Source organism: Bradyrhizobium sp. B097, from assembly GCF_038957035.1.
Classification (GTDB): domain Bacteria; phylum Pseudomonadota; class Alphaproteobacteria; order Rhizobiales; family Xanthobacteraceae; genus Bradyrhizobium.
Genome location: NZ_CP152412.1, coordinates 7,631,403 through 7,856,759 on the forward strand (window position 1 = coordinate 7,631,403; position 225,357 = coordinate 7,856,759).

Genomic DNA, 225,357 nt, shown 5'->3' on the forward strand with positions numbered 1-225,357 from the left:
TCGCAGCTGCTCGCACATGACGAAGCCGTCATCAACTATTTCATCACGCGGCAATGGAAGGCGGATCGCCAGTCCAAGGAGCCGCTGTCCGCAACCGTGCTCTACGCCATCGTCGAGACCGCGACGAGCGAGCCCCGCGTGGTCGATCTCGGCGATCCCGGCCGGATGGTCGACACCGGCGTGCGGACCGAGATCGCGCGGCTGCGTACGACGCAGGCCGCCGCGCCGGATCGCGACGCCAAGACGGCAGGCAACAAGACAGCAGACAACAAGGCGCCCGACGACAAGGCGCTCGACAGCAAAGGCCGCTTCCAGAACCTCCGCGCGCGGCTGTTCGCGCCGCTGGAGCCTGCCCTGAAGGACAAGACCACGCTCTATGTGGTGCCGGACGGCTTCCTGTTTGCCGTGCCGTTCTCGCTGCTGCCCGGCGCCGACGGCGGCCTGCTGGAGGACCGCACCACGGTCCGGATGCTGACCAGCCCCGACGCGCTGATCGCAATCCATGTGCGCGAGAGGCTCGACCGGACGGGCGCGATGCTGCTCGCCGGCGGCATCGAATACGGCCAGCCGGGGCCGATGCCGCTGCCCGGCACGAAGACCGAGATCGAGGCGATCGCCAAGCTCGCCCGCGCGCGCAGCGCGCCGGTCGAGATGCTGACTGGGCGCGGCGTCAGCGAAACTGTGCTGCGCGAGGCGATCGGCAAGGCCCGCATCGCGCATCTGGCGACGCACGGCTTCTATCACGACAGCACGGCGTCCGGCCTCGATACGCTCTGGCAGAGCGGCATCGTGCTGTCCGGTGCCGGCGACAGCCGATGGCCGCTGCGCGACGAGAAGGACGGCTATCTCTATGCCTTCGAAGTGATGGACTGGGACCTGTCCGGCCTCGACCTGCTGGTGCTCTCGGCCTGCGAGACCGGCCGCGGCGACGAGAGTTTTGTCAGCGGCCTGCGCGGCCTGCCGACCGCGCTCGGCATCGCCGGCGCCCGCCGTGCGCTGCTGACGCTGTGGCCGGTCGCCGACGAGGGCACCGCGAACTTCACCGTGCGCTTTTATGAGCACCTGGCGGAGGGCCTGACCTATTCGGATGCGCTGCGCCAGACCCGGCGCGATGCGCGCGACGGCAAGGTCGCGGGCGCCAGGGACGCGAGCGTGTGGGCGGCGTTCGTGCTGTTCGAGGGCTAAGGCACGCCCCGCCTTGCGCAAGGGCCGTACGCCGCCGAATCGTGCAGGGCAGATCGGCACGGGGGGCAGGTAATTTGCTTTGACAGCGGCGGCCTGATCGGGGACAAGCCGCCCATGCCGAAAAAACCCGGGACCAATCCCAAAGGCGAATTTGCCTTCTTCAACGTCTTCTATGAAGACGGCTCGCAGCGTTCCAACCGCCGCGTGCCATCGGAGCTGCTGGGCGGGCTGGACGGCGACGAGCCGGCGCGCGCCTTCCTGCGCGAGCAGGACCGCGAGATCGCCGAAAAGGGCGGCCGGCCGCCGCTCGAGATCAAGACCATCGAGCGCGTCGGCGCGAAGAAGAAGTAGCGGCGTCGCCTTCGCATTGATCAACAGCGAGCGCGCTGCTCACGCCTGCAACGAACAGCGGAGCAAGCGGTACCCCTCTCCCCGCCCCTCCCCCGCAAGGGGGGAGGGAGCCCTTCCGCCAGTGCTTCACTCACATTGTGACTGTCATACAACGCGCGTTGTGGCGCGATGTGCCGTTGTGACGCGATGGCAAGATTGGTGGTCAACGTCAGGTGACCACACTCGTCAGGCTCCCTCCCCCCTTGTGGGGGAGGGTGGGGAGAGGGGTGGCCCCGGGCGCTGGCGTTGAGAATTTGCGAGATCTCTACAAATCAAAACGGCGGGCCTTTGCCCGCCGTTTTTGTTCCGATGGATGCCCGGGTCAAGCCCGGGCATGACGACCGAATTAGTTATCCAGGAAGCTCCGCAGCTTCCGCGACCGTGACGGGTGCTTCAGCTTGCGCAGCGCCTTGGCTTCGATCTGGCGGATGCGCTCTCTCGTCACCGAGAACTGCTGGCCGACTTCTTCCAGCGTGTGGTCGGTGTTCATGCCGATGCCGAAGCGCATGCGCAGCACGCGCTCCTCGCGCGGGGTGAGCGAGGCCAGTACCCGCGTCGTGGTTTCGCGCAGGTTCGATTGGATCGCCGCATCGATCGGCAGGATCGCGTTCTTGTCCTCGATGAAATCGCCGAGATGCGAATCCTCCTCGTCACCGACCGGGGTTTCGAGCGACAGCGGCTCCTTGGCGATCTTGAGGACCTTGCGGACCTTCTCCAAGGGCATGCCGAGCTTCTCGGCGAGCTCTTCCGGGGTCGGCTCGCGGCCGATCTCGTTCAGCATCTGGCGCGAGGTGCGGACGATCTTGTTGATCGTCTCGATCATGTGCACGGGGATGCGGATGGTGCGGGCCTGGTCGGCGATCGAGCGGGTGATCGCCTGCCGGATCCACCAGGTCGCGTAGGTCGAGAACTTGTAGCCGCGGCGATATTCGAACTTATCGACCGCCTTCATCAGGCCGATATTGCCTTCCTGGATCAGGTCGAGGAATTGCAGGCCGCGGTTGGTGTACTTCTTGGCGATCGAGATCACGAGACGGAGGTTGGCTTCCACCATCTCCTTCTTGGCCTGACGGGCCTCGCGCTCGCCCTTCTGCACGCCGTGCACGATCTTGCGGAATTCGCCGATCTCGAGCCCGGTGAGCGCCGCCAGCGACTGGATCTCGTGGCGCAGGTCCTTGATGCGGTCCTTCTCGTGATGGACGAAGTTCTTCCAGCCCTTGGCCGACAGCTTGGAGACGCGGTTGAGCCAGCGCGGATCGAGCTCCGAGCCCTGGTAGTTGCGCAGGAAATCCTCGCGCGCGACGCCGTGGCTGTCGCCGAGGCGCAGCAGGCGGCCCTCGAACGAGACCAGCTTCTTGTTGATGTCGTAGAGCTGCTCGACCAGTGAATCGATGCGGGCCTGGTTGAGGCGTAGCGACTTCACCTCGACGATGATCTCGTCCTTCAGCTTCTTGTACTTGCGCTCCTGCGAGGGCGACAGCGACTCGCTCTGCAGCTGGTTGGCGATGTCCTGCTCCTGCAGGCGGCGCAGCTTCTTGTACTCGGATGCGATCTTGTCGAAGGTCTCGACCACCTTCGGCTTCAGCTCGGCCTCGATGGCGGCGAGCGACATCTGGTTCTCGAACTCGTCGTCGTCCATGTCGGACTCGGCGGCGGCTTCGGCCGGATCCTTCTCCTCAACGCCGGCTTCGCCACCGGCGGGCGCGGCGCGGAACGGGGTCGGCGCCGGCGGCGCTGCCGGCGGCGCGACATGGGCCGGCGCGCCGGCCTGCACGTCGCCGCCATTGCCTTCAGCAGCGGCGCCCTCGGCGCCGTTGTTGCCGATCAGGTTCGGATTGATGCCGCCCTTCGACTCAGGGCCCGCATAGGTGGCTTCGAGATCGATGATGTCGCGAAGGAAGATCTTTCCTTCGTTGAGCTCGTCGCGCCAGATGATGATGGCCTGGAAGGTCAGCGGGCTTTCGCAGAGGCCCGCGATCATCGCCTCGCGGCCGGCCTCGATGCGTTTTGCAATGGCGATTTCGCCCTCGCGGGAGAGCAATTCCACCGTGCCCATCTCGCGCAGATACATGCGCACGGGATCGTCGGTGCGCTCGCCGGGCTCCGACTTCTTGACCTCGGTGACGGCCTTCTGCGTGACCTCGACGAGCTCGTTGTCGGTCTCGTCGTCGCCGTCGTCCTTCTCGTCCTCGCCTTCGCTATCATCCGCCTCGGTGACGTTGATGCCCATGTCTGACAGCATCGACATGATGTCTTCGATCTGTTCGGGCGAGGTCGTGTCGGAGGGCAGCACTTCGTTGAGCTGATCGAAGGTCACGAAGCCGCGCTTCTTGGCCTGCTTGATCATCTTCTTCACCGCGGCATCCGACAGGTCGAGCAACGGCGACGGCGCGTCAGCGGCATCCTTCTCGGGAGCATCCGCTGCCTTGTCGTCTTTTTCCTTGTCCTTAACCTGCAGCGTCTTTGCCTTGGTGGCCATTCACTAAGCTCCCGAAACGCGGTCATGCAGAATGGCGCCACGCACGCGCATCCGCACGAAATCTAGATTTACTCTCTCGACGCACAAAGGGCGGCGCAAAATCTCGCCACCCCTCTGATCCGTCTCGACGGTTTCCATCTTGAAATAGCCGCGAGGCTATTAAGTTTCGCTTAACCCTGTTTTTGCAGCCAAACCATGGATTTGGCGAGTCTTTTTGCGGGTTCGGCCAGCGCCGTCCGCAGCATTTTTGTTATCAGACATTACGCTGGAACCGGCCCGATAATTCGCCGAACCCTTCAATCAGGGCTTCGGTCCCATCGGCTTCTGCCATCCGGGCCTGGATATCCTGCAACCATGCCAGATTGGCCTCGCTGGAGTCTTCAGCCAAGGCGGCTTCCGCATCTTTTCTTTCCCTAAGTAAGGCGTGGGTTTTCTGATGCAAGGCAACGAGTTGACGCCAAGTCGATAAAACATCCTCGCGCGCCGCGCCGATCTGCGCCCCCCACACCGCCTGGGTTGTGATCACCCGCTCAACCCTTTGAAGTATCTGCGATAATCCGCCCGCCTCGAGGTCGGCGCGCATCTTCTCGGCCTGCTCCTCGACATCAGGAGAGTGGTGATGGTCGTGGGCAAAGGCGGCGATTATCGCGGCCCGCAGCTTGTGGGCCTCGGGATGGGCGAGCTCGAGGGCCGCCACCTCCTCGAGATGGTCGTGCAGCAGCCAGGGGTGATTGATCAGGGATTGCAGGATCAGCGCCTCGCGGCTCGAGATCGCGCTGCGCTGGCCGCGCATGATCGGGCTGTTGGCCAGTTGCTGGCTCGCGGCCTGATAGGGGCCCCGTGAAAACCCGGGGATGCCGCCGCCCTTGGCGCCGAACCGGCTGCCCTGACCCGGGCCGCGGGGGGCAAACTGGCGGGGTGATTCGCCGCCACGTCCACCACCGAAATTGCCCCTGTTGCCGTAGCCGCCGCGGCCGTAACCGCCGCGCCCTCCCTCCGGGGCAAAGTTGCGTTGCAGCCGCTCCTGCAAATCCTGCCGGTAATAGCGCCGCACCACCTCGTCGCGGATGCCGCCCGTGAGCTCGCCGATCCGCGCCTCCAGTGCTGCGCGGCGTTCGGGGGTGTCGAAATTGCCGCCCTCGATCTCGCGCGACCAGATCATTTCAGCGAGCGGCCTCGCGGCGCCGATCACATCCTCGATCGCGCCGCGGCCGCCGGAGCGCGCGAGATCGTCAGGGTCCTGCCCTTCCGGCAGCAGGGCAATGCGCAGGCTCTTTCCCGGCTTGAGCTGGGGCAAGGCAATGTCGGCGGCGCGATAGGCGGCCTTCTGGCCGGCGCGGTCGCCGTCGAAGCAGAGGATCGGCTCGTCGACCATCTTCCAGAGCATCGCCAGCTGGTTCTCGGTCAACGCGGTGCCGAGCGGCGCGACAGCGCCGGGAAAGCCCGAGGTGACCATCGCGATGACGTCGACATAGCCCTCGACGACGATCAGCTGCGCGCCGTCATGCGCGGCCTGGCGCGCGGTGAACAGGTTGTAGAGATTGTCGCCCTTGTGAAACAGCGGGGTTTCCGGCGAGTTCAGATACTTCGCCGGAACGTCCTTCTCCAGCGCGCGGCCGCCGAACGCGATGACGCGGCCGCGGGCATCCGTGATCGGGAACATGACGCGGTCGCGGAAGCGATCGAACGGCACCGGCTTGTCCTCGCCGGACACCAGCAGCCCGGCCTCCACCATGTCCTCGGTCGAGATGCCCTGCGCGCCCAGATGCTCCTTCAGCGCAAAACGATCCGGCGGCGCATAGCCCATCCGGAACTGGAGCTGGGTCGCAGGTGAGATACTGCGGTCGGCGAGATAGCCGCGCGCCTTGGCGCCGTTACGTGAGGCCAGCGTGTCGGCGAAGAACTTTGTCGCCAGTTCCATCACTTCGTGCAGGGTGCGGCGATGCTGCTCGTGGCGCGCCGCATCGGGCGTCACGGCCGGCAGCGGGACACCCGCCATCGCGGCGAGACGTTCCACCGCCTCGGGGAAAGTCACGCCCTCGGTCTTCATCAGGAAGTCGAAGATGTTGCCGTTCAGCCCGGACGAGAAGTCGAACCAGGCCTGCTTCTGATCGTTGACGAAGAACGACGGCGTCTTCTCCTGCTGGAACGGCGACAGCCCCTTCCACTCCCGCCCGGCCTTCTTGAGCTTGACGCGCCGGCCCACGACTTCCGAGACCGGAAGCCGGGCGCGCAGCTCATCGAGGAATTCGGGCGTAAAACGCATCAGGGTGATTCTGGGCTCGGGCGACGAATCGCGGACAACCGGTTAGCCATATAGCGGCACGACCCGGCATGCCGAACAATGTGGGGCTTTTCCGGGCTATTCACAGGCCTGCCTGTCACCGCTCCGTCGAGCGGGCTACCCCCGAATCCACGGTGGAGAGCTTGCACGGCAAGCTTGCCCCCTCCCCGCTTCCGGGATTGGATAGCACCATGTTCACGACATTCAGGGGCGGACAGAGCGGCGGCTGGCAGGTCACGTCCATCACGCGGGTGAAGGGCGAGACGCTGCCGAAGGTCGCGGCGCTGTCGATCGTTGCGAGCGACTCGATCGCGCTGCCGCTGCTGCCGGCGCAGACCTCCTGGCGGCTCGCCGGCGTCGCCAGCTATCTGCGCTATACCGAGAAGGACGAGCGCGAGAAACTTGCCGCCGTGCAGGCCGGGCTCGGCCGCAGCGAGGCAACGCATGCGGCGCTGATCCCGATCAGGAAATCCGCGGCGTGGTGGGAGCTGACGCAGCCGGAGCGCCGCGAGATCTTCGAGGACAAGTCGCACCACATCGCCGGCACCTTGAAATTCCTCCCTGCGATCGCCCGCCAGCTGTTTCACGCCCGCGACCTCGGCATGCCCTTCGACTTCCTGACCTGGTTCGAATTCGCCCCCGAGCATGTCGCCCTGTTCGACGAGCTGGTCGGCATGCTGCGCGCGACCGAGGAGTGGAGCTATGTCGAGCGCGAGGTCGACATCCGCGTAGAGCGGGAAGTGTGACTTCCCCTTCGGTCATTGCCGGGCTTGACCCGGCAATCCATCAAAGAAGGACACTCGCGAAGTGAGATGGATGCCCGGGTCATAGGCGAGCGGAAGCGACGCCGTCCTTCGGACGGCTAAGCCCGGGCATGACGACGTATGCGGCTACACCGGGTGCTAATGCTCCAGAAACTTTCCTGACGCAATCCGCGGCAGCTCGGTGACGGGCCAGTTGTAGAGATAGGTCCACGCCTCGCTCACGCTGCCGTCGGCGCGCGTGACAGCAAGCATCTCGCGGACATATTCGGTCGGCGGCGGAAAGCCCTCGCCGCAGGCTTCGTACATGTCGAATTCGCGCAGCATGGCCTCGCGCTCGCGCAGGCGAAACAATTCGCCGTGCACGATGTCGGCGGGATCGTCGGACGCCACCAGGCCCGGATAATGCTTCACGAGGTAGAGCCGGCCGCGACACTGCGCCGGCCCGAGGAATTCGGCATTGCCTGCGAGCAGCTTGGCCATCGGATGGTCGAAGCCGCGCATCAGCGTGCCGTAGACGAAGAGAAGGTCGGAAATCATGGGTTCAGTTGTCATTTCGGCAGAACGGGGCAGTAAAACTCACAGGCTGCGCCTCACACTCGCTGTCGTCCCTGCGAAAGCAGGGACCCATAACCACAAATCCAAATCGTGGCGCGACGCCAGAACGACGGGTCCCGTCAATGACAGGAGCCGCGGCGTATGGGTCCCTGCTTTCGCAGGGACGACGACGGAAAGCGCTGCAAAGCTCCGAGCCCTAAATGACGGAACGGTCGAGAAGAATCAAGCCGCCACCACCTCATCGGTCACCACGACGAACTTCGTCAGCGTCATGCGGCCGAAGCTCGTGGTGAGCGCGACGTCGGCGGCGTCGCGGCCGGTCGCCATCAGGATGCGGCCGATCCGCGGCGTGTTGTGGCGGGCATCGAAGGTGTACCACTGGCCCGACAGATAGACCTCGAACCAGCCGGAGAAATCCATCGGCGCGGGATCCGGCGGGACGCCGATGTCGCCGAGATAGCCGGTGCAGTAGCGCGCCGGAATGCCCATGCAGCGGCAGAAGGTGAGCGCCAGATGCGCGAAGTCGCGGCAGACGCCGGCGCGGCCTTCGTAGACGTCATGCGCCGACTTCATGTGATGGGCGTGCTCGTAGCCGAACGTCACATGGTGGTGCACGAAATCGGTAATCGCCTGCACCCGCGCCCACCCCTGCGGCGTGTTGCCGAACAGCGACCAGGCGACATCGGTCAGCTTGTCGGTCTCGCAATAGCGGCTCGGCATCAGATAGAGCAGCATGTCGTCAGGCAATTGCTCGATCGGAACCTGCTGTGCCGCCGGATTGACGACATCGGGCAGCCCGGAATCCCGCAGCAGCGCGCTGCCGCGGAAGGTAACGCCACCGCCGGGGGCGACCAGACGGCCGCAGACATTGCCAAAGCCGTCGCGATAGAGGCCGATCGGGACATCCGGCTCGGCCGCAAGGCTCTCGGTGCCGACGATGTCGGCGTAGCGTGACGGATGGATCGACAGCATGATCACCATCGGGGTCGGCTGCGGAGCCGTGTAGGTGATCTCGAAGCCGACCTTGATCTGCATCGTCAGGCCGTCTCCCGCTCCGCCGCATTCTCGCCGACCGACACGACCTTGATGTCGATATCCATGTCCAGAAAGGCATCGGTCGGGCCGAGATAGACGCCGTGCAGCGGGATCGCCTGGCGTGGATCGCGCGCGACAGCGACGCGGATCAGGTCGCGCGTGCCGACGATGCCGTTGGTCGGATCGAACTCGATCCAGCCGGCGCTCGGCAGATAGACCTGCACCCAGGCATGGGTCGAACCGCCGCCGACGTAGCCATGCGCGCTGTCGGTCGGCATCGCGAGATAGCCGGAGACGAACCGCGCGGCGATGCCGAGCCGGCGCAGTGCCTCGATCATGAACAGCGCATAGTCGCGGCAGGTCCCGGACTGCGTCCGCAGCGTATCGAGCGGATGCTGGGTGCCATGCTCAAAGCGCTTGCGGTAGCTGAACGCCTCACGAATGCCATGCGTCATGTCGCTCAGGATCTTGAACGTCAGGGTCGGCGCCTCGACATCGAGGAAGCGCCGCGCCCAGGTCGACAGCTCGCCGTTCGGATCGCCATATTGCGGCGTGATGAACTGCTGCAGGTCGGGAAATTCCTCATCGTCGTAGAGGAACGGATAGAAGTAGGCGGCGTCATCAGGCGTCAGCGCGAACCTGTCGGCCGGATTGTGATCCACCGTCGCGGTCGAGACAAACGACAGCGTGTCGGCGCGCTCGTCGAAGGCGGCGATCGCGACGCTGTTGCCGAACACGTCGTGGATCCAGCGCAGCGACATCGGCTGTGGGTCGATCACAAGTGCGCTGTCGAGCACGCGCAGATCGTGGCCGTCGCGGGGGCGCAGCATGATGCGGTGTTCGCCGAACGCCACTGGACGCGCATAGCGATAAACGGTCTTGTGATGGATAGTCAGGAGCGGCATCTTCAAACAATCATCGTGATTTGGGCCGCTAAATCTATAGAGAATGCTGCTCGATTCCAAACCAGCATGCCCCTTGAATAGGCAAAGTTGAGGAAAAAGCCCGTGAATCACGCCGGTGGCCCGTTCTTTCTGCTGACAAACACCGATGTTTCACCGGTTCTTGAACATAATCCTGGCGGCCGCTCGCCGTTCCTTCTGACTTGCGATCATTATGGCAGGCTGATTCCCTCCCCGCTCGGCGATCTCGGTCTGCCTGAAAGCGAGCTCGTCCGGCACATCGCATGGGACATCGGCATCGCCGGCGTCGCAACCCGGCTCTCCGAGCTGCTCGGCGCGCACCTGATCGCGCAGCGCTACTCGCGGCTCGTGATCGACTGCAATCGTCCGCCGCATGTCGCAAGCGCGGTCCCGCTGATCAGCGAAGCCACCACCGTTCCCGGCAATGAAGGCCTGTCGCGCGAAGCCGCCGAGATGCGCCGCGCGCAGATCTTCGATCCTTATCACCAGCGCATCGACGAGATCATCGACGAACGTACGCGTCAGGGCATTCCGACGGTGCTGGTGTCGTTGCACAGCTTCACGCCGGTCTACGCCGGCATCGCGCGTCCCTGGCACATCGGCACGCTCTATCACCGCGACAAGGCGCTGCCGCCGCTGCTGCTGAAGCATCTGCGCAGCGAGGGCGATCTCGTGGTCGGCGACAACGAGCCCTATGCAGTCAGCGACGAGACCGACTACACGATCCCCGTACATGGCGAGAAGCGCGGCCTGATGAATTCCGGCATCGAGATCCGACAGGACCTGATCTCCGATCAGGCCGGCGAAACCGCATGGGCCGAGCGGCTGGCGCGCGTGCTCGGCGAGATCGAAACGACGTTGCGTGCGGAAGCGCTGATCTAACGCAGCTGCTGGAGCATGATCCGGAAAAGTGCGAAGCGGTTTTCCCTCGCCACAAACGCGTAAGCGTTTGCGCGGTGATCGTGCTTGAACAATGAGCTAAAGCGCAATGATGATTCAACCTGATTTCATCGCGCTTTAGGTAGTGTACCCACAGCAAATTTTGGCGGCGTGACGCGTGGATGGCATATCCGCTTTGCCCCGTTAGCGGCCAAGGTCACGCGGCGTTGCAATATGTCGCGAAGGGCAAGAGAACGGTCAAGAGCGGAAGGAGGAAGCCCGCTCGTGGAACAATGGCACACCCCGCTGGTCGACTGAGTTTGGCGGCTTCGCGATACCATTTGCTTACCGTGTGGGCGGGCTCTATGCTGTTGTCTCAATCCAACGCCGGTTGAGGTTTGGCAAGACAGCAATGGGAGGTCAGCCCATGGCGAGCGTTGTCAGTCTTTTTGTCTCCCCTGCTATTGGACGGCCGATGCAGACGTGCACATCAGTGCGGGCTTTTGCTGGTCGGGGATTGGAAGGGGATCGATACGAACGCGGTGAAGGCTCCTACTCGAAATTGGCGCGTGTGGCCGCGCGGCATGTTTCCCTGATCGCCCGCGAAGCCATCGAAGCCTCGAATGAAGAATTGGCCCGGCGCGGGCTTATCCCCTTCGAAATGAACGAAACACGGCGGAACATCGTCGTCGAAGGCATCGACGTCTATGGATTGCTGGGCAAGGAATTTCTCATCGGCGCAGTGCGCCTGCGCGGCTCCGAACCGACCATACCATGCCGCATCCCGTCCGCAGTCGCTGGCAAGACCGGATTTGCGGAAGCTTATCGCGATCGGGGCGGCGTGCGGGCCGAGGTCCTCTCGGATGGAATTATTTCGATCGGCGATCTCGTTCAAACGGATTGATTGCCCCCTGGCTGTCTGCGTAAATCGGCATGACGTGCTGCGTCACAGGAAACGAGCGGCAATCGATGGGACGGTCGCGGGCGGGTTGACCAGCAAAATTCATGCGCTCGTGGAGACAGATGGCCCGCCGGTTCGGCTGCGCTGACGCCGGATGAGGCTCACGACAATCGGCTGGCCAGAGCCGCTCGCTCGCGCCCGATCAATTCGGCCGGCGCCGCCAGATGAACAGCAGATAGAGCAGCACGGGCAGGCCGAGCGCCACCCAGGAGACGGTATCCCACCAGCCGTCTCCGACGAGCGCGCTGATCAATCCCACCGTGCTGACGATCGCGATGACGAGCGGGGCGGCGAAGATCTGGCTCAATGAACGATGTGCGACCATGCTGATGTCACGACGTGAGCGCGGGGTTGTCGATCGAGGCGGCGTTGGCGATGGCGCGCTCCTGGCTCACGCCCGCCTTGCGCCGGCGCAGCCACAGATAGACGCCGGTGACCAGGATGAAGATGGTGAGGATGTCGAGCAGCGCCCAGACGATCTTGAGCGGCATGCCGCCATAGTCGCCGAAATGCAGCGGCTGCGACACATACAGCGTCGACACATACCAGGGCATGTCGCGGCTGTCGGTCAGATCACCGGTTTCCGCGTCGATCAGCGCGGGCTTCAGCAGCCGCGAGGTCAGCGGCGTATCGCCGTGCAGGAACACCGCGTAGTGGCTCTTGCTGCTGAACAGGGTTCCCGGGAACGCGACGAAGCTCGGCGTCATTCCCGGTACCGCATGCCTCGCAACCTCGACGGCCCCGTTCAGCGAGGTCAGCTTCGACGGCACCGGCCGGTCCTTGTACTGCGCGGTCATTTCGGCGAGCTGACCGAATTGCCACATCTTGAGCACGAGGTCGGCCCAGGTGTTGATGACCCCGGTGAAGCCAACCACCAGCGTCCAGGCCACCAGCAGGATGCCGGCGAGATTGTGGACGTCGAGCCAGCGTACGACGCGGGTCCGCTGCGCGCGGTAGGCGCCGAAGCGCAGCTTTCGCATCGACGGCGCGTAGACGACGATGCCGGAAATGATCGCGACGCAGAATAGGATCCCCATCAATCCAAGGAACAGCTTGCCGGGCAGGCCCGCGAACATGTCGGTGTGCAGCTTCAGCATGATGTAGGTGAAGCGGCCGGTCACATCAGGGGAATCGAGATAGGCGCCGGTATGCGTATCCATCCGGATCAGGAGGTTGCTGGTGGGATCGGCGTCGATCGTCGGGCCAACGCTGACCCAGATCGCGCCGGGCTCGTCGCGATCCCAGATCAGGAAGTGAGGCACCTTGCCCGGCGCCCGCGCGAGCGCGTTGCCGAGCAGATGATCCAGATTGGCCGGCGGCGTGCCCGCCGGCGCCTCGACCGGCTTGACCTGGCTGTGCAGGAGATCATCGATCTCGTCGTGGAAGATCAGCGGCAGGCCGGTGATGCAGAGCAGCAGCATGAACAAGGTGCAGATCAGGCTGGTCCATTTGTGGACGGCGCCCCATCGCCGCAGGGATTTGGTCGTCGCAGTCAACTTCGCTACCTAATTCCAGTCTCCATTCTTGTCGTCACTAACACGACGACGGATGTGCGCAGCCGGGCGGCGATTAGAACCCGTCCAGTGTTGGACTTATCGTTTGATCGTGTTGCGATCTCGCAACGAGAGCGTCCGCGAACTGCGACGATGCGTCTCGGCCTTCAGCGCGATTTCCTGGGATCGTTCTAAATTGGATCGCCGCGTTCAACCGGCTGACGCGACGTGGACAGGATGCTTCGCGCGCCATTTGGGACCCGGCCCGCGCATGTAGTGCAGCTCGGGCCGGTAGGGATCGCGCATTCGCGCGATCAAATTCTGCCAGCCGGTCGTGATCGCGTTCAGGCCGCGGCGCAGAGGTAGCAATAACAGCAGCGACGGCATGGCGCGCTCTCAGTGCGGTTTGCCGAGAACGAATGCGAAGGGCAGGATGACGATCTCCTCGCCGTCCTCGTCGCTGACATGCACGGCCCAGTCGCGCCAGTCTTCCAGGCTGACCGTTGCGACCAGCGAGCGCATCATGCGGGTCGCCGCCTCGCAGGCCTCGGCGAGGCTGGTCACCGAGGTGCCGCGGCGATCCATCAGCACGCCGCGCGTATTCGAGCAGTGGAAATAGACCTGTGTCATGTCCTGGGCCATCTGCGTATCCTCGCAAGCTCCGGGCGATCGGGCTCGCCCTTGCATGACGAAGCTTTACGTGGGCAGCGCGAGCCGATCCGTGACGCGGCTCACATAAGCGCGCGGGGCGGCGCCAGGCCGCGGCGCCGCCTTCACCAGATCGCGATTTGACAGTTCTCCTATATTTGTCAAAATCGTCAAATGGGACCGAAAACCCGCATTCTCGACGCCACCATGCTGGTTTTCCGCCGGCACGGCTTTCGGCGCTCCTCGATCGAGCAAGTCGCCGAAGCCGCCGGCCTGACGCGGCAGGCGCTCTATCATCATTTCGAATCCAAGGAAGCGCTGTTCCGCGCCGTGATCGAGCGCGTGCATGAGTCCGCGATCGCGGCCGAGGAGGTTGCCGTTGCCGAGGCAGAGACGGCGGGCGGCAATCTCGGCGACATCCTTGCCGCGGGCATGACCGCGCGGATGTCGACCATGATCGCGTCGCTGGACGGCTCGCCGCATCTCGAGGAATTGTATTCCGAGCACCTCGTGCACGCGCGCGATCTCTACCAGACCTACGCCGCACGCTATGCGGAGCGCATGGTGGCCACCATCGCGCGGACCGTTCGCAAGCATCAGCTGGCGCTGCCGCAGGAGCTCTCGCCGGCCGAATTCGCGCGGCTGATCGAAATGTCAGTGTACGCATCGAAGTCGCAGTATCCGGCGATGCAGCCGGCGGACGCGTTCCTGAAGGACATGGCCATGATGGTGCGAACGCTCTGCGCGGGCGCGGTGCCGAAATCCTTGCCAAAATCCGGGAAGCCGCCCGTCAAGAAGGCGGTAATCGAGGACAAGCCGACACGCCGCAAGACAGGAGGACGTCCATGAACACGACGACCGTCAATGGCCACGTTGAATCGCTGCCCGATGATCCCGATGCGCTCTTGATCGACATCGTGCGCGACCAGCTCAAGCTCACCGGCACCAAGCTCGTCTGCGGCGCCGGCGTCTGCGGCGCCTGCACCGTGCTGGTCGACGGCGCGCCTGTCGCAAGCTGCCTGATGCCGGCGCATGCCGCGGCCGGCAAAGCGGTGACGACGGTGGAAGCCATCGGCGCCGCCGGGCTGCATCCGGTGCAGAAGGCGTTCATGGCGCACGACGCCCTGCAATGCGGCTTCTGCACGCCGGGCTTCATCGTGGAGGCGACCGCGTTCTGCGACCGCTGGCGCGCCACCAGGGGAACGGCGGTGCCGTCACGCGAGGAGATCGGCGCGGCGCTGTCGGGCCATCTCTGCCGCTGCGGCGCCTATGACGGGATCTTCCGTGCGGTGGCGGACGCCTGCGCCGGCCGCTTCGACGGCGACAATGTCACAGCGCCGCGCATCGAGGCGCGCGACAAGGTGACCGGCGCGGCAAAGTACACCGTCGACATCAACCATGACGGCCAGCTCGAAGGCCTGATCCTGCGCTCGCGCGAGGCGCATGCCCGCATCACCGCGCTTGATCTGGCGCCGGCGCGCGCGCTCACTGGCGTCGCCGCAGTGTCGCTGCTCGGCGACGACCGCATCGTGCGCTATGTCGGCGAGCCGATTGCGGCGGTCGCCGCAAAGGACCGCAAGACGGCGCTGGCCGCGCTGGCTGCGATCAAGCTGACCAGCGAACGGCTGCCGGCGGTGGTCGGGCTCGACGCCGGGCGCAAGGATGGCGCGCCTGTGGTTTTCGACCGAGCGAACCGCAAGCGGGCCGGCAATGTCTCGGAGGCGGCCGGCGGGCCGGCGCCATGGAAGCAGAACATCCGCGGGCCGACCGCTGTGTTCTCGACGCGCGCCAAGAAGGCCCGCAACTGGGTCGACGAGGCGCGTCAGGCCAACAATCGTCTGCTCGTCGAGGCAACCTTCCGCACCGCCACGCAACAGCATGCATGCCTCGAGCCGCATGCCGCGGTGGCGCGCTTCGACGGCGACCGGCTGACCTTGCACGCCTCGACCCAGCAGGTGTTCCACCTGAAGGAGCAGATCGCAAAACGCTACAAGCTCGATCACGACAAGGTCCGCGTGATCGCCGATCACGTCGGCGGCGGCTTCGGATCGAAGGCGAGCCTGGGCGTCGAGACCATCGCCGCCATCGAACTCGCGCGCGAGGCGAAAGCGCCTGTCAGGGTCGCCTACGATCGGCAGGAAGAGCTCTCCGTCGCCGGTTATCGTCCGGCCGCAGAACTGAAGGTCGCGCTGCTGCCCTCCGACAAGGGGAGCCTGAAGGCGCTCTCGGTCACCGCGCATGCCGATACGGGCGCTGCGACCAACTCGACCATCGCGGGCCTGGCGCGGCTGATCTATCCGGCCGAGGCGAAGGACCTTTCGGATTTCGACGTCATCAGCAATTTGCCGCCCGGCGCGGCCTTCCGCGGCCCCGGCGGTCCGCCGATGGCGTTCGCAGTGGAGCAGGCGATCGACGAGGCCGCGCTGCGGCTCAACGTCGACCCGATCGCCTTGCGCAAGCGCTGGGATCCCGATCCCAACCGCCAGCGCCTCTACGACTGGGCATCCGGGCTCGAGATCTGGCGCAATCGCAAACCCGCACAGAATGGACGCTACCGCCGCGGCATCGGGATGGCGACCGGCTACTGGCTCTATCTCTGGCAGCCCAACGTGAAGGTCGAGGTCGCGGTCACGGGCGGCCGGATCGTCGCCAGCACCGCGACGCAGGACATCGGCACTGGCACCCGCAGCGTGCTTGCCGACACGATCGCGCGCGAGTTCGATCTTGAGCCTGCCGACATAGAGGTGCGGATCGGCGATTCATCGCTGCCCGAAGGGCCGGGCTCCGGCGGCAGCCGCGTCACTGCCTCGGTGATGCCGCCGACGCTGCAGGCGGTGCGGAAACTGAAGGCCGCGATCCTCGAGCAGGCGACACGAAAGCCCGTGCCCGGCTCGAACGCGCCCTGGCGCGAGTTGATCGCGCGCTCGCCCGATATCGCCGTGGTCGAGTCGCGCGGCGAGGACGGCAAGAACACCGCGCCCGGCATCCGCTCGCCGCTGCGTGAGGTCGGGCTGATGGGCATGGTGTTCGGCTGGATGATGCGCCGCTTCTCGAACATCGCGGTCGGCGCCGGCGTGCCGAGCTCGGTGCAGGTGATCGAGGTGGAGGTCGACACCTGGCTCGGCCATGTCCGCGTGCTCAACGTCCACACCGGGATTGCGGTCGGCAAGATCGCAGCGCCGGCGCTGGCGCATAGCCAGGCCTGCGGCGCGGTGATCCAGGGCCTCGGCTACGCGCTCTACGAGGCGCGCGAGCTCGATCCGAGCAGCGGCGACGTGCTGACCGCGGGGATGGAAGATTATCGCATCCCCGGGATCGCCGATACACCCGAGATCGATGTCCATTTCGACGAAGCCGGCTTCGACCATGTGCTCGGCAACAGCGTCGGCATCGGCGAGGCCTCGACGGTGCCGACCTCGGCCGCGGTCGCCAACGCGATCCACGACGCGATCGGCGTCCGCCTCACCGAGATTCCGATCCGGCCCGACCGCATCGTCGCCGCGCTGAAAGGGAGGGATGCCGCATGAGCGTCGCAACCGCAGGCGTCATCGCCGCGCCCGAATTCCGCGCCGCCGGCACCGATCTGTCGGAGCGCCGCCGCAGCGGCCTGTCGTGCGGATCGGTGATCGATCTCACCGCCAGTCCCGATACGGTCGGGATCGCGTGGGGTACGGACGGCACGGCGCGGATCGGCGCGCTGACCGCGATCGCTGCGATCGCCTCCGACGCGCGGCTCGCGCAGGCCTATCCCGGCATCGCCGCGGCGGCGCAGGGCCTTGCCACACCGCAGATCCGGCACATGGCGACGCTCGGCGGCAACCTCGCACAGCGGTCGCGCTGCTGGTACTTCCGCAATCCGCAGATCGCCTGCCTGAAGAAGGGCGGCTCCGAGTGTCCGGCGCGATCCGGCAACCATCTCTATCACGTCGCGTTCGATCTCGGCCCCTGCGTGGCGCCGCATCCGTCGACCATGGCGATGGCGCTCTTGGCCTATGATGCGAAGGTGACCACGGACCGGCGCAGCGGATTGTCGATTTCAGACCTGCTCGGCGACGGCAGCAACGGCACTGTCGACAATCTGCTCGCGGCAGGCGAACGGATCGAACGGATCGAGCTCCCTGCCCCGCTGGCCGGCGAGCGCGCGCTCTACAAGCGCGCGATCAGCCGCTCATATGCGGAATGGCCGCTGGTCGAGATCTGCGTGCGGGCCGTGCTATCAGGCGGCGTGTTCCGCGAGGTCCACATCACCGCCGGCGGCATCGCCCCGGTCCCGCTGCGTCTTGCCGCATGCGCTGCCGCGCTGCAGGGAAAGCCGGCCAACGCGTCGACCATCGCGGAAGCCGCCGAGCTGGCAACATCGGGGGCCAAGCCGCTGACGATGACCGGATACAAGCTCGACCTGCTGACGGGCCTGGTGCGCGACGTGGTCGAGCGGATTGCTGTGTAGCGCGCAGGCTCACCGTGCCCGGGTCAGCGCCAGCCAGATGCCGCCGCCGATCATGAAGCCGCCGGAGACGCGCGACATCAGCCGGGTCCGCTCCTTGGAGAAGAACTTTCGGGCGCGGCCGGCCGCCAACGCGTAGGCGGCGTCGGTCAGCACGGCGGTCGCCATGAAGGTGACGCCGAGCACCGCCACCTGCGGAATGTGCGGCTTGTCCATATCCATGAACTGCGGAATGAAGGCGCCGAAGAACACCAGCACCTTCGGGTTCGAGAGCAGCACCAGAAAGCCCTGCAGGAAGAAGCCGCCGCGCGGCGGCGGCGGCCGATCGTCAGTGCCGACGCCCTCGACCGGCGAGCGGATCAGCTTGATGCCCAGCCACACCAGATAGGCCGCACCGGCGAAGCGCACCCAGTCGAACCAGTACCCCATCGTCGCCATCAGCGAGGTCAGCCCGACCGCGACGATGCCGATCACGATCGCGAGCCCGACCTGCGCGCCCAGCACATTGGTGAGCGCGGCGCGCGTGCCGTAACGCAACCCGTTGGCGATCACCATCGTGACGATCGGACCGGGCAGCAGCGCCAGCGCAATGCAGGCGGCGACGAAGGCGAAATAGGCTTGCAGGGACATTGGGGGCTCGTCTGTTCTTTCCTGACATTATGCATGTGGAGAGAGTGGATGGAAGCGGCAGGTGTCGCTCCCTCCCCCCGTCCTTCACGGGGTCGAGACGAGCGCAGCTCGCTCTTAGAGGGTTGGGGTGAGGGGCTCTCTCCACCAGGCGGTGTGAGCCGAGAGACCTGTGCCCCCTCACCCGGATCGTATCTTGCGATGCGATCCGACCTCTCCCCGCAAGCGGGGCGAGGTAAGGAAGACGCACGCTGCGCTCAACGGCCCTCCATGGCCGCGATCATCCATGCTCTGATCTCTCGCCCCTCCAGAAACTTCAACGTCGCTCGTTGGATCCGCGCCGCATCTCCCCCGCCCTGCGCCGCCACCGCCATCAGATCGCAACGATGCGAGGCCGCGATGCCGATCGCGGTGCGCTTGCCATCAAGATCGTAAGCCCTGATCCGTCCGCGCATATCGGCGACATCGACGACATCGCCGGTCTTCAGCGGCACAAAGCGCGGGCTGATCATGTCGACATCGGAAACGCGATCGACCTCGTCGTCATCGGCAACGCCGCTGTCGCAATTGCAGAAGCCGAGTTTTGGCCTGAGATAGACCTCGACCTCAGCGCCGCACTCCGCCACACCGCAATGGAAGGCGCGGCCGGCGGGCCAGCTGTCACGCGGGAACGGCCAGGCGATCTCGCGCCATTGCGCGGTCCGCGGGGGCGCCATCTCGTAGCCGGCCACGGCCGAGAGGCCGCCGAGCGCCAGGAACATCGCCGCGATGACCGGCCACGAGCGCGTCATCGCCGGCTCACGGCAGACCGGCGACGGCCCGCGCCGCGCCGGTCAGTTCGAGAATGTGCAGGCCGGTGTTGGCGCGGTCGACCGCGTAGATATAGCCGCGCTCGTCGGTCTCGACATTGTTGGTCTGGATCGCGACCTTGCAGCGGTCCTTGCTATCGATCGTGACGCAGCGCTTGTCGGTCGCCGCGGTGATGGCGGGAATGAAGTAGCCGACTTCCTTTGGATGATAGGGATCGCGGATATCGAGCGCGCGGACGCCGGCGTTGAAGAAGGCGATGAAGGCGAGCTTCTTGTAATAGACCGGCGCCATGCTCTCGTTCGACGAATGCGAGCCGAACCGGCCGCCGCGCTCGCAGAACGCGCCGGAGGCCTCGGGCACCGTATAGTTCGAGATCATCATCGGCCGCGCTTCCGTCGTGACGTCGGCGAACCACACCATCTGCCGCGCCTCGCCGCACTCGTTCTGGATCGCCTCATCGACGATCATCACGATGTCGCGGCTCTTGCCGTCGTTGTCATGGGCGAACTCCGCGATCGGCATGCCGGGCATCGGAAACACCGTGTGCGCGCCGTTCAGCGCCGACAGCGGCATCCGTGCGATCTCCGGGAATGTCAGATTGTCCGGTGTCGGCTCCTTCGGCCCGTGCAACAGCTTCTCGCGATCGACGATCTGCAGGAAGCCACCCTTGTTGGTGCCGTAGCCGAAATAGACGCGGTTGCCCTTCGGCCCGGTCGAGATCGGCCCGTGCAGTTCGGTCGGCACCGCGCCGGTCGCGCCCGGCTCCTGCCCGGGCAGACCGAAATCCCTGATCTTCTTTGGCTGCGCCGGATCGGAGAGATCGTAGATTTGCGTCATGCGCCGCGTGCGCCAGTCCGGTGCGCCCGACACCAGGAAGGCGATGCCGGTGTCGCATTCCCAGAAATTCTTGTGCGTGTCCTTCAGCCCGCCGATCCGGCTGACCAGCACGGGATTTGCGGGATCGGCGACGTTCCAGATCTCATGCGCTTCGCTGCCGAAGGTGCGCAGCATGTAGACCGCGTTGCGATCGCCCTTCGGCAGATCCTTGCCGTCGCAGATCCGCACCATCTGCGCGCCGCCGGATTCATATTTGCCTTCCTGTCCGGGAATGTGCCGCAGATATTTCGGATGCGCAGGATCGGTGACGTCGACGATCGAGGTGCCGTTCGGCTCGGCCTTGCCGGTCATCGGGTTGACGGGATCGGGAATGTCGTCGGTGCCGCCGTGATGGCCGATATAGGCGATCCATCTGTCGCCCTGGTGATGGATGGTCGGCTGATAGGCGCTGCGTGCCTGCAAGTCGCTGGTTCCAACCAGCCGCATGTTGGAGGCTTCGGGCGGGTCGCCGATCTTCTGCTGGGCGCTCGCAGCATTTGCGAGCAGGACAAGAAGAAACGTGCAGCAAACTGCCGTAACGCGACCACCCATGCGCATCACCCCGAGTTCCCTACCAATCTGCGTTGGCTGCGCGGGACGCTAGCACGGCGATACCAGCGCCCAAACACACGCTCTTGACATGCAACCATTTGGTTGCCTATTATCTGCCCCATGGATGAAGTCTTCAAAGCCCTCGCGGATGCCTCACGGCGGACGCTGCTTGACCGGCTTCACGATCAGAACGGGCAGACGCTCGGTGAGCTCTGCGACGGTCTCGACATGACGCGTCAGGCCGTCACCAAGCACCTTGGGATTCTCGAGGAGGCCAACCTCGTCACCACGGTCAGGCATGGCCGCGAGAAGCTGCACTACCTCAACCCGGTTCCGATCCATCAGATCGGCGAGCGGTGGATCAGGAAATTCGAGCGCGGGAAGCTCGCCGCGCTCAGCGAATTGAAAAGACAATTGGAGAAGCGTGATGAGTAAGCCGGACTACGTCTACGTCACCTATATCGAGACCACCGCCGAGAAGCTGTGGCACGCGCTGACATCGAGCGACTTCACCGAACGCTTCTGGTTCGGCTATCGGGTCAGCTCGGACTGGAAGGTCGGCTCGCCCTATTGTTTGATCAAGGACGGCAGCCGCAGCGTGCAGGGCGAGGTGCTGATCGCCGATCCGCCGAACAGGCTCGCCTATAGCTGGGACGTGGTGAAGGAAGGTCATGCGCGCGAGCAGGTCTCGCGCGTGACCTTCGACATCGAACCGCACGGCGGGGTCGTCAAGCTGACCGTGACACACGACAACCTCGGTCCGAAGACGCTGCGCGACATCTCCGGCGGCTGGCCGATGGTCATCGCGAGCCTGAAGAGTTTCCTGGAGACCGGGCGCGAACTGCCGGCCGAGCTGCTGACGAGCGGCGCCAGGGAGGCCTACCATGCCTAAGCCCGAATTCGTCTACGTCACCTATATCGAAACCACGCCGGACAGACTGTGGGAGGCGCTGACCAACAGCAGCTTCACCCGGCAGTACTGGTTCGACACCGAGCTGAAATCGGACTGGAAGGTCGGCTCGCCGCTCGCGCTGGTGACGGGCGGCGAGACCACCGACACCGGCGAAATCCTCGAGGCCGATCCGCCGCGGCGTCTCGCCTACACCTTCAAGCACGTGCGCGACGAGGAGATGCGCAAGGAGCCGGCGACCAAGGTGGTCTTCACGCTCGAGCCGCATGGCAAGATCGTGAAGCTGACCGTGACCCATGAGGGCTTCGGCGTGGGCAGCAAGCTGCTCGACGGCATTTCCAGGGGCTGGCCGGCGATCCTGTCCGGGCTCAAGAGCCTGCTCGAGACCGGCAAGACGGTCACGATCCCGCCTGCCGCACTCGGGATCGACGGCTTCGAATGACAATGAAAATCTATCGAAGGACACGTGCGGACATGAACATCGAGAAATTCAAGCCGGCGATCGTCTATGCGATCTACATCGCCGCCACGCCGGAGAAGGTATGGCAGGCACTGACGAATGCCGAATTGAGCCGGCAATATTTCTCCGGCAACGCGGTCGAGGTCGACCTTCGGGTCGGCGGCGCCTACATCGTGCGCACGCCCGACGGCGCGCTGCACATCTCCGGTGAGGTGATCGCGTGCGATCCGTTGAAGCGGCTGACCGTCACCTTCAACGTCAACTGGCCGCAGCTCGTCGAAAAGCTCGGGCCGACGCTCGTCACCTACGAGATCGAGCAAGCCGGCGACGGCGTGAAGCTGACCTTGCTGCAATCGCATGACCGCCCGATCAGCGACGACATCCTGTCCGGCGGCCGCACCGGCTGGCCGGCGATCCTCTCCAGTCTGAAGAGCCTGCTGGAGACCGGCAAGGCCATGGTGATCCCGATGCAGCCGCCGCAGCGCATGCTGGCCGCGTTGAAGGAACTGGGAATTCCGATGCCAGGGTAGGACGAGCGATGCGCGTCATACTCCACCGTCGTCCCGGCGAAGGCCGGGACCCATAACCACAAATGCTTGTGTTGCGCGACGTTGTGGTCCCAGCGAATTCTAACCGCTTAGAGCGGTGGTAATGGGTCCCGGCCTTCGCCGGGACGACGGTGGAGGCCGGGACGACGGTGGGGGGTTAGCCCAGCGCCCGCAACTCCCGCCGCAGCACCTTGCCGGTCGCCGTCATCGGCAGGCTGTCGGCGAACTGCACGAAGCGCGGATATTCGTGGGCGGCGAGTTGCACCTTGACGAACTCCTGGATCTCGCGCGCCAGCACGTCGCTCGGCGCATAGCCCGGCCGCAGCACGATCCAGGCCTTGATCGATTCGGTGCGGATCGGATCCGGGATGCCGACCACCGCCGACATCGCGACCGCCGGATGCTTCATCAGCGTGTGCTCGATCTCGGACGGGCCGACGCGATAGCCGGCGGTGGTGATGACGTCGTCCTCGCGGCTGAGGTACCAGAAATAGCCGTCCTCATCCTGGACGCCGAGATCGCCGGTCAGCAGGAATTCGCCGGCATATTTCTTCCGCGTCGCTTCCGGATTGCGCCAATACTCGATCATGGTGCAGGCGCACGGCTGGCGCACGCCGATGATGCCGCGCTGGCCGCGCGGCAGTTCCTCGCCTCTGTCGTTGACGATGCGAACGTCGAAGCCCGGCGTGGCACGGCCCATCGAGCCCGGACGGATCGGAAACAAATTGGAATTGCTGCCGATCACCAGATTGCATTCGGTCTGCCCGAACACTTCATGGGCATCGATGCCGAAGGTCTCGCGCACCCAGCCCAGAAGCTCACCGCCAAGCGACTCGCCGCCGGTGAAGATGCTACGCAGCTTGACGCCGGAATTTTTCACGTTGGCCTGCCGCATCAGCTTCAGGGCGGTCGGCGGCAGGAACACGTTGCGGATGCCGAGCTCGGCCATCATCTGCATCGCGGCCTGCGGCTCGAACTTGCGGGCGCGGTGACCGACCATCGGAATGCCGTGGTACCAGAACGCGAACAGGCCGTTGATCAGCCCGCCGATCCAGGCCCAGTCCGCCGGCGTCCACATCAGGTCGCCGGGTCGCGGCAGGAAGTTGTGGCACATCTCGACATTGGGCAGATGGCCGAGCACGACGCGGTGCGCATGCAGCGCGCCCTTCGGATTGCCGGTGGTGCCGGAGGTGTAGATGATCAATGCGGGATCGTCGGCCGAGGTGTCGACGGTGGCAAATTCCGGTGACGCCGACTTGATCGCGCTCCAGAACGACTTCGTACCGGCAGGCGTCGTCTCGCCGACGATATAGACGCTCTTCAGCTCGGGCAGGCGATCGCGGATCTTGGCGATCTTCTCCCAGCCGGCCTCATCGGTGATGACGGTCTTCGCCGCCGAGTTCGACAGGCGGAATTCGAGCGCGTCCTCGCCGAACAGCGCAAACAGCGGGATCGAGATCAGCGCCGCGCGGAACGCCGCAAGATGCGCGACCGGCAATTCCAGCGATTGCGACAGGAACACCGCGACGCGGTCACCACGCAGCAGGCCGTCGGCGGTCAGCACATTGGCGAAGCGGCGCGAGGCGTCCGCGACCTCATCGAACGAGGTGCGCGTGGTGCCGCCATCCTCATCGACATAGATGAGCGCAAGCCGCCCGGTGCCGTCGGCATGGCGATCGCAGCATGCCGTCGCCATGTTGAAGCGCGCGGGAACGTCCCAGCGGAAGTTGCTGTAGAGCTCGTCGTAGGTTTTGGCTTCCTGAAGCATGGCCGCAGACTAGACCATTGCTGTGAGACCATAAACCCTTCTTGCGGGGAATGCGGTCAGGCTGCCGCCCGCTGCATTGCGATCTCGGCCTCGAGGCTTTCGCGGTCGCGATAGATCGACGCGACCGCGAGCACGCGCCCGCCGCGCTTGTAGCGGAGCATGCAATCCCTGCCGGCAATACTGCCGTCCACCGCGATCTGGTCCCACTGCTCGGCGTGCCCGACATAGTTGATCGGCACGTCGTAATGCTGGCTCCAGAAGAACGGCACCGCATCGAACACCTCGCGCTGCCCAAGCATATTCCGCGCGGCGGTCTGCCCCTGGCGCTCGGCCACCGCCCAGTGCTCGACCCGGATGTTCTCGCCGCTGTGCGGATCGGGCCAGCGCGCGATATCGCCGGCCGCGTAGATGCCGGGAACGCTGGTCTCGAGACAGGCGTCCACTTTCACGCCGCGATCGATCGCGAGCCCGGCCCCTTCCGCCAGTACGAGCCGCGGCTTCACGCCGACACCGAGCACGACGAGATCGGCATCGAGCGCCGGCCCGCTCTTCAGCTGTGCGCGCTTGCCGTCGATCGCGGTCACCGTGTCGCCAAGGTGGAAGACCACGCCATGCTCCTCGTGCAGCGCACGGACGAAATCGCCCATGGCAGGCCCGAGCACGCGCTCCAGCGGCCGCTGTTCCAGCCCGACCACGTGAACCTCGATCTCCCGCGCGCGCAACGAGGCCGCAACCTCGAGCCCGATGAAGCTTGCGCCGATCACAACCGCGCGGCGGGCGCCGCTGGCCGAGGCGATGATCGCCCGGCAATCGTCGAGCGTGCGCAACACGTGAACGTGGGGCTGGTCCGCGCCCGGGATCGGCAGCCGTAGCGGCTCCGCACCGGTCGCCAGCAGCAGCCGGTCGTACGAAATCGTTTCGCCGCCGGCGAGCACGACGTTGCGGCGGCCGGCGTCGATCGACTGGACCTCGGTCCTGAGTCTGAGATCGATCGCCGCGTCGGTGTAGAAACTCTCCGGCTTCAGCGGCAGCCAGTCTTCCGGCGCGCTGCCGGCGAGGAAATCCTTCGACAGGTTCGGCCGGTCCACCGGCGGCGTGGCCTCGCCGCTCAGCATGACGATGCTGCCGCGATAGTCCTGCCGTCGCAGCATCTCGGTGGCGGCAAACCCCGCTGCGCCTCCGCCGACAATCACGATCCTGCCGGGCGCATCGCGCGGGCCCTTGACGCGGGGCTTCGGCTGCTCGCGCTTCTCGCGCACGACGATGCGATCGCCCTCTCGCTCGACCTTCCAGACCGCGAGCGCATTGAAGGCGGGCGCCGCGGTCGCTTCACCGGTGCGAACATCAAAGCAGGCGTGATGCCAGGGGCAATGGACGGTTTCGCCCTCGACCACACCTTCGGCGAGCGGGCCGTGGTAATGGCTGCAATGCGCATCGATGGCGAAAATATCCGCCCCCGAACGCACCAGCAGCACGTCATCCTCGCCGACATGGCCGAGCAACATCGCGCCCGAGAAGTCGGCGAGTGCGACGCCTTGTGTCAGATCCGGACCGGAAGGAGCTTGCTGATCGGCCATGGCCTATCTCCAGTTTTTCCAGCACGTCACCCCGAGGGCACCGCCCTCATCAGCTTCCCTGCATGTAGCGGACCGGGTTCTCCTGATCCGCCTTGAAGATCTCGGCGGCCTCGGCGAACAGCGCCGCAACGGCAGCCGCCTTCAGATCAACAAACGTCTCGAAGCTGAAATTGTTGCCGCCCGCCCGCAATTCGCCGAGCTTGCCGGCGTAGCAGGACACCAGCGGCTTGCCGCCGCGGGTCACCGCGACATAGATGCTGATGTAGTTCTTCTGCAGCGCCACCCCGATCACGGGCCAGACAGCCGTCTTGCCGGACCTGATCGCATAGCGAAACTGACCGTAGCCGATCATGTTCATGCGCATGCCGGCCTCACCGGCCGGCGTGCCCGCATGAAAGTGCCGCTTGAGCGAGGGCGCGGCCTTTCGCATCACCGCATGCAGTTGTTCGAGATCCGCGGTCCGGCCGGGATCGAAGGCGAGGTAGGCTTCCAGACTGTCCGCCGCGACACGAAACATCGGAAGCCTCCGCCGCTATCCTACCCTCACAGGGCGAGTCCTGCGTAGCCCGGATGAAGCGAAGCGCAATCCGGGGACCTCGCCGAACGGATAGACTTACCCGGATTTCGCTTCGCTGCATCCGGGCTACGAAATCAGGACGACAGCGCCGCCTTCACCAGGCCGCTGGCCTTGCCGAAATCCATCTGGCCGGCGTATTTCGCCTTCAGGGCGCCGATCACCTTGCCCATATCCTTGATCCCGGCAGCATTGGTCTCGGCGATAACAGCCGCTATCGCGGCCTTCACGTCGTCATCAGACATCTGCTTCGGCAGGTACGCGGAGATCACGGCAATCTCCGCGCGCTCCTGGGCGGCGAGCTCGGCACGGCCGCCCTTGTCGTAGAGCTCGACCGATTCCTGGCGCTGCTTGATCATCTTCTGCAGGACGCTCAGAAGGTCGGCATCGGACAGTGGCGGCTTGCCCTGCCCGCGCGCGTCGATGTCGGCGTTCTTGATGGTCGAATTGACCATGCGCAGCGTGGAGAGCTTGCGCTCGTCCTTCGCCTTCATCGCTTCCTTGACCGCCGTATTGATGTCGTCGCGCAGCATCCTGGTGTCCTTAAGCCGGTAATCTCTTCATGTAGGCAGTTTGCAGCCGCGGGACAACCTAGTTCCTAAGCCACTCGACCAGCGCATCGGCGCAGGCCTGCGGCTGCTCCAGTTGCGGCAGGTGACCGCAATTGGCGAGCACCACGAGCTTGGCCCCGGGAATCCCGTTGGCCATCTCGTCCGACAATAAATTCGGAACGGTGTTGTCGGTATCCGACGTCAGCACCAGGGTCGGGCACTTGATCCAGGCCATGCCCGGCCGCGAATCCGGCCGGCTGAGCACCGCATTTTGCTGGCGGATGAAGGCTTCGGCGCCGACATCCTCGCTCATGTCGTCGACGATCCGGCGCAGGCCCGCATCGCCCTGCCGTGACGGATGCACGAAGCCCGGAAACAGCTCGTCGACCACGCTCCGGTACTGACCGTTTTTGGCACGCTCCATCATGCCGCGGCGACGTGCGGTTGCTTCCGGCGTGTCGGCCCTCGCCTGGGTGCTCATCAGCGCCAGTTTCGCGACCCGCTCGGGGGCCTGCCGCATGATCTCGAAGGCGATGTAGCCGCCCATCGAGTGCCCGGCGAGCGCAAAGCGCGGCGGCGCCTCGGCCAGGATCCGGCGGGCGATCGCGCCCATATTGTCGTCCCTGACATGGTTGGCGACCGTGACCGGCCCGCACCGCCACAGCGCCGGGATAACCGGGGCAAAGATCCGCGGTGAGCAGATGAGGCCCGGGACGAGCAGGATCGGCATCGTATTGTCCATGCGGGAGCTCCGGACCGGGTCATTTTCGGCAAGCAAACGGCCGCTTCAAGGAACTTTAGATTAAAAGGCCGTTCCGGCCTGTCAAATCGGCCGGTATTGCCGTGTGAATCGGCACCCTTTCGCTTTGACGCCGCAGGGTGCGGCGACTATTTAAAGGGCTCATGACAACCCCCGAAAACGCTCCCGCCTGGCCGGACCACAAACCGACCGCGCTCCTTGTGCTCGCCGATGGTACCGTGCTGGAAGGCTTCGGTCTCGGCGCGGAAGGCCACGCCGTCGGCGAGGTCTGCTTCAACACCGCGATGACCGGCTATGAGGAGATCCTCACCGATCCGTCCTATGCCGGCCAGATCATCACCTTCACCTTCCCGCATATCGGCAATGTCGGCACCAACGAGGAAGACATCGAGACGGTGAACATGGCCGCGACACCCGGCGCGCGCGGCGTGATCCTGCGCTCGGCGATCACGGATCCCTCGAACTACCGCGCCACCAAACATCTCGATCAGTGGTTGAAGGCCCGCGGCATCATCGGTCTTTCCGGCATCGACACAAGGGCGCTGACCGCGCTGATCCGCTCCAAGGGCATGCCCAACGCCGTGATCGCGCACGCCAGGAGCGGCGAGTTCGACCTGCACGCCCTGAAGGAAGAGGCCCGCGAATGGCCCGGCCTCGAGGGCATGGACCTGGTGCCGATGGTCACCTCCGGCCAGCGCTTCACCTGGGATGAGACCCCCTGGGAGTGGGGCAAGGGCTTTGGCCAGCAGACCGCGCCGGAGTTCAACGTGGTCGCGATCGACTACGGCATCAAGCGCAACATCCTGCGCCTGCTCGCCGGCGTCGGCGCCAAGGTGACCGTGGTGCCGGCGACGACGGCAGCCGAGGACATCCTGGCGATGAAGCCGGACGGCGTGTTCCTGTCGAACGGCCCCGGCGATCCCGCCGCGACCGGCAAATATGCCGTGCCCGTCATCCAGAAGGTGATCGCTTCGGGGACGCCGACCTTCGGCATCTGCCTCGGCCACCAGATGCTCGGCCTCGCCGTCGGCGCCAAGACCATGAAGATGCATCAGGGCCATCACGGCGCCAATCATCCGGTCAAGGACGAGACCACCGGCAAGGTCGAGATCACCTCGATGAACCACGGCTTCGCGGTGGACCAGGCGACGCTGCCTGCTGGTGCGACCCAGACCCATATCTCGCTGTTCGACGGCTCCAATTGCGGCATCGCGCTCGAGGGCAAGCCGGTGTTCTCGGTGCAGTACCACCCCGAGGCCTCGCCCGGCCCGCGCGACTCGCACTATTTGTTCCAGCGGTTTGCCGATCTGATGCGGAAGAAGAAGCAGGCGGCTTAGGCTTGCACGTGTCATTGCCGGGCTTGACCCGGCAATCCATCCCTTGAAGAAAGATGGATGCCCGGATCAAGTCCGGGCATGACGGACTGTCGTGTGCCGCAAGCATCGACGTGCGACCATGCGCCTTCGCATCACATCACGGGACATGCCGACATGACCGACAGCGTCACCCCGAAGCCCGCATATGGCGTCTCCTCGATCGAGGTGATGGCGTCGATGCCGGGGCTCGACTTCGTGCGCGGCATCTTCGCCCGCACCTTGCCGGAGCCGCCGATCATGGAGAACGTCGAGCCGTTCGACTGCACCGCCGAGCCGGGTCATGTGGTGATCCACAGCATCCCCGGTCTGCGCCACTACAACCCGATCGGCTCGGTGCACGGCGGCTATGTCGCGATCCTGCTCGATTCCGCAATGGCGCTCGCGGTGCAGACCACCCTGCCGAAGGGTTCGGGCTACACCACGCTGGAGTTCAAGATCTCCTTTGTCCGCGGCATGAGCCAGGACACCGGCAAGATCCGCACCGAGGGCCGGGTGCTCAACGCCGGCCGTCGCGCCGCGACCGCCGAAGGCCGCATCACCGATGGGAACGGCAAGCTGATCGCGCACGCGACCACGACCTGCATGGTGTTCGAGCTTCCCAAAAACGCCTGAAGGCAATCGCGTCCTGGCGCATTGGAGGCATGACGAAGCGCGCTGGATTGGCGGCAGTGCTCTGTGATTGAGTTCCCCGGTCCGAGATCAGGCCACATGATCCGGCCTGGAAGGAAGGAAACACCCGATGACCTCAACCAATCCGGACATGACCATCCGCGACATCCGCGTCACGATGTTGCGACTGCCCTGGGCCGACGATCGCTGGCTGAAGGGCGCAGCGCTGGGCGCGACGCGCGACATCCTGATCTGCGACGTCGAGACATCCGGCGGCATCACCGGCATGGGCTATCTGTTCGTGTTTCGCCCGGCGATGCAGTCGATCGCGGCCTGTCTCGACGAGTGCATCATCCCGCGCGTGATCGGCAAGGATGCCACTGCGATCGAGGCGATCTGGCGCGATCTGTGGACCGCGACGATGACCTATGGCCGCGGCGGCATCGCAGCGATGGCGATGTCGGCGCTCGACATCGCGCTGTGGGATGCGGTGGGAAAACGCGCCGGCCTGCCGCTGCACCGGCTGTGGGGACACTATCGCTCGGAAATCCCGATCTATGGTTCCGGATGCTTCCGCGGCGCCGGCGGCGACGGAATGATCGAGAAGGCGCTGCATTTCGTCAAGCAGGGCTACAAGGCGATCAAGATGCAGGTCGCGCATGTTCACACGCCCGCGCAGGACCTCGACAATGTGCGCCGCATGCGCGAGGCGCTCGGGCCCGACATCGACATCATGATCGACGTCAACATGGGCTGGAGCGCCGATGTCGCCATCGAGATGGGACGCAAGTTCGAGAAGTACGATATCTACTGGCTCGAGGAGCCGGTGCCGGCCGACGATTTCGCCGGCTATCAGCGCATCGCGGCGGCGCTCGACATGCGCGTCGTCGGCGGCGAGACGCATTTCACGCGCTACGATCTGCGGCCGTTCTTTCTCAATCCCTGCCTGCCGATCCTGCAGCCCGACCCGATGCGCGGCGGCATGACCGACCTGCGCAAGATCGCGGCGCTTGCGGACACGTTCGGCATCACCATCGCGCCGCATCTGTTCCCCGAACTCAATGTGCACCTGTTGGCTTCGATCCCGAACGGCATCTGGTGCGAGAACATGGCCCTGATCGACGACCTCTGGGTCGATCCGCCGGAGATTGCCAATGGCATGATCACCGCGCCGGAACGGCCGGGGCATGGGCTCCAATTCAAGGACGAGGTGCTGAAGTTCAAGATCTAGCCGGAACGGTTTCCGGACCGACGGTTTGATATCACCGCCCCTCGCAACGCTGGAGAGCCGCCATGCCGGTGGTGAGTAAGGATGCCGAGCCCCTGACCATCGTCTTTCAGGACGACGGCCTGGTGCCGAACAATCCGATGCCGTTTCTGGTCTACAAGGGTGCGGTCGACGTCGGCAAAAATCCCGAGGCCGCGATCGAGCAGCTGTTCGGCGACAATGGGTGGGGCGCGATGTGGCGGAACGGCGTCTACGACTTCGCGCATTACCACGCCACCGTGCACGAGGCGCTGGGGGTCGCCCGCGGCAGCGCGCGCGTGCAGTTCGGCGGCGAGCGCGGGCGCGCGCTCGAGATTGTCGCCGGCGACATCGCGATCCTGCCGGCCGGCACCGGGCATCAATGCCTGTCGGCGAGCGGCGACTTCAGCGTGGTCGGCGCCTACCCGCCGGGCCCGCCGATGGACCTGCAACGGCCGACGCCGGAGAACCACGCCCGGGCGCTGAAGACGATCCCGCTGGTCGCGATCCCCGCGACCGATCCGGTGATGGGCAAGAACGGGCCGCTGGTGCGGCTGTGGCGGCGGTGATGCTTCTGGCGAGCGCAGCTCTCTTCCCTTCTCCCCTTGTAGGAGAAGGTGGCGCGGATGAAATCCGCAACGGATGAGGGGTCTGTCTCCGCGGAGAGAACCCCTCACCCGGCTTCATCTCGCTCCGCTCGATTGCGCCACCCTCTCCCACAAGGGGAGAGGGTGAAAGTCAGGCAGCGTTGCTGCCTTCCTGGCGGCTTGCCTCGAACAGGAACCAGGTGCGGCGCTCGGTTTCGTCGATGAAGGTTTCGAGCAGGCCGGCGGTGCCGGAATCCTCATGGTCGTCGGCGAGCTTGTGCGCCTTGCGCATCGCCGCCGCGATGTGCTTGTTGTCCTCCATCAGCTCGCGCAGCATTTCGCGCGGCGGGACAAAGTCCTCGTCATTGTCCTTGATGGTCTGATGCTTGGCGATGTCGCCGATCGACCTCAGCGTCGCGCCGCCGAGCTTGCGTACCCGCTCGGCGAGCTGATCGGTGGTCGCGAAGATCGCGTCCGACTGCTCGTCCAGCAACAAATGGTAATCATGGAAATGCCGGCCGCTGACGTGCCAGTGAAAATTCTTGGTCTTCAGGTAGAGCGCGAAAGCGTCCGCCAGAAGCGTGTTGAGCGAGGCCGAGATCGTATCCACCGCGGCTTGCGGGAGATCGTTCGGCGTGTCGAGATCGGGCGAGATCTTGTCAGTCTTGGCGTCACTCTTGGCTTTGCTCACGTTGGACCTTCCTGTTAGGAACCCCCGTATTTCGGCGCATTGAACATTGGCCGCCGGACCGCTAACGCATCATCAGCCCACCTGTTCCTGGAAGTCAGGAACCCGTTCTGCCGGATACCAAACGCGATGGATGAATGGATCGACTATTACGATTCCACGCATACGATCTATGCGAGCCGACTGCACCGCGACCTTCATTTCCAGGTCATCGCCAACGACATCATCGGCTACATCACCTCGCCCGACGCCGTGGTGCTGGACTATGCCTGCGGTGAGGCGCTGTCGGCGGCAAAGGTCGCCAATGCCTGCGCGCAGCTCTATCTGGCGGAGCCGGCGCCCGGCGTGCGCGGCCGCCTGGTCGCGCGCTTCGCATACGACACCAGGATCCGCGTCCGCTCGCTCGATGAGCTGAAGAACATGGCGGCGGATTCGATCGACCTCGTGGTGATGAATTCGGTGGCGCAATACATGACGCCGCAGGAGCTCGACTCCGCATTCGACGTGATCCACCGCCTGCTGAAACCCTCGGGCCGTTTCGTGCTCGGCGATATCCTGCGGCCTGAAGTCGGCATGGCCAGGGACGTCATCGCGCTGCTGCGCTTTGCGGCGACCCATGGCTTCCTGCGCGATGCCTTGATCGGGCTCGCCTCGACCGCGCTGTCCGATTACCGGCAGCTGCGCACCAGGATCGGGCTGCAGCGCTACCGCGAGGACGAGATGATCGCGAAGCTCGCCGCCGCAGGCTTTGACGCCACGCGCGCGCCGCGCAACATCGGGCACAATCCGTGGCGAATGACGTTCGTGGCGCACCACTGATCAGAGGTTGCACAAAATATTAGGGTTAACCAAAAGTAAACGTAGCGGCCGCTGAAATAATCAGCAATGATCCACTCGGCCCGGTGGCGGAAGCGTCGACGCGGCAGTGGTGCAACACTGTTTATCCTGGTTCAACTCCAGGCCGGGCCTCCACGCTTCGCCCTGACGGGCTACGCGTGGCGCAGCCACGCAGGACCGGCGGGGCAAAGCGTGTCCGGCGTAGCTTGAGCGTAGCGAAAGCGTAGACGGACTGGGCAGCGAGCGCAGCCGGGCCTCGGCAGCCTCCCCGCGTCCCAATCGCCCCCCTCGAATGAGCCATTTCCCCCAGAATCGCAGTTGATTGGGTGTTTTTGGGGGTTTCGCAGGTGCGGAAACTGGTCTAAAGACCACCCGCGCGCGAGGGATCGCGCTTCCGGCGCTACAAGATGTGGCGCATGGCTCGAGGGACGCGCGGGACGCGCGCCCTTTTTTTGTGCCCAAATTCCAGTCCGCGAGAGCTGATGCCCAAAAGAACCGACATCTCCACCATCCTGATCATCGGCGCCGGTCCCATCGTGATCGGCCAAGCCTGCGAATTCGACTATTCCGGCACGCAGGCGGTGAAGGCTCTGAAGGAAGAGGGTTACCGCGTCGTCCTCGTCAATTCCAATCCGGCCACCATCATGACCGATCCGGAACTGGCGGACGCGACCTATATCGAACCGATCACCCCCGAGATCGTCGGCAAGATCATCGAGAAAGAGCGCCACGTCATACCGGGTGGCTTCGCGCTGTTGCCGACCATGGGCGGCCAGACCGCGCTGAACTGCGCGCTCTCGTTGCGCCGGCAGGGCACGCTCGACAAGTTCGACGTCGAGATGATCGGCGCCACCGCTGATGCCATCGACAAGGCCGAGGACCGCCAGCTGTTCCGCGAGGCCATGACCAAGATCGGGCTGGAGACGCCCAAATCGCGGCTCGCCAACGCCTCGGCGCTGAAGAAGTCCTACCGCGACAAATATCTCGCCGAGCGGGAGAAGCTGTCCGGCGAGGCGCTGGAAGAACTCGAGCGGCAGTGGACGCTTGGCGAGAACGAACGCCGCAAACGCTATCAGGAGCACGCGTTCGGCGAGGCCTTGATGGCGCTGTCGGAGATCGGCTTGCCCGCGATCATCCGGCCCTCCTTCACCATGGGCGGCACCGGCGGCGGCATTGCCTACAACAAGGAAGAGTTCCTCGACATCATCGAGCGCGGGCTCGACGCCTCGCCGACCAACGAGGTGCTGATCGAGGAAAGCGTGCTCGGCTGGAAAGAGTACGAGATGGAGGTGGTGCGCGATAAAAAGGACAATTGCATCATCATCTGCTCGATCGAGAATCTCGATCCGATGGGCGTGCATACCGGCGATTCCATCACCATCGCGCCGGCCCTGACGTTGACCGACAAGGAATACCAGGTCATGCGCGACGCCTCGCTGGCGGTGCTGCGCGAAATCGGGGTCGAGACCGGCGGCTCCAACGTCCAGTTCGGCATCAACCCCGTCGACGGCCGCATGGTCGTGATCGAGATGAATCCGCGCGTGTCGCGCTCGTCGGCGCTGGCTTCGAAAGCCACCGGCTTCCCGATCGCGAAGGTCGCAGCCAAGCTCGCGGTCGGCTACACGCTCGACGAGATCGCCAACGACATCACCGGCGGCGCCACCCCCGCCTCGTTCGAGCCGACGATCGATTACGTCGTCACGAAAATTCCGCGCTTTGCGTTCGAGAAATTCCCCGGCGCATCCTCCACGCTGACCACCTCGATGAAGTCGGTCGGCGAAGTGATGGCGATCGGCCGCACCTTCCAGGAGAGCCTGCAGAAGGCCCTGCGCGGGCTCGAGACCGGCCTGACCGGCCTCGACGAAATCGAGATCGACGGGCTCGGCCGCGGCGACGACAAGAACGCGATCCGCGCCGCGCTCGGCACGCCGACGCCGAACCGCATCCTGCAGGTCGCGCAAGCGATGCGGCTCGGCTGGACCGACGAGGAGATATTCAACTCCTGCAAGATCGACCCCTGGTTCCTGGCGGAGATGCGCGCCATCGTCGAGATGGAGGACAAGGTCCGCAGCAACGGTCTGCCGGCGAACGCATTCTCGATGCGGATGCTGAAGGCGATGGGCTTCTCCGATGCACGGCTCGCCGTGCTCACCGAAACCACCGAGGCCGACGTCACCGCCAAGCGCCACGCGCTCGGGGTGCGCCCGGTGTTCAAGCGTATCGACACCTGCGCGGCCGAGTTCGCTTCGCCCACCGCCTACATGTATTCGACCTATGAGCGACCGTTCGCGGGCGAGCTTGCCGACGAGAGCGCGCCGTCGGACCGCAAGAAGGTGATCATCCTCGGCGGCGGCCCGAACCGCATCGGCCAGGGCATCGAGTTCGACTATTGCTGCTGCCATGCCTGCTTCGCGCTGGAGGACGCCGGCTACGAGACCATCATGGTCAACTGCAACCCGGAAACGGTGTCGACCGACTACGACACCGCGAACCGGCTCTATTTCGAGCCGCTCACCGCCGAAGACGTGCTGGAAATCATCGCGACCGAGCGCAAGAACGGCACGCTGCACGGCGTGATCGTGCAGTTCGGCGGCCAGACCCCACTGAAGCTTGCCCGCGCCCTCGAAGCCGCCGAAGTGCCGATCCTCGGCACCTCGCCGGATGCGATCGACCTCGCCGAGGACCGCGACCGCTTCAAGCGCGTGCTCGACAAGCTCCGCCTCAAGCAGCCGAAGAACGGCATCGCCTATTCGGTCGAGCAGGCCCGCCTGGTGGCCGCCGATCTCGATCTGCCGCTGGTGGTGCGTCCGTCCTACGTGCTCGGCGGCCGCGCGATGCAGATCATCCGCGAGGAGACCCAGCTCAACGATTACCTGCTCGGCACCCTGCCCGAGCTGGTGCCCGCCGACGTCAAGGCACGCTACCCGAACGACAAGACCGGGCAGATCAACACCGTGCTCGGCAAGAACCCGCTGCTGTTCGATCGCTATCTGTCCGATGCGACCGAAGTCGATGTCGACTGCCTCTGCGACGGCAAGGACACCTTCATCGTCGGCATCATGGAGCATATCGAGGAAGCCGGCATCCACTCCGGCGACTCCGCGTGCTCGCTGCCGCCGCATTCGCTCGACGCGAAGACCATCGAGGAGCTGGAGCGGCAGACCCGCGAGCTCGCGCTCGGCCTCGACGTGGTCGGCCTGATGAACGTGCAATACGCCATCAAGGACGGCGAGATCTACGTGCTCGAGGTCAACCCGCGCGCGTCCCGCACCGTGCCGTTCGTCGCCAAGGTGATCGGCATGCCGGTCGCCAAGATCGCGGCGCGGATCATGGCCGGCGAGAAGCTCGCCGACTTCAAGCTGAAGAAGAAGAAGCTCGACCATGTCGGCGTGAAGGAATCGGTGTTCCCGTTCGCGCGCTTCCCCGGCGTCGACACCGTGCTCGGACCGGAGATGCGTTCGACCGGCGAAGTGATGGGCATCGACCGCTCGTTCGAGGTGGCATTCGCGAAGAGCCAGCTCGGCGGCGGCACGCGCGTGCCGCGGCAGGGCACGGTGTTCGTCTCGGTGCGCGGCGACGACAAGATGCGCATTGCGGATGCGGTGCGGCTATTGCACTCGCTCGGCTTCAAGGTGATGGCGACCTCGGGCACGCAACGCTATCTCAGCGATCACGGCGTGCCGACGGAAAAGGTGAACAAGGTGCTCGAAGGGCGTCCGCACATCGTCGACGCCATCACCAATGGAGACGTCCAGCTGGTCTTCAATACCACCGAAGGTCCGCAGGCCCTGGCTGACAGCCGCTCGCTGCGGCGGGCTGCCCTCTTGCATAAAGTGCCATATTACACCACTCTTTCAGGCGCGGTGGCGGCCGCGCGGGGGATCCGGGCCTATCGGGACGGGGACCTTGAGGTCCGCACGCTTCAGAGTTACTTTTCCGAAAGCTGACCGCTGCCCGGGCTGAAAGCCCGAAGCGGTCAATTAGCCGAATGGCTGGAACTCACCGCGCGATTGGATGTTGTCACGGCCCTTAGCGGGGCCGAAAATCACTGGGCTTCCGGGCGCATTCGCGTCCTGATTCCTGCGTTAGCTGAACTGGATATTCGTGCACGGCCGCCGGGCGCGCACGATGAAGGACGAAGATGATGGATAAGGTTCCGATGACCGCGGGCGGATACGCCGCGCTGACGGACGAGCTCAAGAAGCGACAGTCGGAGGATCGTCCGCGCATCATCGAACACATTGCGGAAGCGCGTTCGCATGGCGACCTCTCGGAGAACGCCGAGTATCACGCCGCCAAGGAAGAGCAGTCGCACAACGAGGGTCGCATCGCCGAGCTCGAGGACAAGCTCGCGCGCGCCGACATCATCGACATTTCGAAACTGTCCGGCGACACCATCAAGTTCGGCGCGACCGTGACGCTGATCGATGAGGACACCGAGAAGAAGGCGGTGTGGCAGATCGTCGGCGAGGTCGAGGCCGACGCCAAGAAGGGCCGCATCTCCATCACCTCGCCGCTTGCGCGCGCGCTGATCGGCAAGAAGAAGGGCACCACCGTCGAGGTGATGGCGCCGGGCGGCGCCAAGGCCTACGAGATCACCAAGGTCGAGTGGCGGTAGTTACCTTGACGTGACTGGTGCAAAAAGGCCGCGTGTTGCACGCGGCTTTTTTTGTGCCCGCGTTTTTTCCCCGTCTGACAGCAATGTGAGTGGAGGGCGGGTAGGCAGCATACTAGTGAGGCCGTGACATGTTTATGCAGTATAATCATGTCGGGGACTGGGGCGGAGCCGATGATTGCGTCGCAACACGCATCGCGGCGTGTCACCGTGTCACTGGTGCGTTCTCTCGCAACTTCCGTGGAGCGAGGAATGATTCCAGGTGCAAGGTGTTGACATCACACTCGGGTGGCGGACACCGTGTGTTTCTGCATCGTGCAATGTTCCAGCGTGTCAAACAGGGGGTTAATGACAATGGACCAGATGTTTTCCAAATGGCAGCCGACGGCGCTGAGCTTGTTCCGGTTCATCACTGGACTGCTGCTGTTTCAGTACGGCGTCGCGAAAATCTTCAAGTTTCCCGTGCTCGCCTACTTCGCCAATATCCCGCCGTTGATCCAGGCTGCGGGCTGGCTTGAACTGGTGCTCGGCGCGCTGTTGATGCTCGGCCTGTTCTCGCGGCTGGCCGCGTTCATCCTGTCGGGCGAGATGGCGTTCGCTTATTTCCTCGGTCACATGTTGAAGAACCCGGCCGAGCCGGTGTTGCTGCCGCTGCTCAACAACGGCACCGCGGCGATCCTGTTCTGCTTCGCCTGCCTCTACCTCGCGACCTCGGGTCCCGGCCCGATCAGCGTCGACGCCGCTATGGGCAAGAAGTAACAACGCTGAGCCCGTCCCGTTCAATCGGGACGGGTCCGTCACGGTTGCGCCACAACGGACAACGGCAAGATCCGTCGAGCAATGCAAGGATAGTCAGAGAGCCTGGGGGCGCCGTCCGAGCGCGATGGGACAAACTCGAAGAGCGTTGCAAAGATGGAAGAGGCGCGGTCCGGCGGACGATCTTCCTGGCGGTCCAAAAAAGGCATCTGAAGCCCGCTACATACTGAAGGTCAGTTGCTGCTCGCAGTTTCTGGCTGCTTTGCGCGAAAGTCCAACATCAGCGCCAGTTTAGATAACGTTTTGGTGGGCTCGAACTTGTATTCCGCACCGATCCGCATTGGATGCCAATGCAACCATCTGCCCCTTCATCTGAAGAAAGCTCGGAATCGTTCCCGATAGCGGCTTTGCCCAAGTGCAGCCGCTAGGTGGTCCTTGGCGGGAAAACTAACGATCCGAAGCGAGTTGCACCGTTTGGCGCCCCCCGTTCATGTCTCTCAACTGGTTTACGTATTCCTCAGGCTTCAGCAAATGGAACGGCGCCTTCAAACCCATGAAGCTGGCGATGCGACCGATAAAAGCCGTGCAGTTGGTCGTTTCCGCGTTCCAAACAGGCGAACTCGCCTGAAGCTCCTTGATGTAGGCAAAGACTTTCTTCGCGTCGGCCTCACTCAGGTACACGCGATAGCTGGCCGTCAAATACTGGACGTCAAGATCGCCGTAGCTTGCTCCCGTCTCGGAGGGCACCCACATAAGGTGGCCAAGCACGTAAGGCAGGACGTCGCCCGCCGGGTGCAGCCCCGCAACTTCAACCAGCTTCTCGCTTGTCTTGCCGTACCAGACAAACGCATGCCCATAAGAAGCTGCCGTGCGCGCACGAAAGTCCACGTAATACGGCCCTTTGGCCGTAGACCTTCGAACCGGCTTCACGCCGGCTCCGGAAACGGAAGCACTCGGTCCAGCAACGGCTGCCGCCACAACCGACCTTGACGACGGCTTACGCGGTTTGTCCTGCTGCAGCGGGGCTTGATCCGTTTGCGCAGCCAATTGCTGCGCATAACCGATGCCGGCTTCCAAAGTCATGGAAGCCAGAACGATACCAATTCCGCCGAGCAGCCGCAGGCCGCTCCGTTTCCGATTCGATTCCGGCACCTTCAGACCCTCACAAGGGCAAGATATCACCCCAGAACATCACCTTCAGCAATTGCTGAAGGAGCGCGTTGTCGGGGCGATCCTCGAGTTAACCCTTCGTTACGATCGGAGCTTTTCCAACCGGGGTCTTGCCGACCGGGTACTTGCCAACCGGATATTTGCCGATCGGCATCTTGCCAATCGGAGCCTGTTCGGCGACCGGCTGCGGACGAGGAAGGTCGGCTGCGCTGGCAGCGGCCATAAAACCGAATGCAGCAACTCCAACAACCAGAAATTTCAACATCGTGATCTCCGAGATGGATAGCTTGAGTCTGAACACCATACCCTCTGACGGCTACGCCGCAATTAACGCTGTGCCGAAGATTGCACTCGCGCGGCATTTCCTTGCCGGATGTGACAAAAACGACACGGCTGGTTGCCTTGCGTGGGTCCCAATGTAGAGGCGGGCGAGACCCACCTCGTACAACCGGCTCAGAACAGCCTCGGTATGATGCGTCCGGTCCGTGCCATATACTCGCGATACTCGTCGCCGAACGTTTCCAGCATCATCTTTTCTTCCCTGGCAATCCGGCCGAAAAACAACGTCCCAAATCCGATCAGGCCAGCAAAACCGGCGACCAAATCCGGCAAGAGCAACGCCTGAGCAGCAGCCCAAAGCCAGAATGCGGAATACATGGGGTGCCGAATTTTCTGGTAGATCCCGTCTGTGATCAGGCGGTGATTCTCCCGCACGTCGAGACTTACCGACCAATTCCGGCCAAGAGCGCGATGGGTCAGCCGGAACATGACCAGCGCCGCGATCGCAACGAAGACGCCCAGCCAGGCTTGCGCTGGCCGGAAGTCGTACGATGCGAAATGAGGTATGGCCGTTACAACGTAGACGAATGGCACTATGCCGAGACCCGTCAGCGATATCAGCAGCAGGGCGCTCTCGCGAGGGCCCCGGGCGCTCCGCAGGACTTTTTCACGGCGAGCACGGCGCGCGTACCTGTAGCGGATCAGATACCAGCCGACCGCCATCACCACAAACACGAACTTGGCAATACCAGGCGTCATCGTGGACCAAGCGCTAACTTCGCTGGCGCGCCAACCTTGCCGACCATCGAAAGGGCGCCGTCTTGAGCGAGCGTCTGAGATTTGACCGAAACAGGTCTGCGGACCAACATGTAGCAATCATACAAGGCTTGCGGGTCGATTCCACCGATAAGTTGGCAACTTGCGACGGCGAAGCCTTTTCTATCTCGCCCGCGGCGGCGTCACGATGGCTTTCCGGTCTATCATCGCCAACACGCGCGGGAGCAACTGCGACGCTATGAAGGCATGACCGTCAGCCGTCAGGTGGATGAAGTCAAAAGCGTAATAGTGCGGAGGAATCTCTTCGTCGTACACGATCACTTTGATGGCGCGATCACGCAACCGCCGCTCCATCGCCGCGATGTTGGCCGCCCGCTGCTCCTTCGCGACAAGGAAACGCCTGTCATTGCCTCCAGGCTGCAAAATGGCGATGTCGGTTCCCTTTGGCACGTCGCTATCAAGGCGCTTGAGCATGCCAGCCGTGGTATCGAAGGGAACGCCGGCATTGACGACGCTCGCATTGATGCCCTTCTCCCTCAGCAGGGCTTCTAGCTTGGCGGGGTAGGCGCCCTGCTTCCCAACGTACCAGCCTTGCGTGTTGCTTGCGCCAACCGCCACGATATGAATCGGCCTTGTAAAGGCCGCGCACACGGTCGCCAGGATACACAGGGCCACAGCGACCGAGCATTTTCTGAACGGCGTCACCGACTGCCTCCGGCCTGAAGTGCTAGAGAGAACAATACGATCACCGCCCCCCGACAGAGACGGACCCAAAGCCTTACATGCGGTGTCAATCCCCACACTTCAGCAGTCTTTCGGGCGTCACGCTAGGAATTGGTTGAAGCTCCGGCCGCAGGCAAATCCGAGTTCGAAGGATTCTGGCGTTGTCGTGGGCGCGCGACAGCGGGTCCGATTGCCTTGATCTTTCGTATCACCAGGCTATGCAACGCCGCGCTCTTATCGATGTTGAAGTGGTCGACGTTGACATCGCTAACCTTAAAGTTTGTAAGCTCGCCGCGGAAGCCGGGGCCGCGACTTATTCGATCGCTTTCATGCTTGTACAGATTCAGAACCCTTGCGACATTCGCCGTCGCCGCATGAGGCGATGTGCCGTCGAACGGGACAACCAAAGCGACCGGCACGCCCATTTGGCCGAGGTACTCTGCCATCGACATCACGGCATCCGCACCAAGAGAGTGCCCGACCAGTACGACAGGTCCGCGCTGGCCCGCTCTATATTTTGCAATAATTTCGTCGGCAACGCCTCTCCACTGGGCGTGGTTGGCGACGTCCGCGGCGATGCCGGCCGCGCGCAGCTGGGCGGCAAGGTCGTCCATGCCCAAGGAAAAAACGTTCAACAGTCCGCGGAACAGATAGACGTGCGTCGCGGAGGAATGCAATCGAGCCTGCGGACCCGTCGATCTGAGTGCAATCGCAATTCCGGGACGCGCCTGAGCCCCGCTGTTCGAATACAAGCTGCTTGCAAAAAGGACTGTCAGGACGGCGCATACCATCGCCGCGCTGTAACGTAATCTTTCCATTTCGGGATCCTCGCCGACCTAAAACCCAGTCGCATTAGCGCAAACTTGGGAATCGTGACAATCAAGAACGAATTTTGAAACACATGTTGAGGCGCGCAATTGTTTGCTGTCGCGGATTTGCCACACTGGAAAGAGCGATTCGGGCGGCGCCCCCTTCACCACGTCCGGCGTCAATTGGCTCCCATCGCGGCCTGTCCTCTGCACTTTTTGATCGAAGCCAATCTCAATGAGTGCGACGATCGCGGCGGAGTGGTAATTTGATAGGGTGGCCCCCCATCATCCATGTCAGTTCAGCAAGGATTGCGAATCAACGTTGCAAGGGTTCCGGAGTAAAGTGCCGATGCGTTTCAATTTTTCAGGATGAGTGGCACCCAATGTCCATGCAGATTTCGAGTTGCTAGATGATTCGACGACGGCACGTCTTCCACGTTGGCGGTTACGATCCCATTACTCCGGAACAGCAGGTCGAACGCCTGCGCCGGTCGCTCTCGAGCTTCGATAGGATTTGGGGCGCTTCTTCACGGCTGTCGGAAATCTCGAACACATCTGCAATCGATGCTTCATGCAACGTGGAGGCGTGGGGTCCAAACTGGAAAACCAGCATTACCTTCGAGATGCTGCGCTGGGATGATCTCATTCGGTGCGATTCGAAAGTCGGGCTGGTGCCTCGTCTCGTACAGTCCGCGAAAGCGCTGTTCGACTCCATCATAACGGGAACACTGTTCAGATATGCGACCGCGAGCTGGAAGTACGCCCTCTTTTTCGTCTTTCCATATTGTTGTTTGCTGCTGATCGCATTGTGCAGCGTTGGGCTATCGTATCTGGTGATCGGGCCCTTACACGCTCCACTTTGGGTGGAGCTGCTGCTTGGCATTTTTCTGTCGCTTGCCATCTTCGTCAGCGTTGTACTCTGGATCGGACCGAAGCGTCGCATAAACCACATTCTCGATGACGCCATTTTCTCCCACAAGTTCCTTTACGGGCGCAGAAGCGAACTTGATGCGCGACTCGACGATTTTGCGGGGCTGATCGCAAAGAGAGCTCAGGCTGCAAAAGTTGATGAAATTCTCATTGTTGGCCATTCTCTTGGCGCCGCACTCGCAATAGCGGCGGTCGCGCGCGCTCTGAAATTGGATCCCCTGCTTGAAACGCGCGGACCGAAGCTGTGCATTCTCACAGTGGGCGCCACTATTCCCAAATTCGCATTGCATCCGATGGGCGGCCAAATTCGGGAAGCGGCACAACTTGTGGCCGGAACGTCTGCCATCGACTGGGTCGAATACCAGGCACGAGATGACGCGATCAGCTTCTATCGCTTCGACCCCGTCACGCTGAAACGTACAAGCCGGGACTATTCAGGAGAGCACCCCAAGATTCGGCGTGTCCAAATACATTCAATGATAAGTCCGATCCGCTTCAGACGTCATCGATTCGACTTCATGCAGATCCACTATCAGTTCTTGATGGGAAACGATCAGCGTTCGGTTTACGACTTTTGCATGATTACTTGCGGACCGCTCGAGTTCGACGTCGCGACCTCATCATCCGGGGCAGTTGGACTATTTGAGGCAAACGGTTCGGTGATGACTGCCGGAAGTTGACGAGGTGCCTCTTCACTCCAGCTCAAACATCGGATGCCGGCGCATCGCCCGAAATGACGCGCCACGGCGCGCTACCCCGCCGCCTTCAGCCCCAACGGCACTGCCGCCTCGTATTTCGAATTGTGCAGCACCAGCGACGTCCTCACGTTGCGCACATGCGGCGCGGCCGTCAGGTGGGTGACGAAATCCTGGAACGTGGCCATGTCGGGGGCGACGCATTTGAGGATGAAATCGACTTCGCCCGACAGCATCCAGCATTCCCGCACCAAGGGCTCGGCGCGCACGAAATTCTCGAACGCGCGGAGATCGGCGTCGGCCTGGCTCGACAGATGCACCGAGGCGAACACCGTGACGTCGTAGCCGAGGCGGCGCGGATCAAGCAGGCCGCGGTAGCCCTGGATGTAGCCCTCCTCCTCCAGCGCCCGGACCCTGCGCAGGCAGGGCGGTGGCGAGATCCCGACGCGTTTGGCGAGTTCCACATTGGTGATTCGGCCATCGGCCTGGATCTCGGCGAGGATTTTGAGGTCGATCTCGTCAAGGTTCTTCGACACGCGACTTGGGTTCCCTCAGGGTTCGGAAGGTTTGGCAGGTCTGCCGGCAACTCTCATAGCGCAGCCAGCCTCCATTGCGCAATTTTATTGCGCGTGCAGCGCACGATTTCGCGAATGTGACTTCAGTTCCGGGGAAAAATCGCTGCCATGGATTGCAAATCTTGCATAGCTTCCCAGATATCCTAGACTTGGATTTGACACTTTTGGCGCCGCCGTGACGCGTTTCCGGGGCGCTTCCCGCACAAGTCCTTGATCAAAATCCCCAAAACAGAGGGATCTCACAATGCCCGCGCCTACCCATGCCAAGGTCGTCATCATCGGGTCCGGCCCCGCCGGTTACACCGCAGCGATCTACGCGGCGCGCGCGATGCTCGAACCGATCCTGATCCAGGGCATTCAGCCGGGCGGGCAGCTCACCATCACCACCGACGTCGAGAACTACCCCGGCTTCGCCGATGTGATCCAGGGCCCCTGGCTGATGGAGCAGATGGAGAAGCAGGCGGCCCATGTCGGCACCAAGATCGTCACCGACCTCGTTAACAAGCTGGAGCTCGGCCACCGCCCGTTTCGTCTGACCTGCGATTCCGGCGACGTCTATCTCGCCGAGACGGTCATCCTCGCGACCGGCGCCCAGGCGCGCTGGCTCGGGCTGCCCTCGGAAGAGAAATTCCAGGGCGGCGGCGTGTCGGCCTGCGCGACCTGCGACGGCTTCTTCTACCGCGGAAAGGAAGTCGTGGTGGTCGGCGGCGGCAACACCGCGGTCGAGGAAGCGCTGTACCTGACCAATCATGCCTCGCAGGTCACCATCGTGCATCGCCGCGATCATTTCCGCGCCGAGCGCATCCTGCAGGAGCGGCTGTTCAAGCATCCCAAGATCAAGGTCGTGTGGGACTCCGCGATCGACGAGATCTGCGGATCGGAGAACCCGAACAAGGTCACCCATGTGCGGCTCAAGAACGTCAAGACAGGCGCGCTGACCGACCTCAAGACCGACGGCGTCTTCATCGCGATCGGCCATGCGCCGGCGACGGAGCTCGTCAAAGGCCAGATCAAGCTGAAACCGTCGGGCTACGTCGAGGTGGCGCCGAACTCCACGGCGACCTCGATGCCCGGCCTGTTCGCCGCCGGCGATGTGGCGGATGAAACCTTTCGGCAGGCGGTCACCGCCGCGGGCCTCGGCTGCATGGCGGCGCTCGAGGCGGAACGCTTCATTGCTCTTCGCGCGAGCGATCGCGCAGCGGCGGAATAATCATGGCACGCTCTCGCGACGGATTTACGGATATGGATTGGGACAAGCTGAAGGTCTTTCACGCGGCGGCGGAGGCTGGCAGCTTCACGCATGCCGGCGAGCAGCTCGGCCTGTCGCAATCGGCGGTCTCCCGCCAGGTCAGCGCGCTGGAGCAGGAGCTCTCGGTCTCGCTGTTTCACCGCCATGCCCGCGGCCTGATCCTCACCGAGCAGGGCGACCTGCTGTTCCGCACCGCGCATGACGTGTTCATGCAGCTGCAGGCGGCGCGCGCAAAGCTCACCGACAGCCGCGAGCGGCCGAGCGGCGATCTCAAGATCACGACGCCGCCGGCGCTCGGCATCAACTGGCTGATCCCGCGGCTCGACGAGTTCGTCGCGCTCTATCCAGACATCCGGATCTCGCTGATCGTCACCGACGAGGATCTCGACCTGTCGATGCGCGAGGCCGACGTGGCGATCCGCACCCGCAAGCCGACCCAGCCGGACCTGATCCAGCGCAAGCTGTTCTCGATCGGCTTCCATGCCTATTGCTCGCCGGAATACATCAAGCGTTTCGGCACGCCGCGGACGCTTGATGATCTCGACTCGCACCGCATCATCATGCTCGGCGACTCGCAGGTGCCGCCGCATCTGCAGAACCGCAGCTGGCTGATCGATGCCGGCCGCAACGGCTCCGGTCCGCGCGAACCCTACTTCAAGGTCAACAACATCCTTGGCCTGGTGCGCGCCTGCCAGCAGGGCCTCGGCATCGCTGCGCTGCCGGACTATCTGGTCGAACAGAACAACCTCGTGCAGCTGTTCGGCGAGTCCGACTCGATCGCGCTCGACACCTACTTCGTCTATCCGGAAGAGCTGAAAACGGTGGCCCGGGTGCAGGTGTTCCGCGACTTCGTGGTCAGCAAGGCGCAGCGCTGGCCGTCCTGATTAAGCCGCCCTTATGGGCTTGGTTATGGGCTTTCCGCGCTGCCCCAAGAGGCCCCTGAATCTCCGCATGACTGACATGCGACCTGGATAGTTGCTGCAGGGCGTTGATGGGGATCATAGTGTCTACACGCTGAGCGGTCGCGTCGCGCATATGTCCCCCTCCTCCAGTGGCGCGGAAGTTCAGTAATCCCTCTTGGAAGGTGATTGTGTCGGCCTCACGTGGCCAATACCTTAAGCCGGGCTCATCGAGCCCGGCTTTTTTTCATACGCATGTCACGCCCAACGTGCCGCACGTCACGGTCAGCATGTGGATTGACAACAACCTCGCAGCGCAGCATCATTATCCAATGATCACGACTTCGTGCGCCGTTCTGTCGTCGAAAAAAGCTCCCCTCCCGGGGACACGAGATCGCGCGCGATAAGATCACCTTCGCATTCAACCGATCCCGCAACCCCGCCGCTTGGACGGGGTTTTTTGTTGGTCCCGTCTCCGGCTTTGCCTTCTCAAGGAGATGGAACATGACTGAGCTTCACCAGCAATTGCAGGGCCTTTGGCTGCCCCTGATCACGCCGTTTCGCGACGGCGAACTTGACGTCACCTCGCTACGCCGCCTCGTGCGGCACTATGCCAGCGGCCCCGTCGACGGGTTCATCCTCGGTGCAACCTCCGGTGAAGGCATGGCGCTCAGCACCGATGAGCTGGAGGGCCTGGTGAGCATCGTGCTCGACGAGCTCAGTGCCAACTCCCGCCATTTGCCGGTCTGTCTGGGGCTCTCCGGCGCCTCGACAGCCCGCATGAAGGATGCGCTCGATGATACGGCCGACTGGCCGATCAACGGCTATTTGATCGCGAGCCCCTATTACATCAGGCCCTCGCAACGCGGGCTCGTGCAGCACTTCAACGCGCTGGCCGATCACGCGTCATGGCCGGTCGTGCTCTACAACATTCCCTATCGCACGGCGGTGAACCTGACCAATGAGACGCTGCTGACGCTCGCGGAACATCCCAACATCGCCGGCATGAAGGATTGTTCAGCCGACCGCGCGCAGTCGATCGACTTCCTCAACCGCAGGCCCGCCGGCTTCCGCGTGCTGACCGGTGAGGACGCGCAGACATTCGATGCGCTCTCGGACGGCGCCGACGGCGCGATCCTGCTGTCCGCGCATCTGGAAACCAACACCTTCGCTTCGATCCGCACGCTGCTGCGGCAGGGCAAGCGCGACGTGGCACTCGCCGCCTGGCAGAGCGTCGTCGGCCTGACCCGGCTGTTGTTCGCCGAACCGAGCCCCGCGCCGGCCAAGCACTGGCTGTGGAGGCAGGGGCTGATCGACAGCCCCGAGGTGCGGCTGCCGATGGTCGAGGTGAGCGAGGATCTCGCAACCTGGCTCGACGCCGAGATGGAGCGGCGCGCGCAGCTGCTGCTGCCGGCGTGACTCTTGTAGCCCGGATGCAGCGCAGCGAAATCCGGGAGTCGCGCACACGGTAGAACCGCCCCGGATTTCGCTTCGCTTCATCCGGGCTATGCAGTGGCACTGCCTCGCTCCGCGTTTGCGGGACGAGGCACTGTTGCTCAGTCCAGTTTCACCCGCGACAGCCGCAGCGCGTTGCCGATCACGCTGACCGAGGACAGCGCCATCGCGGCGGCGCCGAGCATTGGCGACAGCAGGATGCCGAACAGCGGATACAGCACGCCGGCCGCGATCGGCACGCCGGCGGCGTTGTAGACGAAGGCGAACGCCAGGTTCTGGCGGATGTTGCGCATGGTTGCGACCGACAATCGCCGCGCCCGGACGAGGCCCATCAGGTCGCCGGTGAGCAGCGTGATGCCGGCGCTCTCGATCGCGACATCGGTGCCACCGCCCATCGCGATGCCGACATCGGCCGCAGCGAGCGCCGGCGCATCGTTGACGCCATCGCCCGCCATCGCGACGGTGCGGCCCTCGCCGCGCAGCCGCTGCACGACCTCGCTCTTGCGCTCCGGCAGCACGCCGGCCTCGACCTCGTCGATGCCGAGCGTCTTCGCCACCGCGCGCGCCGTGGTCTCATTGTCGCCGGTCAGCATCACGATGCGCAGGCCCGCAGTGCGCAGCGCCTGCAGCGCATTCGCCGCCGACAGCTTGACCGGATCGGCGATCGCGATCACGCCGGCGACGCGCCCATCGACCGCGACGTAGATCGCCGTCGCGCCGTCGCGCCGCGCGGCCTCGGCGGCCTGGTCCAGCGTTGACGTTACGATCTTCAACTCGCCCATCAGCACCGCATTGCCGAGCGCAACCTGCTTGCCTTCGACCGTTCCGGTCGCGCCCTTGCCGGAGGGCGAGGCAAAATTGCTGACGGCGGCCGATGCCAGCTTGCGCTCCCTGGCGGACGCGATGATCGCCTGCGCCAGCGGATGCTCGCTGCCCTGCTCGACACTGGCGGCAAGGCGCAGCACGTCATTCTCGTCGAACCCTTCGGCCGCGATGATGCGCACGACCTTCGGCTTGCCCTCGGTGAGCGTGCCGGTCTTGTCGATGACCAGCGTGTCGATCGCTTCCATCCGCTCCAGCGCCTGCGCGTCGCGGATCAGGATGCCGGAATGCGCGCCGCGGCCGACACCGACCATGATCGACATCGGCGTTGCCAGTCCCAGCGCGCACGGGCAGGCGATGATCAGCACCGTAACCGCGGCGACCAGCGCAAAGGTCAGGCGCGGTTCCGGACCGAACACCGTCCAGGCGATGAAGGCGAGCACGGCAGCCGCGATCACCGCCGGCACGAACCAGCCGGCGACGCGGTCGGCTAGCCGCTGGATCGGCGCGCGCGAGCGCTGCGCTTTCGCCACCATGTCGACGATCCGCGCCAGCATGGTGTCGCGGCCGACCTTCTCGGCGCGCATCACGAGGCCACCGCTCTGGTTGACGGTGCCGCCGATCACCTTCTCGCCTTCCGCCTTCGTGACTGGCATCGATTCACCCGTGACCATGGATTCATCGATGACGGCGCTGCCCTCGATGACGACGCCATCGACCGGCACCTTCTCGCCGGGGCGCACGCGCAGGCGGTCACCGACCTTGATCGCGTCGATGTCGATGTCCTCGTCACCATGTTCGGTAATGCGCCGCGCGGTCTTGGGCGCGAGACCGAGCAACGCGCGGATCGCGCCCGAGGTCTGGGCACGAGCGCGCAATTCGAGCACCTGGCCGAGCAGCACCAGCACCGTGATCACGGCCGCCGCCTCGAAATACACCGCGACCGCGCCATGCATGTCGCGGAACGCCGGCGGGAACAGCTGCGGCGCCAGCGTCGCGACGACGCTGTAGAGATAGGCGACGCCGACGCCCATGGCGATCAGCGTGAACATGTTGAGGTTGCGCGTGACCACCGACTGCCAGCCGCGCACGAAGAACGGCGCGCCGGCCCACAGCACGACCGGTGTCGCCAGCACGAACGAAATCCAGTTCGACCAGGTCTGCGGCACCAGATGCATCAGCCCGAGATGGCTGCCCATCTCGAGCACGAACACCGGCAGTGTGAGCGCGAGCGCGATCCAGAACCGCCTGACCATATCGATCAGTTCGGGATCCGGCCCGTCGTCGAGCGATATCTGCTCCGGCTCCAGCGCCATGCCGCAGATCGGGCAGCTGCCGGGACCGACCTGGCGCACCTCAGGATGCATCGGGCAGGTGTAGATCGTGCCGGTCGGCATTGGCGGCTCCGCCTCGCGCGGCTTGAGGTACTTGTCCGGCTCGGCCTCGAAACGCTCGCGGCAGCGGCCGCTGCAGAACAGATACTCCTCGCCCTGGTAGCTGAAGCGGTGCTTGGCGGTCGCCGGGTTGACCTTCATGCCGCAGACCGGATCGATCGCAAACGTCGCCTCGGCCGGCGTCGTGTCGTGTCCATGCTTGCCGCCGCAGCAGGAATGCGCGGCCGCGCCATGATGGTGATGATCCGCGTGCGAATGGTCGTGCTCTGCGTGTGCCACGAGACTCTTCCCGGCCGCTATCCCGGCCTCTTGATTTGTATACCCTAGGGGGGTATATGAGACCTATGAGAGACGAGGTCAAGACATCCTGTTTAAAACGGCTCAAACGGATCGAAGGTCAGATCCGGGGGTTGGCCGCCATGGTCGAGGAAGACCGCTATTGCATCGACGTGGTGACGCAGATCGCGGCCGCGCGCGCGGCGCTGCGCCGCGTCGAGGAAGAGGTCCTGCGCGATCATGTCGCCCATTGCGTCGAGCATGCGATCTCGTCCGGCGACAAGGCCGACCAGCGGCGCAAGATCGCAGAGCTGATGGATGTGATCGGCCGCGCGGACCGGTGAGCGCTGTTTGGCTGTGCGCTATCCGCACACTCAGTGTCGTCCCTGCGAAAGCAGGGACCCATAACCACAGGACGTGGGGATGAAGCGGGCTGGGGCCACAGCGTCGCGCAACAACAACGCCCTGTGGTTATGGGTCCCGGGTCGCGCTTCGCTTGCCCGGGACGACGAATGGAGAAACCGAAGCGAGACCGCGCTCAGGTATTGAAGCGGAAATGCATGACGTCGCCGTCGGCGACGACGTAGTCCTTGCCTTCAAGCCGCAGCTTGCCGGCATCGCGGGCGCCGGCTTCGCCGTTGCCGGCGATGTAATCCTCATACGCGATGGTCTCGGCGCGGATGAAGCCCTTCTCGAAATCGGTATGGATCACGCCGGCGGCGGCGGGCGCCTTGGTGCCGCGGTCGATGGTCCAGGCGCGGGCTTCCTTCGGGCCGACCGTGAAATAGGTGATGAGGTCGAGCAGCTGGTAGCCGGCGCGGATCAAGCGGTCGAGACCGGCCTCTTCAAGGCCTAGCGTTTCCAGGAACTCGGCGCGCTCGGCGCGCGACAGCGTCGCAATCTCGGATTCGATCTTGGCCGAGATCACGACCGCGACCGCGCCTTCCTTCTTGGCTTGCTCGAACACCGCCTTGGAGAAATTGTTGCCGTCCTTGGCCGAGCCCTCCTCGACGTTGCAGACATAGAGCACGGGCTTCGAGGTCAGGAGCCCGAGCATGCGGAATGCGCGCTCCTCCTCCGGCTTGCGCTCGAGCCCCCGCGCCGGCTTGCCGTCGCGCAACAGCACCAGCGCGCGGTTGACGAGCTCGAGCTGCTCCTTGGCTTCCTTGTCGTTGCCCTTGGCCTTTTTCGACAAATTGTCGACGCGCTTCTCCAGGCTGTCGAGGTCGGACAGCATCAGCTCGGTCTCGATGGTCTCGATATCGGCGAGCGGCGCGATCTTGCCCTCGACATGGGTGATGTCGGAATCCTCGAAGCAGCGCACCACGTGGGCGATCGCGTCGACCTCGCGGATGTTGGCAAGGAACTGGTTGCCGAGACCCTCACCCTGCGATGCGCCGCGCACCAGGCCCGCGATATCGACGAAGGTCAGCCGGGTCGGGATGATCTGCCCGGACTTCGCGACCGTTGCGAGCTTCTCCAGCCGCGGATCGGGCACCGCCACCTCGCCGACGTTCGGCTCGATGGTGCAGAACGGATAATTCGCCGCCTGGGCGGCCGCCGTCTCGGTCAGTGCATTGAACAGTGTCGACTTGCCGACGTTCGGCAGCCCGACGATCCCGCATTTGAATCCCATGTTTGTCCCGATCTCTCGCGCGCTCACGCTGCACGGTTGAATGACTGAGGTCGTCATACGCGGGCTTGACCCGCGTATCCATCCCACTTGGAAAAATGGATCGCCGGGCCGAGCCCGGCGATGATGAGGGTCTACTTCGGCCCCTCGTCCTTGGTGTCGAAAAATCCCTTGGCCTGCATCGTCAGATGCACCTTGTTGGCGAACGAGGCGTCGTGCCCCGCAGCCAGCAGGCCGGCATTGTCGGCGACGGCCTGGCACAAGGCCTCCACCCACGCCCGGTCGCTCTTGGCGAAGTCCGACAGCACGTGGCTGTGCACGAGCTCCTTGACGCCGGGATGACCGATCCCGAGCCGCACCCGCCGATATTCGTTGCCGATATGTGCGGAGATCGAGCGCAGCCCGTTATGGCCGGCGATCCCGCCGCCGATCTTGACGCGCACCTTGGCGGGCGGCAGTTCGAGCTCGTCCTGGAATACGGTGATGTCGGCGGGGGCGAGCTTGAAGAAGTTCGCCGCTTCCTGCACCGCGCGCCCGGACTCGTTCATGTAGGTGGCCGGCTTCAGCAGCACGACCTTCTCACGATCGACCACGCCTTCGGACGCCTCGCCCTGAAAGCGACGGCGCCATGGTCCGAAACCATGACGCCGTGCAATCTCGTCGACCGCCAGAAAACCGATATTGTGCCGGTTGCTGGCGTATTTCGCGCCAGGATTACCGAGACCGACAAAAAGGCGCATGGCGCGGCATCCCACGTCGGCGCGCCATCAGACGATCGCGCGCCGACCTGATCGATTACTTCTTCTTGTCGCCACCGCCGGCGGGAGCCTTGGCACCCGCCGCCGGAGCCGCAGCGCCCGCAGCCGGAGCCGCCGCAGCGGCCGGAGCTGCAGCACCCGCGGCCGGAGCAGCGCCACCAGCAGCCGCCGCAGCTGCGGCCTTCTGCTCTTCGGCGTAGCCGGACGGCGGCACGATGGTGACCAGCGTCGCGTCCTCGCGGGTCAGCGACTTCACGCCCTTGGGCAGCGTGACCTCGGAGAGATGCAGGGAGTAGCTGATCTCGAGGCTGCCGACGTCGACTTCGATGTATTGCGGAATGTTGTCGACCGCGCACTCGAGGTCGAGCGCGTGGGTGACGATGTTCACCGTGCCGCCGCGCTTGATGCCGGGGGCGGTTTCCGCGTTCACGACGTGCAGCGGCACGCTGACGCGGATGGTCGCGCCTTCACCGAGCCGCATGAAGTCGACATGGAGCGGGAAGTCCTTCACGGGGTCGAGGTGGAAGTCGCGCGGAATCACGCGGTGCTTCTTGCCCTCGAGGTCGATGTCATAGATCGTGGTCAGGAACCGGCCCGCCAGGATGCGCTGGCGCAGTTCACGATCGTCGACCGAGATGGTGACGGGGGGCTGGTTGTCTCCGTAGATCACTCCGGGAACTCTCCCGGCGCGACGCTCTGCCCGGGCGGCCCCCTTGCCGCTCTTCGGACGCGCGGTCGCCTTCAATTCCTTGACGGTCGCCATAGCGTTAAGTCCTTGTATTTAAAAAGTTAAAGGCCGCAGCGCGGCCCATGCTCAGATCCACAGCAAGCCTCCAGGGGTGCGGGGGCCGCGGACGTGGCGGGCTTTTAGCCCCAAAGGGCCGAAATGACAAGGAAATGAAGGGATTTTTCTTGGGTTGCCGAGGGAGGATCGTAGCCCGGATGGAGCGAAGCGAAATCCGGGGGCTGGCCCCGCTGAGGCAGTGGCCCCGGATTGCGCTTCGCTCCATCCGGGCTACGCGGCGTCCGTCAACCCGCCGAACCGCCGAGCTTGGCTTCCAGCGCCGTGATCCTCGCCTTCAGCGCCTCGTTCTCCTCGCGCGCCAGGCGGGCCATGTCCTTGACCGCGTCGAATTCCTCGCGCTTGACCACATCGAGGTCGCGCAGGATCCGTTCGGCCTGGTTGCGCATGACCGTGTCGACCTCACGCTTGACGCCCTGGGCTGCGCCCGCGGCGTCGTTCATCAGACGGCCGATCTCATCGAAAAACCGGTTGCTGGTCTGGGTCATCTGGCAAAACTCTCCGCGTTCACTGGCTTGCGCAAAAGACAATGGCGATCCCCGCCATCCGGTTCAAGTCCGCCGCGAATGGCGGACCTTACGGGCACTTGCCTTGTCATGCTCCGGTTTCCTTGCAATCGTATGAACTCACAACAGAAATCGCACACATAACGCGAGCAGAAACGCCATGATCGAGCAGACCGTCGAGATCCGGACCAAGGACGGCAAAACCACCACCTTCATCACCCATCCCGAACGCGGCGGCCCCTTCCCTGTCGTCATCTTCTACATGGATGCGCCTGGTATCCGCGAGGAGCTGCGCGACATGGCGCGCCGGCTCGGCACGTCGGGCTATTATGTGATGCTGCCCAATATGTATTACCGCGCCGGCGCGATGGAGCTCGGCCCGATCAATCCCGATCCGCAATCGCCCGAGCGCAAGCGCATGTTCGAGCTGATGCACTCGCTCAACATTCCGCTGGTCATGGAAGACACCAAGGGCCTGCTCGCCTACGCCGAGACGCAGAAGGCCGCCAACACTGGGATCATCGGCACCGTCGGCTACTGCATGAGCGGCCGCTATGCCGTGAACGCGGCGACGCATTTCGCCGATCGCGTCAAGGCCGCCGCCTCGGTCTACGGCACGCATCTGGCGACCGACCAGCCTGACAGCCCGCATCTCGCTGCGCAGAAGACCAAGGCCGAGCTCTATTTCGCCTGCGCCGAGACCGACATCTACGCCCCAGTGGAGATCATCGAGCAGGTGAAGGCGGGCATGAAGGGCTCGAACAACGAGGTCGAGATCTATCCCGGCACCCATCACGGCTTCGCCTTCCCCAAGCGCCCTGTCTACGACCGCGACGCCGCCGAACGCCATTGGGAGCGGCTGCTCGCGCTCTATCGCCGCAACCTGGTCTGAGGCCCGAAGCACGGGATGGCGGAGGCCGCGCGCATTCGAGACTACCGAAGCTCCGACGCCGACGAGGTGAACCGGCTTGCGGCGACCGCCTTCGAGCAATTCCGCGACGCCTTCAACGACTGGCCGGCGATGCGTGCCGGCCTGTCAAAAACTTCTGAATTGAGTTCCGGCGGCGAGATCATCGTCGCCGAGCTCGGTAACCGGCTGGCCGGCGCGGTCGGCTATTTTGGGCCCGGCGTCAAAAAGGCCGCATTCTTCGATCAGGCATGGCCGGTCATTCGCATGCTGGTGGTCGACCCGGTCGACAGGGGGAAGGGACTCGGGCATGCGTTGACGTCGGAATGCCTCGCCAAGGCGCGGCGCGACCGGTGCCGGACCATTGCGCTTCACACGAGCCCCATCATGACGGTCGCCTTGCCGATGTATCTCAGGATGGGCTTCAGCAAGGTGCATGACGCTCCGCCCATTCATGGCGTGCCCTACGCCGTCTACACGAAAGCGCTCTGATCCCGATGCCGTTCCTGCTGATCGACTTTCCGGTGTTCAACCCCGTCGCGCTCGCGCTTGGGCCGATCGTGATCCGCTGGTACGCGCTGGCCTATATCGTCGGCATCGTGCTGGGCTGGATCTATGCCCGCTCGCTGATCAAGAAGCAGCGGCTGTGGGGCGGCCCGGCGCCGATCACGCTGCCGCAGCTCGACGATTTCATCCTCTGGGTCACCATCGGCATCATCGTCGGCGGCCGCACCGGCTACGTGCTGTTCTACAACCTGCCCTTCTTCATCGCGCACCCGTCCGAGATCCTCGAATTATGGAAGGGCGGCATGTCGTTCCACGGCGGCTTCCTCGGCTGCGTCGCCGCGGTGATGCTGTTCGCCCGCCGCAACAACATCCCGATCCTGTCGCTCGGCGACATCACCACCGCGGTCGCGCCGATCGGGCTGTTCCTCGGCCGGCTGGCCAATTTCATCAACAGCGAATTGTGGGGCCGTCACGCCGATCCAAGCGTGCCCTGGGCCATGATCTTCCCCAATGGCGGACCGCTGCCGCGCCATCCGAGCCAGCTCTACGAGGCCGGGCTCGAGGGCATCGTTCTGTTCACGGCATTGGCGATCATGATCCGGATGGGGGCGCTCAAGCGGCCCGGCCTGATCCTCGGCAGCTTCATTGCGATCTACGGCATTGCCCGGATCATCGGCGAGCATTTCAGGGAGCCCGATCCGCAGCTCGGATTCCTGTGGGGCGGATTAACGATGGGGATGCTGCTGTCGGTGCCAATGATCATTGTGGGCGCTATCATCATCACGGCCGCCGTTCGCCGCGGGGCGAACGGGCCGGCGCCGAGTTCAACGTAGAGCGAGAGCAATCCAAGGAAGGCCGTGAGCGAACCCTCCCCACTGCTGGATGAGATCAGGAAGCTGATCAAGCTGTCCGGGCCGATGCCGGTCTGGCGCTACATGGAATTGTGCCTGATGCATCCGCGCTACGGCTACTATTTGTCGCGCGATCCGCTCGGCCGCGAGGGCGATTTCACCACGGCGCCCGAGGTCAGCCAGATGTTCGGTGAACTGCTCGGGCTGTGGAGCGCCTCGATCTGGCGCGCGATCGGCTCGCCGGACACGCTCCGCCTGATCGAGCTCGGGCCCGGCCGCGGCACCATGATGTCGGATGCGCTGCGTGCGCTGCGCGTGCTGCCGCCGCTTTACCAGTCGCTCAGCATCCACCTCGTCGAGGTCAATCCGGTGCTGCGCGAGAAGCAGCATGCCACGCTGACCGGCGTGCGCAACATCACCTGGCACGACAGCATCGACGACGTGCCGGAGGGACCGGCGGTGATCCTCGCCAACGAATATTTTGACGTGCTGCCGATCCACCAGATGGTCCGCCGCGAGACCGGCTGGCACGAACGCACGGTCGGGATGGATGCCAATGGCAACCTGTATTTCGCGCCCGCCGCCGAGCCGACACCGCACTTCGAGGTGCTGCTGCCGCCGCTGGTGCGCGCCGCCCCGCTCGGCGCGGTGTTCGAATGGCGGCCCGACAGCGAGATCATGAAGCTCGCAACGCGCCTGCGCGACCAGGACGGCGCCGCGCTGATCATCGATTACGGCCATCTGCGCAGCGACGCCGGCGACACCTTCCAGGCGATCGCGCGGCACAGCTTCGCCGACCCGCTGAGGAACCCGGGACAGGCCGACGTGACGGCGCATGTCGATTTCCAGGCCCTGGCGCGGGCCGCCGAGGATGTCGGCGCGCGCGTCCACGGGCCGGCGACGCAGGGCGACTTCCTCAAGCGCCTCGGCGTCGAGGCCCGTGCCGCCGGATTGATGGCAAAAGCCTCACCCGAGGTCTCCGCCGACATTGCCGGCGCGCTGAAGCGCCTGACCGATTCCGGACGCGGCGGGATGGGCTCGATGTTCAAGGTCATGGCCATCTCCGACCCGCGCCTCACCTCGATCGCTGGCCTCAGCGATCAGCCTGACGAGACCGAACAATGACATTGGGATCACCGCTGCTGTCGGCCATTCCGGGCCTGCGCCACGCCTTCTTCTCGCGCGAGGGCGGCGTCTCCGAGGGTATCTATGCCGGCCTCAATGGCGGGCTCGGCTCGCACGACGATCCCGCCAAGGTCGCCGAGAACCGGCGGCGGATGGCAGAGCAGCTCGGCGTGCCGCTCGATCACTTCATCAGCGTGCATCAGGTGCACTCGCCCGACGTCGTGGCCGTGACCGGACCATGGAATGGCGCGGTGCGCCCGAAGGCGGACGCGCTCGTCACACGCACAGAAGGGCTTGCGATCTCGGTCACGACGGCCGACTGCGGCCCGATCCTGTTCGTCGATCCCCATGCGCGGGTGATCGGCGCGGCGCATGCCGGCTGGAAGGGCGCGCTGACCGGCGTGCTGGAATCGACCATCGATGCGATGGAAAAGCTCGGCGCCGACCGCGGCGGCATCGTCGCCGCCATCGGCCCGCTGATCCGCAAGGAGTCCTACGAGGTCGGAAACGAATTCATCGAACGCTTCATCGAGGCCGATGCCGAGAACGGCATGTTCTTCATGCCCGCCGAACGCGACGGCCACGCGATGTTCGATCTCGCCGGCTTCATCCGGATGCGGCTGGAAAATGCCGGCGTGCTGATGATCGACGATCTCGGGATCGACACCTATTCCGACGAGCGCTGCTTCAGCTACCGCCGCTCCGTGCACCGCAAGGAAGCCGATTACGGCCGGCACGTTCACGCCATCGCGCTGGAAGGCTGACGCCGGGCGTCTTCATCATTTTTGTGCGACAAGCGTCTTGACTCTCCACCTGCTGGAGACCGGACAAGCGGCGCATGACACAACGCACCTACAGCATCGGCGAGGCGGCGCGGCTCAGCGGAATTTCCGTCCGCAGGCTCCGCTTCTATGCGGACCAGGGGTTGCTGCCGCCGGCCGGCCGCACCGCGAGCGGCTATCGCGTCTTCACCGACGACGAACTGGTTCGCCTCGACCTGATCCGTTGCCTGCGCGATGCGGGGCTCGGTCTCGACGCCATCCGTGAGGTCCTGAGCAAGGAACTCTCGCTGGTCGAGGCGCTGAAGCTCCGTCTCGAAACGCTGGAAGCGGAGATCGCGGCCCAGCGCCGCGTCGCCTCGGCCCTGCGGGCTGCGTTGCGTTCACCGCAACTCACCGAAGCAGATCTGAGGAGATTCCTGACCATGACGCAGCTATCCCGCACTGAGCGCCGCAACGTCGTCGAACACTTTTTCAAGAAAGTGTCCGACGGCATCAACATCGACCGGAAATGGGTCCGGCAGATGATCGAGACGACGGTGCCCGAACTGCCCGACGAGCCGACACCCGAGCAATGCGATGCCTGGATCGAGCTGTCGTCGATCCTCAACGATCCCTCCTTCATCGCCAAAATGCGCGCGAACGCCAGCGACGCCTGGGATCGCGACGCCTTCGATATGGAGGCCTGCCAGGCTGCAAGCGACGCCATTGTGCGCGAGGCAAAGCAGGCGATCGACGACGGGCTCGAACCAACGTCTGACACCGGCAGCGCGATCGCGCGACAATGGCTGGAAGCCTCGGCTCGATTGATGGGCCGGCAGCCCGACCTGGATTTCCGCAACTGGCTTCGCGCCAAATACGCCCAGCATGACGACCGCGCCGCACGCTATTGGGAGTTGGTCGCTATCATGCGGGGGCAGCGGCCCGACAGCAGCCCGAACCGGGAATGGGCCTGGATCGTCGATGCCATGCGGCATCATCTCGCTGACTGACGAGGAATTCGATCCTGCCCCCCCTCGCGGCGCCTGACCAGTCGACTGTTAAGTGCTGTGGCCGTCCTGCCCTAGACGTTAAGCCGTTTTAACGATATCGCAGGACGCAATGAGGGAAGCGTCAAACCACCAGTTTCAAACTGGGACAGTCGTGCGTGCAGCGATCGCAGCCACATGGCTGGCGATTGGCTGCGCACTTGGCGGATGCGCGGCCGGCGGCAACGTGGCCGACTCCTACGCAATGGCGACGCCTGCGAGCGGCGGCGCAACCGTCGCGTTCGAATCGATCGACGGTCCGCCGCCCCAGGTCTTCGACCGCATGGTCGGCGTGCTCGACAGCGAATCCAAGCTGCGCAGCCTGTCGATCGTCTCGCGCCAGGCCACCGCGGCCTATCGCGTGCGCAGCTATCTGTCGGCGCAGGTGGTGCGCGGCCGCACCATGATCGCGTGGGTCTGGGACGTCTACGACAGCAACCAGCAACGGGCGCTCCGGCTGTCCGGCGAGGAGCCCGCCGGCAAGGCCGGCCGCGACGCCTGGGCCGCCGCCGACGAACTGGTGCTGCGCAAGATCGCCCAGGCCGGCCTCAGCGGCCTGTCCAGCATGATCAATGGCGGCCCGGCGCCCGCCCCGGCACCGGAGCTCCGCGGGCCAGCGATGGTCAGCGCCCCGGCCCCCGAAACCGTGGCACTCAGCTATTCCGCCAACTAACCCCCGGAATCTCCCGGGGAAAGGCGTTTTTTGCCCAGGAAAACGTGGGCCGAAGCGCCTAATGGGTTGCCATCGGCGCCGCCTGCCTGATATTCCCTCGCGCACCGAAAACCCGCCGGTTCCGTAAGGACTTGAGATGCTGAACGTCGTATCCAGCAAGGCGCGGGGGGAAGCATCGATGTCGGCAAAGAACGGATCAATCAAGCTCGTCGCCGGCAACTCCAATCCTGCGCTGGCGCAGGACATTGCCAAGGGACTTGGCATCGAACTGACCAAGGCCGTGGTCCGGCGCTTCGCCGATATGGAGATCTTCGTCGAGATCCAGGAGAACGTCCGCGGTTCGGACATGTTCATCATTCAGTCGACGTCGTATCCGGCCAACGACAATCTGATGGAGCTTTTGATCATCACCGACGCGTTGCGCCGTTCCTCGGCGCGCCGCATCACCGCGGTGGTGCCCTATTTCGGCTACGCCAGGCAGGATCGAAGGTCCGGCTCGCGTACGCCGATCTCGGCCAAGCTCGTCGCCAACCTGATCTCGCACTCCGGCGTCGATCGCGTCATGACGCTCGACCTGCACGCCGGCCAGATCCAGGGCTTCTTCGACATCCCGACCGACAATCTGTTCGCGGCGCCCCTGATGGTGCGCGACATCAGAGAGAAGTTCGACCTCGCCAAGGTGATGGTGGTGTCGCCCGACGTCGGCGGCGTGGCGCGGGCCCGCGGCCTCGCCAAGCGCATTAACACCCCGCTTGCGATCGTCGACAAGCGCCGCGAGCGCCCCGGCGAGTCCGAGGTGATGAACGTGATCGGCGACGTCGCCGGCTACAACTGCATCCTGGTCGACGACATCGTGGACTCCGGCGGCACGCTGGTGAACGCGGCCGAGGCGCTGATCGCGCACGGCGCCAAGGAAGTCTCGGCCTACATCACCCACGGCGTGCTGTCCGGCGGCGCCGCCGCGCGGATTGCCTCGTCGCGGCTGAAGGAACTGGTCATCACCGACTCGATCCTGCCGACGGAAGCCGTCAACAAGGCGCCGAACATCCGCCAGATCTCGATCGCCGGCCTGATCGCCGAAGCGATCGGCCGCACCGCAGCGGAAGAGTCGGTCTCCAGCCTGTTCGATTAGGGCCGCATACTCGCTGTCGTCCCGGCCTTGAGCCGGGACCCATAACCACCAATTCCCGTTGTTGCGAAGGCTGGGGCCACATCGGGCGCCCACAATAAGATCCTGTGGTTATGGGTCCCTGCTTTCGCAGGGACGACACCGAGTTTGCGGCAGCGGCCAGCAACTCAAAACCCCGGCCGCGGCACATGGCTCATCAGCGTCCGCGCATAGCCGCCGTCGACGATGATCTCCTCACCATTGACGTAGGACGCGCGGTCGCTCGCCAGGAACAGGGTCGCGTCCGCCATGTCCTGCGGCGCGCCGATCCGGCGCATCGGCACCACGGCGGTGCGCCGCTCGGTAACCCCGGGCGTGTCGTAGAACGCCTGGCTCATCGGCGTGACGACGAGGCCCGGGCTGACCACATTGCTGCGGATGCCGTGCGGTCCCCATTCGGCGGCGAGCTGCTGCGAGAGCATCACGACGGCGGCCTTGCTGACGCTGTAGGCGCCGCTCTGCCCCTGCGCATTGCTGGCGGCGATCGAGGCGACGTGGATGAGGCTGCCGCGACCGGCCTTGCGCATCTGGCGGCCGAACGCCTGCGCGCAGATGAAATAGCCGGTGAGGTTGACCGCCAGCACCGCATTCCATTCGGCGAGCGGCAGCGTATCGAGCCCGCCGGGACGCAGCACCGCCGCGGTGTTGACGAGGATGTCGCACGGACCAAGCGTGCGTGCGACGGCATCGGCCGCAGCCGCGACGTTGTCCTCGCTGGTCGTGTCGCAGCTTGCGACGAGATGACCATCGCCGAACTCGCGAAGCTTCGCCTTGGTCTCAGCCAGCCCGCGCTCGTCGCGATCGAGCGCGGCGACCCTGGCGCCGGCGCGCGCGAAACTGACGGCGGTGGCGCGGCCGATGCCGCCGCCTCCGCCGGTGACGACGGCAACGCGGCCCGACAGGCCGAGCCAGTCGGAAGCTTGTTGTTCAGTCATGGGCGCCTCCCGCGCGTTCTGATTATGCCGGCAAGCATAACCGAACGCGCCGGCTGCGCGAGCGATCCCGGCACGCAGCCGGAATCGCTTTTGCGTCGGGCCTTGAACTATTGACGCGCTTCTTATCTGCGCATGATCTTTTCGGAAAACCGCTTCGCACTTTTCCGGATCATGCGCGCTAGCCAGGTATTCCCGCCGCGACCTGGCCGCGCAGCCGTTCGAGGCTGAGCAGCGTGTTGGCGCAGGCTTCCGCGACCTCGATCCCCTTGATCACGAAGTGCTTGCGGAAGAAGTCGTAATGCACCTCGGTCTCGTGGAATTGCTGCGGCGTCAGCACCGCCGAGAACACCGGCACCTCGGTGCGCAACTGCACATCCATCAGCGCCTTGATCACGGTATCGGCGACAAATTCGTGGCGGTAGATGCCGCCATCGACGACCAGCCCGGCCGCGACGATCGCGGTGTAGCGGCGGGTCTTCGCCAGCAGCTGCGCATGCAGCGGGATCTCGAACGAGCCCGGCACCTCGAACACGTCGACGTTGGTGATGTGGCGCGCCTCGATCTCCTTCAGGAAGGAGATGCGGCACTCTTCCACCACATCGCGATGCCAGGACGACTGCACGAAGGCAACGCGCTGCGGCTTGGCGAAGTGCGGATGCTCCGGCGCCGGCGGACGAGCCGGCGTATCGGGAGCGCTTGCTGCTTCGGGGGTTTGGTCTTGAGAAGCTTGAACGTCTTGGTCTTGCAACATCTGATTCATGGCTTTCCTCTTTCAGGACCAGAATCAGGGCATACGGACAACGACACAAGCCCACACGAAATCGCGTTGGCTGCCGCAACCGTTCTCTTTCATCCGGACTGTAACCGTCGGCTTCGGAATTGCACCGAATCTGCTGACCCTTCCTCCGGCTTCGCGGAAGAAGGCGCTCGCGGGCTTGGGCTCATCACCCTTTACCGCCGGTGGGGATTTTCACCCCGCCCTGAGAACATCGGCACGCCCGGGATGGACGTGCCTGAGGCGAAATATGACCAAACCGCGACAGCTGGGCAAGCACCTTTGGCATGGGGAAACGGCATGTCCCCATGAGCGCGCTGCGGCCCTTGCAGAGAGATGTGAGCGCCCGAAAGGCTGATTCACGTGTGCGGCGAAGCGCCTGCCAATGGTTAATAAATCGTTACGCGAACGCCTAGATTCCGATTTGTTCGCAAAATCACAAGTGTGGCGGAGATCAGCTGTGGACGATGCGCGCTTTGGCTGTGGACGGACTCGGCGTGCGGTTGCGCGGATTCCGCAAATCACATCACTTCATCGGCGTCAGGTCCAGGGGCATCCGGAAGCCCGGTCAAGGAACTGCACTCGGCCACGACGCAGTATGTCGCAAGTGCCGGCTTCCGTGTGCGTATCAAGCGATCATAAGAACAAGGTCCGAGACGGCATGTCCCTCCTCGAAAGCATTATCGATTCCCGGAACAACCCGCTTGCGGTGGTCGAAGATATCGCCACCGACAACAACTGGGCGTTCGAGCGTTCCGGCGAAGACGAGGTGACGATCGTCTCCAAGGGAGACTGGATCGATTATCAGCTCTCCTTCACCTGGATGGGAGAGATCGAGGCGCTGCATCTCGCATGCGCCTTCGACATGAAGATGCCGCAAGCGCGCCGCGCCGAAGTGCAGCGGCTGGTCGCCGCGATCAACGAACAACTATGGGTCGGCCATTTCGACCTGTGGACCCACACCGGCATGGTGATGCATCGTCAGGCGCTGGTGCTGCCCGGCGGCCTCACCGCCTCCACCGCGCAATGCGAGGCCATGGTGGTGAACGCGATCCATGCCTGCGAGCGCTATTATCCGGCGTTCCAGTTCGTAGTGTGGGCCGGCAAGTCGACCGCCGAGGCGATGGCCGCCGCAATGTTCGACACCGAGGGCGAGGCGTAACCGCGTCCGCATGCTCAGTGTCGTCCCGGCGAAAGCCGGGACCCATACTCCGCGGCCCCAGTGGTTGAGCAAACTGCTTGTGGCGCCCGCTTCGCTTTACTAGAACCACCTGCGGTTATGGGTCCCGGCCTTCGCCGGGACGACGAGCGGTGACACCTGTGAACACAAGCAGCGCACTGAAAAATACGACCGGCACCATCGCGCTTGCGGGCGCGGGCAAGATGGGCGGCGCAATGCTGACCGGCTGGCTTGCGCAGGGCCTCTCGCCCAAGCAGGTCGCGGTGATCGATCCGCATCTTTCGCCTGAGATCTCCGCGCTTGCGGCGAAGGGCGTGCGGCTCAATCCGCTGGCGACGGAGCTCGGCACGGTCGACACGCTGGTCGTCGCCGTGAAGCCGCAATCGTTCCGCGACGCCGGCGCCGCGCTGAAGGCGCTGGTCGGTCCGTCGACACTCGTGGTCTCGATCATGGCCGGCACGACGATGTCAGCGCTGGAAGACGTAGTCGGCGGCGCAGTGGTGCGCGCGATGCCGAATACTCCGGCGGCGATCGGCCGCGGCATCACGGTCGCGGTGCCCTCAAAGCGCGTCACCGCCGCGCAGCGCGCCATGACCGACGCGCTGCTGAAGGCGACCGGGCTGGTCGAATGGGTCGACGATGAAGGCCTGATGGACGCGGTGACCGCGGTCTCCGGCTCCGGCCCGGCCTATGTCTTCCTGCTCGCCGAGGAGCTCGCCCGCGCCGGCGTCGCGGCCGGCCTGCCCGAGCAGCTCGCGACCACGCTGGCGCGCGCGACCGTCGCCGGCTCCGGCGAGTTGCTGCATCGCTCGGATCTGCCGTCGGCGACGCTGCGGCAGAATGTCACCTCGCCCGGCGGCACCACCGCTGCCGCGCTCGAGGTGCTGATGGCGAGCGACGGCATGCAGCCGCTGATGACCCGCGCGATCGCCGCCGCGACCCGACGCTCGAAGGAATTGGCGAAGTAGCTGCGAGTACACTCCCTGCCCGTCACCCTGAGGTGCGAGCGAAAGCGAGCCTCGAAGGGTGCGCGGCCCGTGGCCCATCCTTCGAGACGCGCTACGCGCTCATCAGGATGACGTCTGAATGTGCGGTCTAGGCCGCGCCGAGGCGCTTGTTGAAACTCTCGACATTGATCAAACCGCGGGCGTGGCGGCCTTCGCCGAGCTTGCGCGTGCCCTCAAAGGCCTCGACCGCGAAACGGATCACGCGGCGCTCGACCGCGATCACCTTTGCAGTGGTTCGTACGGTGGCGCCGACGAGCGCGGCGGCGAGATGGCGGATATCGACCTCGGTCCCGACCGTGACCCAGCCGGGCTGCAGCGCAGCGCGGATGGCATCGCCCGACGCCATCTCCATTTCGAGGATCATCATCGGCGTCGCATAGACCATCGGCATGCCGGGCACGAAATGCCCGACCGTACGCTCCGGCGGCACCACGAGCATGCGCTCGGCGCTCATGCCGATCTTGATGAAGTCGCGTGCGTCCATTAGCGCCTCAAGGAGACTGTCGTCCCGGGCAAGCGAAGCGCGACCCGGGACCCATAACCACGAATTTCAGTTGGTCGATGGCTGGGGCCGCAGCCTTTGCCAATCAGCGGCATCGGTGGTTATGGGTCCCTGCTTTCGCAGGGACGACCCGTGGAGAGATAAGGGCTATTTCTTCGCCGCAGCCGCGCGCTCGACGAAGGTCTTGCCGCCCTTCATCTTGTGATGCAGCGGCGCTTCATTGATCTGGATCACGACGGCATCGGCGTCGACGCCGAGGTTCTTCACCAACGCCTGGGTGATGTCGCGCATCATGCCGGCCTTCTGTTCGTCGGTGCGGCCGGCGGCCATGCTGACAGTGATCTCGGGCATCGGAATAACTCCCTGGTTGTTGTTGACGCGCAAACCGGTCGTCTGCCGGTTTGGCTGGTGCGCCATCTTTTTGAAGATGGATGCGCGGGTCAAGCCCGCGCATGACAAACCAGCTATCCCCAGTTCACGTCGTGCCGCGCGAGCACCTCGCGAACCTTGGCGACCAGGTCGGCCTCTGCGCAAGAGAACTGGGCGGGGCGCGTTTCGCGCCATTCCTGATTGGACGCGATCGCGGCCGCCGCCTTGGCGCCCTCGATCAAATCCTTGATCTGCACCTCGCCGCGCGCCTTCTCATCGGAGCCCTGGATGATCACGCAGGGCGAGTTGCGGCGGTCGGCATATTTGAGCTGGTTGCCCATGTTCTTCGGGTTGCCGAGATAGAGCTCGGCGCGGATGCCGGCCTGGCGCAGCTGGGCAACCATCTTCTGGTAATCGGCGACGCGGTCGCGATCGAACACGGTGACGACGACGGGCCCGAACCCGGCCTGCGTATCGAGTTGGCCGAGCATCGTCAGCGCGGCCTGCAGCCGCGAGACGCCGATCGAGAAGCCGGTGGCAGGCACTGGCTCGCCGCGGAAGCGCGAGACGAGGCCGTCGTAGCGGCCGCCGCCACCGACCGAGCCGAACCGAACCGGGCGGCCCTTCTCGTCCTTGGTGTCGAGCAGCAGCTCAACCTCGTAGACCGGGCCGGTGTAGTATTCGAGGCCGCGAACGACGGTGGGGTCGATGCGGATGCGATCCGCGCCATAGCCCGACGCAGCGACCAGTTTCGCGATCTCTTCGAGCTCGCTCACCCCGGCCTGACCAACTTCACTCTTCGCGAGGTAGGTCTCGGCCGCAGCGATGGCGTCTTTCCAATCGTCGCGCTTCTGCGTGACGGCCAGAACGATATCGGCATCCGCCGGGCTCAGCTCGGCGCCCTTGGTAAAGTCGCCCTTGCCCTCTTCGCCGCCATCCCACCGCCCGGGACCGAGCAGCTTGCGAACCTCATCGGCAGGAAACTTGTCGAGCTTGTCGATCGCGCGCAGCACCGTGAGCCTGCGGCCTGCGTTCTCGTCGCCGCCGAGACCGATCGCCTCGAGCACGCCGTCGAGCACCTTGCGGTTGTTCACCTTCACGACATAGGAGCCGCGCGGAATCCCCAGCGCTTCCATCGTGTCGGCCGCCATCATGCAAATCTCGGCGTCGGCCGCCGACGTCGCCGAGCCGACCGTATCGGCATCGAACTGCATGAACTGGCGGAAGCGGCCGGGACCCGGCTTCTCGTTGCGGAAGACATAACCGAACCGATAGGACCGATAAGGCTTCGGCAGTGCGTCGAAGTTCTCCGCGACATAGCGCGCGAGCGGCGCGGTCAGGTCGTAGCGCAGCGAGATCCACTGCTCGTCATCGTCCTGGAACGAGAACACGCCCTCGTTGGGCCGGTCCTGGTCGGGCAGGAATTTGCCGAGCGCGTCGGTATATTCCATCGCCGGCGTCTCCACCGGCTCGAAGCCGTAGAGCTCGTAGACGGCGCGGATCTTCTCGACCATCGCCCGCGTGGCATTGATCGCGGCCGGGCCGCGATCTTCCAGCCCGCGCGGCAGGCGCGCCTTCAGTTTCTGGGGTTTTTTGGGTTTCTCGGCCATTGGCGGCGTTTACCAGCGGACGCGCAAGGCGGCAACCCGGCTCTGCGCCTCCGCCGCCGCCGAACACCGGTCCTCAGGACTGCTCCATCCGCGCGCGAAGCGCGTCGGCGTCGGCCTTCGGCATCGATTTCAGCAGGGGCTTGATGGTCTCGCCGCCGACGATCTTGCCGTTGCGCATGAACATCCAGTCGGAGATGTCGGCCTGCTTGAACTCGGCGAGGTCGCCGGCCCGCTTGCCCGGCAAATCGCGTGGCTGGTTGGCGAACCGGCCGGAATAGCCGCCGCTCGGCAGCTTCTTCACCTCGCGCATCCAGATGTGCTCGCCCTCGTTGCGATGGGTCGGAAAACGGACCTTGAGCGAGTGCTGGGTCTCCGACGGCTTGGGCGCCTCATAGGAGGCCCAGAACGCCGGAAGCGTCTCGCGCGCACGGCTGATCGCGGCGTTCATCTCCGGGTCGGCCGTACGGACATCGATCACAGGCGAGTGGTCCTCGGCGCGCGCCGTGTTGGTTCCGGTGAGCGCGAACGCAGCCGCAATCAGCACGGCACAGATCAGACGTGTTACGGGAGTTTTGGTCATGTCATCACGCAAGTGAGGGATTGTTTGAAGCGGGAGGCGAGACTTGGTCGCGCGCTCGCGGCAGGCCGTTCATACGATGACGGCAGACAACACGGAAAAATGACGACCGAAGCGAAGCGTCGGCTTGTCGGTGTCCCAAAGCGAAAGCGCCTCTCCCCTGCACAGGAAGAGGCGCCAAATCGAAGCAGGTCAGCGGTGGAACCGCAGTGTCAGCCGACGTTCCTGATCCAATTATGCGGGTCGTTGGTGCGACCGTACTGGATGTCGACCAGCTTCTTGCGCAGGCCCATCGCGACCGGGCCGGCGACGCCGCCGCTGATCTGGAAGTCGCCGCTCGCCGAGCACACCTTGCCGATCGGCGAGATCACGGCCGCGGTGCCGCAGGCGAAAGCCTCCTTCAGCTTGCCGCTGGCGGCATCAGTGCGCCATTGCTGGATCGTGTAGGGCTCCTCGCGCACGCGCGTGCCGGTATCCTTGGCAAGCGCGATGATCGAGTCGCGAGTGATGCCGGGCAGGATGGTGCCGAGCGGCGGCGTCAGCAGCGAGCCGTCGTCGAAGGCGAAGAAGATGTTCATGCCGCCGAGCTCCTCGATGTAGCGGCGCTCGATCGCATCAAGGAACACGACCTGGTCGCAACCGCGCTCGATCGCTTCGGCCTGCGCGCGCAGGCTTGCGGCATAATTGCCGCCGCACTTGACGGCGCCGGTGCCACCGATCGCGGCCCGCGTATAATTCTCCGACACCCAGATCGACACCGGCGCGGGACCGCCCTTGAAGTAGGAGCCGACCGGCGAAGCGATGACGGAGAAGATGTATTCCGCCGACGGCTTCACGCCGAGGAAGACCTCGCTCGCGATCATGAATGGCCGCAGATAGAGACTGCCCTCGCCGCCCGGGATCCAGGCGCGATCCATCCGCACCAGCTGCTCGACCGCCTCGATGAACACGTCCTCGGGCAGCGGCGCCATCGCCATGCGATCGGCCGAATCGTGGAAGCGCCGGGCATTGGCGTCGGGACGGAACAGGTTCACACCGCCATCGTCGCGCCGGTAGGCCTTGAGACCTTCGAAAATCTCCTGGGCGTAGTGCAGCACCGCGCCAGCCGGATCGAGCGGAAAATTCGCACGTGCCTCGACGCGGGCGCTGTGCCACCCCTTGCCCTGGCTGTAGCGGACGATCGCCATGTGGTCGGTAAAGACGCGGCCGAAGCCCGGGTCCACGAGCTTCGCCGCACGATCCTTGTCGGACGTGGCGTTCGGCGAAGGCTGGATGTCGAATTTCAAAGTCATTTTTCTTGCTTTCCGCTGTCGAAACCGGCGCCATACCGGGCGACGGCCTGTTTCCCCCGGAGCCATCAGGCTCGGCTGGTGCGAACTTCACCACCGCCGGCAACCCGGCCGGTTTCCATCGCCAACATGCCGTTTAGACATGCTTTTGCGGAGTGCTGAAGTCCAGTATGTTTGCCGAAATGCCGCTCGACAATCGCACGGTAGTCCAATTTGCGGCCCAAACCGCCTCACAGGCTTTTTCAGGCCGCCTCAAACGCTGTCGCGGACGGAACGATCTAATGTTTCGTCGTGACAGGCAGTTTTGTAACATTGAACCCAAGATACGTCAATATGACTGACATAAATATCTCAGGCATGGCTGCCAAGCCCGATTCGCAGGGAGATGATCACGCTCCTGCGGCGGGCGGCCGCGACCTGCGCTGGGACATCATCGAGCTGTTGTTCTTCGCCTACCGTGACTTTGTCGGCGACGCCGACCAGGAACTGGAGGCGTTCGGCTTCGGCCGCGCCCACCACCGCGTCATCCACTTCGTCACCCGCTATCCCGGCCTGAAGGTCGCCGACCTGCTCGACGTCCTGCGCATCACCAAGCAGTCGCTCGGACGCGTGCTCAAGCAACTGCTGGACGAAGGCTACATCGTGCAGAAGACCGGCAACAACGACCGCCGGCAGCGCCTGCTCTACGCAACGCCGAAGGGCGAGGCGCTGGTCGCCAAGCTCGCAGGGCTGCAGACCGACCGCATCAACCGCGCCATCGCCGGCATCGATCCGGCCGGCGTCGAGACGGTTCGCCAATTCCTCCGCGCGATGATCGACCGCGACGATCCCGACAAGGTGCTCGAAGCGATCTTCGGCGGCGGCAAAAAAACAAGGGAGTGAACCTGGTGCAGGCTGCAACCCTGATGCGCACGCCGGTCGAGCCGGCCGACGATGCGCCGCATCTCCTGCTGGTCGACGACGACCGGCGCATTCGCGACCTGTTGTCGCGCTTTCTCTCCGGCGAAGGCTATCGCGTCACGACGGCCATGAGCGCCACCGACGCGCGCGCCAAGCTGCTCGGGCTGCATTTCGACCTGCTCATCCTCGACGTGATGATGCCCGGCGAGAACGGCTTCGACCTCGCCCGCTTCATCCGCACCTCCTCGACGGTGCCGATCATCATGCTGACCGCCCGCCATGAGGCGGAAGCCCGCATCGAGGGCCTGCAGATCGGCGCCGACGACTATGTCGCCAAGCCGTTCGAGCCGCGCGAGCTGGTGCTGCGCATCGGCAATATCCTCAAGCGCACCGCGCCGCCGCAGGTCACGGTGATCGAGCAGATCGCGTTCGGCCCCTACATCTTCCACATCGAACGCAGCGAGCTGCGCCAGGGCGAGGAGATCATCCATCTCACCGACCGCGAGCGCGAGATGCTGCGTATCCTCGCAAGCGCCCCCGGCGAGACCGTGCCGCGCGGCGAGCTGACCAGCGGCGGCACCGTCAACGAGCGCGCGGTCGACGTGCAGATCAACCGCCTGCGCCGCAAGATCGAGCACGATCCCGCCAATCCGCTGTTCCTGCAGGCGGTACGCGGCATCGGCTATCGCCTGGTCGCCTCGCCGTAAGATGCAGCCATGAGCACGCTCGACACCGGCCTGACCCTGATCAAGAACGCCTCGCAGCGCGTCTCGAAGGCGAACGGCTGGATGGGCAATGCATTCAAGAGCTGGATGCCGACCGGCCTCTACGCCCGCGCGCTGCTGATCATGATCGTGCCGATGGTGATCCTGCAGACCGTGGTCGCGTTCGTGTTCATGGAGCGGCACTGGAACACCGTGACGCGGCGCCTGTCCGCCGCGGTGGTCTCCGACATCGCCGCGCTGATCGACGTCTACAAGAATTATCCGCAGGACAAGGACCGCGCGCAGCTGCGCCACATCGCCCAGAAGCTGCAGCTCGTGGTCGACTTCCTCCCCGCCGGCGACATGCCGCCGCCGGGACCGAAGCCGTTCTTCTCGCTGCTCGACCAGACGCTGTCGGTGCAACTCGGCCGCCAGATCAGCCGTCCGTTCTGGATCGACACCGTCGGCAAGTCCAACCTGGTCGAGATCCGCGTTTCGCTCGACGATTCGGTCATGCGGATCTTCGCCCAGCGCAGCGCGGCCTACGCCTCCAACTCGGAGATCTTCATCTTCTGGATGGTCGGCACCTCGTCGATCCTGTTGATCGTCGCCGTGCTGTTCCTGCGCAACCAGATCAAGCCGATCCTGCGGCTCGCGGATGCCGCCGAAAGCTTCGGCAAGGGCCGCGAGGCGCCGAACTTCCGGCCGCGCGGCGCGCGCGAGGTGCGGCGCGCGGCACAGGCCTTCATCGAGATGAAGGCGCGCGTCGAGCGTTCGATCGAGCAGCGCACCGCGATGCTCGCCGGCGTGTCGCATGATTTGCGCACCATCCTGACCCGCTTCAAGCTCGAGCTCGCCTTGATCGGCGAAGGCCCCGAGATCGACGCGATGCGCAAGGACGTCGACGAGATGTCGATGATGCTGGAGGATTACCTTGCCTTCGCGCGCGGCGATTCCGGCGAGGTCGCGCAGCCGACCGACATGGCGATGGCACTGGAGGAATTGCGCAGCGACGCCGAGCGCCACGGCCATACCGCGACGGTGGCATTCCACGGCCTGCCCGTCGTCACGGTGAAACCGGCCTCGTTCAAGCGCTGCCTCGCCAACCTCGTCTCCAACGCGGCGCGCCACGCCAACACGATCTCGATCACCGGCCAGCGCGACCACCGCTATCTCAACATCACGGTCGACGACGACGGGCCCGGCATCCCCGCCGCCATGCGCGAGGAAGTGTTCAAGCCGTTCCTGCGGCTCGACGATGCCCGCAACCAGGACGAAGGCGGCAGCGGCCTCGGACTTGCGATCGCCCGCGACATCGCCCGCTCGCATGGCGGCGACATCATGCTCGGCGAAAGCCCGATGGGCGGCCTGCGCGCGGCGGTGCGGATACCGGTGTAGCTACCAGCGGTAAGACAAGGTGCCGATCACCTGACGCCGTTCGCCGGCATAGCAGTAGCCGGACTGACAGGTCTGGTAGTGCGTGTCGAACAGATTGGTCGCGTTCACGCGCGCGGTGGCGCCGAGCCATCGCCGGTCGAGCTTGCCGAGATCGTAGTCGATCACGGCATCGAACAGCGTTCTCGCCGCATTCTGGAACGTATTCTGGTCGTTGCCGAAGTTGGTCCCGATATAACGGACACCGAGGCCGAGCCCGAGCCCTTCGACGGGGACGCCGGACTGGAACGTGTATTTGCCGAAGGCCGCGAAGGAATTCCTCGGAATGCCGGAGAGCTCGTTGCCGGTCGTATCGGGATTGCCCTGCGTGATCACGACGTTGAGATGGGTGTAGGCCGCGGTGAGATCAAATCCCTGCTTGAGCGCCAGCTTCGCCTCGAGCTCCACGCCCTTCGATTCGACCTGTCCAGTTGCCGCCTGAAACGCCATGTTGCTCGGATCGGTGCGCAGCACATTGTCCTGCGTGATGTCGAACACCGCGGCGGTCAACAGCACCGGCACCTGCGGCATCTGGTACTTGATGCCGATCTCTTTCTGCTCGCCGGTGGTCGGCTTGAACGGCGATCCCGATGCATCGACGCCGACCTGCGGGGCGAACGCCGTCGCGTAGCTGACATAAGGCGCAATGCCATTGTCGAAGACGTAAGCGAGGCCCGCGCGACCTGTGAAGGCAGTCGCCTTCTGCGTTGACGGCACGCCGTCGAGACCTGCGGTCGTCGTCTGCGAGACCCAGCTCTGGCGGCCATTGAGCGTCAGGACGAAGCCGCCGAGCTTGGCCTGCTCCTGCGCATAGACCCCGACCTCGTCGGTCGACTGCTTGTTGAAGATCGAGAATGCCGGCGACGCGATCGCCTGGGCACCATAATTCATCGTCAGGAGATTGAGATCGGGAGCCGGCCCGTAGCCGATCTTGTCGTTGTAGTAGGAGTGCCCGTAATCGACGCCGAACAGCGCGGTGTTCTTGATCGCGCCGAGCATGAACTTGGCTTCGGCCTGGTTGTCGAGCGTTACGGTATTGAAGCTATCCAGGATCCGCCACGCGGAGCGCGACGCAAGATTGGTGCTGCTGTCGGTGGAATCGATCTGGGTGTATTTGGCGTCGGTGTCGACCTGATAGAAGCGGAAGTTCTGCCGCACCGTCCAGACGTCGTCGACATTGTGCTCGAACGCGTATCCGATACGGTACTGCTTCTGATCCATGGCGCTGAAGGCCGGATCATTCGAATAGAGGTTGGTCAATTTTCCGTCGGGTGTACGGAAGTTGCCGATGCTCGCGGCGGTTCGGCTGCTTTGATATTCGCTGAGGATCGTGAAGGACGTATCGACGTCCGGCCGCCAGGTCAGCGCAGGCGCGATATAGGCGCGATCATCGTCGTTGCCGGGATACCAGGTCTTCGCGTCACGAAGCAAACCCGTCAGCCGGTAGTACAGCTGATCGCTGCCGGGCACCGGACCACCGATATCGAAGCTGCCCTGGTAACGATCATAATTGCCGGTCTGCAGCTGCACCTCGCCGAACGGCGTCATGGTCGGCCGCTTCGTGGTGACGTCGACGATGCCGCCCGGAGAGCCGAGGCCGTAGAGCCCCGAGGCCGGGCCGCGGAGGATCGACACGCTGTCGAGACCGTATGGCTCGATCTTGGGAATCGCGAAGTTGCCGCCGCCCTGGCGCAGGCCGTCGCGATAGATCCCGGTATAGGTCGCATCGAAGCCACGGATGTAGAAACTGTCGAACCGGGGATCGTAGCCAAACGCCGTGGTCGTGACGCCGGGCGTGTAATTGACGGCGTCCTTGAGCGTCTGAACGTTACGATCCCTGAGCTCCTTTTGCGTGACCACCGAAAGTGACTGCGGCGTCTCGATCAGCGCGGTGTTGGTCTTGGTGCCGGCCGTGCTGCCGGTCGCAACGTAACCGGTCGTCGTACCGATCGCGCCGGCCGCGCCTTGCGAGCGCGGAGCCTGGTTCTGAGCGGGCGCCGCGGCAGTGCGGCGTCGGCTCACCACGGTGGTGCGCGAAGACCTGGTGTTCCGACTTGAGGCGACGGCACTGCGCTTCCTTGCAGCGCCAGGCTCATCCACCGTCACGGCGGGAAGCACGCTGACATTGTTCTGCGGAGAGCTGGTTTGCGCCTGAGCGCTGGCGACGTTTGCATCCATCGACACAAGCATGACCGAACCGAGAAACGCTGCGTTCATCGCAGCCGTTGATGCAAGCAAGCTGCGCTTGCTCCGCGACGAAGCCATTCCCACCAAGCAATCCCCACACTTCCGCAAGGCCGATCTTGATCGAGCCGTGTGCTCGTCATCGAGCAAGCTCGATTGGGGCGGACTTCTATCGGCGGGATGCGCGAAACTCCACACGCGCAAAATAGAATCCATTGAAGCGCGCGATGCATGACGCTGGAACGATTCAAGATGCGCGACACTGGAGCGATTCAAAAAGACATGTTGTCGCAGCAAACTTTTCAACGCGAGGAATTCGATGCACGTCGTCGCTCTCTCAGAGAGTCTCGCGTGCGAGACACGCAGCGATCACTCAATGAAGTTGATGGCGCCCTGCAATGCCGTCGTGGATTGCGCGCGGCTGCGACCAACACCGGACATCATGTTTGACATCCATTCTATTGAAGGTGAGAGGCCGGTGACCGCCTTGCGTCGAGACGCGCGCTTGGCATCAACCTTCAGCGACAATGGTGAAGCGAATACGCTGACGTGACGGAGTTGGCGCACACGGTCCAACGGCATCATTGCGAACTGACGGGTCGCGCGAACGAACGCTCAATGAAAGGCAGCGCAGAACCGCTTGGCGGTTTTGTCGCGGGTTGCTCGCAACGATGGTGGTGCAAAACGTCACGTCCTCTCAACATGAAAGAGAACGTGCTCAGGCGCGCGGCGCCAAGTGAATGCGCTGCGCCTATTTCTGCTTGGGCAGGAGGCCCTTCAGCTTTTCCATATCCTTGACGTTCATCTTCATGCCGCCGGGCATGATGATGTCACCGGGCTTCTGGTCGCTCTTGCAGGCGCCGAGCCATTTCGCCTCGATGGTCATCGTGGTGTCGCGGGAGCCGGCCGCGCCGCCTTCCGCGTGCGAGGTGCTCTTGACCGTGTAGGCAGAATTGAAATCGCCGACGATCTCGGCATGGCTCTTCATCGACATGCCGGCGACGCTGCACACGCTGTCGCTGACATAGCCGGTCGCGGTCTTCTGGATGTCCTGCTTGGAGCAGACTTCCTTGGCCATCGGCGAGGCCGCCGCGCTCATCTCCTTGTCGGTGGTCTCGTCGGTGCAGTGCTGCATGGTGATTTCCGGCATCGGCCCGCCGGTGCGCACCATTTTCATCTCCCACAGACCGGCCTTGCGGATCGGCAGGTCGACAGCGCTGGCCGCGCCAGTGGACAGGACAAGGCAAACAGCAGAACCAAGCAAGGCAAGCTGTCGGGTCATGCGGTGAGCTCCCGGCTGAACGATCGAAGGATTTGGAGTGCGCTCAGTAGAGCGTGCGCACCGGCCTCTGGGCCGAACCGTAGGGCACCCAGCGGCAGGCGAACGAGATGTAGCCACCCGGGTAGCGCTGCATCGCAAGGAACTTGACCACCTTGCCGTAGGAAGCGCAGTGATCGACGGCGAGCTGCCGCGCGTCGGTCTGGGCCGCCAGCGTATAGGCGATGATACCGCCGGTATCATTGCCCTTGAACGGCGGCACCGGCTGCATCCAGTCGGCTCGCGCCGGACCAACGGCCAGCATCCCGCAAACGGCAACCAGGCACGCGGCCAATTTCCTTCGCATCGCAGACTCCATTTCGCTTGCGACCAACATAGAGTGCGCCGGCGACCATGGAAAGAACGAGCCGGCTCGTGGAGGTGGACTTCTCGGCAGGTGTTGCCGCGCTGCACTTGACCTTGCCGGGGCTTCACGGCACCGTCCCCCGCATCTGATCATCGGGTGGATTCCCATGCGCAACCTGTTCAACTCCCCCAATAAACTCAGCCGCACGCTTGGCCTCGGCGCCGCGCTCGTGGTCGGCCTTCTGGCGTTCGGGGGCACGGCTCAGGCCGCCAATCCGTTCGAATTGAATTTCTGGCTGTCCGGCCCGCGCTATGACGGCCATGTGGCGCCGTGCGAGAAGGCCCTGGCGACCATCAGCGATCAATTCCATGAGAAAGAAGCCACCTTCTGGAATTCGCCGCTCGTGATCACCGGCTTCAGCCGGATCCACGAAACCGCGTTCCGCCCTTGGCAGTCCGACAACATTCCGCGCCGCTATTGCTCGGGAGACGCGGTGTTGAGCGACGGCAAGGTGCGCAAGGTGCACTATTCGATCATCGAGGACGGCGGCTTTGCCGGCACCAACCAGGGCGTCGACTGGTGCGTCGCCGGGCTCGACCGCAACTGGGCCTACAACCCGTCCTGCAAGGCCGCCCGGCCCTGATCTCCGAACAGTTCGGTCAAAACGGAAGCCGCCGCCATCCAGACGGCGGCTTTTGTTCTTGAAATGTTCTAGCGGCCTGCTAGGCTCTGAATGGTCGCGTGAGGGGAGCGTTTGATGCCTCGGTTGGTCACAATTTCCCGATTTCTGATTTCAGTTGCCTTTGTTCTGTGTGGTGCGATGGGGGCCTCGGCCCAGGATCGCCGGCAGAATGCGCCCGGCGAGTTCGATTTCTATGTGCTGTCGCTGTCGTGGTCGCCCTCGTTCTGCGAGGCGGCGAGCGAGCGCGGCAACAACGGCCGCGGCACCCAGGCGCAATGCGGCGGACGGCCATACTCGTTCGTGGTGCACGGGCTGTGGCCGCAATATGAGCGGGGCTTTCCGGAATACTGCCAACGCCCCTCGCCCCGCCTCGCCCGCAACATCATGACCTCGATGCTCGACCTGATGCCGGCGCCCGGGCTGATCTACAACGAGTGGGACAAGCACGGCACCTGCTCCGGCCTCGGCGAACGGGCCTATTTCGAAGCCATTCGCAAGGCCCGCGCCGCGGTGAAGATCCCCGAGGAATTCCTGCAATTGACGGAGCCGAAGACGATCGCGCCCGACGAACTGGAGACGGCGTTCATCAAGGCCAATCCGGGGCTCAGCAACTCCGCAATCTCGGTGACCTGCGACAGCAAGCGGCTCAGCGAGGTGCGGATCTGCCTCAGCAAGGATCTGCAATTCCGTTCCTGCGAGGAAATCGATCGCCGCGCCTGCCGCCGCGATCAGGTGCTGATGCCGCCGGTTCGCGGCGGTTGAAGTCCCGTCCGCGTCAGGGCCGGGCAGACGCGCGTTGTCGCGCCGAGTGTCCCGGCGATGGACGCCATCACGAAACCAGCGAGATGAGGCATAGATGCCCGGGACAGGCCGGGCATGACGCAGTACAACATGCGCACCCTCTGGAGCGCAGCGTCATCGCATGAACTATCGTCACGCCTTTCATGCCGGCGGCTTTGCCGACGTCATCAAGCACATCGTGCTGGTGCGCATGCTCACCTACCTGCAGGAGAAGCAGGCGCCATTCCGCGTCATCGACACCCATGCCGGCGCCGGCCTGTATGATTTGACGTCGAGCGAAGCGCAGCGCGGCGGCGAATGGCTGACCGGCATCGCGCGGCTGATGCAGGCGCGGCTCTCCGACAAGGCACTGCCGCTGATCGCGCCCTATCTCGACATTGTCAGAGCATTCAACCCGCGAGGCGAGTTGAAAGCCTATCCCGGCTCGCCGTTGATCGCGCGGGCGCTGCTGCGTCCGCAAGACCGTATGACGGCCTGCGAGATCGAGCCCGTGGCGCGCAAGCAATTGATCGATGCATTGCGACGCGATGCGCAGGCGCGCGTCGTCGATCTCGACGGCTGGATGGCACTACCCGCATTCGTGCCGCCGAACGAGCGGCGCGGCCTGGTGCTGATCGATCCGCCATTCGAAGCGAAGGACGAGTTCGAGCGGCTGGCGAGTGCCTTCACCGAAGCGTTCGCGAAGTGGCCGACCGGCACATATCTTTTGTGGTACCCCGTAAAAACCCGGAGAGCTACCGACGAGCTCGCGCGCAGCGTGGCTGCAGCAACAGCAAGCAGTCGGCCCGCGGGCAAATGCTTGCGTTTGGAATTCAGTGTGGCGCCGCAAGAAACCGGCGCAGGCCTCGTTTCTACCGGCCTTTTGATAGTGAATCCGCCGTGGACGCTGGCGAGCGAGCTGAAGATCATCCTGCCCGAACTCGAGAGACCGCTTGGTCAAGGCGGCGCCGGACGCTTCAGACTCGAAACGCCTAAACCTTGATCGGTAGCACCCACTGAAAAGTTCTATTTGAGCATAGGCAACGCGCGCGGAACCGTATTATGCTCATCCTGTTACGACTGGCTTTACGTTCCGCTTCCGCGAATGGTTGCGGCGGAGTGACAAGGCCGAAATAAAATCCAGGCAGACCGGTGGCGTGACGCCGGCCTGTTCAGGTGGCCAAGCTTCCGACAAGCGAATGTCGGTCAACCGCTACGCGGCGTGCGCGTAGCGGTGGAGCAATACGGGGGAGGAGTTTCCCGATGGCCATGACTGGGACAGTCAAGTTCTTCAACGGAGAGCGTGGCTACGGCTTCATCAAGCCTGATGATGGCGGCCGCGATGTGTTCGTTCACATCACAGCTGTCGAGCGTGCAGGATTGAAGGACCTGACTGAAGGACAGCGCATTACGTTCGAGGTTGAACCCGACAAGAAGGGCAAGGGCCCGAAGGCGGTCAACCTGGTGGTTTCATGATGAGCGCGCGCGGTGCGTGGCTCGTGATGAACGGCGAATGAAGCGTTGCGTGTGAGTTGACTGCCGGGCGCGTGGCTCGCGCTCGCTGCACGACCGCCTGCATGATGCGGACGCGATTGACGGTGCCCGCATATCCGGTGCGTGCGGCCGCCCGACTGGTTTCGCGGACGCCGCGGCGTTCATGCAGTCGCGCGTGATGTCGTCGTGCTCGGCACAAAGAAAAACCCGGCCGCGCGAGGCGCGGCCGGGAGTTGATGTCAGACGTTTTCTTGTTCTCAGAAGTGATAGTTGATGCCGGCGCGAACCAGGCTGAAGCTGTAGCCGTTCGGCGCGCCGCCGGTGATCGTGAAGTTGCTGTTGGCGAGATCGACGTAGAGATATTCGATCTTGGCGCTCCAGTTGGGGGCAAAGCCCATCTCGGCGCCGGCGCCGACGGTGAAGCCCGCATTGGTATGCGACTCCGATATGCCAAACGTCTCGCCGCGCAGTTCGCCGAAGGCGAGACCGCCGGTCGCGTAGAACAGCACGTTGTTGACTGCATAGCCGGCGCGGCCGCGTACGGTGCCGAACCATGGGTTGGAGAACTTCCAGGGCGCGAACCGATCGTCGGCAGTGGTGCCCTGGATATCGGCCTCGATGCCGAACACCCACGGCGAGCCGTTCTGGAAATTGTAGCCGGCCTGCACGCCGCCGACGAAGCCGGACGGCTTGGTCGGGTTGTTCTCGACCGAACCCCAGCCGTAGCCGACGTTGCCGCCGAGATAGGGGCCGGCCCAGCTATAGGCATTGAGCGGCTGATAGACGGTATAGGGCGAGCCGTAGTTGAGATCGGCCGACGCCGCCGAAGTCGTCCAGCCTGCGACGATCAGTGCCAACGCACGCGCACCAAACCGGGTCATAGGTACTCTCCACCACGCAACTGCCGCAGCCCGCAGGCCCAGGGCCGGCGTGGTTACGGAATTCCACTTTTTTCGCTAAGGTTTATCGAGAGTTTTAAGTTAAAGGGTTGTTAAGCCCGGTTAGCGGCCCGCTCATCAGTCTTAACAATGTGTTACCGACCCGCCCCGGCCGGCCGCGCTGGGCCAGTAACGCGCTGCAATCGGGGTTGTTTTCCTGCGCCGCCAGCGCTGGCGACCGGTCGCCCAAGCGCTTAATTTACGGCCCATGGTTCACGATTCTCCCGAGCGTCCGACGCCGGCCCCCAAGGCTGATCCCAAGACTGATCCTAAGGCGCGGCGCAGCGCAAAGTCCGATCTGCCTCAGGACGACCTGACGCTCGACACGAGCGACGTCGATCCGGAAACCTCCGCCACCGAGGAGGAGGAGGATGCACGTCTTCCCGAGGCATCGGAGGACGCCGCCGAGACAATCGCCGAGGGGACGCTCTCGATCGGGCATGAGGCGATCGAGAACGCGGTGCGCCTCGCCCCGACCTCGCCCGGCGTCTACCGCATGCTCAACGCCGCCAACGACGTGCTCTATGTCGGCAAGGCGAAGAACGTCAAAAAGCGGCTGTCGTCCTATGCGCGGGCCAACGCGCCGCTGCCGGCGCGCATCCTGCGCATGATCGCGGCGACCACGCATGTCGAGATCGTCTCGACCACGACCGAGACCGAGGCGCTGCTGCTCGAAGCCAATCTGATCAAGCAGCTCCGGCCGCGCTTCAACGTGCAGCTGCGCGACGACAAATCGTTTCCATATATTTTGATATCGGGCGATCACTGGGCGCCGCAGATCCTCAAGCATCGCGGTGCGCAGTCGCGGCCCGGACGCTATTTCGGCCCGTTCGCCAATGCCGGCGCGGTCAACCGCACCATCACGGCGCTGCAGCGCGCGTTCCTGATCCGCTCCTGCACCGACGGCTTCTTCGAAAGCCGCAGCCGACCCTGCCTGCTCTACCAGATCAAGCGCTGCGCCGGCCCCTGCACGCGAGAGATCGATTTTCCCGGCTATACCGAACTGGTGCGCGAGGCGACCGAATTCCTTTCCGGCCGCAGCCACGCCGTGAAGCAATTGCTCGCGGCCGAGATGGAGAAGGCTTCCGGCGAGCTCGAGTTCGAGACCGCGGCGCTATACCGCGACCGCCTCGCGGCACTGTCGGCGATCCAGTCGCAGCAGGGCATCAACCCGCGCACGGTCGAAGAGGCCGATGTGTTCGCGATCCACCAGGAGGGCGGCTATTCCTGCGTCGAGGTGTTCTTCTTCCGCACCGGCCAGAACTGGGGCAATCGCGCCTATTTCCCGCGCGCGGAAAAGAGCTTCACGCCCGAGGAGGTGCTGTCCTCATTCCTCGCGCAATTCTACGACGACAAGCCGCCGCCGAAGCTGATCCTGCTGTCGCACGAGATCGAGGAAAGCGCGTTGCTCGCCGACGCGCTGTCGGTGAAGGCCGGATCCAAGGTCGAGGTCTCCGTGCCCAAGCGCGGCGAAAAGAAGGAATTGATCGGCCACGCGCTCACCAACGCGCGCGAGGCGCTCGGCCGCAAGCTCGCCGATACCGCGACGCAAAGCCGGCTGCTGGAGGGCATGGTCACGACGCTCCGCCTGCCGCATACGCCCAAGCGCATCGAGGTCTACGACAACAGCCACATCCAGGGCACCAACGCGGTCGGCGCGATGATCGTGGCGGGACCCGACGGGTTCATTAAAAACCAGTACCGCAAGTTCAACATCAAGTCCGAAGGGCTGACGCCCGGCGACGATTACGGGATGATGCGCGAGGTGCTGGAGCGCCGCTTCAAGCGGCTGCTGAAGCCGCCGGAAGGCGAGGCTGCCAAGGACACTGCAAAGGCAAGGGACAAGGCGGACGACGACTCGTTTCCGCAATGGCCCGATCTCGTCATCATCGACGGCGGCCGCGGCCAGCTCAACGCGGTCCGGGAGATTTTCGAGAATCTCGGGCTGACCCAGGTCTCGCTGATGGCGGTGGCCAAGGGGCCGGAGCGCGATGCGGGGCGGGAAACCCTGTTCATGCCGGACCGCGAGGCCATCAAGCTGGAGCCGCGCGACCCGGTGCTCTATTTCATCCAGCGGCTGCGCGACGAGGCCCACCGCTTCGTGATCGGCTCGCACCGCAAGCTGCGCAAAAAGGACATCCGCGAGGCCGGCCTGCAGGAGATCCCGGGCATCGGCCCGTCGCGCAAACGTGCCTTGCTGCACCACTTCGGAACGCTCAAGGAGATCGAGCGGGCCTCGATCGCCGACCTCGGCAAGGTTCCCGGCGTCAGCGCCGAGAGTGCCCGCAAGATTTTCGAGTTTTTCCACGCCCAGCCGGGTTAAACCAAAGGCGAGTCATCAGGGCGTCGCCTGCGAAAGGGCATCTAGGGCATGATGCGGAAAAGTGGCAAGCAACGTTCCGAAAAGACCATGCATAAACAAGGGGCTAAGGTGCCATGACGATTCAGCCTAATCTCGCCGTGCTTTGGCGCCCGCACGGTTGACCTTCTGGCTTCAGCGGTATTGGTAGAACGGATGAACATCGCGACGACCCGGGGACAGACCAAGACCATGTCCCTCCCGAATATCCTCACCTACGCCCGGATCGCCGCGATCCCGGTGGTGATCGGCTGCGTCTACTGGCAGTCGATCCTGGACGGCCCGTTGTGGCTGCGCTGGGTGGCGCTGGCCGTGTTCATTGCGGCGGGGATCACCGACTATCTCGACGGCTACTACGCCCGGATGTGGGACCAGCAGTCCGCTTTCGGCCGGATGCTCGATCCGATCGCCGACAAGCTGCTGGTGGCCTCCAGCCTGCTGATGCTGGCCGCCGACAATTCGATCCATGGCTGGACGCTGTGGGCGGCGATCGTGATCCTGTGCCGCGAGATCCTGGTCTCGGGCCTGCGCGAATACCTCGCAGGGCTGCGGGTCAGCGTTCCCGTCACCAAGCTTGCGAAATGGAAGACCACGATCCAGCTGGTGGCGATCGGCTTTTTGATCGCGGGCGAAGCCGGCGAGCAGGTGTTCCCGGCCACCACCCTGATCGGCATCGTGCTGCTGTGGATGTCGGCGATCTTCACGATCTACACCGGCTGGGATTACTTCCGTGCCGGCATCCATCACCTCATCAAGGAGGATGAGGGATGAAGCTGAAATATTTCGCCTGGGTGCGTGAACGGATCGGCAAGGCCGAAGAGATCGTCGAGCCGCCGGCCGAGGTGCGCACCGTCGGCGAGCTGATCGGCTGGCTTGCCGCGCGCGACGACGGCTACGCCCATGCCTTCGAGAAGCCCACGGTGATCCGCGCCGCGATCGACCATGCCCATGTCAAACCCGACGCTGTGATCTCCGGCGCCCGCGAGATCGCGTTCTTCCCGCCGATGACCGGCGGTTAGATCTTCCAATGGCTATCGCAGCAACCATCCGAATCCAGCAGGCCGACTTCGACGTCGCGCAGGAGATCGCCACCTTAAGCAAGGGCCGCACCGATGTCGGCGCGGTCGTCAGCTTCAGCGGCATCTGCCGCGGCAGCGAACAGGGCGAGCCGATCGCCGCGCTGACGCTCGAACATTACCCGGGCATGGCGGAGGCCGAGATTGCGCGCCACGCCGACGAGGCGCTGGCGCGCTGGCCGTTGCAGGGCCTCACCATCATCCATCGCTTCGGTCGCATCGCGCCGGGCGAGAACATCGTGCTGGTCGTGACCGCCTCGGCGCACCGGCAAGCCGCGTTCGAGGCAGCCGAGTTCCTGATGGACTATCTGAAGACCAACGCACCGTTCTGGAAGCGCGAGGAAAGCGCGCGCGGCACGAGCTGGATCGAGGCGCAAGGCCATGACGACGCGGCCGCCGCGCGCTGGACCAAATCCTGATGGCGAAGCGCAGCAAAGTGCCGGCCAGGCTCAGCCCCGCCGCGCCGAAAGCGCCCAAGGAAGCGCCGAAGAAAGCGCCGAAGGTCGGCGCCGGCGAGCTTCACACCCTGTTCGATTTCCTGCGCTACGCGGTCAGCCGCTTCAACGCGGCGAAGCTCGTGTTCGCGCACGGCACCACCGATCCGGTGGCCGAAGCCGCGTTCCTGATCTGCGAGACGCTGCATCTGCATCCCGACCAGTTCGAGACCTTCGCGAACGCGCGCGTCACGATTGCCGAAGGCAAGCAGATCCTCGATTTGATCGAGCAGCGGATCGCGACGCGAAAGCCGGCCGCCTATCTCGTCAACAAGGTCTATATGCGCGGCCTGCCGTTCTATGTCGACGAGCGCACCATCGTGCCGCGCTCTTTCATCGGCGAATTGCTGGATTCGCATTTCGGCGGCGACGAGGACGGCACCTCGCTGATCGGCGATCCCGCCGACGTCGAAGGCGTGCTCGACCTTTGCACCGGCTCCGGTTGCCTTGCGATCCTGGCCGCCCGGCATTTTGCCAACGCCGCGGTCGACGCGGTGGACATTTCAAAGGATGCGCTCGAAGTCGCCGCGCGCAACGTCGCCGACCACGGCCTCGACGATCGCCTCACACTCCATCGCGGCGACCTGTTCAAGCCGCTCGGCGACAAGCGCTACGACCTCATCATCTCGAACCCGCCCTATGTCGATGCCGAGGGCATGGCCGCGCTGCCGCGCGAGTGCCGCGCCGAGCCGAAGATCGCATTCGACGGCGGCGCCGACGGGCTCGACATCGTCCGCCGCCTGCTCGATGAGGCCAAGCGGCATCTGACCCCGCAAGGCGGGCTGCTCTGCGAGATCGGCCGCGGCCGCGACAATCTCGAGGCCGCCTATCCCAACCTGCCGCTGCTCTGGCTCGACACCGAGGACTCCGAGGGCGAGGTGTTCTGGATCGCTGCCGCCGACCTCTGACCGGCGCGCCACGGCCGGCCCCGGTCTATTACGGAGTCCGACTTCGAGGCCGAGCAGGACGAAGCGAAAATCGTGTGCAGTTCCAGCCGGTTCGGAAGATCGCTGGCCCGTCGAATCAACAATGGTGCTAAGCTTGCGCTCCGGGGACGTTCGGAGAGAGGGCGCGGGCGCGCGACATGATTCGCATTTCGACGATCTTCATCGCCATCTGCATGGTGCTGGTCGCAGCCTCGCTCGGCTTTGTCCTGTATTCGGTGGCGGGTATCAGCGGATCGGAATCGGCGATCGTGGCGCTCACCGCCCTCACCTGCCTGATCCTCTACAACGCCGTCTCGATGCGGCTGCGCGACCGCAGCGATGTCGGCGGCCAGATCGCGGATCTGTCGCGCGGCACCGCCGACCTCGCCCGCCAGGTCGCCGAATTCGGCCGCCGGCTGGCCGCGGTCGAAGGCCGCGTCGCCTCGGCGAACTCCACCGGCGCCGACCGGATCCAGGGCATGGCCGGCGAGATCAACGAGCTTGGCGGCCTGGTGCGGCAGCTTGCGGCGTCGGTCGCCCATCATGAGGACCTCCTGACGGCAGCTCCCGTGGCGCAGCCGGTCGCCGCGCTGCGCGACGATCTGCTGCAACCGGTCCCGCCGGCTCCGACCGTCGTGTTTGCGCCCCCGCCGCCGGTTGCGCCCCCATCGCCGATCTCGCGCAGCCAGACCCAGCTCATTGCCGCGATCAGGCACGCCATCGACGAGAACCGCCTCGACATCTACCTGCAGCCGATGGTGACGCTGCCGCAGCGCAAGGTGCGCTACTATGAGGCGGTGACGCGGCTGCGCGACGAACGCGACCAGGTCCTTGCCGCCGACGATTTCATCGAGGCGGCCGAAGTCGGTGGCCTGATCGGTCGCATCGACCACATGGTGATGCTTCGCTGCGTCCAGGTGCTGCGCCGCCTGATGATCCGCAGCAAGGATGTCGGCGTGTTCTGCAACGTCTCGGCGGCGACGCTGTCCAGCCCGCAGCACTTCACCCAGTGTCTCGACTTCCTCGAGGCCAACCGCGCGCTGGCCCCCTCCTTCGTGCTCGAGTTCAAGCAGGCGACGTTCCGTAATCTCGGCCCGGTCGAAAGCGAGAATCTGGCGGCGCTGTCGCAGCGCGGCTACCGGTTCTCGATCGACCACGTCAGCGACCTCCGCCTCGAGCCGCGCGAGCTCGCCGACCGCGGCGTCCGCTTCATCAAGGTGCCGGCCGCGCTGCTGCTCGACGCCAGGCAAAACGCGACCGCCGATATCGATCCCTCCGATCTGTCCGACCTGCTCGGCCGCTTCGGCATCGACCTGATCGCCGAACGGATCGAGGGCGAGCGCTCGGTGGTCGACCTGCTCGACTACGATGTCCGGTTCGGCCAGGGCTTCCTGTTCGCCCCGCCGCGGCCGTTGCGGCCGGAAGGGGCATCTGCTACCGCCGAGGCTCCGCAGACCAAGCCCCAGGACCTCAATGGCGCCGGCACTTCCGCACCCGTCTCCAGCCCCGCAGCGCCACCGCGCACTACCGGCAGCGCCGCGCTGGCGCGCCGCGCGCTCGGGCCCAACTGACCGGCGGTTCGCATCATGACATCGCTGCGTTTCGTGGAGCGGCTGCGCGACCTCACTGGCGACGTCGACGTCGTGCTGTCGGACATCTGGGGCGTCGTGCACAACGGGCTCGAATCCTTTCCCGAGGCCTGCGAGGCGCTGCACACGTTCCGCCAGCAGGGCGGCACCGTCATCCTGATCACCAACGCGCCGCGTCCGGCCGATTCCGTGCAGCGCCAGCTGCGCAAGCTCGGCGTCGCCGACGAGACCTATGATGCGATCGTCTCCTCGGGCGATCTGACGCGCCATTTCGTGGCCGATCATCCCGGTCAGAAAATATTCTGGATCGGCCCGGAGCGCGACAGCTCGATCCATCGCGGCCTCGACGCCACATTGGTGCCGCTGGAGCAGGCCGACTACATCATCTGCACCGGCCTGTTCGACGACGAGACCGAATCCGCCGAGGATTACCGCGACACGCTGCTGAAGGCGCTCGAGCGCAAGCTGACGCTGGTCTGCGCCAATCCGGACATCGTGGTCGAGCGCGGCGACCGGCTGATCTATTGCGCCGGCGCGATTGCCGAACTCTATCGCGAGCTCGGCGGCGAGGCGGTCTTCTACGGCAAGCCGCACCGGCCGATCTACGAGCGCGCCATGGCACTGGCTGCGGAACGTCGCGGGCATCCGACCGAACTCAGCCGCGTGCTCGCGATCGGCGATTCCGTGCGCACCGACCTCACCGGCGCCCATGGCTTCGGCATCGATCTCCTGTTCGTCACCCGCGGCATCCATTCCGAGCAGTTCGAGGGGATCGAGCAACTCGATCCCGCCTCGGTGAAGGAATTGTTCGGCCATCCGCCGCGCGCGCTGATGCGCGAGCTGAAGTGGTAGCGGGCACCCCCGCAGAGGCGCGCTGCCAAAATATCGAAAACAACCCCATGCAAAGTAGCCGGCGGCGGCCGACGTTCGGCCTGGCAACTTGACACGTCGGGCAACTCAGAGATATTCTTCTAGTATTCCGAAATTATGCAATGCTTTGGTCCCGTCATCCTGAGGAGCGCGCTCTTGCGCGCGTCTCGAAGGATGCACGGCCACCAGCCGGGCCGTCGACCCTTCGAGAGGCCGCTTCGCGGCTCCTCCAGCGACAACGGCAAAGCCGTTGCGCGGGGGTGACGGTGAGGCGGCGCTGGTCATTGCTGACGCGCAATGAGATGAGGATGAATTGTGATGCGATGGACGAGCGCTTACGCGGTCGCCATGTCCGGGAAGACCGCTTCGATCTTGGTCTTCAGCGTGGCCGCGTTGAACGGCTTGACGATGTAGTTGTTCACGCCGGCCTTCTTGGCCGCGATCACGTTCTCGGTCTTGGATTCCGCCGTGATCATGATGAAGGGCGTGGTCGCGAGATTGGGATCGGCGCGGACTTCCTTGAGCAGGTCGTAGCCCGTCATCGGCTCCATATTCCAGTCGGAAATCACCAGGCCATACTTCTTGCCGCGCATCTTGTTGAGCGCCGCAGAGCCGTCGGAGGCATCGTCGATATTCTCGAATCCAAGCTGCTTGAGAAGATTCCGGATGATGCGGATCATGGTGCTGTAATCATCAACCACCAGAACCGGCATGGACAAATCAACCGCCATCTTTTCCCCCAAAACGCCTGACGCAACTTGGCTTCTGCACGAACGCAGCTTTCCGCCAACGACTAACAGCAGGCGTTAAACAGCGCGTTAACCGGCTGAATCCGGATTGTTACGGATTTGACGCGATTTTCGCTATGCTTGACTTCCACGCCGCCGCCGCGTCACGGTCCGGCCCGCAACAATCATGCTTAAGAATCCTTGAAGAATCCCTGACATGAGCACCGGCTTTACCGTTATCCGCGACAACACCCCTGAAAGCGCCATTCCGAAAGGCGCCGTGGTCGCGATGGGAAATTTCGACGGCGTCCATCTCGGTCACCGCGCCGTGATCGGCGCGGCGCTCGCGATGGGCAGAGCGCACGGCGTGCCCGCGCTTGCCGTGACCTTCGAACCGCATCCGCGCAGTTTCTTCAGCCCGAACACCCCGCAATTCCGCCTCACGGACGAGGCCAACAAGCTGCGGCTGCTCGCGGCCACCGGGCTCGCCGGCGCCGTCGTCATGACCTTCGACAAGGCGCGCGCCGGGACCACGGCACAGGACTTCATTCACCATGACCTGATCGGCCGGCTCGGCATCAGCGGGATCGCGGTCGGCTACGACTTCCATTTCGGCAAGGGCCGGGTCGGCTCGCCGAGCCTGCTCGTCAGCGAAGCGCCACGGCTCGGCATCGAGGTCGATGTGCAGGCCCATGTCGACATCGAGGAGCGCCCGGTCTCCTCCAGTGCCATCCGCATGGCGCTCGCCGAAGGCCAGGTCGACGATGCCACCACGATGCTGGGCGGGCCGTGGTTCGTGACCGGCAAGGTGATCCATGGCGAGAAGCGCGGCCGCGACCTCGGTTACCCGACGGCCAACATCCGCCTCGACAAGCATTGCGGCTTGAAGCACGGCATCTACGCAGTGCGGGTTGGCAAGGCCCAGGGAAATGACCGGGTTCGATTCGACGGCGTCGCAAGCTTCGGGCGCCGGCCGACCTTCGACAACGGCGCGCCGCTGCTCGAAGTGTTCCTGTTCGACTTCAAGGGCGATCTCTACGACACGGTGCTCGATGTCGCCTTCATCAGTTTCATTCGCGAAGAGCTGAAATTCGACACCATCGAGGCGTTGATACGCCAGATGGATGACGACAGCGCCAAGGCGCGCGCGGCATTGGCCGCAGCGCCGGACGCGTTCCCGCGGCTCGGAGTGATTGGTTGAAGACAGAGAAAGAGAAAATGCTGGCGGGCGAGCTCTATCGCCCCGATGCCGAGCTTGCCGCCGACCATACCGCGGCGGAACATTGGATGGCGCGCTACAACGCATCGGGCGTATCGTCCGCAGCCGAACTGCACGCCCTGCTCTCGCGCGCTTCCGCAAGGTCGGCAAGGGCGCCGTGATCCGCCCGCCATTCTTCTGCGACTACGGCAGCAATATCAGCCTCGGCGACGGCGTGTTCCTCAACTTCAATTGCGTGATCCTCGACGTGGTCGAAGTCGTGATCGGCGATCGCACCCAGATCGGGCCCGCGGTGCAGATCTATACCGCCGACCACCCGCGCGACGCCGAGACCCGGCGCACCGGGCTGGAATTCGGCCGCCCGATCCGGATCGGCAGCGATGTCTGGATCGGCGGCGGTGCCATCATCCTGCCCGGCGTCACGATCGGCGACGGTGCCCTGGTCGGGGCCGGCAGCGTGGTGACGCGGGACGTCGCGTCAGGCGCGATCGTGGCCGGAAATCCGGCCCGGCCGCGGCAGCCTTAGGGCACCCTGGCGGGCCGGATTGGCCGCTGGCTGGTGGTGGGTCAGTTTGGAAAATGACCGCGACACGGCCGCTTGCCCTCTTCCTCTGGCGTAGGATCACGGTCAGGCGTCTCGCCCGTCGCGATATCATTGATCCGCTCGGCGAGTTGGTTGGGGTCCTAGGGGCATATGGGTTTGCTAGACATAGGGAGCAACCAAGTTTTCGCGCGACCAATCCCGCGCCTCTGCTTCGCTTTTGAATGGCCCTTCCGGACGACAACAATCTGGGTTACCGCAATGGTGCAAGACGTAGTTACCGGCCTCCAGTAGCGGGCCGCCAGCTATTGAACCGTCAGAGCCTTTCCCGGCCTCAAACCAAACAACGGCGGGAGACCGGTAGTAAGCCGCCCGAGCGGCTTTCTCTTCCGGGGACCATTCGGCCACGTAGGCTTCGCCGTTCCACGACACTTTCATCTCGCCAATATGCGCCCTGAGCGGCCGGATTCCTAGGCGTCGCAGCCCGCCACAATCAAACTGAGCCACTACCCGCTGGCTGAGGGCTTTGCGATTGCCCGCTTGGCTGCTATGGAAACCCCATGTTTTCGCGGCGCATCATACGGATTAGCGGCCCGGCTTCCGCCTGAGCCTGAAGGCTCGGCGCAAGACCGGGACTTCGCCGTTTTCACCCGCGATTGATCGCGTATCCGCGCCCGCACCTGCCAAATCAGAGCTTTTATGTCCGACAAGCCGCAAAAGACCGACGCCCGAAAGACTGACGCTAGGGACTATTCCAAGACCCTTTACCTGCCGCAGACGGAATTCCCGATGCGCGCCGGCCTGCCCCAGCGCGAGCCGGAAATCCTGAAATACTGGAACGACATCGGCCTCTACGACAGGCTCCGCCGGGAAGCCGACGGCCGCGCCAAATTCGTGCTGCATGACGGCCCGCCCTACGCCAACGGCAACATCCATATCGGCCACGCGCTGAACAAGATCCTCAAGGACGTCGTGACCAAGAGCCAGCAGATGCTCGGCTTCGACTCCAACTACGTGCCGGGCTGGGACTGCCACGGCCTGCCGATCGAATGGAAGATCGAGGAGGAGAACTACCGCTCCAAGGGCAAGCAGAAGCCCGACTTCCGCGACTCCGCCGCGATGGTCGCGTTCCGCAGGGAATGCCGCGCCTATGCGACGCACTGGATCAACGTGCAGCGCGAGGAGTTCAAGCGGCTCGGCATCATCGGCGACTGGGACCACCCCTACGAGACGATGAGCTATCCGGCCGAGGCCCAGATCGCCCGCGAGCTGATGAAGTTCGCGGCCAACGGCACGCTGTATCGCGGCTCCAAGCCGGTGATGTGGAGCGTGGTCGAGAAGACCGCGCTTGCCGAAGCCGAGGTCGAATACGAGGACTACACCTCCGACATGGTGTGGGTGAAATTCCCGGTCACCTCGCCGGCGCATGGCGCGCTGGCCAATGCCTCGGTCGTGATCTGGACCACCACGCCGTGGACGCTGCCCGGCAACCGCGCAATCTCGTTCTCGCCGAAGATCGCCTACGGCCTCTACAAGGTCACGGACGCGCCCGCGGACAATTGGGCGAAGACCGGCGATCTCCTGATCCTGGCCGATGCGCTCGCCGCGGAAGTGTTCAAGCAGGCGCGCGTCACGTCCTATGAGAAGGTCCGCGATATCCCCGGCGACACGCTCGACGCGGTGGAATGCGCCCATCCGCTGCGCGGCTTCGGTGGCGGCTACGAATTCACCGTGCCGCTGCTCGCCGGCGAGCATGTTACCGACGACACCGGCACCGGCTTCGTGCACACCGCACCGAGCCACGGCCGCGAGGACTTCGACGTCTGGACGGCCAACACCCGCGAGCTCGATGCGCGCGGCATCCCGACGGCGATCCCCTACACCGTCGACGAGAACGGCGCCTACACCGCGCAGGCGCCGGGCTTCACCGGAAAGCGCGTGCTCAACGACAAGGGCGAGAAGGGCGATGCCAACGAGGCGGTGATCAAGGCGCTGATCGAGGCCGGCAAGCTGCTCGCGCGCGGCCGCCTCAAGCACCAATATCCGCATTCCTGGCGCTCCAAGAAGCCGGTGATCTTCCGCAACACGCCGCAATGGTTCATCGCGATGGACAAGCCCATCGTAGACGCCCCGGGCAAGCCCGGGGCTACGGACATCGCGGAGAATGGCCATGCGAAGAAGGGCGACACGCTGCGCGCCCGCGCGCTGCAGGCGATCTCGGTCACGCAATGGGTGCCGCCGGCCGGTGAGAACCGCATCAACGGCATGATCGCCAATCGCCCGGACTGGGTGATCTCGCGCCAGCGCGCCTGGGGCGTGCCGATCGCCGTATTCGTGCGCGAGAACAGCGACGGCTCGGCCGAGATCCTGCAGGACGAGGTGGTCAACCAGCGCATCACCGAGGCGTTCATGGAGGAAGGCGCCGACGCCTGGTACATGGACGGCGCCCGCGAGCGCTTCCTCGGAAGCCGCGCGTCGGAGAACTGGAAGAAGGTCGACGACATCTGCGACGTCTGGTTCGATTCCGGCTCCACGCACGCCTTCGTGCTGGAAGACCGCCAGAACTTCCCGCAGCTCGGCAACATCGTCCGCAAGATCGACGGCGGCAATGACACCGTGATGTATCTCGAAGGCAGCGACCAGCATCGCGGCTGGTTCCACTCGTCGCTGCTGGAGAGCGCCGGCACGCGCGGGCGCGCGCCGTATGACATCGTGCTCACCCACGGCTTCACGCTCGACGAGAACGGCCGCAAGATGTCGAAGTCGCTCGGCAACACGGTCGAGCCGCAGAAGGTGATCAAGGATTCCGGCGCGGATATCCTGCGCCTGTGGGTCTGCGCCACCGACTACGCCGACGACCAGCGCATCGGGCCGGAGATCCTGAAGAACACCATCGAGACCTATCGCAAGCTGCGCAACTCGATCCGCTGGATGCTCGGCACGCTGCATCATTTCAAGCCGAGCGAGAAGGTCGCCTTCGCCGAGATGCCCGAGCTCGAGCGGCTGATGCTGCACGAACTGGCCGGCCACACCGAGACCATCCGCAAGGCCTATGCCGCGTTCGACTACAAGACCGTGGTCGCAAGCCTCGCGGCCTTCATGAACTCCGAGCTGTCGGCGTTCTACTTCGACATCCGCAAGGACACGCTGTATTGCGACCCGCCGTCCTCGGTGGCGCGCAAGGCGGCGCTGACCACGATCGACCTGCTCTGCGACGCGATCCTGAAATGGCTGGCGCCGATCCTGAGCTTCACCACCGACGAAGCCTGGCGGATGTACCGGCCGAATGCCGAGCCCTCGGTGCATCTCACGCTGTTCCCCGAAGGTCTCGAGCAGTTCCGCGACGACGCGCTCGCCGCGAAGTGGGAGACGATCCGCAACGTTCGCCGCGTCGTCACCGGTGCGCTCGAGCTCGAACGCGCCGCCAAGCGGATCGGCTCGTCGCTCGAGGCCTCGCCGGTGATCTACATCGCGGACAGACAGATGCTGGCAACGTTGTTCGATATCGATCTCGCCGAGGTCTGCATCACCTCGAACTACGAGGTGCGCGAGGGCGAGGCGCCGGCCAATGCCTTCCGCCTCGATGCCGTGCCCGGCGTCGCCGTGGTGGTCGAAAAGGCGGTCGGCACCAAATGCGCGCGCTCGTGGAAGATCCTGCCTGATATCGGCGAGGATCCCGAATATCCCGACGTCTCGCCGCGCGACGCGCAAGCGCTGCGCGAATGGAAGGCGCTGGGGGTCACGGCCTAGCCGTCGTCCCTGCCTAGTGCGCAATTGCGCACGGGAGCAGGGACCCATAACCACCGCTCCCTGGAATGGACTGAGGTTGATGACTCCGAGTCATTCAAGCAACACCCGACACGGCGTATGGGTCCCTGCTCCGTGCGCAACGGCGCACTCGGCAGGGACGACACCTTTGGTGGGCTGGCAATGACCTCTCCCGTTCGCGCCGGCGTGCTGGCGGCGGTCATCACCCTGATCGCCGACCAGGCCTCCAAGCTCTGGCTGCTTTACGTCTTCGGCATTGCCCGCCGCGGCGCGGTCGAGGTGACGCCGTTCTTCGACCTGGTGCTGGCCTGGAATCCCGGCATCAGCTTCGGCTGGTTTCAGAGCGAGACCCCGGCGGCCCAGATCCTGCTGATGGCGATCAAGGCCGCGGCCGTGATCGCGCTCGCGATCTGGATGGCGCGGTCGCGCACCTGGCTCGCGACGGTCTCGCTCGGCCTGATTATCGGCGGTGCGATCGGCAACGGCATCGACCGCTTCGCCTATGGCGCCGTGGTCGATTTTGCCCTGTTTCATGTCGAGATCGGGGGAAAAACCTTCAATTGGTACGTATTCAACCTCGCCGATGTGGCGATCGTTGCTGGCGTGGCGGCCCTATTGTATGATTCCGTCATGGGGACCCCCGCCGTAAAAGCGCCCTGATCCCGGCCGATACGAGCCGGTCGGCGGCCGACCTGCACCGAGCGGAACTGAGCACTAAGCCAGTGATCGCTTTGGCGAATTTTGAGATGGGAATAGCGCGATGCGCAACACCAAAGTCCGCGGTTACCTGATCGAGACATCCCGGCTGCCGCTGATGCGCGGCCTGCGTCTGGCGTTCGTTGCGGCCGGAATCGGCCTGGTCATGACGGCCGGTCCGGTGCGTGCCGGCGACGACGAAGATGACGGCGATGACGGCCTGACCTTCGAAGAGCGGATCGTCGACAATCTGATGACTGGGCTCGGCGCCAAGAGCGCCGCCAGCAAGGGCATCGATTATCGCGAGCGCTCGCCGCTGGTGGTGCCGCCGAAGCTCGATCTGCCGCCGCCTGCCACAGCCGCCCAGGTCAACGCGCCGAACTGGCCGAAGGACCCCGATATCGCGGCGCGCAAGGCCGCGATCGCGGCGCGCAAGAAGGAAGTCAAGAAGGAGCCGTGGCAGTCAGCGGTGGCGTTGACGCCGGCCGAGATCGAGGCGGGCCGCAAGCAGCAGACGGCCACCGAGGGCCGCAGGGAGCCGATTGAGCCGGGCACCAACACCAATCCGTCGCTGATGCCGAGCCAGCTCGGCTACAACGGTGGTCTGCTCGGCATCTTCAAGGGGAACAGCAGCGAGTCCAAGCCGTTCAAGGGCGAGCCGACGCGCGAATCCCTGACCGAGCCCCCTCCGGGCTACCAGACGCCGTCCTCGGGCTTCGACTACGGCACAGGCCCGATGAAGCCGAAGGTGAACGAGGGCCAGTACGACGTCATGACCGGAAAACCGGTGCAGTGACCGCTTGGCCTCCGCGGGCGAAGGCTGACATGTGCAAAGCTTAATGCGGGGTGGCGTGTGTCTCTCCGCTTCGTGACGACGGGCACGGGCATGACCGTGTACGATGGCCTGCTTTCGCGCCCCGGCCGCGGGTCCGGGCTTTCATAAGGACCGTGATGCGCTCTCGCCGATCGATTGCCCTGTTCGCCGCCGCCTTTGTTTCGACCATCCCGCTGTCCGGCACCAGCGTCCGCGCCCAGACCACCGTCACCTCGGAACGCCCTGCGAGCTTCACGCTCGACAACGGCCTGCAGGTCGTGGTGATCCCCGATCACCGCACGCCGGTCGTGACGCAGATGATCTGGTACAAGGTCGGCTCCGCCGACGAGACGCCGGGCAAATCGGGCCTCGCGCATTTCCTCGAGCATCTGATGTTCAAGGGCACCGCCAAGCACCCGGCCGGCGAGTTCTCGCAGACCGTGCTGCGCGTCGGCGGCAACGAGAACGCCTTCACCTCCAACGACTACACCGGCTACTTCCAGCGCGTGCCGCGCGAGCAGCTGCCCACCATGATGGAGTTCGAGGCCGATCGCATGACCGGCCTGATCCTGAAGGACGAGAATGTGCTGCCCGAGCGCGACGTCGTGCTCGAGGAGTTCAACATGCGGGTGGCCAACAACCCGGATGCCCGGCTCACCGAGCAGATCATGGCCGCGCTCTATCTCAACCATCCCTACGGCCGGCCGGTGATCGGCTGGCACCAGGAGATCGAGAAGCTCGATCGCGAGGATGCGCTCGCCTTCTACCGGCGATTCTACGCGCCGAACAACGCGATCCTGGTCATCGCCGGCGACGTCGACGTCAAGGATATCCGCCCGCTGGTCGAGAAGAATTTCGGCCCGATCCCGGCGCAACCTGCGATCCCCGAGAAGCGTGTCCGGCCGCAGGAACCGACCCCGGCTGCGCCGCGCACCGTGACGCTATCGGATCCCCGCGTCGAACAGCCGAACCTGCGCCGCTACTATCTGGTGCCGTCCGCGACCACGGCGGCGGCGGGCGAGAGCCAGGCGCTCGATGTGCTCGCGCAATTGATGGGCGGCGGCGCCAACTCCTACCTCTATCGCTCGCTGGTGATCGACAAGGGCCTCGCGATCTCGGCCGGCGCCGGCTATCAGGGCACCGCGCTCGATCCGTCGCAATTCTCGATCGCGGTAACGCCCAAGGCCGGCGTCGAGTTCGCGCAGATCGAGGACGCGATCGACAAGGTGATCGCCGACCTCGCGCAGAACCCCGCGCGCGCCGAGGATCTCGAACGGGTCAAGACCCAGCTGATCGCGGAGGCAATCTACGCCCAGGACAACCAGGCGACGCTGGCGCGCTGGTATGGCGGCGCGCTGACCACCGGGCTCAGCATCGACGACATCAGGAGCTGGCCGGATCGCATTCGCGCCGTCACCGCCGAGCAGGTGCGCGCAGCAGCCGCCACCTGGCTCGACAAGAAGCGGTCGGTGACCGGCTATCTGATCAAGGATACTGCGCCGAAACGCGAGGAGAAGCGCTCGTGATCTATTCCATCACCCGCCGCGCGGCGCTGATCGGCGGCGCCTGCGCCGCGATGCTGACGCTGACGTCAGTACCCTCGCAGGCCGCGGCCAAGATCCAGCGGCTGGTGTCGCCCGGCGGTATCGAGGCGTGGTTCGTGCAGGACGCCACCGTGCCGCTGATCGCAATGGAGTATTCCTTCGGCGGCGGCGCCGGCCAGGATCCGCCCGGCAAGCCCGGTGTCGGCAATCTGGTCGCCGACCTGCTCGACGAGGGCTCCGGCGACCTCGATTCCAAGTCCTATCATGAGCGGCTCGAGCGCCGCGCCATCGAGCTCAGCTTCCAGTCCAACCGCGATCAGTTCCGCGGCTCGCTGCGCATGCTCAAGGACAACAAAGACGAAGCCTACGACCTGTTGCGGATGGCGCTGACCTCGCCGCGGTTCGAGCCGAAGGACGTCGAACGCATCCGCGCCCAGGTGATCTCGAACCTGCGCCGTGAATCAACCAATCCGTCCTCGCTGTCCGGCCGCAAGTTCCTCGAGCTCGCCTTCGGCGATCATCCTTATGCCAGAGCGGCGACCGGCACGCTCGAGAGCGTGCCGACCATCGAGATCTCCGATCTGAAGGACTATGTCCGCCGCATCATCGCCAAGGACACGCTGCGGATCGCCGTGGTCGGCGACGTCGATGCCGATACGCTCGGCAAGCTGCTGGACAAGACCTTTGGCGGCCTGCCGGCCAAGGCCGAATTGACGCCGATTCCCGACGTCGTGGCCACCAAGCCGCCGCAGCGCGCCTTTGTCCCGCTCGACGTGCCGCAGACCGTCGTCACCTTCGGCGGCCCCGGCATCGTCAGGCACGACCCGGACTTCATGGCCGGCTATGTGGTGAACCACATTCTCGGCGGCGGCGGGCTGTCGTCGCGGCTCTACAAGGAAGTGCGCGAGAAGCGCGGGCTGGCCTATTCGATCTATGAAGCGCTGCTCTGGATGGATCACTCCGCGCTGTTCATCGGCAACACCGGCACCCGCGCCGACCGCGCCGGCGAGACCGTCGATGCGATCGAGGCGGAGATCCGCCGGATCGCCGAGCAAGGTCCGACGCAGCAGGAGCTCGACGAGGCGAAGTCCTATCTGAAGGGCTCGCAGATGCTGGCGCTCGACACCTCCTCCAAGCTCGCGCAGGCGATGCTGCAATACCAGCTCGACAAGCTGCCGATCGATTACATCGAGAAGCGCAGCGCCATCGTCGATGCGGTGACGCTCGACGACGTCAAGCGGGTCTCCAAGAGGCTGTGGGGCAACGGCCTGCTCACCGTGATCGTCGGCCGCGCCCCGCAAGCCGCAGCGCAGCCGGCATCGGCACCGCCGAAGGCGAACTGACGCGGTTACGCGCGTAGCGGTTTTCCACACGCACTTCCCGTATGGCTACCCCTCTCCCCAACCCTCCCCCGCAAGGGGGGAGGGAGCCTGAGAGGCGTGCTCACCTCACGCGAGTCCTCGGTTACGACTGACGCTCATTGCGTGGATCGTTAGGGACGTATCGGCGGATGGGCTCCCTCCCCCCTTGCGGGGGAGGGTTGGAGAGGGGTGGCCCCGCACTCCGACCGCTGACGTAACGAACGCTGCATCAACACCGCCCAAGCACGCCCGGCGCAAACCCGCTATCCTGCGGCCGCCGATTCTTCCCTCCACCGGGTGATGTCATGCTGCGGCTGTCCCGCGACCTTACGATCGACGAGAACGACATTGAGATCGTCTTTGTCCGTGCCTCCGGTCCGGGCGGGCAGAATGTCAACAAGGTCTCGACCGCAGCCCAGCTTCGCTTCGACACGCACAAGATTGCGCTGCCGCCGGACGCCGCGCAGCGGCTGGCGCGGCTTGCCGGCAGCCGCATGACCAAGGACGGCGTGATCGTGATCCAGGCGTTTCGTTTCCGCACCCAGGAACGCAATCGCGCCGATGCGATCGAGCGGCTGTTCGAGATGCTGAAGGAAGCGATGGTGCGGCCGACACCGCGGCGGCCGACCAGACCGACGCTCGGCTCAAAGAAGCGCCGGCTCGAAGGCAAGAAACGCCGCAGCGACATCAAGGCGGGCCGCGGCAGTCAACGTTTCGACGATTAGGGAATACCGGACGCAGCGCACGCGCGGCGCTGCATCCGGGATCCGATCATCGCGGGATCAATACTTCTTGGTTGCAGGCGCCATCTCGGAACCGCTGCTCGACTTCGGTGTCGCGTGGCCGCTGCCGACCGTTCCCTTGTTGCCCGATTTGGCGCTGGTGCCGCTCTTTTGCGTCGGCGAAGTCGGCTGCGCCGCCATTTCCTCATCGCCGCTGCCGGACATGCCGCCGCCCTGCTGCATGGTACCTCGGCCCTGTGCACCGCCGCGAAGCTGGGTGTCCGGCGTCGTCGCGCCCTGCGCCAGGACGGGACCGGCCATCGCGGCCGTGATGGCAAGGGCGAGCACGCTGGTCTTTGCAAACGTCATCGATTTCTCCAGGACTTTGATTGACGATGGACGGAGCGGCGCAGGTGTGCGCCGTTTGCAACGCCGACCCTGAACCCCATCGTGCGAGACTGAATTTTCCGCAAACGGCGCACGCGCAATGCAAGCGGCGGCGTGTGGTGATCGTGCAGGGATTTCGCGGTCATTTTGCGGATTTGTCGTCCGCATATGCGGCAACCATCGGTTCCGCGCCAGATCAGCGCCCAGCTTTGTTCTGCTGTGAAACAGCCCGCTACTACCAACGGCCGATTTCGGCCTCCTACAGTCACCGCACAGAGGCGGTGATGTATATGACAAAGCTGCGCGCGAGGTGGACGTTGGCGCTGGGATTTTGCAGCGCGATGTTTGCAGTGCAAATGGCCGCTGCGCAAATGCCGTTGCCTGCTGCCAAGCCGCCCGATGGGGCGACACTGTTCAAGCAGCAATGCGCGACCTGCCACACCACCAACACCTCGGATCCCGTCCGGCAAGGACCGTCGCTCTCCAAGGTCGTCGGCCGCCATGCCGGCAAGGCCGACGGCTTCAAATATTCCGCAGGCTTCGCAGGAGCGGATTTCGTCTGGGACGACGCCAGGCTCGATGCCTGGCTGACCAATCCACAAGAGGTGATCCCCGGCGCCGTGATGGCCTACCGACAGGCCAAGCCGGAAACCCGCGCCATGATCATCGCCTATCTGAAGGAGCTGAACTGAATGGCAAAACCCGTGCATTCGATGATCCGCGTGTTCGACGAGGCAAAGGCGCTCGATTTCTACAAGCGCGCGTTCGGGCTCGAGATCGCGGACAATCTGAGATTTGGCGACTTCGCGCTGATCTATCTGCGCCATCCGTCCTCGCCCTTCGAGGTCGAGCTCACGGTCAATTTCGACCGCAAGGAGCCCTACACGCTGGGCGACGGCTACGGCCATCTCGCCGTCGTCGTCGATGAGGTCGATGCCGAGCATGCGCGTTTCGAGAAGGAGAACCTGGCGCCCGGGCCGCTGCGCGACTTCAAGCATGACGGCAAGACGCTGGCGCGCTTCTTCTTCGTCTCGGATCCCGACGGCTACAAGATCGAGGTGATCCAGCGCGGCGGGCGCTTCGGCTAATCCAATCAGAAAATAAACTACGGAGGAAACCCATGAGAGAAATCGATCGACGCAGCAAATATGACCGGCGTGTGTTTCTCAAAGGCGCGGCCGTTACCGCACCCGCAGTCGCGATCGCGACATCGACCGGGCTTGGCATCACCGATGCGTGGGCCGACGAGGCGGGCACGCTGACGCCGGCCACCATGAAGACATTGCTGAAGGTGGCGCGCGACATCTATCCGCACGATTTCCTCGGCGACAGCTACTACATCACTGCGGTCAAGCCGTGGGATGACAAGGCCGCCAAGGATCCGGCTGTCAAATCGCTGATCAATGAGGGCGTAGCCCGGCTCGATCAGGCGGCCAACGACCGCCACAAGATGCCTTATGCCCAGATCGCCTGGGAGAACGATCGCGTCGCGCTGCTGCAACAGATCGAACAGAGCGCGTTCTTCCAGAAGATCCGCGGCGACCTCATCGTCTCGCTCTACAACAACAAGGAGGTCTGGCCGCGGTTCGGCTACGAGGGCTCCTCCGCCGAGCATGGCGGCTACATCAAGCGCGGCTTCGCCGATATCGACTGGCTGCCGAAGGCCTGAAGCGGACAACGTCGGGAGGAAACAATGGCAAAATTCGATCTGAATGACAGCGGCGTTGTCGTGATCGTCGGCTCCGGTGCCGGCGGCGGAACGCTCGGCAATGAACTGGCGCAAAAGGGCATCAAGGTCGTGATCCTGGAAGCCGGACCGCGCATCGAGAACCAGGACTTCATCAACGATGAATGGGACAGCTTCACCCAGCTCGCCTGGTCCGACGCGCGCTCGACCTCGGGCAGTTGGCGCGTCCACCAGGATTTTGCGGGCCTTCCGGCCTGGATCGTGAAGGCGGTCGGCGGCTCGACCACGCATTGGGCCGGCGCCTCGCTGCGTTTCGACGAGCATGAGTTCAAGATCAAGTCGGCCTATGGCGGCATCCCCGGCGCCAACCTGCTGGACTGGCCGATCACGCTCGCCGAGATGGAGCCGTGGTACGCCAAGGCCGAGGACAAGATGGGCGTCACCCGCACCAATGGCATCCCCGGACTGCCCGGCAACAATAACTTCAAGGTGATGGAAGCCGGCGCCAGGAAGCTCGGCTACAAGGAGGTGCACACCGGGCGGATGGCGATCAACAGCGAGCCGCGCGACGGCCGCGGCTCCTGCCAGCAGATCGGCTTCTGCTTCCAGGGCTGCAAGTCGGGCGCCAAATGGTCGACGCTCTACACCGAGATCCCGAAGGGCGAAGCCACCGGCAATCTCGAAGTGCGCCCCGGCAGCATGGTGATCAAGATCGAGCACGACCAGTCCGGCAAGGTGACCGGCGTGGTCTATGCCGATACGACCGGCGCCATGCAGCGCCAGAAGGCCCGCGTGGTCGCAGTCGCCGGCAACTCGATCGAGAGCCCGCGGCTACTTCTCAACAGCGCCTCCAGCATGTTCCCGGACGGGCTCGCCAATTCGTCGGGCCAGGTCGGCCGCAACTACATGCGGCACATGACTGGCAGCGTGTATGCGAGCTTCGAGAAGTCGGTGCATATGTATCGCGGCACCACGATGGCCGGCATCATCCGCGACGAGGCCAAGAACAATCCGAGCCGCGGCTTCGTCGGCGGCTACGAGATGGAGACGCTGTCGCTCGGCCTGCCCTTCATGGCCGCGTTCCTCAACCCCGGCGCCTGGGGACGCAGCTTCACCAGCGCGATCGAGGGCTATCCGCGGATGGCCGGCATGTGGCTGGTCGGCGAGGACATGCCGCAGGAGACCAACCGCGTCACGCTGGATCCCAAGATCAAGGACAAGTTCGGCTTGCCGGTCGCCAGCGTACATTTCGACGATCATCCGAACGACGTCGCGATGCGCGATCACGCCTACAAGCAGGGCTCCGCGGTCTATGAGGCGGTCGGCGCCACCGTGACCTACCCGACGCCGCCCTACCCCTCGACCCACAACATGGGCACCAACCGGATGAGCGAGAAGCCGCGCGATGGCGTGGTCAACAAGTTCGGCCAGTCCCACGACATCAAGAACCTGTTCGTCTCCGACGGCAGCCAGTTCACGTCAGGCGCGGCGTGCAACCCGACGCTGACCATCGTGTCGCTGGCGATCCGGCAAGCCGACCACATCGCCGGCGCGATGCAGCGCAAGGAGATCTAGTTCACTCTGAAGCTGAAGCGGCCTTGTCCTTGCCAGGACAAGGCCGCCTTTCTTTCGAGGTGACAGACCAAAAACTATGGGCCGCTGATATCGGCGTTATCTCTAATCAGGATCGCTAGCTCCCTCGCTCGGGTTCGAAGCCGATCCAGCTCGTCATCGGACGATGATGATAGGACCAGATCATTAAACGAGCCCATCCCGCCGTAGGCACCCAATAGCCGCTCGATGCCATGAAAATCGCTGTTTGCAATCTCGCGGCGAGATTTTTCCACCCAATCCAACCAATGCGAACTCCACCTGTCCTCACGCAGCAAGGTCGCCAGGCGATCCAACACGATGATGAGTTCTGGCACTGCGGCCGCGGGCGACGAGGGACTGTTCAAGTGACGTCTATTCCGCGGCGTCAAGGATGGGCTGGCGCTGAAATTCGGTGACCGGAGCTGCACTCTGCGAGCGATAGATCAAGCAGCAGCAGCGCAGCAGCGATGCGAAATTATTGACCTCGCCATGGTGATCGAGCACTTCGCCATAGAGCGTGGTGACGAACTTGGCGACGCTCATCCCCTCCTTTGCGGCGATCTCCTCCAGTGTGTCCCAGAACGACATCTCCAGCCGGATCGAGGTGCAATGACCGCCGATCCGCAGCGACCGGGTCTGCGATTCATAATTGCGCTGCGGCAGGTGCGAGAATAAATGGCACATGGCTATCCTCCCGATCGGATTATAATTTTTCTAAACGATATACCCGCGCGTGCGGCGTCACAATCGCCACGTAGGGCGTAGCCGGTCCACACGCGAAGGTGAGTGTCTTCAAGGCGATAGGCCGGCTCCATCCCCAGCTAAAGGCAGCCATTCGCGGGCCGGCCCATGCATTTGGCCGGCGAGCCGACTAGAATGCCGCCGAACCTCGAATCCCTGTCCAATCACGCAAGCCATGCCCGTCCGCCAGCTTCCCGAACAGCTCGTCAACCGCATCGCCGCCGGCGAAGTGGTCGAACGGCCTGCGAGCGTCGTCAAGGAACTGGTCGAGAACGCAATCGACGCCGGCGCGAGCCGGATCGACGTATTCACCGACGGCGGCGGGCGGCGGCGGATCGGCATCACCGACGACGGCGGCGGCATGACGCGCACCGATCTTGCGCTTGCGGTCGACCGCCACGCCACCTCGAAGCTCGACGACGAGGACCTCTTGCGCATACGCACGCTCGGGTTCCGTGGCGAGGCGCTGCCGTCGATCGGCGCGGTGGCAAAACTCGGCATCACCACGCGCCATGCCGGAGAACCGCATGCCTGGTCGCTGTCGGTCGAAGGCGGCGAGAAGTCGGAGGTCATGCCCGCCGCGCTCGGCCAGGGCACCCGCGTCGAGGTCAACGAACTGTTCTACGCGACGCCGGCGCGGCTGAAATTCCTCAAGACCGACCGCACCGAGGCGGAAGCGATCCGCGAGGTGGTGCGGCGCCTCGGCATGGCCCGGCCCGACATCGCCTTCACGCTGGCCGGCGAAGAGCGTGCGCCGGTCACCTGGGCCGCGGCGCTGCCCGGCGCGGCCGGCCGCTTGACGCGGCTCGGCGATATCCTCGGCACGGACTTTCGCGCCAGCGCGATCGAAGTGCGCGCCGAGCGCGAGGGCGTCACGGTCGAGGGCTTTGCCGCTGCGCCGTCGCTGACCCGCGCCAATGCGCTCGGGCAATATCTGTTCGTCAACGGCCGGCCGGTGCGCGACAAGCTGATCCTCGGCGCGGTGCGCGCGGCCTATTCCGACTATCTGCCGCGCGACCGCCATCCTGTCGTCGCGCTGTTCGTGACCTGCGACCCGCAAGAGGTCGATGCCAACGTGCATCCGGCCAAGACCGAGGTGCGCTTCCGCAACGCCGGCCTGGTGCGCGCGCTGATCGTGCACGCTCTGAAGGACGGCCTGGCGCGCGAGGGCAAGCGCACCGCGGCCAACACCGCCGACGGCGCCGCGCTCTCGGCGTTCCGTCCCGCCTTCACGCCACCGCGCCCGGGCAATTGGGACTGGCGCAGCTCGCCGTCCTATCCGGTCAATCCGCTGCGCGCGTTCGAAGGCGCGGCGGCGCCGGCCTTCGCCGAGCCGGGACAGGCCGCCTTCGACGTCGGCACGCCGACCGCCGATGTCCGCTTCGAGGCCGCGGCCGCGCCCGATATGCTCGACCGGCCGCTCGGCGCCGCGCGCACCCAGATCCACGAGACATATATCGTCTCGCAGACCCGCGACGGCCTGATCGTGGTGGATCAGCACGCGGCACATGAGCGCATCGTCTACGAGAGACTGAAGGCTTCGCTGGCGAAGAACGGCGTGCAGCGGCAGATCCTCTTGATCCCGGAAATCGTCGAGCTCGATGAGGCGACCGTCGAAAAACTGCTCGATCGCGCCGAGGAGCTGGCGTCGTTCGGGCTCGCGATCGAGTCCTTCGGTCCCGGCGCGGTCGCCGTGCGCGAGACGCCCTCGCTGCTCGGCAAGGCCAATGCGGCCGGGCTGCTGCGCGACCTCGCCGAACATATGGCCGAGTGGGACGAGGCGCTGCCGCTGGAGCGCCGGCTGATGCATGTCGCCGCCACCATGGCCTGCCACGGCTCGGTCCGCGCCGGCCGCCGCCTCAAGCCGGAAGAGATGAACGCGCTGCTGCGCGAGATGGAAGACACACCGAACTCCGGCCAGTGCAACCACGGCCGCCCGACCTATGTCGAGTTGAAGCTGAGCGATATCGAGAAGCTGTTCGGGCGGCGATAACCACCGCACCTTCCGTCGTCCCGGGCAAGCGAAGCGCGACCCGGGACCCATAACCACCGATGCCTCCGTTAACAAAGGCTGGGGCCCCAGCGTGCTTTCACAACACACTTTCGTGGTTATGGGTCCCTGCTTTCGCAGGGACGACAGATTTAGGGCATCCTAAGAACCCTTGCGCGCGAACACCTCCAGCGCCGTGCGAAGCTGCGCGATCCATTCGTCGCCATCTTCGAACCCGCCTGCCGCGATCCGCTTGCACACCTGATCGAGATCGTCACCATCGGCTGCGTGCCTGCCGACCTGCCGCGCAATCGCGGCATAGCCCTCCGTCAGCAGCACCAGACCCGGCGCGCTCGCTGCAACATACTGCTCCCGCGCCTCGCGGAAGAGCTGCGAGGCTTCGTCATACCGGCCAAGCGCCAGCTCAAACGCCGCCACCATCCAGACACCCGTTGCCTCGCGCAGCGGTCCGCGCTCCAGGGTCCGCACCAGCCCGAGCGAACGTTCTGCAAGCTCGCGCGCGGCCAGCAGATTGTCCTGATCGATCGGCTTGTTGGAAACGCTCCAGCCCGGCCAGCAATCGGCCGCCGCATTGTACGTCCAGCGCTGAACCATCATGAGCGCTTCGCGTTCGTCACCATCCTGCGTGCCGCGACGGCGTTCGATCTGGTCGGCGGCATCGCGCGCCGCCGCAAGCAGTGCCACGTCATCGCCGGCGCCGCGCAACGCCTTGACCCGCGCCTCAAGCTGACCCGCGAGCTCAGCGAGCGTTTCGGCCATGGTTCGCACTCCGCAAACGATGATGAATCAGTCGTGGGATGGAGAAAGCATAACCACCATAGAGTCAGCGGATGACGCTGACACCCATGCGCCCCTACACTTTTTCGCGAAGGAACACGAACTCCGTGTCGTCATAGGCGCGCCGCTCGAGCTCCTCGAACCCTTCGGGCGCAGCGAACGCCGCGGCCTTCGCCTCCTCGACGACGAGCAGCGCGCCCGGCGTCAGCCAGCCGCCGTCGCGCAGCGAGGCGAGCGCCTTGTCGGCGAGCCCCTTGCCATAGGGCGGATCGAGGAACACCAGCGAGAACGGCTCGACCGGATGCGCAGGTCCGAGATCGGTGGCATCCCGGCGATAGACCTTGGTGGTCCCGCCAAGGCCGAGCGACTCGACATTGTTGCGCAGCAAGGCTCGCGCCTCGGCGCCGTTGTCGACGAACAGCGTGAACTTCGCGCCGCGCGACACCGCCTCGATGCCGAGCGCTCCGGTGCCGGCAAACAGATCGAGCACGCGCGCGTCCTCAATCGGATTGTCGTAGGCGTGGACGAGGATATTGAATACGGACTCGCGCAGGCGGTCCGCGGTCGGACGGATGTCGCGGCCCGACGGCGACGCGAGATTGCGGCCCTTCAGCCTGCCCCCGACGACGCGCATCAGGGTGCCCACACTGCTTCAGCACGGATAGTCGGCTCCCCTCCCCCTTGTGGGGTCCGAGGCGAGCGAAGCTCGCTCTCGAGGTTGGGGAAGGGGGTGCCCCACGGGCAGACTACCCGCGTGGCACCCCCCTCCCTGCCCCTCCCCCACAAGGGGGGAGGGAACGGAAAGAACGTTGATCGCGTCGAAGCGAACGAAGCCGACTTATCCATCGTCGCGACCGCTCTACTCGTCCTTCGGCGTGAGATCGCGCTTGCCGTGATAGCCGCGCTTGGGACGGCGCGGCGGGCCGTAGCCGTTGGCCTCGTCCTCGTTGCGGGCGCGTGCCTCCTCGCTGCCGGTGCGCTGCACCAGCACGCGGCGGCCCTTGCGATCGTTGATCGTCTCGCGCTTGCTGGGCTTCGGCTTCCTGGCGGGCGCATCGTCGCCGCCGTCAGCTTCGCGCTGCTCCGGCCGCGTGAAGTCCGCACCTGCGACCTTGGCGATCTTCTCGCCGAGCTGCTCGCGCAGCACCCGCGTCTTGACCTCCTCGACCTTGCCCTCCTCGAGCTCGCCGAGCTGGAACGGGCCGTAGGAGATCCGGATCAGCCGGTTCACCTCGAGCCCGAGATGCGCCATCACGTTGCGCACCTCGCGGTTCTTGCCCTCGCGGATCGCGAACACCACCCACACATTGGCGCTCTGGTCGCGCTCCAGCGTCGCGTCGATCGGCCCGTATTTGACGCCGTCAACCTCGACGCCGTCCTTGAGCTGGTCGAGCTGCCCCTGCGTCACCTCGCCATGCGCGCGCACGCGGTAGCGCCGCAGCCATCCGGTGTCGGGATGCTCCAGCGTCCGCGCCAGGCCGCCGTCATTGGTCAGCAGCAGCAGGCCCTCGGTGTTGAAATCGAGCCGGCCGATCGAGATCAGCCGCGGCAGGCCCTCGGGCAGATTGTCGAACACGGTCGGCCGCCCCTCGGGGTCGGCGTGCGTCGTCATCAGCCCGCGCGGCTTGTGATACATGAACAGCCGCGTCCGCTCGCGCGGCGGCAACGGCTTGCCGTCGACCGCCACGACATCGTTCTCGGTGATATCGAGCGCCGGCGAGTTGATCACCCTTCCGTTGACGGTGACGCGACCTTGGGTGACGATCTCCTCGGCATCGCGGCGCGAGGCGAGGCCGGCGCGCGCCAGCACCTTGGCGATACGTTCGCCCGCCTTCTTCGGCTTCGGCTCGGGACGCTCGCGGCGGTCATCGTAGGAGCGTTCGCGATAGGCACCCCGGCCGCCGAAGGCCGGGCGCTTGGCAAAGACCTTGCTGTCGTTCTCATTGTCGCGGCGCGGCCGATCGCCGAAACGGCCTTCGCTGCGCGGATGCTCCTGCCAGTCGGTGCGGCCTTCGGGGCGCTCGCGCCGGCGGCTGTCGCCACCAGCCTCGTCGCGCTCCCAGCGCGGCCGGCTGAACTTCGGCCGCTCCGGACGATCGCCCTGCTCGCGATCGTCGCGGGAGCGCGAGAACCGCGGCCGCTCACCGCCGCCGCGATCGTCGCGCGGCCTGTCGTAACGCGGCTTGTCGAAATTGCGCGGGCCGTCGCGGAACGGACGCGAACCACGCTCCGGACGATCGGAACCGCCTTCGCGCTTCTGCCACGGCTTGGATTCGCCGCGCGGCGGCCGGTCGCCAAAATCCTTGCGCGGGCCGCGATCGCCCCCGCGATCCGCCGCACCGCGCTTGAACTTGCTGTCGCCGCCGAATTTCCGTGCGGGCCGGTCACCATCGCGCGAAGGACGGTCGCCGAACGATCGCTCGCCACGCGGCGTATAGGGCCGCTTCTCTCCGTCACGCTCGCGCGGCGCGTAAGGCTTCCGGTCGCCGAACTTCCGATCGGAAGACCGCCCCGCCGGGCGCGCATCATCGCGATCGCGCCGCGGCGGGCGATCGTCGCGATTGAAGTTCGGACGGTCGCCGCGGGGCGTGTAGGGCCGCTTTTCGCCGCCGCGGTCTTCGCGCGGCTTGAACGAGCGCTTTTCGCCATCCCCGCCGCGATCAAATCTCGGCCGGTCGCCGCGCGGCTTGAACGTGCGCTTCTCGCCATCGCCGTCTCGGGCCGGGCGATCGCGGAATGGCCGATCGCCACGGGCGTCATCGCGGTTGAACCTCGGCTTGTCGCCGAACTCGCGGCGCGGCGGACGGTCCTCGCGATCGCCGCGATAGGGCCGCTTCTCGCCATCGCCCTTGCCGGCAAACTTCTTGTCGCCAAAGCCGCGCTTGGCAAATTTCTTGTCCGGCCCGCGGGCGGCGCCGGAGCGGCCCTTGCCGCCGCCGGCGCGGCCCTTGCCACCGCCGGGCCGATCACGCCGGCCGCGGGAATCGTTGTTTTTGTCGCTGTCGCGGGGCATGAATAATCTCGCTGGACGTTCAATTGGGGTGCAAGGGCAGCCGGGCGTACGCGCCCTGTTGGCAGCGCATTTGACGCAAAACCGGCATCCACTTTTGCTGAAGGCGAAGCTACTAGCAGGTTTCTTCCGATGATACGAGGCATGTCAGCCCCTTCTTTCATGGATTTGGCGCTGAAAACGGCCGAAAACGCCGGAAAAGCCGGCGAAGTTCCGATCGGATGCGTGATTGTCCGGGGTTACGAGATCATCGCCACCGCCAGCAATCGCACCCTGACCGACCGCGATCCGACCGCCCATGCGGAAGTCCTGGCGATCCGGCAGGCGGCAGAGGCCATCGGCACCGAGCGGCTGGTCGATTGCGACCTCTACGTGACGCTGGAGCCCTGCACCATGTGCGCCGGCGCGATCTCCTTGGCCCGCATCCGCCGGCTGTATTACGGCGCCGCCGACCCCAAGGGCGGCGCGGTCGAGTCAGGCGTGCGGTTCTTCGCGCAGCCGACCTGCCACCACGTCCCGGAGGTCTATGGCGCCGTCGGCGAGACCGAGTCGGCGCGCCTCCTGCGCGAGTTCTTCAGGGAGCGGCGGTGACGAACCAGTAGCCCGGATGGAGCCAACGGGACGCGCGTTCCGCGCTCCTCAGGGTGACGGGGATGCAGCGCAATCTCTCCCCTCGTCGTCCCGGCGAACGCCGGGACCCATAACCACAGGGTTGAGTCGTTAGAAAGCTGTAGCCCCAGCGTCGTGCAACAATGACCTTCGGTGGTTATGGGTCCCGGCTTTCGCCGGGACGACATCGAGTGTGTTGCGTCATCGAGAGTCATACATTCACGGTCTCTTCGGACGACGGTACGCGCGCCGCATCACCCCGCCAGGAAAAACTCGCGCAGCAGCTTCGCCGTCGCGTCCGGGGCCTCCTCGGGCAGGAAATGCCCTGACGCCACCGGCGCGCCGCTGACGTTGGTTGCCCAGGTCTTCCAGGTGTCGAGCGGCGTGGTTGCCGCGCTGGCAACGCCGGCATCGCCCCACAACGCCAGCATCGGGATCGTGATCTTGTTGCCGGCATCGACGTCGGCCTTGTCGATCTCAAAGTCGGCATAGGCGCCGGCGCGGTAGTCCTCGCACATCGCGTGGATGCGGGCGGGATCGCGGAACGGCGCAAGGTAATGCGCGAGCGCGCGCGGATCGATGGCCTCCAGCGTCTTGGTCCTGGTCTGGCTCGCCATCTTCTCCTTGAGGAAGAATTCGCCATTGTTGGAGATCAGCGTTTCCGGCAGCGGATAGGGCTGCGCCAGGAACGCCCAGTGATAGATCTTCAGCGCCGAAAGGCGATTGAGCTTCTGCCAGTAATCATAGGTCGGCGCGATATCGAGCACCGCGAGCTTCGACAGCCGGCCGGGATGATCGAGCGCGAGGCGGTATGAGACGCGGCCGCCGCGGTCGTGACCGGCGAGTGCGAAATGCACATGCCCGAGCTGCTCCATCGCCTCGACCATGGTCTTGGCCCAGGCCCGCTTGGTATAGGGCGTATGGTCCTTGTCGCTGTCCGGCATGTCGGACCAGCCGTAGCCCGGCAGGTCGGCAATGATCAGCGTGAACCTGTCGTCAAGCTTCGGCGCCACCGTATGCCACATCACATGCGTCGAGGAAAAGCCGTGCAGCAACAGCAGCGGCGGACCCTTGCCGCCGACACGGGCGAAGATGCGGCCCTGCGCGGTGTTGATCCATTTCGACTCATAGCCGGGAAAAAGATCAGCGAGATCAGGCATCGATACCTCCCCGGTCGCGTGCGCCGTGCTTCAAACTTTGTTCGGCGTTGCCGCTGGCCCAGGTGAGGTTTATGCCATCCTCAAGCCCAACCAACAACAACATGAAACGAGGAAGTGCCATGTCGATCGACTTCGAGATTCCCGCCGAAGCCAAGGCGATCCGCGAGAAGGTCCGCAAATTCGTGCACGACGAGTGTATTCCGGCGGAAAAGGAACTCGACACCAAGCCGCTTGCCGAGGTGCTGGCGCCGCTGCGGAAGAAGGCCCGCGCGCAGGGCCTGTGGTGCCCGTTCGTGCCGAAGGAGTATGGCGGTATGGGCCTCGGCCCGCTGGCGAATGCGCTGGTGCAGATGGAGCTCGGCGAGAGCATGCTCGGCGCGCTCTCGATGAACACGCAGGGGCCGGACGATGCCTCGATGATGACGATCCTGGCGCATGGCACCGAGTACCAGAAGGAGAAATTCCTTAAACCGCTGTTGAACGGCGAGAAGCGGATCTGCTTCTCGATGACCGAGAAGGCCGCCGGCGCCGACGCCACCGGCATGCAGACCACCGCCGTCAAGGACGGCAACGAAAACTACATCCTCAACGGCGAGAAATGGTTCTCCTCGTCGGCGAGCGTCGCCGACCTCGCGCTGGTCATGGCGAAGACCGATCCGAACGCGCCGCGCCACAAGCAATACTCGACCTTCATCGTCGAGCTGCCCAACCCCGGCTACCGCATCAAGCGCAACGTCGCCAACATGGCGATCGAGGGGCCGCATGACGACGTGATCCACGGCGGCCACTCCGAGATCGAGATCAAGGATCTGAAGGTGCCGGCCGACAACCTGCTCGGCGGCGAGGGCAACGGCTTCAACATGGGCCAGCACCGCCTCGCCTATGGCAGACTGCGCCACGGCATGCACAACGTCGCCAAGGCGCAGCGCGCGCTCGACATGGCGGCCGCCCACGTCACCAAGCGCTCGACCTTCGGCCAGCTGCTGGCCGACCGCCAGGCGGTGCAGTTCATGCTCGCCGATTGCGCGAGCGAGCTCTATATCGGCCGGCTGATGCTGCTGCACATCGCCTACAAGGCGGAGAAGGGCCTCGACATCCGCCAGGAGAACTCGATCGCCAAGATCTTCCATGCCCACATGGTGCACAAGGTGATCGACACCGCGATCCAGCTCCATGGCGCGCTCGGCTTCAGCCAGGATACGCCGCTGGCGAAATGGTACACCCAGGTGCGCTCGCAGCGGCTCGTCGACGGCCCGGACGAGGTGCACAAGTGGAAGATCGGCAAGAACGTCATCAAGGCGTTCCGCGAGCACGGCACCACCGCGAGCGCGGCGGGTGGGGATTTGCTGTAGCCGTCATTGCGAGCGCAGCGAAGCAATCCATCTCTCCACAAGCGGAGAAGTGGATTGCTTCGTCGCCCCAGCGCAAAATTGCTTTGCAATTTTGTCGCGAGCTCCTCGCGATGACGTGGCGAGCTAGGCCTTTTCCTGCTCCACCGCCTGCCAGGCGATGTCGCGGCGGCAGAATCCCTCGGGCCATTTGATGCGATCGACGGCCTGATAGGCGCGGTCGCGCGCCTCGGTGACCGTCGTACCCATCCCGCAGACGTTCAGCACCCGACCTCCGTTGGCAAGGATTGCGCCGTCCTTGGCCACGGTGCCGGCGTGGAAGATCTCGACACCTTCGACCTTGGCGGCGTCATCGAGGCCATCGATCCGCGTGCCCTTGATGTAGTCGCCGGGATAGCCCTTGGCCGCCATCACCACCGTCAGCGCCGGGTCCGGGTACCAGCGCAGATCGAAATTCTTCAACTGCCCGTCGATGGAGGCGAGAAACGCCGGCACGATGTCCGACATCATCCGCAGCATCAGCACCTGGCACTCGGGATCGCCGAAGCGGACATTGTATTCGAACAGCTTTGGGCCCTGCGCGGTCAGCATCACGCCGGCATAGAGCACGCCCTTGAACGGCGTGCCGCGGCGCTTCATCCCGGCCACCGTCGGCAGGATGATGTTCGCCATGATCTGGTCGTGCACCTCTGATGTCACGAACGGCGTCGGCGAATAGGCGCCCATGCCGCCGGTGTTCGGCCCCTTGTCGTGATCGAACACCCGCTTGTGGTCCTGCGCGGACGCCAGCGGAATCGCGGTCTCGCCATCGCACAGCGCAAAGAAGCTGATCTCGCGGCCCGACAAGAATTCCTCGATCACGACCTCGGCGCCGGCCGAGCCGAACGCGCCCTCGAACATCATCGCAATGGCCGCCTCGGCTTCGGGCAGCGTCTGCGCCACCACGACGCCCTTGCCGGCGGCGAGCCCATCGGCCTTGACCACGATCGGCGCGCCCTGGGCGCGGACATAGGCCACCGCGTCCTTCGCATTGTCGAAGCGGCGATAGGCACCGGTCGGAATGTTGAACTCGCTGCAGAGGTCCTTCGTAAAGCCCTTGGAGCCCTCGAGCTGCGCAGCCTGCTTGCTGGGCCCGAACGCCTTGATGCCGACCGCGGCGAGGTCATCGACGATGCCGACGGCGAGCGGCGTCTCCGGTCCGACCACCACCAGATCGACCGCGTTGCGCTGGCAGAATTCGATCACCGCGGCATGGTCGGCGACATCGAGCGCGATGCACTCGGCCTCGCGCGCGATCCCGGCATTGCCCGGCGCGCACCAGAGTTTGGTCACCAGCGGGGATGCGGCGATCTTCCACGCCAGCGCATGTTCGCGGCCGCCGGAACCGAGCAGGAGGATGTTCATCTGTGTCGCCGATTAAAGGGGTTGTAACGCCATTTCGTCCGGTTTAGCACGCTCCCCGACCGCAGCAAGAAGCGGTTCGATCAGATGTGGATATGTGATTCGACGCTTGAAACGAGGCGTCCGGACCTTGCACACGGGGGCGAAAACCCCGATTCTATAGGCCAGATGACCGCCGCTCCGAATCTCGTCAACGCGCCCGAATTCACCGTCTCGGAACTCTCCTCCGCCCTGAAGCGGACGGTGGAGGACCGGTTCGGCCATGTCCGCGTCCGCGGCGAGATCTCCGGCTTCCGCGGCCCGCACTCCTCCGGCCACTGCTATTTCGCCCTCAAGGACGAGAGCGCCAAGATCGAGGCGGTGATCTGGAAGTTCGCCCATGCCCGGATGCGCTTCAAGCCCCAGGAAGGGCTCGAGGTCATCGCCACCGGCAAGCTGACCACCTATCCGAACTCCTCGAAGTACCAGATCGTCATCGACTCGCTGGAGCCGGCCGGCGTCGGCGCGCTGATGGCGCTGATGGAGGAGCGCAAGAAGAAGCTGGCGGCCGAGGGCCTGTTCGACGAGGCCCGCAAGCAGATTTTGCCCTGGCTGCCCGAGGTGATCGGCGTCGTCACCTCGCCGACCGGCGCCGTGATCCGCGACATCCTGCATCGCCTCGAGGACCGCTTTCCCCGCCGCGTGCTGGTCTGGCCGGTCAAGGTGCAGGGCGACGGCTCCGCCGAGCAGGTCGCGGCCGCGATCCGCGGCTTCAACGCGCTGCCGGAGGGCGGCAGGATCCCGCGGCCTGATCTCTTGATCGTCGCGCGCGGCGGCGGCTCGTTGGAGGACCTGTGGTCGTTCAACGAGGAGATCGTGGTGCGCGCCGCGGCCGAGAGCCACATCCCGCTGATCTCGGCGGTGGGCCACGAAACCGACATCACGCTGATCGACTTCGTCGCCGACAAGCGCGCGCCGACGCCGACCGCGGCCGCCGAGATGGCAGTGCCGGTGCGCAGCGAGCTGTTCGTCGAGGTCACAGCGCTCGCCCGCCGCACCATGGTGTGCTGGCAGCGCGGCCAGGAGGCCCGCCGCAACGAACTGCGTGCCGCCGCGCGTGCGCTGCCTGCGGCGAACGAACTGCTGGCGATCCCGCGGCAACGGCTCGATCATCTCGCGGCCGGGCTGCCGCGCGGGCTGAAGGCCAATACGCACGCGCATTTCCGCCGCTTTGCCGCGTCGAGCTCGCGCCTCACGATCGGCGTGCTGCGCGGCCAGGTCGCGCATGCGCGGCAGCGGCTGACCGTCTCGGGCGAACGCATCACGCTGTCGGCGCGCTCGCTGCTGCATCGCCGGCGCGAACGCTTCAGCGGGCTCGAGATCCGGCTCAAGGCCTCGAAGCTCGCCAACGCGAAGGCCCAGCGCAACGCGATCGCGCGCGACCTCGAGCGCACCCACCGCCTCGCCGAGCGCGCCCGCCGCGCGCTGCTGACGACGCTGCAGCGGCTTGAGGCGCGGGTCGCCCATCGCAGCCAGCTGCTGTCGGCGCTGTCCTATCGCGGCGTGCTGGCGCGCGGCTTTACGCTGGTGCGCGACGCGCAGGGACACGCACTGCATTCAGCCGCGGCGGTCGGCCCGAACGCCAACCTGTCGATCGAGTTCGCCGACGGCCGCGTCGCCGCCACCACGAATGCCGACCAACCCGCGGCGACGGCGACGCCGGAGAGCCAGCCGAAGCCGCGCGAGGCGAAACCGGCGGCGCCAAAGCGCGTCACCAAGCCGGTCGATCAGGGCAGCCTGTTCTAGACTAGCGCGCCAGCCACTCGGCGACTTGCTTCTGCGCGTCCTTGCGTGCGCTCGCATCGGTGCCGATGTGACCGGGCTCCGTGATGTCGACATCGGACGAGGCCGCGACCGCGTGCAGCGGCAGGTTGGCGCGGTCGAAATCGTGGTAGGCTTCGGGATAGACCACGATCCGCGCCAGCGCGCTGCGGCCGCGCGCGCCGTCGACCATCTGGTGGCAGGCCGATGATGACGTCACATCGTCGCGCGCGCCGATCAGGACCAGCGTCGGCACCCGCGCGCTCCAGCCAAGGCCTGACGAGGTGCGGCAATCCGGATAGAACGCGACCGCCGAGCGGAAATCCGGCTCGACGTTGCGCGACCACATCTGCGGCCGCACCGCCCACAGCAAGGCGGCCGCGCCATTGCCCCAGCCGATCAGGCTGATGCGGCTCTTCGCCACCCATTTCTGCTGCACCAGCCATTGCCGCGCGGCGTTGATGTCGGCGACCCGCGCACGGCGGGTCTGGACCTGATGCTCCCTGATGCGGCACTGGGGCCCGAGCTCGCGCGAGCCGTAGCTGTCCGGCAGCAGCACCGCGTGGCCCGATGTGAGCAATTGCTCGGCCCAGTCGCGATAGCGCGGCAGCACTGGCTCGGAGCGGCCGGCAAGACCGCCGCAGCCATGCAGCGCGATGACCGTCGGGAACGGGCCATCGCCATCAGGCCGGTAGAGCTGCGCGTGCAGCGTGACATTGCCTTCGGGAATTTCGACCTGATGCGGGGCCGGAAGCGGCGCCGCCGCCACCGCGGCCGGCACGGCAAGCATGGCGAGGCACATGAAAACTGACTTGAGGCGCATCCGATCCGGCCGGCTCGTTATGGCGCCGCAAACACAGCGGACCACGGCTGCAACGCTACCATGCACGTCTGCCGCCAAATCATCACAAGTCGGTGGTTTAACGGGCGGACATGACCCCCTATCTGTGATAGATGGCTTGATAAATATCCAGGTGGCCTCGTGCGAGGCAAGGCGGAGAGCTCAAACGTGCTGAACAAGTTCGGTCCCTCGGGCCATGGCGAAGCGCAAGTGCAATATCTCGACGGCGATTTCCGCGTGATCTCGCCTGGCACCTTTGTGCGTTGTGCCATCACCGACGTCCGGATCCCGCTCGACGAGCTGAAGTACTGGAGTGTCGACCTGCAGGAAGCCTACGCCACCCCGACCGCCGTGCTGCAGCGCCACCATCCCGGCGTGCTCAAGCCGCAGGCTTAAGCTCAAGACTGGGTTCATGTGCGCAGCCTCCTGGTCCGCGCCTTGAACAGCTGATCGGCCACCAGGCGCCGCAGTGCGGCAGCATCCTCGAATTGCAGCGTCACCGCGAACGGCACGATCGCCTGCGCCCAGGCCGGCATCCCGGCCGGTCCGCGCAACCGCGCCAGATCCTTTTCCGTCGTCACCAGCGCCAAAGCGTCACCTCTCGCATCGGCAACGAGCTGTTCGATCTCATCCTTCGCGAAGGCATGATGATCGGGGAACGCCGTGTTGCGCACGACGTCGATGCCGCTTGCGCGCAGCGTGTCGAAGAAGCGCGCGGGATCGCCGATGCCGGCGAAGGCGAGTACGCGCTGACCGCGCAACGCACTCAATGAGGCCTCATCGGGCCTCAGATGCGCCGACAACACCGGCTTGCCACGGGACGCGACATCTGCCGCGATCTTCTTCGCGCCACTCCCCTCGCCGACCACGATCAGCGCATCGGTGCGTTCCAGCTGCGGCGACAGGGGTGCGCGCAACGGTCCTGCCGGAATGACGCGGCCATTGCCGACGCCGCGCGTGCCGTCGATCACGATCAGGCAGGTGTCCTTGAGTACGGATGGATTCTGGAAGCCGTCATCCATCAGGATCACGCTTGCGTCCTGCGCGCGCGCCAGCGGCAGGCCCGCGGCACGGTCGCGCGAGACCACGACCGGCAAGGTCGCCGCCATCATCAGCGGCTCGTCGCCGACATCGGCCGCCGTGTGGTGGTCAAGATCGACCTTGACCGGCCCAGCAAGCCTGCCGCCATAGCCGCGGCTGAGCACCACCGGTCGCTCATCGAGCTCGCGCAGCAGTTTCGCCAGCGCCAGCACGGTCGGCGTCTTGCCGGCGCCGCCGACATGGTAATTGCCGACGCAGATCACGGGAATGCCGGCATCGACGCCGGAGCCCTGCATCCGCCGCGCGGCGACCGCGCCATAGAGCGCGGCAAGCGGCCTCAACAATTCCGATGTCCAAGACGATGGCCGGTGCCAGAAGGCCGGCTCACGCATTGGCGGCTCCCATCTCGAGCTGCAGCTGCAACAGATAAGGCTCGAGAGCGGTCACCGTGCGCTCCAGCGCACCACCGAGCTGTTCGACGACGCGCTCGGAGGCCGCAAGCGACGTATCGCGCGCCGCGGGATCGGCGAGGAACTGGCCGAGCTGCTTGACCAGCGCCTCCAGATCGTCGGTGCGCCACGCGCCGCCGGCACGATCGAGCGTGTCATAGACTTCGGTGAAATTGAAGACGTGCGGGCCGTGCACGATCGCAGCGCCGAGCTTGATCGCCTCGATCGGGTTCTGGCCGCCATGCGCGACCAGCGAGCCGCCCATGAACACGATCGGCGCGAGGCGATAGAACAGTCCGAGCTCGCCCATCGTGTCGGCGACATAGATATCTGTTGTCGCGACCGGCAGATCCTCGTGCGAGCGCAGCCCGGGGCGCAGGCCTGCTTCCGTCACCAGCCGCGCCACCGCCTCGCCGCGCGTGGCATGCCGTGGCACGATCACCGTGAGCAGCCCGGGGAAGAATCCGGCGAGCGATTTGTGCGCCTCGATCAGGAGCTCTTCCTCGCCGGGATGGGTGGACGCCGCAACCACGATCGCGCGGCCGCGCGTCACCGACATCAGCCGCTCCAGCTTGGCCGGATCGGCCGGCGGCGCCGCGACGTCGAGCTTGAGATTGCCGGTGACCATGACATTGGGGCTGCCGAGCGCGGCAAAGCGCTCGGCATCGGTCTTCGACTGCGCGAGACAGATGTCGAACCGTCCGAGCAGCGCCCCGATGGTGTTGGAGACCCGGCGCCAGCGCGGGAACGAGCGCTGCGACATCCGTCCGTTGATCAGCACCATCGGCAGCCGCCGCGCGGCGCTCGACAGGATCAGATTCGGCCACAGGTCGGACTCGATGAACAGCGCCAGCGACGGATGCCAATGATCGAGGAAGCGCGCGACATAGCGCGGCGAGTCATACGGCACGTATTGATGGATCACGTCGGGCGGAAAGCGCTTGGCGACGATCGCGGCCGAGGTCACCGTGCCCGAGGTGAGCAGGATGCGCAGGTTGAGCGCGCGCAGCCGCTCGATCAGCCCGACTGCCGCCAGCACCTCGCCGACGCTCGCGCCGTGAATCCACACCAGCGGTCCCTGCGGCCTGGTATCGGCGCTGACGCCGCGCCGCTCGCCGACGCGTTCGGGATCTTCCTTGCCGAGCTTGAGCCGCCGCCTGATCAGCGCAGGCGCGAGCGGCACCATCGCAGACGACAGCTTGCGGTAGACACGCAACGTCATCGGTAGCGAGCTAGCCAAGCGTTGCCTCCGGCCGCCCGACGGCTGCGTAGGCGCGCCGGGTCGCTTCGTTGAGAAGGTTCTCCACGTGCAGCCGAAGCTTTTCCATCGTCGCGGCATCGGCATCGGGCGGCACATAGACCGGCTCAATACCTACCACTGCGCCGCGCCCGAATGGCAAATTGATGGTCGTGGAATCCCAGTTTTTCAACCGGATGAATCGGCTGGTGACCATCGCAAAGGGGATGATCGGCCGGCCGGTTTCCCGCGCCAGCATGATGGCCCCGAGGCCTGCCACCCGCGCCCGCTTCGGCACGTCGGCCGTGGTGGCCATGTTGCAGCCGTCTTCCAGCGTCCGGACCATCTCCAGGAAGGCGCCGACGCCGCCCTTGCGATGGAACGCGCCGGAATGGTCGCCGGACCCCCTGATCGTGCCGATGCCGAGCCGCTCGACCGCCAGCGCGTTGAACTCACCGTCGCGGTGGCGGGAGATCAGGACCTTGGCGCGGTAGCTGTCCTTGGTCTTGATGAACGGCGTCATGAAGTGCTGGCCGTGCCAGAACACGAAGATCGCCGGCATCAGGGGTTCGACGATCCCGTATACGTCATGCGGCTGATAGATGAAGCGGTTGGTGTACCACACCAGCCGCAGATACTCGGCCGCAAGCACACCCAGCACGCGCTGCACGAAGCCGCTGCGCAGCAGATCGCGAAGAAGTCGTTTCAATGGGAGTGCTTTGTGTCCTGCTCGGGATCGAGCAACCGGTGGAGGTGAACAACGAAATAGCGCATCTGGGCGTTGTCCACGGTCGCTTGCGCCTTCGCCTTCCAGGCCGCATAGGCGGTCGCATAGTTCGGGTAAACGCCGACGATCTCGACTTCGTCCAGGTTCTTGAAGATGTTGTGCTCGAGATCGGTCAACTCGCCGCCGATCACGAGGTGAAGCAGCTGTGGCTGGGCATTGTCTGACATGATGGTTTTCCTAACGAGATGCCCGGCAAAGCAAATGAAGTCGTGGTCGTCACGAGTCTGGTCGTTACAGGTCTGGTCGTCACAGGTTTGTCGTAACAAGCCTGGTCGTCACAATCGGAAACGCGGTGCGGATCGGCGGGGCCTCACGGCAGTGGACGGTTGCGAAAATGCTCGACAATGCGGGCATGACGTTCGCGTCCTGCTGCCACCAGCACCCCATGCGTCACCTCCCGGCGATTGTACTCAATCGCATCCCCCGAGAGCGCGGTCATCCTACCACCCGCTTCCTGCACGATCAAATTCGCGGCGGCAAGATCCCAGTCGCGGCTTTGCCCGCCCGCAAAGGCGGCGTCAAGTCGACCTTGTGCTACGCGGCACAACCGCAGGGCCAGCGATCCGATCCGCGGAAACAGCGTGATCTCGTCCGATGTCGGGCTGAGCCGCTGCACCAGCGGTTTCGGTCCGGCCATGCGGGGAAAATCGAAATCGGTGCCCGCGGTCGCGTGCACGCCGCTGTCGTTCAGGGTGGCGCCCTGGCCGCGGGCGGCAAAGAAGAATTCCTCGGTCACCGGCGCATACACCGCCGCGAGCACCGGCGATGCATTTTCAACCAGCGCCACGCTGACGCACCAGTCCTCGCGGCCGGCGAGATAGGCGCGGGTGCCGTCGATCGGATCGACGATCCAGGTGAAGCGCCTGTCGAGCCGGGTCGCGTCGTCGGCGCTCTCCTCCGACAGCCAGCCGTAACCCGGCGTCGCCGAACGCAGCTGCTGCTCCAGGAGGTCGTTGACCGCGATGTCGGCCTCGGAGACCGGTGAGGACGCGCCCTTGATCCAGTTCTTCAATTCGGTGCGGAACAGCGACAATGCGAGCCGGCCCGCCTCCTGCACCGATCTGGTCAGCAAGGCGGCGTCGCGCGCCTTGGTCCAGTCGTCCGTATCAGCGTCCGCCAAGCGTCAGCCCCTCGATGCGCAGCGTTGGTGAATTGACGCCGTAGCGGAATTCCAGATCGTTGGCGGCAACCAGCGACTTGAACATCGGCAGCAGGTGTCCGGCGATGGTCACTTCGCTGACCGGATAGGTGATCTCGCCATTCTCGATCCAGAAGCCGGACGCGCCGCGGCTGTAATCGCCGGTCACGCCGTTGACGCCGGAGCCGATCAGGTCGGTGACATAGAAGCCCTGCTTGATGTCGGAGATCAGCTCCTTCGGCGTCACCGCACCCGGCTCGAGATGCAGATTATACGTTCCGGGCGACGGCGAGGACGACACGCCGCGATGCGCATGCCCGGTCGTGACCAGGCCGAGCTCGCGCGCGGTCGCGGAGTCCAGCACCCAGGTGGTCAGCACGCCTTCGTCGATCAGCGCGATCTTCCTCACCTTGACGCCCTCGGCGTCGAAGGTCTGCGAGCGCAGGCCGCGCACGCGCAAGGGATCGTCGATGATGCGGATATCCCTGGAGAACAGCTGCTCGCCGAGCTTGTCCTTCAGGAAGCTGGTCTTGCGCGCGATCGAGGCGCCATTGATGGCGCCGACGACATGGCCGACGATCGAGCCCGCAACCCGCGGATCGAACACCACAGGCACCTTGCAGGTCTCGACCTTGCGCGGATTTCCCCGCGCCACCGCGCGCTCGCCGGCCTTGCGGCCAACGGCCGTGGGTGAATCGAGATCGGACGCATGCGGCGCGCTGGTGAAATCATAGTCGCGCTCCATGCCGGTGCCCTCACCGGAAATCGCCGTCGTCGAGATGCCGTGGCTGGAACGAAGATAAGAACCGTGGAAGCCGGTCGACGTCACCAGCACCATGCCGCCGATCCCAGTCGAGGCCGACGCACCGCCGGACTTGGTGACGCCCTTGACCGCGAGTGCCGCGGCCTCCGCTTCGATGGCACGCTGCTCGAGCTCGGCCGTGGTTGGGACGGTGCGGTCGAGCAGATCGAGATCGGGGAAATCATGCGCATGGAGCGAGGGATCGGCCAGACCGACATATTTGTCGTCGGGCGCCACGCGCGCCATCGCGACCGCGCGCTCGGCGAGCTTTGCAACCCCGTCGCCGCTGACGTCGTTGGTCGACACCACCGCCTGGCGCTGGCCGACGAACACCCGAAGTCCGACATCATCGCCCTCGGAGCGCTCGGTTTCCTCGACGCGGCCGTCGCGGACTTCGACGCCTTGCGAGACGCCGCGCACCGCGATGGCGTCGGCCGCATCGGCGCCGGCGCGCTTTGCGGCTTCGACCAGACGCTGCGCGAGGTCGCTCAGGCCGGACTGGTCGAACAGATCGGAGGTATCGCCGTGTCGCGATGCAGATGGTGAAGAGTTCACGAACGAATTCCTGCGGATTGAGGGGGGCCCGGAACGAAGGCGACAGACCTAACCAGATGTGCCGGATTCACAGGGAATTCAAGCACTTTGCACCGGCGGGCAACAAAGATTTGAGTGATCGGCGCAAGGCTTCGTCAATCATGCGGGCCAACCTCTTGTCAATCATGGCGCCAGGTGAGGAGCGGTTAACCAGGCTTTTTAAGCCGAAACGGCCATCGCTCGGCTAGGCTCTCACACATCGACCGGGAACATAATCTCGGCGGGGAGACTAAGGCTTTGAGGCGTCAAACACCAACAAGCGGAATCAATTCCGCCGGGTCGAGCCGCGCACTGCGGCTCGACCCTCTTTCCCTTCCGCTCAGCTTCCACGCGCAGGATGCGCGCGCGGATGGCGGCACGCGGCAGGTCGAGCTTCACCGCGAACATGTCGTGCTGCGCCGTGCCGTTCTCGGCATGCGGATGGCGGTCAATGTTCGCGTCAGCGATTTCCTCGGCGTCGCGCTGCGCGGCATCGACGACGCGCAGATGCTGGTGCTGGTTCACCGCGATCCCGCGCTCACCATTCCGCTCGGCACCAGTTCGGATGCCGAAGAGATCAGCTCCGCCTGGCAGATGTGGAGCGACATCTTCCATCTCCCGCAACTGACCGAACCGGCGCCGCGCCAGCCTGCCCCGCGCCGCCGCCGCCGCAACGCAATCCGCGCCCGCCGCCCGAAATTCCTGGTCCGCCGCCGCGCCGGCGTCAGCCTCAACGGCACCAGCGTGCATCGCGACGAGCGCGAGATCATCGCGCGGAATTGAGTTCGTTATAGTCAAGGCTCCCTCCATCGCCGTCGTCCTGGCGAAAGCCAGGACCCATAACCACCGCATTCGGTGATGAACGGGATCGCCGCCCCAGCGTCGCGCAACAATTGAGATTTGGGGTAATGGGTCCTGGCTTTCGCCAGGACGACGATGAGGGTGGGTCGCGATTCAAGTTGTCACACCACGCGGTGTCATCACCCGCGCAGGCGGGTGATCCAGTATTCCAGAGACGGCAGTGATTGAGCCGAGAGGCCGCGGCGTACTGGATCGCCCGGTCGAGCCGGGCGATGACAGCTCAGAATGAGGACGCAGCTTCGCATTCTCTCGCGACCTAAGCCGCGCGCAGCACCGCATCGACGACCAGGCTCGCGAACAGGATGAAGCCGGCGTCGCGGTTGGATTTGAAGATGCGCAGGCAGAGCGCGGGATCGCTGGTGTCGAGCCGGCGGACCTGCCAGGCGAGATGCAGCGCGAATGCCGCAAGGCCGATCCAGGCCGGCCAGCGCGCGCCCGCAAGCGCGAATGCCGCGCCGATCAGCAGCACGGCGAGACCGTAGAAAATCACCAGCGCGCGATGGGTGCGTGCGCCGAACAGGCGCGCGGTGGATTTGACGCCGATCAGCGCATCATCCTCGGCGTCCTGATGCGCGTAGATGGTGTCGTAGGCGATCACCCAGGCGATCGATCCGGCGTAGAGCGCGATCGCGGCCGCATCGATGCGCTCCAAGGTCACCGCAAAGCCCATCAGGGCGCCGTAGGAAAAGGCGAGGCCGAGCACGACCTGCGGCCACCAGGTGATCCGCTTCATGAACGGGTAGATCGCGACGATCACGAGCGAGGCGATGCCGGTCATGATCGCGAAGCGGTTGAACTGCAGCAGCACGGCAAGCCCGATCAGCGCCTGCAGGACCATGAAGACCACAGCCTGCGTCACCGTGACCTGCCCGGCCGGGATCGGCCGCGACCGCGTGCGCTCGACCTTGGCGTCGAGATCGCGATCGGTGATGTCGTTCCAGGTGCAGCCCGCGCCGCGCATCACGAACGCGCCGATGAAGAACAGCAGCACGACGAGCGGGAGCGAGCGAACATCGTGCGCGACGCCGGCGGCGAGCGCCGCCGACCACCAGCACGGCATCAACAACAGCCAGGAGCCGATCGGCCGGTCATAGCGTGCAAGCCGCAGATAGGGCCGCGACCAGACCGGCGCATGGGTGTCCACCCAGTTGCCTGTGGAGTCGGCAACGCGGGCGGAGACATCGCTCATGAATGCGTGATCATTGGCTGGTCAATCATCGGCGCCCAATCATCGGGTCAGGACGTTGCCGTTCAAGGTGTCGAAGGTGCTGCCGCCCTTCTTGGTCGGCGTCGCTTCCGGCAGCGAGGCGGACGAGCCGAGCACGTCGCTCAGCGACGGCCCCGCAGGCCCGCGCGGCTGCGCCGCCGCCTGCTCCGCGACGTTGCAGACCTTCTTCAGCAGCGCCTCGGTATTCTTGTGGCCGTTCTTGAGCTGATCGGAGATCTGCGGCGGGATCCCGCACTTCGACGCGTTGGTGTCAACGTATTTGATCATCTTGATTTCGGCCTGGCTGTAATTGCCGATCAGCTTGCAGGCCTCCTGGGGGCTGGCGTGCCGGTCGCTCGCCGCCTTGATCGCCTTGCCGCGCCGCTCGGTCTCCTCGCGCAGCGGGACGAAATCCTTCATGCAGGCGTCACCGGCGGCGCCGCCACCGGCGCCGGGCGGGGGCGGCGGAGACGACAGACCGCCGCCGGCGATGGGAGCCGCACCACTGCTCGGAAATGGCGACGGCGCGCCGCCGACCCTGGCCGCGGGCGCGCCGTTGACCGGCGGAAACGCAGGATCCGGAGCGGTGCTCGCCCGGCTTGGGCGCGCGCCGTTCACCGGCGGGAACGCGGGGTCCGACGCGGTGCCAGCCTGGCCTTGATTGGGCAGCGGCGCCGGAAAGGCGCTCTGGGCCGCGGCGTGCCCCGCAGACAGGGCGGTCGCGGCAACGGTCAGCACGATCAGTCGGCGGATCATCGAGGGTGTTTCTCCGGCAAAAGGTCCAGGCAACCCCAGCGCAACAAAACGAAGCAACGAAATTTGGGGGCGTTTTACGATTCCTGTGAGCCCTTAACAACCCGTGGATTTGGGCGACAGCGCGGCGTAGGGCCACACCGGCCACATTAAATTGTTCCCCGATTTGAAGCCTTTAGGCCGCGAACGGCGGTAAAACCGGGCCATCGAGTGTGCCTGAACACGATTTTTGGTCATGCCTCGGTTTGAATTTGCGGCCCCACACCGTCCGAACAACAAAAGGGGCCGCGTGCAAGCGACCCCCCCCCCCCCGGACTTCAAAAATGACTTGGTGACAGAAGCAATATATCGACACCACTGTAGTAGTTGGCCGGAGCGTTCCTGACGAGTCCGAGGGACTACGGTGTCGCGAGGCTTGGTTAACTTCCCCCGCCCCCCGCCGCATTGAAGCGACCTTGGCGCTGGCGCCCGATGTCAGTCATGGAATCTGACGATCCCTCCGATCGCAAATCAGCAGCAGTGGGCGATACTTGGCAGCACCTTTGGACTAGAACGCGGCTCAGGAACCTAGGACATGCCTGAACTCGATTTTCGCAGCCCCCGCCTGTTTGTCGATGCCGCGCTCGGTGCCGGCGCGATCGTCTCGCTCGAACGCGACCAGAGCAACTATCTCGGCAACGTGCTTCGGCTTGCCGCCGGCGACACCGTGCTGGTGTTCAACGGGCGTGATGGCGAATGGCGCGCGGAGATTTCCGGCCGCAAGCGGGCCGACACGCTGACGATCGCGGCGCAGACCCGCCCGCAGGACCGCCTGCCCGACGTCGCTTGCGTGTTCGCGCCGCTGAAACATGCGCGGCTCGACTACATGGTGCAGAAGGCGGTCGAGATGGGCGCGGCACGGCTGGTGCCGGTGCTGACGCGCTTCACCCAGGTATCGCGGGTCAATGGCGAGCGGATGCGCGCCAATGTGGTCGAAGCCGCCGAGCAATGCGGCATCATCTCGCTTGCCGAGGTGGCCGATCCCCTCCCGCTCGAACGTTTCCTGGCGGGGCGCGATTCGGCGCGGCTTCTGGTGTTCTGCGACGAGGCGGCCGAAGTGGCAAACCCGGTGCAGGCGTTGCAGGCGGCGACCGCCGCAAACGGCGGGATCGACGTGCTGATCGGCCCCGAGGGCGGCTTTGCCGAGGAAGAGCGCGCGCTGCTGCTGCGCCAGCCCAACATCCTCCGTCTCGCGCTTGGGCCGCGCATCCTGCGCGCCGACACCGCCGCCGTCGCCGCGCTGGCGCTGGTGCAGGCGGCGCTGGGGGATTGGGGAGGTCGTGATGGACGCATCGGCGGAAGGGTTCCCTCCCCCCTTGCGGGGGAGGGTTAGGGAGAGGGGTGCCGCTTGCTCCGCCGCGTGACGGTTCGCGCGGATTCACACTTGCGACGTTCGCGTTGCAAGAGCCGGATTGCTCGGACCTTGTAGAAATCTCGACCTTTGGAGCCCGGGGCTTACCCCTCTCCCCAACCCTCCCCCGCAAGGGGGGAGGGAGCCTGAGAGGCGTGCTCACATCACTCGCAATTCGGCGTGCCCGGCCCCTAGCCAAGCCGTCGCAAAATCGTTAACGAACCCAATCATTAAGCCACTTGGCTGATCCCTGTCGAAACCCTGATGCGGCCATGCTAAGGGCTCCGCCAACACCACCCATGGAACCCCCTCCGGAACGCGATTTCGGAGCGAATTGGACGTCGAGATGAGCGAAGCTGCCGCACCACGACCCGCCGCCGGATCCGCCCCAGGAGCGGCTTCTGGTTCGGCCTTTTGGGCGGATGCGCTGCTGGCCTCGTTCGCGCAGGCCGGTTATCTCAGGTCCGAACCCGCGATCCTGCAGCCGGCCGAGCCGTTCCTCGACCTGTCCGGCGAGGACATCCGCAAAAGTCTGTATCTGACGACCGACCCGAGCGGCGAGGAACTCTGCCTGCGTCCGGATCTCACGATCCCGGTGGCGCGCGACTACCTCGCCTCGCTCCGCGCCGGCCAGCCGGCCGGCTTCAGCTATCTCGGCCCGGTGTTCCGCTATCGCGACGGCCAGCCGAGCCAGTTCCTGCAGGCCGGCATCGAATCCTTCGGGCGGCAGGACCGCGCCGCGGCCGACGCCGAGATGCTGGCGCTGGCGCTGGAGGCAACCACGGCCTTCGGGTTGACCGATGTCGAGATCCGCACCGGCGACGTCGCGCTGTTCAACGCGCTGATCGATGCGCTCGAGCTCTATCCGGTGTGGCGGCGCCGGCTGATCAAGGACTTCAACCGCAAGGTTTCGCTGACCGACGACATCGAGCAGCTGACATTGGCGACCGCGCCGGGCCGCAACGAATATGAGGGCGTGCTCGCGGCCCTCGCCGGCTCCGACCGCAAGGCGGCGCTGGCGCTGGTCACCGATCTGATGTCGATCGCCGGCACCACCAATGTCGGCGGCCGCACCGTTGCCGAGATCGCCGACCGCTTCCTCGAGCAATCGACGCTGAAGGGCGGCGCGCTGCCGCGCGATGCGCTCGCCACCATCAAGCGCTTCCTCGCGATATCGGGCGATCCCGACGACGCAATCGCGCAGCTGCGCGCGCTCGCCGCCGACGCCAGGCTCGACCTTGCCGCGGCGATCGACCAGTTCGAAAGCCGGGTCGGCTTCATGGCGGCGCGCGGCATCGACATAAGGAAGACGCGGTTCGCGACCGCGTTCGGCCGCGGCCTCGACTATTACACCGGCTTCGAGTTCGAGCTGCACGCCAAGGGCAACGGCGCCGAGCCGCTGGTCGCGGGCGGCCGCTATGACGGGCTGATGTCGCAGCTCGGCTCGGCGAGCCCGATCCCCGCGGTCGGCTTCTCGGTCTGGATCGAGGCGATGACCCGGCATGGCAAGGCCGGCGCCACGGGAGGCGCCCAATGAGCACGCCGTTCGTCGTCGCCGTTCCCTCCAAGGGACGCTTGCAGGAAAACGCGGAAAGCTTCTTCGCCCGCGCCGGGCTGACCCTGTCGAAGGCCGGCGGCGCGCGCGACTATCGCGGCACCATCGCGGGTGTCGACAATGTCGAGATCGCCTATCTGTCGGCCAGCGAGATCGCGGCCAACCTGGCGCGCGGCTCGGTGCATCTCGGCGTCACCGGCGAGGATCTGGTGCGCGAGAGCATTCCCGATGCCGACAAGCGCGTGCTGATGATCGAGGGCCTCGGCTTCGGCTATGCCAATGTCGTGGTCGCGGTGCCGCAGGCCTGGATCGACGTCCGCACCATGGCCGACCTCGACGACGTCGCCTCGGGCTTCCGCGAGCAGCACAATCACCGCATGCGGGTTGCGACCAAATACATCAACCTGACGCGCGGCTTCTTTGCCAAGCACGGCGTCGGGGACTACCGCATCGTGGAGAGCGCCGGCGCCACCGAGGGCGCGCCCGCGGCCGGCACCGCCGAGCTGATCGTCGACATCACGACCACGGGCGCAACGCTCGCCGCCAACGGGCTCAAGGTGCTCGACGACGGCGTGATGCTGCGCAGCCAGGCCAACCTCGTCGCCTCCCGCGATGCCGACTGGTCGACCGGCGCCCGCGAGACCGCGCGCGTCATCCTCGACCACATCGCCGCCCGCGCCCGCGCCAGCAAATACCGCGAGGTGCGTACTCGCTTCGCCGGCTGCAACGACGCGCTGCTGTCCGAGGCGCATACCCGCTTCGGCGTGGTCGCCCCGTTCGGCAGCCCGACCTCGTCGGGCATGCTGACGCTGCACTGCCCACCGGGCAAGCTTTACGCGCTCGGCAGCTTCCTGCGCGAGCACGGCGCCGAAACCGTGTCGGTGGTGTCGCTGGACTACGTGTTCGACCGCGAGAACCCGCTGTTCGCCAAACTCGAGGCGTTCCTGCGACAATGAGCAGGCGGGGCCGTTCATGTTGGCGACAGCCGGCCGTCGGTACCATATTGTGTTCATGATCTCTCGTTGTGACGTGTTTTCTTTCACGCGAACCGGAACCCGATTTCGGTGGAAAACGCTCTAGTTCTGGAACCTGACCGATGATGCTGGGCTCTGACGTTTCCAGCCTGACCACAACCGCCAAGACCGCCGCCGCGCAGGGTCTGTCCATCGTCGTGCCTGTCTACAACGAGGCCGCCGGGCTTGTGGCGCTGCACCAACGGCTGATCGACCTCGCCAGCTCACTGCGCGCCCGCTACGGCCTTAACTGCGAAGTGGTCTATGTCGACGACGGCAGCGCGGACAACACGCTGGCGATCGCGCGCGGCCTGCCCGCCGACGGGCTCGACCTGCAGGTGGTGTCGCTGTCGCGCAATTTCGGCAAGGAGGCAGCGCTGATGGCCGGCCTCGACCACGCCCGCCGCGGTGCGGTGCTGTTCATGGATGGCGACGGCCAGCATCCGCCGACCCTGGTCGAGCAACTGGTCGCGCACTGGATCGATGACGGCTACGACGTGGTCTACACGGCGAAGGCGCATCGCGACAATGAATCGGCGTTGCGGCGGCTTTCCGTGCGCGGCTTCTACGCGCTGATCAACTGGGGCGCGCGGCAGAAGATTCCCGAGGATGCCGGCGACTTCCGCCTGCTGTCACCGCGCGCGGCGCTGGCGCTGCGGCAATTGCCGGAGCGCAACCGCTTCTTCAAGGGCCTCGCGAGCTGGATCGGCTTCAAGCAGATCCGCGTCGACTACGAGCCGGCACCGCGCGCGCATGGCGTCACCACCTTCAATGCCGGCCGGCTGATCGGCCTGTCGATCGAGGGCCTGACCTCGTTCTCGGTGGCGCCGCTGCGCTTCGCCAGCCTGCTCGGCGCGCTGCTCGCAGGCGCGGCGTTCCTGTTCGGCCTCTCGATCCTGTGGGAAGTGCTGACCACCGGCAAGCAGGTCCCCGGCTATCCGTCGCTGATGATCGGCGTGATGACGATCGGCGGCGTGCAGCTGATCATGATCGGCATCGTCGGCGAATATATCGGCAAGATCCTCTCCGAATTGAAGGCACGGCCGATCTACTTCGTCGCCGAGCATACCGAGAAGCACGCCGACGGCGGCGCGGCGCAGAGCGCCACCGAGCGGACCGCGGCCGAATGAGCGAAGTTTCGCCGCGCCGGATCTGGCTGTGTGCTGACGATTATGGCTTGAGCGATGGCGTCAACCGCGCGATCCGCGACCTGATCGAGCGCGGCCGCCTCAATGCGACGTCGGTGATGATGGTGACGCCGGCGATCGGCCGCGAGGCGGCGGCCGCGCTGCAGGCTTCGGTGGCGAAAAGCCCGCGCTGCGCGATCGGGCTGCATGTGACGCTGACGGCACCGTTCCGGCCGCTGACGATGCATTTCCGTCCGCTCGACGGCGACATGTTCCTGCCCTTCCCAAGGCTGTTGCGCGCCGGATTGATGCACCGGCTCGACGCCGATCTGGTCCATGCCGAGGTGCTGGCGCAGCTCGACGCCTTCCACGAACTGTTCGGCCGTGCACCCGATTTCGTCGACGGCCACCAGCACGCGCAGCTGTTCCCGCAGGTGCGCGACGGCTTCCTGCGCGCCGTGAAGGAACGCGCGCCAGACGCCTGGGTGCGGCAGTGCGGACGCGAAGGACCCCTCGCACGTCAGCTGGCGGCGCCGAAGGCTTTGGTGCTGAACGTGCTCAGCACGCAATTCCGGATCAAGGCCCAGCGATCGGGCCTGCATTTCAACCCGGCCTTCGCCGGCGCCTATGATTTTACGCGCGGCAGCGAATTCGCGGGCCTGATGCAGGGCTTTCTCGACGGCCTGCCGGAGGACGGGCTCGTGATGTGCCATCCCGGTTTCGTCGATGAAACCCTGAAGAACCTCGACCCGCTGACGACGCAGCGCGAGACCGAACACGCCTATCTCGCAAGCGAGGATTTCCCCGCGCTGCTGGCCCTGAATAAAGTTACACTCGGCTGACCCTTGTTTTGACGCGTTTTCTTCACGCGAACCGGGATCCACCCCGCATCAAGTGCGGGGCAGGCTTCGCTCGAAAACGCTTTGGGTTCACGAAAAGCCGCCGGTCGTATTGTCGCATACAGAAATTTAATTCTGGCCCCCACTCCTTGCGCCACAAAGCCCGTCCTACATCAGCCGCGCGCCGATTCGATCGACGCGATGGAGAACGCCATGACACCGCAAGAACGCCAACTGATTGACGATCTCTTCGACCGGCTCGCCAAGCTGGAGAATGCCCCGCGCGACAGCGAGGCCATGTCCGCGATCATGGCCGGCCTGCGCAGCGCGCCGAATGCGGTCTACGCACTGGTGCAGACCGCATTGGTGCAGGACGAAGCGCTGAAGCGCGCCCATGACCGGATCCAGGAGCTCGAGGCCGCGGTCGGCCAGCAGCAGGGAGCACAGCAGCAGGGCGGCGGCTTCCTCGATTCGATGCGCGATGCGATCTTCGGACAGGGCCAGCAGCAGCCGCACGGCTCGGTGCCGCCGGTGCGCCCGCCGGATGTTGGCGGCAGCCGCCCGGTCTGGAACTCGGGCCAGGCGATGCAGCAGGCCGGCGGCTACGGCCAGCCGCCGCAGCAATACGGCCAGCCCCAATACGGCCAACCCTACGGCGGCCAGCAGCCCCCGCCCTTCGGCGGCGGCGCGCCCGGTGGCGGCGGCGGCTCGTTCCTCGGCACTGCGGCAGCGGCCGCGGCCGGCGTGGTCGGCGGCGGGCTGCTGCTCTCCAGCATCCGCGGCATGATGGGTGGCGGCAGCCATCAATCGCTGGCCGACGCGGGTGGCTTGGGCGGTTCACGCCCCTGGGGCGGCGACCAGTCGTCGAGCAACCTTGCCCGTGACGCCGGGATCAACGATGTCAGTTCGTCCGGCCGCGACAGTGATTCCGGCTCGCGCGCCGGCGCGTTCGACCAGGCCCAGGCCGACCGGGACAGTGACGATGATCAAGACGCCGACGACTTCGACGACAACGGCGGCGACGACAACAGCGATTACGCGTAAACGCGATCGCTGAAACGACAACGGCCGCTCCAATCGAGCGGCCGTTTTGGTTTGATCAATCAGTAGCCCGGATGCAGCGCAGCGCAATCCGGGGCAACTCTATCCGCGGTGAAGCCCGTCCCGGATTTCGCTTCGCTGCATCCGGGCTACATAGACTCCATCCGGGCTAAAATCTTACATCACGACGACCTTGGCGCCGACATTGACGCGGCCGTAGAGGTCGATGACGTCCTCGTTGCGCATCCGGATGCAGCCGGACGAGACGTTGGTGCCGATCGTCCAGGGTTCGTTGGAGCCGTGGATGCGGTAGAGCGAGGAGCCGAGATACATCGCGCGGGCGCCGAGCGGATTCTCCGGGCCGCCTTCCATGTGCCGCGGCAGATCGGGACGGCGCGCCAGCATTTCCGGCGGCGGCGTCCAGGCCGGCCATTCCTTCTTCGCCGAGATCGTCTTAACGCCGGCCCAGGTGAAGCCGGGCCGTCCGACGCCGATGCCGTAGCGCAGCGCGCGGCCGTCACCCTGCACCAGATAGAGGAACTTGTTCGGCGTATCGACGACGATGGTGCCGGCGCCTTCCTTGCCGCTGTAATCAACCAGCTGCTTTTCATATCTGTGATCGAACGGACGCTGCGTCGGATCGCCCGCAGCTTCTTCCTGCTGGCGGATCATCTGCTGCTGCGGATCCATCGGCGGCAGCCCCTGGCGGTTGCCGTAATAGGCCGGCTGCTGCTGATACATCGGCTGCGGTGAATAACCCTGGGACGACGGCGCATCGCCGAACAGGAATTCGATGAAGCCGCCGCCCATGTTGGAGCGCTGCGGCTGCACGTAGGCGGTGCGCATCGGCGGCTGCGGTGCGCCCTGGTTGGCGTAGATCACGGTGGGCTCGGGCTGAGCCGACGCGTCGATCGCCATGGCATGATGGGGAACAGCAATAAGCGAAGAAGCGCCGGCGAGCAGCGCAAGCGTGGTTTTCCTGAACATCGACGTACTCTGTACTGGTTTCGTCGTGACGTATGACGTGGACGGAGCGCCATGCGCCGTTGCACGTGGTCAATAAGCAATGAAAACCGCATCGGTTTGGTAAACGGATCGGCCGTTTCGATTCACCACGTCGGCATTGCAGCGCGGTTTTGCCGGACAGCGTTTATTTTGCGTGAATGCCGCGGCGACATGGTTAATCGCCGGTATCGCGGCGATTCGCGCCATCGGCGCAAACTGTTCCCGCGTGAACCTGACGTTAAATCACCTCTCGCTAGAACGGACTGCAGTGAAGGGGCGGGAATGAAATCATGTCAGTGAAGCGGAAGCGTTTTCGTGTTGAGCAGGCCATGGGCGAAGTCGTGATGCCGGAGCCGGAAGTTGCCGGCGGCGCCGAACTCGGTCCGATGCATCGGGAGATCATGGCCGAGCTTCGCTCGATCCGGGCCCAGATGGCCGCAGCACCCGCGCAGCGCACCGGCGACAGCGTCGATGCCGCCGTCGCCCGCGAAGTCGCCGAGACGCACGCGCTGCTCGAGACCTACCGCGCGCAGGTCGAACAGTGCGAGAAGCTCAAGGTCGAGCTCGACCTGATCCACGACGCCATCAGCCGCACCAAGCGCGAGATCGCCGTGCTGCACGGCAAGAGCTTCAATGGCGAGGAGATGGCCAAGGTCAATGGCGAGCTCGGCGCCGTGGTCGGCGGCACCGAACAGGCCACCCAGCAGATCCTCGAAGCCGTCGAAGCGATCGACCAGGCCGCGACCGCGCTCGCCAACAACGTCACGCCCGACCAGCAGAAGCGGCTCAGCGAAGATATTCAGGAGCGCGTGGTCTCGATCTTCGAGGCCTGCAACTTCCAGGACCTCACCGGCCAGCGCATCAGCAAGGTGATGCAGACGATGAAGTTCATCGAACAGCACATCAACGAGATGATGAACATCTGGGGCGGCGTCGACGCGATCAAGACCCACGTCCCGCCGATCGTCGACACCCGCGAGGGCGATGCCCGCCTGCTCAACGGCCCGAAGCTCGACGGCGACGCCGGCCACGCCTCGCAGGACGACATCGACGCGATGTTCAACTGAGATTTGTCGGATCAAGACGAAAGCGGCGGCCTCAGGGGCCGGCGTTTTTGTTTATGACCCTGACCACTGGCACCCCTTCCCTTCTCCCCTTGTGGGAGAAGGTGGCATAGGCGGCCTTTGGCCGCCGTCTTCTAGAAGGACGCCGATGCCTTGGCATCGGCTACGGCGCCGGATGAGGGGTTGTCACCGCGTGTTCCGACGAGAGTAGGACTCGCGGAGAGAGACCCCTCACCCGGATTGCATCTGGCGATGCAATCCGACCTCTCCCACAAGGGGAGAGGTGCACCGCGTATGCGGCACTAGATCAGCAGATAGCTCGAAGTCCCGCCGTCACGCCCGCGGCGCGCAGCGGACGTAGACCATGTTGCCGTAGCGGGTGGCAGCGTCCTTGTCGACGAAGCGGGTGATCAAGACCCGGCCGTCGAACGAGATGATCTCGCGATCCTGCTCGCCGGGCACAGGTCCGGGCGGGCCGATATAGTTCTTGCCGCTCGGGGAACCCTTCAGCCGCAGTTCCTGCGGGGTGGCCTGGTCGGCCAGATGCATGATGACACCGCCGTTCTGGCCGGCGCCGATCACGTAAGGCTGCTTGCACTGGCCGCGTGCGGCGGCCTCGGTGCGGGCGCGGTCGGCGGGATTCTGGAACGAGGCGAGGCCCCAGCGGCCGACGATCTCGTCGGGGCGGATGCTCGCCGGCATCTCCGGGGCCACGCCCGGTTCGACGTGCCCCGGCTCGGGGTTCGACGACAACGACGGCAGGCTCATGCTGCCGCACGCCCCCAAAAGTGTCGTCAGCGCCGAGACAGCCGCGAACCGTGCGACCAATCGCGCGTTGAGTGACCTGATCATATGCATCCCCCGAACTATCTCCCGGCCGCACCCGTCATGCAGCCAAGCGTAAAACTTAAGGCGGAGCAATGACGTCTGACAAAATTACGTCATCGCTACGATTTGGTTTCCGGTCCACCATCCTATATTGGCCTCACCAAGGCCTTAACCCGTTTGCTTGACAGAAACTGCGCCAAGCCATATTTCCCGGCGCACAATTAGCACTCTTGCACCACGATTGCTAAATGCGCCGGGCGTCCTGCCTGGCGCCGACCGGACCGGCATTCAACGCCGGTCTCGATGAACCGGACCTGAAACCGAGCCTCCAAGAGGGAACGTCATGGCTAAATCCACCTTCCGCCCACTGCATGACCGCGTCGTGGTCAAGCGTATCGATGCCGAGGAGAAGTCCAAGGGCGGCATCATCATTCCGGACTCGGCCAAGGAAAAGCCGTCCCAGGGCGAGATCGTCGCCGTCGGCCCGGGTGGCCGCGACGAGGCCGGCAAGCTGATCCCGATCGACCTCAAGGTCGGCGATCGCGTGCTGTTCGGCAAGTGGTCGGGCACCGAGGTCAAGCTCGACAACCAGGAGCTCCTGATCATGAAGGAGTCCGACATCATGGGCGTGCTGGCGTAAGGCCACGACCAATTCGAGAAACGCGGCGCTCGCTCCGCTGTCACGCCCGGGCTTGCCCCGGGCATCCATCGCACTTCGAAAGATGGATCGCCGGGTCAAGCCCGGCGATGACGAGTTCAGGAAGCTGCAGCCGCTCGTTCAAAATACTGACAGGAGTTCAAATCAATGGCTGCCAAGGACGTAAAATTCGCCGGAGACGCCCGCGACCGCATGCTGCGCGGTGTCGACGTGCTCGCCAATGCCGTGAAGGTGACGCTCGGCCCGAAGGGCCGCAACGTCGTCATCGAGAAGAGCTTCGGCGCTCCCCGCATCACCAAGGACGGCGTCACCGTCGCCAAGGAGATCGAGCTCGAGGACAAGTTCGAGAACATGGGCGCGCAGATGCTGCGCGAGGTCGCTTCCAAGACCAACGACACCGCCGGTGACGGCACCACCACCGCGACCGTGCTGGCGCAGGCCATCGTCCGCGAGGGCGCCAAGGCGGTCGCCGCCGGCATGAACCCGATGGACCTCAAGCGCGGCATCGACACCGCGGTCGCCGCCGTGATCAAGGACATCGAGAAGCGCGCCAAGCCGGTCGCCTCCTCCTCGGAAGTCGCCCAGGTCGGCACCATCTCGGCCAATGGCGATGCCGCGATCGGCAAGATGATCGCGCAGGCGATGCAGAAGGTCGGCAACGAGGGCGTCATCACCGTCGAGGAAAACAAGTCGCTCGATACCGAGGTCGACATCGTCGAGGGCATGAAGTTCGACCGCGGCTATCTCAGCCCCTACTTCATCACCAACGCCGAGAAGATGACCGCCGAGCTCGAGGATGCCTACATCCTGCTGCACGAGAAGAAGCTGACCGGCCTGCAGTCCATGCTGCCGGTGCTGGAAGCGGTGGTGCAGTCGGGCCGTCCGCTCCTGATCCTCGCCGAGGACGTCGAGGGCGAGGCGCTGGCAACCCTGGTGGTCAACCGCCTGCGCGGCGGCCTCAAGGTCGCCGCCGTCAAGGCGCCAGGCTTCGGCGATCGCCGCAAGGCGATGCTGGAGGATATCGCGATCCTGACCGGCGGTCAGCTGATCTCCGACGACCTCGGCATGAAGCTCGAGAACGTCACGGTCAACATGCTCGGCCGCGCCGGCAAGATCGTGATCGACAAGGAGAACACCACGATCGTCAAGGGCGCCGGCAAGAAGAAGGACATCGACGCCCGCGTTGGCCAGATCAAGGCGCAGATCGAGGAAACCACCTCGGACTACGACCGTGAGAAGCTGCAGGAGCGCCTTGCCAAGCTCGCCGGCGGCGTTGCCGTCATCAAGGTCGGCGGTGCGACCGAGGTCGAGGTCAAGGAGAAGAAGGACCGTGTCGAGGACGCGCTGAACGCGACCCGCGCCGCGGTGCAGGAAGGCATCGTGCCGGGCGGCGGCGTGGCGCTGCTGCGTGCCAAGAAGGCGGTCGGCCGTCTCACCAACCCGAATGCCGACGTCCAGGCCGGCATCAACATCGTGCTCAAGGCGCTCGAAGCTCCGGTTCGCCAGATCTCGGAGAACGCCGGTGTCGAGGGCTCGATCGTGGTCGGCAAGATCCTCGAGAACAAGTCGGAGACCTTCGGCTTCGACGCCCAGACCGAGGACTATGTCGACATGGTCGACAAGGGCATCATCGACCCCGCCAAGGTGGTGCGCACCGCGCTGCAGGACGCCTCCTCGGTGGCCGGCCTGCTGGTGACCACCGAAGCCATGGTCGCCGAACTGCCCAAGGACGCAGCACCGGCAATGCCGGGCGGCGGCGGCATGGGTGGAATGGGCGGCATGGGCGGCTTCTAAGCCCGGTCAGAACATTCGCATCGAGATCGAAGGCCGCCTCCGGGCGGCCTTCTTTTTTGCGATTTGATGACGATCAGGATGTAAGGATCATCGCATGTCCCGCGACGCCAAATCACTGACGACAACGCTCGTGCTGTTCTACGCGATCGGCGCGGTGCTCGCGTTGCGCGCCTATGCCTTGGACAGCATCGATGATTTTGCGGTCGTCTTGATGATCTGGATCAAGCACACGCTGATGTTCATCGTCCTCGGCGCCGGCTATTGCCTCTACTACGTCATTTCCGGTTCGACCGGTCACCGTCCAAAAGCGCCGCTGCGGTTTCTGGAAATAGCCTTTCTGGCTGCGGCTACCACGCTCGAGGTTGGCATGCGGATGCACAGTTGAGCGCAAAGATCGAAGGGCGGATTAGCGAAGCGTAATCCGCCGAATGTTCACGCGAGCGGCGGATTACGCCTTCGGCTAATCCGCCCTACCGGCTACCTGCCTACGCGACGCAGATGTCAGCCACCGCCACCTTCTGGAACAGATGCGGCGACGCCACCGCCGAGGCCGGATAGGCCGCGAGCTTGGCCCTGAACTCGGGGTTGGCGAAGGCGGCCCGGAAGGCGGCGGTCGACTCCCAAACCGCGTAGTTCAGATAGGCCGGGCTGTCGCCGAGCGCGCGGTGCAGCTGGGTCGAGATGAAGCCGGACTGCCGCTTCATGATGGCGGCGTCGGCCTGCCAGGCTTTCAGAAAGATCTCCTCGTCGGCCGCATCGAGCGTGAAGAGATTGACGAGCACGATGTTGCTGGCATCGACCGCGAGCTGGCGGTCGATCGGGAATGCGGGATCGAGGGGGCGCATCTGCGGCATGGCTGGCTCCGTTGATATGGTGCTATGATGTCATTTCGATCAGATGGATACATAATATCTTGACATCATGATGTCAATATCAACTTATGGTGACAAATGCCGCAGACCAAGCGAACGCCGGCCGGCGAAGCCCTGAGCGACCTGATTCTCGACCTGTTCAGGCTCAACAGCCTGCTGTTCACCGCCGGCGACCGGATGGTGGCCGGACTTGGCCTGACCAGCGCGCGCTGGCAGATCCTCGGCGCCATCGTCACCACTGAGCGCCCGCAACCGGTCGCGTGGCTGGCGCGCGACCTCGGCGCTGCCAGACAGAACGTGCAGCGGATCGTCAACGACCTGCAACGGGACGGGCTCGTCACCTTCGAGGCCAACCCGCATCACCGCCGCGCCCAGCTCGTCGTGCTGACCGACAAGGGACGGCACGCCTTTGAGGCGGCCATGCGCCTGCAGCTGCCCTGGGTGAACGGCCTCGCCGACGGGCTGTCGATGAAGGACATCGAAACCGTGAGTCGCGTTGTCAGCACGCTGCGCGCCAGGCTGGAGAGCGGACAGGAACCCGACGACCGCGCATGACGGCGATTCTGGAAGCGCCGCCGTTAGGCGGCCTTCTTTTTTGGCCAATGAGACGGAGGTTTGCTAGTTACGACGGAACCGATTCTGCCCTTCGAGGACTCATCGTATGCGCGCGCTCCCGCTCCTGCTGCTCGGTCTTGCCGTCGCCTCGGCGCCTGCTCTCGCCCAGATGAAGCTGCAAACCAAGGCCGCGCCGACGGGCGGCCCCGAGACGCGCTATTTCACCTCGATCGACGGCCTGATGGACGGCAATGCCGACGTCGTGCTGAAGGAAACCCGCCAGGGCAAAACCGTGACCGCGGCCGTGCTCGACGTCTGCTATCCCGCCGACAAGAGCTCGGACCGCAAGGACCGCTTCGTCGCCAACCTCGCCGTCAACGGCCAGACGCTCTCCGGCACGACCCAGAGCGTCGCCGACAAGCAGCCGATCACGATCAAGCTGAACCGCAAGCAGACCGGCGACAGCTTTGAGTTCCGCGGCCAGATCACGATCGGCCAGAGCGTGACCGAGGTCGCCTCGACGGACAATTCCGATCTCAGCGAGAAGGAATTCCAGGACAACCAGGCCACCGAGGACGGCATCACGCCGCAGCCGAAGGACTTCACCGACGTCTCGCCGGAAGCAATCAGCGTTCGGGTGAAGCTCGATGCCGCGGCGGATTTCCTCAAGAGCCTGAAGGGCGAGGCCGTCGAGATCGGCACCTCCAGCCTCGCGGTGACCTGCGATGCGATGCGCTCCGGCGAGCAGACCCTCAACCTCACCGTCGATCCGGAGCACGCCAGCGCGCTGCTTGCCAAGGCGAAATCGACGCCCGGCGTGACGGCGGCCGGTTGGACCAGCGGCGTGGTCGAGATGGACCGCACCATCCGCTTCGCCGCCACCGACTGGCGCGAAGGCGACAAGATCAACAAGGACAAGCTCGCAACCGCGATCGCGGGCGTGCTGGCGAAGACGCTTGCGGCAAAGCCCGCCTCGGCGACCTGGAATGCGAATACCGGCAAGCTCAAGCTGGTGCTGAAGCGGCCGAGCGCGGTCTACCCTGCGCTCGGCCTCACCCAGAATTACGAGGTCACCGCCCTCGTCTCGCCCGACAAGCCCGGTAGCTCCGACAAGCTGATGCTGTGGGTCTCGAGCCCCACTGTCTCGACGTCGGACGACAGCGCCGGCGCCAAGCTCAATCTCTCCGACGATTCCAGCAGCGACGAGGAAGGCAGCGAGGCCAAAGACGACAACGGCGCGATCGACGCGCTGGTCAAGGAGCTCAAGGGCCAGCGCTGGGACGCCGACAAGTCGGTGTGGCGCTGAAGCCGGCGCGCTCGGGAATTCAGGCCGTCCTGCGCTTCAACGGCACGACGTTGTCGCGCGCCGCCTCGGGAGCGGGGTCCGGACCGGACTGAAGCATCCCGTCATCCCTGACGAACAGTTCAGAGCGAGGATCGATCGCAAGGCGCTCGAACAGCGCTTGCAACTCGGGCCGAAGTCCGTCGCCGCACAGCGCGGCGATCGAATGAAATTTGCGCATGATGTTCTCCTCCATGCTGCGGGCAACGATTGCGCGTTGGCGTGTTGCGGGCCACCCGCTTTCCGATTGCACGATGGCGTTCGAGAAGCGGCGCTAAGCGCTATATCGGCCAAGCGGAAGCCTGTCTGAAGTGTGAGCGCATGTCCGATCCGGAATCGGGTGGCTCGACACGCGTCTTCGAATGCTTATTGCGCGCATCGGGACAGCGCCGGTCGCGATACCGGCAACGCGCAAATGGAGACGAAGAGATGTCAGAGGAAAACAAGACCATCGTAGGCCGGTGGTTCAAGGAGTTCTGGGGCAACCCCTGGAATCCGCGCATCATCAACGAGCTCGCCACATCAGACATTGTCGTGCACTACCCGATGCACGAACCGAAGAAGGGCCGCGCCGCGGTCATGAAGTTCATGACTGAGTTTCGCGAAGCGTTTCCGGATCTCAATTTCCGGGGCGTCGGCGATCTCGTCGCGGAAGGCAATCTCGTTGTCGGCCGCTGGGAAGGCGGCGGCACCCACACCGGACCTGCGTTCAGCGACTTCCGGCTCGGCTCGCTGCCCGCGGCCTCCGGACGCAAGATGACATTCGCCGGCACGACCGTGCTGCGCGTGCAGGACGGACGGATCGCAGAAGAGCTCGGACAAGAAGACGCGATCACCGCCATGCTTCAGCTCGGCCTCATCCGCTTGCCCGAACCGGACGGCGCCGCGACGCGGCCCGGCGGCGAACTGCCTGCCGGCTGGAACAACATGCCGGGATCGGCGGCGGCCTCACGCTGAACACGGCTGCGCGGCGTGATTGCATCATGACTTCCGAGCGCTGGTCCCATGCGTTCGGGTTAGGCCAATCGATCGGCTTAGTGAAATTGAAGCTCTCCAGGCTGCCAACTTACTGGACGTATTCCAATGTTACTGCGCCGGCATCGCATCGCATCTTTTGATGCAGTGCCGCCGCAGTCTCTCCGCAGCGGCTCTTCATCAAGCCGGAAAGATCAGGCACGTCGTCGTGCCATGTGCGAGCAGCCGCCCCTTCTCGTCGGTGACCCTGCCTTCCGCCGTGCCGATGCGGCGGCCGCAATTGAGCACCTGGCCCTCGGCGCGGATCGGGCCGGTATCCGGCGTGATCGGCCGCACCAGCGAGATCTTGAATTCGAGCGTGGTCTGGCTCGTTCCGGCATCGAGCGTCGACTGCACCGCAAGGCCCATGCAGCTGTCGAGCAGCGTCGCGGTGAGCCCGCCATGCACGGTGCCTGCCGGATTGAGATGCGCATCCGTCGGCAGCAGCGTGACGACGACGCGGCCGTGCTCGGCTTCAGTCACGTCATAGCCGAGCGTCCGCGCGATCGTGTTGAGCGGCAACGCGCCGCTGGCGAGCCCCTGGACGAATGCGAGGCCGCTCATCTTGAGTTTTTGTTCGGCACTGACGGTGCCGTAGCTCTTGGCCATTGCTGATCTCCATCGGCTCATTGCATCGTGATGTTTGGCAGCCGCTTCCGTCGCAGCGAGACGGGCGAACGGCCGTAGAGTTTTGCGAATGCGGCGTTCATGCGCCTTGCGCTGGAGAAGCCGGCGCGCTGCGCCACCAGAGAGAGCGGAAGATCGCTCTCGTCGATCAGGCGCTTGGCGCGCTGCACGCGCAGCGAGAGCGCGACCTGCAGCGGCGAGGCATCGAGATGCTCGGCGAACAGCCGCGACAGATGCCGCGCACCGATGCCGAGCCGATCGGCCAGCGCAACGACATTGCCGCGGTCGAGGGCGCCCGATTCGATCAGCGCCAGCGCGCGCTCGACCGTGGTCCTGGTGCCCTTCCATGCCGGGCAGAACGGCGCCGCCTCGGGACGGCAGCGCAGGCAGGGCCGGAAGCCGGCGCGCTCGGCCGACGCGGCGCTGCCGTAGAACCGCACATTGCGGGCGAGCGGCGTGCGCGCCCGGCACACCGGACGGCAATACACGCCCGTCGTCCTGACCGCGACGAACACGATGCCGTCCCAGGCCGGGTCGCGGCGCTGAAAGGCTGCATACTGTGCGGCGAAGTCGAGCATGCCATCGCTATAGCGACGCCCGCGCGCCGCGACGACCCGCTTTGCGGAGACGGCGTCCGGAAACGACCGCCTGGAACTAGAGGCGCTTGGTCATGAACAGGCTGAGCGGATCGGGCGCGTAGCCGCCGAACGGCGGGCACTCCTGGTAGCCGGCGGCGCGATAGAGCCCGATCGCCTCCGGCTGCCGGATTCCGGTCTCCAGGCTGATGCGCGCGATCCGCCGGTCGCGCGCGGCGTCCTCCAGCGCGTCGAGCAGGCGGTGGCCGAGCCCGTGTCCGCGCGCGTCGGCCCGCACGAACATCCGCTTCATCTCGGCGTGCTCGGGTGCGATGAGGCGGAAGGCGATCGACCCGACCACCTCGCCATCGCGGCGCGCGACGAGGAAGACCGTATCCGGGACGGCCAGCGTCTCGACGGCGGCGAGGTGATTGCTATCGGGCGGATACAGCGCCTGCATGTGGGCGTCCGACAGATCGATCAGCTGCCGCACGTCGGGCCGCCGCGGGTCTTCGGGGGCGATGCTGATGTCAGGCTTGTGCATCTCTGGCCCAATGCAGGTCGTCGTCGCGATTGTCGGCCGCCCTCACCGCCCCGTCAATTTGCGGGGACTGCGACCAAAAGACTTCGTGCTGCCGCAGTTCGGTCACCGAAAATTAAGGCTCGATTTAGTTTCGAGGATCATCCTTTGCGTCACCGAACACGGGTCACGCCATGCAAGACCGCGAGCCGATCAGTCCTGGGAGCATCTGGCCAACGGATGTGACGGAGGGTCATTCGCCGGCGCAGACGGCGGACCTCTGGGACGTCTCCAACGAGAACCACGACGCCGCCCTGCTGCTGCGGGAGCCGTTCGCCGACCGGATCGGCACCGCGCTGCTGGCAGCCACCGCACTGGCCGCATGCTTCGTGCTGGGATGGACCGGCGGCGCCAACTGGCACGATTTTGCGGCTCCCGCGCCGGTCCCGGTGGCCCAGAAGGAAGCGCCGGTCCCGCATGTTGCCGAGACGCGGCCGAGCCCAAGAAGCGAATCGAGGGGCGAGCGCCGGACCGCGTCGAACGCCGACCCCGCCGTCACCGGCAGCATTCCGAAGAACACCCCTGCCAGCCCGCGCCCGCTCGCTCTCGGCGCCGCGCCCACCACCCTGAACGCGCAGGCCGCCGCGCTCGGAACGAAGCAGCCCGCGGGAGCAGCGGCGGAGACGCGGCCGAGCACCATTCCCGGATGGTCAGTGGTCGAAGTCCGCGACGGCACCGCCGTGCTCGAGGGGCCGGAGGGCGTCAAGATGGCCGCACGCGGCGACGTCGTCCCAGGCCTCGGCCGGATCGATTCCATCGTGCGCTGGGGCAATCGCTGGATCGTTGCCACCGGAAGCGGATTGGTCGCAACGCCCTGAGCCCGCGCGATGCAGCAGCGCGATGAGTTCGTCACTTCTTGCTTGGGCATGATCTTTTCGGAAAACCGCTTCGCACTTTTCCGGATCATGCCCTAGTTGCTGTTGATCACGAAACGCAGCTGCCTGCTTCCGATGAACGTGACCTGATCACCCTGCCGCCGCCAGCTCGTCGTGTCGCCGAGCGCGGCGAGCAAATCCTTGTCGGCCTGCGCCCGGTCCGGTGCGCAGTTGCGGTTCTCCATCGCGCCGGGGACGAACACGATGGTGTTGCCGGCAACCGAGAACTGGCCCTTGCCGCCGTCGCACCACAGCTCGAGGATCACCTCGCCATTGTCGCCGACCTCGATCGAGGGAATCCGCTTGGAGCCCGGCATCCGCGCGGCATCGAGCGTCATCACGAAGCCGAACGGGAATTCTTCCTGGGCCTGTACCGGCCCCGCGCCAAGCGTCGCCGCAACGACCACCAACGCGGCCATGCCGCCGTTCAGAATCCGCTTCATCGAGATCATGCCATTCCCAGCAATTGCAACGCCGCCCTTGTATGGGACGAGGCTGCGATTGGCCAGAATGGCGGCGCGAGAAAAAGCGCTTGAAAAGCAAAATCCCCGCGGGCTCGCACCCGCGGGGATCTCCGTTTGGGCGACGCCTCGCCTCGTTATTTCAGAACCATCGCCGTGAACGGGTAGACATAGGCTTGCAGGGTCACGAACAGACCGACCAGGCACGCCAGCACGATCGAGTGCAGGAACACGTAGCGCAGGATCGACCCTTCGTGGCCGTACCAGTTGGTCGCGGTGGAGGCGACAACGATCGATTGCGCGTCGATCATCTTGCCCATCACGCCGCCCGAGGAGTTCGCCGCCGCCATCAGGATCGGCGACAGGCCGAGCTGCTCGGAGGTGATCTTCTGCAGATTGCCGAACAGCACGTTCGAGGCGGTATCCGATCCGGTCAGCGCCACGCCCAGCCAGCCGAGCAAGGTGCCGAAGAAGGGATAGAGCACGCCGGTCGCCGCGAAGGCGAGGCCGAGAGTGGCGTCGACGCCGGACAGCCGGGTCAAGGTGCCGATCGCCAGCATCGCCGAGATCGTGATCAGCGAGATCGCGCAGAGGCGGATGGTGCGGCCATACTCGGCAATCAGCTTGGCAGGCGAGAAGCCCATCAAGAGACCCGAGATGATCGCGGCGATCAGCATGCCGGTGCCGGTGAACGACAGGTAGGTGAAGCTGAACACGGCGCCTTCGGGCGTCGGCTTGGCGGCCACTGGCGGCACCTTGAAGATCAGCTTGTCGAGCTCGGGCACCGCATAGTTCCAGGTGAAGTTGGCGTTCGCCCAGGTCTTGAAGGCGCCATTGCCCCAGATCAGCATCAGCACGCAGACGATGATCCACGGCAGCAGCGCGCTCCACAATTCGCCCTGGGTCAGCGGTGTCTTGTCGAGCGGCGGTGCAGCCGCCATCGTTGCCGCCGATTCATCGCGGCCGCGCAGCGCGGGCGACAGCCAGAGCTGCCGCGGCTGCCAGACCTTCAGGAACAGGATCAGCGCGCCCATCGAGATCAGCGAGGCGCCGATATCGACGATCCAGGGATTGATGTAGTTCGAGATCACGAATTGCGGGACCGCAAACGACACGCCGGTGACCAGGATCGCCGGCCAGATCTCCTTCATGCCGCGCCAGCCCGCGAACGCCCACACCACCCAGAACGGCACGATCAGCGAGAACAGCGGCAGTTGCCGGCCGACCATGGCGCCGAGGATGTAGGGATCGAGCCCGGTGACCGAGGCGAGGCCCTGGATCGGCGTGCCGAGCGCGCCGTAGGCGACCGGCGCGGTATTGGCGATCAGCGACAGGCCGGAGGCTGCGAGCGGCGAGAAGCCGAGCCCGATCAGCACCGCACCGGTGATGGCGACCGGCGTGCCGAAGCCCGAGGCGCCCTCGAAGAAGGCACCGAACGAGAACGCGATCAGGAGCAGCTGCAAGCGGCGATCCTCGGTGACGCCGCCGACGGCGCGCTTCAACAGCTCGAACTTTCCGCACCTCACCGTGACCTGGTAGAGGAAGATGACGTTGAGCACGATCCAGCCGATCGGAAAGAACCCGGTGACGATGCCGAGGATCGATGCGCGGATCGACATGCCGGCCGGCATCGTGAACACGAAGATCGTGATCAGGTTGGTCACGATCACGGCGACGATGGCGGCGATATGTGCCTTCACCTTGCCGCTGGCGATCAGCACCAGCAGCGTAACCACGGGAATGGCCGCCGACAGCGTCGACAGCCCGGCATTCCCCAGCGGGTTGTAGATTTGATTCCAGGTGCTCATCTCGGGGTCCTTCCCACGTTCTTTTGCAGCGCCCCGGCCTCGGTGCAGGCAGGCGCGCCGGTGCGATTGCGGGAGTCCGTCGGAAGAATTGCAGCCCCGGCTCGCGAATGAACGATCGGTAAGGATCGCTCACATCCTCGCGAAAAATCGAAGGTCCCCCGCCCCTCGCCGTTGTCGTCATGCTAGGGTTGACTCGATCGCCGGGACAAGCCAACGCTTGCATGCCAGACCTACGACTTTAGTCGAGGACCACGCCGATTGTCCCGATTCTTCAGGCCGTTGCGGCCACTTCCCCGGAGACGATAATCTGTGAACAACATTCGCTCGACGCTCGCGACGGTGTGGCGCATCGCCTCGCCCTATTTCAACTCCGACGACAAATGGGCAGGCCGCGGACTGTTGGCCGCGGTGGTGATCATCGAGCTCGCCACCGTCTTTCTGACCGTGCTGTTCAACCGCTGGAACAACGTTTTCTACAACGCGCTGCAGGAGCGCGATCAGGCGGTCTTCACCTATCAGATCGGTTATTTCTGCGTGCTCGCGGCGTTCTGGATCGGCCTGAAGGTCTACCAGCTCTATCTCAATCAATGGCTGCAGATCCGCTGGCGGCGCTGGATGACCACGCGCTATCTCGGCGGCTGGCTGCACGATGCCAACCACTACCGCATTCAACTACTCGGCGATGCCGCCGATAACCCGGATCAGCGTATCGCCGACGACACCCAGCGCTTCGTCGAACAGACCCTGACGCTCGGGATCGGATTGCTGAGCGCCGTGGTGACGCTTGCTTCCTTCGTGTTCATCCTGTGGGGCCTTTCCAATCAGGCGCCGCTGCATCTTTTCGGCAAGGACATCGCGATTCCCGGCTATCTGGTATGGGGCGCGCTGATCTACGCGATCCTCGGAACGGTCTTGACCCATGTGATCGGCAGGCCGCTGGTCGACCTCAACTTCCGGCAGCAACGGTTCGAAGCCGATTTCCGCTTCAACCTGGTGCGGACCCGCGAGAACGCCGAGCAGATTGCACTGCTCCGCGGTGAACCGGCCGAGCGCACGCGATTACTCGATCGCTTCGGATTCGTGGTCGGGAACTGGCTCGACATCATGCAACGAACCAAGAAGCTGACCGCGTTCACCGCGACCTATTCGCAGGCCGCCGTGATCTTCCCCTATGTGCTGATCGCACCGGCCTATTTCGCCAACAAGATCCAGCTCGGCGGCATGATGCAGACCGCTTCCGCCTTCAGCAGCGTGCAGGACTCACTGTCGTTCTTCATCACGGCCTACCGGACGCTGGCTGAATGGCAATCGGTGGTCGCGCGTCTCGATGGCTTCGAGAACTCGATCCGCGGTGGCGATGCGCTCGCGCAGCGGCAGGACATCATCCACGTCAAGCCCACAGCCGGCGACACCATCGATCTCGACGATCTCCTGGTCACCCTGCCGGACGGCAAGCCGCTGCTCGCGGCTGACGGCTTCAGCCTTCGCGACAATGAACGCACCCTGGTCACCGGTCCCTCCGGCGCCGGCAAGTCCACGCTGTTCCGCGCGGTGGCCGGCATCTGGCCGTTCGGCCGCGGCGCGGTCCAGATCCCCGCCAATGCCAGCCTGATGATGCTGCCGCAACGTCCCTATCTGCCGATCGGCTCGCTGCATGACGCGGTGGTCTATCCGGGCAAGGCCGCGCAATTCGATGCGGGACGGGTCCGCGAGGTTGTCACCGCCGTCGGACTGCCGCAGCTTGCGGCGCGGCTCGAGGAAGAAGCGCACTGGAACCGGATGCTGTCGCTCGGCGAGCAGCAGCGGCTCGGCATCGCCCGGGCGCTGCTGCATGCGCCGCAGTTCCTGTTCCTCGACGAGGCGACGGCCTCGCTCGACGAGCCGTCGGAGGCCGCGCTGTACCGACTGATCGCCGAGAAGCTGCCCGACACCACGGTGGTTTCGATCGGCCACCGTTCGACGCTCGACGCCTTCCACCAGCGCAACATTTCGCTGGTCCGCGACGGCGACCGCTTCACCTTGCGTGACAAAATCGAGGTTGGAGCATCGTAAGCACGCCGGAGCTGGGGCTTTTGGCTTAATCGGCTTACCGTGCTTTCGGTTCACCTCTCCCCGGCGGGGAGAGGTCGGCGCGCAGCGCCGGGTGAGGGCTCTTACCCTCTCGATAGACCGTAACCCCTCACCCGATTTGCTCACGCAAATCGACCTCTCCAAAGGGAGAGGTTAGGCCGCCTGTGCTGCTCCAGTTCAGCCCGGCCTCACGACCATCAGGCGGCAATCCATCCAACAAAAAAGGGGCGGCAGATTGCTCTGCCGCCCCCGCGATCCTCGGAAGAGGAAATTACTTCAGGTTGGACATCGCGGTCAGGTCGACCGAGAGCTTGGCGATACCGGATGTGCCGCACCAGTTGGAGCCCGTGCCGCCCGGATTGATCGGGGTGACGTTGGTGGTTCCGCCCGCGGTGAAGTCGCTGGTGAAGGCGCTGCAATTGCCCTTCGACAGGTCGGTGTCGGAATAGCGCAGATCGAGCGTGAACACCTTGTAGGTGAAGCCGATGCCGATGTTCCAGGTGTTGTAGTCGGCATACTTGATGCCGTTCGGGAACGCCGGAACGCCGTAGAAGCTGTCGGAGGTGCCGAGCCACTGCCGGCCGAACTCACCCGACACATACATGCCGACGCCGCTGGTGCCGAACACGGTGCTCGGCGCGGTGTACTTGCCGATGATCGAGGAGTAGTTGCCCCAGGCGCCGGTGTTGAGGAAGTTGGGCGAGTAGTACTCGTTGATGGTGAACGCCCAGTTGTCGTTGATGGTCCAGGTCGCCTTGCCGTAGACTTCGAAGAACGAGACGTCCTTCTTCATCACGTTGCCGTTCAGCAGGGCGTTGGCTGCGCACTCCGGGCTGAGCAGCTTGCCGGCGGTGTCGGTCGGCGCGCCGAAGTAGCAGGTTCCACCCGGATACAGGTAACCCCAGACACCGATGTCGAAGGCGAAGGCGCCGAAGGTCGGGCGGATACCGCCGTAGACGTCGACTTCGGCCGCAGCACGGTTGGCGAAGGAGATGCTTTCGGTCGAGGTGCCGATGTAGAGCTGCAGGTCCTTGTTGACGTTGTAGCGCGGCTCGAAATAGGCGGTGACCGACGGATTGTGGTTCGACTGGGTGACGCCGCGGAAGATGTAGTCGCTCACGATGCCGGCGCCGAAGGCGACGTCCCAGGGATCGAAAGGAGCCGGCGGCGGCGCCTTGACGGCCTTCACCGCCATGTCAGCTGCCATTGCCGAGCTCGAAATCATTGCTAGCGCCGTTGCTAACAAGGCCAGTTTCTTCATGACGATCCCCATCTACTTTTCCAGACAGCCCAGCTCCGGTGGCCCCCAGGGCGCGCGATAACGGACTGCAACTAAATCGCGTGGGATCAATCTGAGGCCCGTGCACGGTACCGTGAAGGCGAAAAGACATGCATCTGCCGACTTTTTAGGCGTTCTGGCCGCCTCGCCACACGTTGGTTGGCGGGTGTTGCATTTGCACCACAAGACTCAGGGCTCCCGCCCCAGTTGAGCGGCACGCAAAATCGGATTCGAGCAACAGTTCGACACACTGCGGTCGGTATCGACGCGAATCGCGTCTCCGCAAAACTACGGACGGCCGATACGGAAAAAGCCGCAGCGGCGTCCGCTGCGGCTTCGATCAGGTGAACCGGTGCAGGTTCGGCTAGTGGTGCTCGCTGTCGGTGCCCCAGCTCGGCGCCGGCTCGTGGCTCGGCGTGGCCCAGCTCGGCGCCGGCTGCGGCGCGGGCTCGGGCGCCGGGGGCGCGGCGGCCGGCTTCGGCGCGGCGGCCTTCTTCGGAGCGCTCTTCTTGGCGGCCTTCTTCGCCGCCGGCTTCGCGGGCGCGGCTTTCTTCGGAGCAGCCTTCTTCGCAGCTTTCTTGGCTGTCTTCTTGGCGCTCTTCTTGGCTGACTTCTTCGCAGACTTCTTCGCGGCCTTCTTCGCAGTCTTCTTGGCCGACTTCTTCGCGGACTTCTTCTTCGCCGCTACCGCCTTCTTGGCCTTTTTGGCCTTCTTGCTTTTCTTCGCCTTCTTCGACTTCGCCATCGTGGTCCTCCTGTTGCCGCTGATTTGAGTCCACCGCGTATTGAAGTGATCGCTTGCCGGTCAGCAGCTGCACCTCGAGGAGAGGCACCTTCCACTTCGCTTGTCGGGCATGATGGCCGCGCGATCGCTTCGCGTCTGTGGCAGGGAAGCGCCGGTCCTTCAGTTTGCGTCAGGGCAAGGCTGGGGTCCGGATCATGCTCGAATGGCAGTCGATCAATTCAATCCTGGCCGGGGACCTCCTGTCGCCCAATCGAGAAGCTCAATCGTGTGCACCACAGGAACTGACGTACCGCCGGCAATCTGAACCATGCAACCAATATTGCCCGCAGCGATCATGTCCGGTTTGACAAGCGCAATATTGGCGACCTTGCGATCGCGCAATCTGCTCGCAATGTCGGGCTGGAGAATGTTGTAGGTCCCCGCCGAACCGCAACACAAATGGCTCTCGGGCACATCTTTCACCACGAATCCATTCTTGGAAAGCAATTCTTTCGGAAGTTGAGTGATTTTCTGTCCATGCTGCAACGAACAAGCCGAGTGATAGGCGACGGTGACGTCGCCTTTCTGCGTTGAAGGCGCGAGCTCGAGGCCAGCGAGATACTCGGTGATATCCTTTGCCAGCGCCGAGATTCGCTCGGCTGCTTCCGCGAAGGTTTTGTCCTCGCGCAGCAGGTAGCCATAGTCCTTGACGACTGTCCCACAGCCCGAGGTCGTCACCAGAATGGCGTCAAGCCCGTTCTGGTCCGCTTCCCTTTGCCACACCGTGACGTTGGCCCGTGCGCGCGCCAGCGCGTCGGCGTCCTGTCCCATGTGATGGGTCAACGCGCCGCAGCATTGCTCGTCCTTGACCAGCACCACCTCGACGCCGTGCCGGGTCAGCACGTTGATCGCGGCCTGATTGATGCGTGGCGCCAGCACCTGCTGGGCGCAGCCCTGCAGCAGCGCGACCCGCCCACGCCGACGGCCGGTCGCCGCAAACACGGTTCCCGCAGCTGGACCCGGCGGCGGCAGGCTGCGCGGCGCCAGCGCCAGCATGGCCTTGATCCGCCGCAGCAGGCCCGGGCTCGCCGCACCGACCGACGGCGTTGGCAGCAGCGCCGTGAACGGACGGACGAGCCCGGCCAGGATCATGCTGATCCGGAACAGGCCCGGCCGCGGCAGCACGAAGGCGAGCACCGATCGCAGCAGCCGCTCGGTCAGCGGCCGCGCGTAATCCCGCTCGATCCTGACCCGGGCCTGGTCGACGAGGTGCATGTAGTTCACGCCCGACGGACAGGTGGTCATGCAGGCGAGGCACGACAGGCAGCGGTCGATATGCTTGACCACGTCCGCCGTCGGCGGCTTGTCCTTCTCCAGCATCTCCTTGATCAGGTAGATGCGGCCGCGCGGGCTATCGAGTTCGTCGCCGAGCAGCACATAGGTCGGACAGGTCGCGGTGCAGAAGCCGCAATGCACGCAGGCGCGCAGGATCTTGTCGGCTTCCTTGATGTCGGGATCGGCGAGCTGCGCCAGGGTAAACTCGGTCTTCATGCCCCCCCGCCTCGCATCGTCCGGCCGCGGTTGAGGACCGATCTCGGATCGAAACTCGCCCGGACCCGTTCGCCGAGTGCGGCAAGCCCGGCCGGCTGCGGCTGGAACACATCGACCGCGCGGCGCACATCCTCGGTGGCACGGATCAGGGTGGCGTGCCCGCCGACCGCCTCGACCTGGCCGCGGACCAGCGCGGCCTGCGCGTCGGCGCCCGGCGGCACCGCGGCCCAGATCAGTCCGCCGCCCCAATCGTAGATCACATCGCCGCCGGTGGCGCGCGACAGCGCCTGACCCAGCGCGCCGCCCGAAGCCGGCGGGCAAACGATGCGCCACACCGGCCAGGCCCCGAGCGCGCCGTTCACCGCGAACGGCACCACGTCGCGCAGCGCGCTCCAGATCAAGGCCGAGGCGTCGTCAGCCAGGCTGTCGACCGTTCCATAGGATGAGAGTGTCTGGCTGATCGAGGCCGCCCGGTGCACCGCCGACGCCGAAATGCCCTCAAGCCGCACCAGCGTGACCGGCTGACCGGAGACTGCGAGGCCGGCGAGCGCGCCGGTCCCCGACCGCAGCGCCGAACCCGGCAAATGCGCCGCACCCGACACGTCGAAGGGCGAACCCAGCGCCGCCGTCATCGCCTTGTTGGCGGCGACGTCGTCGAGCCCGCGCAGCACCAGCGTCCGCTCGGCTTCCGGCTTCGGCATCACCTTGAGCGTCACTTCGGTCATGACCGCGAGCGTGCCCCAGGAACCGGTGAGCAGCTTGCAGAGATCGTAGCCGGTGACGTTCTTCACCACCCGCCCGCCGGTCTTGAAACTGTCGCCGAACCCGGACACCGCGTGCGCCCCGAGCAGATGATCCCGGGTGCCGCCGGCCTTGATACGGCGCGGACCGGCAAGGCCGGCGCCGATCATGCCGCCGATCGTGCCGGCTCCTGCGCTGCCGAGCAGCACGGACATGTCCATCGGCTCGAAGGCGAATTGCTGGTTCTTGGCGTCGATCAGCGATTGCACGTCAGCGAGCGGCGCGCCGGCCTGCACGGTGATGATCAGCTCGTTCGGCTCATAGGAGCTGACCGCGTTCAGCACCGAGACGTCGAGCACCGCATTGGTCGCCATCGGATGACCGATGGCGCGTTTCGATCCGTGACCAATGACCTCAAGCGGCTGCTCGCTGGCGACAGCAGCGCGCACCACCTCTTCGACGTCCTGGACGTCTCTGACTTTCAGCGTTTCCACCCGCTAGGCGGTAACGAAATTTAGCGCCGAAATCAAATGCGACGAACCCCATCGTCGCAACGCCGGCGGACTGGCCCGGGAGCGGGGCTTGCCGCGGTCGGGCCACCCTGCTCGAGGTTTTGGCCACATCCCGCGTCCTGCGCAGGCGGAGACGCAACACTTCGACCGATGCCGAACCATTTTCACGACATCGACATTTCGACCGTCGCCTAACCGAGTGCGCAGCACGATCCCCTATCTCTCGTGGGCGGTTCGGCCGGCACGACGGTTGGCGCAAATCATCTGGAGGCGATCATGAAGCGTTCGGAACTCACGACCACAACGATGATGCTCACCCGACGATCGGCCATCGGCTCGTTCGCCGCGATCATGACGATCGCCGGCGTCTCGCCCTGGGCCGGATCGCAAGCTCGATCGGAGCAAAGCAACGGAGGAATGCAGATGAAGCACTATGCGATGAGCACGAGAACCATCAGCGATGCGATCAACACATCAGGCCTGCTGGTCGTGGCGCAATGGGAAGCCAAGGAAGGCCAGGCCGACAAGGTCGCGGCAATCCTCGACGGCTTCCTGCCCGAGGCGCAGAAGGACCCCGGCACCAAGCTGTTCCTGATCGGCCGCGGCAAGGACAATCCGGCGCAATTCCTGTTCTACGAATTGTTCCAGGACGAAGCGGCGTTCAAGGCGCATGCGGAGAGCGCCTACTTCAAGACCTACATCGCGGAACAAGCGCTGCCTCTGCTCGCCAAGCGCGAACGGACGCAATACGTGCTGCTTTAAGACGGTGCCGCGGGAGGGCTTGCGATGCAGGTCCTCCCCCTCCCGTGCAATATCAGACCGACGCGCGGTTGCCGTCGAGCGTCGCACCCAACTCGATCCGCTCGGGCGATCTGCGCCAGAAGGCTGCGATCGAAATCCGGGAGAGCACCGCCGCCTCGATCTGTTCGACCTGCGCCCTGAGCCGAAGCGCATGCTTCTCGACCAGATGCCAGGACACGAACGCGACGCCGAAGGCAATCGGCAGGCTGATCAGGATGTTCAGATACCAATGCTGAACCGGGGGGCCCAACGCCGCAACGCACTGCTGGACGACGACCCCGTAGAGGTACATCCCGTACGAGTAGTCGCCAGATGACACGATCCAGCTCCGCCGCGGGTTCATGAGCCCCAGATAGCACGCGACATACGCGGCGGGTCCAACAACAAACGCATCGGTGTATCCGGTGGCCATCCCGGCCGCGCAAAGCGTCAGCGCGAGCAGGAACGTGGTGCGGTTGAACGGGACCTTGTCGCGCCAAAGGTAGAAGCCGACACCTGCAAGGAAGCAGAACACGAGCAGCGGCGGACGAAGGTGAAGATAGTGCAGGTCCGAATGGTAGATATCGTGGCAGGCGTAACCGATCTGGGCGAACACCAGAAACGCCAAATACAGCACCCTGTTGAAGCAGATTGTGGTCACGGCGAGCAGCGCCAGGATGACGTAGCACCACAGCTCATATGGGACCGTCCAAAGCTGCGCATTCACCGCAAACGGTACCGGATTGTGCAGAAACACGCCGGGGAGCTCATAGTGGATGTCGCCGACGATATTGTGAAAATAGGCATAGAATTTCGGGTCTGCGAAATACTGCGCAAGGGGAAGCGCAGTGAAGATCGGGCCGATGATGATGGCCGAGAGTGTCGTCTCGACCGCAAGCGCAGGCACAATGCGAAGCACGCGCAGGCCGAGAAATGAAATCAGGCTCTTGCACCTCAGCAAGCTCGCCGTCACCAGAAACCCGCTCAAGGCGAAGAACAGCGCAAGGACCATTGCGCACCCGATGCGGATATGGCCCAGGACCTCCATCGCCCGGTCGATGCCAAAGACGACGTTCGCGCTGTGCAGGCAGATGATGGTGACCGCCAGCGCGATCCTCAGATAGTCGAAGCCTGCGGGCCGATAGCGCGAAAGAGCCAACTGATCGGCCAGGCTAAACTTAGGTTGCATTGTGCTTCCGAGACAACGATTTTGTCGAAAACTATCCAGCAACAAACTAACAAGATATGAACGCATAACGTGCATATCAAAACGAACGCAATCCAGGTGACGCGCCACCGAATTCGCAGCAAGTAATGGTTATCGTCCGGAAAGGACGATCGGTCGAACTGGATTGATCGGCGCCGGCTGGACGACAGCCTCTCGTTCGGCCTGCTTGGGCGATTTGCGCCAGAAGCCGACGATCGAAATCCGCGACAACACCGCGGCCTCGAACGTCTCGACATGGCAGCGGAGCCGCAGCGCATGTTTCTCGACGAGATGCCAGGACGCGACGGCGACGCCGAAGGCGAGCGGCAGGCTGATCAGGATATTCAGGTACCAGTGCTGAACCGGCGGGCCGAACGCGGCAACGCACTGCTGGATGACGAACCCATAGAGATACAGCCCGTAGGAGTAATCGCCTGACGACACGATCCAGCTCCGCCGTGGATTCATCAGGCCGAGATAGCACGCGACATAGGCCGCCGGCACCGGCGCCAGCGCGTCGCCGCGTCCCGTGGCCATGCCGGCGGCGCACAGCAACAGCGCGACCAGGCACGCCGTGCGATTGAACGGCACCTTGTCGCGCCACAGGTAGAAGCCGACACCGGCAAGGAAGCAGAACACCAGAAGATGCGGGCGCAGCTGGATCGGCGCCTCCTCCCAGCGGTAGATGTCGTAGCTCACCAGCCCGACCTGAACGATCGCCAGGAACACGAGGTAGGCCACCCTGTTGAAGCAAATCGTGGTCACCGCGAGCAGCGCCAGGATGACGTAGCACCACAATTCATACGGCACCGTCCAGAGCTGGGCATTCACCACGTCCGGCAGCGGATTGCGCAGGAAGACACCCGGCAGCTCGTAATGGATGTCGCCGACGATGTTGAGAAAATAAGTGTGGAATTTCGGGTCGGCGACGTACTGCGCCAATGGCAGTTCGGTGAACACCGAGCCGATGATGACCGCCGACAGCGTCGTCTCGACCGCGAGAGCGGGCCCGATCCGAAGCACGCGCAGGCCGAGGAAGGAAATCAGGCTCTTGCACCGCTGCAGGCTCGCCGTCACCAGGAAGCCGCTCAACGCAAAGAACAGCGCGAGGATCATCGCGATGCCGATGCGGAACGAGCTCAATATTTCCAGCGCCCGGCCGAGCCCGAGCGTCACGTTCAGGCTGTGCAGGCAGATGATCGATACCGCCAGCGCAATCCGCATATAGTCGAAACCTGCGGGCCGATTGCGCGAAAGCGCCAGCTGATCAGCCAGGCTGGGCATCGATGTGGTCCCGAAGACATGCATCTTGGGAAAATACCGAGGAACAGTTGAAGGCCGTGTAAACGGTGGGCCGCCGCAATTGCAGCACGTGCAACGGCAGCCCTTGCCACGGTCATCGCGGCAAGCATCGGTTAAGGTTATCGGTCGGCTAGCGCGATCCGTCGAAATGGATCGATCGGCGAAGCGCTCGCATATTCCAGTCCGCCTGGGGCCGACACCGATGCATGTTGGCCTTGGGGCCAATAGCCGGCGCGGCACCTGATGCCCCAAAAGGACTGGCCGGCGCTATCGGCATTCGGCGACCGGTGATTTCGATCGCGGCTCAACCGCCGCAGGAGAACCGCCACCATGAACATCAAACCAACGGCCATCGCGCTGCTCGCGATGATCGTGGCCCAGCAGGCGCGCGCCGCAATGCTCACCGACGCCGAGGCGACGTTCCTCGACCAGCTCGCCACCGCGGCCGCGGTGCTCGAACAGCGATGCATCGGCTATGAGGCCAGTGGTGCCGGCGGCGTTCAACTCGGCGCCAGGCTGCTCGGCAGCCCCGACGCCGCCATGGCCATGATCGGCGCCTTTGACGCGGCCATCAAGGCCAACGACGGCAATGACTACGATCCGCGCAAATTCCGCCCCGAGGTGTCCGAAGCTGCCGGCAAGACCTTCAAGCGAGTCCGGGCGGAGTTGGTAGCTGACCCCAAACGGGCCTGCGCCGCATATGGCGATGCCAGCGCGGCGGGCGGCCTGGTGAGACGGTACTAAAACCGCGGGATGTCCGGGAAGGCCAGCTTGCCGGCGTGGACATGGACGCGGCCGAGCTCGGCGCAGCGGTGCAGGGTGGGAAACACCTTGCCGGGGTTGAGCAGGCCCTGGGCATCGAAGGCGCATTTCAGCCGCTGCTGCTGGTTGAGATCGATCTCGGTGAACATTTCCGGCATCAGGTCGCGCTTCTCGATGCCGACGCCATGCTCGCCGGTGAGCACGCCGCCCAGCTCGACGCAGCAACGCAGGATATCGGCGCCGAACGCTTCCGCCTTCTCGATCTCGCCCGGCTTGTTGGCATCGTAGAGGATCAACGGGTGCAGATTACCGTCGCCGGCGTGGAACACATTGGCGACGCCGAGGCCATATTTCTCCGAGAGCTCGCGGATCCGTGCCAGCGCCTTCGGCAACGCGCCACGGGGAATGGTGCCGTCCATGCAGAGATAGTCCGGCGAGATCCGCCCGACCGCGGGGAAGGCCGCCTTGCGGCCGGCCCAGAACAGGTTGCGTTCGGCCTCCGAGGTCGAGATCTGGCAGGAGGTCGAGCCGCAACCCTGCGCGATCGCCTCGACCCGCTTGATCAGCTCATCGACCTCGACCTGGGGACCGTCGAGCTCGATGATCAGGAGCGCCTCGACATCGAGCGGATAACCGGCATGAACGAAGGCTTCCGCGGCGTGGATCGCCGGCTTGTCCATCATCTCCATGCCGCCGGGGATGATGCCGGCGCCGATGATGGCGGCCACGCATTCGCCGGCCGCCTCGACCTCGGCGAAACCGACCATCAGCGCGCGGGCCGTCTCCGGCTTCTGCAAAATGCGCACCGTGATCTCGGTGATGACGCCGAGCAGCCCCTCCGAGCCGGTGATGATCCCCATCAGGTCGTAGCCGGCATTCTCCGCCGACTTGCCGCCGATGCGCAGGATCTCGCCACTCATCAGCACGATCTCGCAGCCGAGCACATTATTGGTGGTCATGCCGTATTTCAGGCAGTGCACGCCGCCGGAATTCTCCGCGACATTGCCGCCGATCGAGCAGGCGATCTGCGACGACGGATCGGGCGCATAGTAGAAGCCGGCATGGGCGACCGCCTGGCTGATCGCAAGGTTGGTGACGCCGGGCTCGGTGACGACGACGCGGTTGTCGAAGTCGATCTCGCGAATCCGCTTGAACTTGCCGAGCCCGAGCAAGACGCCGTCGGCGAGCGGCAGCGCGCCGCCGGACAGCGAGGTGCCGGAGCCGCGCGGCACCACCTTGATGCCCTGCTCCTGGCAATATTTGAGGACCTTTGCGACCTGCTCGGTGGTATCGGGCAACACCACGACCATCGGCGGCTGCCGGTAGGCGGTCAGGCCGTCGGATTCATAGGCCAGCATTTCGGCGGCGCTGTCGATCACGCCCTCGCCCGGGACGATAGCGCGCAAGGCGGCGGCGATTTCGGCGCGGCGGGCAAGGACGGCCTGATCAGCCGCCGGCATCATGATGGACATCGCTGTTCCCTCGGAGCGCTCTGCGCGCTTTGCGGATTTGTTACGACAAATCAATCAGGTCTGCACCTGTTTCAGTCACCCGGCCGAAGGTCGGATTGCCCCGCCCCGCAATGCCGAGTTCTCTCTCGGACAAGCGGACGGCCATGAAACCTGTCAAAGTTTCGTGGCTTGTCCTGTCCAAGCCCGACATGCCACAAACCAAACGCTACCCCCCGGGACGAAACGAAGAGAACCCCATGAACCTAAAGACCTTGAGCGCGCTGGCGGTCGTCACATCGCTGGCCACCGCATCCTCCGCGCTGGCGCAGGATGCCGCCGCCGGCAAGACCTCGTTCAACAAATGCCTCGCCTGCCACGCGATCGGCGAAGGCGCCAAGAACAAGGTCGGCCCCGAGCTCAACGGCCTCGACGGCCGCCACTCCGGCACCGCGCCGGACTACAATTATTCCGATGCCAACAAGAATTCCGGCATCACCTGGAACAAGGATCAGTTCCTCGACTACATCAAGGATCCGAAGGCCAAGATCCCCGGCACCAAGATGGCCTTCGCCGGCATCAAGAACGAGACCGAGGCCAACAATCTGTGGGCCTACGTGTCGTCGTTCGACAAGGACGGCAAGCAGAAGTAATCGGCGGTATCGGACGTCGTCCGCCCTGCGCCAAATGCCAGGGCGCACGTTAGAAGGGGATGGCTTTCCTCGAATAGCCATCCCCTTCTAGCTTTCTGATTTGCACTGCCGCCGCAATCAGCGCGGCAACAGATTGGTCTTGGCGAGATCGACCACCTCGTCGCCGCGGCCGCTCATCACGGCGCGCAGCACCCACAGGCTGAACCCCTTCACCTGCTCCAGCGTAATGGTCGGCGGCATCGACAATTCCTGCGTCGCGGTCACGACGTCGAGCACGGCCGGGCCGTCATGCGCGAGCACGTCGCGGATCGCGCCCTCGAGCTCGCCGGGATCCTCCACCCTGACGCCGTGAATGCCCATCGCGCGGGCCATCGCCGCGAAATCCGGATTCTTCAGATCGACGCCGGTCTCGATGAAGCCGGCGGCCTTCATCTCGAGCGCGACGAAGCCGAGCACGCTGTTGTTGAAGATCACGACCTTCACCGGCAGCTTCGCCTGCGTCAGCGTGATCAAATCGCCCATCAGCATCGCAAAGCCGCCGTCGCCGGACATCGACACCACCTGACGCCCCGGCTGCGCCGCCTGCGCGCCGATCGCATGCGCCATCGCATTGGCCATCGAGCCGTGCACCCAGGAGCCGACCAGCCGGCGGCGGCCATTCATTTTCAGATAGCGCGCGGCCCAGATCGTCGGCGTGCCGACGTCGGCGGTGAACACCGCATCCTCGGTCGCCTGTTCGCTGAGCAGGCGCGCGAGGTATTGCGGATGGATCGGCTTTTGCCCCGGCTTGCCGCGGGCAAGATCGTCGAGGCCGGCGCGGGCGTCCTTGTAATGCGCGAGGCTGGCGTCGAGAAACTTGCGCTCGGTCTTCACGGTCAGCTTCGGCAACAGCGCGGCGATGGTCTCGCCGACGTCGCCGACGATGCCGAGATCGAGCTTGCAGCGGCGGCCGAGATTTTCCGGGCGGAGATCGACCTGGGCGATGCTGATGCCGGTCGGGAAAAACTGCTTGTAGGGAAAGTCGGTGCCGAGCATCAGCAGCACGTCGCAGCCGTGCATCGCGGCATAGCCGGACGAGAAGCCGATGAAGCCGGTCATGCCGACGTCGTAAGGATTGTCGTACTCGACATATTCCTTGCCGCCGAGCGCGTGCACGATCGGGCTCTTCAGCGTCTCGGCGAGCTTGATCAGGCCGGCATGCGCGCCGGCGCAGCCGCGGCCGCAGAACAACGTGATGCGCTTGGCGCCATTGAGCAGCGCGGCCAGCGCGTTCAATTCGGCTTCGGCCGGGCGCACCACCGGCACCGGCGGCAGCAGGCCGGCGTTCGGCGCAATGTCGCGCTTCGGCGCCGGCCGCATCGCAACGTCGCCCGGCAGCACCAGGACGGCAACGCCGCGCTTGCCGACCGCGGCGCGGATCGCATTCTCCAGCATGTAGGGCAGCTGCGCCGGATCCGACACCAGCTCGCAATAATGGCTACATTCGCGGAACAGATCCTGCGGATGGGTCTCCTGGAAATAGCCGCCGCCGATCTCGGCCGACGGAATCTGTGCTGCGATCGCCAGCACCGGCGTGCGGCTGCGATGCGCGTCGAACAGGCCGTTGATGAGATGGAGATTGCCCGGGCCGCAGGAGCCCGCGCACACCGCAAGGTCGCCCGTGATCTGGGATTCGGCCGCGGCGGCGAAGGCCGCGACCTCCTCGTGGCGCACATGCAGCCAGTCGATCGTGCCGCGCTTGCGCAGCGCCTCGGTCAAGCCGTTGAGACTATCGCCGACGACACCGTAGATGCGCTTCACGCCGGCCTGGGCGAGGGTTTCAGCGATGAGGTCGGCGATGTTGTCGATCCGCATGGGGCTTGTCCTTTGGGTGAGATCTGTCGAGCCGCGCAGCCGCATGATGTTCGGCAGGCTGCGACCGCGCAAGCCTCACCGGATCACAGATTCGCGGGGACAGTCTTGTCCGCTGTTGCTGCCGGTTGGACCAACCGGTCCACCATCGCCTCGATCTCGGATGCGACGAGATCGGGCGCTGCGTACTGCACCATGTGGCCGACACCTGGCAGCACGATGAGCTTCGCGTTCGGCGCTGACGCAGCGAGCGGCCGCGAATGGATTCCGGTCGAGACCGTCTTGTCGACATCGCCCGAAATGATCGACAGCGGCGCATTGATCTCCGCATAGCGCGGCGCCTGCTCGACCACGGCGGCCTTCAGCGTGACGAGATCGCGCGCATTGGCGATGAATTCGCGCGGGCGCAGCAGGAGCAATGTCTCGCTGTCGTGGACGAAGTCGGCCGGCATCGGCTGCGGCGCGAACACGCCGCGCACGCCTGATGTCGTGACGAGATAACCGAGCGGCAGCGTGATTGTGTGCGCCAGCAACGGCCCGATCAGCGGCGTCGAGATCACATCATTGTAGCGGCCGGCGCCGCCACGCCAGGGATAGGCCACCGGGGCGAGCAGCACGAGACCGGCGACGCGGTCCGGATGATCCAGCGCGATGCGCAGCGCGAGCGCACCGGCCCAGGAATGCGCCACCACGATCGCCCTGATGATGCCGAGCCTCGTCAGCGCCTCCGCGATCATCCGGCCCTGGATCGCGGGTGTCGAATCCGCCACGCGTTTCCGCGTGCTCCAGCCATGGCCCGGCCGGTCGATCAGGATCACCCGGCGTGTTTTGGCAATGCGGTCGCCGAGCGGCTGCATTGCCCGGAGATTGGAGCTTGCACCATGCAACATCACGACCGGCGGCCCCGCGGCATCGCGCGGGCCGAGTTCGACCACATGCAGCCGCCCGCCGGCCACATCGAGCATGCGGCCCCGAGGCGGAAAGGCCCTCTGTATGAGGATGACGCCGATTTGCGTCGCCAGGGCCAGCGCCAGCCCGGCGGCCGCCAGCGCGATGATCGCGGTTAACATTGAGGGGATCCGGAAAATCTTGGGTAATTGGAGTGTCTTGGGCACCTGAAAATTACGACGAAGCCGAAGTCAGGTTTCGTGTCGATTTGCCCGCAGCCCTGGGATGCCCTTGTTCGGAAAGCCAATTTTCGGTTGTCCGGTTCGCGCTCAGGGCGGAGTTGTCCACAATCCGCCCAGCCTGTGGATAGCGGGTTCATCCCACCGTCATTAGTAATTCCATAGATTGCCGGTGGCAATTTCGCCATCAGAGGCGAGGCTTCATCGAAACCGGGACGCACCCGGGAATGCCTCTTGGCTTGTGCACTGTATCCACAGGAACCTGCGTCCGCTCGACGAGTTCAACGGGAAGTAATCGGAGGAGTACCATGATTTCCGACCCTAGCGATGCGGCCATCGATCAGATCGTGGCGAGTTGCAATGGCGACCTGCGCGGCGCCTTGAAGGCACTGTTGCTCGTGAATGAGCACCTGGAGGCGGAGCTTCAGCAATTCTATGCGGCTGTCGCCCAGGACACCGCATCCCGCGGCAAGTTCCTGCACTAGTCTCCTGCGCCGGCCCGTTTCGCGAGCAAGCATCAAGCTCGCGAGCAACGTGCCCCCTCGCGTCAATCGCACGCAATCAGATGTCGCGGCCTTCGACCTTCTCGGTCAGCTGCTTGACGATCTGCGGCACCTTCTCGAGATAGGGATCGACAGCCAGCGCCTTGCGGAAGGCGTCCAGCGCGCGCTTGTCGTCGCCCATGTCCTGCATGATCATGCCGACACCCGCCAACGCGCCGAAATGGCGGGGCTCGCGGGTCAACACCTGCTGCAGGTCTCCCAGCGAACGGACGTAGTCGTTCTTGAGATAGTAGATCGTCGCGCGCCGGTTCCAGGCCTCGACATAGTCGGGCCGGAGCTTGATCACCGCGTCCAGAAGCTTCAGCGCCACATCGATATTCTGGGCATCGAGCGCGGCCTTGGCGCGCACCATCAACAGCGCCGCGGTATCGCTCGGGGTTTGCAGCCACAACGCCCAGATCCGCGCCTCGACGTGGCGGGCGCTGTCCTCATCGGGCGCAGCCTTCAGGGCGCCGAACAGGAAATCCAGCCCGCGGGTACGGTCGGCCGGAACCTTCGGCAGCTTGGTCGGGGCTTCGGGCAGTTTCTTCTGGGCCTTCGGCGGCGGGACTACCCGCGGATCGTCCTGCGCGGCGGCCGCGACAGGCATGGCCAGGACCGGCACGGCAAGCAGCGCGGCGATCAGGATCGCCAGCCGGCTGTTGGTAGGCCCAAGGAAGTTGAATCCCATGGCCCGAAGTCTAGACGCACAACACCGCGCTGCAAAGCAGCACGGCGTCAAAGACCTGTGAAAGAGATGTGTTGGGATCGGCGCAATCGGCCGACCCGCGCCGGATCAACCCTGGCGCGCCTTGAAGCGGCGCTGAACCTTGTTGATCACGTAGACGCGGCCCTTGCGGCGGACCAGACGGTTGTTGCGATGGCGGCCGCGCAGCGACTTCAGCGAGTTACGGACCTTCATGGGACAATCCTGTTACTTCGAAAGGCCCGTGTTGGAGGCCGTACCTGATCAATGCCAATCGTCGGCAAAAAGCCAATAGTTGGCGAAATGGGATTATCCCGACAAGCGGCCTACCGCGCGGGACGGCCGGGTTCTAAGCCATCGGACCGTTAAATGTCAACCGAGATGGGCCGATTTTCGGCCATATCGCGGCCTGGAACCGGTGTCGGTCAACCTGCCACGCCATTGAGATCACATCAGAAACGGCGACCGTCGCGATATCCGGCGCCAAGCCCCGATCCCGTCGCGGCGCCTGACGGTGGATTCATGGCCGGCGAATCGCGCTCGCACGCCGCGCTCGCGCCCACCCAAGGACCACTTCGCGGCCGAACCGAGCCGCTTCGCCGTCGCGTCCCATCAACTCAGGCCGCTTGCGAAAATTGTTATATCATATAATTATTTTCCGTCACCAACAAACACGCCGCCGGGGAAGCCGAATGCCCAAGCTCAAACTGCCCGACATCGAAAAGGTCACAGCGATCGACATCCACACCCATGCCGAGGAGCCGTGCGGCATGCATGGCGACGACGGCTATGACGATTTCCAGGCGCAGATGGCCGACTATTTCAAGTCGCCGCACAAGCATCCGCCGACCGTGCCGGAGACCGCGGCCTACTACCGCGCCAAGAACATTGCCGCGGTGATCTTCCCGGTCGACGCCGAACGCGAGACCGGTTTCCGTCGCTACAAGAATGAGGAGATGCTGGAGCTCGCCTCCGATCATCTCGACGTGCTGATCCCGTTCGTCTCGATCGATCCGCACAAGGGCAAGCTCGGCGTCCGCGAGGCGCGCAAGCTGATCGAGGACTACGGCGTCCGCGGCTTCAAATTCCATCCGACCATGCAGGGCTTCTACGCCAACGACCGCATGGCTTATCCGCTCTATGAGGCGATCAACGAGGGCGGCGCGATCGCGCTGTTCCATACCGGCCAGACCGGCGTCGGCTCGGGCATGCCCGGCGGCATGGGGATGCGCCTGAAATATTCCAACCCGATGTACATGGACGATGTCGCGGCCGATTTTCCCGACCTCAAGATCATCCTCGCGCATCCCTCCTTCCCCTGGCAGGAAGAGGCGCTGTCGGTCGCAACCCACAAGCCGAACGTCTATATCGACCTGTCCGGCTGGTCGCCGAAATATTTCCCGCCGATCCTGGTGCGCTACATCAACTCGATTTTGCAGGACAAGATGCTGTTCGGCTCCGACTGGCCGGTCATCACGCCGGACCGCTGGCTCGCTGACTTCGCCAAGCTCGATATCCGCGAGGAGATCCGGCCGAAAGTGCTGAAGGCCAACGCGCGGAAGATTTTGGGGATTTAAGGGAGTATCGTCGGCCGCACGCTTGCGGGGCGGCCGATGACGAACCGGGCCGGACTTGCCACCCTCCTCGCCGTGCTCCTGGCCGGGAGCGCGGGCGGCAGGCCTGCGGCGGCAGCCGAAGCGCCTTCCGTGCTGGTCGAGTTCGAAAGCCCGCTCAACAACGCGCAGCCACTGCAGGGCCTGTTGCGGCGGCCGGAGCGACCGGGTCCCCTGCCCGCCGTGGTGTTGCTGCATGGCTGCAGCGGGCAGTGGCGAGAACTCGACGAGCGCTGGGGCAAACGGCTCGCGGCCTGGGGCTATGTCACGCTCACCGTGGACCGGTTCGGCCCGCGTGGCATCAGCAACACCTGCACCGGCGATGTCCCTGCCGCAACGGTTCGCGACGCCTACCGCGCGCTGAGCTTCCTGAGCCGACAATCCATGGTCGATCCGACACGCATTGCCGCGATCGGCTTTTCGCAAGGCGGATGGCTCGCATTGTTCTCGGTCGAGCACGGTGCGATCGAGGTCAACGCGACGGAAAAATTCCGCGCCGCCGTCGCCTTCTATCCGCGCTGCCTCGGCATCAAGGGCAACATGACCGTGCCGACCCTGATCATGGTCGGCGAACTCGACGACTGGACGCCGGCGCAAGAGTGCCGGAACCTGGCGGAAGGCCGCGACGATGACGGCATCTCGCGGCAGCAGGGCCTTGGTTATCCGATCGAACTGATCGTCTATCCCGGCGCCTACCATGATTTCGACGTGCCGCATTACAGCACGCCGGGTGAGCTGCTCGGCCATCACCTAGAATTCAACGCGGCGGCCCGGGATCAGTCCATCGACGCACTCAGGAAATTCCTGTATGCGACGATCGGCGGGCAAGAGAGACCACGATGACAATCAAAGCAATCGTCTTCGACGCCTATGGCACGCTCTACGATGTCCAGTCGGTGGCCGATGTGACCGAGGATGCATTCCCCGGCTATGGCGACATCATCACCCAGGTCTGGCGCATCAAGCAGCTCGAATACTCCTGGCTGCGCACGCTGATGCGGCGCTACCAGGATTTCGCCACGGCGACCCGCGATTCCCTCGCCTACACGCTGCGCTGCCTCGGCCTGCAATATGACGAAGCGACCTTTGGGCGCATCATCGACAAGTATCAGCATCTTGCGCTGTATCCGGATGCCGTCGCCGCACTCGAGGCGATGAAGGACAAGAAGCTCGCGATCCTCTCCAACGGCAGCCCTGACATGCTGAATGCGCTGGTGCGCAATTCCGGGCTCGACCGCCTGCTCGATGCGACCATCAGCGTCGATGCCCACAAGGTGTTCAAGCCGGCGCCCGAGGCCTACACGCTGATCGAGGAGGTGCTGAACGTGCCGCCCGCGGAGGTCCTGTTCATCTCCTCCAATCCGTGGGACGCCTGCGGCGCCAAGGCGTTTGGACTCAATGTCGCCTGGATCGAGCGGGTGACGCCGGAAGCGATGGCGCTGGCCTGCGTCGAGAGCGAGACGGTCGCCCCATTGACGATGTTCAAGGCCCTGCGTACCCAGATGGACGAGCTCGGCGTGGTGCCCGATCACCGGATCCACGGTCTCTCCGAACTTCCTGCCCTGGTGTCTGCCAGATCCTGACTAGCAAGGTCCTGAATAGTATGAGCCTCGCCTCCGTCCGCGCCTTCTTCGCCGAGAAGGCGCCCGACATCACCGTGATCGAATCCGCCGTCAGCTCTGCGACCGTCGCTTTGGCCGCGGAGGCCTATGGCGTCGAGCCGGCACGGATCGCCAAGACGCTGAGCCTGCGGGTCGGCGATCGCGTCGTGCTGATCGTCGCCGCCGGGACGTCGCGGATGGACAACAAGAAGGTGAAGGCGGCGTTCGGCGGCAAGCCGAAGATGCTCGGCCTCGACGAGGTTGCCGACATCACCGGCCACGAAGTCGGCGGCGTTTGCCCGTTCGGCCTGAAGACGCCGCTCCCGGTGTATTGCGATGTATCGCTGAAGGCATTCGACGTCGTGGTCCCGGCCGCGGGCTCGACCCACAGCGCGGTGCGCATCACGCCCGACCGGATGGCCGAGCTGACCGCGGCCGAATGGGTCGACGTCTGCGAAGTCAGGTCTCAGACAGAGGTCAGTGCCTAGCGCACGGTTCTGATTGAATCAGAACCGAAGCTCTTGATTCCGTTCTGACGCGTTTTCTTCACGCGAACCGGTGTCCACTTCGCTCGAAAACGCTCTAGACACTAATCCTCGTCATCGTCGGGCCGCAGCGGCGCAACCGGGGCCGGCTGCATTTGCTGCGGCGCGCGCGGCCGCTGCATCGTCTGCGGCTGCGGTGCGCGACCCTGCGTTTGCGCCTGTTGTTGCGCATTCGACTCGAACACCGCACGGCAGGAACTGCCAAGCAGCGCCGTGTTCTGCCGCAGGCAGGCGACGATCCGGTTGGTGTCGGGAATCTGATCGCTGCACAGCCGCATCACGTCGGGCGTGCACGCCATCTGCTGTTCCCAGGTGCCGCGATACTCCTGCGACGACGCAGGCGTCGCGGCACCGAGGCCGCCGATCGCGATCGCTAAGCTCAGGACAATCCGCTCCGTCTGCATGCCCAATGCCTTTGTTCGTTGAGTTCGGTTCGTTGAGTTCGATTTCGTCCGCACGCATGGGTTCCGCGCGGCGACTTGCTCCAAAAATGGCAAATGAATGCGGCCAAGGATCGTTCGCGCAGACAACTAAATGTGAAGACGAATGAATCTCGGTTCCCTATTCGACCTTGCCGATCTTCTTCGCCGCCGCGATCAACCGCGCGCTGTCGTCGGCAACAAATTTTGAAAACTCCGGCGCGTCCAGATGGGCGACCGGACTGGAGACTCCCTCACCCGGAACGCATCTTACGATGCGTCATAGCCGAAGCTCTGCTTCGGCGTTCTTGAGAACGGCCGCCGATGGCGGCCTATGCCTCTCCCCGTGTGCGGGGAGAGGTGAAACGGAGTCCGTTACGCGTTTCGACGCAAACTCATCTAGCGCTTGCGGCTTGCCTTGCGCGTCTTTGCAACCGACCGCTTCCTGGCTGCGCCGCGCTTGGTCGCGGCCTTCTTGCTGGCGGCTGCGCGGCGGACCGGGGCGGCCGCAGCCGAACGCTTGCGCGGCACGGCCTTCTTGACCGCCTTCCTCGCCGAATTCTTGGCCGCTTTCTTCGCTGCCTTCTTCGCGGCTTGCGGGCGCGCGCGCCGTGCCGTCGACGCACTCCGGCGCCGCGCTCCGCCTCCCCCGACGGGGACGATGTGGTCGTCCGCATCGAGTGTGAGCTGCTGGAGCGGATATGCAGGAAGGAAGCTCGGATCGTTGTAGAGCTTGCTCAGACTGCTCTGATCGAACTTGCCGCCCTGCCCGCGATCTTCACCCGCGCCGGCGCGCCATGCTGCTTCCCAAACCCGGGCCAGGGTCTTGGCGCCGTCCTGCATGCAGGCCGCCGTCGCATCCTTCAGCTTCGACCACAGCACATCGACCTGTCCGCTTCCCATGTGTGAATTGAACAGGTTGACGATGGTCATCGGCGGCAGCCGCTTCACGGTTCGCTGCATCAGCGCGACCACGGCGACCGCGGCATCGCGGCCGGTCGGCGTGCCGCCCGCAGCGATCTCCGCGACGTCGCTGGTCCGGGCGTCGGGGATCATCTTGATGAGATCCTTGCCGTGGCGGCCGATCATCGTGGTCTCGTACACGCTGTGCACCTTGGCGTGCGCCTTGTCGTTCAGATCGAGGCCATGGTGAAATTGCGAGATGTGCAGCGGCTGGCAGGCATCGCCGATGTAGTGCGCGACGATTCCCGCGGCACAGACGAATTCCAGCTTCTTGTTGGCGGCAGCATATTCGACCATCTCGTCGAAGATCTGCCAGACCCGGAACGGCAACGCGCCGCGGCGGTCCTCGCCGATCCCTTCGTAATAGTCGTTCCAGACTTTCGGATCGACGTTGCGCGTGGACTCGGCGCAAAGATCCAGCAGCGTCTTGCCATCCTTGCCCGGCTTGTCCATGTCGGCGAAATGGTTGCTCTCGTCGGTGTGCCGGGTGAAGCGCCAGACCAGGTCGGCGACGTCGGCCAGCGGCGCGAATGCGCCGCGCTGATAGGGCTTGAGGTCTTGGAGCAGCTTGTCGTCGAGGCCGATATTGTCGGCATTGGCGTCCATCATGGCCGAGAGCTTGGGCAGCTTCGCATCGATCAGGCCGGTCGCATAGGCGCCGATCTTGACGTGTCCCCATTCGCCCCAATACTCGGTGTGACCTGCATTCCAGTCGCCGATCAGCTCGACATCGAGCTCGCGGCACAGCGTCGCCATGCAGATGCCGAGCGCGACCTGCATCGGAATCTTGCCGCCCGATCCGAACAATTCCTGGCCGCCCCATTCCAGCGCCAGGGGACTGAGGATGCGCGCGCCGCTGGCGTTCTTCTTCGCATCCGGATCGTCGAGAAACCAGATCGTGCCGGAATCGCCGGGGTAGTTGTTGAGCGGCGTGTCGCCGTCGCGCGGACCGATCACGAAATCGCTGACATACTCCATGCCGCCGACGGTCTTGTAGCGATAGAACAGGCCGATGATCTTGCCCTTCATCAATCCGCTGGTCGCACCGAAGGCGATCAGCGGCTGGTTGATGATCTCGAGGCGGAAGGTGCCGACATTGAGATCGACGACGTCGCCGACCTGTCCGACGCCGTAGACCTGCGCGGTCCAACCCTTGACGTCATCGACGCGGATCAATCCGGCATCGAGATTGGCCACCACCCGCGCGCCTGGCCAGCCGGGATAGACGTCGCTGAAGGCGCGCTTGCCGAGTTGCAGCGCATCGCTGACGCCGAGACGGCGCTCCGTGTTCTTGAAGCCGGCGAAAATCTCGCGCCCGGCCGCGCCGACCACGTGGCGGTTGGAGAGCGCAAACACGGTCTCGCCATTGGTGACGAGACAGCCGATCGAGCCGCGATGGATCTTGCCCTGGATCATGGTCTGGACCGGAAAGCCGCCGCCAACCAGATCGCTCTTGAACACCGGCGGATCGACGACGCCGGGGCTATCCTCGTTCGGATCGACCTTGACGACGCAGGTGGGCACGACGCGCCCGTCAGGCAAATAGAGGAATGGCGGCACCAGTTGGTCCTGCTTCTCCGGATGGTTCTTCAGCTCGGAGCGCTTCATCCAGTCCCGGACAAAGACGAGGATACAGGGCCACGACCAGTCCTTGACCGACGAATTGAACAGCGTGCGCGGCCCGAGCGCTTGCGGCTTGGAATGGTGCCGCCGTTCGGTCGCGTTGCGGTCGTTGTCGCGGATCAGATAGCGGCCGATCGCCGTGGCGTAGACCGATTGCAGATGGGCCAGATGCACATGGTAGGCCTCGCGGGCATCGAGCAGATCCTTCACCGACAATGACGTGAAATCGTGCTTGGTCAGGTCAATCATCTGGTTCCTCCGAAAATGCGCGTTGCGGCAACAGGTTCAGGACGCAGAAATAGACGATCGCGGCGGCCCACGATCATGGGTTAGTTCACACAACTTATACAATTTAAAAGGGATGACACGAATGTGACGGGTCGCGCGGCCTTCAGCCGCGTGTGCGGTGCCGACGACTTCCGGTGAGCGCGGCTCTCTATTTCCGCTGGGCGCGGCCTTTGGCGAAATGGCTGGCGAGGAAATCCGCCAGCACCTCGACGCGGGCGGGACGCGGGCCGCCGGGCGGCGTGACGAGATGCACCGCACCTTCGGGCTGCTTCCAGCCCTTCAGGATCACCTCGACCTCGCCACGTGCGATCGCGTCGCCGACGATGAAGTCGGGCAGGTCGGCGATGCCGAGGCCAGCGAGCAGCGCGGGCATCACGGCCTCGCCATTGTTGACCCGTAGCTGGCCGGCGGGACGCACGCTCGCCTGTTCGCCCGACGCATTGGTGTAGTGCCAGACGCCCTGGGTCGAGAGATAGGCGTAGCCGAAGCATTTGTGCTCGGCGAGATGCATCGGATGGGTCGGCCGGCCGTAGCGCTTCAGGTAGGACGGCGCTGCCACCGTATAGCGCGGCATGCCGCACAGCCGCCGCGCGATCAGCGAGGAATCCGGCAGCCGCGCGATCCGCAGGCCGGCATCGAAGCCTTCGCCGATCAGATCGACGGTGGCGTCGCTCAGATGCAGATCGATCGCGACCTCCGGATAGGCCTCCATGAATTCCGGCAGCAGCGGCGCCACCGTCTTGACGCCGAAGGTCATGGGCACCGCGAACCGCACCAGGCCACGCGGCGTGGTCGATTGCGCCAGCGCCTCGCTCTCGGCGGCCTCGCCGTCGGCGAGCAGCCGCGCGGCGCGCTCCGACAATTTCTGGCCGGCATCGGTCAGCGCCAGCCGCCGCGAGGTGCGGTTGAACAGCCGCGCGCCGAGCCGCTCCTCGAGCCGGCTGACCGCCTTCGAGACCGTCGCCTTGGACAGCGAGAGCTCGGTCGCGGCCGCCGCAAACGACCGTAATTCCATGACTTTTGCGAAGATCGCGAGCGCCTCGAAGTCCGGCAGTTTCGACATGGGCGGCTGTCCTGATCGTTGAATTTGGAAACAATGAGTTTCAATAGTTTCTATTTCTATACCACAGCCGGACGCATATCCAAGTGCCATCAAATTCAATCGGTGGAGAAATCCAATGACCAAGAAGCTCTCAGGCAAGGTCGCCCTCGTGACCGGCGGTTCGCGCGGCATCGGCGCGGCCAGCGCCCGCGCACTTGCCGCGGAAGGTGCCAGCGTCGCGATCAGCTACGTCGCGTCTCCCGAAAAGGCGGAAGCCGTCGTCGCCGAGTTGAAGGGCAAGGGCGTCAACGCCCGCGCCTACAAGGCCGACCAGGCCTCGTCATCCGATGTCGATCAGCTGGTGAAGACCGTCGCCAAGGATTTTGGCCGGCTCGACATCCTCGTCAACAACGCCGGCGTCGCATCCGGCGGTGCAGTCGACGATCCCAAGGCCGACACCGCGACGCTCGCCCGCCAGGAGGCCATCAACGTCGACGGTGTGATCACCGCGATCCGTGCCGCCTCGAAGCTGATGGGTGAAGGCGGCCGCATCGTCACGGTCGGCTCGATGCTCGCCGATCGCGCCTCGTTCCCGGGGCTTGCCGACTACGTCGCCAGCAAGGCGGCCGTCGTCGGCTACACCAAGGGCGCGGCGCGCGACCTCGGACCGCGCGGCATCACCGTCAACGTGGTGCAGCCCGGCTCCATCGACACCGACATGAACCCGAAGGACGGCGGCGAGTTTGCCGAGACGCAACGCTTGCAGCACGCGCTGCAGCGCTTCGGCCGCCCGGAGGAAGTCGCCGCCGGCGTCGTGTTCCTGGCAAGCCCGGAAGCCTCGTTCGTGACCGGCACCGTGCTCAACGTCGACGGCGGCTTCGGCGCCTGACCGCAAATTACCTGGAGACGCCGGGCGCGGTGCGCCCGGCCCCTCGGCAACATCGAAAGGGAAACGACCATGATCGAACTCAGACCATTCGAAGAGCTCAGCGGTGCGGACCATGGCTGGCTGAAGGCCAAGCACCACTTCTCGTTCGCGAGCTACTACGATCCCGACAATGTCAGCCACGGCGCGCTGCGCGTGTGGAACGACGACGAGATCGCGCCCAACTCCGGCTTCCCGGCGCATCCGCACGCCAACATGGAGATCATCACCTATGTTCGCGAAGGCGCGATCACGCACCAGGACTCGCTCGGCAACAAGGGACGCACCGAAGCCGGCGACGTGCAGGTGATGAGCGCCGGCAGCGGCATCCGTCACTCCGAGTACAATCTGGAGCCGTCCAAGACCAAGATCTTCCAGATCTGGATCGAGCCGACGACGAAGGGCGGTCACCCGACCTGGGGCTCGAAGCCGTTCCCGAAGGCGGACCGCTCGGGCAAGCTCGTCACCATCGCCTCCGGCATCGATGGCGACGACGACGCGCTGCCGATCCGCGCCAATGCGCGGGTGCTCGCCACCACGCTGAGGGCCGGCGAGAGCGCGGAATACGCCGCCGACAAGGCCCGCCACCTCTATCTGGTGCCGGCGGCCGGCAGCATCGAGGTCAACGGCGTGCGCGTCAATGCGCGCGACGGCGCCGCGATCCGCGATGAAGCCAAGCTGAAGATCACCGCGCTCGAGGATGCCGAGCTCGTGCTCGTCGACGCGGCGTAGTCAAACCTTCACTCGTCATGCCCGGGCAAAAGCGCGAAGCGCGTCTTCAAGCAGAAGCCCGGGCATCCATCGCGCTTCGCAAGGGTTCTTTCGAGATCGATGGATTGCCGGGTCAAGCCCGGCAATGACGGCCCCCAAAACCTACTCCCCTAACCTCAACCCCCAAAGGAGGCCATCATGGCCAAGGTTCTCGTTCTCTATTACTCCGCCTACGGTCATATCGAAGCGATGGCGAATGCCGTTGCGGAAGGCGCGCGCGAAGCCGGCGCCACCGTCGATATCAAGCGCGTGCCCGAGCTCGTGCCGGCCGAAGTCGCAAAAGCCTCGTACTACAAGCTCGACCAGCCCGCGCCGATCGCAGAGATCAACGACCTACCCAATTACGACGCCATCATTGTCGGCACCGGCACCCGGTTCGGCCGCATGGCCTCGCAGATGGCCAACTTCCTCGACCAGGCCGGCGGGCTCTGGGCCAAGGGCGCGCTGAACGGCAAGGTCGGCGGCGCCTTCACCTCGAGCGCGACCCAGCATGGCGGCCAGGAGACCACGCTGTTCTCGATCATCACCAACCTCCTGCATTTCGGCATGACGGTGATCGGACTGAACTACGGCTTTGCCGGACAGATGAAGCTCGACGAAGTCACTGGCGGCGCGCCCTACGGCGCCACCACGATCACCGGCGGCGACGGCAGCCGCCAGCCCAGCGAGAACGAGCTCGCCGGCGCCCGCTATCAGGGCCGCGCGATCGCGGAGGCTGCCAGAAAGCTGCACGGCTAAGCTTCGCGGCTTGCTACGAGGCAAATGCGATCAGGGCGGCATTCTCATTCGGGAATGCCGCCCTTCGCTCAGTCGTCCTCGCGCGAGGGCACCGACTTGCCGAGCGCCTGCTTCAGCCGCGCGGTGAGCTCCGGATAGTGACGCAGCGCCAGCACGGCGCGGTCGCGTAGCGCGGAGGGCTGCCCGCGCCAGCTCAAGGGTGCGCCGAGATCGACCAGCGGCGTGCGCTGCGGTCTGAACCGCCGCTTGTAGGTGTAATTGCCGATCGAGAAATCGAACTCCCGCACACCGTCCTTGTGCAGCGCCTCGATGGTGCGATCGATGATCAGCCGGCCCGGCGAACAGGCCGACCATTTCTCGCCCGCATTGCTGACGCGGATCATGACGTAGCGCGAGCCGGTGCGGACGCCGAGCAGCGTCGCCACCACCTCGTCATGGGTCGCAAGTGCGGTCATGACAGCATAGCCCCGCGCGGTGCCTTCGCGCACCAGGTCGCGATAGAAGGCGGCGCAGTCCGCATTGTCGAGCACGTAGTTGAGCCCAAGACCGTTCAGCCGCGCGCCCTGCTGCACTTCCGTGATGGAGAGAAGGTCCAGCGCCTCGCCGGTATCTGCGGCGACCCTGAACGAGGCGGACGGCTCACGCGTGAACACGCGCCAGCTCCGTCCCAATTCCTTGCGAACCTTGCGGTTCAGCTCGTAGCGCCAGGCGTTGTGGTCGTCACCGATGGTCAGAAGATTGCCGTTGACGACCGACGGTCCGATACCATCGAGCAGCGCCAGCGGATTGGATCGCGTCGCGAGCTTGACCGGCATCTTGCGAAAACGGATCAGATCAGCTCCGCCGGGAGCTTTGCGCAGCGCGGCCTGCAAATCACGCCAAAACTGCCATGCAGCGACGTCGTCGCGCGGTGCGGCGGGGCCGAGGATCGGCGCGTTGAAGTCGGTGAGGTTGAGGTCGGCGAATTCGACGATGCGGAGGCTGCCTTGCCGGTGACAGATCAGCGGCAACAGTGCAGCCCGCTCGCCGGTCGCGGCATCGCTGACGACAGCGATCAACGGCTCGACACCATCGGTCGACGCGAAGGCCCGGTACCATGACGCATACCATTGCGGATGCTGGAACGCCGTAAGCGGCTCGAACGCGCCCCAGCGGGCGGCGGCCTGCGCCCAGTCGGAAACCAGTTCGACGCGATAGCCGACGGCATAGGCAGCGACACGCGCCCCGAATTTCTCAACCGCTGTCGTCAAGACCGTCATTCCAGCACCTGCTACCGGCACGCCCGCTTAGGCCGCCTCCAACGCCACTTTGGGCAGGTCGACGATCTTGCCGAGATCGCTCTCGTCGAGGCGGAAGTCGATCGCGCGCCGAACGGCGCGTTCGCGCTTCACCCATTGGCCATCGCGCAGCAGCTTCTGCATCACCTGCTTGGCGAAGAAGGTCGGGCCGCGGATGCTGCGGCTGCGCGGCGTGTAGCCGAAGCGATGACGCAGCATGCCGTTGGCGAGATGCAGAATCTGGGCGCGGCGGATGTCGTCGTTCACATAGGAGATCGTCATCGAGATGTTGACGGTGTCGAGGTTCTCGACGCGGTGCGGCGCATTGAGCGGCCAGTTCAGCATCTGGCCGGGTTCGAGATCGATCACCTGCGCATGCCAGTCGTACCAGGGCTCGTAGGGGATATCGACCTCGACGTCGAACAGCGCGATGTTCTCGAGATGCTCGGGCCGGATGAACGGCTGCGTGCTGGGATAGATGTAGACCCGCTTGCGGCCGGCGATCTGGACCAGGCCCTGCCCGGGCAGATCGGCGTGGTAATAGACCTGCGCATCGGGCGACGAAATCAGGATGCCGGCCTGATGGGTCGGCGCATCGAAACCGGGAACCTTGGTGGCGATCTCGCCGAACATCCGCTCGATCATGTCGCGGTAGCGGCGATCGATCGCGGTGACGTTGCGCAGGTTCAGCCACAGGCCACCGCGCGAAATCGCCTCGATCACCTGATGGCCGCGCAGCCTGCCGATCTCGCCCTCGCGCCAGACCCGGCTCGATCCCTTGGCGCCGGTCTTGACCAGGCTGTAATGCTCGCGCGGATAGTGCTCGATCAGCTTGGCGAGATCGTCCATCGAGAACGCCGGCTGCTTGTGCATGGTGTGCTCGAGCCGGATCGGCTGACGGCTCCAGAGCCTGGAATGGTTGTCATCCCAATTCGCAAAGATCTTGCCCGTCGTCATGGTCGTGCTCCTGGCTGCGCTGTTTCGCTTCATCCGATGTCCCGTTCCGGGACGAGCCGGCAGCTCTTGAACAGGGATTGGCAAGAACGGTGCCGTCGCGTATGCGCGCGGGGTTACGCAAAGCTAATGTCTCGCCGATATGGCTAACCGCGACGTTTCCGGAGCCGGCCGCCGTGGCCGACAGGACTGAATGACTGAACCACCCCGATATCGCGCGCTGTTCCTCGGCGCCGGACCGCAGATGCACTGCGGCGTCGGGCAATTCACCGGCCTGCTGCAGGAGACGCTCGACAAGATCGAGCCCTGCGCTAGCACGGCGCTAACCCTGACCCAGACCGAGGGCCGGATCGGCGAGATTTGGCGCGCGGTCGGCCGCGCGGACAGCGTGGTCTGCAACTTCCCGATCGTGGCCTGGAAGCGCGTGATCGCACGCCCGCTGCTCGCGCTGCTGTTCGCCCGGCTGCGGCGTCGCAAGGTTGTCTTGATTCAGCACGAATGGGCCGGCCTCAACGGCATCCGCCGGCTGACCTATATCCCCGCACTGTGGCTCGCCAACACCATCGTGATGTTCTCGCCGCTGGTGCGCCGCGAGCTCGCCGATGACCGCATCATGCGCGGCATGGTGCGGAAATGCGTGCTGGCGCCGCTGCCGCCGAACATCGCAGCGCCCGCCGGCTTTTCGGATTCGATGCTGTTGCAGCGGCTCGTCGCGGCACGCAGCAACGGCCAGCTCATCGTCGGACATTTCGGCTCGATCTATCCCGGCAAACAGCCGAACGGGCTGCTCGAGATCGGCGCGATCCTGAAGCAGCGGGGCCTGGAACCCTTGATCGTCTATGTCGGCTCCTTCATTCGCGGCACCGACAATATCGAGCAGAAGTTCTATGCCCGGGTCGCGGAGCTGGGACTGAAGGGCGATGTGATCGTCTCCGGCTATGTCGCCTCCGATCACGAGGTGTTCGGCCTGCTCGGCGAGATCGACGTGTTCTGCTACTCGCTCGACGAGGGCCTGACCGCGCGGCGCTCGAGCATCCTGGCCTGCGTGCAGTCGGGCCGGCCGCTGATCGTCACCGGCCCGGCGCTGCCGGACGAATTCGACCACCATCCGCGCTTCAAGGAATTGATCGATCGCGGCGCCATCCTGCTGGTGCCGCGCGACGCGGACAGTGCGGCCTATGCCGACCGCATCGTCACGGCGCTGAAGCGGCCGACCGTGCCCGTGCCGTTCGATTTCGACGGCTGGTGGACGGACGTTGCCAACGCGGTCCGCGCGCAGCTCTAGATCTCGCTCCGCATCCGGAACCGGGCCAGATAATGCAGCCCGAATACCGCGATCAGGAACGTCACCCAGATCGTATCGGCGCGATCGAGGAAGAAGCTCTCCATCGACGACAGATAGAGGCCGAACAGCCAGATCCGCAAGAACAGCATCGTCAGCGGGGCATCATTGCCGCCGCGATCCGCAGCCTGGAAGTCGCGCAACGGCTTGACGACAACGGCCGCGATCAACAGGACGAGACCCGGCAGACCGGTCCCGAGCGCGGTATCGAGATAGCCATTGTGGCTGTGCGAGGCGTAGCCCGCCCACTCCTTGCCTTCCTGCAGGTTCTGGATCGCGCTGGTGCCCCAGAACGACTCGAAGCCGTAGCCGGTCCATAGCCGCTGATGCAGCGATTCGAGGGCAAAGGCCCAGATGTCGGCGCGGCCGGTGAAGGAGGTGTCGATCGGCATCCGGCCGGCGATCGCGGCAAGCGTATCGCTCATCACGGTGCCGACGCTGAACAGATTGAGCAGCAGCAGCGGCGTCAGCAGCAGCAGCGCGCGGCCCCACAGCGAGCGGATCACCGGCATCAACGCGGTCAGCATCAGCACGGCGACACAGAGCACGATCGCACTCTTGCCGGCGGTGAAGAACAGGAACACCGCGGCGAGGCCGGTCACGGCGATGCCCGACAGCCAGCCGCCGGCCCGCATCAGATAGATGCCGAGGAAGATCAGCATCGCCATCATCGCGGCCGCGACGTTCTTGTGGCCGAACGCGCCGCGCCAGTTGCCGGCAAGCGCCGGCTCCTGCGGATCGGTGGCCTGGTGGATCGACAGATGCGGCGCCAGGAAGACGCCGAGATAGCAGGTCACCAGCAGCACCAGGGCGGCGATGCCGAACCAGCGCATCAATTCGCCCTGCGATTTCGGCAGCAACAGCAGCGTCGCGGTCACCACGATGACGAACACCGACAACGCCAGGCGGCGCAGCGAGGTGGCGGGATCAGACGACAGCACGACGGTGACGCAAATCCAGCCCGCGAACAGCAGGAAGGCCGGCGTCAGCAATGATTTCAGCGCCGGCAGATTGTCGCGCAAGGTCAGCGCCAGCATCGCAACCGTCAGCACGCCGAACAGGGCGTAAAGCACCGCATCCTTGCCGGTGACCACGTCGCCGACATAGAAGCCGCTCAGATCCGCGAATGGACGGAGCGATATCCAGACCAGCAGGAGGATACCGACAAAGAATGCGCCGCGGACGACATCCATCACCGGCCGGCGCGCAATGTCGGCGATCAGCGCCCGGCTCTCCGCGGTGACGGACAACTCACTCACGACGCGATCTTGGACGCTGCGTAGGGCTGCGGCTCGATGCCGAGCACGGCAAGCGCGCTGCCGACCGCGACCACCATCGGATGCATCGCAATGACGGCCTGCTGCTCGCGCAGCACGATGCGCGTGAAGCGATACAGCGAGAACGGCACCAGGCCGAACATCTTGGCCTTGACGGCCGCGCGCGACCACATTGTCTGCGCCGCCTTGCGCTCGATGTGGTAGTTGATCGCGCCGATCCGCAATCCGCGCCGCACGATCCAACCGAGACTGGTCCGGGTCGAGGGAACGGTCTCGCTGATGACGGCGTCCGTGACCCAGAAGAAGCGAAAGCCGGCGCGGCGCGCCCGCGCGAAGAAATCGTGGTCGCCGCCGCCGAGGAAGTTGAAACGCAGGTCGAAGGCGGGCTGTCCGAGCTTGTCGAACACGGCGCGCCGGATCAGGCAGTTGCCGCAGCCATAGATCACCGGAACCGGACCGCTGGCATGATAGGCCGGCGCAAACGCCGGATGGCGCTTGAGGCTGCCCTTCTGCTTGTCATCGAAATTCGGCCACACCGGCCCGCCGACGATCTCGGCGCCGGAGCTCTCGGCCGCCTGTACCATTCGCTCCAGCCAGTCCGGCGAGGCGACCTCGTCGTCGTCGATCATCAGGAAGTTCTGCGCGCTCGGAAAGGTCTCGAGCGCGGTCTCGAACGCCGCGTTGATCGCCCGGCAATTGCCCTGCCGCGGCTCGACGATGCAGACGCCGTTGAGCTTGCCGGAATTGAGGAACTCGGCGGCGACCGGCGCGCTCTCGCACCGCGAGGCGTCGTTCTCGACCACAACGATTGCAAAGCTGCGTTCAGTGCGCTGTGCCGCCACGGACTCCAGCGTCAGCCGCAGGTGCTTCGGCCGGCGGAAGCTCGGAATGCAGATGACGGTCTCGACGGAGCAATCCAGCGCAGGCGAGGTGGTTACCCAGGCGCGGTCAGCTACAGCAAGCTCGGTCGACATCTCCATGCCCTCCTGGCAATCGCGATCCGCACGACGCATCATCCCGGCACGGATCGGAATGGGACATGGCCGTCCCAAAGTGACCGGCGCGGGCAGCGATACGGCCGCGGATCGAACGTTACGGCGACCTCATGGCAAAATCCGCTCCAGACGAGACCCGCGTTACCGCAACTTCGTCGCAAGGTTAATTTGAAGTCGAACGAAGCCATTTGCAGGAATAGACAGCCGCGCGAGGCGCGCGGTCTCACGATCGGCGCCACCCTGTTAGCTGATCCTTAGGGTTAAGAGCCGTCACGCGCGCGTGCCGCGTGTTGTGCGCTTTAGTTGGCATTCAATTTGCTGATCAACCCATAAATCCTCGATCGATCCGGTCGCAACAACGCAAAACACTGCCAGAGGTTCACCTTGAAAGCGCTCGACCTCGTCTCGCTCGGCACCAAGCACTTCCGCAACGCCCTCTCGGAAGAGCTCTATTTGCGCACCGGACGCGACGTCACGCGTCCGGCGGCGATCTTCGCGGAGGTGGTCGAACGCTGCAACTACAAGTGCCGCTACTGCGACTACTGGCGCCGTCCGAACTATCGCGACGAGATGTCGATCCCCGAATGGCAGCGCGCGCTCGCGAGCCTGAAGGAATTCATCGGCGCCTATCACGTCGAGTTTGCCGGCGGCGAGCCCTACATCAAGAAGGGCTTTCTCGATCTGTTGCGGTTCTGCCGCGACAACGACATCCACTGGGGCGTCACCACCAATGGCGGCGCCTACCTCAACAAGAAGATCGTGGCGCAAACTGTCGAGGCGCACCCGTTCAACATCAACATCTCGATCGACTCCACCGATCCCAAGATTCACAACTACTCGCGCGGCGTTGAAAACTCGCTGAGCGACATCGTGCAGGGCATCCGCAACGTCGCCGAACAGCGCCGTGCCGAAGGTCTGGATTTCCCGATCATCATCAAGCCGGTCGTGCACAGGCTGAACTTCCGCCGCCTGCCCGAAATGGTCGACTGGATCCAGCAGATCGGCGCCACCGCGCTGAGCTTCCAGCCGGTCGAGCAGGGCACGCAAGAAGTCGAAGACGAACTGTGGATCGGCGAGAACGAGCTGGACGATCTCATCAAGGTCCGCGACGAGCTGTTGCGACTGAAGCGCGAGGGCGCGCCGATCCTCAACGGCGAGGCCGTGCTGCGGGCCTGGCCGAACCATTTCCGCCGCGAGAAGGCGCCGAAGGAAGTGATGCCCTGCCGCGTCGGCATGCGCAATTACTTCATCCGCTCCGACGGTCGCCTGGAAACGTGCTGGTTCTTCAAGCCGATCGGCAACGTGCGTACCCAGACCGCACGCGAGATCTGGTACAGCGAGGAAGCCCGGGCCCGCCGCAAGGAGACCGTCGCCTGCGACAAGCTTTGCCTGTTCACCTGCCTCGCGCAGCGCACGCTGCAGGACAAGCTGAAGATGGGCCTGACGCTGTTGACCAACACCAAGGCCGCCTGACGCAGCAGGAGAGGAACAGCAAAGCCCGGTCGGTCCGCGAGACAGATCGGGCTTTTGCTTGATCGTGTTCAGCTCAGCCCGCGAACAGCTTGCGGAACAGGCTCGCGGATTCCCGAAACTGGCCGTTGTCGATCTGCGTCGGCCACAGGCCATCGACATCGAAATAGGCCGCGTAGGCGATCGCAGCCTGATTGGCGGCGAACCAGTCGTGCATCTGCTGCACGAAATACGCGTTGTCGCCGGACTGGCCGACGCCCCATTCCGGATAGCTCATCAGCTTGCCGTGTTTTGCTGCGAAGGTGCGCTGCCATTCGAGACCGAAGGGCGCCTTCAGACAGGAGTTGGTCCAGCGCTCTGCGGCGCTGCCGTCCGATTTGAAGTCGTAGACGTCGAGGCCGATGAAATCGACCATGTCGTCGCCGGGATAGGCGGCGTCGGCCGGCATGTCCTGAGCTCCCCAGCCCGGACACCAGTCGAATTTGAAACTGCCGGAATGGCGACGGAAGATTCTAACCACGCGGCGGAACGCCTTGATGTAATCGTCTTCATGGCCCTTGGCGAACCAGGCCGAGTTGGAGATGTTCATCTCCCAGCCGAGGCGGATGATCGCCTTGGGATGCGCTCCCGCAATCGCACGCGCGGCCGTCTCGAACTCGGCATCGTGCAGGCCGCCCGCGACATCGGCGAGCGGTGTGCCTGACATGGTAAGCGGCACCGACCAAACCAGATTGCGCGCCGGATTGAGCTTCTTCCAAAGCCCCGGCACCCAATCGAGCTTGTGAAAGTCGTCCCAGCTGCTCTGGCCATAGAAGTCGACGCCGAGCACTGACGACCGCGGCCGATTGAGCCATGTCTCCCAGGCCTGCAACACAGGCTCGCGGCCGGTCTCGCCCCAGTTGACGAAGGCGCCGGCAAACCGTGCCGAATTCGCACTGAGCTGCGATCGGGCAGACGGCGCGGCCCGCGCGGTCGACAGTCCGCCCACGGCAAGCGCCGCGACTGCAAGAACACCGCGCCGCGTGATTCCGCGATCAGTTGGCATCGTGCGCTCCAGCCGGCTCGCGCGCGGCGCGCGTGCCAAAAGCGCACAGCGCCGACAGTGCGGATGTCTCGAAATGGACTGATGGTGCGGCCCGCCGTTCAGCCGTGCCGCTTACCCGCCGGAAATACCATCGAATCTGCATGTGCACTCGCCTGCGCCGACCAAATCGGCATTCCAGACGTCAGCACTGCAATATCCGGGCAACATCCCGATCCAGCGTCAAAATCGTGCAGTGAGCGATGCTTTCCGATCCGTTAGCGGCCGCGGCGGGCCGCCATTTACCATTGCTTAGCCATCGCCGCCGCCGGCAGGGCGGTCAAAACGCTCCGGCACCGATCTTGCTGAACTGAGGTTCAGGACAAGTCTGGCGGCCACGATGTTCCGCCCTGACACGGTGTCGCCGGAGAGAGTTACGAGATGAACCCTGTCGCGTTGCTGACCCCGACCTACGGGCGCGATCTGGAAATCTGCACGCTGCTCTGCGAGAGCGTGGATCGTCACGTCACGTCCTTCTCCCGGCATTATCTGCTGGTGCCGGATTGCGACCTGCCGCTGTTCGCGCCGCTGGCCAGCGAGCGCCGCATCATCATTCCGGCCTCCTCCTTCCTGCCCGACTGGCTGCGGCCGCTGCCGCGCATGATCCAGCGCAAGCGTCGCCAGTTCTGGTGGTCGCTGCGCGCCAAGCCGGTGAACGGCTGGCACGTGCAGCAGATCCTGAAGATCGCGGCGACGATCTCGTTGCCCTGTGAGCGGTTCTGCATCCTGGATTCCGACATCGTGTTCTTCCGCGATTTCGACCTCGCACGCTTCCAGTATCCGAACACGATCCCGCTGCTGAAGATGGTGGACGCGGTCACGGCCGACCAGCCGCGCCACTCGCGCTGGCTCGAGACCAGCCACCAGCTGATCGGGCTGCCAACGCCGCCCTTCCCGGCGCCGGATTTCATCGGACACATCATCTTCTGGGACAAGCAGACCACGCGCGCGCTCGCCGAGCGCATCGAGGCCGTCAGCGGAATGAGCTGGATCGAGGCGCTGTGCCGGACCCGCGAGTTCTCCGAATACCTGCTGTACGGCTTCTTCGTCGAAAACAACGAGTCCGCCGCATTGCGTCACTCCGACGTGCCGAAGACGCCATGCGTCAGCTACTGGGACGATCCGACCCTGAGCAAGGACGAACTCACCTGGCTGCTGCTGCGCGCCGACAGGGACGACGTCGCGTTCTCGATCGCATCGTTCTCGGGGACGCCGGTCACGACAATTCGTGAGGTCGTGGCCGAGAGCGACACGATCCTGGCGTCGTCGGCGGCGACAAGGCTCTCGGAGCTCGCCGCATCATGCTGATCGGACAAGCCAGCATCAACCTGACGGCCAACGTGCTCTCGGCGCTGCTTGGATTGCTCAGCGTGTTCATTTTCACGCGGCTGTTCGCACCGCATGACTATGGCGTCTTTCTGCTCGGCGTCGGCTTCGCTTCGGTCATATCGGTCTTCCTGGTCGGCTGGTTTCGCAACCTGATCCTGAGCGGCCACGCCCGCAACGACGGCACCGACGTCCGCGGGCTGGTGGCGTCGGGTTACCTGATCTGCTGCCTCACCGCCCCGATCGCCTATCTGCTGGCCCGCCTCGTCGGCCTCGACGCCGCTGCCGCGCTCGCGGCCGTGGTTCTCGCCATTGCGATCGGCCTGTTCGAGCTGACGCAGGATCTGCTGCGTGCACGGCTGAAGGCGCTCTCGGTCATGAAGGCAACGCTGGTCCGCGCGACCGCCCTGCTCGGCCTTGGCGTCGTGGTTGCGCTGGTCAGCCCGACCGGCGTCCTGCTGCTGCTCGCGGCCGCCTCGGCCTATCTCGTCGCCGTGCTCGTGCAATCGCGTAGCGCATGGCGCGGCACCATCGTCAATTTCGACCGTGCCGACCTGCGCTCGCTCGCCCGCACCGGCCTGCCGCTGACCTTGTCGTTGACGCTGCTCGCGATCTCGAGCGTGACCGATCGCTTCATGATCGCGAACCTGATCGGCGCGGCCGACGCCGGCAAATATGTCGCGGCGCTCGACCTGGTGCGCCAGACCCTGATGATGCCGGCGATGAGCATGGCCGCGGCGTTCTTTCCGATGGCCGTGCAGATCCATGCCCGGCAAGGCGACGCCGCGGTCAGGACCCATCTCGCAGATTGCCTCGAACTGCTTGCCGGCGTCACGCTGCCGGCCTGTCTCGGCTTCGCGCTGATCGCCCTGCATGTCACCAACATCATCCTCGGCGCCGACTTCCGCGCGGTTGCAAGCGAGATCATGCCGGTTATCGCGATCGCCGTGCTGTTCCAGGTGCTGACGCAGCAATATCTGCATGCGAGCTTCCTGCTGTCGGGACGCAACTCCTTCTACCTGATCAACACCGCCTCGATCATCGCCGCGAATGTGTTCCTGTCCTACGTGCTGGTCAGCCTCTACGGCACCATCGGCGCGGCCTGGGCGCGGCTCGGCGCCGACATCGCGGGCTTTGTCTGCGCCCTGATCCTGAGCCGCTTCGCCTTCCGGCTTCCGATCCCGCTCGGCCGGCTTGCTCTGATCGCGATCGCAGCGCTCGCGATGGCGCTCACCGTCGGCGCGCTCGACCGCGCTCTCGACCTCGCCGATCTCCCTGCCAGCATCGTGCTGATCGGGGCTGGGCTCGTCGTCTACGCCGCGCTCTGCTGGCTGTTCGACATCGCGCGCCTGCGCGGCCGGCTGAAGCGGGGCCTTGTCATGTTCCACACCAGATCCGCAAACAGCAACGTTGGATGAGCCGATGAACAGATCCCTCGCGCTTGCTACGCGTCCCGCCCCGCTCACCGAACTTTCCATGCCCGTCCCCGCTGAAATCCATCCGGAATCGCTGCTGGCCTTGCCGCCCGGCGAAGCCAAGCAGAGCCTGCTCACGGTTCACAGCATCCTCGAGGCCCGGCTGCCGGCCGGTCCGCTCTCGATTTACGAGGCCGGCGGCGGCTCGACCAGCTATCTGCCGCTCGGCGTGCTGCGCCGTTCGCATGTGACCGTCGTCGACATCGACGCCGATCAGATCCGCAACAACAGCTATGCGCAGGAAGCCATCCTCGGCGACATCCAGACCCATCGCTTCCCGCCGCAGCGTTTCGACCTGATCATCTGCTACAACGTCATCGAGCACATCCCCGATGTGGAGGCCGTGCTGAGCGGGTTCTGCGAGGCGCTGAAGCCGAACGGGCTGTTGCTGATCGGTGCACCGAACCCGAAGTCGCTGTCGGGCATCGTCACGAAATACTCCCCGCACTGGTTCCACGTCTGGTTCTACCGCCATGTGCGCGGCGAGAAGCACGCCGGACTGCCGGGCGAGGCGCCGTTCCCGACCCATTTCCATCCGCTGGTGACCCTTGGCAACCTCGAAGCGTTCGCGGCCGGCCGCGGACTGCAGGTCATCTACCGGAAGAAGTACGAGAGCCCGCGCTATCCCGAGATGCGCCGGCGCAAGCCGCTGCTGGCCGCGATGATCGACGCCGGAGCAAAGACGATCAACGCGTTGCTGCCGGGCAAGACCGACGTCCGGCACGGCGACTACCATGTGATCTTGCGGAAGCTTGGCTCATGAACGCATTGTGGTCGGAAGCCAGGGTCAAGGTCAGCCACCGGCTGGCGATGCATGTGCAGGTCGGGCGTTTTCGCCTGAACAATGCCACGCCGATGGTCACCTTCACCTTTGACGATCTGCCGAAGAGCGCGGCGACATTCGGCGCCGACATCCTGGAATCCTACGGCGCCCGCGGTACGTTCTACGTGTCGGGCGGACTGGTTGGACTGGACGCACCGGACTGGACCACCGGCAGCGCCGACGACGTCATCTCGCTGCATCGCCGTGGCCATGAGGTCGGCTGCCACACGTTCTCGCACCGCCGCGCCTGCGATCTCGACGAGAGCTCGCTGGCCGCGGAGATCGCGCGCAACCGGACCTATTTCCATTCGCTCGATCCGACCATGCCGGTCGAGAGCTTCGCCTACCCGTTCGGCTACGGCTCCTACGCGCGGAAGCACCAGTTGAGGTCCGAATTCCGCACCTGCCGCAGCATCGTGCCCGGCGTGAACAGCGGCGAGGTCGACCTGCAATTCCTCCGCGCCATGCCGCTGATCGACCGCCAGATGTCCCGCGACCGGATCGACATGGCCTTCGTCGAGGCGGCAAACATCAACGGCTGGTTAATTTTCTACAGCCACGACGTCGCCGACGCGCCGAGCCTTTATGGCTGCACGCCTGAGCTGATGACCTACGCGCTGGAGGCAGCGGCGCGGCGCAATGTCCCGGTGCTGACGATGGCGGAGGCGTTCCGATGCGCCCGCGCTTAAACCCTTTGTTTGCCTTTCTGGTGAATAGTCGGCGAATGAGTATGGTTAATTTTTCGTGTTGCGCCTCCGCGTCGCCTCGTGCGCGTTGCGTGCCCCGAAAGAGCGCTCCTCAGCCGATGCGTGCGGCCATTCAGACGGAAGCTGGGGTCGATGCTTAGCTATGACCAGCCGATCAACCGGGCCAAACCCGAGCCGCGCCGGGCCGCAATCCCGGCCGGCTTCAACGTGCTCGAGCTGGTGCGGCTGCTGTGGGCGCGCAAGGTCGCGATCGTCTCGGTCGCGCTGCTCTGCGCCTGCATCGCGGTCGCGATCGGCAAGGGCCTGACACCGAAATATACCGCGGGCGCCCAGCTCTATGTCGACCCGCGCGAACTGCAGCTGGTCGAGCGCGAGCTGACCCCGCGCGCCCAGGACGTCTCCGGCCTCGCGATGGTGGTCGAGAGCCAGTCGCGCCTGATCACGTCAAACAATGTGCTGCTGCAGGTGATCCGCGACACCAACCTGGTGAAAGATCCCGAGTTCGGCGGTGGCGCCGCGAGCACGGGCCTGCTCGCCTCGCTGCTCGGCCTGTTCGGCATCGAGCCGCGAACCACGGCGGAGCAGCAACAGCAGATCGAGATGACGACGCTCGACACGCTGAACCGGCATATCAACGTCAAGAAGACCGATCGTACCTTCATCGTCGACATCGACGTGTGGTCGCACGATCCGGTCAAGGCGGCGATGCTCGCCAACGCGATCGCCAAGGCCTACCTCACCGAGTCCAAGCAGTCGCAGGCCGAGGCCGCGCGGCGCGCCACCCGCGACCTGTCCGGCCGGCTGAAGGAGCTGCAACAGCGCCTGCGCAACGCCGAGGAGGCGCTTGCGACCTACAAGGCGCAGAACAACTTCGTCGGCTCGCAGGACAATCTGCTCACCGACCAGCAGCTCTCGGTCGGCAACCAGCGGCTGGCCGCGGCGCGGGCGCTCGCGCTCGATGCCCAGGCCAAGTATGACCAGATCGAAGCCAGCCGCCGCGGGTCGATGGACGCGGGTGCGACCGCCGAAGCGCTGCAGTCGCCGACCATCGCAAATTTGCGCTCGCAATATGCCGATGCCAAGAAGCGGCAGGCCGAGCTGCAGGGTGAGCTCGGGCCGCGCCATCCGGCGCTGCGCCAGGTCGAGCAGCAGGTCGAGGACCTGCGCCGGACCATCAAGGAAGAGATCGACCGCTTCGCGGTATCCGCGAAGAACGATCTGACCCGGGCGCGCGACTATGAAGCGTCGCTTAACAAGGCGCTCGACGTTCAGAAGCACCAGAGCGTGCAGATGAGCCAGGCATCGGTGCGACTGCGCGAGCTCGAGCGCGAGGTCGATGCCAGCCGCGACGTCTATCAGTCCTTCCTCAAGCGCTCGCGCGAGACCGAGGAGCAGGAGAGCCTCAACACCTCGAGCGCGCGCGTGATCGGCGATGCGACGATCCCGCAGCAACGTACCTTCCCGCCGCCGATGAGCCTGCTCGCGATGATCGGGTTCATGTTTGGCACCCTCGCTGCCGCGGCGTGGATCGTTGCGGCCAGTCAGTTGGCGCCGGGCGCCGATCCGATCCGCCCCGGGCTCCAGCCGAAGCAGGATGCCGCACCGGAGCGGCAGCCCGTCATCGCCAAGGCCAAGCCGCCGGTGCAGGTGCCGCCCGCGATCCAGCCGGCTGCCGCTCTGATCGACAAGCCCGTGATCGAGAAGCCGCTGATCGCCGAGCTGCAGGAATCCGATGTCATGCGCACGCTTGGCGGCATCCTGACCGGCGACAATCCCGCCGACGTCACGCGGTTCGGCTGGCCGACCCTGCGGACCAGTTCGGCGCTGGGGCCGTTCTCCAACACGATGCGGCAGATCCATGCGGCGCTGGCGACGGGCGCCGCCCCGGAGGCCGTCCCGGTGCTGGCCGTGATCGGCACCGCCGACGATCTCGATCGCAGCGTTGTCGCGCTCAACATCGCGCTCGTCGCCGCGCGCGACGGCGCGCGTGTCCTGCTGATCGACGCCGATGCAACCGTCCACGCTCTGACCGACAGGGTTGCGCACCCTGCCCAGAGCAGCCCGAGTCGGCTCGACTGGCTCACGATCGGCAGCAAGGCGTCCCGCGCCATCAACACCGCAAACGGCATTGCGATCCTGCCCGCGATCAAGGGCAATCCCGCCAAGGCCAGCGAGGCGATCCAGAAAGCGATCGCGCAAGCGCGTTCCGCCGGCGGCTACGACCTCGTGATCCTCGACGGCCCGTCGATGCCGTGGGGTGCGGACGAACGGCGGCTGTTCGACATGGCCGACGGGCTGATCGCGGCGCTGCCGGTGGATCGCGACATCAACGCGTCGATGGAAGACATCATCACCGCGCTCGGGGGCGCGGAGCGCAAGCTCGCCGGTGTCGTTTTGAACGAACTCCAGTCCACCGTCGCAAGCCAGCAGCACGACAGGCAGTATGCGTGAGACACGCGCCAGCTGCGCCGCGTTCGGCGTCGCCGCTACAACATTGATCGCGAGTTGATCGTCCAATGGCCCGGCTATCGATCCCCGCCATCGTCTTCGCCGCACCCATTCTGCTGTCCGTCGCTGCGCGGGCCTGCCCTCCCCTGATCGAAGGCGTCCCGGCGGACCGGATCAAGGCCTTGTCGCGCGGCGTCAATGCCGACGGCTGGATCGTCGATCCGCGGTCGGCGCCGCCGCGCGGCCTGCTGCTCGAACTGCGCAAGGCCGGCCTGACCCACATCCGGCTGCCGGTGCCGGCCGACTTCGTCATGCCGCGCTTCGCCACGAAGGCGGAGATCGACAGCCGGTTGCAAACCGTCGATGCAGCGCTGAAGACCCTGCTCGCACTCGGGTTTGCCGTGTCGATCGACCTGCATTCGGGTCAGCACTTCAATGCGCTGCACAAGGACGATCCGCCCGGCGCGATGGCTGAAATGAAGAGCGCCTGGACCGCGCTCGCGCGGGTCATGCACCGCTATCCCTCCGATCGGGTGTTTGCGGAACTGCTGAACGAGCCGGAGGTCGACGCCGCGCAGTGGCAGGGCGAAGTCCGGGAGTTGGCCGGCTTCATTCGCCAATTGCTGCCGCAGACCACGCTGATCACGGGTCCGGTCAACTGGCAGCGCGCGGACTCGCTGCCGGGCTTCGCGCCGCTCGACGATCCGAATATCGTCTATGCCATCCACTTCTACGATCCGATGGTGTTCACCCATCAGGCCCATTGGGATCGGAGCGAGCCGCTTCACGACGTCGTCGGATTGCCCTATCCGATCCGTGCCGATGATCCGAAGGTTCAACAGTTGCGGGAGCAGCTGACCGCGCTGGACAGGCCCAAGGCGCTTGCGATGGTCGACCGCGCCATCCCCGACCGAGGCATCGACAAATGGCTCGAGCCCGCGGCGGCCTGGCAGCGGCAATATTCCCGTCCGATCATCATCAACGAGTTCGGGGTGCTCAAGGCTGGGGCGCCGCGCGACAGCCGGTTACGCTGGCTCGCCGGCGTCACGGCCTACGCCCGGCAGCAGTGCTGGGGCTGGACCCATTGGGAGCTGTCGCAGGGCTTCGGCCTGGCCGACGCCGTCACCGGCAAGGCCGACCGCGACGTGCTGAGGGCGCTGCTCGGAACGCGCTGACCGATCTGGTTAACCGGTTCTTACACAATGCGCGGCTAGATCGACGATGCGGGTGTGGCACGCCACCCATCCGGTCATTTAGGTCAGAGCCTGTGCGAGCAGACATAGCCCCGCGGCCGCTGTTGGCCGGCGACCTCGTTCCTGCGCTCGGCATCGCCGTGGCATCGATCGCATTCGCGCCGATCATGCAGGCAGCCAATGCAGGGCTCGCGATCGTCGTCGAAGGCTTGATCGGCTGCGCCATCGTGCTCGCGGCGCCGGCCTATGCGCCGTCGATCGCCGTCTTCATCATCTTCTTCCAGAATCTGTTCGTCTCGATCCTGTCGTCCTACATCACGACCGAGCAGGAGATGGATTTCGTCAAGGGCTACAATTTCCTGATCTGCGCGGTGATGTGGCTGGTGACGCTGGCGCTGTACATGCTGCGCGAGCGCCAGCATTCGCCCGAGATCGACCGGATCATGAATTGGGGGCTGATGACCCTCGCGGTCGTAGGGATGTATTTCCTGCTCGGCGCCACGCAGGACGCGCATGCAGCCCTCGTCTATCTGCGCAACATCGCATTTCCGCTGTTCCTGTTTCAGCTGTCGCTGCTGACCGCCGCAACCTTCGAGATCCGCATCACACCGTTCCTGGTGACCGTCGCCACGCTGCTGATCGTCTGCGGCTATGTCGAATTGCTGTTTCGCGATTTCTGGCTCGAGATCACCAACGGCTACACGTTCTGGCACTTCGACGAGCTGAAGGCGACCCGCTCCGGAGCCTGGGAAGCCGAGATGCGCCAAACCGGCAATGTCCCGGTCGATCTGATCGACCGCTTCCGCTTCAGCTTTCTCAACAGCCCGTTGTTCGAGGATCTCGGACTGTCGTCGATCTTGCGCATCTTCGGACCGAACATGAGCCCGATCAGCTTCGGCTACGGGATCGCCTTCTCCATCCTGTTCCTGTTCGCGGTCGGATATCGCTGGCTGGCGCTGGTCGCGATCCCGCTGCTGATCTTCTGCAGCGTGAAGGGCGCGCTCATCCTGGTCATCTTCGTGGCCCTGGCCTGGACGGCCACCTGGCTGCTCGGCGCCACCATCACCCTTGCCGTCGCGCTGGTCGGGCTCCTGGTGTACGCCATCGCCGCGATCTACATCGGGCTCCAGATCGGCGACTTTCACGTGATCGGCTTCATGGGCGGCTGGGACGGATTCCTGCACAACCCGATCGGCCGTGGCCTCGGCGTCGGCGGCAATCTCTCCGAAGGTTACTTCTCGATCGACTGGAACGCCGCGCAAGCGACCGGCACGATGGACGGCGCGGTGGAGAGCGCGGTCGGCGTCCTGCTCTACCAGATGGGCATCGGCGCAGTGGTGCCGCTTGGCTTCTTCTTTGCGGTGGCGCTGAAGGCCTGGCGCCTCTACGCCTCGTCCGGAATTCTCATCCAGGGGCTCGCCGCGTTCGGCACGATGGTCGTGCTGGTGAACGGCATCTTCCAGGAGGAGGCGCTGTTTGCGCCGCCGGCGCTCGGGCTGTTGCTGTGCCTGACCGGCCTCGTGATCGGTCATCATTTGCGCACGCAGGGCAACGATCTGACCACCTCCGGCGGATAGCACATGACACGCGATCAGGCCCGGCCGCGGCGCGACCGGGCTCTCCTCGGCATGCGCGGTCAGAGCGGCTTGATCTGCACCTTGCGGAACTTGACCACGCCGGAACCATACTGAAGCGCGATGTAGCCGCTGGCGTGCTTGGAATCCTGCGCGTCGACGGTCTTCTGGCCATTCAGCGTCACGACGAAATGCGGTCCCTGCGCCGTGATCTCGTAGACGTTCCACTTGCCGGCCGCCTTCGGCATCGGATCGACCTTGCCGACGTCGACGATCGCGCCGGTGCCGTAGGTCGGATCGGGCCGCTTGTCGAAGATGTTGACCTCGTAGCAGACCTTCGAGTCGATCACCTTGTTGCCTTCGCAGCGGATGAAGACCCCGCTGTTGGCGTCCTCGTCGGTCCAGAACTCCGCCCTGATCTGGAAATCCTTGTATTGGGTCTTGCTGACGAGATAGGAGAGATCCTTGCCGTCGAGCTTGTCGGCGACCAGCGCGCCGTCCTTCATCGCCCAATTGGCCTTGCCGACCTCGTCCCAGTCGCCCTGCTTGGTGCTGTCGAGCAGCGTGACCCAGCCGTCATCGCCGGATGCGGCGGTGGAAAATTGCAGCGCGGCCGCACCGATCACAAGTCCCGCCGCCAGTATCGACAGATGCTTCTTCAAGGTTATCCTCCCGTCTTTTGGTTGGCGCGCAACCTATCATCGTCTGCAGCGTCGTAAATGCGTTTTTCATATTGCAACTGCGTTGTGTCACGGCCCGATGCCGCAATCTTGAGAGCAGACATGCGCGAGCGCGTCTTGTCCGGCGCAAGCGAGAGCGATTAGCATCATGCGATATACGGGCGCGGCAGTCGCCCGAACGAGCAGTCGCCCGAACGAATTGACCTGGGAGGATACGATGACGGCGTCGAACCGGTCCTGGCGATACCTCATGATGCCGCTGGCCCTTGCCGGCACGCTCAGCGTCAGCTCCGCGGCCGAACTCAATCCGGCCGCCGTCACCTACAAGTTGCCGGACCAGATTCCCTGGAGCCCGGTCGACGCGCGCAGAATGCCGTGGTGGTCGGCGATCCCTCGAAGCCCGGCTTCTACATGGTCTACACCAAATGGACCAAGGGCAATCACTTCAGCCGTCCGCACTTCCATCCCAACGATCGCTACATCGTCGTGCTGAAGGGCACCTGGTGGGTCGGCTCGGGCCCGAAATTCGATCCCGATCACGGCACCGTGGCAATGCCGGCCGGAAGCTTCGTCACCCATTTCGGCAAGCAGGTGCATTGGGACGGCGCCAAGGATGAAGACGCCGTGCTGCTGATCATGGGCGAAGGCCCGGCCACCGCGACCGAGGTGGAACAGAAGTAGCCGCGTTGCGCGAAGTGGGGGCGATGCTATCATCACGGCCCAACGAAGGGCTTCCGATGCATCCCGCCGCCAAGCTGCAATTTGCCCGCATCGCCGACGAGTTCGCGCGATGGCGCGCCATTGCCGAGGCGGATCGGCCGCCGGCGCCGGCGTGGTGGTGGGGACCGGCATTCGAACTGCGCAATGCCGCCGAGCCGCTGCCGTCCAATTGGTGCCGCCGGTTCCGCCTGCCCGACGGGGCGAGCTTTGCGGAGGCGTCGGCGACGCTGCGCCAGACCCTGGCCGGCCAGGCGATACCGTCCTGGCCCTATGATTTCTCGCGCGTGATCGCATCCACCGATTCCGACGTCCGCGACCTGCCCGTGCAGCCGTCAGACGACAGCGCGTTTCCGCCCTAGATCCGGCCCGGCCTCACCGATCGCCTCGTCGTCCAGCGACGGCTGCAACGGTGGCGACGTCAGCACCGGCGACGTCTTCAACAATTCGGCGAGATCGCGCGGCGGCAGCGGCCGGCTGAACAAGAAACCCTGCATCTCGTCGCAGGCATGGGCGCGCAGGAACTCCTGCTGCTCGGAGGTCTCGACGCCCTCGGCCACGATGGTCATGCCGAGCGCCTTGCCCATGCTGATGATCGCCTGCGCAATCGCGACGTCCTCGGAATCATCAGGCAGGTCGCGCACGAAGGAGCGATCGATCTTGATGGTGTCGATCGGGAACTGCTTCATCAGCGACATCGACGAATAGCCGGTGCCGAAATCGTCGATCGCGAGGCGAATGCCCCGGTGCTGGATCGCGTCGAGCACGCGGACCGCGCGCGTCACGTTGCGCATCACCATGCTCTCGGTGACCTCGAGCTGCAGCAGCGCCGGCGACATGCCGCTCGCCGCCAGCGCCTCGTCGATGTCGTCGAGCAGGTTCGGATCGCCGAACTGCCGCGGCGAGAGGTTGACCGCCATCGTCACCGCCTTGAGGCCGCGGTGCTGCCACGCCATGTTCTGCGCGCAGGCTTCCTTCAGCACCCAGCGGCCGATCGGCACGATCAGCCCGATCTCCTCGGCGAGCGGAATGAACTGCCCCGGCGAGACCTTGCCGAGCTCGGGATGGGTCCAGCGCAGCAGCGCCTCGACGCCGCTGATCTGGCCGCTCGCCATGTCGACCTTGGGCTGATACTCGAGCGAGAACTGGTCGCGCTCCAGCGCGCGGCGCAGTGCGCTTTCCATCGTCAGGCGCTCGATCGACTGCGCCCTCACCTCGTTGGAGAAGAAACGAAAGCCGTTCTTGCCGTCCTCCTTGGCGAGATACATCGCCATGTCGGCATTCTTGGTCAGCGTCTGCACGTCGGAGCCGTCGGTCGGATAGGTCGCAATCCCGATCGAGGCCGTGGTGTGACACTCGTGCCCGCTGAGCTGCATCGGCTGGCTCAGTGCGACCAGGAGTTCGCCGGCGATGCGCTCGATGTCGTGACGTTCGGCAGTGTCCTCCAGGATGACCACGAACTCGTCGCCACCAAGCCGCGCCACCACGTCGCTCGCGCGCAACGAACCGCGCAGCCGCTCCGCGATCGCCACCAGCAGCATGTCGCCGGCGTCGTGGCCAAGCGAATCGTTGATCACCTTGAAGCGGTCGAGATCGATGAACAGCACTGCGAGCTGCCGGCGATGGCGGTCCGCCGCCGAGATCGCGTGACGCAGCATCTCGTTGAAGGTCTCGCGGTTCGGCAGATTGGTCAGGCTGTCATGCGAGGCGAGATATTCGATCCGCTCGTCGGCCTTGTGCTTCTCGTCGGCGCGATCGAAGCTCTCGAGCGCGAACGCCAGATTGTCGGCGAGCCGCTGCAGCAGCTCGGCGAACTCCGGCGTGAACGTATCCTTCTCGATCGCGACGAAGATCATGACGCCGACGACCTCGCCGCTGACGATCAGCGGAAACGAAGCACCGGACTGCGTTCCATCGCGGCGAGCGCGCTCATGGAACGCCGCGGTACCGGTATCGGCGAAATAGTCGTTGACGATGCAGGCCTTGCCCGACCGGAACGCCCTGCCGCAGGCGCCGCGTCCCTCGGGGTGCGCCTCGCTGGTCGAGAGCGTCACCTGGCTCGCCCCGTCGGCGGCCGGGCCTGCGATCGCGACGATGCGGAGATAGTCGCTGCCGGGCTGTGCCAGCGCGATGGTGGTCGAGGTGAACTTGCCGCCGGTCGCTGCCGCCTCGCAGACCAGTTGATAGAGCTCGGCGCGGGACTTCGCCCGCATGATCGCCTCGTTGGTCGCGCTCAGCGCCGCGAACATCCGCGACAGCCGCTCCTTCTGCTCGTCGGCCCGGGCCTTCTCGTCGGCGCGGTCGAAATTGGCCAGCGCGAACGACACGTTCTCGGTGAGCCGCTGCAGCAGCGCCATCATCTCTGGACTGAAGGTGTTGAACTCGCCGGAGAGGAACACCAGCGCGCCGATCGCCTCGCCGTTCTTGATCAGCGGCAGGGCCGCGCCGGACTTGCTGCCGCTGTCTCGCACGGCCGGATAGACATGCGACTCGGGGCCGAAGTCGCTGAGATAATCGTTGCTGATGCAGGGCCTGCGGGTGCGGATTGCAACGCCGGTCAGCGTCTGTCCCTCCGGACGCGTCGCATCGGCCGACAACTGGACTTCGCGGGCCCGTACCCGGTCGGGGCCGGAAGCAGCCACGTTCTCCAGGAAGGCCTCACCGGGGCGCACCAGCCTGATGGTGGCCGAGATGAACTGCCCGCCGACCGCCGCGGCATCGCAGACCAGATCGAACAGCTCGCCGCGGGACTTCGCCCGCATGATCGCCTCGTTGGTCGCGCTCAGCGCCGCGAACATTCGCCTCAGCCGCTCCTTCTGCTCCTCGGTGCGCGCCTTCTCGTCGGCGCGATCGAAACTGCCGAGCGCATAGGCGACGTTGTCGGCGAGCCGCTGCAGCAGCTCGGCGAACTCGGCCGAGAAGGTGTTGCGCTTGGCCGAGATGAACAGCATCACGCCGACCGGCTCGTCGTCGACGATCAACGGAAACGCCGCGCCCGATCGCGCGTCCTCGCGGTCGATGATATCGCGGAACGGGTTGTTGGCGACGTCGCCGAGAAAATCGTTGTCGATGCAGGCGCGCCGGGAGCGGAACGCCCTGCCGCAAACGCCGCGCCCTTCGGGACGCGCCTCGCTGCGCGAGACGTTGAGGCGGCGCGCATTCTCGGCGGTCGGCCCCGCGACCGCCATCATCTCCAGGAAATCGTCGCCGGGTTTCGCGATCAGGATACTGGTGGAGTTGAACCCACCGCCATGCGCCGCCGCGGCGCAGACCAGTTCGAACATCTCGAGCCGCGACCGCGCGCGCATGATCGCCTCGTTGGTCGCGCTCAGCGCCGCGAACATCCGCGACAGCCGCTCGCGTTCGGCATCGGCCTTGGCCTTCTCGGTGGCGCGGCCGAACGTATCGAGCGCAACCGAGACGTTCTCGGCGATGCCCGCCAGCAGCGCGATGATCTCTTCGTCGCGGGCCCAGGAATTGCCGATGAAGAAGATCAGGACGCCGACGCTCCTGCCGAACCGGGTGAGCGGCAGCGCGACACAGGCCATCAGACCGCTCTCACCGGCTTGCGCCTGCGAGGCGCCCGTCGATATCGGAATGTCGTGCTCGATGCACGGCCGTTTGGTCCGGAACGCCTCGCCGCAGATCCCCTTGCCGTAGAGATTGTCCGGGTCGGTCGAAAAGCGCGTCTGCGTGATCAGGTCGAGCGCCTCGCCGGTGCCGGCGACGGGCTCGAGCCAGTGCGTATCGGGCTCGGCCAGCAGCACCACCGTGGCGAAGGATTTGCCGCTGAACACCGCGGCGTCGCACACTCGCTGATAGAGATCGTGCTCGGTCTTGGCGCGAAGGATCGCCTCGTTGGTCGCGCTGATGGCGCCGAACATGCGGTTGAGCCGGCGCATCGCCCGCTCGCCGCTCTTGCGCGACGCCTCATGGTCGAAATTGTCGAGCGCAAAGGACACGTTCGCCGCAATGCGCTCCAGCAGCGACACGATCTCCTCGCCCAGCGAGTCGACCTCGCGCCGGGTCACCATGAAGACGCCGACGCTGCGCCCGTTGCAGACCAGCGGCATCGCCGCCGCCGCACCGACGCCGGCTGCCGCGAGGCCGCTGCGCCAGGCCGCCGAACGGGCATCGTTGACATAGTCGTTGCTGACGCTGGCGCTCTGATCGCGGAACGCCCGCCCCGCGACGCCGTCGCCTTCCGGAATGTTGGCGTGGGTGGAGATGCTGATGCTGCGCAGACGCGCGACATCGTCGCCGCAACCGGCGGCGAATGTCAGCCGACCGGTATCCGGCTCCAGCAAAAAGACGGTCGCAGCCAGGAAGCTCCCGCTCGAGAACGCGGCTTCGCAGACCTTTCCGTACAATTCTTCTGGTGATTTCGCGTACAGGATCGCTTCGTTGGTGGCATTCAACGCCGCGAATGTACGCCCGATGCTCGACTGCACGATCCCTGAAGGCCCCAGGGCCACCCCCTTCAATCTGCCGGGGAACATTGCCCGCGAGAGGCCTAAGTGATGGTTAGTGTATCCGGCAAGTTGTGAGACAAAGTAAACGGCTGACGAATGCCGGAGGCCGTTTTCCGGGATAATACGGACGCCGATGTGCCAGGCTGAGGAGGGCCGGGGCACCCGGAGGCCTGGCTTGCACCGCCGGCGCAGCCAAATTCCGCAGCGCGACCGCGCCCGTTCCATTCGGTGAAATCCTGGCCGGGAGCACCCTGCTGGCGGTATGGCGGACCGGATTTTCCGCCCCTTGCTCGGCGCCCTGCGCTTTGAGAGCATGACGCCGACAACAGCAAGCAAGACCCGCGCATCACGCGGGCGGACCGCGAGGAGAATCCCATGCCGATCGTCCAGGCCGACCGTCTCACGCGCATCGGCGCGGCGCTGCTCCGGGGCGCCGGCGCATCGGAGGAGGAGGCCAATGCGGTCGCCTCCGGCTGCGTCAACGCCAACCTCGCCGGCCACGACTCCCACGGCGTGATCGCGATCCCGACCTATATCGACCGCATCAAGGCCGGCCATATCGTCCCCGGCGCGAAATGGACCGTCGTGCAGGAGACGCCGACCACGACCGTGATCGACGGTCATTGGGGGTTCGGCTTCCACGTCAACGCCAAGGCGATGGAGATGACCATCAACAAGGCGAAGACCGCCAATGTCGCGGCCTGCACCGTGTTCCGGCAGAGCCACGTCGGCCGGCTGGCGCATTACCCGATGATGGCGATGCGCGAAGGCATGATCGGGATCGCGGCCGCCGATTCCGGCCGCTCGCCGAAACATGTCGCGCCGTTCGGCGGCCGCGAGGCCCGGCTCGGCACCAACCCGCTCTCGATCGCGGTGCCGTCCGATCTCGAGGCGCCGTTCTATCTGGACATGGCGACCTCGGCGGTCGCGGCCGGCAAGATCCAGCTCGCGGTGGCGCGTGGCGAGAGCATCCCGAAGGGCTGGATCATCGACGCCGAAGGGCGCGACACCACCGATCCCAAGGATTACCGCAAGGGCGGCGCACTGCTGCCGCTCGGCGGCAGCGAAGGTTACAAGGGAAGCGGCCTTGCCGCGATGGTCGAAGTGCTGTGCGGCCTGCTCACCGGCCTCGGCTTCGGCGTCGAGCCGACCGGCCGGCACAATGACGGCTGCTTCATGGCGGTGTTCAACGTCGCCGCATTCCGTCCGCTGATGGATTTCAAGAAGGAGGTCGCCGACTTCGCCCGCTACCTGAAATCGACGCAGCCCTCGGAAGGCAGCCGCGGCGTGTTCTATCCGGGCGAGATCGAATTCCTGCGCGAGCAGCAGCGGCGCAAGGACGGCATCGAGATCGAGGATGCGACCTGGGGCAAGCTCAAGGCGCTCGCCGCCGACTACAAGCTCACCGACGACCTCGATCTTCGCTGACGCATTCAGCTCCAGGAGAACAACATGACACGACAAATGGCGCTGGTCGGCTTTTTGCAGGCGCAGAACTGCACCAACCTGCCGAGCTCCTGGCGTCACCCGGAGTCGCGCGACGATTCGATGTCGGCGGACTACTACCAGGAGATCGCGCGCATCCTGGAGCGCGGCAAGTTCCACATGGCGTTCTTCGACGATCGCCTCGCAATGCCCGACCGCTACGGCAACGATCACGCCCACACCGTCGAGTACGGCATCCGCTGCGTGAAGATGGACCCGATCGTGGTGCTGACCACGATGGGCATGGTCACCACCAGGCTCGGCCTCGCCTCGACCGCATCCACCACCTATTTCGAGCCGTTCGACGTCGCCCGCCGCTTCGCCACGCTCGATTTGATGACGGGTGGCCGCGCCGCGTGGAACGTGGTGACGTCGGTGAATGACGGCGAGGCGCTCAACATGGGCCGCGAACAGCATCTCGAGCACGATCTCCGCTACGACCGTGCCGACGAGTTCATGGAGGTGGTGCTCGGCCACTGGGATGCCTGGGAAGACGGCTCGCTGGTAATCGACAAGACATCCGGCCGCTTCGCCGATCCGGCCAAGGTGAAACGGCTCGATCACAAGGGCGCGTTCTTCACCTCGCGCGGCCCGTTCACGGTGCCGCGTTCGGCGCAGGGCCATCCCGTGGTGATCCAGGCCGGCGCCTCCGGCCGCGGCCAGCGCTTTGCCGGGCGCTGGGGCGAGGTGATCTTCACCGCGGCGCGCAACCTCGCCAACGCCAAGCAGGGCTATGACGCGATCCGGGGCGAAGCCGCCAAGGCCGGGCGCGATCCCGACCAGATGTTCCTCTGCAATCTGATCACGCCGGTCACCGGTGCGACCAAGGCCGAGGCCGAGGACCGGATGGCCGTGATCCAGAAGCTGCCGCTCGAGATCGACGCGCTGTCGCTGCTCGCCGAAGGCCTCAACTTCGATTTCGGTGCCAAACCGATCGACGAGCCGCTCACGACAGAGGAGTTGCAGGGCATGCAAGGCATGCTCGGCATCCGCGACGGCGTGCTGCGCACCTCCGGCAAGACCAATCCCTCGACCCGCGACTTCATCACCTTCTCCGGCCGCGGCCAGGTGCAGGACGCGATGGTCGGCGGCCCGAAGGAGATCGCCGACCGGCTGGAGGAAATGTTCGAAGGCCGCGGCTGCGACGGCTTCGTCATCGCGGCGAGCTATGTGCCGGGCTCCTACGCGGACTTCGTCGATCACGTGGTGCCCGAGTTGCAGAAGCGCGGTCTGTTCCACAAGGACTACACCGGAACCACGCTGCGCGAGAATCTCGGACTGAAGCGCCCGGCGGCGGGCGCCTGGAAGACCCGCGCGCAGGCCGCGGAATAGAAGGACATCATCATGCGCTGGCTGAAATTCACCGCCGCGGGCACGACGGCAGGCAATACTTCCTGGGGCCTCGTCGAGGGCGACACCGTCATCACCGTGAACGGTGATCCATTCGGTGAATGGAGCAAGACGGCGAAGACCCACGCCTTGAAGGACGTCAAGATCGAGCTGCCGCTGATCCCGCGCACCTTCTACTGCGTCGGGCTGAACTATCTGAAGCATCTCAAGGAAGCCGCCGACAAGGCCGGCACCGTGCCGAATGTTCCTGATCGTCCCGAGATCGGCTACCGCGCGCAGAACGCGCTGATCGCCCACGACGAAAACGTCGTGATCCCGGCGAGCGCGACCGAGAAGATCCATTACGAGGGCGAGCTCGTCGTCGTGATCGGCAAGAAAGCCAAGCACCTCACCGAAGCCAATGCGCTGGACTGCGTGTTCGGCTACACGATCGGCAACGACGTCTCGGAGCGCAGCTGGCAGAAGGCCGACCGCGGGCTGTGGCGCGCCAAGAACGCCGACACCTTCAAGCCGATGGGCCCGTGGATCGAGACCGACGTCGATCTCGATCGCATGGAAACCGCGATCCGCGTCAACGGCAAGGAGACCGGCCGCTTCCGCACCAACGAGATGATCTTCGGTATCGTGCCCTTCCTGGTCGAGCTTTCGAAATACTTCACGCTGTCGCCCGGCGACGTGATGTGGATGGGCACCGACGGCGCCTCGCCGGACCTGAAGGACGGCGACGTGGTGGAGATCGACATCACCGGCATCGGGACATTGCGGAACAGGTTCGTGAAGGAGAAGGTGTGAGGGGGGCACTCCATTAGACCCGTCATCCCGCGCGCGCCTCATCCTCGATGTCGTCCCGGCGAAGGCCGGGACCCATAACCATAGGGTTGAGTTGTTGAAGAAGGCTCTGGCCCAAGCGTCGCACAACAATGAAGAACGGTGGTTATGGATCCCGGCCTTCGCCGGGACGACGATGAGGATGGTTCACAGATCAAGGTGTCACACCACGCGGTGTCATCACCCGCGCATGCGGGTGATCCAGTATTCCAGAGGCGGCTGTGCGTGGCCGACAAGCCGCGGCGTACTGGATCGCCCGGTCAAGCCGGGCGATGACAGTGTGAGTGGGGACGCAGCTTCGCGTTCTCGCGACATGAATTGTCCGAGCTTTGCTCTTCGTTTCGCCGCTCTGAGAACAGAGGGCGCAGGGAAAGCCGGATGCCAATCGCACCCATGGGGCCCGCTAGCTAACGCGCCGCCGCCGACCTGCTCTTCACATGGTCGATGAAGGCGCGCAGCTTCGGCATGATCTGGCGGTGGCCGGGATAGTAGAGAAATACGCCGGGCGTTGTCGTCGCGAATGGCTCCAGCACGCGGACCAGCTTTTTCTCCTTCACGGCGCCGGCGACCAGCGGCGCGGGCACTTGCGCCAGTCCCACGCCTTCGATGGCCGCGCCGACCAGCGTCGGGAAATCATGGCCGATGAACGATCCCGAGACGGCAAGCTCGATCGAACGGCCGTTGTCGTTGAGCGACCACGGCGCGAGCCCGCCGTTCGAGCGCCGCAACCGCAGGCACGTGTGTTCGCGCAGATCGTCCGGGCGTTTGGGCCGGCCGCGGCGCGCGAGATAATCCGGGCTGCCGACGATAGCGAAAGGGAACGGCTTGGTCAGACGCACCGCGATCATGTCCGGGTTGATGAACTGGCCCATCCGGATGCCGGCATCGAAACCTCCGGCCGCGAGGTCGACCAGCTCCTCGCTGGCGGCGAGCTCGACCTCGATCTCGGGATAGGCCTTGCAGAATGACGCGATCAGCGGCTCCAGCAGGATTGGCACCACCGAGCGCGGCACGGTGAGACGCAACAGCCCGGCCGGCTTCTGCCCGAGCTCGCGCGCGGCGCCACTTGCGGCGACCAGCTCCTCGAACGCGGGCCTGGCACGCGCCAGGAATCGTTCGCCGGCCTCGGTGAGGCCGACGCTGCGGGTGGTGCGGATGAACAGCACGGCGCCGAGGCGCGCCTCGAGCGCGCGCACCGCCTGGCTGATCGCCGACGGCGTCACGGCGAGCTCGGTCGCCGCGCGACGAAAGCTGCGGTGCTGGGCGACGCTGAGGAACGCCTCCACGCCGTCGAGCGCCCCCTGCCTGACTGTGAAGTTCTGCTTCATAGCCCGTCAACATTATCGCGAATAGTCGCGCACGGGAAGCCGCCCTACATCGGAGCCACAGGCAGCAGCACCGCGACGCGCGCTGCTCCACGCGACATCACGACAGCAGTCGTGAACGGAGACCTGCGACCGATGAAAACAATCCGTCACACCCTCCTTGCCCTCACCCTCACTTCGACAGGCTTAACCTCCATGACCGCTCCCTCTCTCGCCCAAACCCAGGCGCAAGGCCAAACACAGGCCCCCTCCACCATCACCACCGGCGTGATGGTCATCCTGACCGTCAAGGCCGGCGTCACCCGTGAACAGGTGATGACCGTGATGCCGGATGAAATCCGGCAGACCGTGCAGCTCTATCTCAGCGGCAAGGTTCGCGAATGGTATTCGCGGTCCGACGGGCGCGGAGTCATCCTGCTGCTCGATGCCAAGGATACATCCGAGGCACACGCGATCATGGAAGGGCTGCCACTGTCCAAGCTTGATATCATGGACCACGACTACATCGCGGTCGGCCCGCTGCTGCCGCTGCGCCTGCTGGTCGGCAAGCCTTAAGCGTCAGGCCCTGAGTGCCTCGCCGAGGCCGGACCCGATCGCCGGGTCCGGCCTCCCCGGATCGACAGTCAGACGGGAGCCGACCGTGCCAGTAAGTCTCAACATTCCATTCCTGCTCAGCGTCGCCGGAGCATTTCTGACGAGTGCCGTGGTGGCCGCGACCTATGTCTGGCCGGCGCTCCGCACCTGGCCGCGCCATGAGGCGCTCCGGCTGCTTGCGGCTTTTCATGCCTTCCGGTTTCTCGGGATGAACTTCATGGTCGCAGGTTTCGTGTCGCCGGAGGTGAACCCGGTGTTTGCCAGCGCGGTCGGCTGGGGCGATCTGACCGCCGCAGCTCTTGCGCTGCTCGCGATGGCGGCACTGTCGTGGCGCTGGCCAATGGCCATTCCGATCGTCTGGTTCTTCAACATCTGGGGCACGCTGGATCTTCTCAACGCCTACTTCATGGGCGCGACGAAGAACGCTGATCCCGGTCTGTTCGGCGCCGGCATCTATATCCCGGCCCTCTACGTGCCGCTGCTGCTGGTTAGCCACGTGATGGTGTTCATGATCCTGATGCAGGCCAAGTCGGCGGAAGCATAGGATCGGCAGAGCGCAACACTGCATCAACATCGTCGTCCCGGCGAAGGCCGGGACCCATACTCCGCGGCAGATGTCGTGGACGGGATTCGTCGTTCCAGCGGCGCGCAATAAAGCGCATTCGTGGTTATGGGTCCCGGCCTGCGCCGGGACGACACCGCATATGTGGCACGGTCGTCGCAGCACACCTCAAAACGGCAACACCACGCCGGTCTTGATCTCCTTCAGGATCACGTTGGTGCGGACGTGGCGGATGCCGGGGATGCGGAACATGAACTCGTCGAGGAATCTGTTGTAGGCGTCCATGTCGCGGACGACGACGCGCAGATGATAGTCGGCATCGCCTGTCGTCGCGAAGCACTCCAGCACCTCGCGGCGCTGCATCACCCGCGCGACGAACTCGTCGACGAATTTCGTGTCGTGCCGCTCCAGCGAGACGTGCAGAATCGCCGAGGTCGCAAAGCCGGCGCGCTCGCGCGCCACCAGTGCCGAATAGCCCGAGATGACGCCGGCCTCCTCGAGCGCGCGGACCCGGCGCCAGCACGCCGAGGTCGACATCCCGACGGTTTCCGCCAGCTGCTGGTTGGTGGCGCGGCCATCCTTCTGCAGCTCGGCGAGGATTTTTTCGTCTTGCTCTTCGATCACCGCAGATCTCCGCTTTGGTAGATTGCACCAATATATGATGTTCAGCGCAAAATCATACCGAAATTTAGGTCGCGGGAGAACAGATAGGTAGGACCTACCAGACACTCAGGCATAGCCTTGCCCTTTACACATTGCGATTCCCGGAGGGGTCAGTCATGGGCCAGATGCCGCAACTCGACGCCTACCAGCTGTCCGAGCGCTACAGCAGGGAACGCGGCCGCGTCTTCCTCACCGGCACGCAGGCGATCGTGCGCATCGCGCTCGACCAGATCAGGCGCGACCAGGCCGCCGGGCTCAACACCGCGGGCTTCATCTCCGGCTATCGCGGCTCGCCGCTCGGCGGCGTCGATCTCGAATTGTGGAAGATCGGCGAGCGGCTGAAGGAGAGCCGCATCGAATTCCTGCCCGCGGTCAACGAGGACCTCGCCGCGACCGCCGTGCTCGGCTCGCAGCAGGTCGAGACCCAGACGGATCGCAAGGTCGATGGCGTGTTCGGGCTGTGGTACGGCAAGGGCCCCGGCGTCGATCGCTCCGGCGATGCGCTGAAGCACGGCAATGCCTATGGCTCCTCACCGCATGGCGGCGTGCTGGTCGTGGCCGGCGACGACCATGGCTGCGTGTCGTCCTCGATGCCGCATCAATCCGATGTCGCCTTCATGAGCTGGTTCATGCCGACGCTGCATCCGGCCGACGTCGGCGAGTATCTCGCGTTCGGCGAATATGGCTACGCGCTGAGTCGATTTTCCGGCATGTGGGTCGGCTTCAAGGCGATCTCGGAGATCGTCGAGTCCGGCGCCTCAGTCGAGCTGCCGCCGCCGCGCGCCTTCGCGCAGCCGGACTTCGTGCCGCCACCCGGCGGCCTGCATTATCGCTGGCCGGACCTGCCGGGCCCGCAGATCGAGGAGCGGCTGGAGGCGAAGAAGCACGCGGTCTACGCTTTTGCGAAAGCCAATCCGATCGACCGCCGCATCTACGACATCAGGGACGCGACCTACGGCATCGTCACCACAGGCAAGGCGCATCTCGATCTGATGGAGGCGCTGCGGCTGGTCGGGCTCGACGAGGCCGCATGCCGCCGCTTCGGCATCGACATCTACAAGGTCGGCATGGTGTGGCCGCTGGCGCTGCACGATGCGATGGAGTTCGTGAAGGGCAAGCGCGAGATCCTGGTGGTCGAGGAGAAGCGCGGCATCATCGAGAGCCAGTTCAAGGAGTATTTCTACGACTATCCCGGCTCCAAGCCGGAACGGATGGTCGGCAAGCACGACGAGCGAGGCGCGCGGCTGATCTCGTGGACCGGCGAATTGTCGCCGCGCATGCTAGCCGACGTGCTGGCGCGGCGGCTCGATCCGATGTTTCCGGAATTGCAGCTCGCCCGCCGCGTCGCCGCGCTCAGGCCCGAGCAGGACCGCATGATCGTGGTGCCGGGCGCGACGCGCACGCCGTATTTCTGCTCGGGCTGCCCGCACAATACATCGACCAAGGTGCCCGAGGGCTCCAAGGCGCTGGCCGGCATCGGCTGCCACTTCATGGCGAGCTGGATGGACCGCGAGACCTCGTCGCTGATCCAGATGGGCGGCGAAGGCGTCAACTGGGCGGCCTCGTCGAAATTCACCGGCAACAGCCATGTGTTCCAGAATCTCGGCGAAGGCACCTATTATCATTCCGGCTCGATGGCGATCCGGCAGGCGATCGCCGCCAACGCCAACATCACCTACAAGATCCTGTTCAACGACGCGGTGGCGATGACCGGCGGCCAGCCGGTCGACGGCTCGGTCAGCGTGCAGGCGATCGCGCACTCTGTCCGCGCCGAGGGCGTCGCACGAATTGCGCTGGTGTCGGATGATCCCGCGCAGTTCTCGCCGGCGGATTTGCCGGTCGGCGTCACCATCCACCCGCGTGAGGAGATGGACGCCGTGCAGCGCGAGCTGCGTGCGATATCTGGCGTCACCGTGCTGATCTATCAGCAGACTTGCGCCACCGAGAAGCGGCGGCGGCGCAAGCGCGGCACGATCAAAGATCCCGCGCGTTTTGCTTACATCAACGACCTCGTCTGCGAGGGCTGCGGCGACTGCTCGGTGGAATCGAACTGCCTCAGCGTCGAGCCGAAGGAGACGCCGTTCGGCCGCAAACGCAAGATCAACCTCTCGACCTGCAACAAGGATTTTTCCTGCCTCAACGGCTTCTGCCCGAGCTTCGTCACCGTCGAGGGCGGCAAACGGCGGGCGAAGGGCGCAAGCGCGATCGATCCGCTGGCGCATGCGACGACACTGCCGACACCAGAGCTTGCGCCCCTCGACAAGCCCTACGATCTGCTGGTCACCGGCGTCGGCGGCACCGGCGTCATCACGGTCGGCGCGCTGATCGCGATGGCCGCGCATCTCGAGGGCCGCGGCGTCTCGGTGCTCGACTTCACCGGCTTCGCCCAGAAATTCGGCCCGGTGCTGAGCTATCTGCGGCTGGCGGCGACGCCCGAGGCGCTGCATCAGGTGCGGATCGACCAGGGCTCGGCCGACGCGCTGATCGGCTGCGACCTCGTGGTGAGCTCGTCGGCGAAGGCGTCCGGCACCTACCGCAAGGGCATGCGCGCCGCGGTCAACATCGCGGAGATGCCGACCGGCGACGTGGTGCGCTTCCGCGACGCCGACCTCGCCTCGCCGGTTCGCTTACGCGCCATCGAGCGGGTGATCGGATCAGGCAACCTCACCGCGATCGACACCAATGCGCTGGCCGAGCAGCTGCTCGGCGACAGCGTCTACGCCAACATCATGATGCTCGGCTTCGCCTGGCAGCAGGGCCTGGTGCCGGTGTCGCTGGACGCATTGACCCGCGCGATTGAACTCAACGGCGTCACCGTCGACCGCAACAAGCAGGCGCTGGCCTGGGGCCGGCTCGCCTTTGCCGATCAGGATTTCCTGCCGAAGGCAGACGGCCCTGCGGCCAATGTGCCCGAGACGCTGGAACAGATGATCGCGCGACGCGCAGACTTCCTTCGTGACTATCAGGACGCGGCCTATGCCGCGCGCTACCGCGCAACGGTCGAGCGCGTCCGTCGCGCCGAGGCCGCGCTCGGCGGCCGCCGCGGAGAAGGTGCGCCCCCTCTCCCGCTTGCGGGGGAGGGTCGGGGTGGGGGTGTCTCCACGAGTCGTGACGCGGAGAGAGCCCTCACCCGGATCGCATCTGTCGATGCGATCCGGCCTCCCCCGCAAGCGGGAGAGGCGAACCGAGTCCGTGGCGAGGCCGCACTCCCCCTCACCGACGCCGTCGCCCGCTCACTGTTCAAGCTGATGGCCTACAAGGACGAGTACGAGGTGGCGCGTTTGCACATGCAGACCGGCTTCCTCGAGACCCTCAAGCGCGAGTTCGACGGTGACTTCACGGTGCAGTACCATCTCGCGCCGCCGCTGTTGCCGGCACGGCTGGATGCACGCGGCCGGCCACGCAAGCGCGCGTTCGGCCAGTGGATCCAGACGCCACTCCGCTTGCTGGCGCGGCTCAAGGGACTGCGCGGCACGCCGTTCGACGTGTTCGGCTACACCGCGGAGCGTCGCGCCGAGCGCGAGCTGATCACCTGGTACGAAACGCTGATCGAGACCATGCTCGGCAAGCTCGATGCCGCGCCGCTGCCCGATCTCACAGCGATTGCAAAGGCCCCGATGGAAATCCGCGGCTATGGCCCGGTGAAGGACGCTGCGATCGAGAAGGCCAAGGCGGAGGTGGCGCGGCTGACCGCGCTTCTCACCTCCGCCCCGTCAGATACCAACGACGGCTCAGGCCGCCGCGCCGCGCTTGGCGGGTGAGATCAAGCCGACCACCACAGTCGCAATCACCGCCACCACGATGTTGAGCAAGAGCGCGCCGAGGCCGACATAGAAGGTGTAGCTGGCATCGCCGAGCGAGATGCTGGCGAGCGGCTTCAAGCCGTTGCTCCATGCCGTGTAGGTGCCCCAGCCGATACCGACCGCCCAGCCGAGCAACAGCGCTTCGGCGCGGAACCAGACGGTGAACAGGCCGAACACCAGCGCCGGCAGCGTCTGTACGATCCAGAGGCCGCCGAGCAGTTGCAGGTCGAGCGCATATTGCGTGGGCAGGAGCAGGATGAAGGCGAGCGCGCCGACCTTCACCACCAGCGAGGTGATCTTCGCCACCGACGCCTCACCGGCATGCGAGATGTCCGGATTGACATAGGACTTCCAGACATTGCGGGTGAACAAATTGGCGGCGCCGATGCTCATCACCGCCGCCGGCACCAGCGCGCCGATCGCGATCGCGGAGAACGCGAAGCCGGCGAACCATTCCGGGAACAAGGTCTTGAACAGCATCGGCACCACGTCGTTCGGCGACGTCACCTTGATGCCGGCGGCATAGGCCATGTAGCCGAGCAGCGCGATCAGGCCGAGCAAGAGCGTATAGGCCGGCAGCAGGATCGCATTCTTGCGGATGGTATCCGCCGACTTCGAGGCGAAGATGCCGGTCAGCGTGTGCGGATACATGAAGGCGGCGAGCGCGGAGCCGAGCGCCAGCGTCGCGTAGGGCAGATACTGGGCGGGCTTTAGCGTCAGTCCGGTGGCGCCGCCCTTCGCCGTGAAGGCGTCGTTGGCGGCGGAGAACACCGCGCCATAGCCGCCGAGCTTCGAGGGCACCACGACCACGGCCGTCAGCACCACGATGTAGATCATGATGTCCTTGACGAAGGCGATCAGCGCCGGCGCGCGCAGGCCGGAGCTGTAGGTATAGAGCGCGAGGATCACGAAGGCGGCGATGATCGGCAGTTCGCCGGTCAGGCCCATCGCCTTGATCACGACCTCCATGCCGATCAGCTGCAGCGCGATATAGGGCATGGTCGCGACGAGGCCAGTCAGCGCCACCGCGAGCTCGAGACTGCGCGAGCCGTAGGCGCCATGGACGACATCTGCAGCGGTAACGTAGCCGTTGGCATGCGCCTTCTTCCACAGCACCGGCATCACGGCGAATACGAAGGGATAGACGATGATGGTGTAGGGCAGCGCGAAGAAGCCATAGGCACCGACTGCGTAGACCAGCGCCGGCACCGCGATCACGGTGTAGGCGGTGTAGAAATCGCCGCCGACCAGGAACCAGGTGATCCAGGTGCCGAACTGACGGCCGCCGAGACCCCATTCGTCGAGATGCTCGCTGACCGGGCCGGACTTCCAGCGCGCGGCGAAGAAGCCCATCACGGTGACGAGGGCGAAGAAGAAGATAAAGACGGAGAGCGCTACCCAGGCGATATGATCGGTCATGGCTGCCCCCTCAGCGCTGCTCGTCGGCATCAGGCTGCCGGCTGCGATAGACCAGCCAGATCAAGAGCGATGAGATCGGCACCCAGGCGAGCTGGTACCAGTAGAAGAAAGGAAAGCCGAACAGCGAGGGTTCGGCGAAATTATAGAACGGCACCCACAGCAAGCCGATGAACGGCAGCAGCAACAGAATCCACATGGCTCTCTCCCAGCCCGGGGTGTGATCCAAACCGGCGGGGTTGCCGGCGTCCCGTCATCAACGACCCAGGAACCATTCGTTGCGTCTAGAATCACAGTTGCGGCATGGCGATGCAAAAAGATGTGATCGCCGTGCGCGGCGGCGGCCTATTCGGCCTTGATGCCGGCATCCTGGATCACCGTGCGCCAGCGCGCCTCCTCGGCCATGAAGTAGCGGTCGAGTTCGGTGGGAGGCTGTGCCACCATCACGAGACCCTCATTGACGGCGAGCTTCCTGAAGGCCTCGGCCTGCACGGCCTTGGCCGCCGATTTGTTGAGGCGGTCGATGATGTCGGGCGGTGTGTTCGCAGGTGCGTAAAGGCCGTACCAGGATTCCGCTGAATAGCCCGGCACACCGGCTTCGGACACCGTCGGCAATTGCGGGAATGACGCCGAACGCTCGGCCGAGGTCACGCCGATCGCACGCAATTGCCCGGCCTCGACCAGCGACGCGCAGCTTGCCACCGTCGTGAACATCACCTGGATCTGGCCACCCATCAAGTCGGTGATGGCGGGCGCGGCGCCCTTGTAGGGCACGGTGGTGAGATTGACAGAAGCCATGTGCTTGAACAACTCGCCGGCCAGGTGCGCCGAGGTGCCGGTGCCATACGTCCCGTAGGACAGTTTTTCCGGATCGGTCTTCGCAGCCGCGATCAGATCGGCGATCGACTTGATCGGCGAAGCAGGGTTGACCACGACGACATTGAACGAGCGCGCCACCAGGGCCACCGGCGCAAAATCCTTATGCGCGTCGTAGGGCAGCCTGGCGTAGAGGCTCGGATTGACGGCGTTGGCGAAGGTCGCCATCAGCAGCGTGTAGCCGTCGGCCGGGCTGGCGGCGACGCTTTGCGTGCCGATGATGGTGCCCGCCCCCGGCTTGTTCTCGATGATGACGGTGACGCCAAGATCCTTCTGCATCTCCTGCGCCAGCGTGCGCGCCACGACATCGGTGCCACCGCCTGGCGCGAACGGCACCACGATCTTCACGATATGGTCTGGGTAGAAGGCGCGCGCCGGCGCCGGCAGCAGCACATTTGCTGCGATCGCGAACAGGATTGAGGTCAGGACGCGAAGCGGCATGGCAGGCCCCGGCAGCGGATGAGGTGTTCTTCTCATACACGCGAACGCCATGCGTGGAGTGCCGGGCGGTCATGACGCGAAAGGAAGCGCCCGTGCTGCCAGCCCCGTCGTCCTGAGGTGACCGCTTCTTCAGCGGCCCTCGAAGGATCGACGGCCGGCAGCCGGGCCGTGCATCCTTCGAGGCTCGCTCCGCTCGCACCTCCAGCGACAAAGGCGAAGCCTTTGCGCGGGGATGACGGAGATGGAATCGAGCGCGACTTTCCGATCACGAATACGGATTGATCAGCTTCTGCTGCTCGGTGGCGTGATGCACCAGCAGGTCGATGAAGACGCGCACTTTCGCCGAGAGGTGATGGCGGTGCGGGTAAATGGCGTTCATGGTGAGCTCGACCGGCCGGTACTCGGGCAGCAGCCGAACCAGCTTCCCCGCTTCGAGCTCGTCCCGGACCAGGAAGCCCGCCGCGAGGAACACGCCGACGCCGGCGAGCGCCGCGAGTTTCAGCGTCTCGCCGCTGTTGGAGACGAGATTGCCGGCCACCTTCACCGCGGCCGGCGCGCCTTTGCGGTCGACGAAGTGCCACTCGTCCCCGAACGGGTAGTTGACATGGCGAACGCAGTTGAGGGTCGCGAGGTCGTCGAGCCGCTCCGGTTTGCCGTGCGCCTCGGCGTAGTCGTGCGAGCAGCACAGCACGTGCCGCCAGGTGGCGATGCGACGCACGATCAGCGCGGAATCGCGCGGCTGGATCATCTGCACGGCGAGATCGAAGTTTTCGTCGAGCAGGTCGGCCGAGCGTTCGCCGATCATCAGATCAATCTTGACCTCGGGATAGGTCGCCAGGAACTCGGTGACCGTCGACGACAGGAATTGGACCAGATGGGTGTTGGTGAAGATCCGCAGCGTGCCGCGCGGTACCGATTGCTGCGCGCCCGCAACCTCATCGGCCTGCTCGATGTCGGAGAGGATCTGGATGCAGCGCTCGTAATAGGCCTGGCCGACCTCGGTGAGGCTGACCTTGCGCGTGGTGCGGTTGAGCAGCCGGGCACCGAGCCGGTCTTCCAGCGACTGCACATGGTTGCTCACCATGGTGGTGGACATGTTGAGCTTGCGGCCGGCGGCGGAAAAGCCGCCGGAATCCACGACCCGGACGAAGGCGGTCAAACTGGTCAGGCGATCCATGTAACAAGGTCCGGATTATCAGCGCTGGCTTGATAATGCTTCCAGTTTTATCGGGATTATCACAGCGGACAGGACATTGCATCTAAGGGGCCGTATCCGGCGCCCTTTCTGGAAGGACGCGAATGTTCGGCCAGGAGACAATCATGTCGACCACAACCTATATCCCTGAAGAATCAGCCAAAATCGGCCTCCGCCCGTCGCGGCGGACGGTCAAGCGGGTGGCGCTTGGGCTCGCCGCCCTGCTCGGAATCGCCGTGGCCAGCGACTTTGGCTACGACTACCTCACCACCGGCCGCTATCTCGAATCCACCGACGACGCCTATGTGAAGGCGGACTCCACGATCATCGCCCCGAAAGTGTCGGGCTACATCGCCCGCGTGCTGGTGACCGACAACCAGCCGGTGAAGGCCGGCCAGCTGCTGGCCGAGATCGACGACCGCGACTACCGCACGGCGCTCGGCCAGGCCAAGGCCGATGTTGACGCCGCCGACGCCTCGGTGCGCAACCTCGATGCCCAGCTCGAATTGCAGCAGCCGATCATTGACCAGAGCACTGCGGACGTCGAAGCCGCCGAGGCCAATCTGAAATTCGCCCAGGAAGAGCAGACCCGTTACGACGGGCTGATGAAGTCCGGCTCCGGCACCATTCAACGTGCGCAGCAGACCGACGCGGCGCTGCGCAGCAATACGGCGCAGTTGCAGCACGCGAAGTCGGCGCTGTCGGCGGCGCAGCGCAAGGTCGACGTGCTGACCACGCAGCGCGCCCAGGCTGTCGCGCAGGCCGACCGGGCCCGCGCGGTCGAGCATCAGGCCGAGCTGAACCTGTCCTACGCACGGATCACCGCGCCGGTCGACGGCACGGTCGGCGCCCGCACGCTCCGCGTCGGCCAGTATGTGCAGGCCGGCACCCAGCTGATGGCGGTGGTGCCGCTCGATGCGGTCTATGTGGTCGCCAATTTCAAGGAGACGCAGCTGACCCATGTGCGCAACGGCCAGCCGGTCGAGCTCACCGTCGACAGTTTTCACGGCACCACGCTGAAGGGCCATGTCGACAGCCTGTCGCCGGCCAGCGGGCTTGAATTCGCGCTGCTGCCGCCCGACAACGCCACCGGCAACTTCACCAAGATCGTGCAGCGCGTGCCGGTCAAGATCGTGCTCGACGATCACAGCCTCACCGGCCTCTTGCGGCCGGGCATGTCGGCGATCCCGACCGTCAACACCAAGGCAACCGTGCTGGCCGAGCGCGAAGAGAAGCGCCGCCTGGCGTCGGCGATGCGGGCGAGCGGCGGCTAGCGTCGAACGACTATCGACTGGTTACGCGCGATCGATCACCGCATCGGCGGTCGATCGCGTTTTGCTGTGCCCTCCCGCTGCGTCCCTCCTTCGTGCCGCGATCACCGATGGAAGGGCTCCCTCCCCCCTTGCGGGGGAGGGTTGGGGAGAGGGGTGCCGCTTGCGCTGAGATCAGACGGATCGCGATTGCGCACCTGCTTCAAGTGACGCATCGGGCGGATTGAAGCAGATCGAGCAAATTGACGCGTCAGCGCCCGGGGCCACCCCTCTCCCCACCCTCTCCCGCAAGGGGAGAGGGAGCCTGAGAGATGTGCTCACCTCACTCGTCGACACCACGAAGACCAAATGCAGCGTGCGCTGGCCGCGGGCGCAGTGGCAGCCATATCGATTATCAATCGCGGCCGGACAATCCTTCCAGTCTTTCCCGGATTATCGAAACCGGCCGCCTAATCCATGTTGTGCGGGCAAGCAAGGACGATCCCAATGACCGCGCTCCAGCCCACAGCCAACGCCGCCGCCCTCCCGTCGCCCGCAGCACCTGCCGCGCCAGCGATCCCGACCAAGACCTGGATCGCGGTGATCGGCGCCACGCTCGGCGCGTTCATGGCGGTGCTCAACATCCAGATCGTCAATGCCTCGCTTGCCGACATTCAGGGCGGCATCGGCGCAGGCATCGATGACGGCGGCTGGATCTCGACCTCCTATTTGATCGCCGAGATCGTGGTGATCCCGCTCTCCGGCTGGCTCGCGCAGGTGTTCTCGGTGCGCATCTATCTGCTCACCAACGCGTTCCTGTTCCTGGTGTTCTCCGGCGCCTGCGCACTGGCGCAGGACCTGCCGCAGATGATCGCGCTGCGCGCCGTGCAAGGCTTCACCGGCGGCGTGCTGATCCCGATGGCATTCACCCTGATCATCACGCTGCTGCCGAAGGCGAAGCAGCCGATCGGGCTTGCGCTGTTCGCGCTGTCGGCGACGTTCGCCCCGGCGATCGGCCCGACCATCGGCGGCTATCTCACCGAGAACTGGGGCTGGCAGTACATCTTCTATGTCAATTTGGTACCGGGCGCCGTGATGATCGCGATGCTGTACATCTCGCTCGATCCGAGCCCGATGAAGCTGTCGCTGATCCGCCAGGGCGACTGGCTCGGCATCATCACCATGGCGATCGGCCTCGCCGCGCTGCAGACCGTGCTCGAAGAAGGCAACAAGGACGACTGGTTCGGCTCGCCCTTTATCGTCCGCCTGTCGGTGATCGCGGCCGTGGCGCTGATCGCCTTCCTGATCGTCGAGTTCACCGTCGCGAAGCCGCTGCTCAATCTGCGCCTGCTCGCCCGCCGCAATTTCGGCTTCGGCATGCTGGCCAACTTCCTGCTCGGCATCGCGCTGTACGGCTCGGTGTTTATCCTGCCGCAATATCTGTCGCGCATTCAGGGCTACAACGCCGAGCAGATCGGCATGGTGCTGGCCTGGACCGGCCTGCCGCAGCTCGTGCTGATCCCGCTGGTGCCGCGCTTGATGCAGCGCTTCGATCCCCGCATCGTCATCGGCGTCGGATTTGCGCTGTTTGCCGGCTCCAACTTCATGAACATCTACATGACCAACGACTATGCGGCCGATCAGCTGCTCTGGCCGAACGTCATCCGTGCCGTCGGTCAGGCGCTGGCATTCGCTCCGCTGTCGGCGGTTGCGACGGCCGGAATTGAGGCGGAGAATGCCGGATCGGCGTCAGCGTTGTTCAACATGATGCGCAACCTTGGCGGCGCCATCGGCATTGCCGCGCTGCAGACACTGCTGACCAAGCGCGAGCAATATCACTCCAATGTGCTGATGCAGTCGGTCTCAATGCTGGAACAGGCGACCCGTACGCGGATTGAGGGATTGACCCAGTATTTCCTGAACCACGGCGTTGCCGATCACGCCGACGCCACCCACCGCGCGATCGCGGCGGTCGGCAGGGTCGTGCAGAAGCAGGCCTACATCCTCGCCTTCAGCGACACCTTCTATCTGCTCGGTGTGGCGCTGATCATAGCGCTGGTGGCGGCGCTGTTCCTGAAGAAGCCGGGCCAGTTCGCTGGCGGCGGCGGTGCACACTAGCCCTTTTTACTGAACCCATAACCAAGGAGAACGACCATGAAACCCCGCATGAACTTCTACCAGGCCGCCCCCGAGACCATCAAAGCGCTGGTTGCGGTCGAAAGCCAGATCACCGCGAGCGGCCTCGAGCAATCGCTGATCGAACTGGTCAAGACCCGCGCCTCGCAAATCAACGGCTGCGCCTACTGCATCAACATGCACACCGAAGACGCCCGCAAGCACGGCGAGACCGAGCAGCGGCTCTATCTGCTCAACGCCTGGCGCGAGTCGCCGCTCTACAGCGAGCGCGAGCGCGCGGCGCTGGCCTGGACCGAAGCGCTGACGCTGGTTGCAGAGACGCATGCGCCCGACGCCGACTACGAGGCGGTGCGCGCGCAGTTCACGGACAGCGAGCTGGTCAACCTGACCACGCTGATCGGCGCCATCAACGCCTGGAACCGGATCGCGATCGGCTTCCGCGCGGTGCACCCGGTGAAGGTGAAGGTCGCGGCGTGAGGGCGATCTGTTTTCCCGTCATCCTGAGGTGCGAGCGCAGCGAGCCTCGAAGGATGCACGGCCACAGTCGGGCCGTCGACCCTTCGAGGGCCGCTGAAGAAGCGGCCACCTCAGGGTGACGGGTTTGGCTTTCGTACCATCAGCAAGCGATCCAACGAAGCGCGATGGATTGCCGGGTCAAGCCCGGCAATGACGGATCAAACCGCCGTCGCGCGGGCGAACTCGACATAGATCTCGCGCAGGCGGTCGGTGATCGGGCCGACCTTGCCGCCGCCGACGGTCTTGCCGTCGATCGCGACCACGCCCTGCACGAACACCGAGGCGCTGGTGATGAAGGCTTCCTTGGCGGCGAGCGCCTCCTCGACCGTGAAGGCGCGCTCCTCGATGCGAAGCTGACGCTCCTCGGCAAGTTTGACGACGGCCTTGCGGGTGCAGCCGGGCAGGATCTCGTTGCCGTTCTGCCGGGTCACGATGACGTCGTCCTGGGTGACGATGAAGGACGAGGACGAGCCGCCCTCGGTGACCTTGCCGTCCTCGATCATCCAGGCTTCGCCGGCGCCGGCCGCGGCCGCGGCCTGCTTGGCCAGCACCTGTGCCAGCAGCGCGACGCTCTTGATGTCGCGCCGCTCCCAGCGGATGTCGGGCACCGTGATCACGTTGATGCCGGTCTTGGCCGATGGCGCGTTGATGATGTCCTTTTCCGAGGTGAACATCACAAGGGTCGGCTTGACGTCGGCCTTCGGGAAGGCGAAGTCGCGCCCCTTGTCGGCACCGCGGGTGACCTCGAGATAGACCATGCCGTTGACGAGGTCGTTGCGCTTGACCAGCTCCTTCTGGATCTCCTCGATCCGCTCCAGCGTCTCGGGGAGCGCCAGCTGGATCTCGCCGACCGAGCGCTTCAGCCGCGCCAGATGCGAGGCGTTGTCGATCAGCTTGCCCTCGAGCACCGCCGCCACCTCGTAGATGCCGTCGGCGAACAGGAATCCGCGGTCGAACACCGAGACCTTGGCCTCCGAATGCGGCACGAACGAGCCGTTGACGTAAGCGATCTTTTCCACGCGAGTTCTCCTGCGGACGAAGGGGAGTTTCAGGCCTTCGTATACGCAAATTGTTAACGGGGGAAAACCCTCCACCGGCGCCCCCGCGTAAAGGCTTCGCCTTTGTCGCTGGAGGAGCGCGCCTTGCGCGCGTCTCGAAGGGTCGACGGCCCCGCTGGCGGCCGTGCATCCTTCGAGACGCCGCTTCGCGGCTCCTCAGGATGACGGGTCTGGCTGGTGCAGCGCCTCAGTGCTGCAGGATCTTCGACAGGAACTTCTGCGCGCGGTCGCTGCGCGGCGTGCCGAAGAAATCGGCCTTCTTGGCGTCCTCGACGATCTCGCCGCGGTCCATGAAGATGACGCGGTCGGCGACCTTGTTGGCAAAACCCATCTCGTGGGTGACCACCATCATGGTCATGCCCTCGCGGGCGAGGTCGACCATCACGTCGAGCACCTCGCTGATCATCTCGGGGTCGAGCGCCGAGGTCGGCTCGTCGAACAGCATCGCGATCGGGTTCATCGCGAGCGCGCGGGCGATCGCGACGCGCTGCTGCTGGCCGCCCGACAATTCGGCCGGGAATTTCTTGGCGTGATCCTTCAGCCCGACGCGATCGAGCAGCTTCGTGGCCGTGACCACGGCATCGTCATGCTTGCGGCCCAGAACCTTCTCCTGTGCGAGGCAGAGATTGTCGATGATCCGCAGATGCGGAAACAATTCGAAGTGCTGGAACACCATGCCGACGCGCGAGCGCAGCTTCGGCAGATCGGTCTTGGGATCGTTGACCTTGATGCCGTCGAGGATGATGTCGCCGCCCTGGATCGGCTCCAGCGCGTTGACGCATTTGATCAGGGTCGACTTGCCCGAACCCGACGGGCCGCAGACCACGACCACCTCGCCCTTGGCGACGCTGGTGGTGCAATCCTTCAGCGCCTGGAAGCTCGGCCCGTACCATTTGTTGACGTGATTGATCTCGATCATGATGGCTCAGCTTGTTGTTCAGCGAACAATGGCGATTCGCGCCTGCAGGCGGCGCACGCCAAAGGACGCGACACAGGAAATGACGAAGTAGACCAGCGCGGCGAACAGGTACATTTCGACCAGGCGGCCGTCGCGCTGCGCAACCTTGCTGGCGGCGCCGAGGAAATCCGGGATCGACAGCACGTAGACCAGCGAGGTGTCCTGGAACAGCACGATGGTCTGCGTCAGCAGCACCGGCAGCATGTTGCGGAACGCCTGCGGCAGCACGACGTAGCGCATCGACTGCGCGTAGGTCAGGCCGAGCGCGCTGGCCGCGGCCGGCTGGCCGCGCGAGATCGACTGGATGCCGGCGCGCATGATCTCGGAGAAATAGGCCGCCTCGAATGCGACGAAGGTGATCAGCGAGGAGGCGAAGGCGCCGACCGAGATCGGCCGCGACGCGCCGGTCACCCACTGCCCGATGTAAGGCACCAGGAAGTAGAACCAGAAGATCACCAGCACCAGCGGCAGCGAGCGGATGAAGTCGACATAGAAGCCCGCGATGCGCCCGAGCACCTTGTAGCTCGACAACCGCATCAGGGCGATCAGGGTGCCGAACACGAGGCCGCCGAACGCCGCGAGCGCCGTCAGGGTCAGGGTGAAGCGCATACCCTCGAAGAACAGATAGGGTAGCGAGCGGCGGATGACGTCGAAATCGAGATTGCCGAGCATCGTCATTTGCCCGTGATGTAGCCGGGGATCGCGACATAACGCTCGAGGAAGCGCATCGCGGTGACCACGACGAAATTGAGGAGAAGATAGAGCACGGTTGCCGCGGTGAACGCCTCGAACACCTGGAACGAGAACTCCTGCATCGAACGCGCCTGGCCGGTCAATTCGATCAGGCCGATGGTGATGGCGACCGCGCTGTTCTTGATGGTGTTGAGGAACTCGGAGGTCAGCGGCGGCAGGATGATGCGGAACGCCATCGGCAGCAGCACGTAGCGATAGGTCTGCACCGTGGTGAGGCCGAGCGCGGTCGAAGCCTGCTTCTGGCCACGCGGCAGCGAGCCGATGCCGGCCTGCAATTGCACGGCGACGCGCGCCGACATGAAGAGGCCGACGCCGACCGCGGCGGTCCAGAACGGCGCGTTCGGCAACTGTTTCAGCCACAGCCCGGCGGATTTTGGCAGCAGCTCGGGCAGCACGAAGAACCACAGGAAGAGCTGCACCAGCAGCGGCATGTTGCGGAAGAACTCGACCCAGCAGAAGCCGATCCACGACGCCGTCCGCGACGGCAGCGTGCGCAGCACGCCGATCACCGTGCCGCAGACCAGCGCGATGATCCAGGCGAGCACCGACACCTTGATGGTGACCACCAGTCCCGCCAGCAACAGGTCGAGATAGGTGCCGGTCCCCATCGGGTTCGGCTCGAGAAAGATGTGCCAGTTCCAATTGTAGTTCACGGGTCCCCCGCGCTCTCGCGCCGATCACGCATTACGCCGACATCACGCGCGGCGTCTATGCAAATGTCCGGCCATTTTCCTCCAAAATGGCCGGACATGCTAACTTTCAAGACCGCCGCCGACGGCGACGGGTCATGCGCAACACTGCGATCAGTTCACCAGATAGGCATCCGGATCGGGTGAATCCGACGGCTTGGCAAGCTGCTTCTTCATCTCCGGCCCGAGCGGCACGTTGAGGTTCAGGCCCTTCGGCGGGATCTTCTGGTTGAACCACTTGTCGTAGATCTTTTGGCCCTCGGCGCTGGTGTAGAGCGCGGCGGTGGCGCCGTCGACGACCTTCTTGAACGGCGCGTCATCCTTGCGCAGCATGATGCCGTAGGGCTCGGGCTTGGAGAACGCGTCCTTGGAGATCACGTAGTCGTCCGGCGACTTCGAGCCGGCGACGAGGCTCGCGAGCAGGATGTCGTCCATCACGAAGGCGACCGCGCGGTCGGTCTCGACCATCAGGAAGGCCTCGGCATGATCCTTGGCCGGGATGATGTTGATGCTCAGCCCGCGTGCGACGTTGGCCTCGGTGAGCTGCTTGATGTTGGTGGTGCCGGCGGTCGAGACCACCGTCTTGCCCTTCAAATCATCGATCGAGTTAATCTTGCTCGCCTTCTTGGTGACGTAGCGGCTCGCGGTCAGAAAGTGCGAGTTGGTGAAGGAGACCTGCTTCTGGCGCTCGGCATTGTTGGTGGTCGAGCCGCATTCGAGGTCGACGGTGCCGTTGGCCATCAGCGGGATACGCGTCGCCGAGGTCACCGGGTTGAGCTTGACCTCGAGCTTGTCGAGCTTCAGCTCCTTCTTGATGGCATCGACGATCTTGTAGCAGATGTCCATCGCATATCCGACGGGCTTCTGGTTGTCGTCGAGATAGGAGAACGGGATCGAGGAATCGCGGTAGCCGAGCGTGATCGCGCCGGTGTCCTTGATGTTCTTCAGGGTTCCCGTAAGCTCCTCGGCCTGCGCCTGGCTCGCGCCGAGCGCGGCGGCGAACGCGAGGCCGATCAGATATTTGGATGTCATACGTCTACTCCTTCGTGGAAGCGTCGATTTACTGCGTGAGAATGTCGGCGAGGACGGGTGCGATGTAGCGGCGAAACTGGTCCGGATTCTCGCTCATCGGAAAATGACCGAGCTTTTCCATGATCGTGACGCTGGCGCCCCCTATTGCCGCTGCCGTCCGCCTCGTGTCCTCAGGCGTGCAGGAGAAATCATACTCGCCCGTGAGGAGATAGAGCTTGCATACTTTAGTATCGATTGACGCGACCCGGCCGCGCAGGTCGCCGTCGACACGGTAGAAATACAGGTCGCCCTTGAACACGCCGGGACCGCCCTGCTTGTAGGCCCACAGCGTTTCCATCCGCGCAGGCGCCGGGCTCTGTGGCGCAATCAGCCCCGACACCAACGCGGCGCAGACCTCGCCGCCGTGAACGTCCGCCCGATTGAGCCAGTCGGTGTCGTACCATGGCGTCTGGAAATCGGCGGCCTCGAGCCCGATCAGCGCGCGAAACTCGGCGGCATATTCGATCGCAAGGTTGAGCACGATGCGGCCGCCGATCGAGCAGCCCATCACGACAGGCTTCTCCAGCCGCAATGCGCGACAGAAGGCGCGGATGGTCTCGGTGTAGCTGTTGGTGGTGAGTTGGTATTCATCGCCGGTCCAGCTTTTCGGCGGATTCGACTTGCCATGCCAGGGCATATCGAAGGCAATGACGCGGAAATTTTCGGCAAACGCGCTATCTGCGAGCAGATGCCGCCACTGCCGCGCGTCTGATCCCGCGGTATGCAGGCAGACCAGCGGAATGCCCTTGCCGTTCTCCTCGAAATAGATCCGGTGCAGCTCGCCGCCGATCTCGACGTGAACGTAGCGGCCGACCATCGGCTCGATATGGCCGTTCATGATCGTACCGCTCATGATACGGCCGCCGCGAAATGCTGCCGCGGCAGCGCCAGCAGGTCCTTGAAGTATTGCAGGTGCGCCATGAAGGGATGCAGATCGCCTCCGAGCACCGCCTCGCCGCGCTTGGTCAAGGCCAGCAGATCGTGCCAGCCGGGTTTCGGCTCGGCCTGCCAATAGGCGGCCCAGGCCTGCGGCGTCGCACGATAGGCAAAGCGCCACGAGCGCATCAGGACCGGCGAGGGCACGAACTCGACGATGCGGCCGGCCCGGATCGCGGCGTGAAACGGCCGCGCCGTCGGGCCGAGCAGGCAGTCGCAATCGAGCAGCCGCCCGCGCGAGACCAAGAGCGGCGCCTGGTCGAGCAATGCGGGAATGCCGGCAAACACCGTCGTCACAGCGTCGTCGGTGGCGTCGGGCGATCGCGTCATCTGTCGGGGAAGTTTTCCTGCGGCGGACGCCCCATGATGACCGGAAGGGCGCGATCCCGCAAGACGCCGATGCCCTTGGGTTCCCTGGATTATACGCTTGACCAAACGCGGCTTGCCGGTCAGGGCGCGGGGTGGCGCGCCCTCCCCGCATACTGCCAGGAGCTGCCAATAGTTGCCACTCCGTCAGACCAAAGACCGATTGAATTCCGCGGCTCGGCAGGTCGCGCCAACTCGCGGCAGGCCAATTGTCGCAGTCGGCGCCTTCGCTCTTCCGTTGCCCGCCGCGTTCTGTCCAATGCGCAGCGTGTCCCTGCGACGACAGGGACGATCATTGCCAACACCGAACAAGACATGGCCGCGATCGAACGCGGCCACACGGGGAGAGATCGAGATGTCGCAGCGCAATTCCTGGATGGTCCTGCTCGCCGCCGCCGGCATGCTGCTGTCAACAGCGGCGCAGGCGCAGGATTATCCGACCAAGCCGATCACGCTGATCGTGCCGTGGCCGGCGGGCGGCTCGACCGATATCTCGATGCGCGCGATCGCCGAGAGCGCCTCCAAGGTGCTGGGCCAGCCGATCGCGGTCGACAACAAGGCGGGCGGCGGCGGCACCGTGGGTCCCGCGACCATGGCCGCCGGCGCCAAGCCCGACGGCTACACCATCGCGCAGATCCCGATCACCGTGTTCCGCCTGCCGCTGATGCAGGACGTGTCGTGGGATCCGGCGAAGGATTTCTCCTACATCGTCCACCTCACCGGCTACACCTTCGGCGTCACCACCAATGCGGAGTCGCAGTTCAAGACCTGGCAGGACGTGGTCGACTTCGCCAAGAAGAATCCCGGCAAGGTGACCTATGCGACGCCGGGCACCGGCACCTCGCTGCATATCGGCATGGAGCAGATCGCCTTGATGGCCGGCGGGATCAAGCTGACCCAGGTGCCGTTCAAGGGCGGCGCCGAGACCAACGCCGCGGTGCTCGGCCAGCACACCATGCTGCAGGCCGATTCCACCGGCTGGCGGCCGCTGGTCGACGCCGGCAAGCTCCGGCTCTTGATGGTGTGGACCGGCGCGCGCTCGCCGAACTATCCCGACGTGCCGACGCTGAAGGAGCTCGGCTATCCCATGATCTATGACTCGCCGTTCGGCATCGCCGGCCCCAAGGGCATGGATCCCAAGATCGTGGCCAAGCTGCACGACGCCTTCAAGAAGGCGATCGAGGACCCGGCCGTGATCGCGACGCTGGCCAAATACGACATGGTGCCGAACTACAAGAACACCGAGGACTACAGGAAGTTCGTGGTCGAGGTCACCGAGTCCGAGCGCAAGGTGATCGACACCCTCGGGCTGGCGAAGAAGTAAGAAACAAAGACAGAGAACTGAACTCGCCACGAGCGAGGACGTCATCCTGAGGTGCGCGCTCTTGCGCGCCTCGAAGGATGGACGCGGGCACCGTCGCCCTTCGAGGGCTACGCTGCGCTTCGCTACCTCAGGGTGACGGTGATTGAGAGCAACACATGACAGACCAAACCAACGTCAAACTCCGTCTCAACAACTCCGAGCTCTGGGGCGGGCTGATCGGGCTCGCGCTCGGCGGCTTCGTGATCTGGTCGGGGCTGAAGCTCAAGCTCGGCACCATCAACGATCCCGGCTCCGGCTACGTGCTGTTCTACACCGGCATCCTGATGTGCGTGTTCGCGATCTCGATCATGGTCGCGGCGGTCACCGAGGGCGGTCCGAGCTTCGCCTCGCGATGGGAGAATGCGCGCTGGGGCAAGCCGGTCCTCGTCATCGTCTGCCTCACCGCGTTCGCCTTTGCGCTGGAGCCGCTGGGCTTCCTGCTGTCGGCGATCCCGCTGATGCTGTTGCTGTTGCGGGTGATCGATCCGGTGCGCTGGTCGCTGGCGATCCCGCTGTCCATCCTTGCCCCGCTTGGGATGTGGTGGGTGCTGAAGCACCTGCTCGCGATCCAGTTGCCGAGCGGCATCTTCGAGATCGGTTGAGCGCCCATGGATACTCTCGTCAATGTCGCCCACGGCCTCGGCGTCGCGCTGCTGCCGGTCAATTTGCTCTATTGCTTCATCGGCGTGTTCATCGGCACGCTGGTCGGCGTGCTGCCCGGCATCGGCCCGATCTCCGCGATGTCGCTATTGCTGCCGGTCACGCTGTCCGGCACGCCGGAGTCCGGCATCATCATGATGGCCGGCATCTACTACGGCTCGATGTATGGCGGCTCGACCACCTCGATCCTCGTCAATATCCCCGGCGAAGCCGCCTCCGTCGTCACCTGCATCGACGGCCACCAGATGGCCAAGCAGGGCCGCGCCGGCCCCGCGCTCGGCATCTCCGCGTTCGGCTCGTTCATCGCTGGCACTTTCTCGCTGGTCGCCCTGATGCTGGTGGCGCCCTCGCTCGCCAGCGTCGCGATCGCGTTCGGCCCGGCCGAGTATTTCAGCCTGATGGTGCTCGGCCTCGTCGTGCTGACGTTCCTCACCCAGGGCTCGATGGCCAAGGCGCTGCTGATGGCCTGCATCGGCGTCGTGCTCGGCCTGGTCGGGCTCGACAGCATCACCGCGCAGCCGCGGCTGACCTTCGGCCGCATCGAGCTGATCGACGGCATCGGCCTCGTGCCTGTCGTGATGGGCCTGTTCGGCGTCGCCGAGGTGCTGCTCAACACCGAGCAGGCGATCAGGCGCGACATCATCAACGCCAAGATCACCCAGCTGTTGCCCAACAAGGAAGACTGGAAGGCGAGCGCCGGTCCGGTGGCACGCGGCACCGTACTCGGCTTCTTCCTCGGCATCCTGCCCGGCGGCGGTGCCGTGGTGGCATCGTTTGCATCCTATGCGCTGGAGAAACGGCTGTCGAAGCATCCGGAGCGTTTCGGCCACGGCGCGATCGAGGGTGTCGCGGGGCCGGAATCGGCCAACAATTCCGCGGCCGGCGGCGCCTTCATTCCGCTGATGACGCTCGGCATCCCGCCGAATGTGGTGATGGCCCTGCTGCTCGGCGCCTTCGTGATCCACGGCCTGCAGCCGGGACCG

At 64.9% G+C, this 225,357-nt stretch carries 218 protein-coding genes, 1 tRNA gene, 2 pseudogenes and 1 riboswitch (2 of these 222 running past the window's edge); of the genes and pseudogenes, 119 read left to right on the forward strand and 102 right to left on the reverse strand.

Features of this window, described 5'->3' with window-relative positions:
• On the forward strand, positions 1-1,185 hold the 3' portion of the coding sequence (locus AAFG07_RS35005) for a CHAT domain-containing tetratricopeptide repeat protein (RefSeq protein WP_342724235.1). The gene continues 1,665 nt to the left of window position 1, outside the view; 1,185 of the gene's 2,850 nt are visible here — the last part of the coding sequence; the start codon falls outside the window, past its left edge; its stop codon occupies positions 1,183-1,185.
• 114 nt (positions 1,186-1,299) lie between these two features.
• Positions 1,300-1,536 carry a hypothetical protein gene (locus AAFG07_RS35010; protein ID WP_092124162.1) on the forward strand — a complete coding sequence of 79 codons (237 nt, stop codon included), beginning with the start codon at positions 1,300-1,302 and terminating at the stop codon, positions 1,534-1,536.
• Positions 1,537-1,921: 385 nt separating this feature from the next.
• Here the strand turns inward: AAFG07_RS35010 and rpoD are convergent, their stop codons facing one another.
• On the reverse strand, positions 1,922-4,054 hold the full coding sequence (gene rpoD, locus AAFG07_RS35015; protein ID WP_092124161.1) for an RNA polymerase sigma factor RpoD: 2,133 nt from the start codon (positions 4,052-4,054) through the stop codon (positions 1,922-1,924).
• A gap of 253 nt (positions 4,055-4,307) precedes the next feature.
• On the reverse strand, positions 4,308-6,320 hold the full coding sequence (dnaG, locus tag AAFG07_RS35020) for a DNA primase (protein ID WP_342724236.1): 2,013 nt from the start codon (positions 6,318-6,320) through the stop codon (positions 4,308-4,310).
• A 209-nt stretch (positions 6,321-6,529) separates the two neighbouring features.
• On the opposite strand from dnaG, the gene AAFG07_RS35025 reads away from it, so the two are divergent.
• Positions 6,530-7,084 (forward strand): chlorite dismutase family protein, encoded by a 555-nt coding sequence (locus AAFG07_RS35025; protein WP_342724237.1) that lies wholly within the window; start codon positions 6,530-6,532, stop codon positions 7,082-7,084.
• A 156-nt stretch (positions 7,085-7,240) separates the two neighbouring features.
• Here AAFG07_RS35025 and AAFG07_RS35030 read toward each other — a convergent pair whose 3' ends face one another.
• The 3 genes from AAFG07_RS35030 to AAFG07_RS35040 all read right to left on the reverse strand — a co-directional run bounded on the left by AAFG07_RS35030 (position 7,241) and on the right by AAFG07_RS35040 (position 9,597).
• Positions 7,241-7,639 carry a gamma-glutamylcyclotransferase family protein gene (locus AAFG07_RS35030; RefSeq protein WP_342724238.1) on the reverse strand — a complete coding sequence of 133 codons (399 nt, stop codon included), beginning with the start codon at positions 7,637-7,639 and terminating at the stop codon, positions 7,241-7,243.
• Between the two features lie 240 nt (positions 7,640-7,879).
• On the reverse strand, positions 7,880-8,692 hold the full coding sequence (locus AAFG07_RS35035; RefSeq protein WP_342724239.1) for a transglutaminase family protein: 813 nt from the start codon (positions 8,690-8,692) through the stop codon (positions 7,880-7,882).
• Positions 8,693-8,694: 2 nt separating this feature from the next.
• Positions 8,695-9,597 carry a transglutaminase family protein gene (locus AAFG07_RS35040; protein WP_342724240.1) on the reverse strand — a complete coding sequence of 301 codons (903 nt, stop codon included), beginning with the start codon at positions 9,595-9,597 and terminating at the stop codon, positions 8,695-8,697.
• 102 nt (positions 9,598-9,699) lie between these two features.
• Between AAFG07_RS35040 and AAFG07_RS35045 the strand changes: the two genes are divergently transcribed.
• Both AAFG07_RS35045 and AAFG07_RS35050 read left to right on the forward strand, forming a co-directional pair.
• Entirely contained in the window at positions 9,700-10,497 is a 798-nt protein-coding gene (locus AAFG07_RS35045; RefSeq protein ID WP_342724241.1) for an N-formylglutamate amidohydrolase, read from the forward strand.
• 424 nt (positions 10,498-10,921) lie between these two features.
• On the forward strand, positions 10,922-11,398 hold the full coding sequence (locus AAFG07_RS35050) for an MOSC domain-containing protein (protein ID WP_342724242.1): 477 nt from the start codon (positions 10,922-10,924) through the stop codon (positions 11,396-11,398).
• Between the two features lie 199 nt (positions 11,399-11,597).
• On the opposite strand, the gene AAFG07_RS35055 is transcribed toward AAFG07_RS35050, so the two are convergent.
• The 4 genes from AAFG07_RS35055 to AAFG07_RS35070 all read right to left on the reverse strand — a co-directional run bounded on the left by AAFG07_RS35055 (position 11,598) and on the right by AAFG07_RS35070 (position 13,578).
• Entirely contained in the window at positions 11,598-11,780 is a 183-nt protein-coding gene (locus AAFG07_RS35055; protein WP_342724243.1) for a hypothetical protein, read from the reverse strand.
• A 7-nt stretch (positions 11,781-11,787) separates the two neighbouring features.
• Entirely contained in the window at positions 11,788-12,876 is a 1,089-nt protein-coding gene (locus AAFG07_RS35060) for a PepSY-associated TM helix domain-containing protein (protein ID WP_342729334.1), read from the reverse strand.
• Positions 12,877-13,158: 282 nt separating this feature from the next.
• On the reverse strand, positions 13,159-13,335 hold the full coding sequence (locus AAFG07_RS35065; RefSeq protein ID WP_342724244.1) for a hypothetical protein: 177 nt from the start codon (positions 13,333-13,335) through the stop codon (positions 13,159-13,161).
• Positions 13,336-13,344: 9 nt separating this feature from the next.
• The gene (locus AAFG07_RS35070; protein ID WP_097671814.1) at positions 13,345-13,578 is read right to left on the reverse strand and encodes a hypothetical protein; all 234 of its coding nucleotides are present in this window, start codon (positions 13,576-13,578) and stop codon (positions 13,345-13,347) included.
• A 192-nt stretch (positions 13,579-13,770) separates the two neighbouring features.
• Between AAFG07_RS35070 and AAFG07_RS35075 the strand changes: the two genes are divergently transcribed.
• The 3 genes from AAFG07_RS35075 to AAFG07_RS35085 are packed head-to-tail and all read left to right on the forward strand — an operon-like array spanning position 13,771 to position 18,043.
• Entirely contained in the window at positions 13,771-14,445 is a 675-nt protein-coding gene (locus AAFG07_RS35075; protein WP_342724245.1) for a helix-turn-helix domain-containing protein, read from the forward strand.
• A complete protein-coding gene (locus AAFG07_RS35080) occupies positions 14,442-17,123 on the forward strand; it encodes a molybdopterin-dependent oxidoreductase (RefSeq protein WP_342724246.1) in 2,682 nt (893 codons plus the stop codon). Before AAFG07_RS35075 ends, AAFG07_RS35080 begins: the two co-directional genes overlap by 4 nt.
• Positions 17,120-18,043, forward strand: a complete 924-nt coding sequence (locus AAFG07_RS35085) for an FAD binding domain-containing protein (RefSeq protein ID WP_342724247.1) — start codon at positions 17,120-17,122, stop codon at positions 18,041-18,043. Before AAFG07_RS35080 ends, AAFG07_RS35085 begins: the two co-directional genes overlap by 4 nt.
• Before the next feature lie 9 nt (positions 18,044-18,052).
• Here AAFG07_RS35085 and AAFG07_RS35090 read toward each other — a convergent pair whose 3' ends face one another.
• The 3 genes from AAFG07_RS35090 to AAFG07_RS35100 form a co-directional block, all read right to left on the reverse strand.
• A complete protein-coding gene (locus tag AAFG07_RS35090) occupies positions 18,053-18,670 on the reverse strand; it encodes a LysE family translocator (RefSeq protein WP_342724248.1) in 618 nt (205 codons plus the stop codon).
• A 254-nt stretch (positions 18,671-18,924) separates the two neighbouring features.
• On the reverse strand, positions 18,925-19,458 hold the full coding sequence (locus AAFG07_RS35095; RefSeq protein WP_342724249.1) for a hypothetical protein: 534 nt from the start codon (positions 19,456-19,458) through the stop codon (positions 18,925-18,927).
• 7 nt (positions 19,459-19,465) lie between these two features.
• A complete protein-coding gene (locus AAFG07_RS35100) occupies positions 19,466-20,905 on the reverse strand; it encodes a hypothetical protein (RefSeq protein ID WP_342724250.1) in 1,440 nt (479 codons plus the stop codon).
• A 120-nt stretch (positions 20,906-21,025) separates the two neighbouring features.
• Between AAFG07_RS35100 and AAFG07_RS35105 the strand changes: the two genes are divergently transcribed.
• The 4 genes from AAFG07_RS35105 to AAFG07_RS35120 are packed head-to-tail and all read left to right on the forward strand — an operon-like array spanning position 21,026 to position 22,805.
• The gene (locus tag AAFG07_RS35105; protein WP_342724251.1) at positions 21,026-21,340 is read left to right on the forward strand and encodes a metalloregulator ArsR/SmtB family transcription factor; all 315 of its coding nucleotides are present in this window, start codon (positions 21,026-21,028) and stop codon (positions 21,338-21,340) included.
• A complete protein-coding gene (locus tag AAFG07_RS35110; RefSeq protein ID WP_342724252.1) occupies positions 21,333-21,797 on the forward strand; it encodes an SRPBCC family protein in 465 nt (154 codons plus the stop codon). Before AAFG07_RS35105 ends, AAFG07_RS35110 begins: the two co-directional genes overlap by 8 nt.
• The gene (locus AAFG07_RS35115) at positions 21,790-22,257 is read left to right on the forward strand and encodes an SRPBCC family protein (protein WP_342724253.1); all 468 of its coding nucleotides are present in this window, start codon (positions 21,790-21,792) and stop codon (positions 22,255-22,257) included. The genes AAFG07_RS35110 and AAFG07_RS35115 overlap by 8 nt, the downstream gene beginning before the upstream one ends.
• Positions 22,258-22,289: 32 nt before the next feature.
• Positions 22,290-22,805, forward strand: coding sequence for an SRPBCC family protein (locus AAFG07_RS35120; RefSeq protein WP_342724254.1), 516 nt, complete (start codon positions 22,290-22,292; stop codon positions 22,803-22,805).
• A gap of 175 nt (positions 22,806-22,980) precedes the next feature.
• On the opposite strand, the gene AAFG07_RS35125 is transcribed toward AAFG07_RS35120, so the two are convergent.
• From AAFG07_RS35125 to AAFG07_RS35145, 5 genes are all read right to left on the reverse strand, one after another.
• On the reverse strand, positions 22,981-24,591 hold the full coding sequence (locus AAFG07_RS35125) for an acyl-CoA synthetase (protein WP_342724255.1): 1,611 nt from the start codon (positions 24,589-24,591) through the stop codon (positions 22,981-22,983).
• A 56-nt stretch (positions 24,592-24,647) separates the two neighbouring features.
• Complete coding sequence (locus tag AAFG07_RS35130; protein WP_342724256.1) at positions 24,648-26,168, reverse strand: FAD-dependent oxidoreductase; 1,521 nt, start codon at positions 26,166-26,168, stop codon at positions 24,648-24,650.
• 49 nt (positions 26,169-26,217) lie between these two features.
• Positions 26,218-26,685 (reverse strand): hypothetical protein, encoded by a 468-nt coding sequence (locus tag AAFG07_RS35135; protein WP_342724257.1) that lies wholly within the window; start codon positions 26,683-26,685, stop codon positions 26,218-26,220.
• 134 nt (positions 26,686-26,819) lie between these two features.
• Positions 26,820-27,275: a GatB/YqeY domain-containing protein gene (locus AAFG07_RS35140; protein WP_342724258.1), complete on the reverse strand. Its 456-nt coding sequence runs from the start codon at positions 27,273-27,275 to the stop codon at positions 26,820-26,822.
• A 58-nt stretch (positions 27,276-27,333) separates the two neighbouring features.
• Positions 27,334-28,035, reverse strand: coding sequence for an alpha/beta hydrolase (locus AAFG07_RS35145; protein ID WP_342724259.1), 702 nt, complete (start codon positions 28,033-28,035; stop codon positions 27,334-27,336).
• A gap of 161 nt (positions 28,036-28,196) precedes the next feature.
• Here AAFG07_RS35145 and carA point away from each other — a divergent pair, with 161 nt between their 5' ends.
• The 4 genes from carA (at position 28,197) to AAFG07_RS35165 (ending at position 31,853) form a co-directional block, all read left to right on the forward strand.
• Positions 28,197-29,390 (forward strand): glutamine-hydrolyzing carbamoyl-phosphate synthase small subunit, encoded by a 1,194-nt coding sequence (gene carA, locus AAFG07_RS35150; RefSeq protein WP_342724260.1) that lies wholly within the window; start codon positions 28,197-28,199, stop codon positions 29,388-29,390.
• A gap of 153 nt (positions 29,391-29,543) precedes the next feature.
• Positions 29,544-30,041, forward strand: coding sequence for a PaaI family thioesterase (locus AAFG07_RS35155; protein ID WP_342724261.1), 498 nt, complete (start codon positions 29,544-29,546; stop codon positions 30,039-30,041).
• Between the two features lie 127 nt (positions 30,042-30,168).
• Positions 30,169-31,269, forward strand: a complete 1,101-nt coding sequence (locus AAFG07_RS35160) for a mandelate racemase/muconate lactonizing enzyme family protein (RefSeq protein WP_342724262.1) — start codon at positions 30,169-30,171, stop codon at positions 31,267-31,269.
• A gap of 62 nt (positions 31,270-31,331) precedes the next feature.
• Complete coding sequence (locus AAFG07_RS35165; RefSeq protein WP_342724263.1) at positions 31,332-31,853, forward strand: hypothetical protein; 522 nt, start codon at positions 31,332-31,334, stop codon at positions 31,851-31,853.
• A gap of 169 nt (positions 31,854-32,022) precedes the next feature.
• On the opposite strand, the gene AAFG07_RS35170 is transcribed toward AAFG07_RS35165, so the two are convergent.
• Positions 32,023-32,562: a DNA starvation/stationary phase protection protein gene (locus AAFG07_RS35170; RefSeq protein WP_342724264.1), complete on the reverse strand. Its 540-nt coding sequence runs from the start codon at positions 32,560-32,562 to the stop codon at positions 32,023-32,025.
• Between the two features lie 126 nt (positions 32,563-32,688).
• Between AAFG07_RS35170 and AAFG07_RS35175 the strand changes: the two genes are divergently transcribed.
• The 5 genes from AAFG07_RS35175 to AAFG07_RS35195 all read left to right on the forward strand — a co-directional run bounded on the left by AAFG07_RS35175 (position 32,689) and on the right by AAFG07_RS35195 (position 38,770).
• The gene (locus tag AAFG07_RS35175; RefSeq protein WP_229168974.1) at positions 32,689-33,378 is read left to right on the forward strand and encodes a class I SAM-dependent methyltransferase; all 690 of its coding nucleotides are present in this window, start codon (positions 32,689-32,691) and stop codon (positions 33,376-33,378) included.
• Between the two features lie 77 nt (positions 33,379-33,455).
• Positions 33,456-33,531: transfer RNA gene (locus AAFG07_RS35180), tRNA-OTHER, on the forward strand.
• A gap of 347 nt (positions 33,532-33,878) precedes the next feature.
• Positions 33,879-37,343, forward strand: coding sequence for a carbamoyl-phosphate synthase large subunit (gene carB, locus AAFG07_RS35185; RefSeq protein ID WP_342724265.1), 3,465 nt, complete (start codon positions 33,879-33,881; stop codon positions 37,341-37,343).
• Between the two features lie 197 nt (positions 37,344-37,540).
• Positions 37,541-38,014, forward strand: coding sequence for a transcription elongation factor GreA (gene greA / locus AAFG07_RS35190; protein WP_157113323.1), 474 nt, complete (start codon positions 37,541-37,543; stop codon positions 38,012-38,014).
• 351 nt (positions 38,015-38,365) lie between these two features.
• Positions 38,366-38,770 (forward strand): DoxX family protein, encoded by a 405-nt coding sequence (locus tag AAFG07_RS35195; RefSeq protein ID WP_212313370.1) that lies wholly within the window; start codon positions 38,366-38,368, stop codon positions 38,768-38,770.
• 444 nt (positions 38,771-39,214) lie between these two features.
• Here AAFG07_RS35195 and AAFG07_RS35200 read toward each other — a convergent pair whose 3' ends face one another.
• From AAFG07_RS35200 to AAFG07_RS35220, 5 genes are all read right to left on the reverse strand, one after another.
• Positions 39,215-39,919, reverse strand: a complete 705-nt coding sequence (locus AAFG07_RS35200) for a hypothetical protein (protein ID WP_342724266.1) — start codon at positions 39,917-39,919, stop codon at positions 39,215-39,217.
• A gap of 88 nt (positions 39,920-40,007) precedes the next feature.
• On the reverse strand, positions 40,008-40,202 hold the full coding sequence (locus tag AAFG07_RS35205) for a hypothetical protein (RefSeq protein ID WP_342724267.1): 195 nt from the start codon (positions 40,200-40,202) through the stop codon (positions 40,008-40,010).
• Between the two features lie 188 nt (positions 40,203-40,390).
• The gene (locus AAFG07_RS35210) at positions 40,391-40,975 is read right to left on the reverse strand and encodes a protein-S-isoprenylcysteine O-methyltransferase (RefSeq protein ID WP_342724268.1); all 585 of its coding nucleotides are present in this window, start codon (positions 40,973-40,975) and stop codon (positions 40,391-40,393) included.
• Positions 40,976-41,155: 180 nt separating this feature from the next.
• Positions 41,156-41,698, reverse strand: coding sequence for a GDSL-type esterase/lipase family protein (locus tag AAFG07_RS35215; protein WP_342724269.1), 543 nt, complete (start codon positions 41,696-41,698; stop codon positions 41,156-41,158).
• 122 nt (positions 41,699-41,820) lie between these two features.
• Entirely contained in the window at positions 41,821-42,534 is a 714-nt protein-coding gene (locus AAFG07_RS35220; protein WP_342724270.1) for a thioesterase domain-containing protein, read from the reverse strand.
• 401 nt (positions 42,535-42,935) lie between these two features.
• On the opposite strand from AAFG07_RS35220, the gene AAFG07_RS35225 reads away from it, so the two are divergent.
• Positions 42,936-44,135 carry a hypothetical protein gene (locus AAFG07_RS35225; protein WP_342724272.1) on the forward strand — a complete coding sequence of 400 codons (1,200 nt, stop codon included), beginning with the start codon at positions 42,936-42,938 and terminating at the stop codon, positions 44,133-44,135.
• Positions 44,136-44,206: 71 nt separating this feature from the next.
• Here the strand turns inward: AAFG07_RS35225 and AAFG07_RS35230 are convergent, their stop codons facing one another.
• Positions 44,207-44,686, reverse strand: coding sequence for an Lrp/AsnC family transcriptional regulator (locus AAFG07_RS35230; protein ID WP_029081984.1), 480 nt, complete (start codon positions 44,684-44,686; stop codon positions 44,207-44,209).
• A gap of 283 nt (positions 44,687-44,969) precedes the next feature.
• Between AAFG07_RS35230 and trxB the strand changes: the two genes are divergently transcribed.
• The 3 genes from trxB to AAFG07_RS35245 all read left to right on the forward strand — a co-directional run bounded on the left by trxB (position 44,970) and on the right by AAFG07_RS35245 (position 48,292).
• Complete coding sequence (gene trxB / locus AAFG07_RS35235; protein WP_342724273.1) at positions 44,970-45,935, forward strand: thioredoxin-disulfide reductase; 966 nt, start codon at positions 44,970-44,972, stop codon at positions 45,933-45,935.
• A 2-nt stretch (positions 45,936-45,937) separates the two neighbouring features.
• On the forward strand, positions 45,938-46,858 hold the full coding sequence (locus AAFG07_RS35240) for a LysR family transcriptional regulator (RefSeq protein ID WP_029081982.1): 921 nt from the start codon (positions 45,938-45,940) through the stop codon (positions 46,856-46,858).
• Between the two features lie 519 nt (positions 46,859-47,377).
• Complete coding sequence (locus tag AAFG07_RS35245) at positions 47,378-48,292, forward strand: 4-hydroxy-tetrahydrodipicolinate synthase (RefSeq protein ID WP_342724275.1); 915 nt, start codon at positions 47,378-47,380, stop codon at positions 48,290-48,292.
• A gap of 137 nt (positions 48,293-48,429) precedes the next feature.
• Here AAFG07_RS35245 and AAFG07_RS35250 read toward each other — a convergent pair whose 3' ends face one another.
• Positions 48,430-50,685, reverse strand: a complete 2,256-nt coding sequence (locus AAFG07_RS35250) for a heavy metal translocating P-type ATPase (RefSeq protein WP_342729335.1) — start codon at positions 50,683-50,685, stop codon at positions 48,430-48,432.
• Positions 50,686-50,888: 203 nt separating this feature from the next.
• Between AAFG07_RS35250 and AAFG07_RS35255 the strand changes: the two genes are divergently transcribed.
• Entirely contained in the window at positions 50,889-51,164 is a 276-nt protein-coding gene (locus tag AAFG07_RS35255) for a metal-sensitive transcriptional regulator (protein WP_092124125.1), read from the forward strand.
• A 194-nt stretch (positions 51,165-51,358) separates the two neighbouring features.
• On the opposite strand, the gene ychF is transcribed toward AAFG07_RS35255, so the two are convergent.
• The 4 genes from ychF to AAFG07_RS35275 all read right to left on the reverse strand — a co-directional run bounded on the left by ychF (position 51,359) and on the right by AAFG07_RS35275 (position 54,501).
• Positions 51,359-52,456: a redox-regulated ATPase YchF gene (ychF, locus tag AAFG07_RS35260; protein ID WP_342724276.1), complete on the reverse strand. Its 1,098-nt coding sequence runs from the start codon at positions 52,454-52,456 to the stop codon at positions 51,359-51,361.
• Between the two features lie 131 nt (positions 52,457-52,587).
• Positions 52,588-53,193 carry an aminoacyl-tRNA hydrolase gene (gene pth, locus AAFG07_RS35265; RefSeq protein ID WP_342724277.1) on the reverse strand — a complete coding sequence of 202 codons (606 nt, stop codon included), beginning with the start codon at positions 53,191-53,193 and terminating at the stop codon, positions 52,588-52,590.
• A gap of 55 nt (positions 53,194-53,248) precedes the next feature.
• A complete protein-coding gene (locus AAFG07_RS35270; RefSeq protein ID WP_176529303.1) occupies positions 53,249-53,974 on the reverse strand; it encodes a 50S ribosomal protein L25/general stress protein Ctc in 726 nt (241 codons plus the stop codon).
• Between the two features lie 266 nt (positions 53,975-54,240).
• Positions 54,241-54,501, reverse strand: coding sequence for an accessory factor UbiK family protein (locus AAFG07_RS35275; RefSeq protein WP_342724278.1), 261 nt, complete (start codon positions 54,499-54,501; stop codon positions 54,241-54,243).
• Positions 54,502-54,679: 178 nt separating this feature from the next.
• Here AAFG07_RS35275 and AAFG07_RS35280 point away from each other — a divergent pair, with 178 nt between their 5' ends.
• The 8 genes from AAFG07_RS35280 (at position 54,680) to AAFG07_RS35315 (ending at position 61,521) form a co-directional block, all read left to right on the forward strand.
• Positions 54,680-55,411 carry a dienelactone hydrolase family protein gene (locus AAFG07_RS35280; protein WP_342724279.1) on the forward strand — a complete coding sequence of 244 codons (732 nt, stop codon included), beginning with the start codon at positions 54,680-54,682 and terminating at the stop codon, positions 55,409-55,411.
• Positions 55,412-55,426: 15 nt separating this feature from the next.
• Positions 55,427-55,918, forward strand: a complete 492-nt coding sequence (locus AAFG07_RS35285) for a GNAT family N-acetyltransferase (RefSeq protein WP_342724280.1) — start codon at positions 55,427-55,429, stop codon at positions 55,916-55,918.
• A 5-nt stretch (positions 55,919-55,923) separates the two neighbouring features.
• A complete protein-coding gene (gene lgt, locus AAFG07_RS35290) occupies positions 55,924-56,766 on the forward strand; it encodes a prolipoprotein diacylglyceryl transferase (protein ID WP_342724281.1) in 843 nt (280 codons plus the stop codon).
• Positions 56,767-56,850: 84 nt separating this feature from the next.
• Positions 56,851-57,909 (forward strand): SAM-dependent methyltransferase, encoded by a 1,059-nt coding sequence (locus AAFG07_RS35295; RefSeq protein ID WP_342729336.1) that lies wholly within the window; start codon positions 56,851-56,853, stop codon positions 57,907-57,909.
• Complete coding sequence (gene pgeF / locus AAFG07_RS35300) at positions 57,906-58,673, forward strand: peptidoglycan editing factor PgeF (RefSeq protein ID WP_342724282.1); 768 nt, start codon at positions 57,906-57,908, stop codon at positions 58,671-58,673. The genes AAFG07_RS35295 and pgeF overlap by 4 nt, the downstream gene beginning before the upstream one ends.
• A gap of 74 nt (positions 58,674-58,747) precedes the next feature.
• A complete protein-coding gene (locus AAFG07_RS35305) occupies positions 58,748-59,680 on the forward strand; it encodes a MerR family transcriptional regulator (RefSeq protein WP_342724283.1) in 933 nt (310 codons plus the stop codon).
• Between the two features lie 109 nt (positions 59,681-59,789).
• A complete protein-coding gene (locus AAFG07_RS35310; protein ID WP_342724284.1) occupies positions 59,790-60,389 on the forward strand; it encodes a hypothetical protein in 600 nt (199 codons plus the stop codon).
• Between the two features lie 178 nt (positions 60,390-60,567).
• Complete coding sequence (locus AAFG07_RS35315) at positions 60,568-61,521, forward strand: ribose-phosphate pyrophosphokinase (protein ID WP_171948021.1); 954 nt, start codon at positions 60,568-60,570, stop codon at positions 61,519-61,521.
• 164 nt (positions 61,522-61,685) lie between these two features.
• On the opposite strand, the gene AAFG07_RS35320 is transcribed toward AAFG07_RS35315, so the two are convergent.
• Both AAFG07_RS35320 and AAFG07_RS35325 read right to left on the reverse strand, forming a co-directional pair.
• Positions 61,686-62,492, reverse strand: coding sequence for an SDR family oxidoreductase (locus tag AAFG07_RS35320; protein ID WP_342724285.1), 807 nt, complete (start codon positions 62,490-62,492; stop codon positions 61,686-61,688).
• A gap of 178 nt (positions 62,493-62,670) precedes the next feature.
• A complete protein-coding gene (locus AAFG07_RS35325; protein WP_342724286.1) occupies positions 62,671-63,252 on the reverse strand; it encodes a 6,7-dimethyl-8-ribityllumazine synthase in 582 nt (193 codons plus the stop codon).
• Between the two features lie 77 nt (positions 63,253-63,329).
• A riboswitch (FMN riboswitch) is annotated at positions 63,330-63,484 on the reverse strand.
• 444 nt (positions 63,485-63,928) lie between these two features.
• On the opposite strand from AAFG07_RS35325, the gene AAFG07_RS35330 reads away from it, so the two are divergent.
• Complete coding sequence (locus AAFG07_RS35330) at positions 63,929-64,429, forward strand: YbjN domain-containing protein (protein WP_016844492.1); 501 nt, start codon at positions 63,929-63,931, stop codon at positions 64,427-64,429.
• A gap of 221 nt (positions 64,430-64,650) precedes the next feature.
• Positions 64,651-65,415: a pyrroline-5-carboxylate reductase gene (gene proC, locus AAFG07_RS35335; RefSeq protein WP_342729337.1), complete on the forward strand. Its 765-nt coding sequence runs from the start codon at positions 64,651-64,653 to the stop codon at positions 65,413-65,415.
• 127 nt (positions 65,416-65,542) lie between these two features.
• On the opposite strand, the gene AAFG07_RS35340 is transcribed toward proC, so the two are convergent.
• The 5 genes from AAFG07_RS35340 to AAFG07_RS35360 form a co-directional block, all read right to left on the reverse strand.
• Entirely contained in the window at positions 65,543-65,938 is a 396-nt protein-coding gene (locus AAFG07_RS35340) for a hotdog domain-containing protein (protein ID WP_342724287.1), read from the reverse strand.
• Positions 65,939-66,103: 165 nt separating this feature from the next.
• Positions 66,104-66,307 carry a tautomerase family protein gene (locus AAFG07_RS35345; protein WP_044538952.1) on the reverse strand — a complete coding sequence of 68 codons (204 nt, stop codon included), beginning with the start codon at positions 66,305-66,307 and terminating at the stop codon, positions 66,104-66,106.
• 113 nt (positions 66,308-66,420) lie between these two features.
• The gene (gene hisS, locus AAFG07_RS35350) at positions 66,421-67,935 is read right to left on the reverse strand and encodes a histidine--tRNA ligase (protein ID WP_342724288.1); all 1,515 of its coding nucleotides are present in this window, start codon (positions 67,933-67,935) and stop codon (positions 66,421-66,423) included.
• A gap of 73 nt (positions 67,936-68,008) precedes the next feature.
• Positions 68,009-68,515 carry a DUF2314 domain-containing protein gene (locus AAFG07_RS35355; RefSeq protein ID WP_342724289.1) on the reverse strand — a complete coding sequence of 169 codons (507 nt, stop codon included), beginning with the start codon at positions 68,513-68,515 and terminating at the stop codon, positions 68,009-68,011.
• A 209-nt stretch (positions 68,516-68,724) separates the two neighbouring features.
• Positions 68,725-69,804: a branched-chain amino acid aminotransferase gene (locus tag AAFG07_RS35360; RefSeq protein ID WP_342724290.1), complete on the reverse strand. Its 1,080-nt coding sequence runs from the start codon at positions 69,802-69,804 to the stop codon at positions 68,725-68,727.
• Between the two features lie 354 nt (positions 69,805-70,158).
• Here AAFG07_RS35360 and AAFG07_RS35365 point away from each other — a divergent pair, with 354 nt between their 5' ends.
• Genes AAFG07_RS35365 through AAFG07_RS35375 form a run of 3 tightly spaced genes read left to right on the forward strand, consistent with a single transcriptional unit; the run spans position 70,159 to position 72,803 of the window.
• Positions 70,159-70,683: a MarR family transcriptional regulator gene (locus tag AAFG07_RS35365; RefSeq protein ID WP_162240923.1), complete on the forward strand. Its 525-nt coding sequence runs from the start codon at positions 70,159-70,161 to the stop codon at positions 70,681-70,683.
• Between the two features lie 2 nt (positions 70,684-70,685).
• Positions 70,686-71,408 carry a response regulator transcription factor gene (locus AAFG07_RS35370; RefSeq protein WP_342729338.1) on the forward strand — a complete coding sequence of 241 codons (723 nt, stop codon included), beginning with the start codon at positions 70,686-70,688 and terminating at the stop codon, positions 71,406-71,408.
• A gap of 9 nt (positions 71,409-71,417) precedes the next feature.
• Positions 71,418-72,803, forward strand: coding sequence for an ATP-binding protein (locus AAFG07_RS35375; protein WP_342724291.1), 1,386 nt, complete (start codon positions 71,418-71,420; stop codon positions 72,801-72,803).
• Here the strand turns inward: AAFG07_RS35375 and AAFG07_RS35380 are convergent, their stop codons facing one another.
• The gene (locus AAFG07_RS35380) at positions 72,804-74,861 is read right to left on the reverse strand and encodes a TonB-dependent siderophore receptor (protein ID WP_342724292.1); all 2,058 of its coding nucleotides are present in this window, start codon (positions 74,859-74,861) and stop codon (positions 72,804-72,806) included.
• Between the two features lie 166 nt (positions 74,862-75,027).
• Here AAFG07_RS35380 and AAFG07_RS35385 point away from each other — a divergent pair, with 166 nt between their 5' ends.
• Positions 75,028-75,258: a hypothetical protein gene (locus tag AAFG07_RS35385; RefSeq protein WP_342724293.1), complete on the forward strand. Its 231-nt coding sequence runs from the start codon at positions 75,028-75,030 to the stop codon at positions 75,256-75,258.
• Positions 75,255-75,473: a hypothetical protein gene (locus tag AAFG07_RS35390; RefSeq protein ID WP_342724294.1), complete on the forward strand. Its 219-nt coding sequence runs from the start codon at positions 75,255-75,257 to the stop codon at positions 75,471-75,473. Before AAFG07_RS35385 ends, AAFG07_RS35390 begins: the two co-directional genes overlap by 4 nt.
• 301 nt (positions 75,474-75,774) lie before the next feature.
• On the opposite strand, the gene AAFG07_RS35395 is transcribed toward AAFG07_RS35390, so the two are convergent.
• Entirely contained in the window at positions 75,775-76,305 is a 531-nt protein-coding gene (locus AAFG07_RS35395; RefSeq protein ID WP_097671589.1) for a DUF3617 family protein, read from the reverse strand.
• A 43-nt stretch (positions 76,306-76,348) separates the two neighbouring features.
• Entirely contained in the window at positions 76,349-76,648 is a 300-nt protein-coding gene (locus AAFG07_RS35400; protein WP_176529291.1) for a hypothetical protein, read from the reverse strand.
• Positions 76,649-76,814: 166 nt separating this feature from the next.
• Here AAFG07_RS35400 and AAFG07_RS35405 point away from each other — a divergent pair, with 166 nt between their 5' ends.
• The 4 genes from AAFG07_RS35405 (at position 76,815) to AAFG07_RS35420 (ending at position 79,586) form a co-directional block, all read left to right on the forward strand.
• Positions 76,815-77,291: a hypothetical protein gene (locus AAFG07_RS35405; protein WP_342724295.1), complete on the forward strand. Its 477-nt coding sequence runs from the start codon at positions 76,815-76,817 to the stop codon at positions 77,289-77,291.
• 177 nt (positions 77,292-77,468) lie between these two features.
• Positions 77,469-78,092 carry a ribonuclease T2 gene (locus AAFG07_RS35410; protein ID WP_229170475.1) on the forward strand — a complete coding sequence of 208 codons (624 nt, stop codon included), beginning with the start codon at positions 77,469-77,471 and terminating at the stop codon, positions 78,090-78,092.
• 160 nt (positions 78,093-78,252) lie between these two features.
• Positions 78,253-79,113: a 23S rRNA (adenine(2030)-N(6))-methyltransferase RlmJ gene (rlmJ, locus tag AAFG07_RS35415; RefSeq protein ID WP_342724296.1), complete on the forward strand. Its 861-nt coding sequence runs from the start codon at positions 78,253-78,255 to the stop codon at positions 79,111-79,113.
• A gap of 260 nt (positions 79,114-79,373) precedes the next feature.
• The gene (locus AAFG07_RS35420; protein ID WP_016844477.1) at positions 79,374-79,586 is read left to right on the forward strand and encodes a cold-shock protein; all 213 of its coding nucleotides are present in this window, start codon (positions 79,374-79,376) and stop codon (positions 79,584-79,586) included.
• A gap of 275 nt (positions 79,587-79,861) precedes the next feature.
• Here AAFG07_RS35420 and AAFG07_RS35425 read toward each other — a convergent pair whose 3' ends face one another.
• Positions 79,862-80,485: an outer membrane protein gene (locus AAFG07_RS35425; RefSeq protein WP_342724297.1), complete on the reverse strand. Its 624-nt coding sequence runs from the start codon at positions 80,483-80,485 to the stop codon at positions 79,862-79,864.
• A gap of 265 nt (positions 80,486-80,750) precedes the next feature.
• On the opposite strand from AAFG07_RS35425, the gene uvrC reads away from it, so the two are divergent.
• The 7 genes from uvrC to AAFG07_RS35460 all read left to right on the forward strand — a co-directional run bounded on the left by uvrC (position 80,751) and on the right by AAFG07_RS35460 (position 87,838).
• On the forward strand, positions 80,751-82,865 hold the full coding sequence (gene uvrC / locus AAFG07_RS35430; RefSeq protein WP_342724298.1) for an excinuclease ABC subunit UvrC: 2,115 nt from the start codon (positions 80,751-80,753) through the stop codon (positions 82,863-82,865).
• Between the two features lie 192 nt (positions 82,866-83,057).
• The gene (gene pgsA / locus AAFG07_RS35435) at positions 83,058-83,672 is read left to right on the forward strand and encodes a CDP-diacylglycerol--glycerol-3-phosphate 3-phosphatidyltransferase (protein ID WP_016844474.1); all 615 of its coding nucleotides are present in this window, start codon (positions 83,058-83,060) and stop codon (positions 83,670-83,672) included.
• Positions 83,669-83,920, forward strand: coding sequence for a molybdopterin converting factor subunit 1 (gene moaD, locus AAFG07_RS35440; protein ID WP_173638532.1), 252 nt, complete (start codon positions 83,669-83,671; stop codon positions 83,918-83,920). Before pgsA ends, moaD begins: the two co-directional genes overlap by 4 nt.
• Before the next feature lie 8 nt (positions 83,921-83,928).
• Entirely contained in the window at positions 83,929-84,396 is a 468-nt protein-coding gene (locus AAFG07_RS35445) for a molybdenum cofactor biosynthesis protein MoaE (RefSeq protein ID WP_342724299.1), read from the forward strand.
• Positions 84,396-85,379, forward strand: coding sequence for a 50S ribosomal protein L3 N(5)-glutamine methyltransferase (gene prmB, locus AAFG07_RS35450; protein WP_342724300.1), 984 nt, complete (start codon positions 84,396-84,398; stop codon positions 85,377-85,379). The genes AAFG07_RS35445 and prmB overlap by 1 nt, the downstream gene beginning before the upstream one ends.
• A gap of 176 nt (positions 85,380-85,555) precedes the next feature.
• On the forward strand, positions 85,556-86,968 hold the full coding sequence (locus AAFG07_RS35455; protein ID WP_342724301.1) for an EAL domain-containing protein: 1,413 nt from the start codon (positions 85,556-85,558) through the stop codon (positions 86,966-86,968).
• Positions 86,969-86,983: 15 nt separating this feature from the next.
• Entirely contained in the window at positions 86,984-87,838 is an 855-nt protein-coding gene (locus AAFG07_RS35460; protein WP_342724302.1) for a TIGR01459 family HAD-type hydrolase, read from the forward strand.
• A 353-nt stretch (positions 87,839-88,191) separates the two neighbouring features.
• On the opposite strand, the gene AAFG07_RS35465 is transcribed toward AAFG07_RS35460, so the two are convergent.
• Positions 88,192-88,587, reverse strand: a complete 396-nt coding sequence (locus AAFG07_RS35465) for a response regulator (RefSeq protein ID WP_016844467.1) — start codon at positions 88,585-88,587, stop codon at positions 88,192-88,194.
• A gap of 214 nt (positions 88,588-88,801) precedes the next feature.
• Between AAFG07_RS35465 and AAFG07_RS35470 the strand changes: the two genes are divergently transcribed.
• From AAFG07_RS35470 to arfB, 8 genes and pseudogenes are all read left to right on the forward strand, one after another.
• Positions 88,802-89,785 carry a bifunctional riboflavin kinase/FAD synthetase gene (locus AAFG07_RS35470; protein WP_342724303.1) on the forward strand — a complete coding sequence of 328 codons (984 nt, stop codon included), beginning with the start codon at positions 88,802-88,804 and terminating at the stop codon, positions 89,783-89,785.
• Between the two features lie 17 nt (positions 89,786-89,802).
• Positions 89,803-90,329: pseudogene (locus tag AAFG07_RS35475) on the forward strand (sugar O-acetyltransferase).
• Positions 90,330-91,043: 714 nt separating this feature from the next.
• Positions 91,044-94,094, forward strand: a complete 3,051-nt coding sequence (ileS, locus tag AAFG07_RS35480) for an isoleucine--tRNA ligase (protein ID WP_342724304.1) — start codon at positions 91,044-91,046, stop codon at positions 94,092-94,094.
• A gap of 180 nt (positions 94,095-94,274) precedes the next feature.
• Positions 94,275-94,772, forward strand: a complete 498-nt coding sequence (gene lspA, locus AAFG07_RS35485; protein ID WP_342724305.1) for a signal peptidase II — start codon at positions 94,275-94,277, stop codon at positions 94,770-94,772.
• 100 nt (positions 94,773-94,872) lie between these two features.
• On the forward strand, positions 94,873-95,604 hold the full coding sequence (locus tag AAFG07_RS35490; RefSeq protein ID WP_342724307.1) for a hypothetical protein: 732 nt from the start codon (positions 94,873-94,875) through the stop codon (positions 95,602-95,604).
• A 155-nt stretch (positions 95,605-95,759) separates the two neighbouring features.
• The gene (locus AAFG07_RS35495; RefSeq protein ID WP_342724308.1) at positions 95,760-97,148 is read left to right on the forward strand and encodes a pitrilysin family protein; all 1,389 of its coding nucleotides are present in this window, start codon (positions 95,760-95,762) and stop codon (positions 97,146-97,148) included.
• Between the two features lie 50 nt (positions 97,149-97,198).
• Positions 97,199-98,509, forward strand: coding sequence for a pitrilysin family protein (locus tag AAFG07_RS35500; protein WP_342729339.1), 1,311 nt, complete (start codon positions 97,199-97,201; stop codon positions 98,507-98,509).
• A gap of 323 nt (positions 98,510-98,832) precedes the next feature.
• Positions 98,833-99,252 (forward strand): alternative ribosome rescue aminoacyl-tRNA hydrolase ArfB, encoded by a 420-nt coding sequence (gene arfB / locus AAFG07_RS35505; protein WP_092124086.1) that lies wholly within the window; start codon positions 98,833-98,835, stop codon positions 99,250-99,252.
• 57 nt (positions 99,253-99,309) lie between these two features.
• Here arfB and AAFG07_RS35510 read toward each other — a convergent pair whose 3' ends face one another.
• The gene (locus tag AAFG07_RS35510; protein ID WP_342724309.1) at positions 99,310-99,618 is read right to left on the reverse strand and encodes a hypothetical protein; all 309 of its coding nucleotides are present in this window, start codon (positions 99,616-99,618) and stop codon (positions 99,310-99,312) included.
• A 389-nt stretch (positions 99,619-100,007) separates the two neighbouring features.
• On the opposite strand from AAFG07_RS35510, the gene AAFG07_RS35515 reads away from it, so the two are divergent.
• Genes AAFG07_RS35515 through AAFG07_RS35530 form a run of 4 tightly spaced genes read left to right on the forward strand, consistent with a single transcriptional unit; the run spans position 100,008 to position 102,898 of the window.
• Positions 100,008-100,328 carry a c-type cytochrome gene (locus AAFG07_RS35515; protein WP_342729340.1) on the forward strand — a complete coding sequence of 107 codons (321 nt, stop codon included), beginning with the start codon at positions 100,008-100,010 and terminating at the stop codon, positions 100,326-100,328.
• Positions 100,329-100,724, forward strand: a complete 396-nt coding sequence (locus AAFG07_RS35520) for a VOC family protein (protein ID WP_342724310.1) — start codon at positions 100,329-100,331, stop codon at positions 100,722-100,724.
• A 32-nt stretch (positions 100,725-100,756) separates the two neighbouring features.
• Complete coding sequence (locus AAFG07_RS35525; RefSeq protein ID WP_342724311.1) at positions 100,757-101,305, forward strand: gluconate 2-dehydrogenase subunit 3 family protein; 549 nt, start codon at positions 100,757-100,759, stop codon at positions 101,303-101,305.
• A 24-nt stretch (positions 101,306-101,329) separates the two neighbouring features.
• Positions 101,330-102,898, forward strand: coding sequence for a GMC family oxidoreductase (locus AAFG07_RS35530; protein ID WP_342724312.1), 1,569 nt, complete (start codon positions 101,330-101,332; stop codon positions 102,896-102,898).
• A gap of 74 nt (positions 102,899-102,972) precedes the next feature.
• Here AAFG07_RS35530 and AAFG07_RS35535 read toward each other — a convergent pair whose 3' ends face one another.
• Both AAFG07_RS35535 and AAFG07_RS35540 read right to left on the reverse strand, forming a co-directional pair.
• Entirely contained in the window at positions 102,973-103,251 is a 279-nt protein-coding gene (locus AAFG07_RS35535) for a hypothetical protein (protein ID WP_342724313.1), read from the reverse strand.
• 37 nt (positions 103,252-103,288) lie between these two features.
• A complete protein-coding gene (locus tag AAFG07_RS35540) occupies positions 103,289-103,600 on the reverse strand; it encodes a ribbon-helix-helix domain-containing protein (protein ID WP_342724314.1) in 312 nt (103 codons plus the stop codon).
• A gap of 232 nt (positions 103,601-103,832) precedes the next feature.
• Here AAFG07_RS35540 and mutL point away from each other — a divergent pair, with 232 nt between their 5' ends.
• A complete protein-coding gene (gene mutL, locus AAFG07_RS35545; RefSeq protein ID WP_342724315.1) occupies positions 103,833-105,650 on the forward strand; it encodes a DNA mismatch repair endonuclease MutL in 1,818 nt (605 codons plus the stop codon).
• 159 nt (positions 105,651-105,809) lie between these two features.
• Here the strand turns inward: mutL and AAFG07_RS35550 are convergent, their stop codons facing one another.
• The 3 genes from AAFG07_RS35550 to AAFG07_RS35560 form a co-directional block, all read right to left on the reverse strand.
• Entirely contained in the window at positions 105,810-106,427 is a 618-nt protein-coding gene (locus tag AAFG07_RS35550; RefSeq protein ID WP_342724316.1) for a hypothetical protein, read from the reverse strand.
• A gap of 94 nt (positions 106,428-106,521) precedes the next feature.
• Complete coding sequence (gene rsmD / locus AAFG07_RS35555; protein ID WP_176529265.1) at positions 106,522-107,079, reverse strand: 16S rRNA (guanine(966)-N(2))-methyltransferase RsmD; 558 nt, start codon at positions 107,077-107,079, stop codon at positions 106,522-106,524.
• Positions 107,080-107,304: 225 nt separating this feature from the next.
• A complete protein-coding gene (locus tag AAFG07_RS35560) occupies positions 107,305-109,458 on the reverse strand; it encodes a pseudouridine synthase (protein ID WP_342724317.1) in 2,154 nt (717 codons plus the stop codon).
• A gap of 141 nt (positions 109,459-109,599) precedes the next feature.
• Between AAFG07_RS35560 and AAFG07_RS35565 the strand changes: the two genes are divergently transcribed.
• Entirely contained in the window at positions 109,600-110,046 is a 447-nt protein-coding gene (locus AAFG07_RS35565; RefSeq protein WP_224943568.1) for a nucleoside deaminase, read from the forward strand.
• Between the two features lie 272 nt (positions 110,047-110,318).
• Here the strand turns inward: AAFG07_RS35565 and AAFG07_RS35570 are convergent, their stop codons facing one another.
• On the reverse strand, positions 110,319-111,224 hold the full coding sequence (locus AAFG07_RS35570) for an alpha/beta hydrolase (protein WP_342724318.1): 906 nt from the start codon (positions 111,222-111,224) through the stop codon (positions 110,319-110,321).
• Positions 111,225-111,343: 119 nt separating this feature from the next.
• On the opposite strand from AAFG07_RS35570, the gene AAFG07_RS35575 reads away from it, so the two are divergent.
• Positions 111,344-112,576 carry an acyl-CoA dehydrogenase family protein gene (locus tag AAFG07_RS35575; protein ID WP_021077295.1) on the forward strand — a complete coding sequence of 411 codons (1,233 nt, stop codon included), beginning with the start codon at positions 111,344-111,346 and terminating at the stop codon, positions 112,574-112,576.
• Positions 112,577-112,699: 123 nt separating this feature from the next.
• On the opposite strand, the gene purD is transcribed toward AAFG07_RS35575, so the two are convergent.
• Entirely contained in the window at positions 112,700-113,977 is a 1,278-nt protein-coding gene (gene purD, locus AAFG07_RS35580; RefSeq protein WP_342724319.1) for a phosphoribosylamine--glycine ligase, read from the reverse strand.
• A 165-nt stretch (positions 113,978-114,142) separates the two neighbouring features.
• Between purD and xseA the strand changes: the two genes are divergently transcribed.
• The gene (xseA, locus tag AAFG07_RS35585; RefSeq protein WP_342724320.1) at positions 114,143-115,759 is read left to right on the forward strand and encodes an exodeoxyribonuclease VII large subunit; all 1,617 of its coding nucleotides are present in this window, start codon (positions 114,143-114,145) and stop codon (positions 115,757-115,759) included.
• 1 nt (position 115,760) lies between these two features.
• Here xseA and AAFG07_RS35590 read toward each other — a convergent pair whose 3' ends face one another.
• The gene (locus AAFG07_RS35590) at positions 115,761-116,597 is read right to left on the reverse strand and encodes a dienelactone hydrolase family protein (protein ID WP_342724321.1); all 837 of its coding nucleotides are present in this window, start codon (positions 116,595-116,597) and stop codon (positions 115,761-115,763) included.
• A gap of 186 nt (positions 116,598-116,783) precedes the next feature.
• On the opposite strand from AAFG07_RS35590, the gene AAFG07_RS35595 reads away from it, so the two are divergent.
• Positions 116,784-117,011, forward strand: a complete 228-nt coding sequence (locus AAFG07_RS35595; protein WP_016848019.1) for a DUF2093 domain-containing protein — start codon at positions 116,784-116,786, stop codon at positions 117,009-117,011.
• 14 nt (positions 117,012-117,025) lie between these two features.
• On the opposite strand, the gene lpxK is transcribed toward AAFG07_RS35595, so the two are convergent.
• From lpxK to AAFG07_RS35625, 6 genes are all read right to left on the reverse strand, one after another.
• A complete protein-coding gene (gene lpxK, locus AAFG07_RS35600; RefSeq protein WP_342724322.1) occupies positions 117,026-118,048 on the reverse strand; it encodes a tetraacyldisaccharide 4'-kinase in 1,023 nt (340 codons plus the stop codon).
• Entirely contained in the window at positions 118,041-119,345 is a 1,305-nt protein-coding gene (locus tag AAFG07_RS35605) for a 3-deoxy-D-manno-octulosonic acid transferase (protein ID WP_342724323.1), read from the reverse strand. The genes lpxK and AAFG07_RS35605 overlap by 8 nt, the downstream gene beginning before the upstream one ends.
• Positions 119,338-120,051 carry a lysophospholipid acyltransferase family protein gene (locus AAFG07_RS35610; RefSeq protein ID WP_342724324.1) on the reverse strand — a complete coding sequence of 238 codons (714 nt, stop codon included), beginning with the start codon at positions 120,049-120,051 and terminating at the stop codon, positions 119,338-119,340. The genes AAFG07_RS35605 and AAFG07_RS35610 overlap by 8 nt, the downstream gene beginning before the upstream one ends.
• Positions 120,048-120,296: a DUF4170 domain-containing protein gene (locus AAFG07_RS35615; protein ID WP_342724325.1), complete on the reverse strand. Its 249-nt coding sequence runs from the start codon at positions 120,294-120,296 to the stop codon at positions 120,048-120,050. Before AAFG07_RS35615 ends, AAFG07_RS35610 begins: the two co-directional genes overlap by 4 nt.
• Before the next feature lie 143 nt (positions 120,297-120,439).
• A complete protein-coding gene (locus AAFG07_RS35620; RefSeq protein ID WP_342724326.1) occupies positions 120,440-121,249 on the reverse strand; it encodes a 3'(2'),5'-bisphosphate nucleotidase CysQ in 810 nt (269 codons plus the stop codon).
• Positions 121,236-122,624, reverse strand: a complete 1,389-nt coding sequence (locus AAFG07_RS35625) for a TldD/PmbA family protein (protein ID WP_342724327.1) — start codon at positions 122,622-122,624, stop codon at positions 121,236-121,238. The genes AAFG07_RS35620 and AAFG07_RS35625 overlap by 14 nt, the downstream gene beginning before the upstream one ends.
• Positions 122,625-122,900: 276 nt before the next feature.
• Between AAFG07_RS35625 and AAFG07_RS35630 the strand changes: the two genes are divergently transcribed.
• Positions 122,901-123,425 carry a DUF6101 family protein gene (locus AAFG07_RS35630; RefSeq protein ID WP_342724328.1) on the forward strand — a complete coding sequence of 175 codons (525 nt, stop codon included), beginning with the start codon at positions 122,901-122,903 and terminating at the stop codon, positions 123,423-123,425.
• Positions 123,426-123,759: 334 nt separating this feature from the next.
• Here the strand turns inward: AAFG07_RS35630 and ubiA are convergent, their stop codons facing one another.
• The gene (gene ubiA, locus AAFG07_RS35635) at positions 123,760-124,692 is read right to left on the reverse strand and encodes a 4-hydroxybenzoate octaprenyltransferase (RefSeq protein ID WP_342724329.1); all 933 of its coding nucleotides are present in this window, start codon (positions 124,690-124,692) and stop codon (positions 123,760-123,762) included.
• A gap of 39 nt (positions 124,693-124,731) precedes the next feature.
• Positions 124,732-125,466: a hypothetical protein gene (locus AAFG07_RS35640; RefSeq protein WP_342724330.1), complete on the reverse strand. Its 735-nt coding sequence runs from the start codon at positions 125,464-125,466 to the stop codon at positions 124,732-124,734.
• Between the two features lie 571 nt (positions 125,467-126,037).
• Between AAFG07_RS35640 and AAFG07_RS35645 the strand changes: the two genes are divergently transcribed.
• The 6 genes from AAFG07_RS35645 to AAFG07_RS35670 all read left to right on the forward strand — a co-directional run bounded on the left by AAFG07_RS35645 (position 126,038) and on the right by AAFG07_RS35670 (position 132,431).
• On the forward strand, positions 126,038-126,835 hold the full coding sequence (locus AAFG07_RS35645; RefSeq protein WP_342724331.1) for a 16S rRNA (uracil(1498)-N(3))-methyltransferase: 798 nt from the start codon (positions 126,038-126,040) through the stop codon (positions 126,833-126,835).
• Positions 126,836-127,199: 364 nt separating this feature from the next.
• Positions 127,200-128,390 carry an ATP phosphoribosyltransferase regulatory subunit gene (locus tag AAFG07_RS35650; RefSeq protein ID WP_342724332.1) on the forward strand — a complete coding sequence of 397 codons (1,191 nt, stop codon included), beginning with the start codon at positions 127,200-127,202 and terminating at the stop codon, positions 128,388-128,390.
• Entirely contained in the window at positions 128,387-129,364 is a 978-nt protein-coding gene (gene hisG, locus AAFG07_RS35655; protein WP_092124061.1) for an ATP phosphoribosyltransferase, read from the forward strand. The genes AAFG07_RS35650 and hisG overlap by 4 nt, the downstream gene beginning before the upstream one ends.
• A gap of 140 nt (positions 129,365-129,504) precedes the next feature.
• Complete coding sequence (locus AAFG07_RS35660) at positions 129,505-130,551, forward strand: glycosyltransferase family 2 protein (protein ID WP_342724333.1); 1,047 nt, start codon at positions 129,505-129,507, stop codon at positions 130,549-130,551.
• Positions 130,548-131,390 carry a ChbG/HpnK family deacetylase gene (locus tag AAFG07_RS35665; protein WP_342724334.1) on the forward strand — a complete coding sequence of 281 codons (843 nt, stop codon included), beginning with the start codon at positions 130,548-130,550 and terminating at the stop codon, positions 131,388-131,390. The genes AAFG07_RS35660 and AAFG07_RS35665 overlap by 4 nt, the downstream gene beginning before the upstream one ends.
• 210 nt (positions 131,391-131,600) lie before the next feature.
• Positions 131,601-132,431, forward strand: a complete 831-nt coding sequence (locus tag AAFG07_RS35670) for a DUF2076 domain-containing protein (protein ID WP_342724335.1) — start codon at positions 131,601-131,603, stop codon at positions 132,429-132,431.
• A gap of 174 nt (positions 132,432-132,605) precedes the next feature.
• Here AAFG07_RS35670 and AAFG07_RS35675 read toward each other — a convergent pair whose 3' ends face one another.
• Complete coding sequence (locus AAFG07_RS35675; RefSeq protein WP_342724336.1) at positions 132,606-133,415, reverse strand: L,D-transpeptidase family protein; 810 nt, start codon at positions 133,413-133,415, stop codon at positions 132,606-132,608.
• A 308-nt stretch (positions 133,416-133,723) separates the two neighbouring features.
• On the opposite strand from AAFG07_RS35675, the gene AAFG07_RS35680 reads away from it, so the two are divergent.
• Complete coding sequence (locus tag AAFG07_RS35680) at positions 133,724-134,500, forward strand: protein phosphatase CheZ (protein ID WP_342724337.1); 777 nt, start codon at positions 133,724-133,726, stop codon at positions 134,498-134,500.
• A 330-nt stretch (positions 134,501-134,830) separates the two neighbouring features.
• On the opposite strand, the gene AAFG07_RS35685 is transcribed toward AAFG07_RS35680, so the two are convergent.
• Complete coding sequence (locus AAFG07_RS35685; RefSeq protein ID WP_342724338.1) at positions 134,831-135,349, reverse strand: hypothetical protein; 519 nt, start codon at positions 135,347-135,349, stop codon at positions 134,831-134,833.
• A 319-nt stretch (positions 135,350-135,668) separates the two neighbouring features.
• On the opposite strand from AAFG07_RS35685, the gene AAFG07_RS35690 reads away from it, so the two are divergent.
• From AAFG07_RS35690 to AAFG07_RS35700, 3 genes are all read left to right on the forward strand, one after another.
• Positions 135,669-135,965 (forward strand): co-chaperone GroES, encoded by a 297-nt coding sequence (locus tag AAFG07_RS35690; RefSeq protein WP_018269780.1) that lies wholly within the window; start codon positions 135,669-135,671, stop codon positions 135,963-135,965.
• A gap of 165 nt (positions 135,966-136,130) precedes the next feature.
• On the forward strand, positions 136,131-137,777 hold the full coding sequence (gene groL / locus AAFG07_RS35695) for a chaperonin GroEL (RefSeq protein WP_342724339.1): 1,647 nt from the start codon (positions 136,131-136,133) through the stop codon (positions 137,775-137,777).
• Positions 137,778-137,871: 94 nt separating this feature from the next.
• Positions 137,872-138,162: a hypothetical protein gene (locus AAFG07_RS35700; protein WP_342724340.1), complete on the forward strand. Its 291-nt coding sequence runs from the start codon at positions 137,872-137,874 to the stop codon at positions 138,160-138,162.
• A 100-nt stretch (positions 138,163-138,262) separates the two neighbouring features.
• Here the strand turns inward: AAFG07_RS35700 and AAFG07_RS35705 are convergent, their stop codons facing one another.
• Positions 138,263-138,631, reverse strand: a complete 369-nt coding sequence (locus AAFG07_RS35705; RefSeq protein ID WP_342724341.1) for an antibiotic biosynthesis monooxygenase family protein — start codon at positions 138,629-138,631, stop codon at positions 138,263-138,265.
• Between the two features lie 96 nt (positions 138,632-138,727).
• On the opposite strand from AAFG07_RS35705, the gene AAFG07_RS35710 reads away from it, so the two are divergent.
• The gene (locus AAFG07_RS35710) at positions 138,728-139,204 is read left to right on the forward strand and encodes a MarR family winged helix-turn-helix transcriptional regulator (protein WP_342724342.1); all 477 of its coding nucleotides are present in this window, start codon (positions 138,728-138,730) and stop codon (positions 139,202-139,204) included.
• A 106-nt stretch (positions 139,205-139,310) separates the two neighbouring features.
• A complete protein-coding gene (locus tag AAFG07_RS35715; protein ID WP_342724343.1) occupies positions 139,311-140,510 on the forward strand; it encodes a hypothetical protein in 1,200 nt (399 codons plus the stop codon).
• Between the two features lie 19 nt (positions 140,511-140,529).
• Here the strand turns inward: AAFG07_RS35715 and AAFG07_RS35720 are convergent, their stop codons facing one another.
• Positions 140,530-140,727: a hypothetical protein gene (locus AAFG07_RS35720; RefSeq protein ID WP_342724344.1), complete on the reverse strand. Its 198-nt coding sequence runs from the start codon at positions 140,725-140,727 to the stop codon at positions 140,530-140,532.
• A 248-nt stretch (positions 140,728-140,975) separates the two neighbouring features.
• On the opposite strand from AAFG07_RS35720, the gene AAFG07_RS35725 reads away from it, so the two are divergent.
• The gene (locus AAFG07_RS35725) at positions 140,976-141,503 is read left to right on the forward strand and encodes an ester cyclase (protein WP_342724345.1); all 528 of its coding nucleotides are present in this window, start codon (positions 140,976-140,978) and stop codon (positions 141,501-141,503) included.
• Between the two features lie 198 nt (positions 141,504-141,701).
• Here the strand turns inward: AAFG07_RS35725 and AAFG07_RS35730 are convergent, their stop codons facing one another.
• The 3 genes from AAFG07_RS35730 to AAFG07_RS35740 all read right to left on the reverse strand — a co-directional run bounded on the left by AAFG07_RS35730 (position 141,702) and on the right by AAFG07_RS35740 (position 143,306).
• A complete protein-coding gene (locus AAFG07_RS35730; protein ID WP_092124048.1) occupies positions 141,702-142,169 on the reverse strand; it encodes a PaaI family thioesterase in 468 nt (155 codons plus the stop codon).
• A gap of 17 nt (positions 142,170-142,186) precedes the next feature.
• Entirely contained in the window at positions 142,187-142,765 is a 579-nt protein-coding gene (locus AAFG07_RS35735; RefSeq protein WP_342724346.1) for an Ada metal-binding domain-containing protein, read from the reverse strand.
• 76 nt (positions 142,766-142,841) lie between these two features.
• Positions 142,842-143,306, reverse strand: a complete 465-nt coding sequence (locus tag AAFG07_RS35740; protein WP_342724347.1) for a GNAT family N-acetyltransferase — start codon at positions 143,304-143,306, stop codon at positions 142,842-142,844.
• A 218-nt stretch (positions 143,307-143,524) separates the two neighbouring features.
• Here AAFG07_RS35740 and AAFG07_RS35745 point away from each other — a divergent pair, with 218 nt between their 5' ends.
• The gene (locus tag AAFG07_RS35745) at positions 143,525-144,160 is read left to right on the forward strand and encodes a hypothetical protein (RefSeq protein WP_342724348.1); all 636 of its coding nucleotides are present in this window, start codon (positions 143,525-143,527) and stop codon (positions 144,158-144,160) included.
• 92 nt (positions 144,161-144,252) lie between these two features.
• Here AAFG07_RS35745 and AAFG07_RS35750 read toward each other — a convergent pair whose 3' ends face one another.
• The gene (locus AAFG07_RS35750) at positions 144,253-144,669 is read right to left on the reverse strand and encodes an META domain-containing protein (protein ID WP_342724349.1); all 417 of its coding nucleotides are present in this window, start codon (positions 144,667-144,669) and stop codon (positions 144,253-144,255) included.
• Positions 144,670-144,815: 146 nt separating this feature from the next.
• A complete protein-coding gene (locus AAFG07_RS35755) occupies positions 144,816-146,486 on the reverse strand; it encodes an L-lactate permease (RefSeq protein WP_342724350.1) in 1,671 nt (556 codons plus the stop codon).
• 309 nt (positions 146,487-146,795) lie between these two features.
• On the opposite strand from AAFG07_RS35755, the gene AAFG07_RS35760 reads away from it, so the two are divergent.
• Positions 146,796-148,538: an ABC transporter ATP-binding protein/permease gene (locus AAFG07_RS35760; protein ID WP_342724351.1), complete on the forward strand. Its 1,743-nt coding sequence runs from the start codon at positions 146,796-146,798 to the stop codon at positions 148,536-148,538.
• Positions 148,539-148,827: 289 nt separating this feature from the next.
• On the opposite strand, the gene AAFG07_RS35765 is transcribed toward AAFG07_RS35760, so the two are convergent.
• From AAFG07_RS35765 to AAFG07_RS35780, 4 genes are all read right to left on the reverse strand, one after another.
• Positions 148,828-149,817, reverse strand: coding sequence for a TorF family putative porin (locus tag AAFG07_RS35765; protein ID WP_342724352.1), 990 nt, complete (start codon positions 149,815-149,817; stop codon positions 148,828-148,830).
• A gap of 382 nt (positions 149,818-150,199) precedes the next feature.
• Positions 150,200-150,580, reverse strand: a complete 381-nt coding sequence (locus AAFG07_RS35770) for a hypothetical protein (RefSeq protein WP_342724353.1) — start codon at positions 150,578-150,580, stop codon at positions 150,200-150,202.
• 213 nt (positions 150,581-150,793) lie between these two features.
• Entirely contained in the window at positions 150,794-152,110 is a 1,317-nt protein-coding gene (glcF, locus tag AAFG07_RS35775; protein WP_342724354.1) for a glycolate oxidase subunit GlcF, read from the reverse strand.
• Positions 152,107-153,345: an FAD-binding protein gene (locus AAFG07_RS35780; RefSeq protein ID WP_342724355.1), complete on the reverse strand. Its 1,239-nt coding sequence runs from the start codon at positions 153,343-153,345 to the stop codon at positions 152,107-152,109. Before AAFG07_RS35780 ends, glcF begins: the two co-directional genes overlap by 4 nt.
• A 294-nt stretch (positions 153,346-153,639) precedes the next feature.
• Here AAFG07_RS35780 and AAFG07_RS35785 point away from each other — a divergent pair, with 294 nt between their 5' ends.
• On the forward strand, positions 153,640-154,125 hold the full coding sequence (locus AAFG07_RS35785; protein WP_342724356.1) for an antibiotic biosynthesis monooxygenase: 486 nt from the start codon (positions 153,640-153,642) through the stop codon (positions 154,123-154,125).
• Between the two features lie 52 nt (positions 154,126-154,177).
• On the opposite strand, the gene AAFG07_RS35790 is transcribed toward AAFG07_RS35785, so the two are convergent.
• On the reverse strand, positions 154,178-155,440 hold the full coding sequence (locus tag AAFG07_RS35790; RefSeq protein WP_342724357.1) for an acyltransferase: 1,263 nt from the start codon (positions 155,438-155,440) through the stop codon (positions 154,178-154,180).
• Between the two features lie 21 nt (positions 155,441-155,461).
• On the reverse strand, positions 155,462-156,634 hold the full coding sequence (locus tag AAFG07_RS35795; protein ID WP_342724358.1) for an acyltransferase: 1,173 nt from the start codon (positions 156,632-156,634) through the stop codon (positions 155,462-155,464).
• A 348-nt stretch (positions 156,635-156,982) separates the two neighbouring features.
• Here AAFG07_RS35795 and AAFG07_RS35800 point away from each other — a divergent pair, with 348 nt between their 5' ends.
• Positions 156,983-157,396 (forward strand): hypothetical protein, encoded by a 414-nt coding sequence (locus AAFG07_RS35800; protein ID WP_342724359.1) that lies wholly within the window; start codon positions 156,983-156,985, stop codon positions 157,394-157,396.
• Here AAFG07_RS35800 and AAFG07_RS35805 read toward each other — a convergent pair.
• Positions 157,393-158,886 (reverse strand): FAD-linked oxidase C-terminal domain-containing protein, encoded by a 1,494-nt coding sequence (locus AAFG07_RS35805; protein WP_342724360.1) that lies wholly within the window; start codon positions 158,884-158,886, stop codon positions 157,393-157,395. The two genes, AAFG07_RS35800 and AAFG07_RS35805, sit on opposite strands and share 4 nt — an antisense overlap.
• Positions 158,887-159,122: 236 nt before the next feature.
• On the opposite strand from AAFG07_RS35805, the gene cycA reads away from it, so the two are divergent.
• Entirely contained in the window at positions 159,123-159,515 is a 393-nt protein-coding gene (cycA, locus tag AAFG07_RS35810) for a cytochrome c-550 CycA (RefSeq protein ID WP_342724361.1), read from the forward strand.
• A 117-nt stretch (positions 159,516-159,632) separates the two neighbouring features.
• Here the strand turns inward: cycA and poxB are convergent, their stop codons facing one another.
• Positions 159,633-161,369 carry a ubiquinone-dependent pyruvate dehydrogenase gene (poxB, locus tag AAFG07_RS35815; protein WP_342724362.1) on the reverse strand — a complete coding sequence of 579 codons (1,737 nt, stop codon included), beginning with the start codon at positions 161,367-161,369 and terminating at the stop codon, positions 159,633-159,635.
• Between the two features lie 83 nt (positions 161,370-161,452).
• Positions 161,453-162,436 carry an alpha/beta hydrolase gene (locus AAFG07_RS35820; protein ID WP_342724363.1) on the reverse strand — a complete coding sequence of 328 codons (984 nt, stop codon included), beginning with the start codon at positions 162,434-162,436 and terminating at the stop codon, positions 161,453-161,455.
• A gap of 365 nt (positions 162,437-162,801) precedes the next feature.
• On the opposite strand from AAFG07_RS35820, the gene AAFG07_RS35825 reads away from it, so the two are divergent.
• Positions 162,802-162,978, forward strand: coding sequence for a hypothetical protein (locus AAFG07_RS35825; RefSeq protein ID WP_018269760.1), 177 nt, complete (start codon positions 162,802-162,804; stop codon positions 162,976-162,978).
• 76 nt (positions 162,979-163,054) lie between these two features.
• Here the strand turns inward: AAFG07_RS35825 and AAFG07_RS35830 are convergent, their stop codons facing one another.
• Together AAFG07_RS35830 and ykgO are read right to left on the reverse strand one after the other, a co-directional pair.
• Positions 163,055-163,645, reverse strand: coding sequence for a tetratricopeptide repeat protein (locus AAFG07_RS35830; RefSeq protein ID WP_173640588.1), 591 nt, complete (start codon positions 163,643-163,645; stop codon positions 163,055-163,057).
• Between the two features lie 186 nt (positions 163,646-163,831).
• Positions 163,832-163,957 (reverse strand): type B 50S ribosomal protein L36, encoded by a 126-nt coding sequence (gene ykgO, locus AAFG07_RS35835; protein WP_002718645.1) that lies wholly within the window; start codon positions 163,955-163,957, stop codon positions 163,832-163,834.
• A gap of 476 nt (positions 163,958-164,433) precedes the next feature.
• Here ykgO and AAFG07_RS35840 point away from each other — a divergent pair, with 476 nt between their 5' ends.
• The 4 genes from AAFG07_RS35840 to AAFG07_RS35855 are packed head-to-tail and all read left to right on the forward strand — an operon-like array spanning position 164,434 to position 167,443.
• Complete coding sequence (locus AAFG07_RS35840; RefSeq protein WP_342724364.1) at positions 164,434-165,318, forward strand: amidohydrolase family protein; 885 nt, start codon at positions 164,434-164,436, stop codon at positions 165,316-165,318.
• A 36-nt stretch (positions 165,319-165,354) separates the two neighbouring features.
• Positions 165,355-166,197 (forward strand): dienelactone hydrolase family protein, encoded by an 843-nt coding sequence (locus AAFG07_RS35845; protein ID WP_342724365.1) that lies wholly within the window; start codon positions 165,355-165,357, stop codon positions 166,195-166,197.
• Positions 166,194-166,937, forward strand: coding sequence for a haloacid dehalogenase type II (locus AAFG07_RS35850; RefSeq protein WP_342724366.1), 744 nt, complete (start codon positions 166,194-166,196; stop codon positions 166,935-166,937). Before AAFG07_RS35845 ends, AAFG07_RS35850 begins: the two co-directional genes overlap by 4 nt.
• A 20-nt stretch (positions 166,938-166,957) precedes the next feature.
• Positions 166,958-167,443, forward strand: a complete 486-nt coding sequence (locus AAFG07_RS35855; protein WP_342724367.1) for a YbaK/EbsC family protein — start codon at positions 166,958-166,960, stop codon at positions 167,441-167,443.
• A gap of 101 nt (positions 167,444-167,544) precedes the next feature.
• Here the strand turns inward: AAFG07_RS35855 and AAFG07_RS35860 are convergent, their stop codons facing one another.
• From AAFG07_RS35860 to AAFG07_RS35875, 4 genes and pseudogenes are all read right to left on the reverse strand, one after another.
• A complete protein-coding gene (locus tag AAFG07_RS35860; RefSeq protein WP_342724368.1) occupies positions 167,545-167,904 on the reverse strand; it encodes a hypothetical protein in 360 nt (119 codons plus the stop codon).
• Between the two features lie 157 nt (positions 167,905-168,061).
• Positions 168,062-168,163: pseudogene (locus tag AAFG07_RS35865) on the reverse strand (tripartite tricarboxylate transporter substrate binding protein); the annotation flags it as partial.
• A 155-nt stretch (positions 168,164-168,318) separates the two neighbouring features.
• Positions 168,319-170,754, reverse strand: a complete 2,436-nt coding sequence (locus AAFG07_RS35870; protein ID WP_342724369.1) for a hypothetical protein — start codon at positions 170,752-170,754, stop codon at positions 168,319-168,321.
• A gap of 187 nt (positions 170,755-170,941) precedes the next feature.
• Complete coding sequence (locus AAFG07_RS35875) at positions 170,942-171,856, reverse strand: LysR family transcriptional regulator (protein WP_342724370.1); 915 nt, start codon at positions 171,854-171,856, stop codon at positions 170,942-170,944.
• Between the two features lie 115 nt (positions 171,857-171,971).
• Between AAFG07_RS35875 and AAFG07_RS35880 the strand changes: the two genes are divergently transcribed.
• From AAFG07_RS35880 to wrbA, 3 genes are all read left to right on the forward strand, one after another.
• Complete coding sequence (locus AAFG07_RS35880; protein WP_212011787.1) at positions 171,972-172,724, forward strand: SDR family oxidoreductase; 753 nt, start codon at positions 171,972-171,974, stop codon at positions 172,722-172,724.
• A gap of 69 nt (positions 172,725-172,793) precedes the next feature.
• Entirely contained in the window at positions 172,794-173,492 is a 699-nt protein-coding gene (locus tag AAFG07_RS35885; RefSeq protein ID WP_342724371.1) for a pirin family protein, read from the forward strand.
• Positions 173,493-173,669: 177 nt separating this feature from the next.
• Positions 173,670-174,269, forward strand: coding sequence for an NAD(P)H:quinone oxidoreductase (gene wrbA / locus AAFG07_RS35890; RefSeq protein ID WP_342724372.1), 600 nt, complete (start codon positions 173,670-173,672; stop codon positions 174,267-174,269).
• A gap of 68 nt (positions 174,270-174,337) precedes the next feature.
• On the opposite strand, the gene AAFG07_RS35895 is transcribed toward wrbA, so the two are convergent.
• A complete protein-coding gene (locus AAFG07_RS35895; RefSeq protein ID WP_342724373.1) occupies positions 174,338-175,519 on the reverse strand; it encodes a GNAT family N-acetyltransferase in 1,182 nt (393 codons plus the stop codon).
• 36 nt (positions 175,520-175,555) lie between these two features.
• Entirely contained in the window at positions 175,556-176,503 is a 948-nt protein-coding gene (locus AAFG07_RS35900) for a cupin-like domain-containing protein (protein ID WP_342724374.1), read from the reverse strand.
• Positions 176,504-176,693: 190 nt separating this feature from the next.
• On the opposite strand from AAFG07_RS35900, the gene AAFG07_RS35905 reads away from it, so the two are divergent.
• Positions 176,694-177,785, forward strand: coding sequence for a glycosyltransferase (locus AAFG07_RS35905; RefSeq protein WP_342724375.1), 1,092 nt, complete (start codon positions 176,694-176,696; stop codon positions 177,783-177,785).
• On the opposite strand, the gene AAFG07_RS35910 is transcribed toward AAFG07_RS35905, so the two are convergent.
• The gene (locus tag AAFG07_RS35910) at positions 177,782-179,101 is read right to left on the reverse strand and encodes an O-antigen ligase (protein WP_342724376.1); all 1,320 of its coding nucleotides are present in this window, start codon (positions 179,099-179,101) and stop codon (positions 177,782-177,784) included. The two genes, AAFG07_RS35905 and AAFG07_RS35910, sit on opposite strands and share 4 nt — an antisense overlap.
• Positions 179,098-180,093, reverse strand: a complete 996-nt coding sequence (locus AAFG07_RS35915; RefSeq protein WP_342724377.1) for a glycosyltransferase — start codon at positions 180,091-180,093, stop codon at positions 179,098-179,100. Before AAFG07_RS35915 ends, AAFG07_RS35910 begins: the two co-directional genes overlap by 4 nt.
• A 405-nt stretch (positions 180,094-180,498) precedes the next feature.
• On the opposite strand from AAFG07_RS35915, the gene AAFG07_RS35920 reads away from it, so the two are divergent.
• On the forward strand, positions 180,499-181,587 hold the full coding sequence (locus AAFG07_RS35920) for a radical SAM protein (RefSeq protein ID WP_342724378.1): 1,089 nt from the start codon (positions 180,499-180,501) through the stop codon (positions 181,585-181,587).
• Positions 181,588-181,660: 73 nt separating this feature from the next.
• On the opposite strand, the gene AAFG07_RS35925 is transcribed toward AAFG07_RS35920, so the two are convergent.
• Positions 181,661-182,629: a hypothetical protein gene (locus AAFG07_RS35925; protein WP_342724379.1), complete on the reverse strand. Its 969-nt coding sequence runs from the start codon at positions 182,627-182,629 to the stop codon at positions 181,661-181,663.
• A 417-nt stretch (positions 182,630-183,046) separates the two neighbouring features.
• On the opposite strand from AAFG07_RS35925, the gene AAFG07_RS35930 reads away from it, so the two are divergent.
• The 7 genes from AAFG07_RS35930 (at position 183,047) to AAFG07_RS35960 (ending at position 192,214) form a co-directional block, all read left to right on the forward strand.
• Positions 183,047-183,973, forward strand: coding sequence for a DUF6492 family protein (locus AAFG07_RS35930; RefSeq protein ID WP_342724380.1), 927 nt, complete (start codon positions 183,047-183,049; stop codon positions 183,971-183,973).
• Positions 183,967-185,409 (forward strand): oligosaccharide flippase family protein, encoded by a 1,443-nt coding sequence (locus AAFG07_RS35935; protein ID WP_342724381.1) that lies wholly within the window; start codon positions 183,967-183,969, stop codon positions 185,407-185,409. Before AAFG07_RS35930 ends, AAFG07_RS35935 begins: the two co-directional genes overlap by 7 nt.
• A 4-nt stretch (positions 185,410-185,413) precedes the next feature.
• Positions 185,414-186,229 (forward strand): class I SAM-dependent methyltransferase, encoded by an 816-nt coding sequence (locus AAFG07_RS35940; protein WP_342724382.1) that lies wholly within the window; start codon positions 185,414-185,416, stop codon positions 186,227-186,229.
• Complete coding sequence (locus AAFG07_RS35945; RefSeq protein ID WP_342724383.1) at positions 186,226-186,978, forward strand: polysaccharide deacetylase family protein; 753 nt, start codon at positions 186,226-186,228, stop codon at positions 186,976-186,978. Before AAFG07_RS35940 ends, AAFG07_RS35945 begins: the two co-directional genes overlap by 4 nt.
• Before the next feature lie 150 nt (positions 186,979-187,128).
• The gene (locus AAFG07_RS35950) at positions 187,129-189,447 is read left to right on the forward strand and encodes an exopolysaccharide transport family protein (protein ID WP_342724384.1); all 2,319 of its coding nucleotides are present in this window, start codon (positions 187,129-187,131) and stop codon (positions 189,445-189,447) included.
• A 65-nt stretch (positions 189,448-189,512) separates the two neighbouring features.
• Positions 189,513-190,619 (forward strand): cellulase family glycosylhydrolase, encoded by a 1,107-nt coding sequence (locus AAFG07_RS35955; protein WP_342724385.1) that lies wholly within the window; start codon positions 189,513-189,515, stop codon positions 190,617-190,619.
• A gap of 92 nt (positions 190,620-190,711) precedes the next feature.
• Positions 190,712-192,214, forward strand: coding sequence for a hypothetical protein (locus AAFG07_RS35960; protein ID WP_342724386.1), 1,503 nt, complete (start codon positions 190,712-190,714; stop codon positions 192,212-192,214).
• Between the two features lie 59 nt (positions 192,215-192,273).
• Here AAFG07_RS35960 and AAFG07_RS35965 read toward each other — a convergent pair whose 3' ends face one another.
• Entirely contained in the window at positions 192,274-192,873 is a 600-nt protein-coding gene (locus AAFG07_RS35965) for a DUF1080 domain-containing protein (protein WP_342724387.1), read from the reverse strand.
• A gap of 396 nt (positions 192,874-193,269) precedes the next feature.
• Between AAFG07_RS35965 and AAFG07_RS35970 the strand changes: the two genes are divergently transcribed.
• Positions 193,270-193,572: a cupin domain-containing protein gene (locus AAFG07_RS35970; RefSeq protein ID WP_342724388.1), complete on the forward strand. Its 303-nt coding sequence runs from the start codon at positions 193,270-193,272 to the stop codon at positions 193,570-193,572.
• Between the two features lie 56 nt (positions 193,573-193,628).
• Positions 193,629-193,970 carry a hypothetical protein gene (locus AAFG07_RS35975; protein WP_342724389.1) on the forward strand — a complete coding sequence of 114 codons (342 nt, stop codon included), beginning with the start codon at positions 193,629-193,631 and terminating at the stop codon, positions 193,968-193,970.
• Here the strand turns inward: AAFG07_RS35975 and AAFG07_RS35980 are convergent.
• On the reverse strand, positions 193,944-198,059 hold the full coding sequence (locus AAFG07_RS35980; RefSeq protein ID WP_342724390.1) for a GAF domain-containing protein: 4,116 nt from the start codon (positions 198,057-198,059) through the stop codon (positions 193,944-193,946). The genes AAFG07_RS35975 and AAFG07_RS35980 overlap by 27 nt on opposite strands.
• A gap of 396 nt (positions 198,060-198,455) precedes the next feature.
• On the opposite strand from AAFG07_RS35980, the gene AAFG07_RS35985 reads away from it, so the two are divergent.
• Genes AAFG07_RS35985 through AAFG07_RS35995 form a run of 3 tightly spaced genes read left to right on the forward strand, consistent with a single transcriptional unit; the run spans position 198,456 to position 201,707 of the window.
• Entirely contained in the window at positions 198,456-199,508 is a 1,053-nt protein-coding gene (locus tag AAFG07_RS35985) for an Ldh family oxidoreductase (RefSeq protein ID WP_342724391.1), read from the forward strand.
• Between the two features lie 24 nt (positions 199,509-199,532).
• Positions 199,533-200,897, forward strand: a complete 1,365-nt coding sequence (locus tag AAFG07_RS35990) for an LLM class flavin-dependent oxidoreductase (protein WP_342724392.1) — start codon at positions 199,533-199,535, stop codon at positions 200,895-200,897.
• Positions 200,898-200,909: 12 nt separating this feature from the next.
• Complete coding sequence (locus AAFG07_RS35995; protein WP_342724393.1) at positions 200,910-201,707, forward strand: fumarylacetoacetate hydrolase family protein; 798 nt, start codon at positions 200,910-200,912, stop codon at positions 201,705-201,707.
• 443 nt (positions 201,708-202,150) lie between these two features.
• Here the strand turns inward: AAFG07_RS35995 and AAFG07_RS36000 are convergent, their stop codons facing one another.
• Positions 202,151-203,071: a LysR family transcriptional regulator gene (locus AAFG07_RS36000; protein ID WP_342724394.1), complete on the reverse strand. Its 921-nt coding sequence runs from the start codon at positions 203,069-203,071 to the stop codon at positions 202,151-202,153.
• 132 nt (positions 203,072-203,203) lie between these two features.
• Between AAFG07_RS36000 and AAFG07_RS36005 the strand changes: the two genes are divergently transcribed.
• On the forward strand, positions 203,204-203,623 hold the full coding sequence (locus AAFG07_RS36005; protein ID WP_342724395.1) for a hypothetical protein: 420 nt from the start codon (positions 203,204-203,206) through the stop codon (positions 203,621-203,623).
• Between the two features lie 85 nt (positions 203,624-203,708).
• Positions 203,709-204,206: a hypothetical protein gene (locus AAFG07_RS36010; RefSeq protein WP_342724396.1), complete on the forward strand. Its 498-nt coding sequence runs from the start codon at positions 203,709-203,711 to the stop codon at positions 204,204-204,206.
• Between the two features lie 186 nt (positions 204,207-204,392).
• Here the strand turns inward: AAFG07_RS36010 and AAFG07_RS36015 are convergent, their stop codons facing one another.
• A complete protein-coding gene (locus tag AAFG07_RS36015) occupies positions 204,393-204,848 on the reverse strand; it encodes an Lrp/AsnC family transcriptional regulator (protein WP_342724397.1) in 456 nt (151 codons plus the stop codon).
• Positions 204,849-205,003: 155 nt separating this feature from the next.
• On the opposite strand from AAFG07_RS36015, the gene AAFG07_RS36020 reads away from it, so the two are divergent.
• Complete coding sequence (locus AAFG07_RS36020) at positions 205,004-208,648, forward strand: indolepyruvate ferredoxin oxidoreductase family protein (RefSeq protein ID WP_342724398.1); 3,645 nt, start codon at positions 205,004-205,006, stop codon at positions 208,646-208,648.
• On the opposite strand, the gene AAFG07_RS36025 is transcribed toward AAFG07_RS36020, so the two are convergent.
• The 4 genes from AAFG07_RS36025 to AAFG07_RS36040 all read right to left on the reverse strand — a co-directional run bounded on the left by AAFG07_RS36025 (position 208,619) and on the right by AAFG07_RS36040 (position 212,600).
• A complete protein-coding gene (locus AAFG07_RS36025) occupies positions 208,619-210,109 on the reverse strand; it encodes a sodium:solute symporter family protein (protein WP_342724399.1) in 1,491 nt (496 codons plus the stop codon). The two genes, AAFG07_RS36020 and AAFG07_RS36025, sit on opposite strands and share 30 nt — an antisense overlap.
• Positions 210,110-210,119: 10 nt before the next feature.
• Positions 210,120-210,305 (reverse strand): DUF3311 domain-containing protein, encoded by a 186-nt coding sequence (locus tag AAFG07_RS36030; RefSeq protein WP_024581224.1) that lies wholly within the window; start codon positions 210,303-210,305, stop codon positions 210,120-210,122.
• Positions 210,306-210,451: 146 nt separating this feature from the next.
• On the reverse strand, positions 210,452-211,423 hold the full coding sequence (locus tag AAFG07_RS36035) for a tripartite tricarboxylate transporter substrate binding protein (protein WP_342724400.1): 972 nt from the start codon (positions 211,421-211,423) through the stop codon (positions 210,452-210,454).
• A 265-nt stretch (positions 211,424-211,688) separates the two neighbouring features.
• On the reverse strand, positions 211,689-212,600 hold the full coding sequence (locus AAFG07_RS36040; protein ID WP_342724401.1) for a LysR family transcriptional regulator: 912 nt from the start codon (positions 212,598-212,600) through the stop codon (positions 211,689-211,691).
• 143 nt (positions 212,601-212,743) lie between these two features.
• Between AAFG07_RS36040 and AAFG07_RS36045 the strand changes: the two genes are divergently transcribed.
• The 3 genes from AAFG07_RS36045 (at position 212,744) to AAFG07_RS36055 (ending at position 216,481) form a co-directional block, all read left to right on the forward strand.
• The gene (locus AAFG07_RS36045; RefSeq protein WP_342724402.1) at positions 212,744-213,892 is read left to right on the forward strand and encodes an HlyD family secretion protein; all 1,149 of its coding nucleotides are present in this window, start codon (positions 212,744-212,746) and stop codon (positions 213,890-213,892) included.
• Between the two features lie 483 nt (positions 213,893-214,375).
• The gene (locus AAFG07_RS36050; protein ID WP_342724403.1) at positions 214,376-215,986 is read left to right on the forward strand and encodes an MDR family MFS transporter; all 1,611 of its coding nucleotides are present in this window, start codon (positions 214,376-214,378) and stop codon (positions 215,984-215,986) included.
• Positions 215,987-216,022: 36 nt separating this feature from the next.
• A complete protein-coding gene (locus AAFG07_RS36055; protein WP_244069464.1) occupies positions 216,023-216,481 on the forward strand; it encodes a carboxymuconolactone decarboxylase family protein in 459 nt (152 codons plus the stop codon).
• A gap of 197 nt (positions 216,482-216,678) precedes the next feature.
• Here the strand turns inward: AAFG07_RS36055 and AAFG07_RS36060 are convergent, their stop codons facing one another.
• The 7 genes from AAFG07_RS36060 to AAFG07_RS36090 form a co-directional block, all read right to left on the reverse strand.
• Positions 216,679-217,539 carry a D-amino-acid transaminase gene (locus AAFG07_RS36060; RefSeq protein WP_342724404.1) on the reverse strand — a complete coding sequence of 287 codons (861 nt, stop codon included), beginning with the start codon at positions 217,537-217,539 and terminating at the stop codon, positions 216,679-216,681.
• A gap of 226 nt (positions 217,540-217,765) precedes the next feature.
• Positions 217,766-218,497 carry an amino acid ABC transporter ATP-binding protein gene (locus AAFG07_RS36065; protein ID WP_342724405.1) on the reverse strand — a complete coding sequence of 244 codons (732 nt, stop codon included), beginning with the start codon at positions 218,495-218,497 and terminating at the stop codon, positions 217,766-217,768.
• An 18-nt stretch (positions 218,498-218,515) separates the two neighbouring features.
• Complete coding sequence (locus tag AAFG07_RS36070) at positions 218,516-219,208, reverse strand: ABC transporter permease subunit (RefSeq protein WP_212313693.1); 693 nt, start codon at positions 219,206-219,208, stop codon at positions 218,516-218,518.
• 2 nt (positions 219,209-219,210) lie between these two features.
• Positions 219,211-219,942, reverse strand: coding sequence for an amino acid ABC transporter permease (locus AAFG07_RS36075; RefSeq protein WP_342724406.1), 732 nt, complete (start codon positions 219,940-219,942; stop codon positions 219,211-219,213).
• A gap of 150 nt (positions 219,943-220,092) precedes the next feature.
• Positions 220,093-221,010, reverse strand: a complete 918-nt coding sequence (locus tag AAFG07_RS36080; protein ID WP_342724407.1) for an amino acid ABC transporter substrate-binding protein — start codon at positions 221,008-221,010, stop codon at positions 220,093-220,095.
• 28 nt (positions 221,011-221,038) lie between these two features.
• Positions 221,039-221,902, reverse strand: a complete 864-nt coding sequence (locus AAFG07_RS36085) for an alpha/beta hydrolase (protein ID WP_342724408.1) — start codon at positions 221,900-221,902, stop codon at positions 221,039-221,041.
• Positions 221,899-222,315, reverse strand: coding sequence for a hypothetical protein (locus AAFG07_RS36090; protein WP_342724409.1), 417 nt, complete (start codon positions 222,313-222,315; stop codon positions 221,899-221,901). The genes AAFG07_RS36085 and AAFG07_RS36090 overlap by 4 nt, the downstream gene beginning before the upstream one ends.
• Positions 222,316-222,727: 412 nt before the next feature.
• Between AAFG07_RS36090 and AAFG07_RS36095 the strand changes: the two genes are divergently transcribed.
• The 3 genes from AAFG07_RS36095 to AAFG07_RS36105 all read left to right on the forward strand — a co-directional run.
• Positions 222,728-223,675, forward strand: a complete 948-nt coding sequence (locus AAFG07_RS36095; protein ID WP_342729341.1) for a tripartite tricarboxylate transporter substrate binding protein — start codon at positions 222,728-222,730, stop codon at positions 223,673-223,675.
• A gap of 155 nt (positions 223,676-223,830) precedes the next feature.
• Positions 223,831-224,316: a tripartite tricarboxylate transporter TctB family protein gene (locus AAFG07_RS36100; RefSeq protein WP_342724410.1), complete on the forward strand. Its 486-nt coding sequence runs from the start codon at positions 223,831-223,833 to the stop codon at positions 224,314-224,316.
• Positions 224,317-224,322: 6 nt separating this feature from the next.
• A protein-coding gene (locus AAFG07_RS36105) for a tripartite tricarboxylate transporter permease (protein ID WP_342724411.1) crosses the window boundary here: on the forward strand, positions 224,323-225,357 show its 5' portion. 474 nt of this gene lie beyond the right edge of the window; the window shows 1,035 of its 1,509 coding nt (coding positions 1-1,035); it begins with the start codon at positions 224,323-224,325; its stop codon lies off the right edge, out of view.

Bases quoted from the DNA above. Each gene is read 5' to 3' on its own strand.
- AAFG07_RS35010 (WP_092124162.1), top strand. From the start codon at position 1,300: ATGCCGAAAAAACCCGGGACCAATCCCAAAGGCGAATTTGCCTTCTTC.
- rpoD (WP_092124161.1), bottom strand. From the start codon at position 4,054: ATGGCCACCAAGGCAAAGACGCTGCAGGTTAAGGACAAGGAAAAAGAC.
- dnaG (WP_342724236.1), bottom strand. From the start codon at position 6,320: ATGCGTTTTACGCCCGAATTCCTCGATGAGCTGCGCGCCCGGCTTCCG.
- AAFG07_RS35025 (WP_342724237.1), top strand. From the start codon at position 6,530: ATGTTCACGACATTCAGGGGCGGACAGAGCGGCGGCTGGCAGGTCACG.
- AAFG07_RS35030 (WP_342724238.1), bottom strand. From the start codon at position 7,639: ATGATTTCCGACCTTCTCTTCGTCTACGGCACGCTGATGCGCGGCTTC.
- AAFG07_RS35035 (WP_342724239.1), bottom strand. From the start codon at position 8,692: ATGCAGATCAAGGTCGGCTTCGAGATCACCTACACGGCTCCGCAGCCG.
- AAFG07_RS35040 (WP_342724240.1), bottom strand. From the start codon at position 9,597: ATGCCGCTCCTGACTATCCATCACAAGACCGTTTATCGCTATGCGCGT.
- AAFG07_RS35050 (WP_342724242.1), top strand. From the start codon at position 10,922: ATGGCGAGCGTTGTCAGTCTTTTTGTCTCCCCTGCTATTGGACGGCCG.
- AAFG07_RS35055 (WP_342724243.1), bottom strand. From the start codon at position 11,780: ATGGTCGCACATCGTTCATTGAGCCAGATCTTCGCCGCCCCGCTCGTC.
- AAFG07_RS35060 (WP_342729334.1), bottom strand. From the start codon at position 12,876: ATGCTGCTGCTCTGCATCACCGGCCTGCCGCTGATCTTCCACGACGAG.
- AAFG07_RS35065 (WP_342724244.1), bottom strand. From the start codon at position 13,335: ATGCCGTCGCTGCTGTTATTGCTACCTCTGCGCCGCGGCCTGAACGCG.
- AAFG07_RS35070 (WP_097671814.1), bottom strand. From the start codon at position 13,578: ATGACACAGGTCTATTTCCACTGCTCGAATACGCGCGGCGTGCTGATG.
- AAFG07_RS35075 (WP_342724245.1), top strand. From the start codon at position 13,771: ATGGGACCGAAAACCCGCATTCTCGACGCCACCATGCTGGTTTTCCGC.
- AAFG07_RS35080 (WP_342724246.1), top strand. From the start codon at position 14,442: ATGAACACGACGACCGTCAATGGCCACGTTGAATCGCTGCCCGATGAT.
- AAFG07_RS35085 (WP_342724247.1), top strand. From the start codon at position 17,120: ATGAGCGTCGCAACCGCAGGCGTCATCGCCGCGCCCGAATTCCGCGCC.
- AAFG07_RS35090 (WP_342724248.1), bottom strand. From the start codon at position 18,670: ATGTCCCTGCAAGCCTATTTCGCCTTCGTCGCCGCCTGCATTGCGCTG.
- AAFG07_RS35095 (WP_342724249.1), bottom strand. From the start codon at position 19,458: ATGACGCGCTCGTGGCCGGTCATCGCGGCGATGTTCCTGGCGCTCGGC.
- AAFG07_RS35100 (WP_342724250.1), bottom strand. From the start codon at position 20,905: ATGGGTGGTCGCGTTACGGCAGTTTGCTGCACGTTTCTTCTTGTCCTG.
- AAFG07_RS35105 (WP_342724251.1), top strand. From the start codon at position 21,026: ATGGATGAAGTCTTCAAAGCCCTCGCGGATGCCTCACGGCGGACGCTG.
- AAFG07_RS35110 (WP_342724252.1), top strand. From the start codon at position 21,333: ATGAGTAAGCCGGACTACGTCTACGTCACCTATATCGAGACCACCGCC.
- AAFG07_RS35115 (WP_342724253.1), top strand. From the start codon at position 21,790: ATGCCTAAGCCCGAATTCGTCTACGTCACCTATATCGAAACCACGCCG.
- AAFG07_RS35120 (WP_342724254.1), top strand. From the start codon at position 22,290: ATGAACATCGAGAAATTCAAGCCGGCGATCGTCTATGCGATCTACATC.
- AAFG07_RS35125 (WP_342724255.1), bottom strand. From the start codon at position 24,591: ATGCTTCAGGAAGCCAAAACCTACGACGAGCTCTACAGCAACTTCCGC.
- AAFG07_RS35130 (WP_342724256.1), bottom strand. From the start codon at position 26,168: ATGGCCGATCAGCAAGCTCCTTCCGGTCCGGATCTGACACAAGGCGTC.
- AAFG07_RS35135 (WP_342724257.1), bottom strand. From the start codon at position 26,685: ATGTTTCGTGTCGCGGCGGACAGTCTGGAAGCCTACCTCGCCTTCGAT.
- AAFG07_RS35140 (WP_342724258.1), bottom strand. From the start codon at position 27,275: ATGCTGCGCGACGACATCAATACGGCGGTCAAGGAAGCGATGAAGGCG.
- AAFG07_RS35145 (WP_342724259.1), bottom strand. From the start codon at position 28,035: ATGGACAATACGATGCCGATCCTGCTCGTCCCGGGCCTCATCTGCTCA.
- carA (WP_342724260.1), top strand. From the start codon at position 28,197: ATGACAACCCCCGAAAACGCTCCCGCCTGGCCGGACCACAAACCGACC.
- AAFG07_RS35155 (WP_342724261.1), top strand. From the start codon at position 29,544: ATGACCGACAGCGTCACCCCGAAGCCCGCATATGGCGTCTCCTCGATC.
- AAFG07_RS35160 (WP_342724262.1), top strand. From the start codon at position 30,169: ATGACCTCAACCAATCCGGACATGACCATCCGCGACATCCGCGTCACG.
- AAFG07_RS35165 (WP_342724263.1), top strand. From the start codon at position 31,332: ATGCCGGTGGTGAGTAAGGATGCCGAGCCCCTGACCATCGTCTTTCAG.
- AAFG07_RS35175 (WP_229168974.1), top strand. From the start codon at position 32,689: ATGGATGAATGGATCGACTATTACGATTCCACGCATACGATCTATGCG.
- carB (WP_342724265.1), top strand. From the start codon at position 33,879: ATGCCCAAAAGAACCGACATCTCCACCATCCTGATCATCGGCGCCGGT.
- greA (WP_157113323.1), top strand. From the start codon at position 37,541: ATGGATAAGGTTCCGATGACCGCGGGCGGATACGCCGCGCTGACGGAC.
- AAFG07_RS35195 (WP_212313370.1), top strand. From the start codon at position 38,366: ATGGACCAGATGTTTTCCAAATGGCAGCCGACGGCGCTGAGCTTGTTC.
- AAFG07_RS35205 (WP_342724267.1), bottom strand. From the start codon at position 40,202: ATGTTGAAATTTCTGGTTGTTGGAGTTGCTGCATTCGGTTTTATGGCC.
- AAFG07_RS35210 (WP_342724268.1), bottom strand. From the start codon at position 40,975: ATGACGCCTGGTATTGCCAAGTTCGTGTTTGTGGTGATGGCGGTCGGC.
- AAFG07_RS35220 (WP_342724270.1), bottom strand. From the start codon at position 42,534: ATGGAAAGATTACGTTACAGCGCGGCGATGGTATGCGCCGTCCTGACA.
- AAFG07_RS35225 (WP_342724272.1), top strand. From the start codon at position 42,936: ATGATTCGACGACGGCACGTCTTCCACGTTGGCGGTTACGATCCCATT.
- trxB (WP_342724273.1), top strand. From the start codon at position 44,970: ATGCCCGCGCCTACCCATGCCAAGGTCGTCATCATCGGGTCCGGCCCC.
- AAFG07_RS35240 (WP_029081982.1), top strand. From the start codon at position 45,938: ATGGCACGCTCTCGCGACGGATTTACGGATATGGATTGGGACAAGCTG.
- AAFG07_RS35245 (WP_342724275.1), top strand. From the start codon at position 47,378: ATGACTGAGCTTCACCAGCAATTGCAGGGCCTTTGGCTGCCCCTGATC.
- AAFG07_RS35250 (WP_342729335.1), bottom strand. From the start codon at position 50,685: ATGAAGGTCAACCCGGCGACCGCCAAGCACCGCTTCAGCTACCAGGGC.
- AAFG07_RS35255 (WP_092124125.1), top strand. From the start codon at position 50,889: ATGAGAGACGAGGTCAAGACATCCTGTTTAAAACGGCTCAAACGGATC.
- ychF (WP_342724276.1), bottom strand. From the start codon at position 52,456: ATGGGATTCAAATGCGGGATCGTCGGGCTGCCGAACGTCGGCAAGTCG.
- pth (WP_342724277.1), bottom strand. From the start codon at position 53,193: ATGCGCCTTTTTGTCGGTCTCGGTAATCCTGGCGCGAAATACGCCAGC.
- AAFG07_RS35270 (WP_176529303.1), bottom strand. From the start codon at position 53,974: ATGGCGACCGTCAAGGAATTGAAGGCGACCGCGCGTCCGAAGAGCGGC.
- AAFG07_RS35275 (WP_342724278.1), bottom strand. From the start codon at position 54,501: ATGACCCAGACCAGCAACCGGTTTTTCGATGAGATCGGCCGTCTGATG.
- AAFG07_RS35280 (WP_342724279.1), top strand. From the start codon at position 54,680: ATGATCGAGCAGACCGTCGAGATCCGGACCAAGGACGGCAAAACCACC.
- AAFG07_RS35285 (WP_342724280.1), top strand. From the start codon at position 55,427: ATGGCGGAGGCCGCGCGCATTCGAGACTACCGAAGCTCCGACGCCGAC.
- lgt (WP_342724281.1), top strand. From the start codon at position 55,924: ATGCCGTTCCTGCTGATCGACTTTCCGGTGTTCAACCCCGTCGCGCTC.
- AAFG07_RS35295 (WP_342729336.1), top strand. From the start codon at position 56,851: ATGCCGGTCTGGCGCTACATGGAATTGTGCCTGATGCATCCGCGCTAC.
- pgeF (WP_342724282.1), top strand. From the start codon at position 57,906: ATGACATTGGGATCACCGCTGCTGTCGGCCATTCCGGGCCTGCGCCAC.
- AAFG07_RS35305 (WP_342724283.1), top strand. From the start codon at position 58,748: ATGACACAACGCACCTACAGCATCGGCGAGGCGGCGCGGCTCAGCGGA.
- AAFG07_RS35310 (WP_342724284.1), top strand. From the start codon at position 59,790: ATGAGGGAAGCGTCAAACCACCAGTTTCAAACTGGGACAGTCGTGCGT.
- AAFG07_RS35315 (WP_171948021.1), top strand. From the start codon at position 60,568: ATGTCGGCAAAGAACGGATCAATCAAGCTCGTCGCCGGCAACTCCAAT.
- AAFG07_RS35320 (WP_342724285.1), bottom strand. From the start codon at position 62,492: ATGACTGAACAACAAGCTTCCGACTGGCTCGGCCTGTCGGGCCGCGTT.
- AAFG07_RS35325 (WP_342724286.1), bottom strand. From the start codon at position 63,252: ATGAATCAGATGTTGCAAGACCAAGACGTTCAAGCTTCTCAAGACCAA.
- AAFG07_RS35330 (WP_016844492.1), top strand. From the start codon at position 63,929: ATGTCCCTCCTCGAAAGCATTATCGATTCCCGGAACAACCCGCTTGCG.
- proC (WP_342729337.1), top strand. From the start codon at position 64,651: ATGGGCGGCGCAATGCTGACCGGCTGGCTTGCGCAGGGCCTCTCGCCC.
- AAFG07_RS35340 (WP_342724287.1), bottom strand. From the start codon at position 65,938: ATGGACGCACGCGACTTCATCAAGATCGGCATGAGCGCCGAGCGCATG.
- AAFG07_RS35345 (WP_044538952.1), bottom strand. From the start codon at position 66,307: ATGCCCGAGATCACTGTCAGCATGGCCGCCGGCCGCACCGACGAACAG.
- hisS (WP_342724288.1), bottom strand. From the start codon at position 67,935: ATGGCCGAGAAACCCAAAAAACCCCAGAAACTGAAGGCGCGCCTGCCG.
- AAFG07_RS35355 (WP_342724289.1), bottom strand. From the start codon at position 68,515: ATGACCAAAACTCCCGTAACACGTCTGATCTGTGCCGTGCTGATTGCG.
- AAFG07_RS35360 (WP_342724290.1), bottom strand. From the start codon at position 69,804: ATGACTTTGAAATTCGACATCCAGCCTTCGCCGAACGCCACGTCCGAC.
- AAFG07_RS35365 (WP_162240923.1), top strand. From the start codon at position 70,159: ATGGCTGCCAAGCCCGATTCGCAGGGAGATGATCACGCTCCTGCGGCG.
- AAFG07_RS35375 (WP_342724291.1), top strand. From the start codon at position 71,418: ATGAGCACGCTCGACACCGGCCTGACCCTGATCAAGAACGCCTCGCAG.
- AAFG07_RS35385 (WP_342724293.1), top strand. From the start codon at position 75,028: ATGACCGAACCGAGAAACGCTGCGTTCATCGCAGCCGTTGATGCAAGC.
- AAFG07_RS35390 (WP_342724294.1), top strand. From the start codon at position 75,255: ATGACGCTGGAACGATTCAAGATGCGCGACACTGGAGCGATTCAAAAA.
- AAFG07_RS35395 (WP_097671589.1), bottom strand. From the start codon at position 76,305: ATGACCCGACAGCTTGCCTTGCTTGGTTCTGCTGTTTGCCTTGTCCTG.
- AAFG07_RS35400 (WP_176529291.1), bottom strand. From the start codon at position 76,648: ATGCGAAGGAAATTGGCCGCGTGCCTGGTTGCCGTTTGCGGGATGCTG.
- AAFG07_RS35405 (WP_342724295.1), top strand. From the start codon at position 76,815: ATGCGCAACCTGTTCAACTCCCCCAATAAACTCAGCCGCACGCTTGGC.
- AAFG07_RS35410 (WP_229170475.1), top strand. From the start codon at position 77,469: ATGGGGGCCTCGGCCCAGGATCGCCGGCAGAATGCGCCCGGCGAGTTC.
- rlmJ (WP_342724296.1), top strand. From the start codon at position 78,253: ATGAACTATCGTCACGCCTTTCATGCCGGCGGCTTTGCCGACGTCATC.
- AAFG07_RS35420 (WP_016844477.1), top strand. From the start codon at position 79,374: ATGGCCATGACTGGGACAGTCAAGTTCTTCAACGGAGAGCGTGGCTAC.
- AAFG07_RS35425 (WP_342724297.1), bottom strand. From the start codon at position 80,485: ATGACCCGGTTTGGTGCGCGTGCGTTGGCACTGATCGTCGCAGGCTGG.
- uvrC (WP_342724298.1), top strand. From the start codon at position 80,751: ATGGTTCACGATTCTCCCGAGCGTCCGACGCCGGCCCCCAAGGCTGAT.
- pgsA (WP_016844474.1), top strand. From the start codon at position 83,058: ATGAACATCGCGACGACCCGGGGACAGACCAAGACCATGTCCCTCCCG.
- moaD (WP_173638532.1), top strand. From the start codon at position 83,669: ATGAAGCTGAAATATTTCGCCTGGGTGCGTGAACGGATCGGCAAGGCC.
- AAFG07_RS35445 (WP_342724299.1), top strand. From the start codon at position 83,929: ATGGCTATCGCAGCAACCATCCGAATCCAGCAGGCCGACTTCGACGTC.
- prmB (WP_342724300.1), top strand. From the start codon at position 84,396: ATGGCGAAGCGCAGCAAAGTGCCGGCCAGGCTCAGCCCCGCCGCGCCG.
- AAFG07_RS35455 (WP_342724301.1), top strand. From the start codon at position 85,556: ATGATTCGCATTTCGACGATCTTCATCGCCATCTGCATGGTGCTGGTC.
- AAFG07_RS35460 (WP_342724302.1), top strand. From the start codon at position 86,984: ATGACATCGCTGCGTTTCGTGGAGCGGCTGCGCGACCTCACTGGCGAC.
- AAFG07_RS35465 (WP_016844467.1), bottom strand. From the start codon at position 88,587: ATGGCGGTTGATTTGTCCATGCCGGTTCTGGTGGTTGATGATTACAGC.
- AAFG07_RS35470 (WP_342724303.1), top strand. From the start codon at position 88,802: ATGAGCACCGGCTTTACCGTTATCCGCGACAACACCCCTGAAAGCGCC.
- ileS (WP_342724304.1), top strand. From the start codon at position 91,044: ATGTCCGACAAGCCGCAAAAGACCGACGCCCGAAAGACTGACGCTAGG.
- lspA (WP_342724305.1), top strand. From the start codon at position 94,275: ATGACCTCTCCCGTTCGCGCCGGCGTGCTGGCGGCGGTCATCACCCTG.
- AAFG07_RS35490 (WP_342724307.1), top strand. From the start codon at position 94,873: ATGCGCAACACCAAAGTCCGCGGTTACCTGATCGAGACATCCCGGCTG.
- AAFG07_RS35495 (WP_342724308.1), top strand. From the start codon at position 95,760: ATGCGCTCTCGCCGATCGATTGCCCTGTTCGCCGCCGCCTTTGTTTCG.
- AAFG07_RS35500 (WP_342729339.1), top strand. From the start codon at position 97,199: ATGCTGACGCTGACGTCAGTACCCTCGCAGGCCGCGGCCAAGATCCAG.
- arfB (WP_092124086.1), top strand. From the start codon at position 98,833: ATGCTGCGGCTGTCCCGCGACCTTACGATCGACGAGAACGACATTGAG.
- AAFG07_RS35510 (WP_342724309.1), bottom strand. From the start codon at position 99,618: ATGACGTTTGCAAAGACCAGCGTGCTCGCCCTTGCCATCACGGCCGCG.
- AAFG07_RS35515 (WP_342729340.1), top strand. From the start codon at position 100,008: ATGCCGTTGCCTGCTGCCAAGCCGCCCGATGGGGCGACACTGTTCAAG.
- AAFG07_RS35520 (WP_342724310.1), top strand. From the start codon at position 100,329: ATGGCAAAACCCGTGCATTCGATGATCCGCGTGTTCGACGAGGCAAAG.
- AAFG07_RS35525 (WP_342724311.1), top strand. From the start codon at position 100,757: ATGAGAGAAATCGATCGACGCAGCAAATATGACCGGCGTGTGTTTCTC.
- AAFG07_RS35530 (WP_342724312.1), top strand. From the start codon at position 101,330: ATGGCAAAATTCGATCTGAATGACAGCGGCGTTGTCGTGATCGTCGGC.
- AAFG07_RS35540 (WP_342724314.1), bottom strand. From the start codon at position 103,600: ATGTGCCATTTATTCTCGCACCTGCCGCAGCGCAATTATGAATCGCAG.
- mutL (WP_342724315.1), top strand. From the start codon at position 103,833: ATGCCCGTCCGCCAGCTTCCCGAACAGCTCGTCAACCGCATCGCCGCC.
- AAFG07_RS35550 (WP_342724316.1), bottom strand. From the start codon at position 106,427: ATGGCCGAAACGCTCGCTGAGCTCGCGGGTCAGCTTGAGGCGCGGGTC.
- rsmD (WP_176529265.1), bottom strand. From the start codon at position 107,079: ATGCGCGTCGTCGGGGGCAGGCTGAAGGGCCGCAATCTCGCGTCGCCG.
- AAFG07_RS35560 (WP_342724317.1), bottom strand. From the start codon at position 109,458: ATGCCCCGCGACAGCGACAAAAACAACGATTCCCGCGGCCGGCGTGAT.
- AAFG07_RS35565 (WP_224943568.1), top strand. From the start codon at position 109,600: ATGTCAGCCCCTTCTTTCATGGATTTGGCGCTGAAAACGGCCGAAAAC.
- AAFG07_RS35570 (WP_342724318.1), bottom strand. From the start codon at position 111,224: ATGCCTGATCTCGCTGATCTTTTTCCCGGCTATGAGTCGAAATGGATC.
- AAFG07_RS35575 (WP_021077295.1), top strand. From the start codon at position 111,344: ATGTCGATCGACTTCGAGATTCCCGCCGAAGCCAAGGCGATCCGCGAG.
- purD (WP_342724319.1), bottom strand. From the start codon at position 113,977: ATGAACATCCTCCTGCTCGGTTCCGGCGGCCGCGAACATGCGCTGGCG.
- xseA (WP_342724320.1), top strand. From the start codon at position 114,143: ATGACCGCCGCTCCGAATCTCGTCAACGCGCCCGAATTCACCGTCTCG.
- AAFG07_RS35590 (WP_342724321.1), bottom strand. From the start codon at position 116,597: ATGCGCCTCAAGTCAGTTTTCATGTGCCTCGCCATGCTTGCCGTGCCG.
- lpxK (WP_342724322.1), bottom strand. From the start codon at position 118,048: ATGCGTGAGCCGGCCTTCTGGCACCGGCCATCGTCTTGGACATCGGAA.
- AAFG07_RS35615 (WP_342724325.1), bottom strand. From the start codon at position 120,296: ATGTCAGACAATGCCCAGCCACAGCTGCTTCACCTCGTGATCGGCGGC.
- ubiA (WP_342724329.1), bottom strand. From the start codon at position 124,692: ATGAGCGATGTCTCCGCCCGCGTTGCCGACTCCACAGGCAACTGGGTG.
- AAFG07_RS35640 (WP_342724330.1), bottom strand. From the start codon at position 125,466: ATGATCCGCCGACTGATCGTGCTGACCGTTGCCGCGACCGCCCTGTCT.
- AAFG07_RS35645 (WP_342724331.1), top strand. From the start codon at position 126,038: ATGCCTGAACTCGATTTTCGCAGCCCCCGCCTGTTTGTCGATGCCGCG.
- AAFG07_RS35650 (WP_342724332.1), top strand. From the start codon at position 127,200: ATGAGCGAAGCTGCCGCACCACGACCCGCCGCCGGATCCGCCCCAGGA.
- hisG (WP_092124061.1), top strand. From the start codon at position 128,387: ATGAGCACGCCGTTCGTCGTCGCCGTTCCCTCCAAGGGACGCTTGCAG.
- AAFG07_RS35660 (WP_342724333.1), top strand. From the start codon at position 129,505: ATGATGCTGGGCTCTGACGTTTCCAGCCTGACCACAACCGCCAAGACC.
- AAFG07_RS35665 (WP_342724334.1), top strand. From the start codon at position 130,548: ATGAGCGAAGTTTCGCCGCGCCGGATCTGGCTGTGTGCTGACGATTAT.
- AAFG07_RS35670 (WP_342724335.1), top strand. From the start codon at position 131,601: ATGACACCGCAAGAACGCCAACTGATTGACGATCTCTTCGACCGGCTC.
- AAFG07_RS35675 (WP_342724336.1), bottom strand. From the start codon at position 133,415: ATGTTCAGGAAAACCACGCTTGCGCTGCTCGCCGGCGCTTCTTCGCTT.
- AAFG07_RS35680 (WP_342724337.1), top strand. From the start codon at position 133,724: ATGTCAGTGAAGCGGAAGCGTTTTCGTGTTGAGCAGGCCATGGGCGAA.
- AAFG07_RS35685 (WP_342724338.1), bottom strand. From the start codon at position 135,349: ATGATCAGGTCACTCAACGCGCGATTGGTCGCACGGTTCGCGGCTGTC.
- AAFG07_RS35690 (WP_018269780.1), top strand. From the start codon at position 135,669: ATGGCTAAATCCACCTTCCGCCCACTGCATGACCGCGTCGTGGTCAAG.
- groL (WP_342724339.1), top strand. From the start codon at position 136,131: ATGGCTGCCAAGGACGTAAAATTCGCCGGAGACGCCCGCGACCGCATG.
- AAFG07_RS35700 (WP_342724340.1), top strand. From the start codon at position 137,872: ATGTCCCGCGACGCCAAATCACTGACGACAACGCTCGTGCTGTTCTAC.
- AAFG07_RS35705 (WP_342724341.1), bottom strand. From the start codon at position 138,631: ATGCCGCAGATGCGCCCCCTCGATCCCGCATTCCCGATCGACCGCCAG.
- AAFG07_RS35710 (WP_342724342.1), top strand. From the start codon at position 138,728: ATGCCGCAGACCAAGCGAACGCCGGCCGGCGAAGCCCTGAGCGACCTG.
- AAFG07_RS35715 (WP_342724343.1), top strand. From the start codon at position 139,311: ATGCGCGCGCTCCCGCTCCTGCTGCTCGGTCTTGCCGTCGCCTCGGCG.
- AAFG07_RS35720 (WP_342724344.1), bottom strand. From the start codon at position 140,727: ATGCGCAAATTTCATTCGATCGCCGCGCTGTGCGGCGACGGACTTCGG.
- AAFG07_RS35725 (WP_342724345.1), top strand. From the start codon at position 140,976: ATGTCAGAGGAAAACAAGACCATCGTAGGCCGGTGGTTCAAGGAGTTC.
- AAFG07_RS35730 (WP_092124048.1), bottom strand. From the start codon at position 142,169: ATGGCCAAGAGCTACGGCACCGTCAGTGCCGAACAAAAACTCAAGATG.
- AAFG07_RS35735 (WP_342724346.1), bottom strand. From the start codon at position 142,765: ATGCTCGACTTCGCCGCACAGTATGCAGCCTTTCAGCGCCGCGACCCG.
- AAFG07_RS35740 (WP_342724347.1), bottom strand. From the start codon at position 143,306: ATGCACAAGCCTGACATCAGCATCGCCCCCGAAGACCCGCGGCGGCCC.
- AAFG07_RS35750 (WP_342724349.1), bottom strand. From the start codon at position 144,669: ATGATCTCGATGAAGCGGATTCTGAACGGCGGCATGGCCGCGTTGGTG.
- AAFG07_RS35755 (WP_342724350.1), bottom strand. From the start codon at position 146,486: ATGAGCACCTGGAATCAAATCTACAACCCGCTGGGGAATGCCGGGCTG.
- AAFG07_RS35765 (WP_342724352.1), bottom strand. From the start codon at position 149,817: ATGAAGAAACTGGCCTTGTTAGCAACGGCGCTAGCAATGATTTCGAGC.
- AAFG07_RS35770 (WP_342724353.1), bottom strand. From the start codon at position 150,580: ATGGCGAAGTCGAAGAAGGCGAAGAAAAGCAAGAAGGCCAAAAAGGCC.
- glcF (WP_342724354.1), bottom strand. From the start codon at position 152,110: ATGAAGACCGAGTTTACCCTGGCGCAGCTCGCCGATCCCGACATCAAG.
- AAFG07_RS35785 (WP_342724356.1), top strand. From the start codon at position 153,640: ATGAAGCGTTCGGAACTCACGACCACAACGATGATGCTCACCCGACGA.
- AAFG07_RS35795 (WP_342724358.1), bottom strand. From the start codon at position 156,634: ATGCCCAGCCTGGCTGATCAGCTGGCGCTTTCGCGCAATCGGCCCGCA.
- AAFG07_RS35800 (WP_342724359.1), top strand. From the start codon at position 156,983: ATGAACATCAAACCAACGGCCATCGCGCTGCTCGCGATGATCGTGGCC.
- AAFG07_RS35805 (WP_342724360.1), bottom strand. From the start codon at position 158,886: ATGTCCATCATGATGCCGGCGGCTGATCAGGCCGTCCTTGCCCGCCGC.
- cycA (WP_342724361.1), top strand. From the start codon at position 159,123: ATGAACCTAAAGACCTTGAGCGCGCTGGCGGTCGTCACATCGCTGGCC.
- poxB (WP_342724362.1), bottom strand. From the start codon at position 161,369: ATGCGGATCGACAACATCGCCGACCTCATCGCTGAAACCCTCGCCCAG.
- AAFG07_RS35820 (WP_342724363.1), bottom strand. From the start codon at position 162,436: ATGTTAACCGCGATCATCGCGCTGGCGGCCGCCGGGCTGGCGCTGGCC.
- AAFG07_RS35825 (WP_018269760.1), top strand. From the start codon at position 162,802: ATGATTTCCGACCCTAGCGATGCGGCCATCGATCAGATCGTGGCGAGT.
- AAFG07_RS35830 (WP_173640588.1), bottom strand. From the start codon at position 163,645: ATGCCTGTCGCGGCCGCCGCGCAGGACGATCCGCGGGTAGTCCCGCCG.
- ykgO (WP_002718645.1), bottom strand. From the start codon at position 163,957: ATGAAGGTCCGTAACTCGCTGAAGTCGCTGCGCGGCCGCCATCGCAAC.
- AAFG07_RS35840 (WP_342724364.1), top strand. From the start codon at position 164,434: ATGCCCAAGCTCAAACTGCCCGACATCGAAAAGGTCACAGCGATCGAC.
- AAFG07_RS35845 (WP_342724365.1), top strand. From the start codon at position 165,355: ATGACGAACCGGGCCGGACTTGCCACCCTCCTCGCCGTGCTCCTGGCC.
- AAFG07_RS35850 (WP_342724366.1), top strand. From the start codon at position 166,194: ATGACAATCAAAGCAATCGTCTTCGACGCCTATGGCACGCTCTACGAT.
- AAFG07_RS35855 (WP_342724367.1), top strand. From the start codon at position 166,958: ATGAGCCTCGCCTCCGTCCGCGCCTTCTTCGCCGAGAAGGCGCCCGAC.
- AAFG07_RS35860 (WP_342724368.1), bottom strand. From the start codon at position 167,904: ATGCAGACGGAGCGGATTGTCCTGAGCTTAGCGATCGCGATCGGCGGC.
- AAFG07_RS35870 (WP_342724369.1), bottom strand. From the start codon at position 170,754: ATGATTGACCTGACCAAGCACGATTTCACGTCATTGTCGGTGAAGGAT.
- AAFG07_RS35875 (WP_342724370.1), bottom strand. From the start codon at position 171,856: ATGTCGAAACTGCCGGACTTCGAGGCGCTCGCGATCTTCGCAAAAGTC.
- AAFG07_RS35880 (WP_212011787.1), top strand. From the start codon at position 171,972: ATGACCAAGAAGCTCTCAGGCAAGGTCGCCCTCGTGACCGGCGGTTCG.
- AAFG07_RS35885 (WP_342724371.1), top strand. From the start codon at position 172,794: ATGATCGAACTCAGACCATTCGAAGAGCTCAGCGGTGCGGACCATGGC.
- wrbA (WP_342724372.1), top strand. From the start codon at position 173,670: ATGGCCAAGGTTCTCGTTCTCTATTACTCCGCCTACGGTCATATCGAA.
- AAFG07_RS35900 (WP_342724374.1), bottom strand. From the start codon at position 176,503: ATGACGACGGGCAAGATCTTTGCGAATTGGGATGACAACCATTCCAGG.
- AAFG07_RS35905 (WP_342724375.1), top strand. From the start codon at position 176,694: ATGACTGAACCACCCCGATATCGCGCGCTGTTCCTCGGCGCCGGACCG.
- AAFG07_RS35915 (WP_342724377.1), bottom strand. From the start codon at position 180,093: ATGTCGACCGAGCTTGCTGTAGCTGACCGCGCCTGGGTAACCACCTCG.
- AAFG07_RS35925 (WP_342724379.1), bottom strand. From the start codon at position 182,629: ATGCCAACTGATCGCGGAATCACGCGGCGCGGTGTTCTTGCAGTCGCG.
- AAFG07_RS35930 (WP_342724380.1), top strand. From the start codon at position 183,047: ATGAACCCTGTCGCGTTGCTGACCCCGACCTACGGGCGCGATCTGGAA.
- AAFG07_RS35935 (WP_342724381.1), top strand. From the start codon at position 183,967: ATGCTGATCGGACAAGCCAGCATCAACCTGACGGCCAACGTGCTCTCG.
- AAFG07_RS35940 (WP_342724382.1), top strand. From the start codon at position 185,414: ATGAACAGATCCCTCGCGCTTGCTACGCGTCCCGCCCCGCTCACCGAA.
- AAFG07_RS35945 (WP_342724383.1), top strand. From the start codon at position 186,226: ATGAACGCATTGTGGTCGGAAGCCAGGGTCAAGGTCAGCCACCGGCTG.
- AAFG07_RS35950 (WP_342724384.1), top strand. From the start codon at position 187,129: ATGCTTAGCTATGACCAGCCGATCAACCGGGCCAAACCCGAGCCGCGC.
- AAFG07_RS35955 (WP_342724385.1), top strand. From the start codon at position 189,513: ATGGCCCGGCTATCGATCCCCGCCATCGTCTTCGCCGCACCCATTCTG.
- AAFG07_RS35975 (WP_342724389.1), top strand. From the start codon at position 193,629: ATGCATCCCGCCGCCAAGCTGCAATTTGCCCGCATCGCCGACGAGTTC.
- AAFG07_RS35985 (WP_342724391.1), top strand. From the start codon at position 198,456: ATGCCGATCGTCCAGGCCGACCGTCTCACGCGCATCGGCGCGGCGCTG.
- AAFG07_RS35990 (WP_342724392.1), top strand. From the start codon at position 199,533: ATGACACGACAAATGGCGCTGGTCGGCTTTTTGCAGGCGCAGAACTGC.
- AAFG07_RS35995 (WP_342724393.1), top strand. From the start codon at position 200,910: ATGCGCTGGCTGAAATTCACCGCCGCGGGCACGACGGCAGGCAATACT.
- AAFG07_RS36000 (WP_342724394.1), bottom strand. From the start codon at position 203,071: ATGAAGCAGAACTTCACAGTCAGGCAGGGGGCGCTCGACGGCGTGGAG.
- AAFG07_RS36005 (WP_342724395.1), top strand. From the start codon at position 203,204: ATGAAAACAATCCGTCACACCCTCCTTGCCCTCACCCTCACTTCGACA.
- AAFG07_RS36020 (WP_342724398.1), top strand. From the start codon at position 205,004: ATGGGCCAGATGCCGCAACTCGACGCCTACCAGCTGTCCGAGCGCTAC.
- AAFG07_RS36025 (WP_342724399.1), bottom strand. From the start codon at position 210,109: ATGACCGATCATATCGCCTGGGTAGCGCTCTCCGTCTTTATCTTCTTC.
- AAFG07_RS36030 (WP_024581224.1), bottom strand. From the start codon at position 210,305: ATGTGGATTCTGTTGCTGCTGCCGTTCATCGGCTTGCTGTGGGTGCCG.
- AAFG07_RS36035 (WP_342724400.1), bottom strand. From the start codon at position 211,423: ATGCCGCTTCGCGTCCTGACCTCAATCCTGTTCGCGATCGCAGCAAAT.
- AAFG07_RS36040 (WP_342724401.1), bottom strand. From the start codon at position 212,600: ATGGATCGCCTGACCAGTTTGACCGCCTTCGTCCGGGTCGTGGATTCC.
- AAFG07_RS36045 (WP_342724402.1), top strand. From the start codon at position 212,744: ATGTCGACCACAACCTATATCCCTGAAGAATCAGCCAAAATCGGCCTC.
- AAFG07_RS36050 (WP_342724403.1), top strand. From the start codon at position 214,376: ATGACCGCGCTCCAGCCCACAGCCAACGCCGCCGCCCTCCCGTCGCCC.
- AAFG07_RS36055 (WP_244069464.1), top strand. From the start codon at position 216,023: ATGAAACCCCGCATGAACTTCTACCAGGCCGCCCCCGAGACCATCAAA.
- AAFG07_RS36065 (WP_342724405.1), bottom strand. From the start codon at position 218,497: ATGATCGAGATCAATCACGTCAACAAATGGTACGGGCCGAGCTTCCAG.
- AAFG07_RS36070 (WP_212313693.1), bottom strand. From the start codon at position 219,208: ATGCTCGGCAATCTCGATTTCGACGTCATCCGCCGCTCGCTACCCTAT.
- AAFG07_RS36080 (WP_342724407.1), bottom strand. From the start codon at position 221,010: ATGACATCCAAATATCTGATCGGCCTCGCGTTCGCCGCCGCGCTCGGC.
- AAFG07_RS36085 (WP_342724408.1), bottom strand. From the start codon at position 221,902: ATGAGCGGTACGATCATGAACGGCCATATCGAGCCGATGGTCGGCCGC.
- AAFG07_RS36090 (WP_342724409.1), bottom strand. From the start codon at position 222,315: ATGACGCGATCGCCCGACGCCACCGACGACGCTGTGACGACGGTGTTT.
- AAFG07_RS36095 (WP_342729341.1), top strand. From the start codon at position 222,728: ATGGTCCTGCTCGCCGCCGCCGGCATGCTGCTGTCAACAGCGGCGCAG.
- AAFG07_RS36100 (WP_342724410.1), top strand. From the start codon at position 223,831: ATGACAGACCAAACCAACGTCAAACTCCGTCTCAACAACTCCGAGCTC.